Origin of the sequence: Thalassospira lucentensis MCCC 1A00383 = DSM 14000, assembly GCF_000421265.1 — a bacterium.
Lineage (GTDB): Bacteria > Pseudomonadota > Alphaproteobacteria > Rhodospirillales > Thalassospiraceae > Thalassospira > Thalassospira lucentensis.
Window position 1 is genome coordinate 1 of sequence record NZ_ATWN01000008.1, and the last position, 230,686, is coordinate 230,686.

The 230,686-nt window shown below is 52.8% G+C and carries 224 protein-coding genes, 5 tRNA genes and 1 other RNA gene (1 of these 230 cut by a window edge); 99 read left to right on the top strand and 131 right to left on the bottom strand.

The window, feature by feature from the left end:
- From K355_RS0115865 to K355_RS0115875, 3 genes are all read right to left on the bottom strand, one after another.
- Window positions 1–522, bottom strand: a 522-nt coding sequence (locus K355_RS0115865; protein WP_022733139.1) for a GTP-binding protein, incomplete at its 3' end; no start/stop codon positions are given.
- A 74-nt stretch (window positions 523–596) separates the two neighbouring features.
- Window positions 597–670: transfer RNA gene (locus K355_RS0115870), tRNA-Gly, on the bottom strand.
- Window positions 671–707: 37 nt separating this feature from the next.
- Window positions 708–792, bottom strand: a tRNA-Tyr gene (locus K355_RS0115875).
- A 193-nt stretch (window positions 793–985) separates the two neighbouring features.
- Between K355_RS0115875 and rlmB the strand changes: the two genes are divergently transcribed.
- The 4 genes from rlmB to K355_RS26305 all read left to right on the top strand — a co-directional run bounded on the left by rlmB (window position 986) and on the right by K355_RS26305 (window position 2,795).
- Window positions 986–1,858: a 23S rRNA (guanosine(2251)-2'-O)-methyltransferase RlmB gene (rlmB, locus tag K355_RS0115880; protein ID WP_022733140.1), complete on the top strand. Its 873-nt coding sequence runs from the start codon at window positions 986–988 to the stop codon at window positions 1,856–1,858.
- 98 nt (window positions 1,859–1,956) lie between these two features.
- A tRNA-Thr gene (locus K355_RS0115885) sits at window positions 1,957–2,033 on the top strand.
- A 187-nt stretch (window positions 2,034–2,220) separates the two neighbouring features.
- The gene (locus K355_RS0115895) at window positions 2,221–2,514 is read left to right on the top strand and encodes a ribbon-helix-helix domain-containing protein (protein ID WP_022733142.1); all 294 of its coding nucleotides are present in this window, start codon (window positions 2,221–2,223) and stop codon (window positions 2,512–2,514) included.
- A 44-nt stretch (window positions 2,515–2,558) separates the two neighbouring features.
- Window positions 2,559–2,795: a type II toxin-antitoxin system RelE/ParE family toxin gene (locus tag K355_RS26305; RefSeq protein WP_373964480.1), complete on the top strand. Its 237-nt coding sequence runs from the start codon at window positions 2,559–2,561 to the stop codon at window positions 2,793–2,795.
- Window positions 2,796–2,905: 110 nt separating this feature from the next.
- Here K355_RS26305 and K355_RS0115905 read toward each other — a convergent pair whose 3' ends face one another.
- The 7 genes from K355_RS0115905 to K355_RS0115940 all read right to left on the bottom strand — a co-directional run bounded on the left by K355_RS0115905 (window position 2,906) and on the right by K355_RS0115940 (window position 8,702).
- A complete protein-coding gene (locus K355_RS0115905; RefSeq protein WP_181850114.1) occupies window positions 2,906–3,790 on the bottom strand; it encodes an isocitrate lyase/PEP mutase family protein in 885 nt (294 codons plus the stop codon).
- A 5-nt stretch (window positions 3,791–3,795) separates the two neighbouring features.
- Entirely contained in the window at window positions 3,796–5,064 is a 1,269-nt protein-coding gene (locus K355_RS0115910; RefSeq protein ID WP_022733145.1) for a TRAP transporter large permease, read from the bottom strand.
- Window positions 5,061–5,552: a TRAP transporter small permease gene (locus K355_RS0115915; protein ID WP_022733146.1), complete on the bottom strand. Its 492-nt coding sequence runs from the start codon at window positions 5,550–5,552 to the stop codon at window positions 5,061–5,063. Before K355_RS0115915 ends, K355_RS0115910 begins: the two co-directional genes overlap by 4 nt.
- 228 nt (window positions 5,553–5,780) lie before the next feature.
- Entirely contained in the window at window positions 5,781–6,770 is a 990-nt protein-coding gene (locus K355_RS0115925) for a TRAP transporter substrate-binding protein (RefSeq protein ID WP_022733148.1), read from the bottom strand.
- Window positions 6,771–7,088: 318 nt separating this feature from the next.
- Window positions 7,089–7,628: a GNAT family N-acetyltransferase gene (locus K355_RS0115930; protein ID WP_022733149.1), complete on the bottom strand. Its 540-nt coding sequence runs from the start codon at window positions 7,626–7,628 to the stop codon at window positions 7,089–7,091.
- Between the two features lie 33 nt (window positions 7,629–7,661).
- Entirely contained in the window at window positions 7,662–8,216 is a 555-nt protein-coding gene (locus K355_RS0115935; protein WP_022733150.1) for a helix-turn-helix domain-containing protein, read from the bottom strand.
- A gap of 147 nt (window positions 8,217–8,363) precedes the next feature.
- Window positions 8,364–8,702 carry a rhodanese-like domain-containing protein gene (locus K355_RS0115940; protein ID WP_022733151.1) on the bottom strand — a complete coding sequence of 113 codons (339 nt, stop codon included), beginning with the start codon at window positions 8,700–8,702 and terminating at the stop codon, window positions 8,364–8,366.
- A gap of 620 nt (window positions 8,703–9,322) precedes the next feature.
- Here K355_RS0115940 and K355_RS0115945 point away from each other — a divergent pair.
- The 8 genes from K355_RS0115945 (at window position 9,323) to K355_RS0115980 (ending at window position 19,371) form a co-directional block, all read left to right on the top strand.
- Entirely contained in the window at window positions 9,323–11,269 is a 1,947-nt protein-coding gene (locus K355_RS0115945) for a PrkA family serine protein kinase (protein ID WP_022733152.1), read from the top strand.
- Window positions 11,270–11,435: 166 nt separating this feature from the next.
- Entirely contained in the window at window positions 11,436–12,773 is a 1,338-nt protein-coding gene (locus K355_RS0115950) for a YeaH/YhbH family protein (protein WP_022733153.1), read from the top strand.
- A complete protein-coding gene (locus K355_RS0115955; RefSeq protein ID WP_022733154.1) occupies window positions 12,770–14,374 on the top strand; it encodes a SpoVR family protein in 1,605 nt (534 codons plus the stop codon). The genes K355_RS0115950 and K355_RS0115955 overlap by 4 nt, the downstream gene beginning before the upstream one ends.
- Window positions 14,375–14,758: 384 nt before the next feature.
- Window positions 14,759–15,697 (top strand): ABC transporter permease, encoded by a 939-nt coding sequence (locus tag K355_RS0115960; protein ID WP_022733155.1) that lies wholly within the window; start codon window positions 14,759–14,761, stop codon window positions 15,695–15,697.
- Window positions 15,697–16,548, top strand: coding sequence for an ABC transporter permease (locus tag K355_RS0115965; RefSeq protein WP_022733156.1), 852 nt, complete (start codon window positions 15,697–15,699; stop codon window positions 16,546–16,548). Before K355_RS0115960 ends, K355_RS0115965 begins: the two co-directional genes overlap by 1 nt.
- Before the next feature lie 14 nt (window positions 16,549–16,562).
- The gene (locus K355_RS0115970; RefSeq protein WP_022733157.1) at window positions 16,563–18,098 is read left to right on the top strand and encodes an ABC transporter substrate-binding protein; all 1,536 of its coding nucleotides are present in this window, start codon (window positions 16,563–16,565) and stop codon (window positions 18,096–18,098) included.
- A 74-nt stretch (window positions 18,099–18,172) separates the two neighbouring features.
- The gene (locus K355_RS0115975) at window positions 18,173–18,772 is read left to right on the top strand and encodes a hypothetical protein (protein WP_022733158.1); all 600 of its coding nucleotides are present in this window, start codon (window positions 18,173–18,175) and stop codon (window positions 18,770–18,772) included.
- Window positions 18,772–19,371 carry a hypothetical protein gene (locus K355_RS0115980; protein WP_022733159.1) on the top strand — a complete coding sequence of 200 codons (600 nt, stop codon included), beginning with the start codon at window positions 18,772–18,774 and terminating at the stop codon, window positions 19,369–19,371. The genes K355_RS0115975 and K355_RS0115980 overlap by 1 nt, the downstream gene beginning before the upstream one ends.
- Before the next feature lie 114 nt (window positions 19,372–19,485).
- On the opposite strand, the gene K355_RS0115985 is transcribed toward K355_RS0115980, so the two are convergent.
- Window positions 19,486–20,262 (bottom strand): hypothetical protein, encoded by a 777-nt coding sequence (locus K355_RS0115985; RefSeq protein WP_147250394.1) that lies wholly within the window; start codon window positions 20,260–20,262, stop codon window positions 19,486–19,488.
- A 266-nt stretch (window positions 20,263–20,528) separates the two neighbouring features.
- Between K355_RS0115985 and K355_RS0115990 the strand changes: the two genes are divergently transcribed.
- From K355_RS0115990 to K355_RS0116000, 3 genes are read left to right on the top strand one after another with little or no spacing between them, the layout of a single operon-like run.
- Entirely contained in the window at window positions 20,529–21,635 is a 1,107-nt protein-coding gene (locus K355_RS0115990) for a zinc ABC transporter substrate-binding protein (protein WP_022733161.1), read from the top strand.
- A gap of 13 nt (window positions 21,636–21,648) precedes the next feature.
- A complete protein-coding gene (locus K355_RS0115995) occupies window positions 21,649–22,287 on the top strand; it encodes a DUF1007 family protein (RefSeq protein WP_022733162.1) in 639 nt (212 codons plus the stop codon).
- Entirely contained in the window at window positions 22,229–23,305 is a 1,077-nt protein-coding gene (locus K355_RS0116000) for a nickel/cobalt transporter (protein WP_022733163.1), read from the top strand. Before K355_RS0115995 ends, K355_RS0116000 begins: the two co-directional genes overlap by 59 nt.
- A gap of 80 nt (window positions 23,306–23,385) precedes the next feature.
- Here K355_RS0116000 and K355_RS0116005 read toward each other — a convergent pair whose 3' ends face one another.
- The 4 genes from K355_RS0116005 to K355_RS0116020 all read right to left on the bottom strand — a co-directional run bounded on the left by K355_RS0116005 (window position 23,386) and on the right by K355_RS0116020 (window position 26,277).
- Entirely contained in the window at window positions 23,386–23,820 is a 435-nt protein-coding gene (locus tag K355_RS0116005) for a DUF7282 domain-containing protein (protein WP_022733164.1), read from the bottom strand.
- Window positions 23,821–23,961: 141 nt separating this feature from the next.
- Window positions 23,962–24,690 (bottom strand): anti-sigma factor, encoded by a 729-nt coding sequence (locus K355_RS0116010; RefSeq protein ID WP_022733165.1) that lies wholly within the window; start codon window positions 24,688–24,690, stop codon window positions 23,962–23,964.
- Window positions 24,687–25,229, bottom strand: coding sequence for a sigma-70 family RNA polymerase sigma factor (locus K355_RS0116015; RefSeq protein ID WP_022733166.1), 543 nt, complete (start codon window positions 25,227–25,229; stop codon window positions 24,687–24,689). Before K355_RS0116015 ends, K355_RS0116010 begins: the two co-directional genes overlap by 4 nt.
- A gap of 178 nt (window positions 25,230–25,407) precedes the next feature.
- On the bottom strand, window positions 25,408–26,277 hold the full coding sequence (locus K355_RS0116020; RefSeq protein ID WP_022733167.1) for a LysR family transcriptional regulator: 870 nt from the start codon (window positions 26,275–26,277) through the stop codon (window positions 25,408–25,410).
- A gap of 126 nt (window positions 26,278–26,403) precedes the next feature.
- On the opposite strand from K355_RS0116020, the gene K355_RS0116025 reads away from it, so the two are divergent.
- Window positions 26,404–26,694, top strand: coding sequence for a DUF1127 domain-containing protein (locus K355_RS0116025; RefSeq protein WP_022733168.1), 291 nt, complete (start codon window positions 26,404–26,406; stop codon window positions 26,692–26,694).
- A 185-nt stretch (window positions 26,695–26,879) separates the two neighbouring features.
- On the opposite strand, the gene K355_RS0116030 is transcribed toward K355_RS0116025, so the two are convergent.
- Complete coding sequence (locus tag K355_RS0116030) at window positions 26,880–27,749, bottom strand: LysR family transcriptional regulator (RefSeq protein ID WP_022733169.1); 870 nt, start codon at window positions 27,747–27,749, stop codon at window positions 26,880–26,882.
- A 148-nt stretch (window positions 27,750–27,897) separates the two neighbouring features.
- Here K355_RS0116030 and K355_RS0116035 point away from each other — a divergent pair, with 148 nt between their 5' ends.
- Complete coding sequence (locus tag K355_RS0116035) at window positions 27,898–28,125, top strand: hypothetical protein (RefSeq protein ID WP_022733170.1); 228 nt, start codon at window positions 27,898–27,900, stop codon at window positions 28,123–28,125.
- A 103-nt stretch (window positions 28,126–28,228) separates the two neighbouring features.
- Here the strand turns inward: K355_RS0116035 and K355_RS0116040 are convergent, their stop codons facing one another.
- The 5 genes from K355_RS0116040 to zwf form a co-directional block, all read right to left on the bottom strand.
- Window positions 28,229–28,870, bottom strand: coding sequence for a bifunctional 4-hydroxy-2-oxoglutarate aldolase/2-dehydro-3-deoxy-phosphogluconate aldolase (locus K355_RS0116040; RefSeq protein WP_022733171.1), 642 nt, complete (start codon window positions 28,868–28,870; stop codon window positions 28,229–28,231).
- Between the two features lie 23 nt (window positions 28,871–28,893).
- The gene (gene glk / locus K355_RS0116045; RefSeq protein WP_022733172.1) at window positions 28,894–29,832 is read right to left on the bottom strand and encodes a glucokinase; all 939 of its coding nucleotides are present in this window, start codon (window positions 29,830–29,832) and stop codon (window positions 28,894–28,896) included.
- Complete coding sequence (gene edd, locus K355_RS0116050; RefSeq protein WP_022733173.1) at window positions 29,832–31,664, bottom strand: phosphogluconate dehydratase; 1,833 nt, start codon at window positions 31,662–31,664, stop codon at window positions 29,832–29,834. The genes glk and edd overlap by 1 nt, the downstream gene beginning before the upstream one ends.
- Before the next feature lie 5 nt (window positions 31,665–31,669).
- Complete coding sequence (gene pgl / locus K355_RS0116055; protein WP_022733174.1) at window positions 31,670–32,389, bottom strand: 6-phosphogluconolactonase; 720 nt, start codon at window positions 32,387–32,389, stop codon at window positions 31,670–31,672.
- A 76-nt stretch (window positions 32,390–32,465) separates the two neighbouring features.
- Window positions 32,466–33,953: a glucose-6-phosphate dehydrogenase gene (zwf, locus tag K355_RS0116060; RefSeq protein WP_022733175.1), complete on the bottom strand. Its 1,488-nt coding sequence runs from the start codon at window positions 33,951–33,953 to the stop codon at window positions 32,466–32,468.
- A gap of 964 nt (window positions 33,954–34,917) precedes the next feature.
- Between zwf and K355_RS26190 the strand changes: the two genes are divergently transcribed.
- Together K355_RS26190 and K355_RS0116070 are read left to right on the top strand one after the other, a co-directional pair.
- Entirely contained in the window at window positions 34,918–35,049 is a 132-nt protein-coding gene (locus K355_RS26190; RefSeq protein ID WP_022733176.1) for a hypothetical protein, read from the top strand.
- Window positions 35,050–35,774: 725 nt separating this feature from the next.
- A complete protein-coding gene (locus tag K355_RS0116070) occupies window positions 35,775–37,064 on the top strand; it encodes a polyhydroxyalkanoate depolymerase (RefSeq protein ID WP_022733177.1) in 1,290 nt (429 codons plus the stop codon).
- Window positions 37,065–37,146: 82 nt separating this feature from the next.
- Here the strand turns inward: K355_RS0116070 and K355_RS0116075 are convergent, their stop codons facing one another.
- Window positions 37,147–37,533, bottom strand: coding sequence for a hypothetical protein (locus K355_RS0116075; protein ID WP_022733178.1), 387 nt, complete (start codon window positions 37,531–37,533; stop codon window positions 37,147–37,149).
- A 176-nt stretch (window positions 37,534–37,709) separates the two neighbouring features.
- Between K355_RS0116075 and K355_RS0116080 the strand changes: the two genes are divergently transcribed.
- The 3 genes from K355_RS0116080 (at window position 37,710) to K355_RS0116090 (ending at window position 40,987) form a co-directional block, all read left to right on the top strand.
- Window positions 37,710–38,324 (top strand): NAD(P)H-dependent oxidoreductase, encoded by a 615-nt coding sequence (locus K355_RS0116080; protein WP_022733179.1) that lies wholly within the window; start codon window positions 37,710–37,712, stop codon window positions 38,322–38,324.
- A complete protein-coding gene (locus K355_RS0116085; protein ID WP_022733180.1) occupies window positions 38,321–40,192 on the top strand; it encodes a monovalent cation:proton antiporter-2 (CPA2) family protein in 1,872 nt (623 codons plus the stop codon). Before K355_RS0116080 ends, K355_RS0116085 begins: the two co-directional genes overlap by 4 nt.
- Window positions 40,193–40,264: 72 nt before the next feature.
- Window positions 40,265–40,987 carry an SDR family oxidoreductase gene (locus tag K355_RS0116090; RefSeq protein ID WP_022733181.1) on the top strand — a complete coding sequence of 241 codons (723 nt, stop codon included), beginning with the start codon at window positions 40,265–40,267 and terminating at the stop codon, window positions 40,985–40,987.
- 7 nt (window positions 40,988–40,994) lie between these two features.
- Here the strand turns inward: K355_RS0116090 and K355_RS0116095 are convergent, their stop codons facing one another.
- From K355_RS0116095 to K355_RS0116115, 4 genes are all read right to left on the bottom strand, one after another.
- Window positions 40,995–41,609: an NUDIX domain-containing protein gene (locus tag K355_RS0116095; protein ID WP_022733182.1), complete on the bottom strand. Its 615-nt coding sequence runs from the start codon at window positions 41,607–41,609 to the stop codon at window positions 40,995–40,997.
- Between the two features lie 12 nt (window positions 41,610–41,621).
- Entirely contained in the window at window positions 41,622–42,419 is a 798-nt protein-coding gene (locus tag K355_RS0116100) for an alpha/beta fold hydrolase (RefSeq protein WP_022733183.1), read from the bottom strand.
- A gap of 159 nt (window positions 42,420–42,578) precedes the next feature.
- Complete coding sequence (locus tag K355_RS25585; protein WP_022733184.1) at window positions 42,579–42,740, bottom strand: RSP_7527 family protein; 162 nt, start codon at window positions 42,738–42,740, stop codon at window positions 42,579–42,581.
- Window positions 42,741–43,264: 524 nt separating this feature from the next.
- A complete protein-coding gene (locus K355_RS0116115) occupies window positions 43,265–44,794 on the bottom strand; it encodes an NAD-dependent succinate-semialdehyde dehydrogenase (RefSeq protein WP_022733186.1) in 1,530 nt (509 codons plus the stop codon).
- Window positions 44,795–44,991: 197 nt separating this feature from the next.
- Between K355_RS0116115 and K355_RS0116120 the strand changes: the two genes are divergently transcribed.
- Window positions 44,992–45,456: a c-type cytochrome gene (locus K355_RS0116120; protein ID WP_022733187.1), complete on the top strand. Its 465-nt coding sequence runs from the start codon at window positions 44,992–44,994 to the stop codon at window positions 45,454–45,456.
- A gap of 143 nt (window positions 45,457–45,599) precedes the next feature.
- Here the strand turns inward: K355_RS0116120 and K355_RS0116125 are convergent, their stop codons facing one another.
- From K355_RS0116125 to K355_RS24175, 7 genes are all read right to left on the bottom strand, one after another.
- On the bottom strand, window positions 45,600–46,523 hold the full coding sequence (locus tag K355_RS0116125) for an ArsR/SmtB family transcription factor (protein WP_022733188.1): 924 nt from the start codon (window positions 46,521–46,523) through the stop codon (window positions 45,600–45,602).
- A 62-nt stretch (window positions 46,524–46,585) separates the two neighbouring features.
- Window positions 46,586–47,410, bottom strand: a complete 825-nt coding sequence (locus K355_RS0116130; RefSeq protein WP_022733189.1) for a carbohydrate ABC transporter permease — start codon at window positions 47,408–47,410, stop codon at window positions 46,586–46,588.
- The gene (locus tag K355_RS0116135) at window positions 47,410–48,306 is read right to left on the bottom strand and encodes a carbohydrate ABC transporter permease (RefSeq protein WP_022733190.1); all 897 of its coding nucleotides are present in this window, start codon (window positions 48,304–48,306) and stop codon (window positions 47,410–47,412) included. Before K355_RS0116135 ends, K355_RS0116130 begins: the two co-directional genes overlap by 1 nt.
- A gap of 89 nt (window positions 48,307–48,395) precedes the next feature.
- Complete coding sequence (locus K355_RS0116140; protein ID WP_022733191.1) at window positions 48,396–49,667, bottom strand: ABC transporter substrate-binding protein; 1,272 nt, start codon at window positions 49,665–49,667, stop codon at window positions 48,396–48,398.
- Between the two features lie 119 nt (window positions 49,668–49,786).
- Window positions 49,787–50,884, bottom strand: coding sequence for an ABC transporter ATP-binding protein (locus K355_RS0116145; protein ID WP_022733192.1), 1,098 nt, complete (start codon window positions 50,882–50,884; stop codon window positions 49,787–49,789).
- A 75-nt stretch (window positions 50,885–50,959) separates the two neighbouring features.
- Entirely contained in the window at window positions 50,960–52,480 is a 1,521-nt protein-coding gene (gene arfA / locus K355_RS0116150) for an arabinosylfuranosidase ArfA (protein WP_022733193.1), read from the bottom strand.
- Window positions 52,481–52,700: 220 nt separating this feature from the next.
- Complete coding sequence (locus K355_RS24175; RefSeq protein ID WP_022733194.1) at window positions 52,701–53,441, bottom strand: cytochrome b/b6 domain-containing protein; 741 nt, start codon at window positions 53,439–53,441, stop codon at window positions 52,701–52,703.
- 297 nt (window positions 53,442–53,738) lie between these two features.
- Here K355_RS24175 and K355_RS0116160 point away from each other — a divergent pair, with 297 nt between their 5' ends.
- From K355_RS0116160 to K355_RS0116175, 4 genes are all read left to right on the top strand, one after another.
- Entirely contained in the window at window positions 53,739–55,007 is a 1,269-nt protein-coding gene (locus K355_RS0116160) for an imelysin family protein (protein WP_022733195.1), read from the top strand.
- A 100-nt stretch (window positions 55,008–55,107) separates the two neighbouring features.
- Entirely contained in the window at window positions 55,108–56,571 is a 1,464-nt protein-coding gene (locus tag K355_RS0116165; protein WP_022733196.1) for a di-heme oxidoreductase family protein, read from the top strand.
- Window positions 56,572–56,637: 66 nt separating this feature from the next.
- Window positions 56,638–57,768 (top strand): imelysin family protein, encoded by a 1,131-nt coding sequence (locus tag K355_RS0116170; RefSeq protein WP_022733197.1) that lies wholly within the window; start codon window positions 56,638–56,640, stop codon window positions 57,766–57,768.
- A gap of 58 nt (window positions 57,769–57,826) precedes the next feature.
- Complete coding sequence (locus K355_RS0116175) at window positions 57,827–58,963, top strand: DUF1513 domain-containing protein (RefSeq protein ID WP_022733198.1); 1,137 nt, start codon at window positions 57,827–57,829, stop codon at window positions 58,961–58,963.
- A 384-nt stretch (window positions 58,964–59,347) separates the two neighbouring features.
- On the opposite strand, the gene K355_RS0116180 is transcribed toward K355_RS0116175, so the two are convergent.
- Window positions 59,348–61,753 (bottom strand): heavy metal translocating P-type ATPase, encoded by a 2,406-nt coding sequence (locus K355_RS0116180; RefSeq protein WP_022733199.1) that lies wholly within the window; start codon window positions 61,751–61,753, stop codon window positions 59,348–59,350.
- Window positions 61,754–61,940: 187 nt separating this feature from the next.
- Window positions 61,941–62,399, bottom strand: coding sequence for an ArsR/SmtB family transcription factor (locus tag K355_RS25165; RefSeq protein WP_022733200.1), 459 nt, complete (start codon window positions 62,397–62,399; stop codon window positions 61,941–61,943).
- A 246-nt stretch (window positions 62,400–62,645) separates the two neighbouring features.
- Here K355_RS25165 and K355_RS0116190 point away from each other — a divergent pair, with 246 nt between their 5' ends.
- From K355_RS0116190 to K355_RS25590, 6 genes are all read left to right on the top strand, one after another.
- Window positions 62,646–63,200, top strand: coding sequence for a DUF2975 domain-containing protein (locus K355_RS0116190; RefSeq protein ID WP_022733201.1), 555 nt, complete (start codon window positions 62,646–62,648; stop codon window positions 63,198–63,200).
- Window positions 63,200–63,406: a helix-turn-helix domain-containing protein gene (locus tag K355_RS0116195; RefSeq protein WP_022733202.1), complete on the top strand. Its 207-nt coding sequence runs from the start codon at window positions 63,200–63,202 to the stop codon at window positions 63,404–63,406. Before K355_RS0116190 ends, K355_RS0116195 begins: the two co-directional genes overlap by 1 nt.
- A gap of 134 nt (window positions 63,407–63,540) precedes the next feature.
- Window positions 63,541–63,816 (top strand): hypothetical protein, encoded by a 276-nt coding sequence (locus K355_RS0116200; protein WP_022733203.1) that lies wholly within the window; start codon window positions 63,541–63,543, stop codon window positions 63,814–63,816.
- Window positions 63,817–63,957: 141 nt separating this feature from the next.
- Window positions 63,958–64,374, top strand: a complete 417-nt coding sequence (locus K355_RS0116205; protein ID WP_022733204.1) for an MAPEG family protein — start codon at window positions 63,958–63,960, stop codon at window positions 64,372–64,374.
- 171 nt (window positions 64,375–64,545) lie between these two features.
- Entirely contained in the window at window positions 64,546–65,298 is a 753-nt protein-coding gene (locus tag K355_RS0116210) for an SDR family NAD(P)-dependent oxidoreductase (protein WP_022733205.1), read from the top strand.
- 7 nt (window positions 65,299–65,305) lie between these two features.
- On the top strand, window positions 65,306–65,458 hold the full coding sequence (locus K355_RS25590; RefSeq protein ID WP_155988748.1) for a hypothetical protein: 153 nt from the start codon (window positions 65,306–65,308) through the stop codon (window positions 65,456–65,458).
- A 31-nt stretch (window positions 65,459–65,489) separates the two neighbouring features.
- Here the strand turns inward: K355_RS25590 and K355_RS0116215 are convergent, their stop codons facing one another.
- Entirely contained in the window at window positions 65,490–66,377 is an 888-nt protein-coding gene (locus K355_RS0116215; protein ID WP_028791673.1) for a LysR family transcriptional regulator, read from the bottom strand.
- Window positions 66,378–66,475: 98 nt separating this feature from the next.
- Here K355_RS0116215 and K355_RS0116220 point away from each other — a divergent pair, with 98 nt between their 5' ends.
- Window positions 66,476–67,225, top strand: coding sequence for an NAD(P)H-dependent oxidoreductase (locus K355_RS0116220; RefSeq protein ID WP_022733207.1), 750 nt, complete (start codon window positions 66,476–66,478; stop codon window positions 67,223–67,225).
- 105 nt (window positions 67,226–67,330) lie between these two features.
- Here K355_RS0116220 and guaA read toward each other — a convergent pair whose 3' ends face one another.
- Window positions 67,331–68,884, bottom strand: coding sequence for a glutamine-hydrolyzing GMP synthase (guaA, locus tag K355_RS0116225; protein ID WP_022733208.1), 1,554 nt, complete (start codon window positions 68,882–68,884; stop codon window positions 67,331–67,333).
- Between the two features lie 290 nt (window positions 68,885–69,174).
- Here guaA and K355_RS0116230 point away from each other — a divergent pair, with 290 nt between their 5' ends.
- Entirely contained in the window at window positions 69,175–69,531 is a 357-nt protein-coding gene (locus tag K355_RS0116230; RefSeq protein ID WP_022733209.1) for a hypothetical protein, read from the top strand.
- A 224-nt stretch (window positions 69,532–69,755) separates the two neighbouring features.
- Here K355_RS0116230 and K355_RS0116235 read toward each other — a convergent pair whose 3' ends face one another.
- The 5 genes from K355_RS0116235 to K355_RS0116255 form a co-directional block, all read right to left on the bottom strand.
- Entirely contained in the window at window positions 69,756–71,093 is a 1,338-nt protein-coding gene (locus tag K355_RS0116235) for an RsmB/NOP family class I SAM-dependent RNA methyltransferase (protein WP_022733210.1), read from the bottom strand.
- Window positions 71,094–71,294: 201 nt separating this feature from the next.
- Window positions 71,295–72,761 carry an IMP dehydrogenase gene (guaB, locus tag K355_RS0116240; RefSeq protein WP_022733211.1) on the bottom strand — a complete coding sequence of 489 codons (1,467 nt, stop codon included), beginning with the start codon at window positions 72,759–72,761 and terminating at the stop codon, window positions 71,295–71,297.
- Window positions 72,762–72,990: 229 nt separating this feature from the next.
- Window positions 72,991–73,515, bottom strand: coding sequence for a PAS domain-containing protein (locus K355_RS0116245; RefSeq protein WP_022733212.1), 525 nt, complete (start codon window positions 73,513–73,515; stop codon window positions 72,991–72,993).
- A 207-nt stretch (window positions 73,516–73,722) separates the two neighbouring features.
- Window positions 73,723–74,529 (bottom strand): RlmE family RNA methyltransferase, encoded by an 807-nt coding sequence (locus K355_RS0116250; protein ID WP_022733213.1) that lies wholly within the window; start codon window positions 74,527–74,529, stop codon window positions 73,723–73,725.
- Window positions 74,530–74,601: 72 nt separating this feature from the next.
- Entirely contained in the window at window positions 74,602–75,792 is a 1,191-nt protein-coding gene (locus tag K355_RS0116255) for a Ppx/GppA phosphatase family protein (RefSeq protein ID WP_240626496.1), read from the bottom strand.
- Window positions 75,793–76,039: 247 nt separating this feature from the next.
- On the opposite strand from K355_RS0116255, the gene K355_RS0116260 reads away from it, so the two are divergent.
- The 5 genes from K355_RS0116260 to K355_RS0116285 all read left to right on the top strand — a co-directional run bounded on the left by K355_RS0116260 (window position 76,040) and on the right by K355_RS0116285 (window position 77,829).
- Window positions 76,040–76,113 (top strand) — tRNA-Gln (locus K355_RS0116260).
- A gap of 115 nt (window positions 76,114–76,228) precedes the next feature.
- Complete coding sequence (locus tag K355_RS0116270; protein WP_022733216.1) at window positions 76,229–76,480, top strand: GIY-YIG nuclease family protein; 252 nt, start codon at window positions 76,229–76,231, stop codon at window positions 76,478–76,480.
- A 27-nt stretch (window positions 76,481–76,507) separates the two neighbouring features.
- Entirely contained in the window at window positions 76,508–77,068 is a 561-nt protein-coding gene (locus K355_RS0116275; protein ID WP_022733217.1) for an AbiU2 domain-containing protein, read from the top strand.
- Window positions 77,069–77,185: 117 nt separating this feature from the next.
- Window positions 77,186–77,259 (top strand) — tRNA-Gln (locus K355_RS0116280).
- A gap of 177 nt (window positions 77,260–77,436) precedes the next feature.
- A complete protein-coding gene (locus K355_RS0116285) occupies window positions 77,437–77,829 on the top strand; it encodes a GFA family protein (protein ID WP_022733218.1) in 393 nt (130 codons plus the stop codon).
- 14 nt (window positions 77,830–77,843) lie between these two features.
- Here K355_RS0116285 and K355_RS0116290 read toward each other — a convergent pair whose 3' ends face one another.
- The 3 genes from K355_RS0116290 to K355_RS25595 form a co-directional block, all read right to left on the bottom strand.
- Entirely contained in the window at window positions 77,844–78,515 is a 672-nt protein-coding gene (locus K355_RS0116290) for a 5-formyltetrahydrofolate cyclo-ligase (protein ID WP_022733219.1), read from the bottom strand.
- A gap of 126 nt (window positions 78,516–78,641) precedes the next feature.
- Window positions 78,642–78,848 (bottom strand): cold-shock protein, encoded by a 207-nt coding sequence (locus tag K355_RS0116295; protein WP_022733220.1) that lies wholly within the window; start codon window positions 78,846–78,848, stop codon window positions 78,642–78,644.
- Window positions 78,849–79,049: 201 nt separating this feature from the next.
- A complete protein-coding gene (locus tag K355_RS25595; protein ID WP_147250395.1) occupies window positions 79,050–79,400 on the bottom strand; it encodes a hypothetical protein in 351 nt (116 codons plus the stop codon).
- 184 nt (window positions 79,401–79,584) lie between these two features.
- On the opposite strand from K355_RS25595, the gene K355_RS0116300 reads away from it, so the two are divergent.
- From K355_RS0116300 to K355_RS0116315, 4 genes are read left to right on the top strand one after another with little or no spacing between them, the layout of a single operon-like run.
- Window positions 79,585–80,964 (top strand): tyrosine-type recombinase/integrase, encoded by a 1,380-nt coding sequence (locus K355_RS0116300; RefSeq protein WP_022733221.1) that lies wholly within the window; start codon window positions 79,585–79,587, stop codon window positions 80,962–80,964.
- Entirely contained in the window at window positions 80,957–82,810 is a 1,854-nt protein-coding gene (locus K355_RS0116305; RefSeq protein WP_028791675.1) for a phage integrase SAM-like domain-containing protein, read from the top strand. The genes K355_RS0116300 and K355_RS0116305 overlap by 8 nt, the downstream gene beginning before the upstream one ends.
- Before the next feature lie 37 nt (window positions 82,811–82,847).
- Window positions 82,848–84,713, top strand: a complete 1,866-nt coding sequence (locus K355_RS0116310; protein WP_147250396.1) for a hypothetical protein — start codon at window positions 82,848–82,850, stop codon at window positions 84,711–84,713.
- A 7-nt stretch (window positions 84,714–84,720) separates the two neighbouring features.
- A complete protein-coding gene (locus tag K355_RS0116315) occupies window positions 84,721–85,104 on the top strand; it encodes a hypothetical protein (protein WP_033368996.1) in 384 nt (127 codons plus the stop codon).
- Between the two features lie 160 nt (window positions 85,105–85,264).
- On the opposite strand, the gene K355_RS0116320 is transcribed toward K355_RS0116315, so the two are convergent.
- From K355_RS0116320 to K355_RS0116335, 5 genes are read right to left on the bottom strand one after another with little or no spacing between them, the layout of a single operon-like run.
- Entirely contained in the window at window positions 85,265–85,936 is a 672-nt protein-coding gene (locus K355_RS0116320) for a cytochrome c biogenesis protein CcdA (protein ID WP_245562961.1), read from the bottom strand.
- A gap of 32 nt (window positions 85,937–85,968) precedes the next feature.
- Window positions 85,969–87,390, bottom strand: coding sequence for a mercury(II) reductase (gene merA, locus K355_RS0116325; RefSeq protein ID WP_022733226.1), 1,422 nt, complete (start codon window positions 87,388–87,390; stop codon window positions 85,969–85,971).
- A 1-nt stretch (window position 87,391) separates the two neighbouring features.
- Complete coding sequence (gene merF, locus K355_RS24185; protein ID WP_022733227.1) at window positions 87,392–87,643, bottom strand: mercury resistance system transport protein MerF; 252 nt, start codon at window positions 87,641–87,643, stop codon at window positions 87,392–87,394.
- A gap of 3 nt (window positions 87,644–87,646) precedes the next feature.
- The gene (locus K355_RS0116330; protein WP_022733228.1) at window positions 87,647–87,976 is read right to left on the bottom strand and encodes a heavy-metal-associated domain-containing protein; all 330 of its coding nucleotides are present in this window, start codon (window positions 87,974–87,976) and stop codon (window positions 87,647–87,649) included.
- 11 nt (window positions 87,977–87,987) lie between these two features.
- The gene (locus K355_RS0116335; RefSeq protein WP_022733229.1) at window positions 87,988–88,377 is read right to left on the bottom strand and encodes a mercuric transporter MerT family protein; all 390 of its coding nucleotides are present in this window, start codon (window positions 88,375–88,377) and stop codon (window positions 87,988–87,990) included.
- A gap of 75 nt (window positions 88,378–88,452) precedes the next feature.
- Between K355_RS0116335 and K355_RS0116340 the strand changes: the two genes are divergently transcribed.
- Window positions 88,453–88,884 (top strand): MerR family transcriptional regulator, encoded by a 432-nt coding sequence (locus K355_RS0116340; RefSeq protein WP_022733230.1) that lies wholly within the window; start codon window positions 88,453–88,455, stop codon window positions 88,882–88,884.
- A gap of 35 nt (window positions 88,885–88,919) precedes the next feature.
- On the opposite strand, the gene K355_RS0116345 is transcribed toward K355_RS0116340, so the two are convergent.
- The 14 genes from K355_RS0116345 to K355_RS0116415 all read right to left on the bottom strand — a co-directional run bounded on the left by K355_RS0116345 (window position 88,920) and on the right by K355_RS0116415 (window position 96,526).
- Window positions 88,920–89,126, bottom strand: a complete 207-nt coding sequence (locus tag K355_RS0116345) for a hypothetical protein (RefSeq protein WP_022733231.1) — start codon at window positions 89,124–89,126, stop codon at window positions 88,920–88,922.
- A gap of 113 nt (window positions 89,127–89,239) precedes the next feature.
- Window positions 89,240–89,980 (bottom strand): cytochrome c biogenesis CcdA family protein, encoded by a 741-nt coding sequence (locus tag K355_RS0116350; protein ID WP_022733232.1) that lies wholly within the window; start codon window positions 89,978–89,980, stop codon window positions 89,240–89,242.
- Window positions 89,981–90,065: 85 nt separating this feature from the next.
- A complete protein-coding gene (locus tag K355_RS24190; RefSeq protein WP_147250397.1) occupies window positions 90,066–90,704 on the bottom strand; it encodes a thioredoxin domain-containing protein in 639 nt (212 codons plus the stop codon).
- 5 nt (window positions 90,705–90,709) lie between these two features.
- Complete coding sequence (locus K355_RS0116360) at window positions 90,710–91,159, bottom strand: copper chaperone PCu(A)C (protein ID WP_022733234.1); 450 nt, start codon at window positions 91,157–91,159, stop codon at window positions 90,710–90,712.
- A complete protein-coding gene (locus tag K355_RS0116365; protein WP_028791677.1) occupies window positions 91,156–91,806 on the bottom strand; it encodes an SCO family protein in 651 nt (216 codons plus the stop codon). The genes K355_RS0116360 and K355_RS0116365 overlap by 4 nt, the downstream gene beginning before the upstream one ends.
- A gap of 62 nt (window positions 91,807–91,868) precedes the next feature.
- Entirely contained in the window at window positions 91,869–92,129 is a 261-nt protein-coding gene (locus K355_RS0116370) for a hypothetical protein (protein ID WP_022733236.1), read from the bottom strand.
- Complete coding sequence (locus K355_RS25945) at window positions 92,122–92,538, bottom strand: hypothetical protein (protein ID WP_022733237.1); 417 nt, start codon at window positions 92,536–92,538, stop codon at window positions 92,122–92,124. The genes K355_RS0116370 and K355_RS25945 overlap by 8 nt, the downstream gene beginning before the upstream one ends.
- Before the next feature lie 13 nt (window positions 92,539–92,551).
- Complete coding sequence (locus tag K355_RS0116380) at window positions 92,552–93,154, bottom strand: TlpA family protein disulfide reductase (RefSeq protein ID WP_022733238.1); 603 nt, start codon at window positions 93,152–93,154, stop codon at window positions 92,552–92,554.
- On the bottom strand, window positions 93,151–93,756 hold the full coding sequence (locus tag K355_RS0116385; protein WP_022733239.1) for a DsbE family thiol:disulfide interchange protein: 606 nt from the start codon (window positions 93,754–93,756) through the stop codon (window positions 93,151–93,153). The genes K355_RS0116380 and K355_RS0116385 overlap by 4 nt, the downstream gene beginning before the upstream one ends.
- Complete coding sequence (locus K355_RS0116390) at window positions 93,753–94,238, bottom strand: c-type cytochrome (protein ID WP_033368997.1); 486 nt, start codon at window positions 94,236–94,238, stop codon at window positions 93,753–93,755. The genes K355_RS0116385 and K355_RS0116390 overlap by 4 nt, the downstream gene beginning before the upstream one ends.
- Window positions 94,235–94,372, bottom strand: coding sequence for a hypothetical protein (locus K355_RS25600; protein ID WP_155988749.1), 138 nt, complete (start codon window positions 94,370–94,372; stop codon window positions 94,235–94,237). Before K355_RS25600 ends, K355_RS0116390 begins: the two co-directional genes overlap by 4 nt.
- Before the next feature lie 13 nt (window positions 94,373–94,385).
- Window positions 94,386–94,874, bottom strand: coding sequence for a DUF411 domain-containing protein (locus K355_RS0116400; RefSeq protein WP_022733242.1), 489 nt, complete (start codon window positions 94,872–94,874; stop codon window positions 94,386–94,388).
- A gap of 14 nt (window positions 94,875–94,888) precedes the next feature.
- A complete protein-coding gene (locus K355_RS24200) occupies window positions 94,889–95,830 on the bottom strand; it encodes a WD40/YVTN/BNR-like repeat-containing protein (RefSeq protein ID WP_022733243.1) in 942 nt (313 codons plus the stop codon).
- 366 nt (window positions 95,831–96,196) lie between these two features.
- Window positions 96,197–96,526 carry a hypothetical protein gene (locus K355_RS0116415; protein ID WP_022733245.1) on the bottom strand — a complete coding sequence of 110 codons (330 nt, stop codon included), beginning with the start codon at window positions 96,524–96,526 and terminating at the stop codon, window positions 96,197–96,199.
- A gap of 366 nt (window positions 96,527–96,892) precedes the next feature.
- On the opposite strand from K355_RS0116415, the gene K355_RS0116420 reads away from it, so the two are divergent.
- The 9 genes from K355_RS0116420 (at window position 96,893) to K355_RS0116470 (ending at window position 106,970) form a co-directional block, all read left to right on the top strand.
- On the top strand, window positions 96,893–97,249 hold the full coding sequence (locus tag K355_RS0116420) for a hypothetical protein (RefSeq protein ID WP_133125091.1): 357 nt from the start codon (window positions 96,893–96,895) through the stop codon (window positions 97,247–97,249).
- Window positions 97,250–97,403: 154 nt separating this feature from the next.
- Window positions 97,404–97,970: a cupredoxin domain-containing protein gene (locus K355_RS0116425; RefSeq protein WP_022733247.1), complete on the top strand. Its 567-nt coding sequence runs from the start codon at window positions 97,404–97,406 to the stop codon at window positions 97,968–97,970.
- Between the two features lie 78 nt (window positions 97,971–98,048).
- Entirely contained in the window at window positions 98,049–99,734 is a 1,686-nt protein-coding gene (locus K355_RS0116430; protein ID WP_022733248.1) for a copper resistance system multicopper oxidase, read from the top strand.
- A gap of 2 nt (window positions 99,735–99,736) precedes the next feature.
- Window positions 99,737–100,459, top strand: a complete 723-nt coding sequence (locus tag K355_RS0116435) for a copper resistance protein B (RefSeq protein ID WP_022733249.1) — start codon at window positions 99,737–99,739, stop codon at window positions 100,457–100,459.
- A 70-nt stretch (window positions 100,460–100,529) separates the two neighbouring features.
- Window positions 100,530–101,729 (top strand): ABC transporter ATP-binding protein, encoded by a 1,200-nt coding sequence (locus tag K355_RS24205; RefSeq protein WP_022733250.1) that lies wholly within the window; start codon window positions 100,530–100,532, stop codon window positions 101,727–101,729.
- Between the two features lie 550 nt (window positions 101,730–102,279).
- Window positions 102,280–102,615, top strand: coding sequence for a YHS domain-containing protein (locus K355_RS25410; protein ID WP_211219034.1), 336 nt, complete (start codon window positions 102,280–102,282; stop codon window positions 102,613–102,615).
- Window positions 102,616–102,724: 109 nt separating this feature from the next.
- A complete protein-coding gene (locus K355_RS0116455; protein ID WP_022733253.1) occupies window positions 102,725–103,174 on the top strand; it encodes a c-type cytochrome in 450 nt (149 codons plus the stop codon).
- Window positions 103,175–103,181: 7 nt separating this feature from the next.
- Window positions 103,182–104,519, top strand: coding sequence for an APC family permease (locus K355_RS0116460; RefSeq protein WP_022733254.1), 1,338 nt, complete (start codon window positions 103,182–103,184; stop codon window positions 104,517–104,519).
- Between the two features lie 42 nt (window positions 104,520–104,561).
- A complete protein-coding gene (locus tag K355_RS0116470) occupies window positions 104,562–106,970 on the top strand; it encodes a heavy metal translocating P-type ATPase (RefSeq protein ID WP_081649543.1) in 2,409 nt (802 codons plus the stop codon).
- A gap of 969 nt (window positions 106,971–107,939) precedes the next feature.
- Here K355_RS0116470 and K355_RS0116480 read toward each other — a convergent pair.
- The gene (locus K355_RS0116480; protein ID WP_022733258.1) at window positions 107,940–108,794 is read right to left on the bottom strand and encodes a hypothetical protein; all 855 of its coding nucleotides are present in this window, start codon (window positions 108,792–108,794) and stop codon (window positions 107,940–107,942) included.
- A gap of 188 nt (window positions 108,795–108,982) precedes the next feature.
- Here K355_RS0116480 and K355_RS0116485 point away from each other — a divergent pair, with 188 nt between their 5' ends.
- Both K355_RS0116485 and K355_RS0116490 read left to right on the top strand, forming a co-directional pair.
- Window positions 108,983–110,014 carry a GGDEF domain-containing protein gene (locus tag K355_RS0116485; protein WP_022733259.1) on the top strand — a complete coding sequence of 344 codons (1,032 nt, stop codon included), beginning with the start codon at window positions 108,983–108,985 and terminating at the stop codon, window positions 110,012–110,014.
- Window positions 110,015–110,211: 197 nt separating this feature from the next.
- On the top strand, window positions 110,212–111,246 hold the full coding sequence (locus K355_RS0116490; protein WP_022733260.1) for a hypothetical protein: 1,035 nt from the start codon (window positions 110,212–110,214) through the stop codon (window positions 111,244–111,246).
- 106 nt (window positions 111,247–111,352) lie between these two features.
- On the opposite strand, the gene K355_RS0116495 is transcribed toward K355_RS0116490, so the two are convergent.
- Window positions 111,353–111,670, bottom strand: a complete 318-nt coding sequence (locus tag K355_RS0116495) for a hypothetical protein (RefSeq protein ID WP_022733261.1) — start codon at window positions 111,668–111,670, stop codon at window positions 111,353–111,355.
- Window positions 111,671–111,800: 130 nt separating this feature from the next.
- Complete coding sequence (locus tag K355_RS0116500) at window positions 111,801–112,424, bottom strand: LysE family translocator (protein ID WP_022733262.1); 624 nt, start codon at window positions 112,422–112,424, stop codon at window positions 111,801–111,803.
- An 89-nt stretch (window positions 112,425–112,513) separates the two neighbouring features.
- Here K355_RS0116500 and K355_RS25605 point away from each other — a divergent pair, with 89 nt between their 5' ends.
- The 8 genes from K355_RS25605 (at window position 112,514) to rodA (ending at window position 121,756) form a co-directional block, all read left to right on the top strand.
- The gene (locus K355_RS25605) at window positions 112,514–112,738 is read left to right on the top strand and encodes a hypothetical protein (protein WP_147250398.1); all 225 of its coding nucleotides are present in this window, start codon (window positions 112,514–112,516) and stop codon (window positions 112,736–112,738) included.
- 288 nt (window positions 112,739–113,026) lie between these two features.
- Window positions 113,027–114,577 (top strand): 2-isopropylmalate synthase, encoded by a 1,551-nt coding sequence (locus K355_RS0116510; protein WP_022733264.1) that lies wholly within the window; start codon window positions 113,027–113,029, stop codon window positions 114,575–114,577.
- Window positions 114,578–114,861: 284 nt separating this feature from the next.
- Window positions 114,862–115,644, top strand: a complete 783-nt coding sequence (locus K355_RS24210) for a dienelactone hydrolase family protein (RefSeq protein ID WP_147250399.1) — start codon at window positions 114,862–114,864, stop codon at window positions 115,642–115,644.
- Between the two features lie 182 nt (window positions 115,645–115,826).
- Window positions 115,827–116,867, top strand: a complete 1,041-nt coding sequence (locus K355_RS0116520) for a rod shape-determining protein (protein ID WP_022733266.1) — start codon at window positions 115,827–115,829, stop codon at window positions 116,865–116,867.
- A gap of 125 nt (window positions 116,868–116,992) precedes the next feature.
- A complete protein-coding gene (gene mreC / locus K355_RS24215) occupies window positions 116,993–117,994 on the top strand; it encodes a rod shape-determining protein MreC (protein WP_022733267.1) in 1,002 nt (333 codons plus the stop codon).
- Entirely contained in the window at window positions 117,991–118,506 is a 516-nt protein-coding gene (gene mreD, locus K355_RS0116530; RefSeq protein ID WP_022733268.1) for a rod shape-determining protein MreD, read from the top strand. The genes mreC and mreD overlap by 4 nt, the downstream gene beginning before the upstream one ends.
- Before the next feature lie 165 nt (window positions 118,507–118,671).
- On the top strand, window positions 118,672–120,588 hold the full coding sequence (mrdA, locus tag K355_RS24220; RefSeq protein ID WP_022733269.1) for a penicillin-binding protein 2: 1,917 nt from the start codon (window positions 118,672–118,674) through the stop codon (window positions 120,586–120,588).
- Window positions 120,589–120,592: 4 nt separating this feature from the next.
- Window positions 120,593–121,756: a rod shape-determining protein RodA gene (rodA, locus tag K355_RS0116540; protein ID WP_022733270.1), complete on the top strand. Its 1,164-nt coding sequence runs from the start codon at window positions 120,593–120,595 to the stop codon at window positions 121,754–121,756.
- Between the two features lie 79 nt (window positions 121,757–121,835).
- On the opposite strand, the gene K355_RS0116545 is transcribed toward rodA, so the two are convergent.
- The 4 genes from K355_RS0116545 to K355_RS0116560 all read right to left on the bottom strand — a co-directional run bounded on the left by K355_RS0116545 (window position 121,836) and on the right by K355_RS0116560 (window position 125,808).
- On the bottom strand, window positions 121,836–123,287 hold the full coding sequence (locus K355_RS0116545) for a GGDEF domain-containing protein (protein ID WP_022733271.1): 1,452 nt from the start codon (window positions 123,285–123,287) through the stop codon (window positions 121,836–121,838).
- Window positions 123,288–123,332: 45 nt separating this feature from the next.
- The gene (locus tag K355_RS0116550; protein ID WP_022733272.1) at window positions 123,333–124,472 is read right to left on the bottom strand and encodes an ABC transporter substrate-binding protein; all 1,140 of its coding nucleotides are present in this window, start codon (window positions 124,470–124,472) and stop codon (window positions 123,333–123,335) included.
- Window positions 124,473–124,673: 201 nt separating this feature from the next.
- The gene (locus tag K355_RS0116555; RefSeq protein ID WP_022733273.1) at window positions 124,674–125,399 is read right to left on the bottom strand and encodes a glycerophosphodiester phosphodiesterase; all 726 of its coding nucleotides are present in this window, start codon (window positions 125,397–125,399) and stop codon (window positions 124,674–124,676) included.
- A gap of 127 nt (window positions 125,400–125,526) precedes the next feature.
- Window positions 125,527–125,808, bottom strand: coding sequence for a hypothetical protein (locus K355_RS0116560; RefSeq protein WP_022733274.1), 282 nt, complete (start codon window positions 125,806–125,808; stop codon window positions 125,527–125,529).
- 207 nt (window positions 125,809–126,015) lie between these two features.
- Between K355_RS0116560 and K355_RS0116570 the strand changes: the two genes are divergently transcribed.
- Window positions 126,016–127,167: a M24 family metallopeptidase gene (locus K355_RS0116570; RefSeq protein WP_022733275.1), complete on the top strand. Its 1,152-nt coding sequence runs from the start codon at window positions 126,016–126,018 to the stop codon at window positions 127,165–127,167.
- A gap of 85 nt (window positions 127,168–127,252) precedes the next feature.
- Here the strand turns inward: K355_RS0116570 and K355_RS25170 are convergent, their stop codons facing one another.
- Both K355_RS25170 and K355_RS0116580 read right to left on the bottom strand, forming a co-directional pair.
- Window positions 127,253–129,793, bottom strand: a complete 2,541-nt coding sequence (locus tag K355_RS25170; RefSeq protein WP_022733276.1) for a hybrid sensor histidine kinase/response regulator — start codon at window positions 129,791–129,793, stop codon at window positions 127,253–127,255.
- A gap of 35 nt (window positions 129,794–129,828) precedes the next feature.
- Window positions 129,829–130,719: a phytanoyl-CoA dioxygenase family protein gene (locus K355_RS0116580; protein ID WP_022733277.1), complete on the bottom strand. Its 891-nt coding sequence runs from the start codon at window positions 130,717–130,719 to the stop codon at window positions 129,829–129,831.
- Between the two features lie 166 nt (window positions 130,720–130,885).
- On the opposite strand from K355_RS0116580, the gene cobD reads away from it, so the two are divergent.
- Window positions 130,886–131,983: a threonine-phosphate decarboxylase CobD gene (gene cobD, locus K355_RS0116585; RefSeq protein WP_022733278.1), complete on the top strand. Its 1,098-nt coding sequence runs from the start codon at window positions 130,886–130,888 to the stop codon at window positions 131,981–131,983.
- 11 nt (window positions 131,984–131,994) lie between these two features.
- Here cobD and K355_RS0116590 read toward each other — a convergent pair whose 3' ends face one another.
- Window positions 131,995–133,602 (bottom strand): sigma-54-dependent transcriptional regulator, encoded by a 1,608-nt coding sequence (locus tag K355_RS0116590; protein ID WP_022733279.1) that lies wholly within the window; start codon window positions 133,600–133,602, stop codon window positions 131,995–131,997.
- A 169-nt stretch (window positions 133,603–133,771) separates the two neighbouring features.
- Between K355_RS0116590 and K355_RS0116595 the strand changes: the two genes are divergently transcribed.
- Both K355_RS0116595 and K355_RS25175 read left to right on the top strand, forming a co-directional pair.
- Window positions 133,772–134,077, top strand: coding sequence for an STAS domain-containing protein (locus K355_RS0116595; RefSeq protein WP_022733280.1), 306 nt, complete (start codon window positions 133,772–133,774; stop codon window positions 134,075–134,077).
- A gap of 3 nt (window positions 134,078–134,080) precedes the next feature.
- Complete coding sequence (locus tag K355_RS25175; protein WP_022733281.1) at window positions 134,081–136,159, top strand: SpoIIE family protein phosphatase; 2,079 nt, start codon at window positions 134,081–134,083, stop codon at window positions 136,157–136,159.
- Window positions 136,160–136,213: 54 nt separating this feature from the next.
- Here the strand turns inward: K355_RS25175 and K355_RS24235 are convergent, their stop codons facing one another.
- The 4 genes from K355_RS24235 to K355_RS0116620 form a co-directional block, all read right to left on the bottom strand.
- Complete coding sequence (locus tag K355_RS24235; RefSeq protein ID WP_022733282.1) at window positions 136,214–136,855, bottom strand: hypothetical protein; 642 nt, start codon at window positions 136,853–136,855, stop codon at window positions 136,214–136,216.
- A 221-nt stretch (window positions 136,856–137,076) separates the two neighbouring features.
- Window positions 137,077–138,987, bottom strand: a complete 1,911-nt coding sequence (locus K355_RS24240; RefSeq protein WP_245562962.1) for a putative bifunctional diguanylate cyclase/phosphodiesterase — start codon at window positions 138,985–138,987, stop codon at window positions 137,077–137,079.
- Window positions 138,988–139,238: 251 nt separating this feature from the next.
- Entirely contained in the window at window positions 139,239–139,622 is a 384-nt protein-coding gene (locus K355_RS0116615; protein WP_022733284.1) for a TfoX/Sxy family protein, read from the bottom strand.
- A complete protein-coding gene (locus K355_RS0116620) occupies window positions 139,606–140,310 on the bottom strand; it encodes a helix-turn-helix transcriptional regulator (RefSeq protein WP_022733285.1) in 705 nt (234 codons plus the stop codon). The genes K355_RS0116615 and K355_RS0116620 overlap by 17 nt, the downstream gene beginning before the upstream one ends.
- A gap of 123 nt (window positions 140,311–140,433) precedes the next feature.
- Here K355_RS0116620 and K355_RS0116625 point away from each other — a divergent pair, with 123 nt between their 5' ends.
- Window positions 140,434–140,871 (top strand): VOC family protein, encoded by a 438-nt coding sequence (locus tag K355_RS0116625; protein ID WP_022733286.1) that lies wholly within the window; start codon window positions 140,434–140,436, stop codon window positions 140,869–140,871.
- A 51-nt stretch (window positions 140,872–140,922) separates the two neighbouring features.
- Here the strand turns inward: K355_RS0116625 and K355_RS0116630 are convergent, their stop codons facing one another.
- A complete protein-coding gene (locus K355_RS0116630; RefSeq protein WP_022733287.1) occupies window positions 140,923–141,558 on the bottom strand; it encodes an alpha/beta family hydrolase in 636 nt (211 codons plus the stop codon).
- 320 nt (window positions 141,559–141,878) lie between these two features.
- Here K355_RS0116630 and K355_RS24245 point away from each other — a divergent pair, with 320 nt between their 5' ends.
- On the top strand, window positions 141,879–143,024 hold the full coding sequence (locus K355_RS24245; protein WP_022733288.1) for an AbrB family transcriptional regulator: 1,146 nt from the start codon (window positions 141,879–141,881) through the stop codon (window positions 143,022–143,024).
- Between the two features lie 45 nt (window positions 143,025–143,069).
- Here K355_RS24245 and K355_RS0116640 read toward each other — a convergent pair whose 3' ends face one another.
- The 5 genes from K355_RS0116640 to ssrA form a co-directional block, all read right to left on the bottom strand.
- A complete protein-coding gene (locus tag K355_RS0116640; protein ID WP_022733289.1) occupies window positions 143,070–144,500 on the bottom strand; it encodes a methyl-accepting chemotaxis protein in 1,431 nt (476 codons plus the stop codon).
- A 243-nt stretch (window positions 144,501–144,743) separates the two neighbouring features.
- Entirely contained in the window at window positions 144,744–145,664 is a 921-nt protein-coding gene (locus K355_RS0116645; protein ID WP_022733290.1) for a DMT family transporter, read from the bottom strand.
- 158 nt (window positions 145,665–145,822) lie between these two features.
- Window positions 145,823–147,439 (bottom strand): fumarate hydratase, encoded by a 1,617-nt coding sequence (locus K355_RS0116650; protein ID WP_022733291.1) that lies wholly within the window; start codon window positions 147,437–147,439, stop codon window positions 145,823–145,825.
- A 212-nt stretch (window positions 147,440–147,651) separates the two neighbouring features.
- Window positions 147,652–148,188: an SspB family protein gene (locus K355_RS0116655; protein WP_022733292.1), complete on the bottom strand. Its 537-nt coding sequence runs from the start codon at window positions 148,186–148,188 to the stop codon at window positions 147,652–147,654.
- Between the two features lie 152 nt (window positions 148,189–148,340).
- Window positions 148,341–148,716, bottom strand: a transfer-messenger RNA (tmRNA) gene (gene ssrA, locus K355_RS25415).
- 130 nt (window positions 148,717–148,846) lie between these two features.
- Between ssrA and K355_RS0116660 the strand changes: the two genes are divergently transcribed.
- The 4 genes from K355_RS0116660 to K355_RS0116675 all read left to right on the top strand — a co-directional run bounded on the left by K355_RS0116660 (window position 148,847) and on the right by K355_RS0116675 (window position 151,660).
- Window positions 148,847–149,641 carry a thymidylate synthase gene (locus K355_RS0116660; protein WP_022733293.1) on the top strand — a complete coding sequence of 265 codons (795 nt, stop codon included), beginning with the start codon at window positions 148,847–148,849 and terminating at the stop codon, window positions 149,639–149,641.
- A complete protein-coding gene (locus K355_RS0116665; RefSeq protein ID WP_022733294.1) occupies window positions 149,641–150,165 on the top strand; it encodes a dihydrofolate reductase in 525 nt (174 codons plus the stop codon). Before K355_RS0116660 ends, K355_RS0116665 begins: the two co-directional genes overlap by 1 nt.
- A gap of 218 nt (window positions 150,166–150,383) precedes the next feature.
- Entirely contained in the window at window positions 150,384–150,965 is a 582-nt protein-coding gene (locus tag K355_RS0116670) for a TetR/AcrR family transcriptional regulator (protein ID WP_022733295.1), read from the top strand.
- A 137-nt stretch (window positions 150,966–151,102) separates the two neighbouring features.
- Window positions 151,103–151,660 (top strand): peroxiredoxin-like family protein, encoded by a 558-nt coding sequence (locus K355_RS0116675; RefSeq protein ID WP_022733296.1) that lies wholly within the window; start codon window positions 151,103–151,105, stop codon window positions 151,658–151,660.
- 92 nt (window positions 151,661–151,752) lie between these two features.
- Here the strand turns inward: K355_RS0116675 and K355_RS0116680 are convergent, their stop codons facing one another.
- From K355_RS0116680 to cyoA, 6 genes are all read right to left on the bottom strand, one after another.
- Window positions 151,753–152,391: a glutathione S-transferase family protein gene (locus K355_RS0116680; protein WP_022733297.1), complete on the bottom strand. Its 639-nt coding sequence runs from the start codon at window positions 152,389–152,391 to the stop codon at window positions 151,753–151,755.
- Window positions 152,392–152,550: 159 nt separating this feature from the next.
- Window positions 152,551–153,351: an SURF1 family protein gene (locus K355_RS0116685; protein WP_022733298.1), complete on the bottom strand. Its 801-nt coding sequence runs from the start codon at window positions 153,349–153,351 to the stop codon at window positions 152,551–152,553.
- A 93-nt stretch (window positions 153,352–153,444) separates the two neighbouring features.
- Window positions 153,445–153,828 (bottom strand): cytochrome o ubiquinol oxidase subunit IV, encoded by a 384-nt coding sequence (gene cyoD / locus K355_RS0116690; protein WP_022733299.1) that lies wholly within the window; start codon window positions 153,826–153,828, stop codon window positions 153,445–153,447.
- The gene (gene cyoC / locus K355_RS0116695) at window positions 153,825–154,445 is read right to left on the bottom strand and encodes a cytochrome o ubiquinol oxidase subunit III (RefSeq protein WP_022733300.1); all 621 of its coding nucleotides are present in this window, start codon (window positions 154,443–154,445) and stop codon (window positions 153,825–153,827) included. The genes cyoD and cyoC overlap by 4 nt, the downstream gene beginning before the upstream one ends.
- A 10-nt stretch (window positions 154,446–154,455) precedes the next feature.
- Entirely contained in the window at window positions 154,456–156,465 is a 2,010-nt protein-coding gene (cyoB, locus tag K355_RS0116700; RefSeq protein ID WP_022733301.1) for a cytochrome o ubiquinol oxidase subunit I, read from the bottom strand.
- A 91-nt stretch (window positions 156,466–156,556) separates the two neighbouring features.
- Window positions 156,557–157,699 carry a ubiquinol oxidase subunit II gene (gene cyoA / locus K355_RS0116705; protein WP_022733302.1) on the bottom strand — a complete coding sequence of 381 codons (1,143 nt, stop codon included), beginning with the start codon at window positions 157,697–157,699 and terminating at the stop codon, window positions 156,557–156,559.
- Window positions 157,700–158,138: 439 nt separating this feature from the next.
- Between cyoA and K355_RS0116710 the strand changes: the two genes are divergently transcribed.
- Window positions 158,139–159,479 carry an MFS transporter gene (locus tag K355_RS0116710; protein ID WP_022733303.1) on the top strand — a complete coding sequence of 447 codons (1,341 nt, stop codon included), beginning with the start codon at window positions 158,139–158,141 and terminating at the stop codon, window positions 159,477–159,479.
- A gap of 88 nt (window positions 159,480–159,567) precedes the next feature.
- Here the strand turns inward: K355_RS0116710 and K355_RS0116715 are convergent, their stop codons facing one another.
- On the bottom strand, window positions 159,568–160,260 hold the full coding sequence (locus K355_RS0116715; RefSeq protein ID WP_022733304.1) for a glutathione S-transferase family protein: 693 nt from the start codon (window positions 160,258–160,260) through the stop codon (window positions 159,568–159,570).
- A 153-nt stretch (window positions 160,261–160,413) separates the two neighbouring features.
- Between K355_RS0116715 and K355_RS0116720 the strand changes: the two genes are divergently transcribed.
- Together K355_RS0116720 and zigA are read left to right on the top strand one after the other, a co-directional pair.
- Complete coding sequence (locus K355_RS0116720; protein WP_022733305.1) at window positions 160,414–161,106, top strand: glutathione binding-like protein; 693 nt, start codon at window positions 160,414–160,416, stop codon at window positions 161,104–161,106.
- 139 nt (window positions 161,107–161,245) lie between these two features.
- Entirely contained in the window at window positions 161,246–162,466 is a 1,221-nt protein-coding gene (gene zigA, locus K355_RS0116725) for a zinc metallochaperone GTPase ZigA (RefSeq protein ID WP_022733306.1), read from the top strand.
- A 59-nt stretch (window positions 162,467–162,525) separates the two neighbouring features.
- Here zigA and K355_RS0116730 read toward each other — a convergent pair whose 3' ends face one another.
- A complete protein-coding gene (locus K355_RS0116730) occupies window positions 162,526–164,217 on the bottom strand; it encodes a methyl-accepting chemotaxis protein (RefSeq protein ID WP_022733307.1) in 1,692 nt (563 codons plus the stop codon).
- Window positions 164,218–164,384: 167 nt separating this feature from the next.
- Between K355_RS0116730 and K355_RS0116735 the strand changes: the two genes are divergently transcribed.
- Window positions 164,385–164,894 carry a TspO/MBR family protein gene (locus K355_RS0116735; RefSeq protein ID WP_022733308.1) on the top strand — a complete coding sequence of 170 codons (510 nt, stop codon included), beginning with the start codon at window positions 164,385–164,387 and terminating at the stop codon, window positions 164,892–164,894.
- A gap of 86 nt (window positions 164,895–164,980) precedes the next feature.
- Here the strand turns inward: K355_RS0116735 and K355_RS24250 are convergent, their stop codons facing one another.
- Window positions 164,981–165,802 (bottom strand): DUF3750 domain-containing protein, encoded by an 822-nt coding sequence (locus tag K355_RS24250; protein ID WP_022733309.1) that lies wholly within the window; start codon window positions 165,800–165,802, stop codon window positions 164,981–164,983.
- 148 nt (window positions 165,803–165,950) lie between these two features.
- Entirely contained in the window at window positions 165,951–166,925 is a 975-nt protein-coding gene (locus K355_RS24255) for a helix-turn-helix domain-containing protein (protein ID WP_022733310.1), read from the bottom strand.
- A gap of 317 nt (window positions 166,926–167,242) precedes the next feature.
- Here K355_RS24255 and K355_RS0116755 point away from each other — a divergent pair, with 317 nt between their 5' ends.
- From K355_RS0116755 to K355_RS0116780, 6 genes are all read left to right on the top strand, one after another.
- Window positions 167,243–168,460, top strand: coding sequence for an amino acid ABC transporter substrate-binding protein (locus K355_RS0116755; RefSeq protein ID WP_022733312.1), 1,218 nt, complete (start codon window positions 167,243–167,245; stop codon window positions 168,458–168,460).
- Between the two features lie 83 nt (window positions 168,461–168,543).
- Window positions 168,544–169,416, top strand: a complete 873-nt coding sequence (locus K355_RS0116760) for a branched-chain amino acid ABC transporter permease (RefSeq protein ID WP_022733313.1) — start codon at window positions 168,544–168,546, stop codon at window positions 169,414–169,416.
- On the top strand, window positions 169,413–170,384 hold the full coding sequence (locus K355_RS24260; RefSeq protein ID WP_051146019.1) for a branched-chain amino acid ABC transporter permease: 972 nt from the start codon (window positions 169,413–169,415) through the stop codon (window positions 170,382–170,384). Before K355_RS0116760 ends, K355_RS24260 begins: the two co-directional genes overlap by 4 nt.
- Window positions 170,381–171,115 (top strand): ABC transporter ATP-binding protein, encoded by a 735-nt coding sequence (locus K355_RS0116770; RefSeq protein WP_028791688.1) that lies wholly within the window; start codon window positions 170,381–170,383, stop codon window positions 171,113–171,115. Before K355_RS24260 ends, K355_RS0116770 begins: the two co-directional genes overlap by 4 nt.
- Complete coding sequence (locus K355_RS0116775) at window positions 171,108–171,824, top strand: ABC transporter ATP-binding protein (RefSeq protein WP_022733314.1); 717 nt, start codon at window positions 171,108–171,110, stop codon at window positions 171,822–171,824. The genes K355_RS0116770 and K355_RS0116775 overlap by 8 nt, the downstream gene beginning before the upstream one ends.
- Window positions 171,825–171,878: 54 nt before the next feature.
- Window positions 171,879–173,336: an aldehyde dehydrogenase gene (locus K355_RS0116780; RefSeq protein ID WP_022733315.1), complete on the top strand. Its 1,458-nt coding sequence runs from the start codon at window positions 171,879–171,881 to the stop codon at window positions 173,334–173,336.
- 172 nt (window positions 173,337–173,508) lie between these two features.
- Here the strand turns inward: K355_RS0116780 and K355_RS0116785 are convergent, their stop codons facing one another.
- The 6 genes from K355_RS0116785 to K355_RS0116810 form a co-directional block, all read right to left on the bottom strand.
- Entirely contained in the window at window positions 173,509–173,982 is a 474-nt protein-coding gene (locus K355_RS0116785; RefSeq protein ID WP_022733316.1) for a YaiI/YqxD family protein, read from the bottom strand.
- Between the two features lie 44 nt (window positions 173,983–174,026).
- Window positions 174,027–175,265, bottom strand: a complete 1,239-nt coding sequence (locus K355_RS0116790) for an MFS transporter (protein WP_022733317.1) — start codon at window positions 175,263–175,265, stop codon at window positions 174,027–174,029.
- Between the two features lie 115 nt (window positions 175,266–175,380).
- Entirely contained in the window at window positions 175,381–176,109 is a 729-nt protein-coding gene (locus K355_RS0116795; RefSeq protein ID WP_022733318.1) for an amino acid ABC transporter ATP-binding protein, read from the bottom strand.
- Window positions 176,096–176,749 carry an amino acid ABC transporter permease gene (locus K355_RS0116800; protein WP_022733319.1) on the bottom strand — a complete coding sequence of 218 codons (654 nt, stop codon included), beginning with the start codon at window positions 176,747–176,749 and terminating at the stop codon, window positions 176,096–176,098. Before K355_RS0116800 ends, K355_RS0116795 begins: the two co-directional genes overlap by 14 nt.
- Entirely contained in the window at window positions 176,742–177,413 is a 672-nt protein-coding gene (locus K355_RS0116805; protein WP_022733320.1) for an amino acid ABC transporter permease, read from the bottom strand. Before K355_RS0116805 ends, K355_RS0116800 begins: the two co-directional genes overlap by 8 nt.
- Window positions 177,414–177,449: 36 nt before the next feature.
- Window positions 177,450–178,232: a transporter substrate-binding domain-containing protein gene (locus tag K355_RS0116810; protein WP_022733321.1), complete on the bottom strand. Its 783-nt coding sequence runs from the start codon at window positions 178,230–178,232 to the stop codon at window positions 177,450–177,452.
- 200 nt (window positions 178,233–178,432) lie between these two features.
- Here K355_RS0116810 and K355_RS0116815 point away from each other — a divergent pair, with 200 nt between their 5' ends.
- The gene (locus K355_RS0116815) at window positions 178,433–179,110 is read left to right on the top strand and encodes a FadR/GntR family transcriptional regulator (protein WP_028791690.1); all 678 of its coding nucleotides are present in this window, start codon (window positions 178,433–178,435) and stop codon (window positions 179,108–179,110) included.
- A gap of 86 nt (window positions 179,111–179,196) precedes the next feature.
- Here K355_RS0116815 and K355_RS0116820 read toward each other — a convergent pair whose 3' ends face one another.
- On the bottom strand, window positions 179,197–179,406 hold the full coding sequence (locus K355_RS0116820) for a cold-shock protein (RefSeq protein ID WP_008892034.1): 210 nt from the start codon (window positions 179,404–179,406) through the stop codon (window positions 179,197–179,199).
- A gap of 80 nt (window positions 179,407–179,486) precedes the next feature.
- Window positions 179,487–181,283 carry a DEAD/DEAH box helicase gene (locus tag K355_RS26220; RefSeq protein ID WP_022733323.1) on the bottom strand — a complete coding sequence of 599 codons (1,797 nt, stop codon included), beginning with the start codon at window positions 181,281–181,283 and terminating at the stop codon, window positions 179,487–179,489.
- Window positions 181,284–181,626: 343 nt separating this feature from the next.
- Here K355_RS26220 and K355_RS25610 point away from each other — a divergent pair, with 343 nt between their 5' ends.
- Window positions 181,627–181,929, top strand: a complete 303-nt coding sequence (locus K355_RS25610) for a hypothetical protein (RefSeq protein ID WP_022733324.1) — start codon at window positions 181,627–181,629, stop codon at window positions 181,927–181,929.
- Window positions 181,930–182,079: 150 nt separating this feature from the next.
- Here the strand turns inward: K355_RS25610 and K355_RS0116835 are convergent, their stop codons facing one another.
- The 3 genes from K355_RS0116835 to K355_RS0116845 all read right to left on the bottom strand — a co-directional run bounded on the left by K355_RS0116835 (window position 182,080) and on the right by K355_RS0116845 (window position 185,199).
- Window positions 182,080–183,291 carry a YeeE/YedE family protein gene (locus K355_RS0116835; RefSeq protein ID WP_022733325.1) on the bottom strand — a complete coding sequence of 404 codons (1,212 nt, stop codon included), beginning with the start codon at window positions 183,289–183,291 and terminating at the stop codon, window positions 182,080–182,082.
- A gap of 108 nt (window positions 183,292–183,399) precedes the next feature.
- A complete protein-coding gene (locus tag K355_RS0116840) occupies window positions 183,400–184,323 on the bottom strand; it encodes a sulfurtransferase (RefSeq protein WP_022733326.1) in 924 nt (307 codons plus the stop codon).
- 153 nt (window positions 184,324–184,476) lie between these two features.
- Window positions 184,477–185,199 (bottom strand): TetR/AcrR family transcriptional regulator, encoded by a 723-nt coding sequence (locus K355_RS0116845; protein WP_022733327.1) that lies wholly within the window; start codon window positions 185,197–185,199, stop codon window positions 184,477–184,479.
- 203 nt (window positions 185,200–185,402) lie between these two features.
- Here K355_RS0116845 and K355_RS0116850 point away from each other — a divergent pair, with 203 nt between their 5' ends.
- Window positions 185,403–186,170, top strand: a complete 768-nt coding sequence (locus tag K355_RS0116850) for an NAD kinase (RefSeq protein WP_028791691.1) — start codon at window positions 185,403–185,405, stop codon at window positions 186,168–186,170.
- On the top strand, window positions 186,167–187,351 hold the full coding sequence (gene argE, locus K355_RS0116855) for an acetylornithine deacetylase (protein WP_022733329.1): 1,185 nt from the start codon (window positions 186,167–186,169) through the stop codon (window positions 187,349–187,351). The genes K355_RS0116850 and argE overlap by 4 nt, the downstream gene beginning before the upstream one ends.
- Window positions 187,352–187,425: 74 nt before the next feature.
- Here argE and K355_RS0116860 read toward each other — a convergent pair whose 3' ends face one another.
- Entirely contained in the window at window positions 187,426–188,118 is a 693-nt protein-coding gene (locus K355_RS0116860) for a dienelactone hydrolase family protein (protein ID WP_022733330.1), read from the bottom strand.
- 390 nt (window positions 188,119–188,508) lie between these two features.
- On the opposite strand from K355_RS0116860, the gene purU reads away from it, so the two are divergent.
- Entirely contained in the window at window positions 188,509–189,393 is an 885-nt protein-coding gene (purU, locus tag K355_RS0116865) for a formyltetrahydrofolate deformylase (protein ID WP_022733331.1), read from the top strand.
- Window positions 189,394–189,468: 75 nt separating this feature from the next.
- Here purU and K355_RS0116870 read toward each other — a convergent pair whose 3' ends face one another.
- A complete protein-coding gene (locus K355_RS0116870) occupies window positions 189,469–191,631 on the bottom strand; it encodes a dihydroxy-acid dehydratase domain-containing protein (RefSeq protein WP_022733332.1) in 2,163 nt (720 codons plus the stop codon).
- A 68-nt stretch (window positions 191,632–191,699) separates the two neighbouring features.
- On the bottom strand, window positions 191,700–192,461 hold the full coding sequence (locus tag K355_RS0116875) for an SDR family NAD(P)-dependent oxidoreductase (protein WP_022733333.1): 762 nt from the start codon (window positions 192,459–192,461) through the stop codon (window positions 191,700–191,702).
- A 241-nt stretch (window positions 192,462–192,702) separates the two neighbouring features.
- Between K355_RS0116875 and xylF the strand changes: the two genes are divergently transcribed.
- From xylF to K355_RS0116900, 5 genes are all read left to right on the top strand, one after another.
- Window positions 192,703–193,734 carry a D-xylose ABC transporter substrate-binding protein gene (gene xylF / locus K355_RS0116880; RefSeq protein WP_022733334.1) on the top strand — a complete coding sequence of 344 codons (1,032 nt, stop codon included), beginning with the start codon at window positions 192,703–192,705 and terminating at the stop codon, window positions 193,732–193,734.
- Window positions 193,735–193,832: 98 nt separating this feature from the next.
- Window positions 193,833–195,098, top strand: coding sequence for a sugar ABC transporter permease (locus K355_RS0116885; protein WP_022733335.1), 1,266 nt, complete (start codon window positions 193,833–193,835; stop codon window positions 195,096–195,098).
- An 11-nt stretch (window positions 195,099–195,109) separates the two neighbouring features.
- Window positions 195,110–195,946, top strand: coding sequence for an ATP-binding cassette domain-containing protein (locus K355_RS0116890; RefSeq protein WP_022733336.1), 837 nt, complete (start codon window positions 195,110–195,112; stop codon window positions 195,944–195,946).
- On the top strand, window positions 195,943–197,124 hold the full coding sequence (locus tag K355_RS0116895) for a fumarylacetoacetate hydrolase family protein (protein WP_022733337.1): 1,182 nt from the start codon (window positions 195,943–195,945) through the stop codon (window positions 197,122–197,124). Before K355_RS0116890 ends, K355_RS0116895 begins: the two co-directional genes overlap by 4 nt.
- Window positions 197,125–197,266: 142 nt before the next feature.
- Window positions 197,267–198,532, top strand: coding sequence for an ROK family transcriptional regulator (locus K355_RS0116900; protein WP_022733338.1), 1,266 nt, complete (start codon window positions 197,267–197,269; stop codon window positions 198,530–198,532).
- A gap of 90 nt (window positions 198,533–198,622) precedes the next feature.
- Here the strand turns inward: K355_RS0116900 and K355_RS0116905 are convergent, their stop codons facing one another.
- From K355_RS0116905 to araD, 4 genes are all read right to left on the bottom strand, one after another.
- A complete protein-coding gene (locus K355_RS0116905; RefSeq protein ID WP_022733339.1) occupies window positions 198,623–199,348 on the bottom strand; it encodes a ribonuclease activity regulator RraA in 726 nt (241 codons plus the stop codon).
- Between the two features lie 63 nt (window positions 199,349–199,411).
- On the bottom strand, window positions 199,412–200,926 hold the full coding sequence (locus tag K355_RS0116910) for an aldehyde dehydrogenase (NADP(+)) (protein WP_022733340.1): 1,515 nt from the start codon (window positions 200,924–200,926) through the stop codon (window positions 199,412–199,414).
- A gap of 29 nt (window positions 200,927–200,955) precedes the next feature.
- The gene (locus K355_RS0116915; protein ID WP_022733341.1) at window positions 200,956–201,867 is read right to left on the bottom strand and encodes a dihydrodipicolinate synthase family protein; all 912 of its coding nucleotides are present in this window, start codon (window positions 201,865–201,867) and stop codon (window positions 200,956–200,958) included.
- A 69-nt stretch (window positions 201,868–201,936) separates the two neighbouring features.
- Complete coding sequence (gene araD / locus K355_RS0116920; RefSeq protein ID WP_022733342.1) at window positions 201,937–203,682, bottom strand: L-arabinonate dehydratase; 1,746 nt, start codon at window positions 203,680–203,682, stop codon at window positions 201,937–201,939.
- Between the two features lie 352 nt (window positions 203,683–204,034).
- Here araD and K355_RS0116925 point away from each other — a divergent pair, with 352 nt between their 5' ends.
- From K355_RS0116925 to K355_RS0116940, 4 genes are all read left to right on the top strand, one after another.
- Complete coding sequence (locus tag K355_RS0116925; protein WP_022733343.1) at window positions 204,035–205,081, top strand: type 2 periplasmic-binding domain-containing protein; 1,047 nt, start codon at window positions 204,035–204,037, stop codon at window positions 205,079–205,081.
- A gap of 165 nt (window positions 205,082–205,246) precedes the next feature.
- Window positions 205,247–205,672 (top strand): tripartite tricarboxylate transporter TctB family protein, encoded by a 426-nt coding sequence (locus K355_RS0116930; protein ID WP_022733344.1) that lies wholly within the window; start codon window positions 205,247–205,249, stop codon window positions 205,670–205,672.
- Window positions 205,673–205,710: 38 nt separating this feature from the next.
- A complete protein-coding gene (locus K355_RS0116935; RefSeq protein ID WP_022733345.1) occupies window positions 205,711–207,204 on the top strand; it encodes a tripartite tricarboxylate transporter permease in 1,494 nt (497 codons plus the stop codon).
- A 204-nt stretch (window positions 207,205–207,408) separates the two neighbouring features.
- The gene (locus K355_RS0116940; RefSeq protein WP_022733346.1) at window positions 207,409–208,449 is read left to right on the top strand and encodes a LacI family DNA-binding transcriptional regulator; all 1,041 of its coding nucleotides are present in this window, start codon (window positions 207,409–207,411) and stop codon (window positions 208,447–208,449) included.
- 2 nt (window positions 208,450–208,451) lie between these two features.
- Here K355_RS0116940 and fdhD read toward each other — a convergent pair whose 3' ends face one another.
- The 7 genes from fdhD to K355_RS0116975 all read right to left on the bottom strand — a co-directional run bounded on the left by fdhD (window position 208,452) and on the right by K355_RS0116975 (window position 217,475).
- Window positions 208,452–209,261 (bottom strand): formate dehydrogenase accessory sulfurtransferase FdhD, encoded by an 810-nt coding sequence (fdhD, locus tag K355_RS0116945; RefSeq protein ID WP_022733347.1) that lies wholly within the window; start codon window positions 209,259–209,261, stop codon window positions 208,452–208,454.
- Window positions 209,258–209,482: a formate dehydrogenase subunit delta gene (locus tag K355_RS0116950; protein ID WP_022733348.1), complete on the bottom strand. Its 225-nt coding sequence runs from the start codon at window positions 209,480–209,482 to the stop codon at window positions 209,258–209,260. Before K355_RS0116950 ends, fdhD begins: the two co-directional genes overlap by 4 nt.
- A gap of 93 nt (window positions 209,483–209,575) precedes the next feature.
- Window positions 209,576–212,455: a formate dehydrogenase subunit alpha gene (gene fdhF, locus K355_RS0116955; RefSeq protein ID WP_022733349.1), complete on the bottom strand. Its 2,880-nt coding sequence runs from the start codon at window positions 212,453–212,455 to the stop codon at window positions 209,576–209,578.
- 5 nt (window positions 212,456–212,460) lie between these two features.
- The gene (locus tag K355_RS0116960; RefSeq protein WP_022733350.1) at window positions 212,461–214,017 is read right to left on the bottom strand and encodes a formate dehydrogenase beta subunit; all 1,557 of its coding nucleotides are present in this window, start codon (window positions 214,015–214,017) and stop codon (window positions 212,461–212,463) included.
- Window positions 214,014–214,487, bottom strand: coding sequence for a formate dehydrogenase subunit gamma (locus K355_RS0116965; protein WP_022733351.1), 474 nt, complete (start codon window positions 214,485–214,487; stop codon window positions 214,014–214,016). The genes K355_RS0116960 and K355_RS0116965 overlap by 4 nt, the downstream gene beginning before the upstream one ends.
- Before the next feature lie 122 nt (window positions 214,488–214,609).
- A complete protein-coding gene (locus K355_RS0116970) occupies window positions 214,610–215,515 on the bottom strand; it encodes a LysR family transcriptional regulator (RefSeq protein ID WP_022733352.1) in 906 nt (301 codons plus the stop codon).
- 232 nt (window positions 215,516–215,747) lie between these two features.
- A complete protein-coding gene (locus K355_RS0116975) occupies window positions 215,748–217,475 on the bottom strand; it encodes an OFA family MFS transporter (protein ID WP_022733353.1) in 1,728 nt (575 codons plus the stop codon).
- Window positions 217,476–218,023: 548 nt separating this feature from the next.
- Between K355_RS0116975 and K355_RS0116985 the strand changes: the two genes are divergently transcribed.
- Window positions 218,024–218,446: a VOC family protein gene (locus tag K355_RS0116985; RefSeq protein WP_022733355.1), complete on the top strand. Its 423-nt coding sequence runs from the start codon at window positions 218,024–218,026 to the stop codon at window positions 218,444–218,446.
- Between the two features lie 92 nt (window positions 218,447–218,538).
- Here the strand turns inward: K355_RS0116985 and K355_RS0116990 are convergent, their stop codons facing one another.
- The 12 genes from K355_RS0116990 to K355_RS0117050 form a co-directional block, all read right to left on the bottom strand.
- A complete protein-coding gene (locus K355_RS0116990; RefSeq protein ID WP_245562963.1) occupies window positions 218,539–220,566 on the bottom strand; it encodes a sensor histidine kinase in 2,028 nt (675 codons plus the stop codon).
- The gene (locus tag K355_RS0116995; RefSeq protein WP_022733357.1) at window positions 220,545–221,975 is read right to left on the bottom strand and encodes a sigma-54-dependent transcriptional regulator; all 1,431 of its coding nucleotides are present in this window, start codon (window positions 221,973–221,975) and stop codon (window positions 220,545–220,547) included. Before K355_RS0116995 ends, K355_RS0116990 begins: the two co-directional genes overlap by 22 nt.
- A 181-nt stretch (window positions 221,976–222,156) precedes the next feature.
- On the bottom strand, window positions 222,157–222,552 hold the full coding sequence (locus tag K355_RS0117005) for a RidA family protein (protein ID WP_022733359.1): 396 nt from the start codon (window positions 222,550–222,552) through the stop codon (window positions 222,157–222,159).
- The gene (locus K355_RS0117010) at window positions 222,545–222,976 is read right to left on the bottom strand and encodes an acyl-CoA thioesterase (RefSeq protein WP_022733360.1); all 432 of its coding nucleotides are present in this window, start codon (window positions 222,974–222,976) and stop codon (window positions 222,545–222,547) included. The genes K355_RS0117005 and K355_RS0117010 overlap by 8 nt, the downstream gene beginning before the upstream one ends.
- A 1-nt stretch (window position 222,977) precedes the next feature.
- Entirely contained in the window at window positions 222,978–223,667 is a 690-nt protein-coding gene (locus tag K355_RS0117015; RefSeq protein ID WP_022733361.1) for an ABC transporter ATP-binding protein, read from the bottom strand.
- 1 nt (window position 223,668) lies between these two features.
- Window positions 223,669–224,418 (bottom strand): ABC transporter ATP-binding protein, encoded by a 750-nt coding sequence (locus tag K355_RS0117020; protein ID WP_022733362.1) that lies wholly within the window; start codon window positions 224,416–224,418, stop codon window positions 223,669–223,671.
- On the bottom strand, window positions 224,411–225,397 hold the full coding sequence (locus K355_RS0117025) for a branched-chain amino acid ABC transporter permease (protein ID WP_022733363.1): 987 nt from the start codon (window positions 225,395–225,397) through the stop codon (window positions 224,411–224,413). Before K355_RS0117025 ends, K355_RS0117020 begins: the two co-directional genes overlap by 8 nt.
- A gap of 1 nt (window position 225,398) precedes the next feature.
- Entirely contained in the window at window positions 225,399–226,316 is a 918-nt protein-coding gene (locus K355_RS0117030; protein WP_022733364.1) for a branched-chain amino acid ABC transporter permease, read from the bottom strand.
- Window positions 226,317–226,396: 80 nt separating this feature from the next.
- Window positions 226,397–227,536, bottom strand: a complete 1,140-nt coding sequence (locus tag K355_RS0117035; RefSeq protein ID WP_022733365.1) for an ABC transporter substrate-binding protein — start codon at window positions 227,534–227,536, stop codon at window positions 226,397–226,399.
- 138 nt (window positions 227,537–227,674) lie between these two features.
- Window positions 227,675–228,520 (bottom strand): tryptophan 2,3-dioxygenase, encoded by an 846-nt coding sequence (gene kynA, locus K355_RS0117040; RefSeq protein WP_022733366.1) that lies wholly within the window; start codon window positions 228,518–228,520, stop codon window positions 227,675–227,677.
- A gap of 2 nt (window positions 228,521–228,522) precedes the next feature.
- Complete coding sequence (gene kynU, locus K355_RS0117045) at window positions 228,523–229,716, bottom strand: kynureninase (protein ID WP_022733367.1); 1,194 nt, start codon at window positions 229,714–229,716, stop codon at window positions 228,523–228,525.
- Window positions 229,713–230,686, bottom strand: partial view of an AMP-binding protein gene (locus tag K355_RS0117050; protein WP_022733368.1) — the 3' portion only. It continues 652 nt past the right edge of the window; only the last 974 of its 1,626 coding nucleotides appear in the window; its start codon lies beyond the right edge, outside the window — the gene reads right to left on this strand; the stop codon is at window positions 229,713–229,715. Before K355_RS0117050 ends, kynU begins: the two co-directional genes overlap by 4 nt.

Genomic DNA, 230,686 nt, shown 5'->3' on the forward strand with positions numbered 1-230,686 from the left:
CGAGCCCTTGATGATCGGAATGTCGTCGCCCGGGAAGTCGTAGGACGACAGAAGCTCACGGATTTCCATTTCGACGAGCTCAAGGAGCTCTTCGTCATCGACCTGGTCAACTTTGTTCATGAAGACAACAAGTGCCGGGACACCAACCTGACGCGCAAGCAGGATGTGCTCACGGGTCTGGGGCATCGGGCCGTCTGCTGCCGACACAACAAGAATACCACCATCCATCTGAGCCGCACCGGTGATCATGTTTTTCACATAATCGGCGTGGCCCGGGCAATCGACGTGGGCATAGTGACGGTTTGCAGTTTCATATTCGACGTGCGCGGTCGAGATCGTGATACCACGAGCTTTCTCTTCCGGTGCTTTGTCGATCATGCTGTAATCCTGGAACGATGCGCCGCCGCTCTCTGCGAGAACTTTGGTGATCGCTGCGGTCAGCGTGGTTTTGCCGTGGTCAACGTGGCCGATGGTGCCGATGTTGACGTGCGGTTTTGTGCGCGCAAATTTTTCCTTGGCCATAGCCCTCAGATCCTATATCCGAACCAAAAAACAAGTAAAACCCACCGCACGAGCCGACGGGTACATTCTAAAATTGGAGCGGGTGAAGGGAATCGAACCCTCGTCGTAAGCTTGGAAGGCTTCTGCTCTACCATTGAGCTACACCCGCATATTTCTAGTGCGAGCCCTCGCGAGGGCGAGAGTTATGGTGGAGGGGGCAGGATTCGAACCTGCGTAGACTAAGTCGGCGGAGTTACAGTCCGCTGCATTTGACCGCTCTGCCACCCCTCCATCAGGGTCGTAACGCCGTCCGGGTTCCCCCGGCCTCGTTGCGGCGAGGGAGGGAATACGGCGGAGGCCCCTGTGTTGTCAACAGCAAAAAAAACACGAAATCGTATTTCCTTTCCTATATGTTCCCCAAGCTTTGCTCCTTGAGCGAAACAAAGTGCATTCAGTTCCTTACGGCCCGGAGGTTTCCGCCATTATGTCGCGACGCAACAAACCACGTTCAGGAAATCGTCATCAAGATGACGTCGGGCAGGATAACCTCCCGCAAAACGACGAAAACCGTGAAGGCAATTCGCGTCGCGGACGAAAACGCGGCCGCGATAGCGCCCCATCAGGCGGAAATTCGCGCCTGATTCTCTTTGGGCGTCATCCGGTTATGATGGCAATTGCCAATCCGCAGCGCACGATTCACAAAATCTGGGCCACTGAAACGGTCCGCGATGAAATTAATACCGCGCTTGCTGATGCCGAACGCACCGACATCCCAGTAGATTCGGCCGGTCGCACTGATCTTGATGAAATGATGCCACCGGGCACCGTTCATCAGGGCATGGCCATGCATTGTGCCCCCCTGCCCCAGTTGTCGATCGAAGAATTCATCGCCGACCACCGGGATTCGGAACAATGCACCGTCATTGTGCTTGATCAGGTCACCGATCCCCACAACGTCGGTGCGATCCTGCGCAGTGCGGCGGCCTTTGGCGCATCGGCCGTCATTGTCCCCGACCGTCATGCTCCGCTTGAAACCGGTGTCTTGGCCAAATCGGCCAGTGGTGCGCTTGAAACCATTCCCTACATTCATGCGGGCAACCTCAATCAGACGATTGATAAGCTTAAAAATGCGCATTTCTGGCTGGCCGGGATGGATGGTTATGCCGAAAAGACACTTGCCGAGGCCGACCTCAAAGGCCGGGTGGGAATCGTCATGGGGTCCGAAGGCGAAGGCCTGCGTCGCCTGACCCGCGAGAATTGCGATTTTCTGGTCAAACTTCCGATGTCTGACCGCATCGAAAGCCTCAATGTGTCAAATGCGGCTGCGGTTGCGCTCTACGAGCTTTACCGCAAGTAGGAATGATGCGAATCTAAGGGGTGAATCAAAGATGCAAAATTCTGCTAATCACCCTCTTGCATTCAGGAACGGTCCGGACTATGTTTCGCGCCGCCTGAGCCGGCATAGCTTTAATTGGTAGAGCAGCGGATTTGTAATTCGAAGGTTGGGAGTTCGAGTCTCTCTGCCGGCACCACTAAAAAAGAAAACCCCGCACGCCTTTTTGGCTGCGGGGTTTTCTTTTATAAACTTCAGCCTGCCCGACAACAAATGACACTGCTATGCCGAACTCAATGTGTTTGGTGGACTGCATTTTCCAATTTCAAAATGAAAATACCAAAAAAGTATGATAAAGTCATACGATTGACGATTGGAGTCACATTATGGGCACGAACAATACGATTGAACGCATGACCGTTACGGTAACGCAGGAAATGGCGCATACGATGCGCTCTGCAATGCGTGAGGGCGGTTACGCTTCGAGCAGCGAAATCATCCGAGAAGCCCTGCGCGATTGGCAGCATAAACGCAAACTCAAACAGAGCGAGCTTGATGCCCTGCGTGCAGATATCGCCGTTGGAGACCAAGACATCGCAGAAGATCGCGTGAACAGCTTTAATGCTGAAACGATCCTCCAGAGAGGACAGGAAAAATTAAACGTCCGCTCCCGCTCTTAATTACCGAGACGGCTCAGAACGATCTTGCCGATATCTGGGCGTTTATCGCCGAGGACAATCATGATGCGGCAACCCGCCTGATCCATGAGATCGGCGAACGATTTGATCCCCTTTGTCAGAATCCGGAAATGGGCCCCAAACGCGACGAACTGTCGCCTGGCCTTCGCGTTTGCATCCATAGAAATTACGCCATCTACTACCGCATAATACCATCCGGGTTGGTCATTTTGCGTGTGCTGCATGGTGCGCGCGATACCACGTCACAGTTTGATCCGAAATAGGCGCGCCAATCTGTACGTCACCTAACGAAAATGGATTTGTATCGGTATAAACATAACAGTCCCGCAAGATCGCGAAACCTTGCGGGACTGTTATCTAGAAAAGGCACTACTTAGCTATCCCGGCGCGAAGACGCATAACGCTCCGATTCCGCGTAATAGTCATCAAACCCGATCCGCTGACGCAAATCAGGCCATGCCATCAGCTTGTCATCACGCGGGACGCCCTGTCTCATGGTTTGCAGGGTTTCGACCATCGCCTTCATGGCTGCTGCCATCAGCGACAATGGATAGGCGGCAATCTGATATCCGATTTCCTTGAGTTCCTCAGGCGATAAATCCGGCGTTTCCCCGCCCTCGACGATGTTGGCCATCTTGGGGCCGGACAGTTCGGCACAGACGGTGCGCATTTCCACGACCGATTTGGGTGCTTCGACAAACAGGATATCGGCCCCAAGTTCCTTGAACTTCGCCGTCCGATCAATCGCCTCAGTCAGGCCGTGCTGATGGCGGGCATCGGTGCGCGCCAGAATCAGGATATCGGCCCCCGCTTCGCGCGCATCCACCGCGGCCTTGATGCGGTCAAACGCCTCATCCCGACCGACAACTTCCTTGCCTTTGGTATGGCCACAACGTTTGGGGGCCAGCTGATCCTCGATCATCACCGCCGCACAGCCCGCCTTGGCAAAGCCTGTCACAGTACGGCGCACATTCATCGCATTGCCGTATCCGGTGTCGCCATCGCCAATCACGGGGATCGACACCGCATCGGTGATGTTGCGCGCCTGATCAAGCACTTCGCCGTAGGACATCAGACCAAGATCAGGTTCCCCGATCCGGACCGCTGACGTGGCAAAGCCTGACATAAACGTCAGACCAAACCCTTCCTGTTCAATCAGCTTGGCCGAAAGCGCGTCAAAACAGCACGGCATGGTAATCAGATCCCCCGTCGCCAGAAGATCACGGAGTTTGTCAGCAGGTGTCACAATTTTGGTCATACGCATCACAGTTTAAACGGAATATACAAGGCAAGATCATGCCAGACGTAAAGGATCGCGGCAGTTAAGAACATCAGCAGCAAGAACGGTAAAACCCCGCGTGCCACCTCGCCCAATCGGGTTTTGGCAACCGACTGAATGACATAAAGGTTCAACCCAACCGGCGGGGTAATCAGCGCACATTCAACCATGATCACCATGTAAACCCCAAACCACACCGGATCAAACCCAAGGGCCAAGGCCGCAGGCAACAAGACCGGCGTCATGATCAGGACCATGGACAGGGCTTCAAACACCAGCCCCATGATCAGTAGCACCACCGACACCACAAGAATAAAGCCAAGCTGGGTATCGATCCCCTGACTGATCATCACAGAGATGTCCTGGGGGATGCGATATAGCGTAATGGCTTTGCCAAACACCTTGGCACCGGCAATGATCAGAATGATGGCGACCGTTGTGGCCATCGAGTCAAAGATCGCCAGTTTCAATTTTTCCCACGTCAGAACCCGCATCGCAGCCGTAATGATCAGTGCGGCGGCAAACCCGATGGCCGCGGCCTCGGTTGGGGTAAAGGCCCCGGAATAAATCCCGCCAATAATCAAAACAGCAAGCAGAACAGACGGCAATGCCTTAAAGGTTGCGCGTTTGCGCTCGGCCCAATCACGTTTGGGCTCGCGTTCCTGTCCACCCAACCGGGCATAGACCATCGAAAAGATGATAAACAGCACCAAAAGCGCAATGCCCGGCCCAATCCCGGCCAAAAACAGCGCAATCACCGATTCTTCGGTGACAAAGCCGTAAATAATCATCGGAATCGATGGCGGGATCAGGATGCCAAGCGTGCCGCCTGCCGCCAGCAAGCCATAGACAAACCGCTTGTTGTAGCCGCGATTGATCATTTCCGGGATGGCAACCGTGCCAATGGTCGCAGCCGTTGCCACCGATGACCCCGAAATCGCGGCAAACACCCCGCAGGACAAGATGGTCGCCACCGCCAAGCCACCGGGCCAATGCCCCACCCATGCACTCACCGCGGCAAAAAGGTCATTACCAACCCCGGCACGCAACAATGTATTGGACATCAATAAAAACAGCGGCACCGCCAACAGGATAAACCCGTCCAGCGTCGATAAAATCGCCTGTGGCGCCATCAAGGGCGAGAACCCGCCAAGGATCAACATGCCAAGCCCAAGCCCACCGAGGGCAAAGGCAACCGGTACACGAATAAGCAACAAGGCGAACATCGCCGCCAAGGTAAAGACGATGGTCATTCGTGTGCCCCTTTCGGAATTTCCTTGCCCCGCAAAAGGCCGACAATTTCAATCACGGCCTGAACGGCCAAAAGCGCAAATCCGATGGCCACAGGAAGCTCGGCAACCCACGACGGCAGGTCAAGCATCGTGCCCGTCGTGCGCCCGCGTTCAAAGCTTTCAAAAAAGATGTCCCAACCCTTGATCGTCACCATGACAGAAAACGCAAGGATCGCCGTCATCGCAATAACTTCGAGCCCGCGCTGAACCAACGGCGGACACAGCCGGGTGATCGCATCGACCGAAATATGGCGACGTGCCGCCAAGGCCCAGGGCATGCCCATCAAGGATCCCCAGATCAGGCAAAGTTGCGAAAGCTCGGCGGCCCAGATTGTGGGGCGAATAAAGAAATACCGGGCAATGACTTCGTAGGTCAGCATGCAGCCCGCTGCAACAAACAGAAGGGCCGCAACCCACGCCAGCAAAAGCATCAATCGATCAAACATCATTTAAATAATGCCGTTCTGCGATGACGGACCACTAGGCCTGCATCACGAGAACGGTTTGCTCCTGATCACGAAAAATACAAAAAATCACCATCGCGCGCGGTACCCGGGCAAAGCAGAACGGCGGCGTGGCCCCCACGCGATGATGACATTAAGATCATAGAACCCCATCCGGTCAGAAAACCGACCGGATGGGGTTCTGAATGTATCGAGGCGTTCCGAAAACAGTTCCTAGAATTTTTCAGCAGCGTCAAAGACCTGCTTGCCAAGATCACCGGCATCTTCAAGGAAGGCATCATATACCGGCTGGGAAACCGCGCGCCATTTGGCAAGTTCCGCATCAGTCGGACGATAAACCGTCATACCGGCTTCTTCGGCCGCACTGTAAGCAGCGGCTTCGATGTCGCTCATACGGTCGCGAACATCTGCCTCGGCATTCATCGCTGCGGTATTGATGATGTCACGCTGTTCATCGCTAAGCCCATTCCAGAAATCGGTATTGACCACAACAATGAACTCGATATCGGCATGGTTGGTCACGGTAATATTATCCATGACTTCCCAAAGCTGACGGGATTTAACGCCTGAAACACCCGTCATTCCAACATCAACCGTGCCACGTTGATAGGCAATATACTGCTCGGAGCCCGAAACAAGTGTCGGCGCACCGCCCGCAGACGTTACAAAATCACCAAGGGTTTTGCCAAAGACACGGACTTTCTTGCCTTCAAGGTCTTCCGGACCATGCAGCGGCTCATCCTTAGACAGCATGATCGCCCCGCCGTACGCCTGCCACCACAAAACGGTCGCACCGGTATCGGCAATTGCCTCATCAAGCGGACCGCGCACCGGCGATCCTTTGGCAACGGCCTTACGGACCTTTTCCTCAGAATCAAACACAAACGGCTGATAGAAAATATCAACTGCAGGAACATCACCGACATAACGGGTCAGGGACGCAACGCCCATTTCAATCGCACCCGAGCCAACAGCAGCGGGGACTTCCTTGTCTTTATAAAGCTGGGCTGAATCGTAAATCTGAACTTCGATGTCGCCGTTTGATTTTTCCTCAACCTCTTGCTTGAACATCAAAAGGTTCTGGCCAAGGTGGCTTTTCATCGGCAACTGCAAGGAGATGCGCAAGGTCAGGTCAGCGGCCTGAACCGCACCGGCAAAACCAACAGACGCAATCAGCGCCGCGGCAAGGGCAAATTTCTTCATGATGGACGTCCTCCAAGTACTTTTATTTTAATTCTATCGTCTCAAAGGAAAAGATGCGCCCATTTCGCAATAGGGTTCAACATGTTTTACCACGTTAAGGACATCCCCCAACAAACCCTTAGTGCGCCGCACAAGGATTTGAACTCGCATGACAAAACGAAATTGTAGCCAAACCCGCCTCACATCGCCGCAGCGCAGCACGACAATTGTCACTCACATGCCGGTCTGGATGGCAAATACTGGCATGCAAGAACGCCCGTTCTGAATACACCTTTCAGGAATCGCGTGATAAGGCGCTGCGAAACCAAGGGGCTACATTCAAACCCGCTTAAACATAACCGTGGTTGCACTAAGGTGATCTGAAAAAGGATCACGGGCATAATCGGGGATCACCCCTGCGCACTGAAACCCAAGTGACAGATACAAAGTTTCCGCACTGTCACCCGTACGGGTATCAAGGGTCAGTAATGATCGCCCCATGACCTGCGCGCAGTCCTGGGCCGCCATCATCAACAACCGGGCAATTCCGCGCCGACGGCAATCGGGTCGCACCATCAATTTACTGATGTCACCGCGATGGCGCTGATTTGGCATAGCATCAATATCAAGCTGCACGGTCCCCACCACACGCCCCTGATCCATTGCGGCAAACAATATCCGCTTCCCGCCACGAAGGGCCGGAACAATCCGGTCACGCCAAAATGCAATCGCCTCCTCGACCGGGAACGGGTCGATAAAGCCGATACTCGCCCCGTCATGGACACAGGCATGGAGCATCTCGCCAAACGGGTCCAGCCGCGCGGTCAGGCCGTCGGCGTCAAGGTTGATTATCGTGGGGGCAGGTAAGGATGGGTTCATGATGGATTCTTTTCTGTGATCTAGGGTCAGAGCCTAGTCGATAATGAACAGGTGATAGCGCGCACCCGCGTTTTTCGGGGTTTGAAACACATTGCCACCGCGCAACTGATACCGCAGGCAATCCCCCTGCCCCAGATGGTGAGTTGTGCCATCAATCTGCATGGTCAGGTGCCCATCAAGCATCACCAGATGATGTTCCAACCCGTCGCGCGGCGATCCGCCATATTCAATGCGTTGCCCCGGATCGATTTCAACTTCGATCACCTCGCCCGAAAGCAGTCGGGAGGTCGGCGACACCAGTCGGCGGCGATATCCGGTTTCCGGATCGGTCCAGACTTCTTGCGATGCATGGGTAACCAGCGGGATGAAATCATCCTCGACCATCTGCATCAGACGCGACAATGTCATGCCATATGCCACACACAGTTTGCCCAGCACACTGGCCGTCGGGCTGACATCGCCATTTTCAATCCGTGACAAGCTGGCACGGCTGACCGCACTGCGCTTTGCCAAGTCATCAAGCGACCACCCACGATCAGACCGCAACGCCGCCAATCTTTCGGCCAGTCTTGTTTCAATTTCGTCCATATCGCCCCTCGAATCTCTTTAATGGGATATTTTTCCATTTTCGAGAAATCGTCAAGATAGAAAAACCGGCCATCACGGATGAGACCGGTTTGAATAGCCAATTCGAATAGATCGTCCCTGACAAATGTCGATCAAACGCCCGTCGGGTTATTTGCCACTTTCAAGATCAAACCCACCGCGGGTCCAGCTTTGAATGCCGCCCTTAAGGTTGATCACCTTGCAATCGACGTGCGGCAACACCGCATTGGCCGCGCCAAAGGATCGTTGCCCCACCGCACAGACAAACACAAGATCGGTGTCGTTTTCATCGGTCAGATCAATCAGGGCCGGGATATCAAAATTCGATGTTGGAATATTGATCGCAGTTTCGATGTGACCGGTGGCGAATTCGTCGGCTTCGCGGACATCAATCACCGTGACCGTTTCCTGCCCGATCAACTGATCAAGTTCATGGGGCTCGACAAATTCAACACTACCTTCGGTCATTCCGGCTTCCTTAATTCTTGCGCGTGCCCGGCGGTTAAAGCCGACTGCCTGTGATACCGTCTCGGGCCAACTTTGCGCAAATGCAAAATTTTTATCCCCGCACGACTTTCCTCGACACCACAGGGCAACCGCCAAACCGGCTCACTCACACGTGATCGGATAGGCGGAAATTCCGTCGATAATACTTATGTCTTGCCTTGCGGATGGATACGCAACTTCCCACGTTTGAAGAGTAGGCTTTTGCACCGATGAAAATCGGGGGCGGAAATCAGGGTCGCACGACGGATGACCGCCAAAACATTTCTAAAGTCGACTAATCGGCCGCTGCAACAGGGCCAAATATCGCAACCATTGGCTGCAAATACAGATACCCGCGATGGAAATACTGTAAAACTTCAATTCTTGTTAAGTCCCGGCGAATTCCGCCATTCATTAACCAGAACGTCAATATTTTCTTTTAATATATTTACGGTCCGACAAACTCATCAAGACGAGCTTTGCCGACGTACATAGACTAAGGCGGCCCAAAACGGGCCTGCCGCACCGCAAAAAAAATTCAGGAACGACAGGAAACGCACATTCTGACACGCATGAGATAACGTTTGAAAGGAGACCGCGCCATGGCTGAAGGCAAGGATATCTTCGAGCTGTATGCGGAAGGCTATGACGGAAAACAAGAAACCGAACTAACCATTCGCGATTACCTCAATTTATGTCGTGAAGACCCAACGGCTTATGCGTCCGCCGCAGAACGCATGATTACCGCCATCGGTGAACCCGAACTGATCGATACATCGACAGATCCCCGACTGGCCCGCGTCTTCCTCAACCGCACCATCAAACGGTATCCGGCCTTTGTCGATTTTTACGGCATGGAAGAAACCATCGAACGGATCGTTGGCTTCTTTAAATATGCCGCACAGGGTCTGGAAGAACGCAAACAGGTTCTCTATCTTCTGGGGCCCGTAGGCGGGGGCAAAAGCTCCCTTGCTGAACGGCTCAAGGAACTGATGGAGCAGGAACCAATTTATGTTCTCAAGGCCGGCGATGACATCAGCCCGGTTTTCGAAAGCCCGCTTGGCCTGTTTAATCCGGCCAAAATGGGCGACGCCATTCAAGACAAATACGGCATTCCCAAACGCCGCCTCACCGGCTTGATGTCGCCATGGGCGGTCAAACGCCTTGACGAGTTCGAAGGCGATCTAAGTAAATTCTCGGTTGTTAAGCTGATCCCGTCGCGCCTGCGCCAGATCGGCATTGCCAAAACCGAACCCGGCGATGAAAACAATCAGGATATCTCGTCGCTTGTCGGTAAGGTCGATATCCGCAAACTTGAATATTACAGCCAGAACGACCCGGATGCGTATAGCTATTCCGGCGGGCTGAACCGGGCCAACCAGGGGCTTCTTGAATTTGTCGAAATGTTCAAGGCCCCGATCAAGATGCTCCATCCGTTGCTGACGGCAACGCAGGAAAGCAACTATATCGGCACCGAAAACTTGGGCGCCATCCCGTTTCAGGGCTTGATTCTTGCCCATTCGAACGAGTCAGAATGGCAAACGTTTAAGGCCAACAAAAACAACGAAGCCTTCATTGACCGCATCAGTGTGATCAAGGTGCCCTATTGCCTGCGTGTTACCGAAGAAACCCAGATTTACGACAAGCTTCTTGAAGGATCGGAGCTTGAACAGGGCGCCTGTGCACCCGGCACACTCAAAATGCTGGCACAATTCTCGGTGTTGTCGCGCCTGCATGAACATGAAAACTCCAACCTGTATTCCAAAATGCGGGTCTATGACGGCGAAACGCTCAAAGACGTCGATCCCAAGGCCAAATCCATGCAAGAATACCGCGATACCGCCGGTGTTGACGAAGGCATGGACGGTATTTCAACCCGCTTTGCGTTTAAGGTGCTTTCAGAAACCTTCAACCATGACACCAACGAAGTTGCCGCCGACCCAGTACATCTGATGTATGTGCTCGAACAGGCAATCCGGCGCGAACAATACCCCGAAGAACGCGAAAAGGACTATATGGACTTTATCAAGTCCGAACTGGCCCCGCGTTATGCCGAGTTTATCGGGGCGGAAATCCAGAAAGCCTATCTCGAAAGCTATTCCGATTACGGGCAGAACCTGTTTGATCGTTATGTGTCGTATGCCGATGCATGGATCGAAGATCAGGACTTCAAAGACCCCGATACCGGGCAGCTTCTTGATCGCAAGATCATTGATCAGGAACTGTCCAAGATCGAGAAACCGGCTGGCATCGCCAATCCAAAGGACTTCCGCAACGAGGTCGTCAAGTTTGCCCTGCGCACACGCGCGAATAACAAGGGCAAAAACCCGGCCTGGACGTCCTATGAAAAACTGCGCGAAGTGATCGAAAAACGCATGTTCAGTCAGGTCGAAGACCTGCTGCCGGTGATTTCTTTCGGCTCGAAACAAGACAGCGAAACCGAAAAGAAACACAACGAGTTCGTCAAACGCATGATTGATCGATCCTATACCGAACGTCAGACCCGCCGTCTGGTCGAATGGTACATGCGTGTCAATAAGGCCGGTTAAGCCAAAACGTGGCTTACCGACCGCACCGGACGGTTTTCCCCTTGTCCGTCCGGTGCCCTTCTTCCGACCACCATGGATGCAGTCTGTTTGCTGTTTCCTGTGTGTGCCTTAAGCGGGCACCCCCCGCACACAACGCACATGACCCCGTGCAAGGATGTGACCGCCCATGCTTTACATCGTCGACCGCCGTAAAAATCCCACTGGCAAAAGCCTTGGCAACCGGCAACGCTTCATGCGCCGTGCAAAAGCCCAAATCAAAAAGGCCGTCGAAGAGTCCATTCGCACCCGTGGCATTACCGATATCAACAACGGCGATCAGGTGATCATTCCGGGCAAAACGCTCAAAGAACCGGGATTTCATCATGCACGCCGAGGCGGCAACCGTGATTACGTTCTGCCGGGCAACAAGAAATTTGTTCAGGGCGACCGCGTCGCACGCCCCAACGAAGACGGTGGCGGTGCCGGTGGATCAAAGGCAAGCCCGGACGGGGATGGCGAGGATGAATTTCAATTCACCCTGACCCGTGACGAGTTTCTCGATATCTTCTTTGAAGACCTCGAACTGCCCGACCTTTTGAAAAAAAGCCTCAAACAAACCACGGCATTTCGAAATGCGCGCGCCGGTTTTTCCGTACAGGGCACCCCGGCCAATCTCAGTTTGGTGCGCACCATGCGCAATTCACTGGCCCGGCGCATTGGCTTGCGCCGCCCCAAAACCGCTGAAATCCGCGACCTCGAAGACCAAATCACCGCCCTTCAGGAAAAGGCCAATAAACGCCCGTCGGGCAAATTGACCAAACCTGATGATGAAAAGCTCCATGCCCTTTTGGCCGATCTTGAAAACGCCAAACGTCGCATGAAGTCGATCCCCTTCATTGATCCGATTGACACCCGCTATAACCAGTTTCAACAAATCCCAGATCCCAATACGCAGGCGGTGATGTTCTGTCTGATGGATGTGTCGGGATCGATGTCCGAACAGATGAAGGAACTGGGCAAACGGTTTTTCATGCTGCTGCATCTGTTTTTGCATCGCCGTTATGAACATGTCGATGTGGTGTTTATCCGCCATACATCGCGCGCATCCGAGGTGGATGAGGAAACCTTTTTCTATTCGCGTGAAACCGGTGGCACGATTGTCTCCACCGCGCTGGAAGAAATGAAAAAGGTACTCAAAGACCGCTATCCCACCGATCAGTGGAACATCTATGCCGCGCAAGCCTCCGATGGCGACAACTATTCAAATGACGGCGCAAAATGCACCGCCCTTCTGGCCGAGGACCTCCTGCCCAAATGCCAGTATTACGCCTATATCGAAATCACTGACGAGCGAGAGGCCGAAATTTTCGCCGCCGCCGAGGGGGAAACCGCCCTTTGGAAGTCCTATGCCCCGCTTGCGGCCGTCAATCCCCGGTTTTCGCTTAAACGGGTGACCAAGGCTGCGGATATCTTTCCGGTATTTCGCGAACTCTTTGCCAAAAACCGCGCTGAGGCCAAGACATGAGCACATCATCGCACAGCAAAAACACCTCCACCCCCAAAACGACCGAACCGGCCAGCAAGCTTTTGTTCAACGGGGCGGATTGGGATTTTGATACGCTCAAAAACACCTATGACGCGATTGAAGACATCGCCCTGAATGAGCTGAAACTTGATGTCTATGCCAATCAGGTCGAAGTCATCACATCTGAACAGATGCTTGATGCCTATTCCTCCATTGGCATGCCGCTCATGTATCACCACTGGTCGTTTGGCAAACGCTTCGTGCGCGATGATGTGATGTACCGCAAAGGCTATCAGGGGCTGGCCTATGAAATCGTGATCAATTCCAACCCGTGCATTTCCTATGTCATGGAGGAAAACACCATTGTCATGCAGGCACTGGTGATGGCCCATGCCGCCTTTGGTCATAATCACTTTTTCAAAAACAACTATCTGTTCAAACAATGGACGGATGCCGACGGCATTCTCGATTACCTGCAATTTGCCAAACGCTATATCGCCAAATGCGAGGATCGCTATGGCTTTGACGCGGTTGAACGGGTTCTCGATGCCGCCCACGCCCTGATGGAACAGGGGGTTAACCGTTATTCCCATCCGGAAAAACCCAATCTGGCGGTTGAGCTTGAACGCGAACGCGAACGCGCGAAATACGAAGACGAAACCTATAACGATCTATGGCGCACCCTGCCCCAGACCGACACCGACGATCAGGACGTGGACGAGATCCAGCGCAAAATGCGGATCGAAGAACGCCGGGCCCAATTTGGCCTGCCCGAAGAAAACCTGTTGTACTTCCTGGAAAAAAACACGCCTGCCATGCAGTTGTGGGAACGTGAAATCCTGCGCATCGTGCGCAATATCGGGCAATATTTCTATCCGCAAAAACAGACCAAAGTGATGAACGAAGGCTGTGCTTGCTATGTGCATTATTCCATCATGAACAGCCTCTATGACAAGGGTCTGGTGTCCGAAGGGGCGATGATGGAATTCATCGATTCCCATTCACGGGTTGTTTTTCAGGCCGAATTTGATGACCAACGCTATTCGGGGTTCAACCCCTATGCACTGGGTTTTGCCATGATGCAGGACATCCACCGCATGTGCGTTGATCCCACCGACGAAGACCGCAAATGGTTCCCCGATATCGCGGGCAATAATGAACCGGTCGAAACACTCAAAGACGCCTGGGCCAATTACCGCGATGAAAGCTTCATCTTGCAGTTCTTGTCGCCCAAAGTGATGCGCGACATGCGCATGTTCATGATCGACGATCAAAGCGCATCCCCCCATCTTGAAGTCGCGGCCATCCACGATGATAACGGCTATCGCCGGGTGCGTCGGTCACTGGCACGCATGCATGACGTCTCAGTGCGTGAACCCGACATGCAAATCGTCGATGTTGATATTCGCGGCAACCGCCAACTGTATGTCCAGCACACCGAACATGAAGGCATCCGCCTTGAAAAGGCCGAAGCCGAAATGACGCTGGGCTATATCGGGCAACTTTGGGGATATGGCGTCACGCTTCAGGCCATCGATTACAAAACCGGCGAAATCCTGCATGAAACAAACTACACACCCGATGACCTGAGTGCTGCCTGATCGCCCACCCTGTCCAAGGTGATCGGCTTAAAGCCCATTGCATTTAAGCAACCCAAATCGCGATAACCAACGCGGTCTTGTATTTTCTTGCAAGACTGCGGCGCGCCCGGACGCCATTCTCACGTCCGGGACCGCAATGACCCACATTGCGCAAATCACCATCTCAAGATTTACATAAATCAACTTATTCACTCATTGCGCGTTCCATTTGTGATCGTCACGCGCTTAGTTAGCAGTGAGTTGCCCATTTCAATCCAGATAAACCATTTTAACGACATTAAGAATTAAAATCAGTTGCATCATGTCTTTGAGAATGCTTATTAATTTCGAACAGTAATCGCCCCCAAAATTTTGAACCCGCGTACCGGCTTGAAAGGTCGTTTGATGGCATCTCGCCTGATCGCCCGCATGACGCATGCCTTGATACTGCTGTTCGTCGTTTCTGTCGTCGGCTTTGCCTTGCTGCGTTTAATGCCCGGCGATTTTGCCGAAATCTTGCTGATGGCGCAGATGGATGGCACCCTGCCCGACGCATCGCAAGTCCAGCAGTTCGCCGCAAGCAACGGCCTTGATGATCCCCTGCTCCAGCAATATGCCCGATGGCTTTTTGCGTTACTGCAGGGCGATCTTGGCAAATCCTTCATCACCGATGAACCGATCATAAATGATATCGCCCTGCGTCTGGGTCAGTCATTGATACTCGCGGTCCTATCACTCGCCACCGCCCTTGCGATTGCGGTTCCGCTGGGTGTGCTCTGTGCGCGCTACCCCGGAAGCAAGATCGACCGCATCGCCGGCATGATCAGCGTCATTGGCATGTCGATCCCCAATTTCTGGTACGCGCTGTTACTCGCATTGCTGTTTTCGCTTGTCCTTGGCTGGTTGCCAACCGGCGGGCATGGCACGTGGGCGCATGCGGTTTTACCAACCCTTGTGATTGCGACCTCGGTTGCCGGTGTTTTGTCGCGTTATGTGCGGGGAAGTCTGCTTGAAGAACTGTCAAAACCCTATATTCGCACCGCCAAGGCCAAAGGTGCCAGCCGGTTACGTACTGTTTTGCGCCACGCGATCCCGAACATTGCGCCCGGTCTTCTGACGTTTTCGGGCATGCAGTTCGCGCGGATTTTTGATGGCATGATCATTGTCGAAACCCTGTTTGCCTGGCCGGGCATCGGGCGATTTTTGGTGGAATCGCTTTTGAACCGCGACTACCCCGCCATTCAGGCCTGCTTCCTGCTTGTCGCCGCGTCCTACATTCTGGTCAATCTGGCAGTTGATATTGCCATTGCCCTGTACGATCCGCGCACCCGGGAAATCGTGTAATGCAAAAAATGTCCTTTACCCGTGGCAAGCTGTTGGGCACCTCCCATCATTGGCGGGGCTATGCCACCTTCATGATCGCGGTCATCCTTGCGGTTCTGATCCTGCCATTTTTTGCCCCGCATGATCCCCACACGGTGCAATTCCTGTATCGGTTAAAGCCGCCCAGTTTTGACTATCCGCTTGGTACCGACGCCATGGGTCGCTGTGTTTTGTCACGCTTGCTTTATGGCGCGCGCCTGACCACCGCATCGGCGATGGCCGTGGTTGTCTGTGCATCCCTGATCGGCAGCCTGATCGGTGCGATTGCCGGTATGGTTGGCGGCGTTCTGGATCGCGCGATGATGCGGTTTTGCGAAGGCATGTCGGTTTTCCCGGCTCTTGCCGTTTGTATGATTATTGCCGGGACGCTCGGATTGGGGCTCAAGGCGGTCATCATCGCCCTGATGTGTGTGCATTGGACCGATTACGCACGTGTTGTGCGCAATGCGGTGATCGTCGAACGATCCAAACCCTATGTCATGGCTGCCGTTGCTCTTGGCGCTCGTCGCCACCGCATCGCCGTCCGCCATATTCTTCCAAACATCATCGGGCCGCTTTTGACCTTAAGCGCCTATTCCATGTCATGGGCCATTCTGGCGTTCGCCGGGCTGAGCTTCCTTGGGCTCGGGGTTGAGCCGGGCACACCGGAATGGGGTTTGATGATTGCCGAATCTCGCAATTACTTGCGTGACTATCCGCGTCTGGTGCTTGCACCGGGCCTGACCATCGCGGCCTTCGTCGTGGCGGTCAATCTGCTCGGAGACATGTTGGGAGACCGTTTCCGGGTGCGTCAGATCAACTACCTTCATTAAATAGAGACAGTAAGATGATCAAAAGAACACTTCTTGGGGTTGCCATTGCAGCACTTGCACTGGGCACTTTTGGCACCACATCGCAAGATGCCAAGGCATCAGACGACAAAACCCTTATCATTGGCACCATGTGGGAATCACAACCTCTGGCGATGAAGCCGCGCCGCTCAAGGTTTTTCAATGAAAGCGAAATCCTCGATACGCTGGTAAAGCTTGATTACGACCTGAAACCAATCCCGGGGCTGGCAACGTCGTGGGAACGGGTTTCACCGACAGTCTGGCGCTTTAACCTGCGCGAAAATGTTGTTTTCCATGACGGCACCAAACTTGATGCCGAGGCGGTCAAATTCTCGCTCGAACGGGTGGTCGCATTGCTGCCCTATGCGGCCGATCTTTTGAACATCAAGTCCATGACCGCCGTATCGCCGCTGGTTCTGGAAATTGAAAACACCGAACCCTATGCCGCCCTGCCCAACCAGCTGACCGATGCGATCACCGTAGTTTACGCCAAATCGTCGTTTGATGAGGCCGGTGAATTCGTCAAACCAGTCGGCACCGGCCCGTGGAAATTCGAAGAATACCGCAAACAGGACAGAACGATTGTCACGCGCTTTGACGGCTATTGGGGTGAAAAACCGGCCCTTGAGAAGATCGTCTATCGTTATATCCCCGATCACAATTCACGAACATTGGCGCTTGAAGCAGGCGAAATTGATTTCGTCACCAACATGCTGCCATCCGATGTCAAACGTCTGTCCAAGGACGCGGATTTCAAGGTTTACGAACAACCAACATCCGGCCTGTATTACGGCGCATTCAATGCCGGTGACAAAAGCCCGCTTTCCGATGTGCGCATCCGCCGTGCGGTCAACGCGCTGGTGGACCGTAACCTGATTGTCGAAGGTGCCCTTGATGGCATCGGCGAACCGGCATGGGAATTCTTTGCACCCGAATTTGACTGGGCCCCGCAGGCCGACAGCAAATACAGCCTCAACCCGGAACGGGCCGCCTCGCTTTTAACCGATGCCGGATATGAAAAAACCGATGGCAAATGGACCAAGGATGGCGAACAGCTGACCCTGCGAATCCTCAGCTATACCTCGCGCACCGAAATGCCAATGATCACCGAAGCAATGGCTGCCCTTTTGAACCAGCAAGGCATTGCCACCGATGTTCAGATGTATACGTGGGGCGGGATGCTTGATCTGGTCAAACGCGGTGAATATGACATTTCCGTCGTGTTCTGGACCCCGGAAATGACCGGTCACCCGGACCTGCACCTGAAATCACAATTCCATTCCAAAGCAGGCTTGAATTATCAATTCTGGGAAAACACCGAATTTGACGCCGCTGTTGATATGGGCCGCACCCTTGACGCAGGCGCAGAGAAGGATGCGACCTATAAAAAGGCGATGAACATCCTGCATGATGATGCCCCAATTATTCCGCTGGTGCACAAGGTGTTTGTCGTGGCCTCGACCAAGGATGTTAAGGGCTATCGCATTCATCCGTCCGGCTTCTTCTTCGATTTCAAAAACGTTTCGAAGTAATCTGCACTGTTCCACCTCCGGCAACCGCCGGGGGTGGTTTTCGTCTTTCCCGCAACATCGCAATGAGCCAACCGATGGGAATTTGCCTTTTTATCAATCCGATCAAGGGGGCGGGTGACGATTTGCCCGATATCGGATCGCATGCCCCAAACACCGCCTTTGTCGATCAATATGATCTGGACAAGACCGATTTATCGCAATTCGCGGCCCTAATCTTGCCTGCGCATATAGATCAACGCTTTTTGGGCACCCGATCCGATCAGATTACAACATTTCTCGACCAGGGCGGAACGCTTGTTTTTAACGGACATGTTGCCTGGCCGATGCTGCCAGAACTAAAACCGTTCGTCCCCCTTGAACGTCAGTCGCTTGAAAATCTGATGATCTATCGCGTCAATCACCATCCGGTATTTGACGGCGTTGATTGCAATGACCTGACCTTCAAACGCGGTGTCGCCGGATTTTATGCCCGTGGCAGCAATCCCCCCCCTGTTGACGCCATCCCTCTTCATGTTCTGGGCAAAGAACAACTGGTGTGTGATTGGCTATATGAACGCCCCAAGGGCGGGCGGATATTGATGCATTCGGGCAATGATCTTTGGATGTATATCGGTTCGCAAAACAGCACCTCGCGCGTCGTACCGCAACTCTGCGCTTGGGCAGGAGGGGAATGATGGGCAAACTGGCAATCATTGATACCGGGACCTATTACCATCACCGGGTTATCCACGAAGACCGCTTTGGTCATTTTTTTGATCAAGCGATCTATATCCGTGATCTGTGTAAGACGGATTTATCCGACATCACCACCCTGATTGTGCCATGCCGGACCGACCCGGCCCATTTGGTCGCCCATCGTAAACTGTTTGCCGATTTCCTAAATGACGGCAAAACCGTTGTCGCGATGGGATCGACAGGACCAGACAAATGGCTTGATGATATCAGTTGGCGTTTCACGCCGACCAATTTCTGGTGGTGGAAAGAAGGCGGGTCCCTGAACCTTGAGATCGCCGAACCGGAGCATAGCCTGTTTGACTATGTCAAACTTGCCGATGCAACCTGGCATCACCACGGATTACTGACCCCACCCGCAGGAGCCACATCCCTGATCAATGCCAACAAGGCCGGATCGATTTTCTATGATGACCGGGTGACTTCGCCGGGGCGGAAAATCGTCACCACCCTTGATCCGATGTATCACCACGGCAACCATTTCATGCCCGCAACCAGCCGCTTTCTTGACGGGTTCCTGCCATGGCTTAAAAGCCAGTAACAGTTCCGAAAGCACTGAAAAACCTACAATCCGCACTTAGTAACTACGGGTGCGGATTTTTCGTTTCGCAGATGGAACATGCATATTACGGTCAAACAATAAACCTTATTAAGATTACTCAGTAAGCCAATATTGCTCTGCCGTTTGATCGTTTTTCGGACCAATACCCGGGTTATCAAGATCAATCACACGCCGATCAGACTGGCGAATGTAATCCATTGCTGCCGCGATAGAAGGATCAGAACGGAAGTATTCGTTAAACGCCCCGCTGAAAAACGCATTCTGAAAACCCTGTTCCAGCAAGGAATGTCGGATTTTATCATTCTTGCCGACATAGGTGAAAAAATCATACTGATATCTCAACAACAGTGTTTTCTCGACACGCAACCCGGCACGTTTGAGTTGCTGGATCCTGTCTCTTTTAAGCGCCTCATGCACAGCCAAATGCATCATGTCAAACCGGTCGTTTTCCAGCATTGAAACCAGGTTGTTTTGCGGTGCCTCTGTCACACACAGTCCTGCGTCTTTCAAAATTGCCGTATCAAGCCAGCCCTGCCCCGAACCGATACAAAAACCCTTAAGATCCTCAAGCGATTTAACCCTCATCAGGGGTGCCTGTGTGTCCGCCCGGATGACAAACAGGCGATACCCCTGCAAGCCACGGGTAATCGGAAAGTCGACCTGAAGGAACTCCTCGCTGAAATCAGGGTTATACCCGGCAAAGATGACATTGATCTCGCCGCTGCGCAGCATCGTCAGGCCGCGCGTTTGGGTTAAACGCTCAACCGATAGAACTTCTAACTGATGATCACCGGGGGCATTTGCGATGGCCAGCCGGATGGCACCGATTTGAAAGGCAAAGTTATCCTCTGAACCTTTTGGCACAGCCATGCGAAACGTTTCCGCAGATACTGTGGACACCATCGCAAAGGCAAAAAGAACCAATATAACAACGCCGCCAATGAGGCGGTCGAAACCTTTTCGCATATTTTTCAAACACCAATACAGCCAAACAATCCTACGCAATAGGTTGTGCGGCGTTGGCAAAAGATAAGGCCCCCAGAACGGCAAGGCTCATTTTTTTACTTGACGGTTTGTTATGATATAACATAACAGATAACCAACCTTATATGCTCCCCCATAACCGGACCGGATCAATGCAAAACTTTCCTTCCACTCTTCGCCGTCTCCTTCTCGCCTCTCCCCTGCTTGTGGCACCCTTCGCGGCTCAGGCTGCCGATGCACCATCAGTTGTTGCCACCCTCAAACCGATCCACGGCATCACAAGTGCTTTGATGGACGGCGTTGGGGAACCCACTTTGCTGATCGATGGGGCAGCCTCCCCGCATGCCTATTCGCTGCGCCCCAGCGAAGCACGTGCTTTGCAAAATGCCGATCTGGTGATTTATGTGTCGCACAGCCTCGAAAGTTTTCTGGAAAAACCTTTGGCAACCTTGTCGGTTAACAGTCATCAGCTTGAACTGATTGATGCCCCCGGCCTGACCCTGCTCGAGGTGCGCGAAGGCGGCAGCTGGGAAGCCCATAGCCACGACCACGGCGCACATGAGGAGCATGAGGAGCATAGTGAAAGTGATCATGACCATGATCATGAAGTCTATCACGAGCATGATCACGACGCGCACGACCATGAAGCCGATCACGGGCACGAACATGCCGACGCCCACGACCACGATCATGACGCCGATGAACATCATCACGATGAACACGAGCACGAGCACGGCGGAATCAACCCGCACATCTGGCTTGACCCGGCCAATGGTGCGGCCATCGCCACGGCCATCGCCGATGAACTGATCGAAATTGATGCGGCTCACGCAGAAAATTATCGCGAAAACCTCAAAAAGCTGCTTGCCAGTCTCACCGTGCTTGGCAATGATCTGGGCGATAAGCTTGCGCCGGTCCGCAGCACGCCTTATGTGGTTTTCCATGATGCCTATCAGTATCTGGAAGCTGGCTTTGGCCTGAACGGGGTCGGCTCCGTGACCGTGTCGCCCGAACAGAAGCCCGGAGCCAAACGCCTCCATGAAATCGAAGAAAAAATCCGCGACACCGGTGCCGTCTGTGTCTTTGCCGAGCCGCAATTCCGCCCCGCGATTGTTAAAGCGATTGTTGCCGATACCGGCGCACGCATTGGCACCCTTGATCCGCTGGGCGCAAACATCCCCAAAGGCCCGGACGCCTATCAGGCCATCCTTGCGCAAAATGTCGACGCCCTGGTCGACTGCCTTGGCAACGGTTCGTAATACGGGTTTTGCAATGCTGGTCGCGGGCTTTGTGCTTGCGACCAGCACGCCCGCCTCAGCCCATCCTCATATCTGGATTGATGCCAACGCCGAGATGGTGTTTGAAAACGGCAAGCTGACCGCCATCAAAATGCACTGGGTGTTTGATGACCTGTTCAGCATGACGCTGATTGACGAGTTCGATAAAAATTTCGACACCCGGTTCTTTGGCGATGAAAACACCACATTGCGCGACAATGCCTTTGTCGCGCTTGGCGAAGTTTCATGGCTGGCACATTTACGTAAAAACGAAGTTCTTCTGCCCTTTACCCAAACCCGCGATTTTACCGCCGACATCACCGATGACAGGCGAGTGACCTATGATTTCACCCTCGTTTTAGACGAACCGCTTGATCCGGTAAAAGATACCATCAGCCTTTCCGTCTATGACGCCGAGTATTATATCGACATCGCCTTCACACAGGTCGATCCGATCGTATTTACCGGCAACACCGCAACCAGCTGTCACTTTGAAATGAGCGAAGATGAAAAAAACCGCATCTATTTTGATCTGGTGGCGCCAATACGTGCCGACCTTGTCTGCGCAGCGCAACATGGCGATAGCGGGTCTTCTGGCGGTCTTGCTCCTGGCGATATGGTCCGGGTCGAGTAATCCGGCTGCGGCCCAGTCGGCCAATCTTCTGGGACGTGGTAAAAGCGATGCGGCAACCACCGATACCGCCTCAGCCCCGCAAGATGGGGACAGCTTCATCACCCTGCCCGTCTGGTTATCCGATGTCGTCGGTCAGGTCATCATCATTCAGACAAAACTGAACCGCGAAATCACCGCAACGCTTCGCGACGCCAAAAACGGCGATAACTTATGGCCCGGCCTGATGATCATTGGCCTGTCATTTCTCTATGGCGTTTTTCATGCCGCAGGCCCTGGTCACGGCAAAATGGTCACAACCACCTATTTCCTGTCGCGCGACGCCGGATGGAAACAGGGGGTTGCCATGGGCAGCCTGATTGCCGGGGTGCAGGCCATCACCGCCATCGTTCTTGTTGGGTCATTAACCCTGTTTCTAAATCTTGGTCCGGCGGCAATCACCCAAAACGGTCTGGTGCTGGAGGCGGTTTCATATGCCTTGATCGTTGGTCTTGGTCTGGTGATGTGTCTGCGGATCATACAGGGCCGCGATGATTGCTGTGATCACGCCCATCATGATCATCATTCCCATGACCACACACATCATCACGATGATGGTCATAACCACCACCACAGCCACGCACATGATCATACCGATGCGCATCACCATGATGCCAGCTCCACCGCACATTCCACACCATCGACGGCGCGCAATCGCTGGCAAATGATTGCCAGTGGCATTGTGGTTGGGCTGCGCCCCTGCACCGGGTCCATTCTGGTGCTGCTGTTTACGCTGGCCAACGGGCTGTTTCTGATCGGGGTTGCTGCCGCCTTTGCCATGGCAATCGGGGTTGCCCTGACCGTCAGCCTGATCGGGCTGGCCGCCATCGGCATTCGTACCGGAACGCGGCATCTGTTTAATGTCTCCGAAACCACATCGGGCATTCTGCGCCGCACGATTGGCTTGACCGGGGCGGGGTTGATTACCCTGTTTGGCGCAATGTTGTTACTGGCATCAGCCCGCCAATTGGGTTGGCTTTAACACCCCCCACAAATAGAACAGCCCGCAAAGCCAATGACCTTGCGGGCTGTTGAAATCTGGCATCGAAAGGCTGTTTTGCCTTACTCGGCGTGAATGACTTTCATGACAAGTTTGCCATCCGGCTTGATCGGGCCGTCTTCTTTGGCGCCAAGGGTGTATTCATACACACCGGTTTTCATGCCGCCTGCTTCGGAATGAACCATCAACATCAGCATCTCGCCCGATTTGACCGGTTCCTGAAGGATGGCGGCAACATCCATGTTTTCACCCTTTTTGATCGGCGCATAGCCAACCACCGGGCCCGGTTTCATGTCTTTGTCGGTACGATGGACAACCAGCCAGCCGTTTTCACCGGCCATGATTTTTTCCGCCGTCACGGTCCCACCCGATACATCCTGATCCATGGCATCGACCATCGGGCCCATTGCCAACGCGCCTGTGCTGCTGGCCAGAACGAAACCGGCACTCAGCATCATGGCACCAAGAAAGCCCGAAGTTTTATGTTTCAACGTCATGTGAAGTCTCCTTTGCTTTTGATCTGGAACACGCTTTTCGCGGTTCGCTCATGTCGCGCGTTTCATCGCACACACAGAAGCTACGCAGAGAATTCAAACGGGTTTCAGCAAAGAAGAAATTTTCTGCATTAGGCTCAGGACCTAATGTTCTACCGAAATCAACCGACCATGGATCGCCGGACCGGTCGGCTGCCCGGTTGGTGAGCCACCTTCTGGTTCAAGGCTGATGCCAAAGGTTGCGGTACGCAACATCGCCGGATCAAACTGGCCAAGGTTCTTGGTCGTCGCGACAGACGCATTCTGCAAAAGCCCCAAGGACTGTGGCACAGAACCGCTCTGATCCGACTTGATCCAAAGTTGATAGGTTTTGCCTTCGGGCAACGATGCCTCAACCGGGCGAATGGTCACAACCCGGGTATCAAGATCAATCGTCATCACAAATGCAGGCTGGGTATCGTCGCGGTGAAAGACTGCCACAAACGGGCCATCTTGGACCGGTGCTGCAATATCGGTCGCCAGAACCGCAATGATCAGGCTTGCGGCAATCGCCCCGGCCCCAAGTGCCCCGGAACGCCACATCTTGACCTTGCGTTTCAGGCTGGCGACCTCCGACAGGCTGGCGATGTTAGCGCTAACATTTTGGCCGGCAGTTTCGATCCGGCTTCTGATGCTGGCAAACAGATCACGTGACGGGGCAACCGCATCATAATGTGTATTAAGCGGTGACAGCCGCATTTCCCAATCGGTGATCGCCTTATCAATTTCTGGTTCCCGTTCCCGGCGGGCAACCACAGACTGACGCTGTGCGGGCTCAAGCGTGCCCAACACATATTCAGCGGCCAGCATATCAATGTCTTCCCGGTCGGTCATGATCCCAGGCATTCCTTTAACTGTCTTAAGCTGCGATGCAGCCACGTCTTGATCGTTCCAACCGGCTGGGCAAACCGCTCTGCCAACTCGGCCCGAGACCAGCCTTCAAGATATGCCAGTCGGACAATCTGTTGGCGGTCGTCTTCCAAACCGTCCAGACAGTATTCCAGTTGGCGCACCTCGTCGGCAAGCACGACCTCTTCGAAAACCGTGTCATGTGACACCAGAATTTCAATCTCGGCGTCTTCAATGTCGGATTCGGGCCGTTGGCGGCGCACGATATCAATTGCCCGGTTACGTGCAATCGTTGCCATCCAGGTAATAATTGATGCCCGTCCCGGTTCGAAATCACCGGCTTTCTGCCAGATGCGCACATAAATATCCTGTAACGCATCCTCACTTTGAGCACGGTTTTTCAAGATACGCAGCACAACGCCAAAAAGTTTCGCCGATGTTGCATGATACAGCCGCTCAAAGGCGTCCATATCACCATTGATCGACTGACCAAGCAGCTTTTCCAAATCCCGGGTCGTTGTCATTTTCACCGCCAGCTTCGTGCAGAAAAGACCGAATTCCCTGCGCCGTAGAAGAACACATACCGGATTGCAAACCCGAGCGACCTTCTTCCTACGTTACAAACACCATAGTTGATCAGTTCCAGCCCCAAGTCATATGAAGAATGCGTTCTGAGCCTAAGTATCTGAACAAAAAACACAATCAGGATTTAAATTCCGCCGGAATACTTTCGGTTGTTTTGATCAGCGCATCCATCACCATTCGCACGCCGGGGGACCGGCGCATATCGGGGTGAACCACAAGCCAGACCGGCTTACTGATCTCACCTGGCGCGTCGTCAAACACCCTTTCAAGCCGGTCATCAACATCGGCCATATAGCGCGGCAAAAGCCCAAGCCCATGTCCGGCCGCGACAAAGGCCCGAACCGTCTGGCTGTCATCGGCCCTGACCCGCACCGGCAATTGCCGGTTTAGCATCTTCCACACCCAGGCCTGTTGATAGTCGCCAAATGAAAACCCACCATCGGCACAGAATTCCCAATCGCCTTCGGGCACGCGCTCTGTATACCCCTTTGCCGCATAAACGCCGTAGCGCAAATGTGTCAGTTTGCGCGCAATCAGCCCGCTTTGCGCCGGGGTTGCCATCCGCACCGCAACGTCTGCTTCGCGGCGCGCAAGATTGGCAATCACGCTTGATCCAAGAATTTCATATTCAAGATTCTTTTGGTCTCGCAGCAATTCCGCCAACCGCGGCGCAAACAGCAATCGCCCGGCGGCGGGGGGCACGGAAATCCGCACCACACCATGGGCGGTTTCATCACCGCGCGCCTGCCGTTCAAACGCCAAAACGTCTTCTTCGATCCGGCCCGCCACCGGCACAAGGTTTTCGCCCGCATCAGTCAGTTTCCAACCGGTTGCCAAGCGGTCAAACAGATGCGCGCCCAGATGGGTTTCCAATGCTTCGATACGCCGCGCAACGGTTGTGTGATCCTTACTCAACCGCCGGGCGGCCCCGGAAAGCGTCCCTTCCTCGGCAACTGCGACAAAAAACCTAAGATCATTCCAGTTCATATCTGTGCGTCCTACACTTGCGCAATTTTGCACAACTATAGCGCATTTTATCTAAATTTCATTGTATTTCTGCGCATGCCAATCTTTGGTCATCGAAACGGCCCACACCGATCAAGGAGCATTAAAATGGCTATATCACATCAGATCGAATGCAATACCCTCGTCGGGTGTGTGTCGACAAAAACATCGCACGGGAAGATGGCACAACGCCCAACCTCTCGCGCCACGCCCCCCACTGTCACCAAGGGTGTTAGCGCTATCATCCCGGCGATCATCAATGCCGTTTTGCGGTCCTACAAACGCTATCAAAGCCGCATTGCCCTGAGCCGGTTAAGTGACGACCAACTCTACGACATCGGTTTGGAACGTCACAACAACAGCTATGTGCCGCGCGACGAGTACCTCAACCGGTTTTAACCAGATCAAAGCGACCTGCGGCCCTGAACCAATGGTAATCGACACGCTTTGATATCGACCATCGTCGCGATAGGGGTATTGCGGGGATGGCTAGGCTCAGGACCTAGAATGCCTTTCCCTCAAGGCATGAAAAAGGCTCCCTTGAATTTTAAGGGAGCCTTTTTTCAGTCAATATCGGTCCATCGTCAGACCTGAAATTCTTCGGCAATGTTGTCGGCAGCCTTGATCAAGGCATCCATCACCAATCGAACACCGGGGGATCGGCGCATATCCGGGTGAACCACCATCCAGCCGGTTTCACGGCTTTGCCCTTCGACATCGGCATGGATCAGTTCAAGTTCGTCGTCTTTGTCCCCGAGATAGCGCGGCAGAACCCCGACCCCGTGCCCTGCGGCAATGAACTGGCGCACGGTTTCGGTTTCATCGGCACGAAAACGGCATGGCAATTCCCGGCCCAGCACATTGCGCACCCATTCCTTTTTTGATGCGCCGTAAGCGGTATCTTCATAACCGCAAAATTCCCAGTCCATTTCCGGCACCCGGTCGCGGTAGCCAATCCCGCAATAAAGCCCAACACCCAGTTCGACCAGCTTACGCGTAATCAATCCCGGTTCACGCGGGGTAATCATGCGCACGGCAACATCGGCTTCCCGGCGTGCAAGATTGACCACATTGGCCGCCCCGATAATTTCAAACTCAAGCCCCTTGTGTGCCGTAAGCAACCTAGCCAAACGCGGCGCAAATAAGACACGCCCCGCTACTGGGGGGACGGAAATGCGCACAACCCCGTGGGCGGCTTCATCGCCCTTGGCCTGACGTTCAAAGGTAAGGGCTTCTTCCTCAACCCGTTCGGCCACCGGGACAAGATTATGTCCCGCCGTGGTCAGTTGCCAGCCGCGCGGTAACCGGTCAAACAGCTTGGTGCCAACATCATCTTCAAGCGCCTCGATTCGGCGGGCGACTGTCGTGTGTTCCTTGCGCAGACGACGCGCGGCGCCCGAAAGGCTGCCTTCACTTGCCAAAACAAGGAAATATCGCAAATCGTTCCAGTTCATATCGACACTTCTATCCGTATTTTGTCGTGTTAATCCGATTATTTTTGCACATCAGATATGCAAAACAACCTTATTCCTGTTTTATTTTGCATATGACATTGTCCGCCCATCAACGGATCAATTCAACCTGAGACTTCAGGAGGCCACCATGGCACATCAGATTTCTGGAAACGCACCTTTCGACACTGCAAACGACCCCTTTACCAAACGCATGCCGTTTGGCGCGCTCATGAACCGCATCGAAAAATATTTCGAGAACAAGCGCAAACGCAAGAACCACAGCGACCTTATGAGCAACCTCAGCCATGCAGATCTCGCCGATCTTGGCCTGCAGCGCAAATTTAACGGCACGACCTGGTATCTCGACCGGATGTAGGAAACTCTGCCGGACCTCAAAGCCCGGCAAGCCTTCTGCCTGCTCGCATTAAAAAAGGGACCCAAATGGGTCCCTTTTTATTTGTCATACAATTGCGAATATCTTAGCTGCGAATCTCACGAACCCGGTCGGTTGCTTCCTGTGCCAGCTTGGTGATGGTTGCCCAATCACCCGCCTTGACCGCATCCTTGGGTGCAACCCATGATCCGCCGACGGTGATAATATTCGATAATTTTAAATAATCAGCCAGATTATTCAATGAAACACCCCCAGTCGGACAGAAGCTGACCTGCGGCAATGGCCCCGAAAGGGCCTTGAGCATCGACACCCCACCCTGCTGTTCCGCCGGGAAGAATTTCAAAATGTCATAGCCATGATCAATCAGGTTCATGATTTCCGACGGCGTCCCAGCACCGGGCAACAACGGCACGCCGGTATCCTTGGCAGCCTTTAAAAGACCGTCGGTATGGCCCGGCGAAACGGCAAAGGCACAGCCGATTTCGGCCATGCGTTCCATTTGCTTGGCATTGATCACCGTTCCTGCACCGGTAATCGCACCGGGAACTTCAGCAATAATGCGTTTGATGCTTTCTTCCGCAGCCGCACTGCGCAACGTAATTTCCAGCACCGGCAATCCACCTGCCACCAGCGCCTTGGCCAGCGGCACAGCATCATTAGCATCTTCGATCACCAGAACCGGTACCACCGGGGCTTTGGACAGAATTTCACGCGATGAAAGGCTCATAAAATCTTCCTTCTGTTTGCCGGTCAGGCCGTTAAAATCTTGGCACAACCGATCAGGGCCGGGTACTTCGCCGTCATCAGGCGCACCGGCACATCATTCATTAAATCATGGAAACGGCCCTTGGCGATCATCCGCTCTTTCAGGCCGCTTTGTTTCATATAATCGGCAATCCGCGGGCCAATGCCGCCGCCGATAAACACACCGTCAAACGCACCAAGTGTCAGCACAAGGTCACCCGCAACCCCGCCCATAAACAGGCAGAACCGATCCAGCACCTTACGACACAGCGGGTCATTTTGTTGCAAGGCACCGTCAACCACCTCGGCAGCATTTTTCGGCGCCACATCAAGACCATCGATGGCGGCAAGTGCGCGGTACAGGTTTTCAATCCCCATCCCGGACAAAATACGTTCCGCCGATACGCGCCCCAACTCATGGGTCAGGAATTTGACGATTTCAAAGTCAAGTTCATCGACGGCCGGCAAGGACACATGCCCGCCTTCGCCCTGGATCGGCAACCAGTGCCCTTCATGGGGCAATAAGCCCGAAACGCCAAGCCCGGTCCCCGCCCCGATCACCGCCAAGGGCAAGCCCGGACGTCCGGGACCATCAAACAGCGTAATCAGGTCTTCGCCGCCCAGATAGGGTACCGACATTGCCAAGCCGGTAAAATCATTGACCACCACAAGGCGATCCAGATTGAATTCGGCCTTAAGGGCTTCTTTGGAAAACACCCACGGATTGTTGGTGAATTTAATCTCATCGGCCATTGCAGGGCATGCCACCGCCACGGCAAATTCACGCAAATCCGCACAGTCTGTCTTGACCATGAAATCACGCATGGCATCGCCGATGGTGGCATATTCACGCACCGGCAATGTCATTGGCGTATGGGGATTGCCAGCATCGTCAAGCCAGGCAAAGCGGGCATTGGTCCCGCCAATATCACCGACAAGCTGCATTACGCGACTTCAGCCTCCCCCGGGAGGACAGCACATGCGCCCATTTCAGCCAGTCCAACATGGTCGCGGAACACGCCAAACAACTCACGGCCAAAGCCATCCTGATGGGATGCCTTGTCGTCAAAGGTGGCGAAGTCACGCTTGGCCAGTTCGGCGTCGGTCACATTGAGGATCAGATCGCCGGTTTCCGCATCAAGACGGATGATGTCGCCATCCTGTACCTTGGCAATCGGGCCGTTCATCATGCCTTCTGGCGTGACGTGGATGGCAGCAGGCACCTTGCCCGACGCACCCGACATACGGCCATCGGTGACAAGGGCAACCTTATACCCCAGATCCTGCAGCACACCCAACGGCGGGGTCAGTTTGTGCAGTTCAGGCATGCCGTTGGCTTTGGGCCCCTGGAAGCGAACAACACAGATAACGTCACGATGGAGTTTGCCTTCCTTGAAGGCCTCCATCATTTGTTCCTGTGACGTAAACACCGCAGCCGGGGCTTCGATGACACGGTTTTCCGGCTTCACAGCAGACACCTTGATCACGCAACGGCCAAGGTTGCCCGACAACATCCGCAAGCCACCATCGGCACTAAACGCCTTTTCCGCCGGCCGCAGGATATCTTCGTCCTGACTGTCGGCCGGGGCATCACGCCATGCCAGTTTGCCGTCATCGAGATACGGCTCGGTCCCATAGGCCGCCATACCACCGGTATGGATGGTTTCAAGATCCGGGTGCAGAATACCGTTTTTCAAAAGGTCGGAAATGACAAAGCCCATACCGCCTGCGGCATGGAAGTGGTTCACATCGGCCTGCCCGTTCGGATAAACGCGGCACAGAAGTGGGACCAGACGCGACAATTCATCAAAGTCATCCCAGCGCAGCTCAATCCCGGCCGCACGCGCCATCGCAGGCAAATGCAGCGTATGGTTGGTCGAGCCACCGGTCGCAAGCAACCCGACAATCCCGTTCACAAACGCCTTTTCATCGAGCACCTTACCAACCGGGCGATAATCATTGCCAAGTTTGGTAATCGCAAGCGCGCGGCGGGCGGCTTCTTCGGTCAGCGCATCGCGCAGATCGGTGTTTGGATTAACAAACGCCGCACCGGGAAGATGCAAGCCCATGACTTCCATCAGCATCTGGTTGGAGTTTGCCGTGCCATAGAACGTGCAGGTGCCCGGGCTGTGGTAAGAGGCTGTTTCGGCCTCCAACAATTCCTTACGACCGACTTTGCCTTGCGCATACAGCTGACGAATGCGGGCCTTTTCATCATTGGGAAGGCCCGATGGCATTGGACCGGCAGGCACAAACACCGCCGGGATATGGCCATAGGACAAGGCCCCCATGACAAGACCCGGAACGATTTTGTCACACACACCAAGATAAAGGGCGGAATCGAACACGTCATGCGACAGTGACACAGCCGTCGACATGGCAATCACATCGCGTGAAAACAGCGAAAGTTCCATGCCCGGACGGCCTTGGGTCACGCCATCACACATGGCCGGAACGCCCCCGGCAACCTGTGCTGTTCCACCAGCTTCAAACACGGCCTTTTTGATACGGTCCGGATAAACGCCCAGTGGTTGGTGGGCCGACAGCATATCGTTGTAAGACGTCACGATGCCAAGATTGGCACCCTCATCGCCATTGATGCGTTCCTTATCAGCCGCACTACAGCCCGCCGACGCATGGGCAAGGTTGCCGCATGACAGGCTTGAGCGATGCGGACGGTCGGACGCGGCGGCCTCGATCTTGGCAAGATATGCTTCGCGGGTTGGTTTGGAACGCTCGATAATGCGTTTGGTAATCTGATCTATTTCACGTTTCATGGGGTTCAGCCTTTCGGGTTCTCGGCGCTCCACCACAGATCGACGGGGACGTCAGTCTGTTGCAAGATTGCGCGAACGGGCATCTCTTCGATTTCTGTGCCGTTTTTCGCGGTTTCAAAGGTCGACCATTTGGATTGTCCGGTAATATGAAGACCAATATACCGGGCGTTAAGGATGGCGGGCAACGTCATGCTGATGCGCGGGACCGGGGACACGGTCGGGCGCGCAGCGACAACCAGTTCGCCATGTTCGGGATAAAGCCCTTTGCGCAGGGCTTCGGGGGTTGAGGATGGGAAAAGTGATGCGGTATGACCGTCATCGCCCATCCCCAGATATACAATATCAAGTGGCCAATGTAGTTCGGTCCGCAAACGCGCACTGACGGTATTGACCGCGTCTTCCGGGCTGCCATCAGGTGTTTTAAGCGATACAAAGCGCGCGTGCTGGGCTTCGTTGATAAACAAATAATCGCGGACCAGTTTTTCATTGGACTGATCATCATCAAGCCCCACCCAGCGATCATCGCCAAGGGTCACGGTGACTTTGGACCAGTCCAGACGGGCGTGTGAAAGCGTTTCAAACAAGGGTTTTGGGAACCGCCCACCGGCAACTGCCATGCTGGCATGGCCGCGTGTCGCGATGGCAAATTCAAGCCGCTCGACGGTTTCCTTGATCATTGCCGCAAGCATTTCGTCGCCGCTTTGGAAAATGCGTTCGTTTATCATGTCGTCATCCCGAAATTGGGGTGTCAGTGACAGCAAAGCAAGGCGCGTTGACGATCCAACGCGCCTTTGCCAATGCCTAGAACCCGGCTTCTTCGTTCCAGGTACGTCCATCGCGTTCAATCAACGCAATGGCGGCCGATGGCCCCCACGTACCCGACGTATAGCCCTTGGGCGTGATGTGATTGTTCTGCCAAGCATCCTGAATGGCATCAACCCACTGCCAAGCAATGTCCTGTTCATCCCGGCGGACAAACAGGGTGTTATTGCCATCAATCGCATCGAGCAAAAGACGCTCATAGGCATCCGGGCTACGCCCACCAAACGCCTCGGCAAAGGACAGGTTCAAGGCGGTTGGACGCAGGCGCACAAGGCCCGGCCCCGGGTTCTTATTATTTAAAATAAGATGGATGCCGTCATCGGGTTGCAGGCGCAAAACAAGGCGGTTGGCCTGATAATTGGTCATCGATTTTGCCAGCGGGAAAATCTGATGCGGCACATCGCGGAATTGTATGACAATTTCCGAATGGCGTTTTGGCAACCGTTTGCCAGTGCGCAAATAGAACGGAACGCCCGACCAACGCCAGTTGTTCAGTTCCGCCCGGATGGCAACGAAGGTTTCTGTCGTACTGTCGACATTGGCCCCGTCTTCTTCAAGATAGCCCGGCACTTCTTTGCCACCAACCGCCCCTTTGCGGTACTGGCCGCGTACGGTGGATGTGTCGATGTTGCTGTCATTGATCGGCATAAGTGCCTTGAGAACTTTGACCTTTTCATCACGCACCGCATCCTGATCAAGGACATAGGGTGGTTCCATCGCGACAAGGCACAAAAGCTGCAACATGTGGTTTTGCACCATGTCGCGCATCGCACCAGCATCGTCATAATAGGACCAGCGGCCTTCGGCACCGACTTCTTCGCCGACCGTGATCTGCACGTGGTCAATATGCGCGCTGTTCCAAAGTGGTTCAAACATCGCATTGGCAAAGCGCAGGATCATAAGATTCTGCACCGTTTCCTTGCCAAGGTAATGGTCGATACGGAAAATCTGGTTTTCGTCGAAGACTTCACCAATCTGGCCGTTGATTTCACGGCAACTGTCAAGGTCATGACCCAGCGGCTTTTCAAGCACAACGCGGGAATTTGGCGTTACCAGACCAACCTTTTTAAGGTTAAAGGCCATATCGGCAAACAGGCCCGGACTGGTCGAGAAATAATAGACCCGGTCGCGATCAGGCTGATCGGAAAGTTTTTCGTGAAGAACTTTAAAACCGGCTTCGTCGCCGGCAGAAACCTGAACATAGGAAATACGCTGGGCGAACTTTTTCCAGATTTTCGCCTCAAACTCGCCTTCGGGGACGAACTTTTTACCGGCTTCTTCAAGTTTGGCCCGGAAATCTTCGTCGCTATGTTCGCTGCGCGATGCGCCAAAGATACGGGTGTCATCATCGAAACGCCCGGTCCGTTCCATTTCGTAAAGTGCGGGGAAAAGTTTGCGTAGTGCCAGATCTCCGGTCCCACCGAATATCACGATATCAGCAATACGATGTTTAAGCCTTTGTCTCATTCTGCCCTTAGCCTTCCAACGTTTCCTCCCCGTCGTCTAGGTGGGATCCCGGACTTTTGACAATCCGGGCAGACGATCGGGACACGGTAGTTACCGTGAAAACAGCACCGGATTGCCGGTTCTGTGCGTGTATTTACCAACCTGACACCATAGGGAAATTTTCCACTTAATGGCGCATGGCCGGTTTTGTATGAGTAATCAAACACAGCAAACTTCTGACACTCTGGTTGGCAGTGTCAGGCGTCGCCAGAATGTTTGACCACCTTATTTAGGCCAACAGCCATGCTGCGTCCTGATCAGCAAGGGTGCGATGTTCCGGTCTTTGAGCCCACTGTTACACGATCTATGAGGGCAAGACCACTGCGTTCAAGCCCCCGAAAGACGGCTTTACCGAAATCCGGTTTAACCGTAACAGTTTGTTGCAAAACAATCCGAACATTCGCCGAAACACACCCCATTTTAGGCCAGTCTGCGTATCCTGCAACAATTTGATTTTATACAAATTGAATCGGTTTAAATCAGCGCCCTTTTGATCCGTCAGGCGATCCCATAAAACCGACAACCGATTGATGATCCATCACACGATATCGCAATTATGCGGGTATTTCATCCGGGTTAAATGTACGTTTTTATGACACCTTGCGATCTTCTCCGTGTGATCATGGATGGACATAGCAGGGCCGGAAATAGAGTGAGAACACCAGCAAGAACATCCTGCGCCTGATGTCTTTTATTAAAGACTCGCGCAAACACGAGGTTTCCTGCGGCTCTTGTTCAACCCAACTCACTTGATCACCCTTGAATGTTATCATTTCTCATTAAAAATGAGAACATTTGAGAACACTGTTTTTTGACTATAATTCAAATACTTAAATAGATTAATTCGCATTTGTTCCAATTTTGTTCTTGCAGGAACAAAATCAGAACGCTATGGTCCTTGCAGACAGATTGAGGAGGACAAACCATGCTGAAACTGATCGAGAACCCGACCCGCTTGAACGAGCTTTGCAGCACTGTTGCTGTGGTTGGAAGTACAGGATTTTTTCTGTTCGTCATCGGGCTTGGCATGGCGCAAACCCTGCGCAGTCTGATCTGATAAAAAATCCCCATTGAAATTTACGAGGCCCGGACGATTGTCCACCAAGGGCACCTGACCGGCAGGCTACCCCGCACCCTGTCCCGCCTGCCGGTCAGACTTCCCCCATGCCCTTGCTCCCTTATGCATTCGTTCTTTTGGGCTTCGTTATCTCCGCACTTTAATCCGCACTGAACTATTATACTGGCGCTGCTGTTTTCCCTACGGCAGCGCCCTTTCTTTGTTTAGGGCAATGACATCGTAAAAAATGTGCGGTCTCACTGGCTTAAGGCCATTTTTGGGACGTGCATGCAGCACCGGGCGACGATTCTAAAACGTCTAAAATATACGGCCCCAAAAGCGACATTTCCCCCATACCTCTGATAAAACTATTATTGCAACGCAACAACTTACGCTGCATCGCAATATTTCACTCGACATCGGCGTGAATTTTCTGTTGAATCAGAACGTAAAAACACTATTTGGAATATCATCATACTTTATGGCTATTGTGTAAAACCTGTACTGCCGTAGGCTACATCACGATTTTAAGGTTTTCTGCCGTCTGGGGATAAGCTGCTTTGGCGCTGCCCCGTTACCGCAAACGACAGATGCCATGGTACTTTGCCGCACGTGACTGCACGTCTTACAAAACGCCTGTGCGTGACAAAAAACAGGACGAAAAGCCGTAACCAGGACGGTGACACCCGGGCCCTTGGGCCCCTGTCACCCGGGAGTGAGAATATATGCTGTACCACCTTTATGAATTGCAGCACGCCACGATAAGTCCGCTGCGTATGGCCGTCGATGCCAACAAAAAATGGCTGCGCAATCCGGCCAATCCGCTTTCCTATACCCAGCCGGGTCGGGCCGTAGCGGCAGCGTGCGACATGTTCACCCACATTACCCATCGTTATGGCAAACCGGAATTTGGTTTGGATACCACAACGGTTGACGGTCAGACCGTGGCTGTCACCGAAGAAATCGTCCATAGCGAAGCCTTCTGTGATCTTTTGCATTTCAAACGCGAAACCGGTCATTTGAAAACCCAGCCCGACGATCCGCGTTTGTTGATTGTCGCACCGCTGTCAGGGCATTTTTCAACCTTGCTGCGTGGCACGGTTGAGGCATTGCTGCCTGATCATGATGTCTATATTACCGACTGGATTGATGCCCGCACGGTTGCGGTCCATCAGGGTCACTTTGATCTTGATACCTATATCGATTATCTTATGCGGTTCCTGCGCAAGCTTGGCCCGAATACCCATGTGATGGCGGTTTGCCAGCCATCGGTTCCGGTGATGGCCGCAGCATCCTTGATGGCGGCAGGAAACGAGGATTGTCAGCCAGCGTCAATGACGCTGATGGGCGGCCCGGTGGATACCCGCGAAAACCCGACCGAAGTGAACAAATTTGCTGAGCAGCATGATCTTGAATGGTTTGAACGCCATGTCATTTCACATGTGCCGCTGCCCAATGCCGGTGTCATGCGCCGGGTCTATCCGGGCTTTATGCAGCTGGCAGGCTTCATGGCGATGAACTGGGACCGCCACGTTTCAGCCCATCACGACATGTTCTTGCATCTGGTCGAAGGTGACGGCGAAAGTGCCGATGCCAAGCGCAACTTCTATCACGAATATCTTGCTGTCATGGATATGACAGCCGAGTTTTACCTTCAGACGCTTAAGGTCGTTTTCCATGAACATAACCTGCCCAACGGCACCATGCAGTGGCAGGGGGTTCCGGTTGATCCATCGGCGATTACCAAGACCGCGCTTTTGACGGTCGAGGGCGAACGCGATGACATTACCGGCATGGGCCAAACCCGTGCGGCGCATAAACTGTGCACCAACCTGCCCGACAACATGCGTATGCATCACATGCAGCAGGGTGTCGGCCATTACGGTGTGTTTAACGGTCGTCGCTGGCGCGAACAGATCAGCCCGCGGATCAAGGAATTCATCCGTCTCCACGATCATGAGGGCAAAGGCGCACGCAGCGCCCCCAACGTCACCCATATCAACGCCGCTGAATAAGTCCTTTAAGCGCGTTTAGAACCAATTGATAAAGCCGCCCGAACGCCTTACTGGCCGGGCGGCTTTTTCTGTTCTGGGGCCTTTAAGCAACATAGCGTGGCTGAATACGACCATTGACGATTTCACCGCCAAACGTCCCGTCGCCATAGCCATATTGTTCGACCGGATGCAGCGTATCGACAAGGTGTTGATAAACAGCCGCAGCAGATGCTTCCCATGCACTGATCGCGCCGATCACCACCGGGTAGGCTCCCCCGTCAAGCAATCCAATTGCAGTATCAATGTCGGCATTGGTGACAGCATTTGTGTCATCGCGAAGCGTTAAGTGAACGCCGATCACCTGATCATCCTTGATCGCCATGATCCCGATGCAGGATGTGAAGGCCGTAAACATGATCTCGTCGGCCTTACCCCATTCACGTTCGGCAATGGCTTCGGTATCGGTGGCTTGGGTAAAGATATATGGCATTGGGATTTCCTTGATTTCAAATGAAACAAACACCCCGTTGAGACGGCATTCCACCTAGGATGTGAAAATTGCTGTTTTATTCTAAACGTGGCTCTAAACACTTCGTAAACGGGCACTTTCACGTTAAAACCAAAAGAACGATCCACACAAAACACCACGGAACAACGGAGAAATCGATGGCGCGTGTGTTAACGCTGTTTGCCCATCCTCGGCAGGACCGCTCGGAAATCAATTGGCCCATGTTCGAAGCAGCCCAAACTGTTGAGGGGGTAACCTGCGTTGATCTCTATGCGCGCTATCCGAGCTTCGAGATTAACATCGCCCGCGAACAGTCCAGCCTTTTGGACCATGACGTCATCATCTTCCAGCATCCGCTTTATTGGTATTCCGCCCCGGCCATCATCAAGGAATGGATGGACCTTGTGCTCGAATATGATTTTGCCTATGGCGCCGAGGGGACTGCACTCAGCGGAAAAGTGATGTTTAATGCCGTTTCGTGCGGAACAGCACGCAGCGCCTATACAGTCAAAGGCGGTCATATTGCCGAACTTCGGACCTTGTTGATGCCGTTCGAGCGCACAGCAGATCTATGCAACATGCGGTATCTGGCCCCCTATGCCACCTTCAGTGCCGGGTCTTTGCGCGCCGAAAACCGTGTAAAGGAAACAGTGTCGCAGTGGCACAGTTTCCTGACGGCCTTAACACAGGATCGCATTGATCTTGATGCTGCGGCCAACGCATTAACCCTGACCGACCATCCCGACAGCTTTTTCATTGGGGAGAATGCATGATGGAAATTCTTTCGCATGCTTTTGTCTATCTGGTCGCAGCCGTTGTTGCCGTGCCACTTGCCCAGCGCCTTGGTCTGGGGTCGGTGCTTGGCTATTTGATTGCCGGGGTCGTGATTGGTCCGATCCTTGGCATTGTTGGAAATGAAACCGCAGACCTTCAGCATTTTGCCGAATTTGGCGTTGTCATGATGCTGTTTCTTGTCGGGCTGGAACTGCGCCCGGCGATGCTGTGGTCAATGCGCGGCCAGTTGATCGGGCTTGGTGGATTGCAGGTTACGCTGACAACTGCCGTTATCGCGGCGGGCTGTATGGCGTTTGGCCTTTCGTGGCAATCGGGTATTGCCATCGGCATGGTGCTTGCGCTGTCATCGACTGCCATTGTGCTGCAATCGCTTAATGAAAAAGGCTGGCTTGGCACGGTCGGCGGCAAAAGCGCCTTCTCGGTTCTGCTGACACAGGATGTCGCGGTGATCCCGATGCTGGCGTTGCTGCCGTTGCTGGCCGTTGAAACACTGAGCCCATCGGGCGATGATCCCACCGCGCACGGCGCAATGTTGCTTGATCTTGTGCCCGACTGGGCGCAACCGCTTGTGATCATTGCGGCAATTGCCACGATCATCATTGGCGGGCGGTATCTTATTCGCCCGATGTTTCGCTTTATCGCCCACTCGCGCCTGCGGGAGGTTTTTACCGCCGCGGCCCTTTTGCTGGTGATTGGCATTGCACTATTTATGACGGCCATCGGACTGAGCCCGGCACTGGGGACGTTTCTGGCTGGTGTGGTTTTATCCGACAGCGAATACCGCCACGAACTTGAAAACGATATCGAACCGTTCAAGGGATTACTGCTTGGCCTGTTTTTCCTGACAGTCGGGGCCGGGATTGATTTTGGTTTGCTGTTTGATCAACCGATCATACTGATCGGCTTGGCGTTTGGTGTGATGATCATCAAGGCCGGTATCCTGTTTGCCATTGCCAGCATCTTTGGCCTGCGCGGTGCGGACCGATTGTTGTTTGCCGTCGGGTTGGCGCAGGCGGGTGAATTTGCCTTTGTGTTGTTTGGCATGGCATCGGGCATGGGTGTTTTGCCGGTTGATCTGATCGGCAAAATGACACTGGTCGTGGCACTTACCATGATCCTGACCCCGGCGGCCTTTATCCTGTATGAGCGGGTTTTAGCCCCGCGCATGGTCAAAACCAACAGCCGGGAGGCCGATACCATTGAAACGCCGGGATCGGTTGTGATTGCGGGTCTTGGCCGGTTTGGGCAGATCGTCACCCGCCTTCTTGCCACCAATGGCCATGATGTGGTGGTGCTTGATCATGATCCCGAAGTGGTCGAAAACCTGAGCCGGGTCGGGTTTCGCGCCTATTACGGCGATGCCACCCGGCCTGATCTTTTGCACACCACCGGCATTGAAGATGCCCGATTGTTTGTTGCCGCGATTGATAACCGCGACAAACTGACCGCCTTGGTCGAACATGTTGCCAAACACTATCCCAAGGTCCGGATTTTGGCGCGCGCACATGACCGACATCATGTCTATGAGCTTGAAAAGGCCGGGGCACATTGCGTGCAGCGCGAAACCTTTGACAGTGCGCTTAACCTTGGCCGTGATGCGTTGATTGAACTCGGCCTGCATCCGTTCCGGGCCGAACGTAAAAAGCAGGCGTTCCGGGCACATGATTTTGAAACACTGGAAAAATTGCGCGAACGCTGGAACGAACATGGGGTGGATAAGGGATATATCGACACCATGCGGTCCCAGAACGAGACCCTGTTTGAGCTTATGCGTGATGAACGCGATGAGAAAACCCACGGCGACCGGCATTGGACCCCGCCCCCCTGCGCCAATCCCGATCCGTAAATCAGATTGGGCAAAACCAATAGTGCAGCGCCTGCGTAAGATTCCAAGCACCATCACCGCAGGAGCCTGACCATGACTGACGTGCCAGAACTTGACAGCTTTGCCACCCCATCAATTGCTGTGGTGATTGGTGCCACGGGCGGGATTGGGCAGGCCTTTATGGCACAACTTCAGAAAAGCGACCGGTTTTCGCATGTTGTCGGTTTTTCGCGCACGACCGATCCGGCACTTGATTTCACCAAGCCGGACGGCATTGCGGCGTGCGTTCAGCACCTTCGCACGCTTTCGGGGGATGTTCGGCTGATCATTGATGCCACGGGGTATCTGCATGATGACACCCATCAGCCGGAAAAATCACTGCGCCACATTGATGCGGACTATATGGCCAAGCAGTTTTTGATCAATGCGATTGGTCCGGCGTTGCTGATGAAGCATTTCTGCCCGCTTTTGCCCCGTGATGGCAAATCGGTGTTTGCCACCCTGTCGGCCAAGGTCGGCAGCATCAGTGATAACCGCATGGGGGGCTGGTACGGCTATCGCGCAGCCAAGGCCGCCCTTAATCAACTGGTGAAATGTAGCGCGATTGAAATTGGTCGTAGCAAACATGATGCGGTCTGTGTCGCCCTGCATCCCGGCACGGTCGATACCGGGCTTTCCGGGCCGTTTGCCAAGTCCGGACTGAAAGTACAGACACCGACTGAGGCGGCAACCAACATGTTGCGTGTGATTGACGGGCTGAGTGCCAAACAGTCAGGTGGCTTTTATGCCTATGACGGCGAAAACCTGCCGTGGTGATCAAGCGTTAGTCGAAGATTTTCGCCAATTGGGCATGCTGTAGCAGGATCACAGTTTTGGCGTCCCGAATGCGACCATCGGCCACCATGGCAAGGGCGTCTTCAAACGGGGTTTCGAGAACGTGGATATCCTCGCCCTCCTCATGAAGGCCGCCACCCTTGCTGGTTTGATGTTCCTTGGTGACTTCGGCCATGAACAGATGCAGCCGTTCGGTTACTGAGCCTGGGCTCGTGAAAAGGTCAAACAGCTTTTGCGGTTTGCCGATTTTATAGCCGGTTTCTTCCTGTACTTCGGCAATCACGGCCGCCGCCGGATCGCGGTCATCAAGTAAACCTGCCGGGACTTCGATCAGCATGCCGTCTTGGGTGCCATTTACAAATGATGGCAGACGAAATTGCCGGGTCAGGATCACGGTGCGATCCGCACGGTTATACAGCAAAATCCCCGCCCCATTGCCCCGGTCATAGGCTTCGCGTTGCTGTCGTTGCCATTCACCATTTTGGCGGCGCAGATCAAACGTCACGCGATAAAGACGATACCAGTTATCCGACAGACATTCGATGTCCTCGATCCGGATCGCGTCATGGGTGGGCAACTGCCATCCTTTGGGAACGTCAACCATTGCGACAGTCTCCTAGCGGTTTAAAAACGCCGATAACGTCAAAAGAACCGCATCAGGTTTTTCGGCATGGACCCAGTGGCCTGCGCCCTTGATGCTGGTAAAGGCCGCCTTGGGAAACAGCGACTTAATGTGATCGCGGTCCTTGGGGTCGACATAATGCGAATTGGCCCCGGAAATGAACAAGACATCGCCGTCATATTGATCAGCAAGATCGCTTTGCGGCCAGCCGGTGATGTCGGATAAATGATCGGCCATGGCATCGATATTGACTTGCCACGCCATTTTGCCGGTTTCCTTGTCGGTCGTGACACTTTGGGCCAGAAACTGACGCACGCCTTTTTCGGCAATCCCCGATGATAATGCGTCTTCGACCTCGGCCCGGCGCGACACAGCATCGAAATCAACGCCGCGCATGGCGGTAATATAGTCGGTATAATCATGGTCATAGACCACAGGGGCGATATCCACGACCACAAGGTCGGACACCAAACCGGCATCTTTGGCATTTTGCGATAACGCCAAAACCATGGAGGCCTTACCGCCCATCGAATGGCCAACCAGATGCACCGGTGTGTCAGAGACATCCTTGATCAGTGCGGCCAGATCGTCGGCCATGGCGGGGTATGTCATGTCCATATCCCAGCCCGACCGTCCGTGATTGCGCAAATCGACCGTCACCACATGGTATTTTTCCGCCAGACGTCGGGCAATCGCCGTCCAGTTGCGCGCCTGCCCGAACAGACCATGGACAATTACAATGGTTCCATTGTCGCGGTTTTCTTCGCCAAAGGCGTAATGGGCAAGCTGCATGGGCTGATGTCTCCGGGCTATGCGTGATCTGTCTCATTCATAACCGCAAGGTTCGCCAAGGTGAAGCCCACATACGAAAACACCCCCGCATGGGAGGAATGCGGAGGTGTTTTTCAAGGTACGGAATGAACCGCACCGGAATTCTATATCGCGCTTACATTAAGCGCCGGCAGCAACGCCACCATGCGGTTTACGGTTTGCACCGAACAGCGCGCCGATCTTGCGTACAAGGGCAACAAACATCTGCTGCATCGCTTGTGCACGCAGACGTTCTGCTTCGCGTTCGATAGCAACCAGGTCATAATCACGATAGGCTTTCATGGCCGTATCCTTTCAAAAGCATCACGCGCTATTCGCGCTTGGGTTTCGCGTTTCATTTCGTTGAACCCGATGTACGCCTGTTTGTTGATCCCTACGAGAAGAGTTTTCTCAGCTCACCCATGCATTTGACGCATATCATGAAACATTATCGACACATTTTCATCATGCGTCTGACGCATGATTGTCTCATGACAAATAACATGCTCGATTTGCTGCATTTTTCCCACGCCATCCAGTGAAGGCTGCGGAACAAACTTGTTAAAGTTCCAAATTACCCCGGCCTTCAAAGGTCTCATGGCCTGTAAGCGCAGAAGAAAACGACAAGGATAGTGCTTTGCGGCATACGGTTTTTTGGCAACAGGTGCTAAAAACCGACCAGATATTCTACTGGAGTCCTTCTACACAATTTTGCATGGCTTGGTTCGGGCATAAAAAACGGCAATAGCATCCTCTGCTATTGCCGTTTTGCGATCTTTAAGATCGACCCTGCTGGTCAACCCGACCGATATTGGGAAATTTCATTCTCAACCGATGGCGTAGTTTAGGTATTTGGGTTCCAGATATTCTTCGAGTCCCCAATGTCCGCCCTCGCGGCCCTGTCCACTTTCCTTAACCCCGCCAAACGGTGCGCCTTCGTGGCTGGTGGTGCCGTCATTGATCCCGACGACCCCTGCTTCGAGGCGATCAGCAATCCGTTGAATACGTCCGACATCCCGGCTGTAGACATATGACGACAGTCCCGTGCGCACCCGGTTGGCAAGGGTGATTGCCTCATCCTCGGTCTCAAACCGGTAAATTGGCGCAACCGGCGCAAACAGTTCCTCGTCAAAGCAATCGGCATCAAGCGGCACGTCTGTCATCACCAAGGGCCGGGTGAAGTGACCATCCGCAGGAAGCTCTGCCCCGTAGTGCAGAGTCGCCCCGGCCTTTTGAGCATTTTGCACCAGCCGTTCGACCTTTGCCACCGCCTGACGGTTGATCAACGGGCCAAGCTCCATCCCCGGGATAAAGCCATTGCCGATGGTCTGGGCATTGCTTGCGGCAATGAACTTTTCAACAAAGGCATCATAGACGCCGTCCTGAACAAAGATGCGATTGGCACAGACACAGGTTTGGCCGCTGTTCCGGAATTTCGAAATCATTGCCCCGGCGACCGCAACATCAATGTCGGCATCATCCATCACGATGAACGGCGCATTGCCACCAAGTTCGAGCGACAGCTTTTTCATGGTGGGTGCACATTGCGCCATGAGGCGTTTGCCAACCTCGGTCGAACCGGTAAAGGATAACATGCGCACCCGTTCATCGCCGGTCAGGGCCTCGCCAATCGGTTGGGGCAAGCCGGTCACAACGTTAAAGACCCCGGGCGGGAATCCTGCCTGCTCCGCAAGTTTGGCCGCGGCCAATGCTGAAAGCGGGGTATCTTCGGCCGGTTTGACAACGACGGTACATCCCGCGGCCAGTGCCGGGGCACATTTGCGCACCACCATGGTCAGCGGGAAATTCCACGGCGTGATGGCGGCAACGACCCCCACCGCGTGTTTTTGAACCACAACCCGACGATCCCGTTGGGTGGCGGGCATGGTTTGGCCATAGGCGCGCTTGGCTTCTTCGCTGTACCATTCGGCATAGGCGATGGCACCGACGACTTCGCGCATTGCCTGATCATAGGGTTTGCCCTGTTCAAGCGTAATCAGGGATGCCAGTTCTTCCTGATGGGTTTCAAGCAGGTCGCGCCAGCGGCGCAATATCGCCGCCCGGTCCTTTGCCAGCCGGGTTGACCATACTGGGAACGCCTCATACGCCGCATCAATTGCCCGGCGCGCTTCGGATGTGCGCATGAACGGAACACCGCCAATCACATCGCCCTTGGCCGGATCAATCACATCAAGCTTTTCCCGGCTGTCTGCTTCGCGCCACTCCCCATTGATATAGGCACGGGTCAAATCCCAATCACGGATGACAGCACGTGCGCGTGCGCGGCCTTCGCGAATGGCGGTTTCGTTGGCATTCGACAGGGCACCAGTGGTGGCGTTGGGGGCGACAGAAGACATTCGGGGCAGTTCCTTTGAACGCACGCGTTGAAAAAAGTCGTCGATTTCACGCGCTTGTGATTCCGGTTTTTGGGGCACAACTGGGACACTAAGCCGACCGGCAGTCCAGAAGCAACAAGATGCTTGCTTTATAGATAACAATAGAAGGCCTGTCTGGTGATCAGAGAGACATGCAAAACCAACGTAGAGAGAACCCTATGAAGCACCTTGTTACTGCAGGCCTGCTCGGCGCGATGATCGCGGCAGGGTCCGTTATGCCGATGGCAGCCAACGCTGACGAGATGATGGATAACGAAACCGTTGAAACCCGGAAAATGTTGATGGATGGCATTGGCGGCGCGATGGGCACACTTGGCTGCTATTTAAAGGGACAGTGCGACCTTCCCGATCCGGTCGTGCGCAACCTTGCAAATGGTATCGCCTTTGCCGCCACGGCAGCACCAAATGCGTTTGAGCCCAAAACCATGGATGCATCGGTCAAAACCACGGCAGATGAAAAAATCTGGTCTGACTGGGATGGCTTTGCCAACCGGTTCCCCGAGCTTAAGAAAGCTGCATTGGCAATGGCATCTGTTGCCGGTGACAAAGCGGCCATGGGGGCAGCCATGGGTGACCTTGGCAAAAACTGCAAAGGCTGCCACGACGAATACCGCACGAAATAAGAAAAGTTAGGCTCCCCCTCCTTGGGCGAGCACCCCGGTCAGTAATTTCATCTCCCTCTGCTGTCCCCCAACAGCATCAAGGAAATTCTGACCGGGGAATTTTTTCGATGGCGACCTTCGGCTCAGCCAGATGCCTTGGATGATTAAAAATGCAAGGTCATGGTGATGTCCTGATCATGGTCGCCAAAACCGCGCCCAAAGATATTGACCCCACCGGGGTTCTCAGCATTTTCATCGACGCCAATCCTGAAGCGGACCGAGTGATGGTCCATAATTTCAAGCGTATTGATGGTCTGTGCGGAAATCTTTTTCCCATCGACCCAAGTGCCGTTTTCATCAATGACCCACGTCTTGAGTTGCCCGTACTGGGATCCTTCAAGTTTCCACCAGCCAGGTGAATATAGCCCACGTCGATCCCCAAAATCACCCGGTGATGTCCATGTGCCAACATTGAACCCGTTAATCCAGACGGAAATGTCCGATGGCCATTCGCTGTTGGTTTCAGGCGTTTCAGAACTCAGCTCAGCGGTAATTTCCAGTCGTTTGGGCTGCCGTCCGGTCACCATCGCGTTGTTGGGAAACTTGTATTCAACATGGCCGCGGGTAAACCAAAGAAGGGCTGCCTGCATGCGTTGGGGATCAAGGAAAACATTGGGCACATCAAGAACACCCACAACCCGTTCGACCGAACACATGCCGCAAGGTGCACCGACATCAAATTCGGTAAACAGACCAATCGGCATGCTGACAACAACCCGGTCATTATCCGAAGTGTTCTTGTCATCATCAAACCGAATATAGATTTCCCCATAGGCCGCCGAGCAAATCTTTTGATTGCCCTTTTTGGCCTTCATCGTCTGGGTTTCAACCAAGCCCGCCTTTTCAAGCGTCTTGATGTTGGTTGCCACAGTAGATTGCGGCAAACCCATCTTCTCGGCGATTTCATTGACGTTCTGCGGGCCATTTTTACGCAAAAGATACAGGATATCAATCCGTGTCTTGGATGCCAGCCCCTGAACGATATCTGCATCCTTGACCGGATCGACCGTCAGTAATTTTGTCTGCATGACTTTTTATCGTTCCCTGAAGGTTTCCCTACGCCCTGCCCTTAAAGCATTTTGGCATAAACCTAACCCTTGATACCAGATGACAACATGATTGCCTGTGTCACGCGGCGCTGAAAAATAAGATAGGCAATTGCAACCGGCATGGCCGCCATGACGGCGATTGCCATGTCACGCGCATATTTCACGCCAAAGGCATCACCGACCTGTGTAATCCCGACCGTAATTGTCATCATTTCCTCGGACGTGATGACCAAAAACGGCCACAGGAAATTATTCCAGGCCATGATAAAGGTGATGATCGACAGAGCCGCGGTAATCCCCCAATTCAAGGGCAGGTAAAGCTTGAACAGGATCTGAAACTCGCTGCAACCGTCAAGCTTGGCCGCTTCGCGCAATTCACGCGGTACGGAATCAAAGAACTGCTTATAGACAATCACCACCACGGGAATGATCACTTGGGGCAGGATAATCCCGGCCCAACTATCGACCATGCCGAACTTGTGCATCAGGATGAACTGCGACACGACAAGCGCCTGTGATGGCACCATGAAACTTGCCAGCACAATCAGGAACAAAGCCCGACGCCCCGGGAAGACGATCTGCGACAGCGCATAGCCACACATCATGCTGATCATGATGACGACAACCGTAATCAGCACAGATGTGCCAATCGAGTTTATGTACCACCGCACGATGTTGGTTTCGAGCAACGCCCAAACGTAAGAGGAAATATCAATCGTTTCAGGAAGAAAAATTGTTCCTGCGACAACATCGGCTTCGGGTTTGATCGATGTCACAATCGCCCAATAAAGCGGAAACGCCCAGGCACAGGCCGCAATGACCGTAAAGGTGAGCAACAGGATATTACCGGTTTTCATGTTTCCCATCACGATTTCCCCCGCGCTTTAAGCAGCTGATATTGCAAGACCGATACAATAACGATCAAAACAAACAATGCGACCGCCACGGCGGATGCATAGCCGCCCTGATTGCGACCAAATGCCTCGCGGTAGACGAGTTGAAGCAGCACATAAGTCGAATTAAACGGCCCCCCCTGTGTCATCAGGTAAATCTGATCAAAAATCTTGAGCTGCAAGATCAGTTGCAATGTCAAAACCAGTGCCGTTACGGGCCAGAGCAACGGCCAGGTGATACGGCGGAATTGCTGGAAACGGCTTGCGCCGTCCAACGAGGCGGCTTCGTAGTAGTCTTGCGGAATGTTGCGAAGGGCAGAAATGAACAAAAGAACGTTAAACCCATTGGTCCACCAGATGGTAACCAGCGCCACCATCGGCATGGCCCATAAGGGATCACGGAACACACTGATGCGTTTTCCCGTCACAGCTTCAATAAGCGGCTGTGCGACGCCAAATTGTTGATCAAGAACCCACTGCCAAATCTGGGTCACCACAGTCACCGGAAGGATATAGGGCATGAAAAACAGGATCAGGATACCGGCCTGAACCATGCCGTTCAGCCGCACAATCATCATCGCTATGCCAAGACCGATCAGGGTGTTGGGCACGACCGTCAAGCCAACGAAATAAAGCGTGTTATACACCGACGTATAGAACAACTTGTGCTGGAACATCCGGACATAGTTTTCAAGTCCCACCCAATCGCCTTCTCCAATCAAAGGAGCGTCGGTGAAACTCATCGCGAACATTTTATAGACCGGATAGGCAAACACCACGAGATAGCACAGAACAAACGGTGCGATCAGCAGGATTGCCGTCAGTGTTTTGTTATTCTTGGACTTTGGCCGCATCGGTAGCCACCCCATCTCGAAACTTCTAGCATTACAGAAACTCATCGTTGAAAAACGATGGCCGGCAGTAGGGAGGCATGCCGACCATCGATCCTCACGCGTGATCAGTTCATATTCGCGTTTTTCAATTCATCGCGAACCATTTCAAGTGCCTCTTCTGGGTCAAGCTGCCCGTTCAATGCTGGTACAATGAAGTTCTGGGTCGCCTCATAGATCGGCCCTGCAACACCTGCGATGGGTGATTGCGGATCAAAGACCGCCGTATCAGCCAGCGAGGAATAGGTCGCATTCGGCTCCATTTCCTTAAACTCCGTGCTTTGTGCCACGGGTTTGTATGCCGGAATGTGACCAGCTTCGGCCCATGCCAGACTATGGTCATTCAGCCATGCAATGATCTCAAGCACGGCTTTTACCTTTTCCGGGGAAACCGGGTTTTCTTCGCTGTTGGGAATGGCAAAAGCGTGTGAGTCAGCCCAGGTTGCCGGTTTGCCCATCAATACCGGGATTTGTACGGCACCCCATTCAAAGCCGAGATCACCGCTTGCGGCGAGATCCTTCATTGTCGGAACTTCCCATACACCATTGATGTGCATAGCAGCCCGCCCGGAGGTGAACAGCGCAATCGATGCTTCGTATGAAATCAGTTCCGGTGAATATCCCGACGAAACCCAGTTGGTCATGGCTTTGAGCGCTTCGAGCCCCTCGTCACCAGGCAGGATTTCATCGCCGTCCATGAACTTGCCGCCTTGCTGGGACAGCAGCGTATAGAAGACGCGCCACATTGAACCGCCTTCATCGGTATGCAGCGACAGCGGAATTTCCGAACCGGATTCTTTGAGCTTTGCAAGGGCGGCGTTGAAGTTTTCGAGCCCTTCAAGTCCTTTGGGCTTGCCATCATCACCTAGCAACCCAGCCTTTGCCAGTGCATCCTTGTTGTAATAAAGGACGATGGAATGAATATCGAACGGGATGCCATAAAGCTTGTCATCGACTTTTGCCGCATCGATACTTGATTCGAAATAATCATCTGCGGACAAACCGGCCTCGGACAGCTCGTCGTCGGTGATCGGGCGCAAGACACCTTGTGGCACCGCAAGCGGGAAGCGCGACAGGGCATAAGTCATGATATCGGGCTGTTGACCGACTGCCGTTGCGGTTTGAACTTTGGTATAGAACGGTGTACCCCATTCCAGCGTCGTTGCATTGATCTGAATATCGGGGTGGGTTTCGTTGAATTCCTTGATCAGGGCCTTCATACGGACCCCGTCCCCGCCTGCAAGAAAGTCCCACCACGTAATATCGGTTTTGGCAGAGGCGCTAAAAGCACTGCCGAACAATACCGCAGCGGAAAGTGCTGCCTTGATAGCTGTTTTCACGACGTTTCCTCCTTGATAACCGGCATTTGGGCCGGTTGGTTTGAGCCCGTATCACGGTTGTATTTTTTTATGTTTCCGGATTTTATGTTTCCGGACCGGGCATACTCTTTCGGGCTGGCCTAACGCAGGCGTGCCCCATCGGCATCGAACACGAAAAGATCACGCACAGGTAACGTGACCTGCAGGTCTTCCTGATCAACGCGGTTGCGTTCCGAACGACGTTCGATGGTGACGCGAACACCGTCCTTGGTCTGGGTATGGATGTAACTGACCCCACCCAGTTCTTCGGTAAATTCGGGCTTGAGAAATACGGTCGGTCCGACCGTCTCATCATGTTCAAGTCCGATGTTTTCGGGGCGAATGCCAACTGTGACCGCATCACCTGCGTTAAGTGTTGCCGATCCACATGTGATATCGAATGTCGTGTTTGGGGCATCATCAAGCGTTATGGTGATCTTGCCATCTACGCGGGGTTCATTGACGATCCCCTTTAGGAAGTTCATTTTCGGCGAACCGATGAAGCCCGCGACGAACTGATTATCGGGATTGTCATAAAGATCGAGTGGCGAGCCGATCTGTTGCACTGAACCGGATTTAAGCACCACGATCTTATCGGCCAATGTCATGGCTTCGACCTGATCATGGGTCACATAGATCATCGTCGCCCCGATTTGATTGTGCAGGCGTGCGATTTCCATACGCATCTGAACACGCAGTTCGGCATCCAGATTGGAAAGCGGTTCGTCAAACAGGAAAACTTTTGGTTGCCGCACAATCGCCCGACCAATTGCAACACGCTGACGCTGCCCGCCCGAAAGCTGCGATGGTTTCCGGTCAAGATGGTCTTCAAGCTGAAGAATACGTGCAGCCTCATCGACCTTTTGCTTTATTTCGTCTTTGGGGCGGCGCGCGATCTGCATGCTAAACGCCATGTTATCAAAGACGCTCAGATGCGGATAAAGCGCATAAGACTGAAACACCATTGAAACGCCGCGCTTGGCCGCTTCGAGATGGGTGACATCGGCGCCTTCGATGTCGATTGTGCCGCCTGTGGTTTCCTCCAGCCCGGCAATCATTCGCAACAATGTGGATTTGCCACATCCCGACGGCCCGACAAAGACTACGAACTCACCCTGCTCGACCTTGATATTGACGTCATGAATGACATTGATCGGGCCATAGGCCTTTTTTATATTACTGAGCGAAACACCCGACATTTCCACTGTCCTCCCGGAAAACTGTTCCCAATGCAGTCTGGACCAGCCCGCATAAATCGGGCCGGTCACAGCACATCAGGCCGATGCATCAACGGAAATGCGGATCAGGTGATAGGACAGTGGTTTGAGCGTTCCAACCAGCTTGCCATCTTGAAGGGCAACGCCACTGCCTTTCTTGGGCGTCACGGTTGCGGGCGCATCAATCGTATTGCGGTCGTCAAGCTTAAAGCCCGCTAGCTCGGAGTGTTCGATCACGGATGCTGCACCAAACCCTTCAAGGGCCATATCAAGCGTTAAGTCATCGTCTAAATGGCGGTTGATCAGGAAGATATTAAGCGATTTTCCGTCCTCTGCCAGCACGGCCGAGGTATCAAGATATGGCACATCCTGAGACACATCACAGTCATAGGTCGGTCCATCAACACTGACATTAAGTGCCGTTCCGCGGCCGTATTTTGACGCAAATTGCAGTGGATAGTAGATCGTCTGTGCCCATGCCGGTCCGCCTTCGCGGGTCAGGATCGGTGCAATCACATTCACAAGTTGGGCCATGCAGGCAATCTTGACGCGATCAGCGCGACGGATAAAGACGTTGAGAAGGCTGGCAACCAAAAGAGCATCTTCAAAATTATAGACTTCTTCCAGCAGTGCCGGGGCGACCGGCCAGTCCCACTCTTTGATGCGCTGATCATCTTCCTTGCGGTTGTGATACCAGACATTCCATTCATCAAAGCAGATTTTGACGTCCTTTTTCGACCGCTTCTTGGCTTTGATATAATCAATCACGCCACCGATGGTCAGGATGTAACGATCCAGCTCCATCGCGCGGCCGAAATAGTTCAACGTGTCCTGTTCCTCATTGCCAAAATACTTGTGCAACGAGATGTAATCGACACTGTCATAGCTTTCTTCAAGTACCGTGGCTTCCCATTCTGGATAGCTTGCCATCTTGTCATTTGATGAGCCGCAAACCACGGTTTCCAAGCTTTGGTCGAAATATTTAAACGCCTTGGAAACTTCGTTCGCCAAATGGCCGTAATCGCGCGCGGTCTTGTGACCAACCTGCCAAGGGCCATCCATTTCATTGCCCAGACACCAGATGCGCACATCATGTGGATCGGCATAGCCGTGCGATTTGCGCAAATCCGACCAATAGGTTCCGCCCGGGTGATTACAATATTCAAGGAAGTTGCGCGCATCTTCCAGCCCACGTGACCCAAGGTTCATCGCCAGCATCATCTCGGTACTGGCGAGCTTGGACCAATCGGCGAATTCATTCACGCCCATCTGGTTGGTTTCACGGGTTCGCCATGCCAGATCAAGACGCGTAGGACGTTCGTCACGCGGTCCAATGCCATCTTCCCAGTTATAGGCCGAAACAAAGTTCCCACCGGGATAGCGTACAATCGGCACATCCAGACCACGGACCAGTTCCAGCGTATCCTGACGGAACCCGTTTTTATCCGCCGTTTCATGACCGGGTTCGTAAACGCCCGTGTATACAGCACGCCCCATATGTTCGAGAAACGAGCCATATACCCGCTTATCGACCGTTGCGATTGTGAAGTCCTTATGGATTGTAGCGCGTGCCCGCATGGCTGTTTCCTCACCTGTGTTTTGTTCTTTGGTGAGGTCAGACTAGGAAAGTGATTTTTTCACATCAAGTATTTTGTTTTATATCACAATTACGGGTACAAAAAATCCGGTATATATCCGTTTTTTGGTTTTCTTTAGTTTGAAGTATCCGTTCGGCAAGTCAGTAACTTACCGCATTGCAACACATTTTCAGATTAGTATGATGATATGATAAAATATTTTACCCACTTCGGGCAAGGGTTACAATTCCCCAGACAATAACACCACAAATAGCAAGAATCGCGATTCCCAGAACCGGTGATTTAAACCGGATGGTCTGGAAAGACGTTGCCAGTTCTGCTGGAACTTTCCGCGCGCCCGTCACCATGGCACCGATCAGGTTTTCGCGTTTGACGACAAGATAGAACAGGGCGGCAAAAACATGCAGGCCAACAGCAACGTAAATCAGATTGATATTGGTGTGATGGATCCAGTTCATGATGCGTGCAACATCGGAACTGGCATAGGCCACAAGCGGCCCGTCAAAGAACAGGAAGGTATCCTCGCTGGCAAAAAGCCCACTGACCGCCTGAATACCGACCAGCACCAACAAAACCACCACCATCCAGCCCCCGGCCGGATTGTGTCCGGCATAGGTTAATTCCGCGACAGAGCCTTTGGGCACCTTCGATGCATAGTCCAGAACCCGTTTTGGTCCGGTCAAGAAAGATGAAAACCGTGCGTTTGAGCTGCCGACAAACCCCCAGATGATCCGAAACAGCACCAGCGCAAGGATGGTGTATCCAGCAATCGCATGAAGATCGATCATCACCTGTTGGTTGGTCCACCACGACGTTACGATGGCGGCGACAAGCGCCCAATGGAACAACCGCACCGGAAAGTCCCAAAGCTTGACCTTTTTTTGCCCGGACTTTTCAGCGAACTTTTCGCCTGACTTGTCATCGGTTATCGGCTCAGCCATACGATCCCCTTTTCACGTACCAGCATTCAATTGGGTTCAGCCCCTAGTCATAATGCCGCGTTCCGCCCTGATGAAAAGTTCAAATCGAAGATTTCCCTTCAAAAACATTAAAAAATTCGACCTAAAGTCATTCTTCAATTGAAAATCATTATCACAAGCAGTATCAATTGGATGGAAGCATAGGGATCGAAGCACATATTTGGCCGTGTAATTGTTTTATTGTGCACGTCATATGTGTCTTTGCGGTCCCCGGGGCTTTGCCCTTGGCTCACCTTTCAGGGATAGATGGGAACTCCGATGAAAATCGCTAAAATTCTGGGGACGGCCGTACTGGTTTCGACCCTTGGTGCGCAGGCTTATGCTGCACCGGCCGCAAAAGACGTTTTGACCACCTATGCCGACATTGCACATGCCGGTTATGAAGACTCGGTCATCACCGCACAGAAATTGCAAACCGCCGTTAACACACTGATTGCCGATCCGTCCGCAACCAGTTTTGATGCTGCAAAATCGGCTTGGTTGGCAGCACGCGCCCCTTACCAGCAGACCGAAGTGTATCGTTTTGGCAATGCCATCGTTGATGACTGGGAAGGTAAAGTAAACGCATGGCCGCTTGACGAAGGTCTGATCGACTATGTCGAAACCGACCTTTACGGCGAAGAAAGCGAAGAAAACCCGGCCTATGCCGCCAATGTCATCGCCAATCCGAGCCTGTCGATTTCTGGCGAGACGATTGATGCATCGATCATTGATACCGGCCTGATCGAAAGCCTGCATGAGATTGACGACGTCGAAAGCAACGTTGCAACCGGCTATCACGCGATTGAATTCCTGCTTTGGGGTCAGGACCTTTATGGTACCGACGCCGGCAACGGGGACCGTGAATGGACCGATTATGCCAAGGGTGACGACTGCACCAATGGCAATTGCGACCGTCGTGGTGCGTACCTTAAAGCCGCAACCGATCTGATGGTATCCGATCTTGAATGGATGACCGCACAGTGGGTTGATGGCGGAGAAGCACGTGCAGCCGTTCTTGAAGGCGACGGCGTTCCGGGCCTGACCGCAATGGTCACCGGCATGGGATCGCTTTCGTACGGTGAGTTGGGCGGCGAGCGCACCAAACTTGGTCTGTTGCTCCATGATCCGGAAGAAGAGCATGATTGCTTCTCTGACAACACCCATAACAGCCACTATTACGACGCGCTGGGCATCCAGAACGTTTACCTTGGCCGTTACACCCGCGTTGACGGATCCGTTGTCGAAGGTGCGTCGCTTTCCGATCTGGTCGCTGCCAATGACGCGGCACTTGATACCGAACTTCGCGGCAAACTCGCAAGCTCGGTTCTGGCGGGTAAAGCTATGGTCACCCGTGCAGAAGGCGGTGAAGCATTTGATCAGCTGATCGCCATGGGCAATGATGATGGCAATGCTGTTGTTCAGACCTTTGTTGATGCATTGGTCGATCAGACCAAATCAATCGAACAGATCATTGCGGCAGTTGGCATTGATGGTATCGAGTTCGAAGGCTCCGACAGCCTCGACAATCCGACGGCTGTCAACTAAGCCTGATGTCCTGATACCTGCCTTTTACGGCACCAAGCGGCGGGGGAATGATTTCTCCCGCCGCTTTGCTTTGTATAAGAACAAGAATTAGAACAGATATATGAAACGTCCCGTTTTAAACCATGCCCTTGCGATAATTCTTGGTCTTGCCTGCGGTACAGCCAGCACGATGCCCTGTGACGCATTGGCGCAGCAAACCGGCGACGATGCCTATCCGGGTGGTACAACCACATGGCTTAAACCTGATGGGCGCAATGCCTTTACCCATTATTCGGCCAATATTGCCTTTGAAAAGCGGCTTGATTTCAAGCTTGGCGAAGCCCTTTTTCAAAGGCTTTGGGTCACCGCACCGACCCGAACCAAGGCGGCAGACGGTCTTGGCCCGCTGTTTAATTCACGGGCCTGTAATGGATGCCATATTCGCAATGGCCGTGGTCATCCGATTGATCAATCCGATCACGGCTCCGGGGCGACATCCATGTTGTTGCGCCTGTCGATCCCACCACAGACAACCGATCAGCTGCGCGATCATTTAAATGGCAAACTCGCCACCATTCCCGACCCTGTTTACGGCGGGCAGTTTCAGGATTTTTCCGTCCCCGGCATCCCGGCCGAAGGTCGGGTTACGGTTACCTATAAAACTGTGCCGGTTGACCTTGAGGGTGGAGAGACCGTCACTTTGCGAAAGCCAACCTATGGCATGACCGATTTGGCTTATGGGCCACTGCATGCCGATATTATGGTGTCGCCGCGCCTTGCCCCGCCGATGATTGGCTTGGGGCTGCTTGAAGCCATTGCGGATGAGACCCTGCTTGCCAAGGCCGATCCGCAAGATGCCAACGGGGATGGCATTTCAGGCCGGGTCAATTACGTCTGGGACATTAACAAGGATGACCTGACGATTGGGCGGTTTGGCTGGAAGGCAGGCATGCCGACCCTTGATCAACAAAACCAGAATGCGTTTCAATTTGATATCGGGCTTTCAACCCCGCTTTATCCCAACGGGTCGGGCGATTGCACCGAGACACAAACACTTTGCCGCCATGCGCCAAACGGTAACAGCCCGGAATTTGAGAACCTCGAAGCACACAGCCAGATCACGGATCTTGTGCTGTACTATGCGCGCAACATTGCCCCGCCCGTGCGGATAAATGCCGGTGATGCGGACGTTATTGCCGGGCAGGAAATCTTTGACACCATTGGCTGTGCATCCTGTCACACACCGCGCTATGAATTACCCGAACGGTCTGATTTACCAGAACAATCGGGGCAAGTGATCTGGCCGTATAGTGACCTGTTGCTCCATGACATGGGGGATGGACTAGCTGATCATCGACCAGAATCACAAGCATCAGGCCGCGAATGGCGCACCCCGCCACTTTGGGGAATTGGCCGTGCAAAGGAAATTGATGATCGTGCGCAGTTCCTTCATGATGGGCGGGCAACAACCATTCTTGAAGCCGTGCTATGGCATGGGGGCGAAGCCACGCCTGCGCGCGACGCGGTCACAAAATTGCCACCATCTGATCGCAGCAAACTGCTGGCGTTTCTTAAATCACTTTAGGCTGTTATGAGCCGGTATAAGCTTGGCCCTCGCCTTGTAAATCACGTGAATATTCGGAAAACACACATGTCCTTAAAATTATGCTGGCGCACCACAAGCTTGCTGACGATGGCAACCGCCTTGATCATCAGTACCGCCGCCCCAAAGGCATATGCCGACATTCCCGATGAAGACTATCGACCGATCCTTGAGCACCTGCTGACAACGGTGATGCCGCCCAAGCTGGATGCCCTGAACGACGCGACGGTGGACTTGGCCGATGGCCTGACGAATTTTTGTTCTGCCCCGGATGCGGACGGACTTTCGGATGTCAGAGGTGACTTTCACGCTGCCATGGACATCTGGCAGGAAATTCAGCCCTGGCGCATGGGACCGTTGGTGGCCAACGGCCGGGACCAGCACATTGAATACTGGCCAGACAAACATGGTACGGCCACGCGTCAATTCCGCAAATTGATGTTTAACAAACCTGTCGCCTTTACCGATCCAGTCAAACTTTCCGAAGCCAGTGCGGCGTTACAGGGCTTTCCTGCCCTTGAAGAAGTTCTGTTTGATGACGAGCATAGCGACGCATTGATCACCGCCAGTGAAGATGGCGTTTTCCTGTGCCAGTATGGATCGGCAATTGCCGCCAACCTTGTCACCATCACCGATGAATTGCGCGGTGAATGGCCGGGCTTTGCAGATGCCATGCGCACGGCGGGCCCCGAGAGCATGGATTATCCGACAGCGAAATTTGCCGCGACCGATCTTTATCGTGCCCTGCACGAAGGGCTTTTGATCATATCGACCCAGAAACTTGGCCGTCCGTTGGGCGACAGTGAAAAAGACGCCAAAGCCAGCCGGGGTGAAAGCGAAACATCCAAGCGGTCGCTTCGCAACATCCACCATAACCTGATCGGGCTTCTTGCCATTTATGACGGCCAGTGGGGGGATGCTGGCGAAGAAGGTAAAGGGTTGGCCGCCCTGATTGACAGCAGCCTGCTGGACCGGTCGTTTCGCCTGAACTGGCAAACCGTGCAAGACACTCTTGCGGACCTGCCGCCGTCACTTACGGAACTTCTTGATCAGCCGGATGGCTATCAGAAACTGGTCGACCTTCGGGGCCAGATTGATTTTCTGACATCGCTTGTTGAAAACGATGTTGGCGGCAATACCAATCTTGGCGGTGGATTTAACGCCCTTGATGGTGATTGACGCCCGTTGGATTTCACACATCTGGCGAACAAGGCATTCTTGGATTGGAGACACTGGCATGAGACATCAACGGCGCGAGTTCTTAAAACTCATGGGGGTTGGCGGGGCCTTTACCCTATTGCCGCTTGATCTTGCGCGTGCAGCGACACCAGCAGCGCAAGACCGCGCCACTTATATCTCGGCCAGTGCCGGAGATCATGACGACTATTATGTCAGCGCGTTTAATGCCGCTGGTAAAATCCTGTTTGAACAGCCCCTGCCCGGTCGCGGTCATGACCTTGGCCTGCGCCCCAATCATGTTGATGTGGCCGCGGTTGAGCGTCGCCCGGGGTTATATGCGCTGATCCTTGATCGTCATACCGGTGATGTCCGCGCGAAATTGCACTGCCCGGAAGACCGCCGGTTTTATGGCCATTCAATCTATTCCAACGACGGCCGGTTTCTCTATGTCAGTGAAAACGATTTCGAACATCAGCGTGGCGTGATTTCTGTGTGGGATGCCAATGACGGGTATCGCCGGGTCGCGGAATTTGACAGTTATGGCATGGGGCCGCATGAGCTGCATCTGATGCCCGGTGGCGATCAGATTGCGGTTGCCAATGGCGGGTTACATACCCACCCCGATCAGGACGGACGCACGCCGCTTAATCTTGCGACCATGGAACCAAACCTGTCGGTGATTGATCGCAAAACCGGCGCACTTATGCATCAGGCATCCCTCAAACAGGACTGGCACCAGTTGTCCATCCGTCACATTGATGTCGCCAAAGATGGCGCGATTGCGGTTGGATTCCAGTATCATGGCGGGCTAACCGACGAAGTTCCGCTTGTTGGCACCTATCGTCCGGGCAAGGAAATCCGGGCGATGGAAGCCCCTGATACGGTTCAGGTGCGCATGCGCCAGTATTGCGGATCAGTCCGGTTTGATGCATCCGGTCAGGTCTTTGGCATTTCCTGCCCGCGCGGCGGTATCGTCACGTTCTGGGATGCAAAAACATCTGACTTCCTGACCCATATTGCAGCACCGGATGGCTGTGGCCTGTCGGCAACAGACCGTGCGGGCGAGTTCGTCAACACCAGCGGCCTTGGCAATGGTTGGCGAATGGATGCGATTCGCCGCAAACGGGTTGAATTGCCTGACGATTCGCACAAAAGCCTGCGCTGGGACAATCATTTGCAGCGTATTGCGATTTGATGACGCCATATCTCGGCATAAGATAACACCACAAAAAACCGCACAAAACATAATGTTTTCCATAGTTCTTCAGGCTGCATGGCCCGGAAAACCTTATATTTACCCGACTGTTTTTGTCGGGATATTTACATCAATGAATACTCAACTAAAACTTTTATGCAATTGATAACGATTTTCACTTGCGCCATGATTTTTCCTGCCATATAACAGGTCTCGACACAGCCCGCGAATGAAACCCATTCGCATTTTGTCCCCAAAATGGCTTGTCTCTCACCTACGGGTCCTCTCTCCCCGTAGGCCTCTCAAGGTGGTAAGCGGTGGTTATCGATGCGGGAAACGATAACCGCCGCTTTCTCCTTTCAGGGACAGAATAACACTTCCTGATTATTTCGAACCACGCAGCGCCATCAACAGCCGAAGGCTATTGATCGTCACCAAAACGGTTGCGCCGGTATCGGCCAGAACGGCCAGCCACAGGCCAGTCAGGCCAGTGATGGATGTCACCAAGAAGACTGCCTTAAGCCCCAAGGCAATCGTGATGTTTTCACGAATGACACGGCGCGCGGCACGTGACAGTTTCACAAGATTTACCACATCACCAAGACGATCACGCACCGCCACCGCATCGGCGGCTTCAAGCGCGATGTCCGTACCACCCCCTATCGCAATCCCGACATCGGCCGATTTCAGGGCCGGGGCATCATTGATGCCATCGCCCACCATCGCCACCGGACCGGATCGTTTCGGGTCATCACGCAGTTCGGCCAGAACATTCAACTTATCCTCGGGCAGCAACTCCGCACGGTAGTCGATGCCAAGATCGGCGGCCATGCGTTTACCAACCCGATTGGCATCCCCGGTTAACATCACCGGGGTAATGTTAAGGCTGTTAAGTTCGGCCAAGGCGGATTTGGCGTCGCCACGTGCCGTATCACGCAGCGCCAATGCGCCGATGATCTGATCATTTTTCAGAACAATGACGGCGGTACTGCCGTCTTCTTCCTGATCAGACAGCCATTTGGCAGTTTTCCCATCCGGGGTCACATCCAACCGTTTGGCCGCGCCAACCCGATACAGCGTGCCATCAATCCGGCCTTCCACCCCGGCACCTGCGATGGTGCGGGCGTCTTCAATCACCGGCAGATCAAGATTACGGCTTTGGGCGGCGGCAACCACGGCACGGGCCAAGGGGTGGGATGTGACCGTTTCAAGGGCGGCGGCAATCGTCAGAACGCCGTTTTCGCCGTATCCGTCTGCGGTCTTGATCGCGGCCAGTTTTGGTTTGCCTTCGGTCAGAGTACCGGTTTTATCAAATGCCATGGTGCGCACGGCACCAATCAGCTCAAGCGCAGCACCACCTTTGACAAGCAAACCAATTTTGGTGGCACGCGCCAGTGCGGAAGTCACCGCCGCCGGGGTTGAGATCACCAGCGCACAAGGGCACCCGATCAAAAGCAAGGCCAAACCGCGATAAATCCATTCTTCCCACGCTTGCCCAAATAGAACTGGCGGGATGACCACGGTCAATGCCGCCAGTGCCATAATGATCGGCGTGTAGATGCGGGCGAATTTGGCAACGAAGCGTTCAACAGGTGCCTTGTGTTTTTCGCTTTGTTCGACCAGCTCAATCACCCGATCCAGCATCGTCTGACCAGCGGCACGGGTGACACGGATTTGCACCGGACGGTCGGTGACAATGGCCCCGGCAAAGACTTCCGCACCAACCTCGCTATAGACCGGGACAGATTCCCCGGTCAGGTGGCTGTTATCAATTTCTGCCGCACCTTTATCAACAACACCATCGACCGGGACACGTTCACCCGGACGGACTTCAACAATATTGTCAAGGGTAAGGTCGCCCGGTGTGATATCTTCAAAGCCACCTTGCACGACACGGCGCGCCTGTTCGGGTGTCAGCTTCATCAGGGATTTCACCCCCTTACGCGCCTGCCCGGCGGCAACACCTTCAAGCCGTTCACCGATGGCAAACAGCACGACAACCATCCCGGCCTCAAGACTTTCGCCAATGGCAACCGCGCCAAGGACAGCGACCGACATCAGAAGCTCGATCGAGAAAACCGCACCGCTTTGCGCCAAACGGAAGGCCTTTTTCATCACCGGCACAGCCGCAAGTACAGAGGCCACCGACATGGCATAGGGGGCAGTTACAGGGATCACGACACCAATAAGCCCACCGATTACAAGGCAAAGCACCGCAAAGGCAATCTCATCATTCTCCGAGGACCAGGGTGCCAAACGGCGCAGCAGGCTTTGACCTGTTGCATCACCATGCGCATTCACATTTGTCGGGGCATCTGTGTTTGATTTCGCCGCGCAGCAACCTTTGGCCGCCGAAGCCTTATCGCCCTTGGCCGATTTTTCCTGTGCCGGGTAGCCAAGCTTGTTCAAGGTTTGGGTCACCGTGTTACGCGTTTCAGCCCCCCCGTCGTCAAGACCAAGTGTGACGGTTTCGCGCATCATCGAAACATCAACGCAGGTAACACCGGCGGTTTTACCTAAGGCAGTTTCGATCTTTGACACACAGGATCCGCAATCCATGCCCGATACCTGCCAGTGATAATGCGATACGTGCTTGGCATGCGTGCTGAGAACATCGTTGGCAACGATCGACGCATCGGCATCAAGGGGATGCTGTGACTTTACGCCCTGCCCGTCGCTTTCAAACTGTTGATTGGGCAAGGCCGTGCGCAAGGCGTCAACAAGTGCCGTTTGGCACTGTGCGCAATTTCCAATCGCCGGAACATCTTCCCATTTCGCGATGAAAGACATCTGTTACCTCGTAAAGATCAAAATTTCATTCATATGTTATATTCAAACTATGATTCATGTATTGATCTGTCAAGAACATTCAAACCGATATTTGAATGTTCCGATCTGACACGCCAAACAGTGCCACCCACCGAAAGGGTGACAGGAAAAACAATCCCAAGGTCAAACCAGAAGTCTGTGTCGCAGATCAGTCGTGGGTCACGTGGGCAAAGACATCGCGCACCACGCGCGAGATATGCTCATCATCGATTTGATAGAAAATATGACGCCCACGGCGTTCAGAAGCCAGAATCCGTTGATCGCGCAAATGACGCAAATGATGGCTGCACAGCGATTGTGACATATTGGTTGCGTCGGCCAGTTCGCCAACGGTTTGGGGCTTTTCAATGCAGCGCAGAACAAGCTGCAAACGTCCGGCATCACCCAATAACGAAAAGATTTTCGCCGCCGCTTCAATATGGGGCAAGGATAAATCCGTTCCCATGGCCCGCGATGCATCGCGCGTGACAGCCGCCCCTTGCTCGGTACTCAGGCCAAGACGGGCCGCAGTATCGCATTCATCACAATTTACATCCGCGCCATCTTTTGTGGTCGCAGACGTAGGTGTAGCATCGGATTTACGGGGTGCGGCTTTGCTTTCTGACATACCCCCTATTTTCCACGTCCATCCCCCGGTGGCAAGGGGAACGATACAGCAAGACAAAAAATCGCGCCCAAGAATAGCCGATTTGAAATACCTGTTTTCCACGGCAGTAGGCCATTCAACGAGCATTGTTTGGCATTTATGAATTGGTCTTTCGAGAATCATGATTGACTATTTTCGATAATTTATTAATGTTTTACATTAATTAAATCGCGATATTACGAAGTCACCCTATCAGGAGCCCCGCACATGCCAAACCCGTCAACATCTAACACGTTTAAACGTGTCCGCATGGTCAGCACACTCCTGCACTGGGCCTGTGCTGTAGCAATTCTTTTTCAGATTTGCGTCGTTCCACTTATCTGGTACGCGCCGGGTTGGGCCGAGGTCAGCACCAGTCAGATGACGATCAGCCTTGCCGAACTTCACGCGCTGTCGGGCTGGCAGAAATATGTCACGATGGCAGTGATGATGATCCCGTCGCTGGTGATGGCCTATGGGCTTTATCGCCTGCACAAAATGTTTGTCGCCTTTGCCCGCGACGTCATCTTCAACCCTGAACCGATCCTGCACTTAAAGGCCTTTGGCATCGCGCTTTTGGCGCAAACTCTGATCAAGCCCGTGACCGGGGCGCTAACATCGGTTCTTGCCACCTTCCACCGCCCGGAAGGCGAGCGCGTTTTATCCATCGGCCTCAGCAATGCCGAGGCCAGCACACTTTTCCTTGGCGGGCTGATCATCGTCATTGCCTGGGTCCTAGGCGAAGCGGTTCGTATTGATGCCGAAAACCGGAGCTTTGTCTGATGGCCATCATTGTCCGGCTGGATGTGATGCTGGCAACACGCAAAATGAAGTCCAAGGACCTAGCATCAAAAATCGGCATTAGCGAACAGAACCTATCGCTTTTGAAATCGGGGAAAGTGCGCGGTGTGCGGTTTGAAACGCTGGCAGCCATTTGCAAGGAACTTGACTGCCAGCCCGGTGATCTTCTTGAATTTGAGAAACCCTGATAAACGCCAAGCTCCTTCAAGCACTGAAGACGAGTGTGGCATCCCTCATGCCATGAAATTGCCTTTGATCCGACATTGGCTGTCATCATTGACTTCTATGTCATAGGTGACAGCCATTTTCAAAGGAGGCATCCATGACGCCGCGCCCGATCCCGGAGCACGCAAAACTGCAACAGACTTTCAAGGACTGGGAGTTTGGTCTGGCTGCACATTGCAAGAACTCGGAAACTGGCATTGAACCACTGCCCAGCGAAGTGGTTCAGGCATGGGATGATATGGAAGTCGCGTGGAATGCGATAAAGGATCACGCCCCCAATCCGTCCGAGGCCGAAGTTACCCGGTTTCACGCGGCCAACCGTCGCCTGCAACAGGTTTGGGAAGACATGATCTCAAACAAACATCCGCGCTAACCTAGTGTCCATATAACCCGTCTGATCCACTTACACCGGACTTAGCGCACTCCAAGGCATGTGACTTAGATCCCCTCAAACTGATCCAATTGTCGGGCATATTACGTAGGGCATTCATCACCCGTAAAATTTGGATTTCCAGTGACCTACGAACTTTCAATTCTTGTGCTCAATGCAATACTCTGCCTGACGTTTCCTTGGGGCTATAATTATGCCTATGCCAAGCAACCCGGTGTCGGCGGCAAACGTTTGATGGGCAATCGCGATAACCTGCCTGAACGCAGCGGCTTGGCCGCGCGCGGGTTGCGGGCCCATCAAAACCATCTGGAAAACCTTTTACCCTTTGCGATCATTGTCCTGACCGCACATGTCACAGGCATATCAAACACGGCAACGATTACCTGTGCAGTGGTCTTCCTGCTTTGCCGTCTGGCGCATGCGACTTTTTACATCGCAGGCATCAGCAGGCTTCCGGGCATCAACGGTGTGCGCTCGATTGTCTATTTCATCTGCGTGATTTCGATGCTGGTTTATGCGGCTCAGTTGTTCATTTACTAGAACCCTCTTGGTTTAATAGCAGATTTGCGCAACCAACCCTGATCTGATGCTTGCCGTGCCCTGTTTGATTTGCCTAAATGGGGCAACAACAGGTGCGCACGAGATAACAGCACCGACACCGATGGCCAAATGCCATGGTGATAGGGAATGTTACAGGAAAGGACGTTTGGAATGACGCAGAAAGTAGCCTTGGTCACGGGTTCCGCACGCGGGATCGGACTTGCAACTGCCAAGCTGTTTATCGAACAGGGCTGGCACGTGGCGATGATTGATCGTGACGGGGATGAGCTAAAATCTGCATCTGCTGATGTGTCCGACGCTAAACCGTTTGTGTGTGACGTTTCAGTCCCAAAGCAGGTTGACCAGATGGTTGATGCGGTGCTGTCCGCATTCGGGCGTATTGATGCAGTGGTCAACAATGCCGGGGTTGCCGACTTTCTGCCGATTGAGGAAACCGACTTTGCCGCATGGCGCCGGATTATGGACACCAACCTTGACGGGGTGTTTCTGATCTCGCAGGCCGCCATTCCGGCACTCAAGGAAACCAAGGGCGCGATTGTCAATATCGGGTCGATTTCCGGCCTTAGGGCATCGACCCTTCGTGTCGCCTATGGCACATCCAAGGCTGCGGTTATTCACATGACCAAGCAACAGGCGGCCGAGCTTGGCGAATATGGCATCCGTTCCAACTGCGTCTGCCCTGGCCCTGTGAAAACCAAACTGGCGATGGCGGTGCATTCACCGGAAATCATCTCGGCCTATCTCGATGCCATGCCGCTTAACCGCTATGGCAATGAAACCGAAATCGGCGAGGTGATTACGTTTCTGTGCTCGGACAAGGCAAGCTTTGTCACCGGACAGATCATCGCCGCTGATGGTGGCTTTGAAAATGTCGGTGTCGGTTTGCCAGCGCTTAGGAGCTAAGTTTTAAATGCGCCCGTTTAGCCTGATGATCCTGATTGTTGCAACAGTGTCACTGTCATCCTGTCTGACCTTTAACTGGCAGCGCAGTGTGCAACAGGCACTATCTAATGCGTGCAATTCGACGGATGATTGCGGGTCCGACGGGCCTCCGCCCAACTAAGGGCTTCGGCGGGCGAAACCATATCTGTCTATTAATCGGTTTCCACCGCCGTCCCGCCCAATTTCGGCGCCAAATGGCGCATCGCATCGTCGATAAAATCCAGTACAGCACGGATGCGCGCGGTTCGTTGTAAATCAGGGTGGGTGAGAAGCCAGAGGTCTGTAGCAAGTGGGTCAATCGGATCACCAACACGGATCAGTTCTTTCGCCCCATCGCCAAGGTAACAGGGCAAAATGCCCTGCCCGGCTTTATTGTGAAGGGCTGCGAACATGCCCATGATCGTATCGCAGCGATAATCGCAGTGTGCCAGAAATCCATTTTGATCCATCCAGTTACGTAACGGTGGATACCCCATGGCGTCATCCGGGCCGACCCAGTTGGTCGCCTCATCGACGGGCAAGTCACGATGGCGATAGATGGCCTGCGTGATCACGCCAACCTTTTTACCGACAAGAATTTCTGGCGGATTTGTCGCGGGACGAAGGGCGACATCGGCCTCGCGCCGCGACAGGTCAAAAAGATTATTCGATGCAATGACCTCAAGCGCGATATCGGGAAATGTGCTCCGAAACTGTGACAGTATTGGGCTGAGGACACCCCAGAGCAACGTATCGGTTGTGGTCAGCCTGACCGTGCCCGATGGTTTCAAGTCCCGGCCAATCACCCGGCGTTCGACAGCGGAAATTGCAGTGGCAATGTCCTGTGCGTTGTCGGCAACTTCCTGTCCGGCGGTCGTGACCTGATATCCGCGACGGTCACGAAGGAACAGCTCGACACCAAGATGTTCCTCAAGATCATTCAGGCGCCGGAACACCGTGGCATGACTCACCCCCAAATGGCGTGCCGCCCCTGATAACGATCCCTTTTCGGCAATCGCCAGCACAATTTTCAGATCATCCCAGTTAAGATCACTGTTCATTTTTGCAAACTCATTTGCCAAATTCATAGAATTTACCGACACAGATGAATAATCATAGGATGCCGCCAACCCGCCGTAAAGCCGGAAGAAACCCGGTAATGACCCACACCGAAAGGCGCATCATGAAAGTCCTGATTGTTCATGCCCACCCGGAACCACACTCTTTTAACGCCAGCCTGACGCAGAAAGCCGGTGATGTCCTGCGCCGTGCCGGGCACGAGGTCACAGTGTCCGACCTTTATGCCGAGGGGTTCGATCCTGTCGAGGCTCCCCGCCATTACCAAGACCGTGAAAATCGGGATGTTTTCGCCCCGCTTGGCGAACAGCGACATGCCTATAAGGGCGGAACACTTGCCCCGGATGTAACCCGCGAAATTGACCGACTTGAGCAGGCCGATCTGCTTATTCTGCAATTCCCGCTTTGGTGGCATGGCATGCCAGCCATTTTGAAAGGATGGATGGATCGGGTGTTTGTCAGTGGAGGTCTATACAGCAGCAAGATGCGCTATGACGCCGGGTATTTCCGGGGCAAGCGCGCCCTTGTGTCCATGACCAGTGGTGCGCCTGCGCAGGCCTTTGGCCCCGGCGCACGTGGTGGCGATCCCGACACGCTGCTGTGGCCCATACATTATTCGCTGCATTATATGGGTTTTACGGTCCTGCCCCCCTTTACGGCGTACGGTGTCCAAGGCCATGGTTACAGCTATCAATCAAGCGATGCGCTTGGACGCCACCAGCAAGCTTTGCTTGATGGTTGGGTGGAACATGTGACGCAGATTGACAATGCAAAACCGCTAAGCTTTCCGGGGTGGCAGGACTGGGATGTTGATGGGCGAGCACTGCTTTAAGCATTTCCGTACACTGCATCGCCCATCGTGAGTGGGCTTAACGTATCAAAACAAAACGGCGCGCCCCTTGGGACGCGCCGTTTGTCGCTTCCGATTTCGAAAAACTTATTCCCACTCGATGGTTCCGGGTGGTTTGGAGGTGAAGTCATAGGTGACACGGTTAATGCCGTTGACTTCATTGATGATCCGGTTGGCGATGCGGCCCAGAAGTTCTGGCGGGTACGGGAAGAAGTCCGCCGTCATGCCATCGGTTGAGGTCACCGCGCGCAACGCACAGGCATAGTCATATGTCCGGCCATCACCCATCACGCCAACGGTGCGTACCGGCAGCAGCACGGCAAAGGCCTGCCAGATCGCGTCATACAGACCCGCGTTGCGGATTTCTTCGAGGTAAATCGCATCGGCCTTGCGCAGGATATCAAGCTTTTCGCGCGTGATCGGCTGTCCGGGAATGCGGATCGCAAGTCCCGGCCCCGGGAACGGATGACGCCCGACGAAGCTGTCAGGCAAGCCCAGTTCACGGCCAAGGTCACGGACTTCGTCCTTAAACAATTCACGCAGCGGCTCCACCAGTTGCATGTTCATGCGTTCTGGCAAACCGCCGACATTGTGGTGGGATTTAATCGTGACCGACGGACCACCGGTGAATGACACGCTTTCGATCACGTCAGGATAGAGTGTGCCCTGTGCAAGGAAATCTGCACCGCCGATTTTCTTGGCTTCTTCTTCGAAAGTTTCGATGAAAAGACGACCGATGGTTTTGCGTTTGGTTTCCGGATCAATTTCACCTTCGATGGCATTGATAAAGGTGTCAGTGGCATCCACATGGACCAGTGGAATGTTGTAATGGTCGCGGAACAGGGTGACGACCTGATCGGCCTCGCCCGAGCGCATGAAACCGTGATCAACAAACACACAGGTCAGTTGATCACCAATGGCCTCGTGGATCAGAACCGCGGTGACGGAGCTATCAACACCACCCGACAGACCGCAGATGACTTTGCCATCACCGACCTGTTTGCGGATTTTTTCAATCGCATCGTCTTTATAGGCATTCATCGTCCAGTCGCCCGAACACCCGGCAACGCCGTGGGTGAAGTTTTTGAGCAACTGTGCGCCATGCGGGGTATGGACCACTTCGGGGTGGAACTGCACGGCATAGAATTTTTTGTCATCATTGGCGATGGCGGCAAACGGGGCGCCATCGGATTTGCCAACAACCCGGAAGCCATCAGGCAGCGCATCAACGCGGTCGCCGTGGCTCATCCAGACCTGTTCGCGTGCACCTTCGGCCCAAGTGCCAGTAAACAGCGCGCAATCTTCGATCACATCGACAAAGGCGCGACCAAATTCACGGTGGTCAGATGTGGCAACCTTGCCGCCCAGCTGATTGACCATGGTCTGCTGACCATAGCAAATGCCCAGAACCGGCACGCCAAGATCAAACACACGGGCCGGGGCAGATGGTGCCTTGTCCCAATGGACAGACGCCGGCCCCCCCGAAAGGATGACCGCCTTGGGGGCATATTCATCCAGGAATTCATCCGAGATGTTATTAAAAGGGTGGATCTCGCTATAGACACCGCTTTCACGTACGCGACGTGCAATAAGCTGGGTGACCTGGGATCCGAAATCAATAATCAGCACGCGATCAGTCATCGGGCCGTATCTCCGTCGAAGATGGGGTTGCGCCGTACATACGCCAAACCATCGTTATGGGCAACCCGGCGCAAACCGTCACCCACCGATGCATTCAAAAAACTTTCCCCCATAAACCGGGTGTTTGGGGATAATTGCGACCTTTTTGAGCACTTTGTCCCCTGAAAAATACACAATTGGTCCCTTTTTAAAGCGCAATGGGCAGGCACATTCGCCTTTAACGGAACGCGGTCAACAACGCGTCCACGTATGAGCACATCAACACTGATTAGAAATAGGGACACATAACCATGAGCAATTCCAAGGGTAGTAAAGTCGCACTTGCCGTCGCGGGTCTTATTCTTGTGGCCGGTGCCGCCACCGCCATTGCCATGACCCAGTCCAAAGGCGACAATCCGCTTGCGATTATCGGCGCCGAAGAAACCAGCAATGCGACCGGTGCGGTCAAAATCCCAAAAATCCCGGCACCGAATGCGGAAATCGGCGAAGTACAGCCCAAGTCCGATCCGATGGCAGACAGCAAGGCTGAAGCCAGCCCACAGACCGAAGAAGACGGTAGTGCGGTTCCGGGCATGAATAACTTGCTTAACAACGATGCCATGACCAAAGACGGCGCAACCAACGAACCAGCCCAGAAGACCGAATAAGCTCTCTGTCTGATTTTCAGAGACGGGTTTGGTTTGATTGCCTGAGCAGACTGTAGAAGATATCTTCAACGCAACTGCGCGTTCACGGTAAAATAAAACTGGCCCTGCGGCAGATGCGCGCAGGGCCTTTTTTATATGTGTCAGAGCCAAAGTCATAAGGTCGGGCAGAGTAAGGGCGGTAGCGGGCAAGGATCGTTGGGAGTATGCCGCAACCACAAGCATCATTACTTTGCCTTGCCTTTTGCCGTGCGTTCAAACACCGCGACAAAGAAACCGTCAGTGCCGTGCACGTTGGGCGACAGACGTAGCCATGGCTTGTCTTTACCGCCCGGTACCGGCACGGATTTTGGCGCATCGGGCCAGATGTCACTGATCGGAACCGGTTTGAAATCCTTACGATCACGCATAAAGGTTTCGATCAGACGTTCGTTTTCCTCGGGCATGATCGAACAGGTCGCATAGATCAACCGACCACCACGTGTCACACGTGCGGCACCGGCTTTGAGGATTTTGCTTTGTTCGGCCATCATCGCACGGACATCGCGCTGACCAATCCGCCAACGCAGGGCCGGATTACGGCGCAACGTACCAAGGCCCGAACACGGAACGTCAAGCAAGACACGATCAAAGAACCCGGATTTGCTGCGCAACCATGTGTCGCGTTCATCAGAAATAATGCGTTGCTGGATGCAGTCGCCTGCCCCGGCACGGCGCGCACGCTTACGTGCATTATCAAGGCGCGCGGCGTGGGTATCACAGGCAAGGATACGGCCCTTACCGCGCATGTCAGCAGCAATACCAAGGGTTTTGCCACCACCCCCCGCACACATATCAAGGATGGTCATACCCGGCTTGGCATCAACAATATTGACGCAAATTTGCGATGCTTCGTCCTGAATTTCGATCAGGCCATCCTTATAGGCCGCCGTCACCAGCATGTTCAGTCCCAGCGGCAACCGAAGACCATTTGGCGCATAGGGCGTTTTTTTGATGTTCTTGATGCCGTCCGCCTCAAGCGACTTGATGGCATCATCGACAGTCCCGCGCAGACGGTTAACCCGAAGATCAAGCTTGGCGGGCTTATTATAAGCCGCCATTTCTTCAGGCAGGTTTTCGTGATGGAGCTTGAGAAGTTCCGAATACAGCCATTTTGGCAGTTCGGTTTTTACAGCCCCTGGCTGCCCATCATGATCAAGCGTCTTGCCCGATAGTTTGTTGATCAGGTGTTTTTCATTGGGATGAAGAATTTCCGGGCAGAATTGTTCGCCGGTGAAACGGTCTTCAAGATCGTCCGTTTTCAAATTGTCCTTCAAGACAAGCTCGGCGATCATACGCGCCCGGCCGTCCTGGAATTCATAACCACATTCTGCCAGCCACCAGCCCAGACGGGCCTGATGCCGGATCAGGTTATAAAAACGTTCGCTGATTTCACGGCGATCGCCACCGCCAATATAACGGCGTGATCCGAAATAGCCTGATACAACGCGATCTGCGTCGTCTCTGGTATGGGTCCAACCGTCATAAAGTTCAATGACGGCCGCGATACGAGCACCGGGTTTCAAAACGATTTTCCAACCTGTTTGCGAGGTGAGATCAACGATCCCTATATGGGACCGGAATGTTCACCTTACGATAAAAAAGCTGATGACGGCAGGAAAGCCTGCCGTCACCTAAAATTGTCTGCCGCTCATATCATGGCTTTAACCATTCGCCAACCACATCAAAATGCAGGGCAGACCAGCCAATCAAAAAGCAGCCCGCACTTAGCTGCCCGGACGGTAGTTCGGGGCTTCGCGGGTGATGGTCACATCGTGGGCATGGCTTTCGCGTAGGCCTGCATTGGTGATGCGAACAAACTCTGCACGTGCGCGGAAGTCGGCCAAGGTTGCCGAACCGGTATAACCCATTGATGCCTTAAGACCGCCCACCAGCTGATGGATGATCTGACCTGCCGGGCCTTTGTACGGAACGCGACCTTCGATGCCTTCGGGGACCAGTTTCAGGTTGTCACGCACATCTTCCTGGAAATAGCGATCCGCTGAGCCACGTGCCATCGCACCGACCGAACCCATCCCGCGATAGGATTTATATGAACGGCCCTGATACAGGATAACTTCGCCCGGTGCCTCGTCGGTCCCAGCCAGAAGTGAGCCCACCATGCAGGTACTTGCACCTGCGGCCATGGCCTTGGCGATATCACCGGAAAACTTGATGCCGCCATCGGCAATGATCGGGATATGAAGCTTGTGCGCCATTTCACCGCATTCCAAAACAGCGGTAAGCTGTGGAACGCCAACACCTGCAACAATACGGGTCGTACAAATCGACCCGGGGCCAATACCAACCTTCACCGCATCCGCACCGGCCTCAGACAGCGCCTTGACCGCATCGGCGGTGGCAACGTTACCGGCAATGATCTGGATGTCGCCAAATTTTGCTTTGATCTGCTCAACAGCCTTGATCACACCAGAGGAATGACCGTGTGCAGTATCAATCACCAGAACATCAACGCCCGCTTCGATAAGGGCCGTTGCACGCTCAAACCCGGCTTCGCCAACACCGGTTGCCGCTGCCGCGCGAAGACGACCACTGTCGTCCTTACAGGCGTTCGGGTGCAGTTTGGCTTTTTCGATGTCCTTGACCGTGATCAGGCCGGTACAGCGATAGGCATCATCAACCACCAGCAGCTTTTCAATGCGGTGTTGGTGCAAAAGCTTTTTGGCTTCTTCGGTATTTACGTTTTCGGTGACCGTGACCAGACCTTCAAAGGTCATCAGTTCGGAAACCGGCTGCGCGCGATTGGAGGCAAAACGCACATCGCGGTTGGTCAGGATGCCAACCAGCTTGTTTGTGCTGCGTTCGACAACCGGGATACCGGAAATGTGATTGATGTCCATAAGATCAAGCGCATCAGCCAGCGTCTGATCGGGATGAATGGTAATTGGGTTCACCACCATGCCCGATTCGAACTTCTTCACTCGGCGAACTTCTTCGGCCTGCTGGACAATATCGAGGTTCTTGTGAATGACCCCCATGCCGCCATGCTGTGCCATCACAATCGCCATCGCACTTTCGGTTACGGTATCCATAGCCGAGGAAAGCAGCGGGATTTTCAGGTCAATCTTTTTGGTAATGCGGGTATTTGTCTGCACCTGAGCCGGCAACACTTCGGATGCGGCGGGTTTGATCAATACGTCGTCAAACGTCAGGGCTTCTGCTATGCGGGTCATCTGGCCACCTCGTTAATCTGAGTTGGCGCGGAACTTATACACGTTATGACCTATATGCCAAGTTTTCTGCGCCCATAACAGCCCTGCGAATTTATTGCTGCAATATTTTGTGCGTTGCGTTAGAAACTGGTCGATGGGGCTGCCGTCAGGCAAGCCCCTTTTTTTGTTTTCCCAAACACTCGCAAACCGTCAAGCGTCTGGAAATCCCAAGCTGCTCGACACAAACGGCTTACAGGGTAAAAACAAACTGATCGTAATCGACACCCGCATCGGCCAAAAGCGCCCCCAGCTTTGCCGTGCTGCGCGCCATGCCTTCCTTACGGTTACGTTCTTTCTCTTCTTCCTCGCACAGGGCTGCATACAGCGGGATCACCTGTTTTAGCGCATCACGACGCGGCACCCGGCGATTGGAATGATATCCGATGATCTTGCCATCCCGGCCGATGGTCGGCGTTACATTGGCCAGAACCCAGTAATGATCCCCATTGGCACAGCGATTAATCACATAGGCAAAGATCTCGCGCCCCGCCGCAACCGTTTGCCACAGCAATGAAAAAACACATCGCGGCATATCGGGATGACGAATAATACTGTGGGGTTGGCCCAATAACTGTTTTTCGCTGTAGCCTGCGACACGCAGAAAAACATCGTTGGCGTAGGTGATACGCCCCTTGGTATCGGTTTTTGAGACGATGATTTCGGTATCATCGAAATAACGTTCGACACCCGTAAGAAACAACTGATCGTGCTTCATCCAATAGCCCCCGCGAATTCTGGTCAGATGGAACCAACCAAAACATCGTCAAAACGCTTGGACGTTCTGTGACCAAGCGCACCCACTTTGGAAGAAGTGTAACCCACAATCGACACGAAACTATTTGATATAGCGCAACGTCATTTGCGATTAATCACGATGTGCGTGACGAGGCCGCCACGCCGGAAACCGGCGAATTAGTCCGTACTATTCAACCGGCGACCAATTGTCGTCTTCGGGGATTTCTGCGCTATTGATGTCGTTTTCGGCATTATTCTGCCCACGGAAACCAGTCGCGATCAAATAGGCTTCCGGGCTTTCCGGGCGCGATGCCGGTGGTTTGGCGTGCTTGGAAACGCGGAAGTTCTTTTTCACACGGTTCAAAAGGTCGTTTTCCGTGCCGCCCTTAAACACCTTGGCGATAAAAATACCGCCCGGTGCAAGAACTTCCTCGGCAAACAGCAATGCATGTTCGACCAGATCTATGATCCGAATGTGATCGGTCTGGCGGTGCCCGGTGGTTTCCGGTGACATATCGGAAATCACTGCATCAACCGGGCCCTGCAGCGCGTGTTTGATCATGTCGGGTGCTGCCGGATCAAGAAAATCGGCCTGTAGACAGGTCGCACCAGACAAACCTTCCCATTCAAGGATATCAAGGCCAACGACCTGACCTTTTCCTTGCTTTGAGCCGACCATATCGACCACAACCTGGGTCCAGCCACCCGGTGCAGCGCCCAAATCGACAATGCGCATTCCGGGGCGGAGCAAATCAAACTGGTTGTTGATTTCAATCAGCTTAAACGCCGCGCGCGACCGATAGCCAAGACGTTTTGCTTCTTGTACATAGGGGTCATTGAGCTGCCGGTCGAGCCAGCGGGTTGATGAAATCTTGCGCCCCTTGGCACTTTTGACACGTGTACGCAGGCCACGGCGTGCGCCGGTATCAATTGCGGCAATGGCCGAACCCTTGCGACGGCGTGAACCGCCTTTTCCGCTGCTATTGTCGCTCATGATATTTCCTGCACTGAATTCTGTGTTGACCAGCGTCCTGTCGGTGTCATCGAACAAATCGACGATGTCCGGTCAGGAGTTGGCTTTAATATGCGACACTGTATGACGGCGTGCATCGCACGGGTCAATAGCATGGCCGTCTGCACGCATCAAATCGACGAGAATTCCTTCTCGCAGGCCCCGATCGGCAACTTTAAGCGTCGCCAGCGGCCAGATATCACGAATCGCAGCAAAGATCGCTGCCCCGGCATCCATCAGCTCGGCACGTTGATTGCCAATGCAAGGATGGCCTTTGCGCTTGTCTGATTCCATGCGCAGCAACAATTCGGTCACGCGTTCAGCGTCATCAAATCGCAAATCTGATCCGTCAACCTTGTGACGTTCATAGCGTTCCAGACCAAGTGCAATGCCGCAGAAGGTCGTCACCGTTCCCGATGTGCCGACCATTTGTACCTTGTCGTCATCAAGCATATCCGAACAGCAATTGCGGCTGGCGAATTCTTCGAGCCGCTCGCGAATTTCGGTGCGCATTGCCTCAAACCGCTGGCGGCGTTCCTCGACCGAGGCATAACGTTCGGTCAGACACAACACTCCGCACGGCATCGACAATGTTTCAATACACTGGGTCTTGCCGGTGTTATCCACCTTGATCCAGCAAATCTCGGTACTGCCGCCACCGATATCGAAGACCACCGCATAGGGACGTTCATCGAGAAGTGCCGAACAGGCCTGAAGCGCCAAACGGCTTTCTTCATCCGGATTGATGATATCAAGCGAAATGCCGGTTTCATCACGTACCCGTTGAATAAAATCGTCACGATTGTTTGCCGAACGGCAGGCTTCTGTGGCAACGGCGCGCAAACTTGCGCCGGGGTGCTTGCGCAGTTTTTTGGCGCACACGCGCAATGCATCAATCGCCCGATCCATTGCCGCCTCACAAAGATAACCTTTTTCGCGCACCCCTTCGCCAAGGCGAACAACCCGCGAAAATGCATCAATGACCTTAAAACCATCGTTGCACGGACGCGCAACCAAAAGCCGGCAGTTTGAACTGCCCAGATCAATCGCGGCATACAGCGGGGCGGTAATGCAATCGATCATGCGCGACGATGTTCCCACCGGTGTTCCAGTGTGAACCGTGGTGCCCGGTTTTGGCAATACAGGTTTTTCGCGCACTTCAAGCACGGCATGCTCGCCCATCGCAGCGCCGCCATCGGAGCTTACGGCCCCTTGCGAATTGCTATGAGGATGAACCTGCTTCACCTTTCCAAAACCTGCTTTCTGTGACCAACGATCTATCTATGTCGCGCATCAACGCGTCAATTATATGACACGTTTGCGAATCAGCTATATGAGTGTAACGACAATCGCTGACAAGGCAAATGCCCTATGCAAGAAACACATGGATGAGCCGCTTCTGACAAAAAAGGGGTTGCCAAAGCCCATCCGGTTTTATAAATACCGCCCCACACCACGGCACATCGCGTGTTACGGTGTGTAAGACTTCTGTTGGGGAATAGGTTAACGGTAGACCTACGGACTCTGACTCCGTCAGTCCTGGTTCGAATCCAGGTTCCCCAGCCAGCCTTCGCCCTATCGGGCTTCGGCTTGGCAGGCCAGATAACAATGCTTGCGCAGAAATGCAAAAATGGCGAAGGCTGACACGCCATAGCCTTGGCGGAGGCGGTTGTATCCAACCATGCAGTACGTCTACATCCTTCAAAGCCTGAAATTTCCGGAAAAATTCTATATCGGCTGTACACATAATGTTGCAGAACGATTGAAGCGGCATAATGCCGGACAATCTGATTCTGGATCACGTCACACCGAACTTTACGGTCCATGGAAAATCGTCAATACATTTGGCTTTGAAAACACCGACAAAGCCTTTGCATTCGAAAAGTATCTCAAATCCGGCTCAGGTCGCGCCTTTTGCAAAAAGCATTTTTGATATTCCAAATCATGGACGAACAGAAACATGCAAAGCCTACAAACAACTTTTGAGGCATTTCGCGCTGAATGCATATGGCTTCGCCAATGCTATAATACGCATGTAGATCTGTTTGAGAGTGGCCCGAAAACAGCGCAAACATTGCATAATAGTGCTGCTATTTTCTTCAGCGACCTTAATCGCATATTGATAGAATACATCTTTCTTCAAGCCTGCAAGATCACAGACCCCGCAGGAACCGGAAAAAGGAAGAATCTCACCATTTTATATCTGAACGATGAACTGAAAAAAGCGGGGTTGTTTCATTCGGAGATTGCACGTCATGCCGATGGTATTTTGCTCTATCGGCAGCTTATTATTGAAGCACGGAATCGCCTTATCTCACACCTTGATACAGCTACAGTCATGAAGGACGAGCCTGTGGGCGCACATACAATAGACGACGTAACTAAGTTTTTTGATCACTTGCAAAATTATTGTGATGCGGCAGGACGTGCTATCGGTATCGGCCCGCTTGATTTCAGGTCTTCACCGGGACCAGGCGATGTCCAGGACTTAATCTCATTGCTGAAATCTGCTGCCAAATAAAAAGGCCTGTAACAACGGCACTTTTCTTAGTCGGCCTTACTACTCACGCCTTGACAACCCAAACCTGATCCATTAATTCACACGCCACCAACGGGCCAGAACTTTTGTTCACCCTGCTGGGGAATAGGTTAATGGTAGACCCGCGGACTCTGACTCCGCTAGTCCTGGTTCGAGTCCAGGTTCCCCAGCCAACTTTCTTACCCCACCAACTATCCTCATTCTCAGCACCACGCAGTGATTACGTTTGTTCCGTTGACGGCTGCTCGTCTTAAAGCAATGATCAACGGCCAACGACCAGATTGGCCATCGTTGTAGCGGTTCTGTTGATCAAAATGGCACCGCTCGCTTGATCCAAGAGGAGAACCCGCATGGACCGTTTCACCGGTGGTTGCCTGTGTGGCAAGGTGCAAATTGTGGCTATAGGTGCCCCGTACCGGGTAGGGCTGTGTCACTGTATGGATTGCCGCAAGCATCATGGTGCGCTTTTCCATGCATCAGCGGTGTTTCCAGAGAACGCGGTGACGGTCGAAGGTGAAACACACGATTACGAGGAGCGGCATTTCTGCCCCAACTGCGGATCATCCGTTTTTTCACGCAGTGACGATGAGATCGAGGTCAACCTTGGATCGCTTGATGACCCGGACCTTTTAAAACCAACCTATGAACTCTGGACCATCCGCCGCGAGGCCTGGTTGCCAGCATTTCCAATCCATCGGCACTATGACCGTGATCGCGACAACACAGACCGTTCAGAAGAATAGAATCTGCCCGAGCCTCAGGTACTCAGATGACACGGTGGCGATAACTGATCGGTCTTGTCCTCGACCGGCAGTGCCTGATCGCTGACGGTCTGAATACCACGGTCTGTAATTAAAACATCAACCGGCACGTCATATTGATGGGGCATGATATTGCCAAGTCTGGTGGCCTCAAACCCGATCCCGACAACCAAGGGTCGGCGTTTCATATCCGCCAGCGTGCGGTCAAAAAATCCACCGCCATAGCCCAACCGATACCCTGCCCCGTCAAAGCCCACCAAGGGTGCAAGCAAAACATGCACAGCAACCGCCTCGGTTCCTTGCGGCTCGGGAATTCGGGCGAAGCCAGGCGCCATTTTTGTTTTGGGGGTCCAATCGTGAAAGACCATGGGCTGGTCCCTGCCCGGCACAACTGGTAAGGCAGCCTTGCCGCCCACCTCAAGATGACGCGCCATCACCGGACGCAGATCAACTTCGTTTTGGATCGGCCAGTAAAACCCGACAGTAGCCCCGGAACGGTTTTCAAGAAATTCGGAGAAATGCGCCTGAACCCGATGTGATAAATGTTGGTGTGTGGCCGCATCAAGGGCGGAGCGCCATCCCAGCAAAGCACGCCTGACGGCATGGCGCCATTCGGCCTGACTATTGGCATCTTTTGCGACCGGCGCACTGGGAAGATCAAGGCTCATGAGAATGGATACTTGCTGTGTTTTGTGTCTTTGGTCAGACACCCTACAACAAAACCCTTTAAACGCATAACGCGCCGGAAGCCCGGCGCGTTAACGGTTGTCAGCAAAAGCTGCAATCCAAATCAATTACCCGATGGAGAGTTCTTCTGCCGACATGCGGCCGTTACGACCTTCAATCAGCTCGAATTCAACCTTTTGACCCTCATCAAGTCCCTGCAGACCAGCACGCTGAACAGCGGTGATATGCACGAATGCATCTTTGCCGCCTTCGTCAGGGGTGATGAAGCCATAACCCTTGGTCGCATTAAACCACTTAACCGTTCCGGTAGCCATATCCGTCGTCGTCCTTAGTTTAGTAAGCGCATTTCCCTTTTGAGGAAGTGCTAGAAAACAGTCCCTGCACCACACCCGGAAAGAGCATAACTTCCCCCAACCAGAAGGCAACCATGCCCCGGCAAGATGTACTGCACTGTTTCAATAATTACCGAATTTTGGCCTTAGTGCAATGGATTCATGTATGAAGTTCTTTTTTCGCTACCAGGCATTCAAAACCGTATAACGGTTTTCATCTGACTGTGAATGCCGAAAACCTGACACACCTATAGATGAATCAAATTCGCCGACGAATTCACGCAAGGGTTCTGTGTCTCGACAAATAAGAGCCAACTTTATGGTTATCACAGGGGGAAGGTCAGCCTGAACAATACTGATATTGTCATACATTCGAATATGGGCAATATCACCTACGATTGCATCAAGACGCCCCGCCGAGAGCAAATCCACAGATTGCTCAAGACTGCTCAGATCATGCCAAATAATCTCAGACGTCAAAGGCACTTTTGGTCTTGGCAAATTAGCAAGGATGCCAATTTCGACATTTGGCAATAACGTCAGATCAACACCAGCAAGAGTAAACAGCCGTAATTCAAAACGAACCCTGCTAGCTGCGGCGATGGTGTTATCAAACTCTGTTATATGACATTAAAGGCACCGTTCACATCTACAATCTTTGTTGCCAACAAACCTGTTTAACTGCCAAAGTGCCAGAAGCCTTGCCTGCAGCGCCAGCATGCTGGCGCTGCAGGCAAGGCTGCCGTTACAGCCCCGGAATGACAGACACCAGCCAATCTTCCAACATCGAAAAGAGGGAAGGATGCTGTCAGCCCCCTACTACACAGTTGCCAAAGCAACGGATATCGTACGCCCTGCAACGATTACCTGCGATACCGAGTGGGAGAAGGTAAAACGTTACAGTCTCCCTGCGGGTTTCCACTATCTTGTTCGCGACGGAGGCAGGGTTGTTGAGCCCGTGTTGTTCTATCTCCATGACAAATGCGTCCGATCCGCGAGGATTCCGTCGGTAGGAAACACACAAACAGCTTTAACCTATGACCTGTATGAGTGGTTCTCATATCTGGGCCTGCTTCAACAGCACTGGGATACTGTTTGTTTCGATGACATCGAATTGTATCGCGACAAGCTTTTATGCAGCACATCGCCCAAAACCGGCAAAAAATACGCGACAACAACAATACGCCGTCGGCTCAGCACCATAGTGGATTTTTATGAATGGGCAACCAGACAGGGTTTGATTGAATTTGATACGAAAGAGTTCTACGAAGAACGCATCAAACCCCGAAATTATGCAATTACCTCGATGGCGCATATCCGAACCGGCGACAATAGAGTCAAAACGAGTAAACTGCTTCCGAGAACCTATAACAGCGAGACAGCAGAGGCATTTTCTCCGGACGCTCTACAACGGGTACTCGCCGAACTTGGTTCAATCCCTGGAAACAAAGCGGATTGTCGTCCATGCAGAGACCGGCTCATCGCCAGCCTTGCTGTCGCAACCGGCATGCGACTTGACGAATGTGCCAGCCTCACTCTGTCACAATACAAAAATCTCAAGAAAGATAGCAGCTATAGCAATGTCGCATTGCCTCTGTATAAAACCAAAGGCCTGAAGCCGCGCACTGTTATCATACTAAGCATAATCTATGACGACCTGAGACATTACGTAAAAACCGAACGGGCCCGAGCAGTGCGATGCGCGAAAACGCCTGTCGAGACTCTTTTTGTCAATCACGTCCATGCAAAAAGAAACCCGGGTGAAGCCCTGACAGCACATTCCATCTGGCGCCACTTTCAGCGCGCGGTCCTGAAAGCCGGTCTTGTGCGCTTCCCCCATCAAAACGGCACAAGAGGCCCGGCAGCACGCCCCGAAGCCCTGCACAGCTTTCATCACCTGCGTCATACCTTTGCGGTTACCATGTATTTTGAACTGGTTCGCGCGGGCAAAGCAGAACCCTGGCTTAGCCTTCGGACATTACTTGGACATAGTCACATAACGACAACAATCAATACATATCTGCGGAGTGTACAAATTCGGGAAGCACTCATGACAGATACTCTGAATACTTATCTCAAGGCGCTCCGCGATGGTTAGAAAGCGCATGGACAGGTCTTTTCTCTCGCATCGTCCTGCGGTACCAAATTTCGCAGACGACAAATTGGCAGGGTCGGACAAGGAAGAGAAACAATATGGAATTATTAAAAGGCTGTCTCCTGACGGGAAACTCTCACAACTCACGCTGAACTGTCCCCGTTCCGGAAAGTCCAACCGTGGCAGCGCAGAAATCAAGGTCAGTGACGACTGGCTCAGAGCCGAACATCTGTCCATTCCGTTCGCCACTGCAATTTTTTCTCATATTCGCAAATTTGGTCCCTCTACCCAAGCCAACAAGGTTCATGCTCTCAATCGCTTCTTTACTTTCCTTTGCGAGTACAGAAAAACACATTTTGAACTCTCGGATCTGACCACAACTCTTTTCAACGCGTATATTTTCTGGCTCGATACCCAACAGCTCACAAGCAAAACAAAAGCCGGGTTAATCTCCCCACTTCGTATTGTGCTGCGCTATCTTAAACAAAATCCACAATATGCAAGCAAAGTGCCCGGGGATGCTTATATCAAGCCAAATCCGTGGCCTGGTGTGAACGAGCAAGTTTCTCATCGACCCATTTTGGCTATCACCGATCTTGTGAACATTGAACGCGCCTGCATCAAAGAGATGCAGACATGGATGAGCAAATGCGAAGAAGGAAACGACCTTATCGAGGCTGGCAGAGAACGACTTCTGGCTGGCGCGTCGCCTACCGAATACAAGCTTGAGACATTACTGGCAGTGATTGAAGATCAGTATGATGGCTATGTGATGAACAGCAAACAATTCTTTGCTGACTGCGATGGCCGAAGAAAACAGATCGAGTTTTTTGGAGGAATTAAGGGTATCGCCCCGTGGCTCTATGCAACGAAGCGCTCTCTAGTCCCGTTTGTCTTGATGATGGCGATCAGAACCGCCTTCAACCCGGAAACCGTACTGGCACTCTGCAAATCGGATATTCGAAAAAGTCCTTTGCTGAAAGGAAGTTCCGAATTATCGCCAAGATATCGGGTGGTCGGCGGGAAGAAACGCGCGCGGGGAGACCAGATTCGAACCTATCCTCAAGACAGCACAGAGATTGATAGTCCGGTTACCATTTTCCACAATGTCGAAAAGCTGACCGGCCGACTACCAAATGCCGAGCACGATCCCAACCATGACATGCTCTTCATATTTCAGGGCAGAAACTACGGCATGATTTGTAATTTTTTAAATGCAACTTGCACCTTCCCAAACGCTCTGTCTGCTTTCCGAGCAGACAACAAACTCCCTGATTTCAGCATGTCGAGCATTCGCCCAACCATATCGGAGATCGTCAATCAACTCAGCAACGGAGATATCAAGGCTCAGCAGGCCATCCTCAATCATTGGCGTACAGAAACAACGGAAACGCATTATGTGTCGGAAGCCGCCCGACATCGTAGACAGGAAACTCTGGGCAATCTTTTGAACCGACGGGAACGATATATCCGGACATCCGGACAGTCCGATGATCGCATCAATCTTCCAAACAATACTGGTCGCGCCGCAACGCCGGGGTTTGAATGCACGGACCCGTATGATTCTCCTCTCGCGTCCCAGGTTACAGGAGAGCTCTGTACCGCATGGGGAGAGTGTCCGCTATGTCCCCGCGCCGCCGTGATCCCCGGATGCTCACACGCATTGGTACAACTGCTTCATCTTCAAAATGCTATTGAAAAAGCGCGTCACGATTTACCGCCAGGTCGCTGGCTCTATTGGTCAACGGTACAAAAAGCTTTGAACAATTGGGTAAGCAAATTCCAGGATCAGAGCATTTGGCATAAAGCCCGCAATGTTCAAAACACCCACTCCATTCTGATTGAATGAAATGAATCCGATACAAGCCGGTACCGCATATCATCTCATGACGGTGGAAGATCTTCGAAAAGCGCGGATCAACTGCCATTCCTGCTGGTATGATGACAGATGGTTCTTCGACAATCTGACGCCAGGTCACGACGCTGCGGCCAGCACCATACGCTGGGATTTCGTCATGCCCGATGGCAGCAGGTTTGTTGAGCCAAAATGGACGATATTGCTTGACGCCCATCGAAGGCTGGTCTGGTCACTGATTGTCGACCCGCGGCAGCGGCATAGATACAAGCCCAGCTCAATGAGCAAACTCTCCCGGCGGGTTCTGTATCTTGCCCGCTGGATGGGCAAAACCGGCTATGCGCATTTTGGCGAGCTTGATACCGACGCATTCGACCAATATCTTGATGACCTGCTGATAGACACGCGCGACAAAGCAAATCTCAGCGCCGTATATCTTATGGAACATCTGACATTACCTGTTTCCCTTGGATATCAGGCCCCGGTTCTGGCAAAGGCAGGAATTCCTGTACCGGGCAGTGTCCCCTGGCACGGTATGACAGCGTTTGAATTAGCAAAACAGTTGGCAAGCCACGAACAGAACCCCATCCCGCCAATACCTGACCCAATATTTTTAAAAGTGATGACACGCGCCTTGTGCATACTTGATGAAGCAGAGGATATCATATTACAGGCTCGGCATTTCGCGGACAACGAAGTCCTGCAGGTTACTGAAAAACATGCGTCGGACCGGAAGCATTTACGCGATAACATGGATGCCCTCAGCGACGCATGCCTGATTCTCATTCAGGGATTGACCGGCATCAGAGTGAGCGAGTTATTGGGACTGCAGGCCTCTGCTACGCCACTTGCTCAAAATGCCTTGCCTGATTGCATAAAACTTGAGCCCTCGGCAAGCGGTCTTCATGAGATATTTTACCTGTCAGGTCATCTCTACAAGACGACGAAGACACCTCGCCCGGTCACCTGGGTAGCCGGTCTGCGTCCGGTCGGAAGCAATTGCCTTCCTGTTCCGATCAAGGCAATAGCTGTCATCGAAAGACTGTACGCCCCTTGGCGTGCCCGAATAAACGTTGCGGAACTAATTATCGGTTTTAGCCGAACAAAAAGCCTGAACAAAGGTGTGAAAGCTCATACTTTGAGCTGGGTCAATCGTTGCCAGAGAAGATTTTTTGCCAGGAGTGGTATAAAGGATTGGACCGTTTCGTCTCATCAGTGGCGTAAGTCGTTCGCGCAATATGTCATTCGGAGCGACAGCCGGATGCTCCCGGTCCTCCAGGAGCATTTCAAGCATATCAGTATGGCGATGACAGAGCAGGGTTACATAAACGCAGACCCTGAACTGAAACAAATCCTGGACGATGCTGCTGTTCAGTCAACCGTCTCTCTCATTGGCGAAATGGTTTCCGGCAGAAAAATTGTCTCGGGTCCCCTCACCGGTAAACTGGAAAAAAGTGTGTCTCAACTCGAAAAATCTCTGGGCAACCGGACCGGTGAGGACCGTCAGCGCGATATTGAAGAACTGGTACGTTCGTCAGGTATGCGGGCACATCATATTCGTTGGGGAAAAACCTCTCTCGGGATCTGTCTGTTTCGACAAGGAACCGGAAATTGTACGGTAGGCTGTTCCGCTCGATGGGTGATGAGCGCACCGCTATGGTCCGCCGCGCGCCCTGACTTATGTTGGGAATGCCAAAATCTTGTCCTCGACGAGACTCATTTACCCTTCTGGAAAGATCGGCTGAACAAATTGCAAAACGATCTGCAAACGGCAACGACCAATGATGACTTTGCCCTCACGCAACTCTGCGAACAACGCTTGGAACAATGCATTATGGTGCTAAACAAACTTGAAAATACTGAAACGACAGCTACAGAAAACAGCAATCCTGGGTAATCGAACCATGTCCTCTACATCTGTTGAAACAGCATTCATGATGGCGATTGATCGGCTACTCGCCCGCAATGTTCTCAAAGCGAATTCCAGCGATGTATCCAAAATCAGTAAAAGTGCGGTTGCGCGCGAAGCCGGGCACAGTAGGACAACGCTGTACAAATATCCAAACGTGCTTGCACGATTGAAATCACTTGAAGCCACAACGAAACCGTCAAAGCAGAGTAAAATAGTGAGGCTGCGCCAGGAAAATGCCCGACTGGAGCAAGAAAGCAGAATGGCCAGAGACCTGATGGCAACAATGCTGCTTCAAATGCGCGAGATGGAACGACAAACAGCTTCAAGAATTCGTCAGGCAGTACGTATGACACAAGCAGAAGGTTCTGATAAGTAATGGCTTTCCACGACACAGGAAGGCCCTTAACAAGCCTTTTACATTAATCATGGTGGCTACGCCAAGCCTCTGCTAAGGCACATGTCTCCCATCTTCCATAAATCATCCCCACGTACGACAGATCACTTCCTCAGATCAGTAGAGAGACGCCTCCCCAAATTTATGCCTCTGCCCAGTCTGCCAGATTGACAAACAGCCCGAACCAGATTGACCATAGGCCAAGGGCGATGAAAACAAAGCCGGTCAACCAGCGGCGCGCGCGCATCCAGTCGGTAAGCCCGACCAGAAACGAGGCAAATCGCGGCACGACAGAAAACGGCACCAATGGAAGTGATAGCGACAGAGCAAAGACGGTCATCAGGACGAACCCCATCGCGGCGGAACCTGTTGCAGTTGCCGCTCCCATCAGGCCAAACAAGATCGGTGCGGCACAGGCTGGAATGTTCAGGCCGAACGCAATGCCCTGAACCCACGGGTTGCGCGTAACCCGCCAACCATCCGGTGCTATGCGGATACGCTGAAGCAACCGTCTGCCTGCACCGGACAGGAAGACAATCCCGATGACCATATAGATCCCCCCGAACACCAGCCATACGTTGGTCTGAACTCCGATCATGCGTTGTCCCAACATCACGATCACACCACCGAAACCGCCCATGACCAACAGGCGTGCGAGCATGAATGCTGACAAGGCTCCGATCCGCCTACGCATTGGACGGTCGCACTGGCTGTTCAGAAACAGCATGTGTGCGCCAATCGTGCAGGGTTCGATAAACCCCAGCAAACCCAGCCCAAAAGCAAGACCGGTCAGATTGAACAGGTCCGGTGTCACGATTGCAAATTCCTCATTATCGCCACATGGCATCACCCGGCACAGCAAGAGAGTTTGGCAACATCCTTGCCAAAACCCTGGGCGGCAAGTTTCAGTCCCTCGACGGTCGTCAGATACGGAAAGATCGTGTCACCAAGTTCTTTTGCAGTCATGCCGAAACGTAAGGCGATGACCATTGTCTGAATGCTGTCACAGCCCTCGGGTGCCAGTATCTGAGCGCCCAGCAAGCGGTCAGTTGCTTCATCTGCAATGAGTTTTATCAAACCGCGTGTATCACGGGCGGCAAGTGATCTGGGCACCTGATCAAGCGGTACGACAGATGTCTTGACCACAAAGCCCCGTTTCTGTGCCTGAACCTCGGAGAGACCTACTCCTGCAACTTGTGGATCGGTGAAGACAATCCAAGGCATCGTTGTGTTGTCATATGTCCGTTCGTCATGGTTATAGGCATTTAGTGCCGCAAGTTTGGCTCCGTAAGCTGCCATATAAACGAACTGGTCGCGTCCGGTCACATCGCCCGCAGCATATACATCGGGACGCGTTGTCCGCATATAAGCGTCCACAACAATTCCGCCATTCGAATTTACTTCAATTCCGGCCGTTTCGAGTCCTAATCCGTTTGTATTCGGCTTACGGCCCGTCGTTACCAGGATATGTTCAGCAGAAAGAACCTCAGCCTGGCCATCAACGTTAATGGTCAGTTCCGTTTTATCATTCTTCCGCTCAACCCGCTCATAGGTGAGGCCCGTGCGAACGGATACCCCTTCATTCCTTAACTCCTGAGTGAGCGATGCAGTAATTTCCGGTTCTGCTTCGGGAAGAAGCCGTGACCGTGTCACCAGCGTAACCGAGCTGCCGAGCCGTGCAAACATCTGAGCCAGTTCACAACCGATATATCCGCCGCCAATCACGAGAAGTGATTGTGGCTGCTGATCAAGTTCAAGTGCCGTTGTGCTGGTCAGACAAGGGACATTCTCAATGCCCGGAATATCGGGAAATGACGGGGATGTGCCGGTTGCAATGATTGTCTTTCTTGCAACAAGCTTTTTGCCGTCAAGCAGAAGACCGGTGTCATTAAATACAACATCCCCTTCGAGATAATTGATGCCATCATATTCGGGCAGCAGATCGATATATTTCTTCTGACGCAAACCGGAAACCAGATCCTCTTTAGCCTTGATCAGGGACTGCCAGTCAGCGGCATGAGCGTTTCCGGAGAGGCCGGGAAAACGCGTAGCGGCCCCTGCACCATGCACGGCCTCTGCGGCACGGATCATGGTTTTGGAGGGCACACACCCGACATTGACGCATGTGCCGCCAATCATTCCCTTGCCGATAAGTGCGACCCTTGCGCCCTGTTCAGCGGCCGTAATCGCCGCCGAAAAACCAGCCGAACCCGCGCCGATGACAGCAAGGTCATATTCCTGTTTGTCGGTCGAACAACAATTGTTCATATTATTTTCCTTTCCGGGTGGTTGGTTGTGTATCGGTCTCGCAGCAAGCGCGCGCACGGGTTCGTTGCCGGTAGCCGTAAAGGGCCAGGGCAATGAACAGGAGTAATCCGGGTATGAGGACATAGTCTACCCAGCCTAGCCATGCCGAGAGTCCAAGGGCCCCGAACGTGACAACAAGGATTGGTGTGAAACAGCAGATCACAGCAAAAATTGTTCCGAGGACCCCGGTTTTGAAAATGGTGTTGCCACGCATTATTTAATCCCGTGCCTTGGCCGGATAACCGGCATTTGTTGAAGCGATCCCGATGGTTTCCACATTGGCGACTGACGGGTCGAAGGTGACAGTTGCGGTTTTTTTATCGAAGTTGACGTCTACGGTCGCTACGCCGGTGACAGCTTCCATTGCGGTTTTGACCGTCACCGGACACAGGGCACAGGTGATGTTTTCGATGTCGAAAACGGTTGTTTTCTCATCCTGCGATGTGACACTGGCTGCCTGTGCCGCAGTCGGAAGAAGACCTCCCGGATGCATGACAGCCAGTCCCAGAGCAAATGCCCCGGCCACGATAATGTCTGTTCGCTTCATATCTGTTACTCCTAATAGAACAGCGGTGCCCACCAGTTGATTGTCAGGGCCAATCCCACCAGCACGGTTGAGAACCACAGGGCGGCTTTGGTGATCAGGGCGGATTCGGGGTGGGCGCAGTAAGATCCTTCGTCGCACGCCGGTTTTGTCTTGAAATAGACCTGCCAGAACCCCAGCCCGATGAATATCAGTGCGACCGTCGCGAAGAGGGGTTTGTAAGGTTCAAGGGCCGTCAGATTGCCGATCCAGGCCCCCGACACCCCCAGCATCAGAAGCAGGAGTGGTGCGACACAGCAGGCCGACGCAAGAATGGCCCCGGTCACACCCCCAGCCGCAAGCAGCCCTCTTTTTGCCTGTTTCCCGTCATCGGGCGATAGATGGTCCGGTTTGATATCGTTCATGTGATTTGCCTCAAGCTCGTTCCTGATCCAAGCTACAGTCTGTAGTGGCTACAGGCTCAAGAGGGTTTTGACCTTATGGACAATCACAATTCCGGGAGGCGATTAAAACGTGGCGAACTGGCAAAGGTGACGGGCTGTCACCTTGAAACCATCCGCTATTATGAAAAGACCGGCATGATGCCCGACCCGCCGCGCAACACAGCGGGCTACAGGATGTATGACGATACACATGTTTCCCGGTTGCGGTTCATTCTGCGCGCCCGGGAACTGGGGTTTTCGATTGAAGATATCCGGGGGTTGCTTGATCTCATGGATGGTCAGTTGCAAACATGCTCGGAGGTCAAACAGCGGACGGAAAGCCATCTTGCTGACGTGCGCGTAAAAATCGCCGACCTGAAACGGATCGAACAGGTCCTGACGGAGACGGCTGCACGATGTTCGGGAGAAGACGTACCGGAATGTCCTGTGCTGGAGACGCTGTCATGCACTTCGGGCAACAGCATTTGATGTCGGCAATGCCAGAAGCTGAAAGAAACAAGATATCAATTCTTGCGATGTTGCAGGCCAGACGTCAAATCGCGGTACGCATCCATCAAAGGACGATCCCCGGAGACATGGTCCGTGTGCTCCTGATCAAGCTTTTCAAGTGCTGCCAGCATGAATTCGGCAATATCAAGCCTTTCCTGCCAGCAGGCATATCTGAAAGCATGTAATACAGCACGCTCCAACGGGTCGGTTCCAGAAGACATTATTCTGCACCTCCTTCATATCGAGGTTAGAGGTTAGAGGTTAGAGGTTAGAGGTTAGAGGCTACGCTATCTGGCAGCAGGAAGGTCAACAGAATTCTTCCAGATAGAGCGGATCAGCCGATAGACGACAGAATGGGGAATGTTTTCAGCAGCCAGAAAGCAAAGGCGGACATATAACCGGTCATCATGGCCACTCCCATGGCAATCATGATCAAGGCGGCGGCTGCACGGAAAAAACGCCCGAAACGCCCTATGGATTTCAATCTGACGGACAGGCTCTCGGTAAAAAGTGCTGCCAGAAGAAACGGCACACCAAGCCCCACGGAATATACGGTCAGCAATGCAATACCATCGCTGACCGTTGCCGACGAGGCGCTGACAGTCAGAATGGCACCGAGAATAGGGCCAATGCAGGGCGTCCACCCGAACGCAAAAGCAAGCCCAAGCACATATGCCGAAGTCACACGCCCACCAGGCAGATCAAGATGAAAGCGTGCTTCTCGCATCATCCATGCTGGACGGAGCGTTCCCAGCATGAATAGCCCGAACAGAATGACAATGCCGCCACCAACCAGATTCATCTCGAACCGGTATCCGAGCAGGAACTGACCAAGTGCTGTTGCACTGGCCCCCAGAAGGACGAAAACCGTGGTGAAGCCCAAAACGAAACACAGGCTGAAACCAAGAGATGACAATCGACCAACTCGGATTGCCTCCGTTCTGGTCGAAAGAGAGACACCACCCGCGATATAGGAGATATATCCGGGAACCAGAGGCAGCACGCATGGCGAGAGAAACGAGATGAGGCCTGCGGCGAACGCGCTTATTATGCCGATATTGGAAAGTTCAGGCATTAATCTGTATTCCGTAAAATCAGGAACCAAGTATTCAGAGAACAGGAAGGTCAGCTTAGTAAACAGTATTGTATCCGCCCTTGTTTCAAGGCTCTTTTCCCGCTTTTGAGAACCAGTCTGTCAACCGATCCAGCCATCCCTTTTTAACAGGCGGCTTTGGGGAGTGGACAGCGTTTGTCAATCCGTTCACATAAAGGATCAGGTTGATCTGTTTGAAACCCGTGCCATGAAAAATACCGGCATGGCGGGTATTCCGGTCGATCATATGAACCATCGGCGCAGATCCGTTCCGCTGGCTCAACCTGGCGAAATCATCGGCAACGATTGCAGCGCTGATATCCGAAGATGGCGTCGTAGGCCGCCAGTTCAGCGAATCCCAAGAGGAAGCTCCTGAAAAACCTTCGGAATGAACGGTAACGAACATGACCATGTCCCGCATCGGACTAATATTCAACTGCTCCTGAATGGCGGCCAGCAGGATCTGCTGCTCTGCACAGGCAGCACCACAATTATCGGTTACGAAGCTCAAAATAAGTATCTGATCATCAAGTTCGCCCAGAACAAAACGCTCCCCGGTTTTATCGAGAAGCTCAATTTCTGGAACCGATGCGATGTCCGTTACCTCGAAATGTGGTTCCTTTTCCGCCATGACCTCGTCAAGGCGTTCACCGGGATGGTGGGCGAAAGCAGGCGAGGCAATCAATGTCAGGATCAAAAGCAACAACCGGATCATTCCGCTTCCCCCTGCGGTCCTTTGGCAGCTATGCCAAGAATGGCAACGTCAATACTGATCTCGCCTGCGTTTTCAAAGCGCAATGTCATGGGAAACTTCTCACCTTCACGGAGTTTTTCATGCAATCCCGTCAACATGAGATGCATTGCCCCCGGCGCCAGAGTGACCGGGCGGTTGGCAGGAACATCCAGAGCCATGACATGTCGCATCCGGCGAACATCATCGACCGTGACGACATCATGTATCATCACATGGTCGGCCACAGCTGTGGTGATTTCCAGAAGGCGGTCGGTCGCAGCGCTTGTGATCGTAAGATATGCCACACCCGGACGGGATGTCAGAATCGTGGCACGTGCCCAGGCGTCAGATATTTCGACAAGGTTTCCGGCAGAAACCGGTAGTGCTGATAGCAAGGTCATGACGAGGGCGATGGCTGTTCTTTTCATATTGTACTCCCATTCATGATCGCGAGAATCCGGATTGCCATGTCTTCTGCCGGCTGATCTCCTTCACGAAAGACAGTCAGGTAACGCCCATCCGGTGCCATCAGATAAAGATGCCCGGAATGGGCCATCAAATAGCCGTCCGGTGCTGTATCGTCGTCCAACTTTTCGTAATAGACCCGAAAAGCCTCGGCGGCTGCAGCGACATCCTCCTTACTACCGGTCAATCCGATCAGCGCCGGATGAAAGGCCTCGACATATTCAGCCATGACATCAGGTGTATCGCGTACCGGATCAATTGTAATGAATATCGGTGCCACACGGTCGGCTTCGGATTCCATTCGGTCAAGCGCATCCGCCATATAGGCCAGTGTGGTCGGACAAACATCAGGGCAGTGTGTGAAACCAAAAAAGACAAGTTGCCAACGCCCCGGAAAGCTTGCTTCGGTCACACGGTTTCCCTGATGATCGGTCAAGGAAAAATCAGAGTGAATGGCGGCTTCTCCCGTCCCTTCGGCCCCCGACGACATTTGCTTGCGGTCGGAAGCCTGAAAGATATATGCGCCGCCAAAGAGCAGGGCAGCAAGAACAACCATCCCCCATAATATAGAACGGATGAAACGTAACCGGTTGAAATTATTCGATGTCATGAAACGATCCCGTAGAAAATCCCGCCCGGGAATTTGTCCCAGGCGGGTGTGGTGTCACGGTATTATTTATCGGTAGACTTCGACATGTGATCGGTCATCGCAGCCATCATTTCTGTACACTGCTCCATCATCGGCCCCATCTGGCTCATCATCTTCATCATGCCCATCATTCCCTGCATGTCTCCCATGCCCGAGTTGCCGTCATGCTCCATCATCGGGGATTGCTTGTCAGGAGCTTGGTCTTCCTGGGCATAAAGGGCTGTTGTCGCCAGTCCCGTGACCATCATTGTGGCAAACGCGGTGAGTTTGATTGATTTACGCATCTCTAACATTCCTTTCGGTTGGGGATTCATCTCCCGACTGGGGCGTCACAGACGCTGCACTTGCGTCTGATACAGTCAGGGACCTTCCGGCTTCATTGCCGGGAAGACTGTTTTTCGGGATTTCATCGGAGGAAGGGGCGATATCGCTGGCGCTCTTTTTCGATGAACAGGCCTTTTTGTTCATGCACAAACCCAGCGCACACATCGCCACGCACGGCAGAACGGAAAGGAGCAATGGCGCGATACCGGCGGCAACCAGCCAGCTCCAGTTAAATGCAAGCCCAGCGACAAGTGCGGTTCCGGCCAGCACAAGTACACCGCGACGTCCCTTCAGGTAATATCGAACGGCATGAACCACGTCATGCCCAAGCGAGGTATTACCGGATTTGGCTTGTTGTATCTCGGTCATAGGAGTTCCTTCCTCAATCGGTGTAGATGTGGGATTTAAGAAAATCTATCATCTCTGCTGTCGCCCATTCGGTCGGTCCGACAAGTCGACCAAGCTCGCGGCCATTCCTGTCAATCAGAAGCGTCGTCGGTAAACCGGGGATGCCCAGAGCCGTCGTGGTTTTCATGGTTGGATCTATGAAAAGGTCCAGATGCCGGATGCCGATTTCGGTATAGAAATCTTGCACCACATCCGCTCCGGCCCGGTCGATTGATAAAGCCATAACTTTGAATACCGAATTGCCGAGTTCGGCCTGCAAGGCATCCAGGGTTAGCATTTCCTCGCGGCATGGAACACACCAGGTCGCCCAGACATTCAGCAAGACGACCGTTCCCTCGAAATCACTCAATGTCATGGGTTGACCTTCGACGTTTTCGAACCCGAACTCGGGAAGAGGCCGGGGAACATCATGCATGACAAACGAGCGCTGTTGGCTCTGCCTTCCATTGTCCGTCGCCTGATGGGAGACATTCTTTTCGTTGCGGAAAGACACCATGGTCAGAGCTGCGACAGCCACCAGTATGATGACAGCGGCAAACCCCACTTTCAGGTTCATATGCACCAAGAGGCTCTTCATCGAGGTGCCTCCGCAGTTCCGGCACCTGAGGCCTCATTACGCAATTTTTCGACCCTTGGCAGAATGGTCTCGGCCAACACTTTTTCCGTTACCGGCCCGACATGCTTGTAAGCAATGTTCCCTTTTGCATCGACAACGAAGGTCTCAGGGACGCCATAGACGCCCCAGTCAATTGCCACACGCCCGTTAATGTCCGCACCTGTTCTCGTATAGGGATCGCCAAGGCTATCGAGCCATTCTGCAGCGTCGTCAGGCTGATCCTTATAGTTCAGACCATGCAGTGGAACGGTGCCGTCGCGGGCCAGTTTCATGAACACGGGGTGTTCTTCACGGCACGCGACACACCAAGAGGCAAAAACATTGACCAGCGACACTTCACCTCTGAGATCCGTACTCGACAAACCTTGCATCCGGCCTTTTACCGGCGGAAGGTCAAATTCGGGGACTTGTCTGCCCAACAGGGCCGAGGGGAGCGTGTTGGGATCAAGAGTCAATCCTTTCCCCAGGGCCACACCCAATATCAAGGCGATGCCAAGCGGCAGAAAATAGATCAGCCGGTTGAACCGTTTCTGCGGGCGATGTTCTTTGGGGACTGCAATCATCTCGCCCTCCCGTCTTTAAGATTGAGATTATGCTGGAATTCGCGTTCTTCGTCTGACCAGACACTCTTGATATAACCGAGTACCGCGATGATCTCCTCATCACTCAGCACATCCTCAAATGCAGGCATATCGCTCTCATACCCCGGCACGACAGCGCCAACCCCGAACTTGGTGATCGCAAACAGTTCCTGATCGCTATGGCGCCATGTGTGGCCACTGGCATCGTGTGGCGGCGCGGGCATCCGCCCGGTGTCAAGGCGGCGCTTCCAGTTTTTCTGCCCCTTAAGATTTGCACCATGGCACGATGCGCAAAATTCAACATAGTCATCGTTGCCCAGTGCTATCTGTTCCGGAGTGAGCGGCTTTTCGAGAAAAGTCAGATTCTCGAGCTTCGCGCTGGCATCCATCACGCCGAACAACAAAGCCATGCCAACGCCAGCCATTAATCCGGTGACCATTGATCCGGGCGATACCGCACTCATTTCCCGCCCCGAAGATATTTAAACAACGCGAGAACGCTCATGATCAGGATCGCAAGGATCAGAAGAAACACAAGACCGCCTCCTGCCATCATCAGCATCATCATCGGGCCACCCATCATCGAACCATCCATCATCTGTCCAAAACACTCATTCATTGGCGTAAACGGCAATGCCGTCCTCTCCGAACCCATAGGTTTTCAGCGTCCCGGTTTTTTCACGTGCCATGCCCGGCGCATTTGGTGGCATGCCGGGCAGCGTGATACCCGTTATATCCGGGCGTTCATCAAGCATCCGTTCAATGATCTCGGCGGGAACCAGCCCGCTTACGACATATCCGTCAATCTCGGCCAAATGGCAGCCCAGCCCTTGCTCCGGGACACCGGCGGCAACGGATCGCTTGTCGAAATCACGATCATCGACACGGGTAACCTGATATCCATTGGTCTCAAGATATTCGCCATAGGCATCACAGCATCCGCAGTTCGGGTCCCGATAAATTGTGATCGATTTGCTTCTCTCACCAGCTACTGTCACGTTCGTTTGCGCCTCTCCTTTTCCCGGAGCAAACATTGTAAATGCAGCACTTCCGGCAACAGCCAGAATCGCAACACCTGTCACAATCACTAATTTTCTCATCTGTTTCTCCATCATCATATGTTCGCAATGGCGGTCCACGTCCTGCCACCGTCTGGGCTTTGTAAAACCCCGTCGTCATTCACAATTACGAGATCATCAGCGCGTAGCGGATGAACCGCGAGTGCTGTTGCGATAACTTCTGAACGCTTTAACCAGGTGACACCCGCATCCTGCGATTGCCAAATTCCGGATGGCAATCCGGCATAAAGTGTGGCCGGTCGCGATACCGCACTGACCAGCGCACTCACAGGTTCACCCTCAGGTAAGGGTACTTTGGGAGTTGCCTGCTTTCCGGACGCAAGAGCATCCATGGCATCGCCCGGCTGAACATCCTGCCAACGGCAGAAACAATCCGGCACACGCGTTACACCGGTATCGGTTCCGGCATATAGCCAGATCCCACCCATTCCGGTTGCCAGATCGACTGAAGACAGTGCTGTCAGATCTCGCTCGGCATTCGCTAACCATGGCCGGTCCATGACAAACACCCATGACTGACCAGCATCATCGCTCTGCCATAAGCCGTCACCGCGAATGGCGGCATATATGGTATCTGGGTTTGTCGCCGCAGTTGTGATGGCAGTGACTGCCGCTTTTGGCAGTCCTTGCCCACGCACGTCCCAACTTTTCCCGCCATCGACAGACAGAACTACGCCGCCGGTATCCAGACCGCCAACAATGCGGCCCGGCCGTTCCGGATGTGTTGTAAAAGTGAGAATGGTGCCTTCCGACACCTTCGGCAGCGCTGTCCAGTTTTGGCTCCCACTGCGATAAAGAAGCGCTGAACCGCGTGCCACGATCAGCGCATTACCGTAAAAAGCGATTGCGCTGCTTGTGCTTTTACTAGCCGCAGCAAAGGCCGTTGCGGGCAACAGGCAGAGGCCGGCACCCGCCACGAGACCGTGAAGCAGCGCACGTCGGGAAACGGGACCTGCGACTATGGTATTTTTCTTCATATGCGTATTTCTCAAGGAGTTGGAGCGATCAGACCGTAATCCGAATCCTGCTCACAAGGGTCCTATAAGGTTTGATCTTCAGAGGCCGGGCACCAGTAAAAGCGGGACGCTCAAGGCCGGGGCGGATTGCCGCCTGCTCGTTGAGTGAAGCTGAAGCTATGCTTTGGTGCATGTCGCGACTGCGCCAGGAAATACCGACCAAAGCCGACATTTTGGCACCCGTAGATCGGAAAACATGATTTCCAACCTTGTCTGAAGAAGCTATAAGGCCCACAATAAAAATTGCGAGCACAAAGCATGTCATGAGAAATCGCGGTGATGCCCCATGACACTGATATCCTCAAACCAAATCGGGTTAAAGAGATATCAGTTCAGAATGTTGGTTCTGGGAGGGAATGGATCAGGAGAGTTTGAGCGGCTGGTAAGGCTGCCTGTCGGCCCGAAATGCGCGACCGAGGCGAGCGCAGGTATTGCAACTTGTACAGGCGCAATTGCGATAGTCGATACTTGAGGACACGCAATATCGCAGTCCGGCATGCTGTCGCCGCTGCCAGAACAATCCTGACAATTGTCTATTGCCAATTCCGCCATCGGCATACCGACCTTCATAACAGCAGCATTGACCGTCTGGAAACTTGTCCCGACGGCAAAAGCAGCTATCAAAAGTATGGTCAAAAACCTGATGCGATTGAGCATAGTCTACTTCTATCCCAAGGATGCGATGCTGTCTATATCGAACTACAGTAAATCCTACTGCTGTCAATCTGGCACACCTCTGTGCCCATATCCAGAGACCAGGAGAATTGTTGGGTTACGCAGCATTTAATAAGATTTGATTGTGCTTCATCTATAAATTGATTGTTAGCAAGTCATACCCGCAGATTAGTGAATAACTCAGCACAACAGGTTGTTCATCTGTAGCGCATAACGTGATTTCATGGCGATGAATGCAGTAATCTATTGTTTTCACCTTGCTGATGGCTCAAGCAGCAGATGTAAATTCGTGAAATAGTCTGTCTTTGCCACAATATTGCCACTTGACGAAACCGGGGGAGCCCGATATTGCGTATGTTGCAATGCATCACTAAGGAACATTCCGTGCGCATCCTTTCCTGCTTTCTTGCAATCGCGATAGCCATGACAGTTCTGCTGTCGGGGGTTGAGGGTGTGCAAGCAGGTTCGGGACATGGCCATGACAATCATCACGGCGTCATGATGGATGTTTCTGATAGCTCGCAACATGATCGACGTGACATGCATGCGGATCTTTGCGGTATGGCGGTTTGCGGCCCGTTCGTTAAAGAAGTAGAAGGTGTTCTGTCTTCCAGCCCAACGGTGCTTGCGGTAACATACTGGTATCAGGACCTGACTTTGACTTCCGCAGATTTGGACGTTAGAGCCAAGCCTCCGCGTTCCTGAGATATTTCAGATTTTCCGAACATCCCTTTGCCTGGTTCAATCACTGTTCCTCGAATGAAACAGCGTTTTGCCTGAATTACAGCAGCGCAGACTGTTGTCGTGATTGAACATGGGACGAGGGCCTTCTTACTGAATATCTATTAGGAGCATGTACATGCCCAACTTCAAGAATTCCCTTATGCGTCGCGTTAGCGTTTCAACCTTTATTCTTGGCGCGCTTGTCGGTCTTCAGTCACCTGCCTTTGCGGGTGCGGGTCATAGTGGCGGTCATAATGACGGTGCATCGGAAATCGGGGCACCCGGCGAGATATCCGATGTGCGGCGCACCATCAGAATCACGATGGAAGACAATTTCTACGACAAGGAAAAAATCATTGTCCGGGGCGGTGAAACCGTTCGCTTCGTTATCGAGAACAAGGGCGAATTTGTTCACGAATTCAACATTGGAACTGCAGCCATGCATGCAGGTCATCAGGAAGAAATGATGATGATGATGGAACATGGAGCGCTTGAGGCCGACAAGATCAACATGGACATGATGGAAATGGACATGGGGAATGGAATGACCATGAAGCATGACGACCCCAACAGCGTTTTGCTGGAACCGGGCAAGTCGGCTGAGGTGATCTGGACGTTCCCCAAAGATGCGGAACTTGAGTACGCATGCAATGTCCCGGGTCACTATGAAAGCGGCATGGTCGGCAAAGTCCGCCTGCAGTAATCGGTCATCCACCTTCCTGCGCCAGAGGTTTTTCTCCCTTGGGCCTCTGGCGCACCTGATCTTTTTGGATTTCAAAAAATGAAACAGAAATTTGCCCGCAGTGCCCTTTGGGGTGTGCTGGCCGCTATTGCTGTGTCTTCGACAGCCAATGCGGCGAATTACGATCTGTCTGTTGATTACGTTACAATTGATACCGGTGAAATGAAAACCACAGGTATCGGATATAATGGGTCTTCCCCTGGTCCGACCTTGCGTTTGAAGGAAGGCGAAGAGGCTGTCATCAAGGTGACCAACAATCTTGATGAGGCAACGTCCATTCACTGGCACGGACTTATTTTGCCCTATCAGATGGACGGGGTGCCGGAAATCAGCTTTCCGGGGATTGCGCCTGGTGAAACATTCACATATCGCATTCCAGTCTCGCAAAGCGGTACCTACTGGTTCCACAGCCATTCCGGTTTTCAGGAGCCGGACGGGGCGTATGGTTCGATCATTATCGAACCCAAAAAGCGAGAACCGTTCAAGTTCGACCGGGAGTATGTGGTTGTCCTGAAAGACAAGCACCCGCATTCCGGCGCACGTATTTTGCGCAACCTCAAAATGATGCCCGATTATTATAATCGCAACCAACGCACCCTTGGCGATTTCATCAGTGATGTCTCTGAAAATGGCTTCGGTGCGACGTTGTCGGAACGTGGTGACTGGGGCAGCATGCGCATGATGCCGACCGACATCGAAGATGTTCAGGGATTTGTCGGTCTGATCAACGGAAAGTCACCAGAGCAGAACTGGACAGGCCTGTTTAAGGCCAATGAACGTGTGCGCCTGCGCTTCATCAATGCATCTGCCATGACTTACTTCGACGTCCGTATTCCGGGACTTGAAATGACTGTTGTGCAGGCCGACGGCAACAACGTTCAACCGGTCAAGGTTGATGAATTCCGCATTTCGGTTGCAGAAACCTACGATGTGATTGTTCAGCCGACCGCAGATAAACCTTACGCAATCATGGCGGAATCGATGGGGCGCTCGGGTTATGCATTCGGGTCGCTGTCGCCGCAAGAAGGGCTGAAAGCTGAAATGCCAGCCAGACGCATGGACGCTCCGTTGTTGACAATGGCTGATATGGGGATGGATCACGGGAACATGCCCGGGATGGACCATTCCTCAATGAGCAGTGGTAACGAGAACAGCATGGCTGGAATGGACCATTCGAATATGGCCGGGATGGATCACTCTCAGATGGCGATGTCCAAAGATGATCCTTTCTATGCCGCTGGCAGTGGTTTGACACCAAAAGCAGCGAATGGCGGCAAGTTCTTATCTTATGCCGACTTGAAGGCACAGAAGCCCTTGTATCCGGAGCGGCCGGCAACGCGTGAAATTGAACTGCGTCTTACGGGAAACATGGAGCGCTATACTTGGTCAATCAATGGCGTCAAATACGAAGATGCAGAACCTATCCGCTTGAAATATGGCGAACGGGTACGGTTCAAGTTCGTCAATGAGACCATGATGTCACACCCGATGCATTTGCACGGGATGTGGTCAATCCTCGATACCGGTAACGGTAAATGGGATCCGGTAAAGCACACCATCAATATCAATCCAGGCATGACTGTTTATTCGGAAACCGAAGTTGATGAACCAGGGCAATGGGCGTTCCATTGTCATTTGAGCTATCACATGGCTTCTGGAATGTTCCGCAAAGTGATTGTTGAGGGCGGTCCAGCCGTCGCAGCACTTGAGAATGGAGTTCAATAACAATGAAAACCCTAACTTTGGCCGCGATTGGTGGTGGTGTTCTTGCCACGATCCTGTCCTTCTCGTTCACTGCCAAAGCAGACAATCACATCTTCTATGGCATTCAAATGGAGCAGTTTGAATACCGATCAGGTGATGAAGACGAAAATCTCTTTGTTTGGGATGGTGACGCATTTGTAGGAACCGATGAGTTGAAGCTGCGCTGGCAAGGCGAAGGCGAGCGTGATCTCAAAAACGACCTTTACGAAAACTTCGAGAACAGGCTGGTCCTGCAAACACCAATCAGTGACTTCTTTGATGCCAAGGCCGGTATTCGTCTGGATACGCCAAGCACAACAGATCGTTGGTATGGAACGGTTGGTATCATGGGGCTTGCTCCTCAATGGTTTGAAGTCGACGCTGACCTGTTTGTCAGCGAAACCGGAGACGGTAGTGCGCGACTTGATGTTGAGTACGAAGGCTTGTTGACCAATCGTTTAATCCTCACGCCTTCGCTTGAGCTGAATGCAGCATTCTCTGAGGATCGCGAAATTGAGGTCGGGCGCGGGTTTTCAAGCGCAGAAATCGGACTGCGGCTTAGCTATGATCTAATCGACCGAGCCGTTGCACCGTACATTGGGGTTGCCTATGAACGCAAACTTGGCAAAACCGCAGACTTTGCAAAAGACGACGGCGAGGATTACGAAGCAACTTACCTCGTGACCGGTCTCCGCCTTCTTTTCTAAGCTTCATATGACAGGGAGGATTTTCCTCCCTGTCTGTTTTTATCGAACCTTTTGAAGGAACCTGACACAGATGATGGAAATCGTCCACGATATGGGGCACCGTTTAACGCACTACATATCAAGCGATGCACACTGGTGGGTTCATTTTGTCTTCCATTTGGTTGTGTTTGGGGTTCCGGTTGCACTTATTATTATTCTCAGTGCAACGGGATACAGGCTTTTAAAACGCCGCAAATCTGTTCTTGCGTGGCAGGCTCAAAAATCCTTCTCAAAGAACGGAACACCGCTCCTGCAGTACATATTCAGAGCATCATGGAAACGACAGCTAAAACTGGGCCTGCTGGCAATAACGTCACTACCGGCACTTTACATGAGTCTCGAACTACCGAAGCTAATCATCAACAACGCCATAGAGTCCGGACACTTCCCAATCATGTATATGGGTATAGAACTGTCACAGACGCAGACGTTGCTTGCACTATGCATGCTGTTCCTCTTGGCAATTGGCTTACATGGTGGATTGAAATACCAGGTCAATTTGCAATCCGGTGCGTTGGCAGAACACATGTCACGCCGCCTGCGGCTCGACATCTCAAAATTCAGCTTTCGAAAGCCGTCCCCCAGAGGCGGGGAATTAATTCCGGTTATTGTTCAGGAGGTAGAGCCCGTAGCTGGGTATGCATCGGAGTCCATTGTATTACCTTTGTTACAAGGTGGCACGTTCCTGACTATTCTGGCTTTCATGCTCGTGCAAGATTTGGTCTTGGGCATCGCCGCAACAGCACTGTTGCCGCTTCAGATTTTTGTCATTCCCAGATTTCAAAAGAAAATTAATGCTTTGTCTCGAACGCGGCTGAAAGAAGTCAGGGTTCTCGGGGAGAAGATCGGGAATATCTCAAACGACCACCAGCCAAGTGCTCGGGATATTTACGGGTCGTACAAACGACTTCACGATCTTCGTCTTTCTATCCACAAAAACAAGTTCGCCATGAAGTCTTTAAACAACTTTATATCTCAGATGACGCCGTTCTTCTTTTACACAATAGGGGGGTATCTGGTGATAAAGGGCGACCTCACGCTCGGAGCACTAATCGCAGTATTAACTGCATACAAAGACATGGGCGCTCCGCTCAAAGAGCTCTTTCGTTACTATCAGGCGCAAGCCGATGCTCATGTCAGATACTCCGAAATCAAACCTTACATCTCCAAGGAAATCGAGATTACGGACAATCAGTTTGCAGATGTAACGGTTCTATCTGAAGCAGGGTAAAAAAAACTTACCCATAGTTGAGGTAGGTCAACGTAACTCGATATTCAGGGGCATATGTGTTACCTTCTGCCCAGAGGGAATTTGATCAATGAATGCACAGCAAGCACTTATACGCGCCGTACTGATCCTGCTCGTCGGGATAAGCGCTATAATGCTTGCTCCCCATATCGCAGTCGCGTCGACTGGCTCTTTTCCTGCGCATTCTGCAGAAATCAGTGGTTTTGACGTTGAACACCAGCATGACCTGACTTCGTGCTGCTCTCAGGTTTCTTGTCACTCCACATCAGCGGTCCTTACCGAGATTATCCTACCGGTTTCCGAGTTTTCACCTGTGCAGAACGGGATAGAAGAAGTGTCCCTTCAGCCGGTATCTCGGTCATGGATTTTCCAGCCTCCCATATTCTGATCCTCCCAAACAAATAGCGAATAACTGTTCTGGTTTCTGCACCTGCCGATGGCATGCGTACAGATCGAGCGTAGGTGTTCTGCACCATGCTGTTTTCAGACGGAACAGTCATACCTAAAGGTATTTATGGGATGGCAAAGAGAAATGGAAAATATTCTCAGTTGGTTGCTTTGGGGAGCCTTCATCATATTGATGATGCGCTTTGGTTGCGGTGCTCACATGTTTGGCCACAAAAAGCATAACCACAATAAGAAACAAGCGGACGGGCATGCTGAGGCGATCCGATGGGAGCACCCTCATTCCGCCGTTGACCCGGTTTGTCATAAAACTGTCGATCCGCGCATCGCCAAAACAACCATTCATGGTGGCGAAGTATTCTACTTCTGTTCAGACACCTGTCGTTCGAAATTTGAAGTGTCGCCAGATACCTCTGTCGATAGCAGCGCAATTAACCGACAAACTCACGTATCGCCAAGCTAGTTCAGCGAAATCATAGGCCGCACCAACCTGACCAAGGTTAACTAGTCCACTTGGTCTCACGTGTCTTCGAATATTTGATACATACGCATAAAACAAAGGCCCGAAGAAAATGAAAAAAGAAATCAATTGGTCAAAATATTTGGTCATCGGTTTTTTCGCAGTAGGGATCATCGCCATGACCCTGAATTCGTTTCTGCCCGGGAAAGATGACATCAAAGATCTTGAACTGACCGATAACGGGATTGCGCTCCCCAGTTTTAGCAAGGAAGCCATGGTAGGAAAGCAGCTTTTCGATATGAACTGTGTTGCTTGTCACGGACGCAATGCAACCGGTACGGAACAAGGCCCGCCGCTGATACACAGGATCTACAATCCGGGACATCATTCAGATCGCGCATTCTATCTAGCTGTTCAAAACGGGGCGAAACAACATCACTGGCCCTTCGGCGATATGCCAGCCCAACCTCAGGTAAGTTCGGAACAGGTATCGCGGATCATTCGTTATGTACGTGAGCTGCAGGAAGCAAACGGCATCATGTACCAACAACATCAAATGTGAGGCAGAGATGGATCATCAGTCAGAATACAAGAAAAATAGCATTTCGCTCGTTGGCGCCATATCCATGGGCACCGGTGTTATGATCGGGGCAGGAATTTTTGCTTTAACGGGACAAATTGCCGAACTTGCAGGAAAGTGGTTCCCGTTGTCGTTCCTGTTTGGCGCACTTGTCACTGCTTTTAGCGCATATACATATATAAAGATGTCAAATGCTTTCCCGTCCGCGGGTGGGATCGGAATGATCCTTCAAAAAGCGTACGGGTCAGGAGCCATAGCAGGTGGCGCAGCATTGCTGATGGCCTTTTCGATGGTTATCAACGAGAGTTTGGTGGCAAGAACATTCGGAACCTATGTCTTGCGCGCATTTGACTTGACAGAGTTTGAAGTTCTTATACCGGTATTGGGTGTCTGCCTGATCATTTTTGCGTACGCTGTCAACAGAGCTGGGAACAAATCGGTTGGTGTGTTTTCAATGGTCATGGCCGCATTGAAGATCGGTGGAATTGCGTCGTTCGCGATTGCAGCTCTGTGGGCTGGCGGATATTCATTCGAACCCTCATCAACCGACAGCGCGAGCTTTCCATTAGCCGGTTTTGTTGCATCAATTGCTCTTTCAATTCTAGCCTTCAAAGGGTTCACTACGATCACAAACAGCGGTGCTGAAATCGTGAACCCACACAAGAATGTTGGCCGTGCGATCACGTTCTCAATCCTGATTTGTGTTGTCGTATATATTCTCGTGGCGCTCGCTGTTGGCTCAAGCCTTGGCTTGGATGAACTCATAAAAGCCAAAGACTATGCCCTTGCCGAAGCCGCAGCACCTGCATTGGGGCCCACCGGATTTTATATGACTGTGCTACTCGCAGTCGTTGCGACGGCCTCCGGTTTGCTTGCAAGCGTGTTTGCTGTCTCAAGAATGCTCGCCATGCTGACCGACATGGAGATGATCCCACACAGTCATTTTGGAATGTCAGGTTCAATTAAAGACCACACGCTTGTTTACACGGTTGTCGTGGCAGCGCTGTTGACAATCTTTTTTGATTTAAGCCGGATCGCTTCACTTGGAGTGTTTTTCTATCTCGTCATGGATGTGCTCATCCACTGGGGATGCTTTAAGTATCTACGGCAGGAAATAGGTGCACGCGGCTTTGTTATGCTTACAGCGATTGTCTTTGACATCATCGTATTGCTCGTTTTCGCCGGCATGAAATTGCAAAGCGACCCATCCATTGTTCTCATTGCAACCTTGATGATTGTTTCTGTGTTCATTTTTGAACGTTGGTTCCTGTCAAATTGGATAAACCAGTCGGCCAAGGCGCACAGTCACGATCACTCAGGACATTGATAAACCGCAGTGACATTGAGGCATAACAGCAGGAAGCAGACCATGTCTGAGCATCATCATAAGAAGCACCAGCATCATCATAAGAAGCACCAGCATCATCATAAGAAGCACCAGCATAATCAACGAACGTCCGATCAAGCAGAACATGCAACCGATCCTGTTTGCGGTATGTCGGTCACTGTGGATTCCGATACGCCACACTCGCGGTACGGCAGTGAGACATATTATTTCTGTTCCCAAAAATGTAAGGGAAATTTCGATAGCGCTCCTGAAAGTGTATTGTCCGCAGAAGAAGAGACATCTGCTGCAAACAGCGCTTCGTCATCCGCTTCTCGCCGCTACACCTGCCCGATGCATCCAGAGATCATACGATCCGGACCTGGTTCCTGTCCGATCTGCGGAATGGCACTGGAACCGATGGATATACCAACAGAAAATGACGAACCAAACCCCGAGATTCAGGATTTCAAAAAGAGATTCTGGTTAGGCGCAGCTCTTACGGTGCCGCTGATTGTCCTAACGATGGGGCCCTTTGTTGGTTTGGGTTTCATCCGGGAAATGATTGGAGAACGCGTTACTCTTTGGGTTGAGTTAATTCTTGGAACGCCTGTCGTCCTGTGGTCTGGCTTCCCTTTCATGGTTCGTGGATGGAATTCTGTGGTGAACCGTTCTCTCAACATGTTCACATTGATCGGGATGGGTGTTAGCGCAGCTTATATATTTAGCGTCGTCGCAGTGATTTCTCCTGACATTTTTCCTGATGGATTCAGAGATGCACAGGGACATGTCGGTGTGTACTTCGAAGCTGCAGCTGTCATCGTTGTACTTGTGCTTCTTGGCCAACTGTTGGAATTGGGGGCTCGGGAACGAACCGGTTCGGCAATCAAGGCGTTATTGGGTCTTGCTGCAAAAACAGCCCGCATTATTGAAGATGATGGTTCTGAACGGGAAGTTCCTCTTGAAGATGTGACCGTCGGAATGAGCTTGAGAGTTCGTCCAGGTGACAAGATACCTGTCGATGGCGTTGTCGTTGAAGGACGATCGTCAGTTGATGAATCCATGATCTCGGGTGAACCCGTTCCAATTGAAAAGAATCCAGATGATGATGTAACCGGAGCAACAATCAACGGGAATGGCAGCCTGATTATCCAAGCCAAACGGGTTGGCAAAGATACTGTCTTGAGCCAAATCGTTGATATGGTCTCCAATGCTCAGCGAAGCAAAGCGCCAATCCAAAAGGTTGCAGACACGGTTGCAGGCAAGTTTGTGCCTGCTGTTATCCTAGTTGCTTTAGTTGCCTTCGTCGCTTGGGCCATCTGGGGACCAGATCCGTCATTGTCATACGGGCTTGTCGCAGCAGTCGCTGTTCTGATCATTGCGTGTCCTTGCGCTCTTGGTTTGGCAACACCAATGTCAATCATGACCGCTACCGGTCGTGGTGCGCAAATTGGTGTGCTCATTAAAAATGCAGAGGCCCTGGAGCGATTTGCGAAGGTCGATGTGCTCATCGTCGATAAAACCGGGACTTTGACAGAGGGTAAACCGAAACTAGCAGGTGTAATCGCTCAATCAGACTATCAGGAGGAGGAAGTTCTTTCTGCCGCTGCGGCGCTCGAAAAAGGATCCGAACATCCATTGGCTGACGCCATTGTTAGTGCTGCTCAGGAGCGCGGCTTGTCCCTTGATAAGGCAGAGGACTTTGAAGCTGTAACCGGTCAGGGCGTCACCGGAAAGGTGGATGGCAAGTCGGTTGCCCTAGGTAATAGTAAACTCCTTCAGACTCTCAATATCGATCATTCTGCTGTTGATAAAACAGCAAATGATCGGCGAGATATGGGGGAGACGGTAATGCATGTCGTTATTGATGGAAGAATTGCCGGGCTCATTTCCGTAGCCGATCCGATCAAGGACACGACATTGGAGGCTTTAAAGGCGCTCAAGAAGCAAGGCTTCAGAATCGTCATGGCAACCGGTGACAACCAACGAACAGCAAAATCCGTTGGCAATAAACTTTCCATTGACGAGATTCGGGCCGATGTCTCCCCAGAAGACAAAGCCAATTTAATTATGGAACTCAAGGCTGAAGGCCATCAGGTAGCCATGGCAGGTGACGGCGTCAACGACGCCCCTGCTCTTGCTCAGGCTGATGTCGGAATTGCGATGGGTACGGGCGCTGATGTTGCAATTGAAAGTGCTGGTTTCACCCTCGTCAAAGGTGACTTGAGCGGGATTGTTAGAGCCCGAGAACTCTCGGAAGCAACGATGCGCAATATCCGGCAAAACCTCTTCTTTGCGATGGTCTATAACGCAGCCGGTGTGCCTGTTGCTGCGGGTCTGCTCTATCCGTTCTTTGGCATTCTCATCTCACCAATGTTTGCAGCTGCAGCCATGAGCTTATCCTCGGTATCAGTCATTGCGAATGCACTGAGGTTACGTCGAGCAAGTTACTAGCATCCCAATATTGACTGATTGGGCGAGGGGTAAACCAGACAAGGCTGACTTTAATACAGGACAGTTCGCCCCTCGCCCATTTTAAATGACATACCAACCAGCACTCAGAACTTTAAATATCTTCTGATCCGTTCCCAAAACTCATCTGTCGACTTTTTACACTTGGTAGCCAGAAATCTATTTTCATCGAATTAGTGTTGATGCACTTATCTTCTAACCACCTATATAATTTGACTGAACAGTTTTTGTGTGAACAAAAATAATAATATATTTGTATTTACTCTTTTAAATCAAAGCTCTGAATAATAACGAACTATATTAAATGTAATATAAATAACGCGGGCTGCGAACTCAACACACAGTCAATTTGTTCGTTTTCATAAGCTGATGAAATCGATTGTAGGGGATAACCTCAAACGAAACCGGGCGACTTTGAGTGCCAAGTCGGGTCAGGAACTTTCGCTGCTCAAAAGGGGCAAGATCGACCCATTTCGCCGCAATCTCGATGTTACTGGCAATCCGAACAGGTTCTTGACCATATGCAGAAACCGATATGCAGAACAGGCAAAACAGCCCCCCAAAGAGATAAATCCCGCGCCGCACAAACTGCATTTATTTCTGCCTTAAAAATTTCCATTACGATGAATGAAAACGGCCAACATGGCCCAAGCTTCTATCGTCAAACTGCCAAGTATTTAGTCCCACTTTGATGACCGGGATCCCATCAACCCATTCTACATTCGGGTCATAAATCAATGATCAGTAAAACGTGACGAAAACTTTGCGCAAACTATTATGTGGCGACGACTTCAGGGCACTTCAACAATACAATCGTCCGACACCGGCTGAACGCGCTGAAGCGGGCAACAAAACACACTGATCATGATGTCGAAGGCAGGCTTGTTTGTTTTACGGATAGGTCCCTACATGCAATTATTGAGCATAAGAAGACGAAACGAAGAACGAACGTTAAGAGACACCTACCCGATTTGTCGGGATAGCAGTTCCTGTATTGCCAGAACCCTCGTGCACTGACCTCAGCCGGGCATCAAATGCCGCAATAAAGTCGCGATTTTTCAGGGTATCGTGGCATACCAAAGCCAGTTCAATGACGTGTACAGGTGGGAACGGTAGTCTCACAATAGATGGATCGTTATCAAACAGACTTGCATGCGCAATCAGCACATCAATTCGCCCTGCTCCGATCAGGTCGAACCCTTGCTTGATTGTCCGCAAACCATACCATTCAACGTCTTGCGCCAAGGGAAGTTTCATGCGTGGCAATGTCGCAAGATAGCCGACCGTCACGCTATCATCACGCAACAAATCTTCCCCCGTCCGGGCGAACATCATCATTTCAAACCTGACCTTGTGAACGGATGCAATCGTCTCAGCAGGCTCGATTGCGGCCTCGCCAACGATGCAATCAACTTGCCAACTTGCGAACAAACCATACAATCGGTCAAACGGCAGACCATCGGACCATTGTCGTCCCGACATTGCGCGCAACGTTTTGTAGAAATTCTTTTGCTCCGATGTAAGCGACAAAAGCCACGGATCGGTAACCGTGACAACATTACCAACCCGAACACTTTCCTCGCTGTCATCTTGCGCGTGCGCCTCACTGAGCCAAACAACCCCCACCACAGCTATCAAGAAAAGCACACACCAATTTCCGACAGTCACCGCCCGTAACATCATGTCGCCACCCTGATAGAAATAAAGTTCTCTTGCAGGCATGTGGCGCTGAGACTTAAAGGGTTCAAGAAGCCCCTGTTTACCGGACATCATAACCATGACATTCACAATGACTGAATTTGTCATGATTTGGTTGATAGTTTCTCGTGACTCTTGACTAGTATTCGAACGATGATGACCAAATATGTAAAACGCGCACGGCTTAAACGATGCGATAAAACGAGCAAGGTCACACGATACTGTCGCAACGTGACCATGGTGGGATACAGGTAAAACAACGTGGGAATTTGGTTATCTGATCGGAAAAGCAGACCGTGACAGCAACAGCGACAACCAAGATCGCAAATCCTCGTGACATTGCGCAAAACGTGATGACGCTGATTAATGAACTGAACCTGCAGCCAACCCCGCAGGTCTATCATGTATTTTACAGCTATCTGACCGACGAAGTTCCCGAACTCAGCCAATTGATCAAGGTGCTGATCCGCAACACCCAGGAACTTGATGAAGAAACCGTCTTTCGGATTTATCACAAGTATCTTGGAAGCAACGCACTTCAGCAAAAAATCGATCAGGGCGTAGAAGGATTGCAGGCAGCGGTAGAACGCGTTGAAGAGGCGGTTCATTCCGTTATCCGCGACACCGAAATATTCTGTGATGAAATTGACACAGCATCAAACCGGCTGACCGAAGACGGAATTTCGCCTGAAGATGTGCACTGCGTGACACAAAACCTGTCAAAGGCCACGCACACGGCGCGAAATCGTTATGGTGATTTCAACAGTAACCTTGGTGAGTACCATCAGGAAGTCCGTCGCGTGCGCAGCGAACTGGAACTGGTGCGTCGTGATGCCCTGACAGACACCCTAACCGGGATCGCCAACCGCAAGAACTTTGACACATCGCTCCGCGATGCTGTTACCTCAACCATGGAAACTGGTGTCGAGCTGTCGTTGCTAATGATCGACATTGATCACTTTAAGGCCTTCAACGATAATTTCGGTCACCGCACTGGCGATGGCGTCTTAAAAGCAGTGGCGCGAGTTCTGGTAAATTCGACCAAGGGTGCGGATACTGTTGCGCGTTATGGCGGCGAGGAATTTGCCATTATCCTGCCCGACACGTCGCTGGAAAATGCTAAAAAGCTGGCAGATAAACTTCGCAACAATGTCTCCATGCAACAGATTATCAATAAAAAAACAGGAAAGAGTTTCGGTAAGTTAACTGTTTCAATCGGCTTGACGTCCTACCGACTTGGCGAGAATATACTGGAATTTGTTGATCGTGCCGACAATGCGCTATACGAGGCAAAACAAGGTGGGCGAAATACCTGTATGTCTCAATAAAAAAACACATACCGGGTCTACCGGAAAATAAGACCATCTTTGGGCCTATCTATGCCATAAGTGGTGTGATGCGAATTTGACTTCGAGCAAACCCGATTGTGTCTCGCCAAGCCAAAATGAACAGACCGAACCTCTTATATTCGGTCTTGTGTCATACAACATAAGAATGCAATGGCTTTGCGGGGCGGAGCGACCATATGACGCGAAACAAATCCGAACGTAAAATTGAACTTGAACACAAGATTTTCAAGACGTTCGAAGAATGCCACTTTCAAAAGTCTGATATTTCAGACGAAGCTCTGTTTGTGCTGCAAATGGCCGAGGGATCGGTTGTTTCGCTGCCGTTGCGTGCTATCTGCCGCGAATTCGATATTGATGTGAATTCCAAGGATGGCGAGTTGATCAGCCTGATCGACAAGGCCCTTAATTTCATTAACATATTGCGCCCGGGCGATGACCTTCCGCTTGAAGTTCTGACCGGTGAAGCATCGTGGGATGTCGACGAAGCACATCAGGCGATTGCCTATAACCGTATCACCATGCAACTCGTGACCTGGATGTCGGGCAACGAAGAACTGATCACGGATCCTGATCAGCTCATGCAGATCGCGGAAGACCCCGGCACCAAAAAGAAGATCAATCAGGCTTTTGACGAAGTCGCCGAGAAGCTTGGATTGGGCAAGGAAAACCGCGAAGAAGTCGTCAATCTGGTTCATCAGGTTGCAGACGAACTTTCCTATGTCGAGACCTTGCGCGAGAAATATCGAAGCATCAAGATGGTTGACCGCAAGATGCAGGAACTTCGCCGCATTTACGCGCATGAAAAAGGCGTTCTGGAAACTGTTACCCAAGCCATCCGCCTGCTTGATGATGCCAAGAAGAAGTTCGAAACGACGTTTGAAGAGATTGACGCCAATACCGGCGAAATCATGTCCGTCCTGAAAAACTTTTCGTCCCAACGGCAATATATCCGCACCAAACGCGATGACCTGCATCGGCGCCTGCGCGCTTGGGAACCGCTCATTGTTCAGTGGGAAAACCTTGAGGTTGAGCGTGGCCCAGTGGCCGTTCGACTTGTGCGAGACACTTACCAGTTCCTCGCACCGCGCTTCATGAAGGTCAAACAGTGGCTTTTGATGACCAAGATGCAAGATGGCATCGCATCCGGGCAAACATTCAAAGATGAAGACGAACGCATGGGTGCGCTCAAGGGCAAGATGATGCAGTGGTAATAGAGACCTGCACAGAACACGACAGCTAAATCACAAACGAAAAATCGCGGTTTACTCCGCGATTTTTTTTGATTCTAGGCCTCTATTCTGACCCGTTCAGAATACGTCAGCTCAGCATAATTTTAAGTGCTATATGTCCATCAATCGTCGTGATGGATTTGTTCGAGGATGCAGGCACAGGTACTCTTGTATCAATGCAATAAGCGATCATTGCCGCAGCAAGTTCCGCCCCCGAGCTCGGCACGACGACCTTTTCGCCGGCATCCGATGTGATTGACATCCGCACGATGACTTCCGGCTTTTTTTCGATCTCAAGACCGCTAATCTGCCCTGACGGAAGAGGTTTGCCCGAACGACGGCGATATGCCATCAGCGCCTTGACCAGTTCACCATCTTCAAAAATGATACAGCGCATCTCGCGCATGACTGCTCACCCTGCAATTTTTCCTTAATTGCATATGGTAGTGCCAAGTAACAAAACAAACATTAACGCACGAAAGAATAACGACTTAGGGCTTTTCAAACCGGGTCGCATCCCGGTTCCGGCAGCACAATCAGCTTGATGCCAACCAAACGCCAACAGCAACCATCAAGGTTCCTGCGATGCGGTTGAGTATCCGGACATTGCCACTTTTTTCAAGGAACCGACGCAGCGAACGGCCACCTGTCGCATACAGCGTCATGCAAATCAGTTCGGTCATCAGGATGATTGCAACCAGCACCGAAAGCTGAGGCGCCATCGCATGTTCCAGACTAATAAAGGGGGGCAACAATGAAATCATGAAGGCCCAGCCTTTCGGATTGGCAATAGCCGTCACAAAGCCCTGGGTCATCAAGCCATAGGGTGTTGCCGTCTTCGCACCTGAGACTTCGGATGAAATTGCCATGCGTCCACGCGATAACCACAACTGAATGCCCAACCACGCCAGATAGCCGCCGCCGATATATTTAAAGACAGCAAATATCGCCGGGTACTGCAACATTACGGCTGCCACACCAAGTGCCGATGCCACAACAACGATCCCAACGCCGACCAGTTCGCCCATCATCATCCACAAGGTACGGCGAAGACCAATGGTCATGCCAAGTGTCAACGCAAGCGTCATGCACATGCCCGGCGTAATCGAGACAAAAAAGGCCGTCGGGATAAAGGCCCCGATCAAGGACAAACTGACCATAGAATATTCCTGTGACGGTGGGTGGCGCGCAACTGTGATACGCAAATCTCGCAATTCGCAAAATCACGGCAAAACCACTACCCGATAACGTGAAACGCAGCCAGCGTCTTTTTCAAGATAACGGCATCTCTGAAGGTAAAAAATGCCCCGTCAAAGCCAAAGATAAACCTGCGGATTGGTATGGCTCGCTAAATTCCACTCAAAAAAGCCAACAAAAGATACAAAAATTACTTGACCTTCGTGGACGCTCAAACGAAATTGGGGACGTCGCCAGCACCGTCTGGCCTAGAAAACCATTTGATGAAGACCGATGACCGCAGACAATTGCAACATTGATGCATTTGCCGATCGCGCCGAAGCCACCGCTTCGGGCGCCTTTGTGCTGTCTGCTCTCAACCTACTTTTCGGTCTACTTGGTCTCGCTGCCCTAGGCGCGCTACGACTTACACGCCCCTGAGCGAAAGACGACGGACCAGATCACGCAAACGAAGTTGATCATGGTGCCGCAGCTCAGGGGAAAAAGTCGCGCCAGATGGCCCGCACTCCTTCCAGACAGAATTTATATATACCGGGCAAGGCCCGTTTGATCAGGAAACAAGACAATGGCTAGTGCAAACGACAATCGCGTCATCATTTTTGACACCACCCTGCGTGATGGGGAACAATCCCCGGGTGCGTCGATGACGCTCGATGAGAAACTGCGTGTGGCACATGCTCTGGCGGAACTGAAAGTTGACGTCATCGAAGCAGGCTTTGCCATCGCATCGAATGGCGACTTCCGATCCGTCAATGAAATCGCCAAGCAAATCAAGGGCCCGACCATCTGTTCGCTGTCCCGTGCGGCCAAGGGTGATATTGAACGCGCTGCTGAGGCGCTGGAACCTGCGGAAAACAAACGTATTCACACCTTTATCTCCACAAGCCCGCTGCACATGAAATACAAGTTGCAGATGGAACCAGAACGCGTTCTGGAAAAAGTCATCGAAAGCGTGACACTGGCACGCAAGTTCACCGACGATGTTGAATGGTCGGCAGAAGACGGCTCGCGGACAGAGCACGACTTCCTGTGCCGCTGCGTTGAAGCGGCAATTGACGCCGGAGCAACCACAATCAACATCCCCGATACGGTTGGCTATACCACCCCGACCGAATATGCCGATCTGATGACCATGCTGTTTAACCGCGTGCCAAACATCGACAAGGCAATCCTGTCGGTTCATTGCCACAATGATCTGGGCATGGCGGTATCGAATTCGCTGGCAGCGGTTCATGCCGGTGCACGTCAAATCGAATGCACCATCAATGGTTTGGGTGAACGTGCCGGGAACGCCGCACTCGAAGAAATCATCATGGCGTTGAAAACCCGCAATGATGCCTTCCCGTATGAAACCGGCATTGATTCAACCAAAATCATGAACGCATCGCGTTTGGTTTCGGCCGTTTCGGGCTTTGTTGTCCAGCCAAACAAGGCGATTGTTGGCGCGAACGCATTTGCCCATGAAAGCGGTATCCATCAGGACGGCTTCCTGAAAAATGCAGAAACCTATGAAATCATGAAGCCCGAAAGCATCGGCCTGAATAAGTCCAGTCTGGTGATGGGCAAGCATTCCGGTCGCCACGCCTTTAAGGAAAAGCTCAAGGAACTGGGCTTTACCGAACTGGGTGATAACGCCATCGAAGATGCCTTTGCGCGTTTCAAGGAACTGGCCGACAAGAAAAAAGAAGTCTACGACGACGATATCGTCGCCTTGGTCGATGATGGCATGCGTGACAACGAACACATCAAGTTCGTTGGCCTGACCGTGACCTGTGGCTCCCGCGGCCCGCAGACGGCGGAACTCAAACTGACTGTGGATGGCGAGAGCCGCACGGCGAAAACCACTGGTGATGGTCCGATTGACGCGACGTTTAATGCGATCAAGGAAATCTATCCCCATGACTGGCGCCTGAAACTCTATCAGGTTCACGCCGTGACCGAGGGTACCGACGCACAAGGCACAGTGACAGTTAAACTCGACGGTGAAGACCGCACTGTGGTTGGCAATGCATCAGACACCGACACGGTTGTCGCGTCCTGTGTTGCCTATGTCACCGCGGTTAACAAGCTGATTGAAAAAAGCAAAAGAACCGCACCGGATGCCATGGCGTCCTGATCGGTACTTTTCACAAGCTTTGAAAAAGGTGGCGGTTTCGCCACCTTTTTTTTGCGCGCTCTTTATCGCACGTCACCGGTTCTGTCTGATGCAAATATCGTGCGGTCGCACTTTGTGATATCATCTTGTGAAACCATGATCGGGGTGATGACATGCTTGGATTGCATAGTTCCGGACACTGTCGCTTGGGATTTCTGCTGGCTGGTTGCCTGCTTTGCGTGAGCACCTTCTATTCGATTGCGGGAATTCCACACGCCGCGAAAGCAGATCCGGGGCAGTCAATCATGGTCCCTGCTCAGCCTTATCCGGTAAGTGGCCTGCGCCAACGATTGATCGCCGATGGGAAAACAATCCCCGGCGTTGACGACAGCATGCAATCAGATATCCCGGCCCGCTATTTCCCGCCAAAGAACTCCGATCTGGCCCAAGACCGCAAACATGCCGCTGTTGTCGCCCTGCCCGATTGCGATGACCGATTTCCCGAAAACTGGATTTCCATTCTGCAGGATGCGGGCCTTGGCGTTTTGCTGATTTCCCCGTATCAGGCCCATCCGTCGCAGGCCTATTGTACAGAAGGTTCACTCGACAAACCCAAACACGGGGTCACCTATTGGGCATTTGATGCCCTCAGCGCACTTTCCTACCTTGCACAGCAACCAGACATCGACCCGAAACGAATTGCAGTGTTTGGCTATGGGTATGGAGCCGCCGCGGCCCAGTTCACCATTTACCGTCATGGACTGGCCAAACGCATCCCCGAACGGTTCCGTGCACTGGTCGGGCTTCGTCCGCAATGCATGTCGGAGATGGATAATTTTGTTCCAAGCTTATTGGTCGGGGTTAGGAATGACCCGTTCAATCCCCCTGCATGGTGTCAATGGCGCATTGACCGTGACCTTGAGCCCAGCCGGAAACCAGTGCAGTTGGAACTGGTGAACAGTGACGAAACAATTGAAAAACAAGCGACTCGGGAATGGCTTCCTGTTGAAAACAGTCCAGCAGTCGTATACCTTATCACGAACTTCCTGTCTGATAATGAGATTGAAGACAAAAGCGGTCAAAATTGAATTAAACCGCCAAGACCATATTCCTGATCATGTTTTTGTTGCTTTAATTCAAGAATTTGACGCGCCTTAATTATTCCTCAATCCCCTGAGCAGATTATTCGTGCATCGGCTTAATCCTTGCGCTATCAAAGCCGGTACATTCGTATTCAAGATTTTACTATTAACCGGGGCATAGGGCAGGAATGTTTTCCAAGCTTCTTGGGGTTTTATCCTCCGACATGGCGGTGGATTTGGGCACCGCTAACACACTGGTTTACGTCAAAGGGCGAGGCATTGTCCTTAACGAACCATCCGTGGTGGCCATTACCGACGAAAAAGGCAAGAAACAAGTTCTTGCCGTTGGTGAAGAAGCCAAACAAATGCTCGGTCGTACTCCGGGGTATATTCAGGCGATCCGTCCGCTTCGTGACGGTGTCATCGCCGAGTTCCATATCGCCGAAGAAATGATCAAACACTTTATCCGCAAAGTGCATGGTCGTCGTAACTTCGCGAGCCCGGAAGTCATCATCTGCGTTCCATCTGGTTCGACCGCTGTTGAACGCCGTGCAATTCAGGAAAGTGCTGAAAGTGCTGGCGCGCGTAAGGTCTGGCTGATTGACGAACCGATGGCTGCGGCTATTGGTGCCGGTCTTCCAGTTACCGAACCGACCGGCTCGATGGTTGTTGATATCGGTGGTGGTACGACCGAAGTCGCCGTTCTGTCGCTTGGTGGTATTGTTTATGCCCGCTCAGTACGTGTTGGTGGCGACAAAATGGATGAGGCAATCATCGCCTATATCCGTCGCACCCATAACCTGCTGGTTGGCGAAAGCACGGCTGAGCGCATCAAAAAGGAAATCGGTTCTGCATGCGCACCCGATGATGGTGATGGTGCAACGGTTGAAATCCGTGGCCGTGACTTGATGAATGGTGTGCCAAAAGAACTGATGATTTCCGAACGTCAGATCGCTGAAAGCCTGGCCGAGCCGGTTTCTGCAATTATCGAGGCCGTCAAGGTCGCGCTTGAGCAGACGCCACCGGAACTGGCTGCTGATATCGTTGACAAGGGCATCGTGCTTACCGGTGGTGGAGCAATGCTTGGCAATCTTGATTATGTCTTGCGTCATGCAACCGGACTTCCGGTTTCGATTGCGGATGATCCTCTTTCCTGTGTTGCGCTCGGTACCGGTCGCGCACTTGAAGAGAAAAAGATGCTGCGCAACGTTCTGCACACAGCGTACTAAACCAGATCTGATCGAAAAACTTTTCACCGGGTCGTATCCACACTGGACGCGACTCGGTGATTTCGTTAAGGTTGGGTATCCTGATGGGATATTCGATAACCTTTCTCGAAATGCGAGGAATACTCTTGGCACAGCATGGCGGTCCGCAGCAGCGTATCTTTTCGCCGTTACGTACGGCGCTTCACCGCTTCGCTTTCATTCTGTTGATCTTTTCGGCCTTTGGACTAATGCTTTTGGGCAAGGCCGATACAGTCCTGATTGAACGCATTCGGGCCGCATCGGCCGACCTTGTGTCGCCGGTGATGAATATCGTGTCCCGTCCCGCATCCAGTATCAACGAAATTACCGACAAAGCTTACAACCTCGCACATCTATACGAGGAAAATGAACGCCTGCGCCGTGAAAACTTGCAATTGCTGGCATGGCAGCAAGCCGCGCGTAATTTGTCGCACGAAAACGCCCGCCTGCGTGAACTGGCGCACTACACAACCCCACCCTCGCTGCATCTTGTGACCTCACGCGTGATTGCGGATATGGGGGGTGCTTATGCACACAGCCTGATGATTTCGGCAGGATCGCGTGACGGGGTGATTAAGGGACAGGCGGTTATCGCCGATGAAGGCCTTGTCGGGCGCATTGCCGAAGCCGGGTATCAGGCTTCGCGTGTGCTTTTGATTACCGACATCAATTCGCGCGTTCCGGTCATTGTTGAGAATTCGCGCGATCGCGCATTTGTATCAGGCGACAACACCACCCGCCCGCTTCTGACATTCCTGACGGCGGATGCAACGGTCGCACCGGGTGACCGCATTCTGACGTCCGGCCATGGTGGTGCATTCCCGCCGGGTATTCCGGTTGGCGTTGTATCGTCGGTTTCGGAAAATGCGGTGCGTATTGCCCCGCTGTTCCGCCGTCATCAGCTTGAATACCTGCGTGTTGCCAATTACGGCCTGCATGGCATCCTGAGTGAGCAACGCATTCGCCAAAGTCAGGCACCATCGAACACCGATGCCACCAACCTTGCACCTGACATCCCCGCCGGTGTTGGTGTAGTGCCCAAGGAATCCGAGATTGATGCCCACAAACCGATGTTCAAACCACCGGCCCCAGAAGGGGATCGTCCGTGAAACCCGGCGTCTGGCATAGACTGGACGTTATTGCACGCGGTCTTCTCCCGGCGTTTAGTGTTTTCGTCCTGCTTCTGATCAATCTGCTGCCCGTCAGCCTGCCCCTGCTCTCGACGGCCTCACCTTCTTTGGCGTTGATGGCGGTATTTTACTGGTCTGTGAACCGCCCTGATCTTCTTACCGCCTTAACAGCCTTTTTCCTTGGTCTTTTACAGGACCTTCTGATGGGATTACCTTTGGGGGTCAGCTCACTCGTGTTGCTGCTTGTCCAGACCGGCTCGGCCAGTCAGGGGCGATTTTTCCACAATAAGTCGTTCAGCGTGATGTGGTGGGGCTTTGCACTGGTGGCGATTCCAGCCTTACTGGTGCAGTGGTTGCTAAGCTCAGCCCTGATCGGGGCCCTTTTGCCGATCAAGGCGACTTTGATCAGTTATGTGCTCACGTCGTTACTTTTCCCACTTGTGGCATGGGGGTTGGCCCGTGCCCAGAACAGCTTGCTGCGCTATATATAGGCAACAGCATCATGCACAGAAAAATCTGGCAAAGTTGATGTTTTGGCAACGGTGATCCGTTATGATGTAACAAGATGGTTTCCAAGCAGCGACAAGCCAGATAGAACGGCTCAAACGACCGGGTTTTGCCCTACATTATCGAGCATAGACAGGTAATCTTCGCCCATGTGGCACCGCGATTCAGACAGATTCAGATTATTCACCCGACGCGCCCTGATGCTGGGTGCGGGCAAGGGATTATTGCTGACCGGTCTGGCTGCGCGCATGTACTACCTTCAGGTGCTTGAAAGTGACCGGTACCGGACACTAGCCGATGAAAACCGTATTTCTCATCGCTTGCTGCCACCGCCACGCGGCCTGATTACCGACCGGTTCGGCGCGCAGCTGGCAGTGAACCGTCAGAATTATCACATCATGATTGTGCGCGAACAAACACCTGACGTGCGCCGTACACTTGAAATCCTTAATCAGATTATTGATCTTGGCCCAGGTATCATCGAACGGGTTGAACGCGACGTTGCAAAGCGGCGGTCCTTTGTTCCGGTAACCGTTCGCGACAATCTGACATGGGATGAAGTCGCACGGGTTGGTGTTAACGCACCCGACCTGCCCGGCCTTATCATTGATGCCGGTCGATCACGTGATTACCCGGAAGGACCGCACCTTGCCCACACGCTGGGGTATGTTGCCGCTGTTTCCGAAAAGGAACTTAACGGCGATCCGCTTTTGGAATTGCCGGGCTTTACCATCGGTAAAAGCGGCATTGAAAAGGTTTATGATCTGGCACTGCGGGGGAAAGCAGGAACAAGTCAGGTCGAAGTCAATGCCCTGGGCCGCGTGATCCGCGAACTTGAACGCGAAGAAGGCGAAAGCGGTAACACCGTTGTCATGACGCTTGATCTTGAATTGCAACGTTATGCCAATCAACGGCTTTCAAGACAGGAAAGCGCATCTGCGGTCGTTATGGACATCCATAATGGCGAGGTGCTCGCCATGGCGTCCCACCCGGCCTATGACCCCAACGCTTTTACCACTGGCATTTCGCACAGACTTTGGAATTCTCTGGTCAACAATCCCTATTCACCGCTGTCAAACAAGGCTGTGAACGGCACCTATGCTCCCGGTTCGACATTTAAGATGTGCGTTGCCTTGGCGGGACTTGAATCTGGCATCATTTCAGCGGACCAGAGGTTCTTCTGTAACGGGTATCTCGATTTGGGCAATGCCCGTTTCCACTGCTGGAAGCGCGGCGGGCATGGTTGGGTCAACATGCATAACTCGCTCAAGCATTCCTGCGATGTCTATTACTATGAAATTTCCCAGAAAATTGGCATTGATCGGATTGCAGCGATGGCCAATAAGCTTGGCCTGGGTACAGAAACCGGCATTGACCTTCCCAATGAACGCAGTGGCCTGATCCCGACCAAAGACTGGAAAGAGATCCAGCTCGGCAAACGCTGGCAAGGCGGCGAAACTCTGATTGCATCCATTGGTCAGGGGTATGTTTTAACCACCCCGCTTCAGCTTTGCACCATGACGGCGCGTATTGCATCGGGTAAAGCCGTTAAACCCCATCTGACGCGTGATCATGTGGCACCGGATGGCATTTCAAGCCGCCAGAACGAAGAATTCCCCGACCTCCAGATCAGCCGTGCCAGTCTTGCCCGCGTACGCGACGGCATGAACGGGGTCAGTAACGAACTACACGGAACAGGGTATCGGGCGCGCATTGACATCAAAGGCATGGAACTGGCGGGTAAAAGCGGCACCAGCCAGGTCCGCCGGATCACCATGCGCGAACGCCAGACCACCGGTGTTCTGGACAATGATGACTTACCATGGAAATATCGCGATCACGCTCTGTTTGTTGCCTTTGCCCCGATTGAAAATCCACGCTATGCATGTGCAGTTGTGGTCGATCATGGCGGCGGTGGGTCGTCAGTCGCAGCCCCGATTGTCCGTGACCTTTTGATCAAGGCGCAGGAACTACAATCTGCCAGACCGGGGATATCAGCAGCCGATCTGCCAGCCAGCGCTCAGCTTCGTCCAAAGCCGCCACAGTCCGAAGAAGGCGAGGGTTAGTCACATGCCGTTTAGCAAATATCGCATTGGTGAAGACCCAGACTACGTTCCAATCGGACGCCGTCTCTTACTCCTGAACTGGACACTGGTTGCCTTAATCACGGCGCTTTCGGGGATCGGGTTTGCCATGCTGTATTCGGCAGCAAACGGATCGCTTGAGCCATGGGCAGAACGTCAGATGATGCGTTTTGGCATTGGTGCGGCCTTGATGATCATCATCGCGATAACCGATATCCGCATCTGGCTCAAACTGGCCTATCTGTCCTATTTCGTTGCCCTTGTGCTCCTTGTCGGGGTCGAAATCAAAGGCGATATCGGCATGGGTGCACAGCGCTGGATCAACCTTGGCTTTTTCCAACTGCAACCATCCGAACTGATGAAAATCTCGTTGGTTCTGGCCTTGGCACGTTATTTCCATGGCCTCACAGTTGAGGAAACCGGGCGCATTACATTGCTGCTTCCCCCTCTTTTGATGGTTCTGGCCCCGGCAGCCCTTGTGCTGCGCCAGCCTGACCTTGGAACCGCGTTGCTGCTGGTTGCTGGCGGCGGCGTGATCTTCTGGCTTGCCGGGGTTCGGATGTGGAAATTTGGCCTCATTCTGGGCAGTGCGCTTGCCGCCATTCCGATCGGCTGGCAATTCCTGCGTGACTATCAGAAGAACCGTGTCCTGACGTTTATGAACCCGGAAAATGATCCCTTGGGTGCGGGGTATCACATTACCCAATCAAAGATTGCTTTGGGGTCAGGCGGCCTCTTTGGCAAGGGGTTCATGCTTGGGTCACAAAGCCACCTTAACTTCCTGCCTGAAAAGCAGACCGACTTTATCTTTACCATGCTTGGCGAAGAATTCGGTCTTGTTGGTGGCCTTGCCTTACTAATGCTTTATGCCCTGGTCATTACCTATGGCTATGTGATTGCGCTTCGTTGTCGTAATCAATTTGGCCGCATGGTTGCCATTGGGGTGACATCGACATTCTTTTTATATGTCTTCATCAACATCGCGATGGTCATGGGGCTGATCCCGGTTGTTGGCGTGCCTTTACCGTTGGTGTCTTATGGTGGCACCGTAATGATGACCATTCTGGTCAGCTTTGGCCTTTTGATGAGTGTGTCCATCCACCGCGATATTCGCATCTCGCGACAGGGTAATGACGACGGACGTCAGTAGCCCGAAGGCATCAGGTACCCGTGACCACGCCGAGCATTTCAGAAATTATGATTTCAACGGTGCTTAGGTATAAGACAGGTCATGCGTTGATCTGTTCGAAAAGCATCTCGAAATCGGTCAGGACACAGCGATTGCGACCGGTTTCCTTGGCATTATACAGCGCACGGTCCGCCAGCGAATAAATCAGAGCTGAAATATCGCTGTTCTCGCGGGATTTAAGCGCGTCAAGATTGCGAACAACCTTGCCATCAAGTGCTGCCGCACTGGCACTCGATGGAAGCCCCGCCACACCAAAACTCGCGGTATATGAAAGTTTGTTCCCACCATAACTGACGTATGATTTCTCAAACTCCGCGCGCAAACGTTCCGCAAGCTTCATCGCACCATCAAGTTCTTCACCGGGCAAAAGAACGGCAAATTCCTCGCCGCCCATGCGGGCAGGCAAATCAATATCTCGCAATGTCGCCTTCATTGATGTTGCCAAGGCAACAAGTACAGCATCGCCAGCCTGATGGCCGTGGGTGTCATTGAAATTCTTGAACCGGTCAATATCAAGCAGGATAACCGACATCGGTGTATCACGACGGCGCCAGACAGAGATGGCTTCTTCAAGACGCACAAGATAGGCCCGCCGGTTTGGAAGCCCCGTCAGCGGATCAGTCGATGCCAGAACTTCAAGTTTTTGCATCGCATCTTTTAGTTCCTCTGTGCGTTGCTGTACCCTGGCTTCAAGATTGACGTTGGCGTCCTGCAATTCGTCGCGTGCACGGCGCAACTGGCCAACTTGCCCACGGATCATGCCAAACAAGCCAACCGTAACCGACCCCAACAATTGAATTTCATCGTCGTGGCGATGATGCGGGGGCATTTCCATCGGACGGTCGTAATCGGTTGGGTCTGCCTTGATAATATAATCACCAAGATGCACAAGCGGCCGGGAAAACACGTAATAGCTCATCGCAGCAAAGGCCATGGCCATCATGACAGCAAGGATCATATTGCTTAGGAATGACCATGCGACACGCGACATAAAGCTTGAAACATAGACCTGCGGGTTCAGCTCAATGATCATTTCACCGCTGACTGTTGCAGATTGCGCATCTGGATCGCGCACGGGAATGACAACAGTCTGAAGCCCACCAAACAGCTTTTCCGCCCACCGCGACGCCGGTATCTGTCCCAATGGGCGCTTTTTCTCAAAGAAAATACCGTGCTCTGCGTCCGTAAGCGTAATCCGCGCAATCGATCTTTGGTTGAGCATTCCGCGCGCCATCACATCGGCAAGTTCACGATCACTCTTATTAAGAACTTCCATTGCAACAGGCACGTTGCTGGCGATTGTGCGCTGATTGGCCTGCGTATATACGCCGTACAGCCACCCATAGTCATTGTAGGCCTGAAACGCCGTGATCAGGAGGCCAAGGATCGCGGCAAGAAATAACGAATACTTCAACTGACGCGCCGCAATGGTACTGCCCAGCTTCAATCCGGCCAGCGCATCATCATGCTTGTCATCGGGTTGAAGCACCACTCCAGTATCCTTTTCTTTTCTGCCATATATCTTGGGATAGGTTATTTAGTCTTTAGAAAGAGTGTGAGCCAAACCTTCTACACCAAAGTAATAGTCACGTCCCGAGGTCTGATGTTCAAGGCTGAACTGGGAAAAATCGATATTTTTCCAGTCTCGTGTGCCAAAGATGCGTTCGAAATGCGCAAGGTTTCCTTGATTAACCGCCTCCATCCTAAACGATATCTCTGGATGATCATGGAGCACTTCAACGCCTGCGATATAATCATTTAGCAAAACCATCACCCACGCGCCGGCAAGAAAGTGCCCGCCATGGGTCATGGTCATTTTCCCATTCGCAACATTTTGCATGCCCTTTTCCGACCAATTCAGGCCACCAACAAACACATCCGTGCCCGCCGTCATACCAGCCTGTTCAATCGCGGCAATCGCGCCAAGTGCAATATCGTCATTTGCCGCCCAGACAGCGTCCAGACATTGGCCACCAGCAATCCAGGCCGCCGTTTGCCGATACGCCTCTTCAAAAGACCAATTGGCCACCAAACGACGTTTTTCATTCAAAACAGGAAATTGCTTGAGAGCAAGATCAAGGCCTTCAAGCCGTTGAAGGGATGCTGGCGTGTGCCGATCCCCGGCAATCGACAGCAGGCAAATTGTTCGTGGCAGGCCACCGGTATGCGATAAGCGCACCCCATCGATCAAAGACTGTGCAATTTCAAACCCTGCCCGCTCATTGTCAGGCGTCAAGGTGAAAATCAGTCCTGACACATCCCCGGTTACCTGAGCGATGTTTTCTTTCTGCTGCTTGGTCAGACCATTGAGTAGCATGATAACCGGAATGCTGCGTTTCTCGGCTTCCAGAACAATGCGTGAGCCTTGCTGATGTTCGTTGACGGCAATGATATAATCGGCGGGTGGGTTCATATCGAAAGCGCTCTGAGCACTATCGATCATCTTTTTTTGGTCACGGTTACTGTCAAAGACGAACAGATCAAATCCAAACTGATCTGCGGCAACCTGCATTGTATCGCGGACATCCTTCCAGAAGCCACGATCACCATATCCCGGATTGATAAAGGCAACACGCACCCGATCAGACGTTTGAACAGTATCATTGGCCTGCGCAAAAGCTGGCATACCCCATGACAACACAACCCCAAACATCAGGCACAGCAGAGAAAACCGCACGTCTCACCCCCAGAACAAACAGATCAACAGCACGCACAAGCCCGCGCCATCCGATTGGGCATCCAATAGACAATTCCCGCCAGCAGGTCAAACCCGCCAGCGTGTTAACTGTCGATTGTAACGCGTGATACTGTGCATTTCACAGTTTGAGCTCGGGAATTCATTCCATGGCTTCGGAAAACAGCAGTTCAAACTGCTGATTTATTGCATTTCCAGCAGAACTTCTTGCTGTACAGCCCGAAAAAGCGCGGCATGATCAAGATTAACATAGTCAACCTGCCATCGCACCAGTTCAGCAAACAGCTCGGTATTGGGCGTATCGATGAAAATCATTGTTTCAAGGCCACGTTTTTTAGCCTCTAGAACATCGTCGTGCGTGATGTTGCTTTCAAGAAACTCGAATATATGGCCGTGTTCGTGATGGATAGCTTTTTCAAGTGATCCTGCGACATGCAATTGGATGTTGCGGCGGATTTCCGGCGCAATGGTTCGGTATTCTTGGCGAATTTCGGCTGAAAATGATCCAAGGAAGGCATCATCTGGCGACCCGAAGTTCCGCAGCATTTTGATCACCGCGGGAACATCGGCTTGTTTGATCTCGCAATAGATTTTGCAAAGCCCTTTGATGCGGCCGAGAAATTCGTCCAGACGCGGCACCTTCTCGCCCGCGAAATCCGGCGAAAACCAACTCCCTGCATCAAGGTCATCAATCTGCTCACTGGTCATTTCGGCAATAAGGCCGGTGCCATTGGTGGTCCGGTCGACGGTGTCATCGTGTATGACATACAAAACGCCATCGGCAGATTGCCGCACATCAAATTCGATATAATCGGCCCCGGCCATCACCGCCTTTTGTGCGCTGGCAAGCGTATTTTCCGGCGCGCTTAAACTGTCACCTCGATGCGATACGACCAATACCGGTTTCACAGCTGTCACCTTTCAAAGACCAAGACTGCTGAAAGGTAAGTCACGCCATACAACCCCGACAAGGTCGACCGAACAATTTCATCAAAGCGTTATAAAAGCCCCGACTGAAACCAGATGCTCACAGGCTTTAGGACAGACTGTTTTGTACGCTGCTTAATGCGCGTGCGAGTTCTTCATTGCTCATGTCCGCACGGTTTTCGATGCCACGCTTCTGCGCCAAATGATACAAATCGTCGCGTCGCCAGCTCTCATAGGCGGGGGCATTCCTGCGTCGATAGGTTGGCGTATGCACGTCACTCTCGCCTGAGATTTTTTTCAAGCTCGCCACTTTAACCTCCTTTATGGGATGGTCCTGAGCGTAGGCGGCACGAGCTTTTCCCACGATAGAAAACGTGCCGTTATCTTTCATGTAGGCAACCGTGCAGGAATGTCTATTGCCCACATCTTAGTTTTTGGTGCCAAGCAGCTTAAGCATCAGATGAAAAACAACAAAAAAAGTTACTTCCCATCAACAGAAACGATTTGTCATTATTTTATCGTTGAAACGTTTATTTTTCTATTTGAGGTGCGAATTCTCTGTTAGCTTTTGGCAAAGACATCATCAGGGGCTCCGTCTATGGCATTGCATTTTGAACGTCACGAACTCGCAACCCGTCGTGCGCGTACCATTGAAAAACTTGAAAAATCGGGGCTCGATGGGATCCTGATGTTTCGTCAGGAAAGCATGTTCTATCTGACCGGATATGACACCTTCGGCTATGTTTTCTTTCAATGTCTGTATCTTGGCGCGGATGGAAAGGTTGCCCTGATCACCCGTGCACCAGACCTTCGTCAGGCACAACACACATCCGATATCGAAGACATTCGTATCTGGGTCGATGGACCGGACGTAAACCCGGCAGTGCAATTGCGCGACATGCTTGCCGAGTTTGGCTGTTCTGGCAAAAAGCTTGGTGTTGAGTATGAGGCTTACGGCCTAACCGCAGCCAATGGTAAGAAACTAGAATCCGCACTTGATGGTTTCTGCCAGCTTGAAGATGCATCGCGGCTTGTTTCGGAATTGCGCGTTGTCAAAAGCCCGGCGGAACTTGACTATATTCGCACCGCCGCCAGTCTTGCCGATGACGCATGGGATGCGGCCCTTTCAACCGTCCATGCCGGTGCATTCGAAGGCGACATTCTTGCTGCTATGCAAGGTGCGGTATTTGCCGGTGGCGGGGATTACCCGGGCAATGAATTTATCATTGGTGCGGGTCGCGATGCACTTTTGTGCCGCTATTTCACCGGCCGCAAACATATTGCCGACACCGATCAGATCACACTCGAATGGGCTGGGGCCTATCGCCATTATCACGCGGCAATGATGCGCACCATTCCGGTCGGCGATGCCCTGCCTCGTCATATCGAAATGCATAAGGTCGCAACCGATGCCTTGGCCGCCTGCCGCGAGGCATTGCGCCCGGGCGAGCCCATCGGCAAGGTTTTTGATGCCTATGCCCGTGTTTGCGATACTGGCGGCATGAAGGATCACCGCCTGAATGCCTGCGGCTATTCAATGGGGACGACATTTGCCCCGAACTGGATGGATTGGCCGATGTTCTATCACGGCAACCCGGTCATTGCCGAACCGGGCATGGTTTTCTTCCTGCACATGATCCTGATGGACAGCGACAGCGGGATTGCGATGTGCCCCGGTCATTCGGTCATCGTGACGGAAACCGGCAATGAAAGCGTCTCACGCCACGGCCATGACCTGATCACCCGTTAGGTCAGACACTAAAAAGGAGGGTGGCAATGATCCACCCTCCTAAATCCTGCAACAGCATTCATATCGGCAGTTCTGGCACAGCGCGTCAAACGCGCAATGCTGCATGCATTTCAGCAATCGTGTCTTCGGCCAGTTTATCAAGCTCGGCAATACGGGCATGAATTGCATCATCAAATGCACCGTCATATTTTTCAAGTTCACGTGCATCGTCTGCCAGCTTCTGTGCGGCAAGGTTTCCCGCCATGCCCTTAATGGTGTGTGCGGCCCGGCGCAGAGCTTCGCGATCGCCGCTATTGATCGCCTCAACGATCTTGCCACGCTCTTCCTGATAGGACGCAGGCAACAGATTAATCAGCATCGAAAATTGATCTTTTCCAAGCGCTGAACACATTTCATCGAACCGGCTGTTATCAATCAAATTCATTATTGTCTCTTTGTCTGCACTGCGTTGGTCATCATCAACATTATCAGCAGTTTTGCCATCCGAGTTCGGTATATGGTCCTTTAGCGATGACATGTCACCCAAAGCTACATCATCTGATGCATCCGGTGTCTTGGTATCAGTTGCTCGTGCAGTCGGCGCCTTGGGCTGCAATGCCAGTTCCAAGGGAACCACATCAACCTGATCGCTTTCCAACCGAGGAGAAATACGTGGACGGTTGCGCAGGAATCTCAAAAGTGTGCTGTAAAGCTTACGTTCTTCCACCGGTTTGGTCAGGACATCATCCATCCCCGCCGCCAGAAAATCGCGATGCCGGTCGTTAAAGGCATCTGCCGTCACACAAATAATCGGAATGCGCAAACCACCTGAGAACCGTTCAAGTTCACGGATATGGCGGGTCGCACCCTCGCCATCAAGAACCGGCATATGTGCATCCATCAGGATGATGTCATAGTCATTATTACGAAATGCCTGAACAGCTTCGCGACCGTTGGGTACGACTTCAACGATCAAATCATGCCGCTTGATCATTGCCGCAATTACCTTGGCATTGATTTCGTTGTCTTCGACGACAAGAACCCGCGCACCGGCCAAGACAGTACCGCCGTCATCGACAACTTTTTCGTAATGTGGATGGTTTTCAGTGCTTTCGATTTCGGTCATAAATGGAAGCCAAAGGTCAAACCGCGTACCTTGCCGTTCAACACTGCTAACCGTCATTTTTCCGCCCATAAGCTCCGTCAGGCTAAAGGCAATCGACAGCCCAAGTCCGGTTCCACCATATTGACGCATTGTCGAATTATCGGCCTGAGTGAAAGGCGCGAAAATCTGGGACAGCCGTTCCTGGGCTATTCCAATACCGGTGTCGATCACCGCGAAATGATACAATATCTCGCCGTCTCGAAGGCTGCGCACACCTTCTTCAGGCTTGTGATCCGGATCTATTTTATTGATTTCAAGGCGAACCGAACCTTTGCGGGTAAATTTCACCGCATTGGACAACAGGTTCCACAAAATCTGACGCAGGCGGACTTCATCCCCCCAAAAGACAAGGTTCTCAAGCGCCCCGTCTTGGCAAATCACCGACAGGTTCTTTTCCGCCGCAATGGTTCCGACAAAGTTTTTCAAATCGGAGGTCACGTCGGACGGGTAAAATGACCGGTTCTCGAGTTCTACCCGACCAGACTCGATCTTGCTCATATCGAGAATATCATTAAGCAAAGCCATCAACGCCCTGCCCGATGACAAAATACCATCAACCCGTTCGCGCTGATCGTTATCAAGGCGCGTGTCATGGAGCAATTGTGCAAGCCCGAGAACACCATTGAGCGGTGTACGAATTTCATGGCTCATAGTTGCCAGAAATTCACTTTTGGCCGAACTGGCAAGATATGACTGGCGATAATGGTTGCGCAAGGACAGCAGAACAAAACCCAAGGCAAGGCTATAGCTTATAATCCGTGACGGGATAATGAACCGGGCAATCAGCTCCACGCTATCAGCTTCAAAGACAAACAAGGCCAAGTGATTGAATGTGCCGATTAACATGCTCGTACATAGCATCGCCTCAGCCAGCGAAAAGCGCACAGAACAACGCACCATATAACCGGCGGCACCGATCGCCATCAACATCGCCGTCGGCGCCAGTATCAGGGTCCCGACATCATACAGTACATGCTGCATACCGAAGTTGATGCCAGGATGCAGCGAAATGGGAACCATCATGGCCAAGCCGCCGACAACCAAAATAACAATCGTTGCAACGACGACGCGATCCTGAACAAAAATCTGATCGTTTTTATTCGCGGCGTGCCAGCTCATCACCATCATAAATGCCGCAGCAAACCGCATGACCAAAACCAAAAGTCCAACGAATGTTCCAATGGCCTGTTCACGGCCAAGAACAAATTGATCCCCAAGCAGATGCGGTATGCCCAGAATGTCGCCGATCAGTAAGAACAACATGATCAAAACGACAAAAACATACTGTTTGCGTTTGGTCAGTTCGTAAACCATCCAGCTGATTGCAAGCGTCAGCAAGGCAATGGTTTCCACCATGGCAATCATCGAAAAAGTGAACATGCCAACGGTCGCGTCAGACAGCGATGAGTAAAAAAGAAAAATCGGCGTGATGGCCAAAAAGACTGCCAGAGTGATACCCGCACAGGTCAGTATCCGAAGCATTTAGGCACCCTTTTTCCCCATTGCGTCACTGGGGATCAAACACCCCGGACAATCGCGCATTGCTCAAGAACGGCCTTTGCCCATTTAACGGTTTCCTGGGCGATCGATTGCATGTGTTTGTATTTTTCAAACTGTGACGCAATCAATTCCAGACGTTGCAGAAATTCCGGAGGCCGATCCAGTTCCAAAAGCTGTTCTGCAAGTGGGTCAAAGGCGGCATTCTGAAATTCCAGTGAAAGACTTATTCTGGGTTCTGTCGCATGTCTGGATGCGCGCCCGCCCCAGTGGTACAAGTCCTGTCGCCACCCCATCACCGCGCCGGGACTGGCTGGCAATGCCCGAACGTCCTGCAAATTCACATCTTTTGGTTTAGTAACATTACGAGCATAACACCTCTCAAAAGAACGCGGCAATACATACATGCAACCGTTCTGTGGTGTCGCAACGCTAAGTGGCACCCAAAGTGACAAACTGATTACCATGTCATCGCCAAACGCGCTTTCGCCCTGATAATCGCGATGTGGAGGCCACCCACGCCCATCCTCATGCGGGTCAACGTGCCACGCCCAGAAATGCGGTAAAAGTGCCAGCCGGTCGCCAAGGAAATGACTAAGCAATGGACGCAGACGCATAAAGATCTGCCACGCCTCGTCATAAAGATAAATCATGGCGGGCGGCAAATCATGGCGCACAAGAGTTTCGATCCCCTCACACAATGTCGCCAGCGCATCGGTTGGCAGGATGTCCTCAATCAGGAAATATCCTTCGTCCCAAAATCGCTCAGACAATTCCGATACATCGAAACCATCACTCAATGCCCCAACTGTCGCGACATCGACACATCCGTTTTGCGAATTGGTGATCGAAAGCTGCGGGTTGATCTTTTGCCATTCATCTGGCTGTGTGGCGTTTTTCGGTGTGATCATCGGTCAATGTCCGGTATTGAGAGTGGCCGGACGATACGCAGTCAACACAACCAAGGCAAGTGCGTCTTGCCTGCCTTCTGGTTATGGTGACCCAAGATCGATCCGAGGTTGATCGGAAAATGCCATCATCACGAAACTGGGGTCATCGCTGCCGATGACAGAGTAGATGACAGACAAGACAATGCATAAAACCCAAACGCCCCCGATAGATACAACGCCCATCAATCACGGTGGGTCGATTGATCTTGCCGCGCAAAAATACGGCATCGCGGTTGAAAACTGGCTTGATCTGTCAACCGGCATCAATCCGGTTGGATATCCTGTTCCCCAAATTGCACCCCATCATTGGCAGCGCCTGCCACTTGGCAGCGAATTGGCGGCGCTCAAAAACGCTGCCAGCCAATACTATCAACTGCCGTCGCCCGATCACCTTGTCTGCACAGCAGGCACCCAGTCGCTTATTCAAACCATTCCGTTTTGGCTGCGTGATCACAGCCACATCAGTTCCGTGCATATTCTTGGCCCAACCTATGCCGAGCATGGTCGATGTTGGCAACGCGCAGGCCATGCCTCCACACACCATGATATCCCTGCGATGGAGCGATTGGACATGGCCCGATCGCTGTTTGAAACGGGTATTTCTGACACAGTTGTCATTCTGGTTAATCCGAACAACCCCGACGGCGCCCTGATCCCTGCATCCGATATCGCCGATCTGTCCAATTTGGCCGATCAATCGAACAATTGGCTGATTGTTGATGAGGCATTTATCGATTGCGAACCGGACCAATCGGTTTGTCCGAACATTAATAAAATGCCCAAGACACTTGTATTGCGATCTTTTGGCAAGTTCTTTGGCCTAGCCGGGATCAGAATTGGCTGCGTGGTCCTTTCACCCCCACTGGCGCGTGACCTTGAAGAACGCATTGGACCGTGGGCCATTCCCGGCCCCTCAATGGAAGTCGCAACCCTTGCCTTTGCCGATCACGATTGGCAGCAGGCAACACGTGAACGTCTTAGAAAAGATCGCGACCGACTTGAAGCTCTGGTGACAGATCACAGCCCGTTAAAATGCGTTGGGGCAACGCCGCTGTTTTTGCTGTTTGATGGACAAAAGGCACACAACATTGCCAACCATTTGGCATGTAAGGGTATTATGGTTCGGCTGTTTGACCATGATGAAACGAAGGTGCGTTTCGGCCTTCCCGGCACGAAGGCCGAGTGGGACCGGCTGGAAATAGCATTTCAGGCATTGGAAATATAGATCGACGGGCTTTAGTGAATGCTGCCGTCTTCCCATGCCTGCTTTTTACGGTATATCGTTGATGGGCTGACGCCCAGTGCGTCTGCGGCGCGCGGGATTGATCCGCCACACCGCTCTATCGCTTCTTCTATGGCCTGTTTTTCAACAAGCCAAAGGGGCCGAATTTCCGAATATCCCAACCCACCTGAGGTTTGCGGTATTGACGGAATTGCCATCGGATCGTTTGCATTGGCCCCCACCGACATTCCGACAAGATTATCCGCATTTTGCGACTGGCGATTTTCGACAACTTTGCGCATTTGACGTGCACCTGCCAGAAACGCCAGTGCTTCGGGGTCACCTTCCCACAAACGCGCGGAGTTTCCCGCATCATTGGAGACGCCCGGATGGGGTGGCGGTGCTTCGATTGTTGCCGAAGTAAACTGATCACCATCGGTGCTGCTGTTGACCGGACGCGGCACCATCGCAAGGGTTACTTCCGTGCCGTTATTCAGAACAACAATGTTGCGGATGATGTTTTGCAACTGACGAATGTTGCCCGGCCACGAATAGCTGGCAAACAATGCCGATACTTCCGGCGTGAACCGCTCGAAATCACGGCCTTCTTCGCGGTTGTAGCGCTGAAGATAGAAATTCGCGATTTGCAGAATGTCTTTGTCACGATCACGCAACGGCGGCATATGCAGCGGAATGACATGCAGGCGGTAATATAAATCCTCACGGAACCGACCGGTGCGCACTTCTTCAAGCGGATCCCGGTTCGTCGCACAGACAAACCGGACATCAACTGTTTCAAGCGAACTACCACCCACTTTCTGAAACGTCCCGGTTTGAATAAACCGAAGTAACTTTGTCTGAAGGTCGAGATCCATCTCGCAGATTTCATCAAGAAACAGCGTACCATCCGCCGCCCGGTGTGCCGCCCCTTCGCGATCGGCAACAGCGCCGGTAAAGGCGCCTTTGACGTGACCAAAAATCTCGCTTTCCATCAAATCTTTGGGGATTGCACCGCAGTTTAACGGGATGAATGGATCGCTTGAACGTTCGGACCGACTGTGGATGGCCTCGGCGGCAAGTTCCTTACCGGTTCCTGATTCCCCGGTGATAAAGACGGTTGCGCGACTTGGGGCTGCATTTTCAATAATGCGATAGATATCGCGCATATTTTCCGATCCGCCGATGATATCAAAATACATCTGGTCGGTATCGTGATCCCCGAATTCTTCAACATTCTTAAGCGGGAGGACCGATGGCCCCGCCAGCGCCTTTTTGACCGTTTCGCGCAATTTGTCCGCGGCAAAGGGTTTAAGAAGAAAATCCCAAGCCCCTTCGCGCATGGCCTCAACCGCAATATTGACCGATCCATGGGCGGTAATCACCACGATTTTACATTCGGGACAAATATGTGAGGCACTTCGCAAAACTTCGCGGCCATCCATATCGGGCAGCACCAGATCAAGAACCAGAACGTCTGGCGGATCCTGGCGCAGGCGTTCAATGGCGTCAGCACCATTGAGCACATGCTCGACCAGATGACCATCTGCACGCAGGTAGTCCTGATACACCCGCGCAAGCGACAGGGTATCTTCCACAATTACTATGCGTGCCTGCTCTGGCATTTTTTGGTTCGCGTCCCGATATAGCCACTATGGTCAAGCATACCGATTGTGACATCACTGCCACAACTGCAAACATTGTTGCAGTGTCGGTTCAAACCATACAAAATCAGAGTAAGATTAAGAAAAGCATAGTTTTAACGAGATTATCGGCGTTCAGGAGTATCACGGGTTGAACTACAACACCGAACAAACCGACAAGACAACGACCGTCGAACTGACGGGTAGATTCACATTTGGGGATCATTCCAATTTTCGCAAACTGATCGAAGAAATGCGTGCCCATCAGTCCGAGACGCACGTGCTTGACGTCACGGGCATTGAGTTCATCGATTCAGCCGGTCTAGGTATGCTATTGCTGGCGCGTGACGAAGGCGAAAAGGCGCGTGCGACCGTCATTCTTCGCGGGGCACAGGGACAGGTCAAACGGATGCTTGAAGTGGCCCGCTTTGACACGCTTTTCAAACTGGAAGACTAATTCATGGAGTCGGATATCGACGACCACTCCCCCCTTACTGTCGCCGTTCCGCAGTCGCTTTCATCTGATGATGTTGAAAGCCTGCTGACGGGGGAAAATATTTGGAACAGGTCCGATCCGATACCCTTTGAACATGTTATCGGCAACAGCCCAGAAGACCTTTCAAACTCTGCACGTTTTTCCTGCTGCCTGCTGCCAAGTGATCCCGGTCGCGAATGGCTTGGAAGCCTGATCCGGTTAAATTCCGACAACTTTATTGAATGCTTTGACGGAATGGATCTTGGCGATCTGTGCCCGATCATTGGAAGCGATCCTAAATCCAAACATCATCTGCTTGTTTGTCTTTCAACGCGCAGTGCCTATCACCTCCCGGTTGCGCGAAAATTCGTTACCGCGTTGCGCCACCGCGGCCTGATAAAAGAGGCAACTGCGCCGGCTGTTGAAATGGCTGTTCAGGAAGCATTTGCCAATTCCCTGATTCACGGGAATCTTGCGCTTACAACCAGTGGTCGCCTGTCGATGGACCGCTTTAACGAGCTTGGCGATGAAACCAAAAAGCGACTTGCATCGACGACATATGGTGACCGCGCCATCGTATTGACGGCGAAAAAACGCAAGAACGGCCACATCGTAATATCGATCAACGATCAGGGTGCTGGCTTTACCCCGCGCGAGGAAACGGACGAGACCACAATGCCGGGTCAGGAATCCACTTTTGGCCGTGGCCTTCCTCTGATTAAAAGCCTGTGCCATTCAGTGACATTTGCACGCGGAGGCCGAACCATCAAACTGACCTTTGATCAGATCGAATCTGACGTCCTTTCGGCCGATCCAGCATTTATCCGCGAATTTGAAGCACAGGGTAGTATCGATGCCGCGCTGCGCACCCCGCAAAACGCCACCATCCTGATTGCCGACGACACGATGCTATCACGTGAAATCATCGCGTCTTACCTGCGGTCAGACGGCTTTACGAACCTTGTGTTTGCCAAGGACGGTGAAGATGCCTTGTCCCAGGCCAAAGCCCATAACCCGGATCTTATAATTCTCGACATCATCATGCCGAAACTTGATGGTTATGAGGTTTGCAAAGCCCTGCGCGCCGATCCCCTATTTGCCGAAACGCCAATCATTGCCCAGACTGCACTCGAAGAAAATGAAGGTCGCACAAGGATTTTCGATGACGGTGCAACGGACCTTATCCTTAAGCCGCTCAATAAGGCTGAGCTGATCGCACGGACCAAAATCCATCTGGAAAACCGGCTTCTGGTCAAACAGCTTCGCGCCTATCGTGAACGGACACAATCTGAACTCGACCTTGCGCGTGACATGCAGGAAAACCTTAACCCTGCCCCCGAACAATATCGCGGAACCGGCTTTGATTACGGCATGCGGATCAGTGCGACCTTCCAGATGTCATCAGAGCTTGGCGGGGACATGTGGGGTCTTGTGCCAATTGATGCGCAGCGGTTGGGGGTCTATATCGTTGATTTTGCAGGGCATGGATTGGGGGCAGCGTTAAACACGTTTCGACTGCACTCCCTGATATGGTCAGACCAAATACGCGACCCGGATCCCGGTGCGTATCTCAGCAATCTTAACCGGCATCTCAAGGGGCTTTTGCCAATCGGGCAATATGCCACGATGCTGTATGGGATTATTGATCGAAACAAGACAACATTTTCCTACGCCAGTGCGGCCTGTACATCGCCGTTACTGGGAGACAGTACAACCGGTGCGGCACGCTATCTTGATGGGTCTGGTGTTCCTTTGGGCGTTATTCGTGACGCGCGCTACGAAACCCGTGAAGTGCCGTTTGACCAAAACAGCTTCCTGCTGCTTTACAGCGACGCCTTGATCGAAACAACGTTGGATGATGGTCAGTTCCTAAGTGAAGAAAAGCTGCTTTCAATGGTGCATGAAACCGTTATGGAAAGCGGCAGCGATGTTGATTTGGCCGCCCAAATTGCCGACCAGTTCATGGACCGGGCCCCTGTGCAGCTTTCCGATGATTTTACGGTCGTCTCACTGCAATCAACAAATGGCGCAGATGGCTTTACTGCCCGCGACGAGCCCCAATAGAACCCGAAAACATGAAGTTTGGAAAAATCCGCGATAAACCTTATCGCGCAAGCGTCACGAAACGTATCGTGCACGCCCCAAAGACGACCGCACAACATCACCAAACGGTTCAGCGGCATTGTACCAGTAATACGGTGCAGTGGTCGTGGTCGGTGTCGCGGTCTCGGTTTTAACACTGACTTCTGCCAAAGCCGCCACACCTTGTTCCTTGACCGACTGAAGGCGTCCCGCGATGACCGTACGCACCAGATTGGCCAATCCTTTACGCGCACCGGCGTGATCTGGCTCATTGCCAAGAACGGCCCCTAATTGGTCAAGCGCACGCATTTTATTGCGGCATCCCAAAAGGTTGGCTGCCAGAACGCGTAATTCCCGAGAATCCGGACGCAGGCTGATGGCGATTTCAAGATGTTCAAGCGCAGTTTCACGCCGCCCGATTTGCATGTAGGTCCGGGTCAGCCCCATGTGGGTTGCCGCATCAAGGTCGTCCAAAATCAAGGCACGGCCAAATGCATTTAGCCCCAACTCACAAAGACCAAGATCAAGCAAAACATGTCCCAACACCCGAAGTCGGGCAGGTTCATCGGGCAAACTGTCAATCAACTGACGCAGGCGCAGACGAATTTCCGGGGCAAGATCAATCTTGCCGGTAATGACCGAACTAAATTCTTGCGAAATATGTGTCTGCGATGACATCAAAAATGCCCTGTTTGCGCCAAAATCAGTGACCGCTTGGCATAAAAAGGCTTTATGACTGCGGTCTCGCAAGACACAGCTTATCGTCATCTGGTTGCGGGAATGTTAACCGAGGCGTCAATACTGATCATGCCGTACCGTTTTCATCCGGCCAAGGTGGGTCAAGCGCCTGGGCACTTGCAATAGCGCTCCCAATTCGCGTGAGGGCAAAGATGCACGCGTTACTGTTTTTTGAGCATTGCGGGCAAACGTTTCAAAACAGGTTGCTTGGCTGGTTTGGCAAAGAAATAGCCCTGCACCAAACGCCCCCCGAGCTCGATCACGATGTCACGCTGGCTTTGGGTTTCAATACCTTCGATGACGCAATCAATTTCAAGGTTGGTGCACATATCAATGATCGTTTTGACAATCCGCCGGCTGCGTTCGGTACTTGCCAGTGGCGCGATAAAGCTGCGATCGACCTTAAGGCAATCAAATTCCAGCTCATGCACATATCGCAGACTGGAATAGCCGATCCCAAAATCATCCATCGCCACCCGTGCACCATGATTGCGTAAATAACGAATGCTGGTTCGGGCGGCTGCAAAATCACGCAGAAACGCAGTTTCGGTCACTTCGAACGTTAAACGTTCCGGGGCAATACCGTTGGCTTTGATCTGTTCAATCAGCCATTCCGTCGTGTCGGATAAAACAATGTCACGGGCCGACAGGTTGAACGACACCGATATATGTTCGGGCCATTCGCGCATTTCACGCAGCAACTTTTCAAACAGGATTTTAGTCAGCATGCCGACCTGTCCGGTTTTTTCCGCCACCGGGAAAAATGTCCCCGGCGACACCCGCCCCATGAGCGCACTGTCCCATCTTGCAAGTGCCTCGATGGAATTAACCGCCCCGGTTTCCACATCAAAAACTGGCTGATAATGAAGCGAAAGTTCCTGCGACAAATCGGCCTTACGCAGTGCTTGCTCGATCTGTGAATCATGACGGATCAGAGTTTCGTGGTGGGCCGCAAACAATACCGCTTCGCCCGGCATGTTCTTTTTTGCGTGATACAGCGCAAAATCAGCACGCTCAAACAACCCGTTTGATGTGCGCGCCACCGCAGGGTACGTCGCAAAGCCCAAAGATGCTGAAAGCTGCACGCTTACATTGCTGAGCGTATAGGGGCGATTAAGCTCCTGACAAATCTGTTTACCAAGGGCAATCAGCTCGGTCGCGTCGCTATATTCGCCAAGGACAATCCCAAATTCATCCCCGCCCAACCTTGCCAGCAAGGCATCGCCGCTAAGGATACGGCACAGGCGTTCGCCCGCGTGCATTAACAACTCATCGCCTATGGGATGACCGTGCACATCATTGACGGGCTTGAACCCATCAAGATCAATCATCGCAACGGCAAAGCGATCATGCTGCCCTGCCGACGTATCCGCCTTGGCCGCAGCTGTTGCAACTGCGTCTTCAAGATAGGCAAAGAATGCGCGGCGGTTTGACAGGCCTGTCAACGGATCAAGGAAAGCCAGTGCTTCGTTCTGCTCGGATAGCTCAAGCGTTGTTTTATGCTGACGTTCAAGATCAATACGTGACGTGACCAACCCCGAAAACGCGGCATAATAACTGGTGATGATCTGAATAATCATGGCCGAGACCAAGGCCATATTCACCGCAATCGCGACATAAACCTCATTCCCGCTAAAGCCGAAATAAAGCACAAAGGTTCCAAGCACGATCACCACAACCAGCAAGGCCGCAGGCGGAAAATTTACCAGACAGAAGATACAGCCAACTACCGTGATCGAGATAAAATAGGCAACGTGCCCCTGTTGATAGGGATCACCATAGCCAAACATGGTAATTGCCCAGGCGGTAAACAGCACCGAAATCACCGCCGCCATCACCCGGATGCGGCGTAAATGTCCGATGCAGACATTGATATCACTGACGTCAAGGCCGGCCCGCAGCCAAGCATAACCTCGCGCAATACAGCATGCACCAAGAACAAGAACCGCATAGATCGTCAACCAATCGGGGGCTGTTCCGTAATGGGTATAGGCAAGGGCAACCGCGTTGGCCAACAACAAGCCATAAAGAACCGGGATCTGCCGTGACAACGCCTTGACCTGAGCCCGCATGAGCTCAGGTTTGTCCGTATGAATTCTGATTATTTCGGCAACTTTGTGCCAAACAGAACCGGTTGCCACGTTTCGGGATACCCAATTTTTGTTTTTGTCGTGAAAAGCTTACACGCAAAAGCTGGTTAATTGCATCCCTTGATCATACAATCATCAGACTAAATCAGAAACCCGACATATATGCTGGGCTATAACACAGACAATTTCCAACCAATGTGCCACCGGTCAAACTAAGCGCGGTTTCTTTTGTCTTACTTTTGGCTGGCTTTGCCCGGTTTGCGCTTTTTCTTTTTGGTATCCTTGATCGCTTGGGCCCGGTTGGCCGCACCCAATGCCATATGGGCAATTTCAATCAACGGCTCGGGATTTTCAATCCATTCGCCGGGCACTTCAAAATATGACAATGTCATTGCCCGCCCCGAAGGCACAGCAAACCGCGCCATCCCGATGTCGTCATATGTCGCACGCGTTTGCGCATCACCTTTCAGATACAAAACATCATCGGCAATGATCGCAAAGAAAACCCCATCACAATAAAGACCAAAGCCGCCAAACATTCGGTTGGGTCGGATATGGCCCAGCGGTGCCAAAAGTTCTGCGACGGTTAGAACAAATTCGTTATCGACCGATGCCATTGAGGATTTCGCCTTCGATGCCTTCGGAAATCAGATAGTCGCGCAATGTCTGGCCTGCGACCGGACGAAAGCGTTCCGTCGAGATATCCATATTTCGAATACGATCAGCGCGAAACACGCGGAATGCGACACGTAATTCACACCAGCACGCCAACAGCCACGTACTGCCAAAAAACAGCATGCCAAGTGGCCTGACGCGGCGTTTGGTTTCGTCGCCCTTGGCATCGGTATAGTCAATTTCAATGAAGCTGCGGTCGCGGATAGCACGCCGAAGGTTGGGCATGGAAATCGCAATCGGTTCCTGTGCAATTTCGGCCACCGCAATTGGCACCCCGCCGATCAACCCACGCAGTTTTTCCGGCAAGACCGCCTCGATCTTGGTCAGGGCATCGCCTGCTGCACGCGCCATCTGTGGATCGGTCCAGCTTTGCACCATGCGCGCTGCGACCACCAATGCTTCGATCTCATCGGCATCAAACATCAACGGCGGCAGGTCATAGCCATCGCGCAGAATGTATCCAACACCGGCTTCGCCCTCCACCGGGACACCTGATGCGGCCAGATCGCGAATATCGCGGTAAATCGTGCGTTCGGAAACTTCCAGTTCCTCGGCCAAATCACGTGCGCGGCACAATTTGCGGCGGCGCAGGATTTGGACAAGGCGAAACAGTCGGTCGGCCCTTCTCATGATCGCTCCTTTGTCATCCTGCCCCAAAAATTATCATAACGCTCCTGACAGGCTCCTGTCAGGAGATATGTGCAACATTGCGAAATCGGGACAGGATTTCACCCCAACGTCAGGAGCATGACGATGAAAGTCACCAATTCATATCCGATCATCATTACCGAGAAATTCACCCAAAGCCGTGCCTTCTATAAAAAACTCGGCTTTACGCCCGTTTTTGATGGCGAGTGGTATTGCCAGTTGGTCTGGGCAGACTTCCCAGCGGTTCAACTGGGTCTGATGAAACCCGGCCATGACACCCAACCCGAACTGTTTCATGCGGCAACCCTTGGCGAAGGCAGTGTGATCTGCCTTGAAGTCGAAGACGCTGGTGTTGCTGCGGATGAAGTACGCGACGCAGGATTTGAATTCGCCCTTGAAGTCCGAGACGAGCCATGGGGGCAGAAACATTTCGCGCTGCTTGATCCCAATGGTGTGAGGATTGATATCGCAAGCCAGAACGGCGTGGTTGCACCGGAATATGCCCAGCATTTTCTTGATGCCACCGAAGCCGCACTGGCCTGATTACTACGATATACGATACCCGGTATAACAGCTCGCCAACCCGGCGGGCTGTTATGTCACAAGGCCTCGGGTAAAATCGTTGATGGCCGTGGCAGTATCTTTGATGTTTTGTGATTGCGTTCGGCCAGAGCTTTTGCGTGGCTTGAAATCATGGTCACCATCCGCAACCCAATGCAACGCGATAGTGTCGGCCAAATCATACGCGGCAATTTCATCGGGCGTGCCAAATGGATCCCGTGTGCCATGACAAATCAGGGTCGGTGTCTTTAAACCGGTCAGATGTTCGGTCCGCAGGTTTTCAGGCTTTCCGGGAGGATGAAACGGATAGCCAAGGCACACCAACCCGGCCACACCAAGATCATCTGCCACCATACTCGCCATGCGTCCACCCATGGATTTCCCGCCAATCACCAACTGGCCCGGACCACCCAACTGATCAACAACATCGCCAAAGAATTCCAACAAAACCGGTGCACGGTCAGATCCCCGTTTTTTGCCATCCAGACGGCGTTTGGCCATATAGGGAAACTCAAACCGCGCAATGCGGCAGCCAAGCCCGGCCAACTCGCCCGCCATCTGATCCATAAACGGACTGTCCATCGGGGCACCCGCCCCATGGGCCAAAACAATGGTCAGCGGGGCATTTTCATCACCATCAAGAATGACCTGAATGTTTTCATGGCTCATGGGAGACATCCTGTAAGACTGGTAATTTCGTTTTGGCTGGAACAGACAATTTCTGTCACCGCCCAATAGTGGCACATAACAGGACCACCGTGGTATCGCCAACCAACGGCAGGCAAAAACTTCTTTGATCTATCCTGCCACACTCATGGCCGCCAAGCTTCCAACTGCGATATGATTGCTAACCCCTCGATTATTCGACTTTTTTCGGGTTATACTGCGCAGATGCAGCTTATGCCGTTCCCCCACGAACGCCGTAGCCTATGCCATCCGCGCCACCACGCGGACGACCTGCCTTTTGCCACCATATGAGGCGACTGCCCGTGTCATCTGATTCTGATCTGTCCGATCTTGCTCAAACGCCCCAACCTGCCCCGAACGAACGCATCGGTCGCCTGCCCAAAAGCCTGCAATGGCTGTTGATGGTAACGGTCTCACTGGGGTTCTCGGTTCTTCTACATGAATTCCATGTGCCTGCGGCCTTGTTGCTTGGCCCGATGATCATTGGCATTATTATGGGCACCAATGGCGCAACCATTGCCACGCCAAAACCAATTTATCTTGGTGCCCAATCGGTCCTGGGCGTCATGATTGGTGGATCAATGTCCATCGGGATCCTGACATCCTTTACCCATGACTGGCCGCTAATCCTTGGGGTCACCGCCTTAACCATGATCGCAAGCAGTCTGCTTGGCTGGATACTCTGTGTGCGTCAGGTTCTTCCGGGAACCGCCGGCATTTGGGGATCATCCCCCGGTGCGGCTTCCGCAATGGTGATCATGGCCGAGGCGTTTGGTGCCGATGCCCGGCTTGTTGCCTTCATGCAATATGTTCGGGTGGTGATTGTGGTTGCAGTTGCATCATCGATTGCCAACCTTTGGGTCGATCCGGAACTCGCTGCCGCAGCAGGCACCTATGACTGGTTTCCGGCCATTGATTACGGCCAGTTTGCCATTACCCTTGCGCTGGTTGTTGGCCTGTGTGTGGCTGGCATCTATTCACGGCTGCCATCAGGTCCGCTTTTGCTTCCGATCATCATAACGACCATCCTTCACATCAACGGATGGGTCGATATCGTTCTGCCCGAGTGGTTTCTTGGATTGGCCTATGCCGCCATTGGCTGGGCTGTCGGATTGAAATTCACGCCTGCAGTGATCCGACATGCAGCATATGCCCTGCCCAAAATATTGCTGTCGATCACTGTCCTGATTGCGTTCTGTGCAAGTATTTCAGTCCTGTTGGTGCTGTTTATGGATGTCGATCCGCTTACGGCGTATCTGGCAACCAGTCCCGGCGGACTTGATTCGGTGGCGATTATCGCCGCCAGCACCAATGTCGATCTGTCATTTATTCTGGTCTTGCAAGCTACCCGTTTCTTTATGGTGCTTGCACTTGGCCCCCCGCTTGCGCGGTTGATTGCGCGGCGCACCGCCAAATTCACCCCCGGCCCGGATGTGCCGTTGCCCTAAACAAAACCTGCGGTCTGAGCCCAAGAACAAACAGCCGACATAGCGTCACATCACAAGGATCTTGCCAACAAACCCTTCGACCCGCGCACTAAGTTCGGCTCCCTGCCCTTCGAGATTGATCGCAGCCTCACCAAGCTCGGTCGAAACCGTGGTGGCGTGATGGATGGCTTGGTTAATTTCCACAACACTGTCGCCGACCTTGCGTGCTTCTGCCACGGCAGCATCGGCATCACGTGCAACCGACATGCAGATTTCTGCCTGTCTATCGGTCTGAACAGCTGTTGCTTCGGCGCGTTGCTGTAACCCGTCCATGGCAATGGCGATATGTTCAATATCGCCCCCGGCTTTGGAAATGGCCTCCGTCATACCATTCATCCAGTGGGCAATTTCCTCTGTTGCAGTGGCCGATTGCCCGGCTAGCGCCTTGACCTCTTTGGCAACAATGGCAAATCCCTTGCCTGCTTCGCCTACACGGGCCGCCTCGATGGAGGCATTTAGTCCAAGCATTTTGATCTGGGCTGCAATGGCCGCAATGCTCGACAGCATTTTTTCTGCATCAGCTGCGCGATCCTGCAGGGCGGCAAAACCATCACGCATATCGCGTGCTTGCTGACCAATGACATGGGTGGTTTTCACCGTTTCCCCGGCGTCGCGACCAACGTCGGCCAATTCACCCTGCAAGGTTTCCATGTGGTCGGCGACATTTTCAATATTGGACAAGGCGCTGGTTGCGGATTGATCAATTGCCGTTCCGCAGAATTCGGTTCTTTTGTTACTATTGCCAAGAACATCAAGCGCACTGCGCATCTGACTGACGGCAGCCCCCAGCATCCCAACTGTGCCCTGCACCTGACTTTCAAAGTCCGATGCCAGTTTTTCGCGCGATTTCAAAACATCATCGCGCTCTATCACCCGGGCAACCTGCCCACCGACGAACCCCAAAAGTTCAAGAAGTTCGGCATCAAGTTTGGCAATCTCGGGGCTGAAAAACTCGATCACGGCAACGGTCTGACCACCCAGTTTCACCGGCAAGGCAAAACAGCCGCGCAATCCGTTTCCGGCCGCGCTTGCAGCGCGCAGAAATCCATCCTTTTGCGTGACATCTTCAATGCAAACAGGTTCACCGCGCACGGCGACCGTGCCAATAAGCCCTTGGCCCAGTGCAAATACCGTTTCTTCTGACTGCGTGCGAAATTCAGCAAGATCAGCCGTCGAAATGTTTCCATCAATCGACCAGATACCAGCAGATGACAAATGATCGCCGTCACGTACATAGGCATGCCCAATCGGCCACGCGCAGTAATCACATACCGCTGTAAGGATCGCCAAGATTGCACCATCACGGTCGGATGCCTCGTCTGCGACCGTCCCAACTTTGCGTAAAAGTCGCAAAACATCAGCAAGTCCCGCATCTTTGTGCGGCGAAAGACCTTGTTCATTTTCTGGGGATATGGAACGGATGAAACCGGCAAACATGACAAAACTCCGAGGCAAAACAAGCTGGCCTTTCAAACGAAAGAACCAGAAGGTTGCGCAAGCCTCGTTGCCTGCCGATCAAGATGGGAAAGATACGGCGCCGTTGCCGTCATCCACTGTTACATTAGCGTAATACCGCATACGCGAAAAGGACAATTCGCGCATGCAGCAAAATTTATTCAATCTTCAATTGCAGACAAGTATCACCACAGCACAACTGTTTGGCTGTCCGGACAATACGGATTACCGCAACACCCGGCGAAACACGCCAGATGCCACCATCACACCAAATATCACCAATGCGACGGCCGCCACCAAGGCAAGGTTGCTTTCTTCACCCAGAAGAAACACGCCGCCAAGGGCGGTGAGTGCCGGGGTCATGGCCCCAAATGCCGATGCACCGGTCGATCCGATGTGACGTACAGCAAGGCCATAGGTAATAACGGCAACACAGCCGGCCAGAAGCCCCTGTGTAACAAGCAACATCATCACATCGCCCATCGGAGCATCGGGAATATGTGTGCCGGTGAAAAGGGCGATCACCGCAATAATGACAAAGGACCAAAAGCCGACAAAACCTGCCGCTTCAAGTGCGCCAAGACCACTTTGGCGCATGGCATGGGTATAAGATGCCCACATCAATGCCCCGGCAGACACAAGGCCATAGCCATACAGCATATCAGTACTGGCATCGCCGCCCGGCTTAAGCGCCACAAGCAACATAACCCCGACAATCACCGCACCATATCCGGCAAGTCGGACACGGCCGGGCCGTTCGCCAAACAGGACAATCGCGATTAAAACCGCCCAGATCGCCATCACACCGGGCAACAAAATCCCGACATGACTTGCCGGAACGAACTGCAATGCACTGGCAACCATCAGGGTGTAAAATGCACCAGACCCGATCAACATCAACAGCCCATTGATCAAGGACAATCCCTTTGGCCAGATGCCCTTTCTGATCCAGATCGGGCAAAGCAGGACAAAAGGCACGACAAAGCGTAAAAGCCCAATATCAACGGCAGTAAAGCTTGACGTCATTGCATAACGTGTCGCAATCAGCCAACCGGCCCAGATAAACACCGTCGCCAACGCAGACGTCACACCGACCATACGGCTTTCTGTCGCGCCAGAAGCAGAAAGCGCAGAAGTTTCAGACATATCACTGTTCCCGATAGGGGGTTGATTTTGTCCAAATCAGACCACGCACCCCCAATATCCGCAAGTCCCTTTGACCACGGGTCAGCTATGCACACAAAAAAGGCGGCGCAAGATTTCCCCTGCACCGCCTTTTGAATTTGGCAAGAACCCTGAAAAAATCAGATGCCAAATTCGGCAAAGAAGTCATTGCCTTTATCATCAATCACGATGAAGGCCGGGAAATCTTCGACTTCGATTTTCCAAACGGCTTCCATACCCAGTTCGGGATACTCGTGAACCTCGACCTTTTTAATGCAGTCCTGTGCCAACCGGGCCGCCGGACCACCGATGGAGCCAAGGTAGAACCCGCCATATTTGTTGCAGGCATCTTTAACCTGCTTGGAACGGTTCCCCTTTGCCAGCATAACGAACGAACCACCCGCAGCCTGGAACTGTTCGACATAGGCATCCATGCGCCCCGCCGTGGTCGGACCGAACGATCCGGATGGCATGCCTTCGGGCGTTTTGGCCGGACCGGCATAATAAACCGGATGGTTTTTCAGGTATTCTGGCATTTCCTCACCGGCATCAAGGCGTTCCTTGATTTTGGCATGGGCAATGTCGCGTGCAACAATCACGGTGCCGCTAAGCGACAGACGGGTTTTAACCGAATAACCCGAAAGCTGTTTACGGATTTCATCCATCGGACGGTTCAGGTCAACCTTGACCACTTCGTCTTCAAGATGTTCGTCCGTCACATGCGGAAGATATTTCGCCGGATCATGTTCGAGATCCTCGATAAAGATACCGTCCTTGGTGATTTTACCCAAAACCTGACGGTCGGCAGAGCAGGAAACCCCAAGCCCGACCGGGCAGCTTGCACCATGGCGCGGCAGGCGGATCACGCGCACATCATGGCAGAAATACTTGCCGCCAAACTGTGCGCCGATGCCCATCTCGCGGGTCATCTCAAGAACCTTCTGTTCCCATTCAAGATCGCGATAGGCCTGACCATGGTCGCCGCCCTCGGTCGGAAGGCTGTCGTAATAGCGTGCCGATCCCATTTTCACGGTCTTAAGGCAGGCCTCAGCCGACGTTCCGCCAATCACAATCGACAGGTGATACGGCGGACAGGCTGACGTGCCCAAGGTGCGGATTTTTTCGTCCAAGAACTTCCTCAGACCTTCCGGATTCAAAAGTGCCTTTGTCTGCTGAAACAGGAAGGTCTTGTTGGCTGAACCGCCGCCCTTGGCCATGAACATGAATTTATATTCATCGCCTGTGGTCGCATAAAGGTCGATCTGTGCCGGAAGGTTCGACCCGGTGTTCTTTTCTTCGAACATATTCAGCGGCGACACCTGCGAGAAACGCAGATTGTGTTTCTGATAGGCCTGCCAGATGCCTTTTGACAGCGCTTCTTCATCGGAACCGTCCGTGATGACCTTGCCACCGCGCTTGCCCATGACAATCGCAGTTCCGGTATCCTGACACATCGGCAAAACACCACCCGATGCGATCGAGGCATTTTTCAAAAGATCCATCGCCACAAATTTGTCATTCGGGGTCGCTTCGTCGTCATCAAGGATTTTGCGCAGCTGTGCGAGGTGGCCCGGACGCAAAAGGTGCGAGCAATCAAAAAACGCCTGAAGCGTGAGTTTTTCAATCGCTTCGGGTTCGACTTTCAAATAGGTCTCGCCATTAACATCAACGGTCGAAACACCTTCATCCCCGATCTTGCGGTACGGGGTGGTGTCCTTACCCAGATCGAACATGGGTTTATAGACAAAATCATTCATGGGAAGGTTCTCGTCTCTCTCAAAAACACGGTGGGTCTATTTTTATTTGGCCATTTCATAGCGCCAATCGTGAAAAATTTCCACGATACATTCGCCTAACAGCGCGAGGTCCCGGTTGCGGGAAATCAAACCGAGAAATATACCCCAAGCTATGTTCCGAACGGCGCACAAGAAAAAGGGGCAGAAATGAACCTGCCCCTTTTCTGGAATTCTTATTTTTTACGAAACGCATCCAATGCGATGACTTCACCCGTTTCATTGGCATCGGGTTTCGGTTTTTTGCGCGATTTGGACGGTTCGGCGACCAATGTCGGGGCACCCTCGTCGTCAATCAAATCCGCATCAAGATCGTCATCTTCGTCGTAATCGAAATCCTCGTCATCCATTTCTTCTTCGACGCTGAATGTCAGCATGAAGTTGGCGGACGGATCGACAAAAGCCAGCATCGCATCAAACGGAACAACCAAAGTCGTTGGCATGCCATCAAAGCTCATGCCAACCGAAAAATGATCGTCTTCAGACTTCAAGTCCCAAAAACGGTGCTGCAAGACCACCGTGATATTATCAGGGTGTGCTTTACGCTGTCCTTCGGGCAGGACAACACCAGGATGATTGGTCTGGAAGGTGATGTAATAATGATGCTCGCCGAAAAGGCCTTCTTCGGCCACACGCGCAAGGATTTCTTTCACCACGCCGCGCAGCGCCTGGTCGACCATAAGATCGTAACGAAATTCTTCCGGTTTCTGCATCAGTCATCCTGTATCTGGCGGGAACACCGCCGATCTGCGGTCCATCCCGTCATTATAATATAGCATTTGATCACGCTGTTTACATCACAACGCGTTCGATCAGGGTTTGATCCCTAAACTCTATTCATAACGGAGCTGGAAAGAAATACAAGAGTGGGGCGTTCTGTTGCTAGGTGCCCCGTCCCCCACCAAATTACCGCTCCCGGCAACCGGAATTTCGCTTTGGTGCTAGTGCCGCTTACGCAGCAACAGCTACCGGAGCATTGTTATCGTTTGCATTTACAAACATTAGCCCGATAACGGTGGTACCATGCCGAGCGCCAACAGAGGCTTTTACTACACACGTCGATCCTATTTCGGCCCCAACATCTTCGCCTGAGTCGGACGAAGTCAAAGTTTGAAAATTGGTGGAGCCGCCGGGTACCGCCCCCGGGTCCGTAATGTCTATTCTGCCAAGTCGTGTAACGCCATAGTCGGGTTGCCCCGACAGCCCCTATATAGGTCATTCGCACCTTGCCACACAAGGGGAATTGGCATTTTTTTTTACGCAAACAACGCGAAATGCACCGCCGGATACAGGCTTGTGCGCACGGCTTGCCGAGTTGCCTGTACCTGACTATGCTGCGTGAAACTCGATTCTAAAAATGCAGGACACAGCATGCAGCAATATCTCGATCTGATGCGGATGGTGCGCGACACCGGCACCACCAAGGAAGACCGCACAGGTACCGGCACAATATCGGTTTTCGGTCATCAGATGCGGTTCGACTTGTCCAAGGGGTTCCCGCTGGTCACCACCAAGAAGCTGCATCTCAAATCCATTGTTCATGAATTGCTGTGGTTCCTTGATGGTGACACCAATGTCAAATACCTGCAAGACAACGGGGTGCGCATCTGGAACGAATGGGCCGATGAAAATGGTGATCTTGGCCCGGTGTACGGGGGCCAGTGGCGGTCATGGCAGGGCGCAAACGGCCAGACCATTGACCAAATCACCGGCCTGATTGACCAGATCAAAACCAATCCCGATTCCCGGCGTTTGATTGTGTCGGCATGGAATGTGGCCGATGTGCCCAACATGGCGCTGCCACCGTGCCATTGTCTGTTCCAGTTCTATGTCGCGGATGGCAAGCTGTCATGCCAGCTATATCAGCGCAGCGCGGATATCTTTTTGGGCGTGCCCTTTAACATCGCGTCCTATGCGCTTTTGACCATGATGATCGCGCAGGTTTGTGATCTTGGGGTTGGTGATTTTGTCCATACCCTTGGCGATGCGCACCTTTACACCAACCATCTTGAACAGGTGGAATTACAGTTGTCGCGCGAAACGCGACCGCTTCCGACCATGAAGATCAATCCCGATGTAAAATCGATCTTTGATTTTACCTTCGATGATTTCGAACTGGTCGGATATGACCCGCATCCCCATATTGCCGGCAAGGTTGCTGTCTGATGACCGATCAAAAGATTGAACGCGTTGCCGTGGTCGCCGCGGCCGCCAATCATGCGATTGGAAAAGACGGCTGGATGCCATGGGAACTGCCCGAAGACCTGAAACGGTTCAAAGCACTGACCCTTGGCAAACCAATGATCATGGGGCGTGTCACGTTCGAGGCCATCGGGCGCCCGCTGCCCAAACGGATCACCATTGTTGTCACCCGTGATACCGGCTGGTCATTTGATCATGAAAACGTCCGCGTTTGCCACGATGTAGAAAGTGCCGTCAAACTGGCCGACGAGATCGCCAAGGCCGACGGTGTTAACGAAGTGATCATTGCCGGGGGCGCGCAGATTTATCATCTTGCCCTGCCCTATACGACGCGCTTTGAATTGACCGAAGTCCATGCCGATATTGACGGCGACACCTTCCTGGATCCACTTCCGACCGATCAATGGACAGAATCCGCACGGGAAAAGATCAAAAACCCGGATGGCCCGGATTACAGCTTTGTCACGCTTGATCGTGTGGCAGGCTGATCCCAGCCGCTCAATTGTCCTGACATCAAGAAACTATTCAATTGCCACACGCTGCCAACCTGATTGGCAGCGTGTTTTCTTTTGTCTGAAACCTGTGTAAACAGGACAAAAGCAAAGGATCAGGTCAGGTAAAAGTTGATTTTCGCCACCACACATTCCATCTTTTCCTTTATTATAGAACACTCGTTCCAGAGTTTGGTCCCAACCAAGGAAGTGCCATGCCCCGTCCACGCGCGTTTGACGAAGAAAGCGTTCTTGATAACGCCATGAACATTTTCTGGAGCAAGGGATTTGAATCCACATCGGTTCAGGACCTTGTCGAAGAGACCGGGCTGAACCGTGCGAGCATGTATTCAAGCTTTGGCGACAAGAAGGCCCTTTTCCTGCGCGTTCTTGATCATTACAGCCAGAAAATCAGTTCCAAGCGCTTTGCCAAGTTGCGTGAAACCGCAGATGGCCGGGCAGCAATTATCGCCACCTTCAAGGACACAGCCAGCCAAAGCTGTGCCGATGGCCGGCATAAGGGATGTTTGATTGTCAATTCCGGTATGGAACTGGCCCCGCACGATGCCGAAACAGCCGCCATCGCCCATCAGGCTTTTCGCCGGGTCGAAGACATGTTTGCCAATGCGCTGAAACGTGGCATGGATGCAGGCACGATTTCAAAAGACAAAAAAATCCGCGTACTGGCACGATTTTTTGCCGGCTCCATTCAAGGCGTGCAGCTTATGGCCCGCCGGGGTGCTGACCGTGAAACGCTTGACGATTACACCGATACCATCCTTGCGGTCCTTGATTAAGCGCAGTTTCCCGGTCTTCCATTTTCCGACAACCACGATCACAGTTCAGTGAGACAAGTACTTAGTCGTTGCATTTAAGAATGATCGTTCCATAATTCGTGCCATCGAGTATCCACTCCAAGTCATGAGGAACGAATATGTCTGCACGTACCCCCCTGATGCCCCGCCAGAACGTCCCTGAATTGTCTGTTCCGCTTGTTGGCGGCGGCACTTGGACGCTTGGCGATCAAAGCCCGGAAAACTTCACCATGGTCGTGTTTTACCGAGGCCTGCATTGCCCGATCTGTGGCCAATACCTCAAAGACCTTGATACCAAGCTCGCAGAATTTGCCAAACGGGGCGTGAATGTTGTGGTGCTGTCATCAGACAACGAAGACCGTGCAACCACCGCCAAACAGAAATGGGGGCTTGAAAATCTCGATCTTGGCTATGGGCTTACGCTTGAGAAAGCCCGTGAATGGGGTCTTTATATTTCAACCTCGAACGGTGTGACGTCATCTGGCTTTGAAGAACCGGCCCTGTTTTCCGAGCCGGGTCTGTTTCTTGTCCGTCCGGATGGCACGCTTTACTTTGGCACCGTTCAGACCATGCCATTTGCCCGTCCGGCCTTTGATCAAATCCTTGGCGCACTTGACTTCGTCATTGCCAAAAACTATCCGGCACGCGGCGAAGTGATTGATCATACCAATCCCTGATCGCGCAGAAAAACGGCACTAAAAACACAAAGGGCCGGTTCCTCGTCGCAGGAACCGGCCCTTTTATTCATCATACAATTGAAGAAATATGGTCAGCCCGGCATTGCCGCTGCGACATAAGGCGCGTCAATTTTCTGCATCCGCAAATAGGCCGGACGTGCATCAATCCGACGGATGTAATCATCAAAGACCGGGGATTCTGGTAAAAAGTCAAACATGCGACCAATTCGGATCGCCGAACCCATTACGACATCGACCGTGGTAAAGTTCTTGCCAAGGATCCATGGTTCAGCTTTGCCAACAACATCAAGCAACATGGCCATAAGGGTATCCCAATCGCGATAGGAATTCAGGCTGCTGTCCTCAGCCTCACGCTTGAGCATTCTATCTAAGAAAGCTGGTTCGATCGTGGACGGAGAGAAAAACAACCAGCGCAGATATTCCCCACGGGCCGGATCATCCAATGCCGGAGCCAACCCGGCCGCTGGAAATGCATCGGCCAAATAGCAGCAAATTGCGGCGGCCTCGGTTACAACCGTATCGCCATGCACGATGGTTGGCACCTTGCCCAATGGATTAACGGCAAGAAGCTCAGGCGTCTGAGCTTCCTCCTTACGAAGGTCGATCATTTCGACATCAAACTCAATGCCAAGCTCCTGCAACATCCAGTGCACCGTGCCTCCGCGTGACGGGACAGCGTGATAAAATGTCAGCTTGCGATCTGAGTCCATTTGTGAGGCTCCTGCTCATATTGTCGAGGTTACATGCGATATGGTGGCCGGATATTGCGCCTCGTTAAAACGCAATGTAAACCGCATGGACAGCAGGTTACTGACAGCAATATGTCAGGAGGACATCAGAAACGCACAGGACTGCGCACCAACAAATAATCAGTTCTTTTGGCCGTCCAAATCCATATCATCACCATCGTTTTTACGATGGCGTAACACCAGCCATGCTCCAACCAGTGTTAGGGCTGCCATGCCAAACCATGTCAGGGCATAGCTCAGATGATTGTTCGGGAAACTGATTTTGGTTAAGCCCCCAACCGGCAGATTTTCCGGATTATTCGCACCATCAGCGTCGATGAAATAGGGCGCCACACGGTCCGGATCAAACCCGCGTTTGATCGCCATCGCCCGGACATCGCGGGAATACCAACGGTCTTCTTGTGGCTCATTATCCCGCATGAAAGTGCCCCCCGGCTCATCCATGCGCAAAAGACCGGTCACGCGGGTTTGGCCATCGATCATACCATCAGCACGGGTTGCAGGATCGCGACGGTCGGTGGGCACAAAGCCACGGTTGATCATAATGATCGTTCCGTCTACACGTTCCATCGGCGTAATCACCCAATACCCCGCCCCATAATCGGTTGCGGCATAGACGTGGTTTTCAAGGTCATTGCGATAGGTCCCCAGCAACGTCACTTTGCGGTATTCATCGCGATCACGCGTGACATTTTCCCAATCAGCCTGATCGGGGGCTGTCACCGGATCCCCATGTACACGCCCATCAACCCGCTCTATCAGGTCAAGCTTCCACGCCCGGCGTTCAACCTGCCAATAGCCAAGGCCGCAAAAGCCTGAAAACAGGATCACAGCCAGCCCCACTACCACACAGCGGGTGATCATCGAAGGGCCGGTTTTAGCGGTATCTTGCGGGGTCTCTGAAAGGCGGTTTTGCGTCATCTCGCTGTCTTTCACAACACATGTCTGATCCGAACGAAAAAGGGCGCGACACCGGTTAAAGTATCGCGCCCCCTATTGATATCAAGCTTCGATCTAGCCGAAGCTTTTGATCATGTCATGATCCATCTGCGGCATCATGTTGGTGTTAAGGTGATACATCACCCACATGGAACCGGCGATGGCAATCGCAACGATCACAAGGGTAAAGATCAGCGCCAACATGTTCCAGCCACCTTCGGATTTGGTGTTCATGTGCAGGAAATAGACCATGTGAACAATGATCTGAACCACACCAAGACCCATGATCCAAAGTGCGGTTGCGATCTTGCTGTCAAGAACACCATCCATCACCAGCCAGAACGGAATGGCCGTCAGAATAACCGACAGGATAAACCCGATCATATAGCTGTTGAAGGTACCGTGGCCGGCACCGCCATCGCCGTGATGGTCATCATGTGCGTGTGAATGTGCACTCATCCCAGAACTCCCAGCAGATAAACAACGGAGAAAACACCGATCCAGATGACGTCAAGGAAGTGCCAGAACATCGACAGGCACATCAGACGACGTTTATTGGCCGGGATCAGACCATGTTTGGCTACCTGAATCATCAGGGTCACCAGCCAGATGATCCCGAACGTCACGTGAAGACCGTGGGTCGCAACCAGCGTATAGAATGCCGACAGGAACCCGCTTCGCATCGGCGTCGCACCAAGGCTCCAAAGTTCATGGAACTCATATAGCTCCAGCCCGACAAACGCGGCACCGAACAAACCGGTAATCGCCAGCCAAAGCTGTGTGCCCGCAATACTGCCTTTTTCCATTTGCAGCATGGCGAAGCCATAGGTAATCGACGAAAACAGCAGCATCGATGTATTGATCGCCACCAATTCCAGATCGAACAAATCAGTCGGTGCCGGACCTGCGGCATAATTCTGGCCAATAACGGCATAGGTTGCAAACAGAATCCCAAAGATGAGGCTATCGCTCATCAGATAGATCCAGAAGCCAAGCATCGTCCCGGTTTCCGGGTGATGCTCTTCCTTCAGATAGAAGACCGGCATTTCGGTCTGTGCGGCAGTGTTATTCGCCATTGTCATTCCCTTACGCCTGCTGTTTTGCCAGAAGGGCAGTACGTTCGTCTTCGGTTTCCACGACTTCAGATGCCGGGATGTGATAATCGCGGTCATAGTTGAAGGTGTGGGCAATTGCACCGACAACCAGGGCAATGAAGCTTGCAATCACCAGCCACCAGATATGCCAGACCAGCGCGAAACCAAGAACAAGCGACAGAGCGGCAAGGATAAAGCCAGCGCCGGTATTTTTCGGCATATGGATATCCAGGAAGCCTTCCGTCGGACGGACATAACCACGTTTCTTCATGTCGGCCCATGCATCAAGATCATGGACAACCGGGGTAAAGGCAAAGTTGTAGGCTGGGGGCGGCGACGAAGTCGACCATTCCAGCGTACGACCATCCCCCCATGGGTCACCGGTTTCATCACGAAGCTTGTCACGTTTGATCACCGCAACAACGATCGACAGAATGAACGAACCGATCCCCCCGGCAATCAGAAGCGCACCAAAGGCGGCAATCACGAACCAGATCTGAAGCGACGGATCGTCAAATTGGCTCATGCGGCGGGTAATCCCCATCAGACCAAGAACATAAAGCGGCATGAAGGCGAAATAGAACCCGACAAGCCAGAGCCAGAAGGACATTTTGCCCCAGAACGGATCAAGCTTGAAGCCAAATGCCTTGGGGAACCAGTAAACGATACCGGCAAACATCCCGAACACCACACCACCGATAATCACGTTATGGAAGTGCGCAATCAGGAACAGGCTGTTATGCAACACAAAGTCAGCCGGCGGAACCGCAAGCATAACACCCGTCATGCCCCCGATCACAAAGGTCAGCATAAAGCCGATGGTCCACAGCATCGGAACATCAAAACTGATGCGGCCCTTATACATCGTGAACATCCAGTTGAAGATCTTCGCACCGGTCGGGATCGAGATGATCATGGTCGCGATACCAAAGAAGGCGTTCACGCTGGCACCCGAGCCCATGGTGAAGAAGTGATGCAACCAGACGATATAGGACAGGATGGTGATAACCACGGTGGCATACACCATCGAGCTATACCCAAACAGACGCTTGCGCGAGAATGTCGACACAACTTCGGAAAACACACCAAACGCCGGCAGGATCAGGATGTAAACTTCCGGGTGCCCCCAAATCCAGATCAGGTTGATATACATCATGGCGTTACCGCCAAGATCGTTGGTGAAGAAGTTGGTATCGGCGTACCGGTCAAGCCCCAGCAGGACCAGAACGGCGGTCAGAACCGGGAACGCAGCCACGATCAGAACGTTGGTGCAAAGTGCCGTCCAGGTAAAGACCGGCATTTTCATCATGGACATGCCCGGTGCGCGCATTTTGACGATGGTCACAACCAGATTGACCCCCGAAAGCAACGTCCCGACACCGGCAATCTGAAGGGCCCAGATGTAATAATCGACCCCGACCCCCGGACTGTAAACAATGTCAGACAGCGGCGGATATGCCAGCCAGCCGGTTTTCGCGAACTCACCGACAAACAGCGACACCATGATCAGCACGGCACCGCTGGTGGTCATCCAGAAGCTGAAATTATTCAGGAACGGGAACGCAACGTCACGCGCGCCGATTTGTAGCGGCACGACAAAGTTCATAAGCCCCGTCACCAGCGGCATGGCCACGAAGAAGATCATGATTACGCCGTGGGCGGTGAATATCTGATCGTAATGATCAGGGGGAAGGAAACCTTCCGAGCCGCCAAAAGCCATCGCTTGCTGGGCACGCATCATGATCGCATCTGAGAAACCACGCAAAAGCATGATAAGCGCCAGAATGATGTACATGATGCCGATTTTTTTGTGGTCAATCGACGTGATCCACTCTTTCCAGAGATATCCCCAGAGGCGGAAATAAGTAATACCGCCCAGAACGGCGATACCACCCAGAACCACGGCCGCGAACGTCACCACAAGGATCGGTTCATGGAACGGGAGTGAATCAAGCGACAGCCGGCCAAATATAAAATGCAAAAGGTCCGGATTGGAGAACATCGAATTACTCTTCTTTCAAATGCAGCAATACACCGGCTGTCCGGTGCTAAAACCGCGAAGGGCCGGTTGGGATCCCCCAACCGGCACTGCTTCAGAACCCTGTCGAAACGCCTGACGGCGCAAAGCTCATGGCACGATCAGATGCCTGCACGCGATCAAACAGCGGCAAAGCATTCAAATCACCGGCAAAACCGCCTTCCGGGGTCGTGCACAAGGTCGCCACATAGGATTTGCTCTCGGGCAATGGCTGGCTTCCGCGCATGCGCGGCACGTCATAGGTCAAGGACATGACGTTATAAATACCGGCCAGACCACCACCACCGTTCTCGTCAATGGCCATCATCTCGTTCATGCACATTTTCGACTGATCGACGCACATGTTGAGGATCGCACCATAAAGTTCCGGATCAACCGAACTGAAATAGTGGATCGGCTCATCGATACTCGGCTTTTCAAGCTCAAGATACTCGGAACGACCAAGGAAGTTCTCGTCGGATTTCACTTTCGAAACCCAATCTTCAAACCCTTCTTCGCTCAGACCGTGGAATTTAAAGCGCATGTGGGAGAAACCCTCACCGCTGTAATTCCCAGAGAAGCCGTCATAAACGCCTTCTTCGTTGATCACGGCATGAAGTTTGGTTTCCATGCCGGCCATCGAATAAATCTGACCTGCGAGTGCAGGAATGAAGAAGGAGTTCATGATCCCCGAAGAGGTAATCTTGAACTGGATCGGTGTGTCGATTGGCGCCGCGAGCTCGTTAATGGTCGCAATGCCCTGTTCCGGATAGAAGAACAGCCATTTCCAATCAAGGGAAACAACTTCAACCACCATTGGTTTGTGGTCTTTGGCAAGCGGCCGTTCGGCATCAATACGGTCCAGCGGACGATACGGGTCAAGCGTATGCGTCGTAACCCAGGTAATTGCACCAAGGGCGATAATGATCACCAGCGGGGCCGACCAGATGACAACTTCCAGCTTCGTGGAATGGTGCCATTCAGGATCGTATTCCGCGTCCTTGTTGCCCTGACGGTATTTCCAGGCAAAGAAAACCGTCAATGCCATCACCGGAACGATGATCAACAGCATCAGGATCGTGGACACGATAATAAGATCGGACTGCTGGGACGCAATATCACCCGACGGGTCGATCACAACCAGGTTGCAACCGGCCAGAAGCGAAAACATCGAGGTTACAGTGACGCCGCGTACAAGTTTTGAAAGCATGCGCTTCATACTTTGTCAGTTTCTGGAAGATGTTCTCACAGACAACCATATGCCTGCAAGCCGCATGAAAACCCACCGAAAGTCATCACACGTCGTACCCCACCGCAACGGCATATAGGAAGTGTCATCCTAAACATCCACGAAAAGGGCACAAAAACAGCAAATTTTTTTCAAAAACCTGCCAAGAGGAAAGTCGCGGCAATTGCTATAGCTGCATCGCAGCAATGTCAAGCTACCCGCCGTGCATAGCAGGGTCTTAATGACAATTATCATCCTAGCATAAACCATACGTTGTGCGTTGCAGAACAATAATTGACACTGACGTTTGCAATTCACATGTCTATACTTGGACTCGATCCAAAGTCGTATCGTCTTTCGAACCGGATTTGTGATCCAATCAAAAGCAGTTAGGGCTCAAAGGCCCGACCAGTGAATTAGGGAGAACGGCGTGAACCAAACAACAGAAAACTACGCGACCGCCACCTCTTCAGGTTTGGAACGCGACGCTCGCCAGCAATCTGCCGGCGATGCACATGATCCTGGCCAGATCGCGCTTGGCGTGATCATTGGCCGCACATCGGAATTTTTCGACTTCTTCGTTTACTGCATTGCATCGGTACTGGTGTTCCCGCAATTGCTGTTTCCCGGTGAAACGGCCCTGATCGGTACGATGTATTCCTTTGCCATCTTCTCGCTGGCCTTTATCGCCCGCCCTGTTGGGTCACTAGTCTTTATGACGGTCGACCGCCGACATGGCCGCGGGGTCAAGCTGACAATTGCCATGTTCATGCTTGGTGGCTCCACCGCCGCGATGGCTTTCTTGCCCAGCTTTGACTCGGCTGGCGTGTTTGCCATCTATCTTCTCTGTGCTTTCCGGTTTTTGCAGGGCCTTGCCTGGGGTGGTGCATGGGATGGGCTTTCGTCCCTTCTTGCGCTAAATGCTCCTGACAACCGCAAAGGCTGGTATGCGATGATTCCGCAGCTTGGTGCACCACTTGGCTTTATGCTGGCATCTTCGCTGTTTGCCTATCTGATCCTGACTTTGCATGCTGATGATTTCCTGGCATTTGGCTGGCGCTATGCGTTCTTCGTTGCCTTTGCCATTAACGTCGTCGCGCTGTTTGCCCGCCTGCGTCTGGTAGCAACCTCGGAATTTGGTCATCTTCTTGAACAGAACGAACTGCATGCTGCCCGTGTCATGGATACGCTCAAACATAACGGTCGTACCGTTTTGCTCGGCGCGCTTGTGCCGATGGTTAGCTATGCGTTGTTCCATCTGGTCACAGTCTTTGCGCTTACCTGGGTGTATCTTTATGCCGAAGGCAATGCAGGCCAGTTCCTGCTGACCCAAGGTGTGGGTGCGGTACTTTGTGCCTTTGGCATCATTGCATCGGGTTTCATCGCCGATCAGCTCGGTCGCCGTCGCCTGCTGGGCTACAGTGCCGGGATCATTCTGGCTGGTGCGATCCTCACCCCGCTTCTTTACACCTATAACATCATCAATGAAGGCATGATTGTTCTGGGTGGGTTTGCTGTTCTTGGCCTGTGCTTTGGTCAGGCGGCCGGAACACTGGCATCAAACTTCAAGCGCGAATACCGCTATACCGGTTCGGCCCTGACGTCCGATCTGGCATGGTTGCTCGGTGCGGGCTTTGCCCCACTGATCGCACTTTATCTGTGTGACAAGTTTGGCCTGCCGGGTGTCGGTGCGTATCTGATGTCAGGTGCAGTTGTGACCCTGCTGGTTCTTCAGTTCAACAAACAGTTTGGTGCCAAAACCACCGACTGATTGCGAAAAATATCTGGAAGACAAAACACCCCCGACCATTGGCTCGGGGGTGTTTTTTAAGAGTTTCTTGCCCAGCGGTGTGCCGAAATCATCTGTAGTTCGATGGGAACATCGCGCGCTTGGCGTCTTCGTCCATTTCAGTTTTAAAGCTGTGGCCTTTGCCAACGTCGCGAGCGCTAATCGCTGCTGGCAGTGTATTCATCTTGTCGAACCAGCGCTTGATGTTCGGATATTTGTCCATCACATCCGGGTTCTTGTGAACGAACGGTGCTTTATCGACCCAGCCCCAAGCTGAGATATCAACAATCGTCATCTCATTACCAACGATGAAGTCACGGCCTTTCAGGTGGTCTTCTAAAACTTGATAATGGCGCGCAATTTCGTTGCGATAGCGGTTCACGCCATAATCGCTGCCTTCTGGGGCGACATGTTGAAAATGAACCGCTTGCCCGGAAAACGGACCAATACCGGTGGCAATGAACATCAGCCACGATAGGAACTCGCCGCGATCTTCGGCTTTGCCAAGGAACTTGCCGGATTTTTCGGCGAGGTACAGCAAGATAGCGTTCGAGTCAAAAACCCGGACTTCCTTGCCACCCGGACCGTCGGTATCAACAATGGCGGGAACTTTACCATTTGGGTTGATCGCGCGAAACGTCGGATCATGTTGCTGACCTTTGCGGGTATCGACCGGCAGCACCTCGTATGCAAGGCCGGAAGCCTCCAGCATCATCGAGATTTTCTGGGGGTTCGGCGTCGGGTGAAAATAAAAGCGGATCATCAAAGTCTCCTGACAGGTCAGCTTGTTTACACAAAGCCGTGACCTGATTTTGCATTATGGAATGATCGTTTTAAATTGACCGAAAGGTTCGTAATTGGCAAGCTCTGATTATCGGAATTGCCACCAACAAAGAATTGAAGGAGCCACCTTCCCATGATTGATCTTTATTACTGGCCGACCCCAAACGGCCATAAAATCACGCTGTTTCTTGAGGAATCCGGACTGGACTATAAAACCCACCCGATCAATATCGGTGCGGGTGACCAGTTCAAACCCGAATTCCTCGCCTTCTCACCCAACAACCGTATGCCCGCCATTATTGACAATGATCCAGCCGATGGCGGTGACGCGATTACGGTATTTGAATCCGGCGCAATCTTGCAGTATCTGGCGGAAAAAACCGGCAAGTTCCTGTCGACGGATGTGCGCGGGCGGAAAACAGTGATGGAATGGTTGTTCTGGCAGATGGGTGGCCTTGGCCCGATGGCCGGACAGAACCATCATTTCGGCAGCTACGCGCCAGAAAAAATCCCCTATGCGATCACACGGTATGTCAATGAGACCAACCGCCTTTATGGGGTACTGAACAAGCGCCTTGAAGGCCGTGATTTCATTGCTGGCGACGATTACACCATTGCCGATATGGCATCTTATCCGTGGATCATCAGCCACGAAAAACAGCAACAAGACCTCAATGATTTCCCGAACCTGAAACGCTGGTTTGAAAACATCGGGTCGCGCCCAGCGACCATTGCCGCCTATAAAGCGGGCGAAGGATTGAGGTCCGGCGAGATGAGCGAAGCAGACAAAAAAGTCCTGTTTGGTCAAACTTCAAAAACAACTTAATCAACGCGTCCGAAAAACCGTTCTAATGTTAACCCCGCCCCACCGGCGGGGTTTTCTTTTGTACAAAACTGATTGCATGAGAAATACGAATCAAATATATGTTACGTTATAACATAACATATATTAAGGAGGTCGCAGCATGACGCATAACCGCCTTCCGGTCACGGTGCTGTCTGGTTTTTTGGGTGCAGGCAAAACCACATTACTAAATCATGTTCTAAACAATCGTGACGGACTTAAGGTCGCAGTGATCGTTAATGACATGAGCGAGGTTAATATTGACGCTGACCTCATCCGCGAGGGTGGTGCGGAACTTTCGGCGATGGATGAAAAACTTGTCGAAATGACCAATGGCTGTATCTGTTGCACATTGCGAGATGACTTATTGGCGGAAGTACGCCGTCTTGCCGAAACAGGGCGGTTTGATTACCTGCTGATTGAATCAACGGGCATATCTGAACCGCTTCCCGTTGCTGCCACCTTTGATTTTCGGGATGAAAACGGCAATTCACTAGGCGATATTTCAAGACTTGATACCATGGTCACGGTTGTTGATGGCGCACGCATGATTGCCGATTACAGCTCGACCGACTTTCTCAATGACCGTGGAGAAAGTCTGGGCGAAGAAGATGACCGCAGCATCGTCGACCTTCTGGTCGATCAAATCGAATTTGCTGATGTCATTGTTTTGAACAAAACGGATCTGATTGATCCATCGGAACGCAAAACTGTTCTTGGCATTGTTCGCGCGCTAAATGCAGATGCGCGTATCCTCGAAACAGAACATGGCAAAGTTGATCCGAAAGATATCCTGAACACTGGTTTGTTTGATTTCGAACGCGCTCAGGACCATCCCCTATGGGCCAAGGAACTTTATGGTTTTGCCGATCATGTTCCCGAAACCGAAGAATACGGCATCACAAGCTTCACGTTTCGCACGCCGTTTCCGTTTCACCCCCAACGCTTTCATGACTTTATAAATAGCGAATGGCCGGGCGTTGTCCGCGCCAAAGGTCATTTCTGGATCGCAACTCGCCCAAACTGGGTTGGTGAAATCAGCCAAGCTGGTGCTGCGGTAAAGAACGAAGCATTGGGCACATGGTGGAGTGCGGTGCCGCGTGAACGATGGCCTGACAACAATGAATGGCGTGACCGGGTCTTATCAAACTGGGATCCGGTCTTTGGCGACCGAAGACAGGAAATTGTCTTTATCGGCCTTTCAGACCACATGAATGAAGCGGCCCTGCGCGCACAACTTGCCTCCTGCCTGATTGACGAAGACGAAACATTGATCGGCGGAAAGTTTATACCCGACCGCTATCAGGACCTGCCCGATCCATTCCCTCACTGGGGCACATAACAAAAGAGCCGCCAGCCGATACAATCAGCTGGCGGCTCTTTGCATTGCATCATTCGTACTTAGGCGCTGCGAACTTCTTTTAGGAACGCCTCAACAGCCTCGTTCAGCTCATTGGCCTGCTGTCCCAAGCCCTTTGCAAGACCCAGCACTTCGCCAGAAAGCTTTTCAGACTCATCAGCGGCACTCGACACGCCGGTAATGTTTTCCGAAACATCCCGAGTACCATGAGATGCCTGTTCAACATTTCGGGCAATTTCCTGAGTAGCAGCACCCTGTTCTTCTACTGCGGCTGAAATGGTCGTGCTTGATCCATCCAATTGACGAATGGTTTCGGCAATTTCGGCAATAGCATCAACCGCATTGGATGTTGCAACCTGAATACCCTCAACCTGTGTTCGGATATCATCAGTTGCCTTCGCCGTTTGATTGGCAAGGTTTTTAACTTCGTTGGCAACAACAGCAAACCCTTTGCCTGCGTCACCAGCACGCGCGGCCTCGATCGTCGCGTTCAAGGCCAGAAGGTTGGTTTGCTCGGCGATGTTGGTAATCAAGGACACCACTTCGCCGATCTGGTTTGCGGCTTCTGCCAGCAGTTCGATTTTCTGATGCGTATCCTCGGACGTCCGCACAGCACCATTTGCAATCTCGGCTGAATGGGCGACCTGATTGCTGATTTCGGCAATAGATGCGCTCAGTTCTTCGGCGGCAGCAGACACCGTTTCCACATTGCTCGACATTTCTTGTGATGCGGCCGACACCACCGATGAACGCTGACCAACCTGCTTTGCCGTTTCGGACATCGCACCGGCAGAGGATTGCATGTTTGCCGATGCATCAATCACTTTGGCAACAACCTGACCGACACTGGCTTCAAAATTGTCTGCCATTTTACGCAAGGCTTCGCGTTTCTCAATCTCGGACCGGCGTTCCTGTTCTTCACGCTGAACGCGCATTTCTTCCATCTCGATGGTCTTGTCACGGAAGATTTCCATCGACCTTGCCAGATCACCGATTTCACTTTTCTGATCGGTATACAGAACGTCGATCTTATGATCCCCACCAGACAGACGGATCATGTTGTCGGAAATGGCAAACAGAGGGACCGTAATCCCGCGACTGATCATCAGCGAAATCCCAACGACTGCAATCAAAACAGCCGCGGCAACACCGGCCATCACCATCAGGCTTTTCATAAAGACCGCGTTGACGTCATCGATATAAATGCCGGTTGCAACAATCCATCCCCAAGGCTTAAACGCCTTTACGAACGAAAGCTTCGGACGGGTGGCGTCCCCATTGGGAACCTTGTAGGTATAATCGACAAAGCCCTGACCATCTTCCTTGGCAACGCGTGCAAACTCGCGGTAATGAAATTTACCCGCGCCATCTTTGGCGTCGATAAGGTTTTTGCCCACCAGATCGGGTTTAATGTCATGAATAAGAACCACTGGCGTATAATCGAATACGAAGAAATAGTTGGTTTCATCGTAGCGCAATGCCGCAACCGCCCCCTTGGCCGCATCCTGCGCCTGTTCTGTGGTCAGGGCACCGGATTTCTCAAGTTCATGAAAGTGATTGATAAGGGAAATTGTCGAATCAACAAGGTTTTGCGTTTTCGCCTTGCGATCTTCGAGCATGTTATAGCGCAATTCGGTTAAACCGAACGCCCCAACCAGCAGAGCAGCAAGAATAGCACCCGCCACGATTATCATCAGGCGCGTGCCGATTTTCATGGAACTTAATCTAAGCATTCTGTTCCCAACCCTAAATAGTTGCTATTATTGAAGTGCATATGTTTGATCGAAAACTGCCTTTACAAGTATTGCAACAAGTTATTTTTACCCTGTTACCTAGAAAAACGTGTTTCCTAACAACACCATAGACAGCAACGCCGTACAAAATACAATCAGGAAGACAAATGCCCCAATCGGACCCGTCGGGCTTTGCCCCAAATCAACACAGTAGAATCTTTGCCCTGATTGCATTTATGGTGCTGTGCCTGATCATTTCCGCTGCGGGTGGTGCGGCAACGGCAACCAGCGTGCAAGGCTGGTACACGACACTTGAAAAGCCGCTTTTCAACCCGCCCAATTGGCTGTTTGCCCCGGTCTGGACAGTTATCTATTTCATGATTGCCTTTAGTGGCTGGCGGGTATGGCTTAAAGGCGGTATTGCGAATGCCAAGGTCGCCTTTGGGATTTACGGCGCTCAGCTTTTGCTGAACCTTGCCTGGTCATTCCTGTTCTTTGGGGCTCAATCCCCTTTTCTTGGCCTGATTGACATCATTCCACTTTTTATCCTGATCATTATTAACGCTGTGATATTTTGGAAAATAGATCGGTTGGCCGGAATACTTATGGTGCCCTATGCACTCTGGGTCAGCTTTGCCATGCTTTTGAACGGATCGATTTACTTTCTAAATACCTGACATTCCAATCCACTTAACAGCGCACACAGAAAAGCCCGTAGCACCTTTCGGCCTACGGGCTTTTTTCTGTCCACGCATGATCGCAATTATTGCACGACCTTCGTCCCGTCAGCCTCAGCTGTCTCCGCGCCAGCATCGATTTCAGGTTGGGCAACATTGTCCATGCCAAGACGGCCAATAGAAGGCAGGCGCAAGGCAGGTCGGTTAAAATCAATCCCGACATTCAATCCAAGAAGATTAAGTTCGATCCCTTCTTCCAACCCGACAGAAAACCCAAACACACCCAGAAGATTTGCCTGAAAACCCTGACCGCTTGATGACATCCCCACCGGGTTTGTGATCCGTCGGTAGTCCTTGCCAATCGCATTGGCTGGCATATCAAGGTCCAGATCGGGCACTTCACGACCAATATGGGCAATAAAGGTGTTGCTGTTGGGGCCCGGATAACTGCGATAGGTGCTTGGGAACGGATAGCTTTGAATGGCGGCTTCGATCTGCGGGATCAATTGCGCGGCCGCCTCGCCGCGTTGATCAACCAGAATTTGCGGCTTGGAGCCAAACCAAAGCCCATCAGGCAGCGCATAATTCTTGCGCACCACATTGCCGCCGCCCCAGCCCACCACGTCATAGCGGCTATAGCTGGTTTCACCGGCGCGTTTGAAAATCACCCACGGATGAACGGCAAAATAACCGCGCCACCCGAATGTATTGGCCGCCATAACCATGATGACGGCCTGATTTTTAAAGGCAACCGGATCTGGTGCCACGCCTGATGAGTGGCGCGGGGCCGTGCGCCATGTATATTTTTCTTTGGTTTTCTCGCCCGGCGGGTCTTCGGCCAAACTGATCCCGAACGGCAACACAAGTACTGCCAGAAGGCCAAGAAGTAGGGTTCTGCCTTTTTTCACCAAATAATCCTGTCTGAATTCAACTGCGATTACGTTTTGTCTTTACTGGTACGATGACAGACGAGAAATAAGATCAAAAAATGGCACCGCAAGACAGAAGACCGTTCAAAACCCTGTGAGACGCCGATACATTTTTACGACAAACACCTTATGGCCAAGCAGCAAAGGTATTGTCAGGCACCCGTTCTTCGGCCCGACGCAGCCGGCGATATGCCCCCGGTGCATCCCCGATGTAGCGTTTGAAAAACCGACTAAAATAAGCTGGATCACGAAATCCCAAACCATATGCAATCTGCGCCACGCCCAGCGGGGACTGTTCCAGGCGCATACAGGCATCACGAATGACCCGCTCATGCACGATCGTAAGTGGCGGCTTGCCGGTCGCACGCAGAACCGCCGATCCAAGTCGTCTTTCACTGATGCCAAGGGTGCTGGCATAGTCGGCAACATTCCAGTGCTCGCGAAAATGCAATTCCAGAACCTGCAAAAACCGCTGAAAGGTGATGGAGCCCGGACCATGCTGATGACGTTGTTCCATCACCCCCTGCGCAAGACGTACCACCATCGTCAGAATAACCTGAAGCTGTGCTCCGACCACCACGCTGGCCCCAAGCGCATTATGCATCAGTTCGGATCTGATCGCATCAAAGCTACTGCTTAAAAGCGCGTGATCACGGTCGCCGTCAGTCAGGGAAACCACATGGACGGTATCGGCAGCAAAACGCAGCGGCAACCCGCCGCCCGCTGCCCCTGCGATACCCCCACCCGGGTTTCCACAAGAACGTGCGACAAGATCATCTGCCACTGATAGCACATACCCATCGGCCCCCGCTGTGACCGAAACCGCCTGTGTCTCGCCAAGTGGTAACCAGATCAATGCGGGTGCTTTTGCCTCAATTGTGCCTTGGCGCAATTGGATTTGCGCACGCCCGGACAGGAGCAACACGCCATAGCACCGGTCCCGACGGCCCGGATCATTCATCATCCATTGCTGGGCGGACAGGCTGCGATCGAACCTGTCGATCATGGCCTGACTTGTCACCGGCACCGGATCGGCAAAAGGTGCCGCGACCAGCTCTACGGCACTGGAAACAGGTGCAAATTGGGTAGAACCGTTATTCATGCCATTTTCGCCCAGTAATATTCCAAATAGTTATATGTATAAATGTACAATTTTTCGTCTTAAAATGTCAATTTAGCTGTCTTTACATTAGAAAGCTTCCGTCGCTTACTAGTCTGACGGTCAGAAGAACCGCAAAAACAAAAATACAAATCGAATTTGCGTTCCCATTGCTTTGCAACTGCGAACTAATGGGCGGGAGGATACGCCGGAGATCTACTTTGAATTCAAAGTAGATAGCAATATCTCTTTGTCTACTCTCCTGAAAACAACGCACTAACGGGAAAACCGTCTCTGAAAAAGAGATCAGGAGGAAAAGCATGCAGATTTCAAAAAGACTGCGCATCGCGACCTTGACTGCGGCCACCACCGCGCTCATGAGCACCGCGACGCTGTTTGGTGCCAACGCCCAGGAAACCTATCGCATTGGCTATGCCATTTCGAAAACCGGGCCTGGCGCACCGGGGGCAGCCACCAGCACCACGCCCAACTATGAAATGTGGGTCAAGGAAATCAACGATGCCGGCGGCCTTAAGGTCGGTGACAAACAAATCCCGATTGAAGTTGTCGAATATGATGACCGTTCGAGTTCCGAGGAAGCCGTGCGCGCGATTGAGCGCCTGATCAATCAGGACAAGGTTGATTTTATCCTCTCCCCATGGGGCACGGGCATTAACCTTGCCGTTGCGCCGATCCTTGATCGTGCTGGCTATGCCCATATCGCAGGGACGGCTGTAACAGATAAGGCCCCGCAACTTGCCAAACGCTGGACCAATTCTTACTGGTTGCTTGGTACCGGCGAACAATATGCGGTTGAATTGGCCGAGTTCCTCAAAGGCCTGAAAGACGACGGTAAAATCAATGACAAGGTCGCTATGATCGCCGTTGCCGACGGTTTTGGCATTGAGCTGTCCAAAGCCGGTCGCGAGGCCCTTGAAGATCGTGATTTCGAATTGGTCTATGACAAAACCTATCCACTGGGGTCGCAGGATCTGGCAACCATCGTCAATGAAATTAAGTCGCTTGGTGTCGACACTTTTGTGGCCTTTTCCTATCCGCCGGGCACCCTTGGTTTGACTGAACAGTCACGCATTCTTAAATTCAACCCGAAGGTATTCTATGCCGGTGTCGGTACGGCCTTCCCGCTATATAAAAACCGGTTCGGCGATGATGCACAGGGCGTTATCAGCCTTGGTGGGGCCAGTGAGAACGATCCCAAGATTGCCGATTATATCGAACGCCACGTTGCGTTTGCCGGGCGTGAACCGGATCGTTGGGCATCTATCGTCAACTGGGCATCGCTTCAATCGCTGCAACAAGCCATCGAACGTGCCGGTTCCACCGAGCGTGAAGCAGTAAATGCCGAACTGGCCAAAGGCGGATTTGACACCATTCTTGGCACCTATAAACCGGGTGATCAGAACTTCTGGCAGGTTGGCCAGTGGCAGGATGGCAAATTTGTCGGTATTGCCCCGACCAGCATGGAAGGCGCACAGGACCTTGTCTTCCCGAAACCTGACTGGAACGGCGCGCAATAAGCGCCCCCAACTTGGACATGTCGAGGTTGCCCCGCATCTTATTGATCGCAGGCGAACCTCGGCACGCCACTTGGAAGAAATAAATGTTTAGCTACGCAGTTTTTTCGGGAATCACCCTTGGCGGCATGTATGCGCTTGTCGCCATGGGACTGACCCTGCAATACGGGGTATCGCGGATCATGAACCTCGCCTATGGGGAACTCGTGATCGTTGCATCCTTTGTCGCCTATATCCTGATGACCACGCTTGGCATTAACCCCATTGTCGGTCTTTTGATCATCATTCCGGCCAGCTTTGCGCTTAACTGGATTATTTACCGCATCCTGCTGACCCCGCTGGTCGCGCGTGCGAAAAACCGCGGCATGCTGGAAGTCGACAGCATCCTTGCCACCTTTGGCCTGCTGTTTATCGTACAGGGTATATTGCTGGTCTGGTTTGGTGGCAATTATTACAGCTATGACTTCATGAATAACGCGGTTGATGTGTTTGGCGCTGCCATTGCGGCCAACCGTCTTGTCGCGTTGGGGTTTGCGGTTGTTATCGGGCTTGGTTTTTATCTTGTTCTGACGCGAACACGCATCGGCACGGCCCTACGCGCTGTTGCAGTTGATCCGACATCGGCACGGCTTGTCGCCATTGATGTCAATTTCGCATCCTGTTTCGCCTTTGCGCTAGGTGGTGCCATGGCCGCCGTTGGTGGCGTTCTGGTCAGTATGTTTCTGACATTCTCTACCTCGATGGGGGTTGTATTTACCATGAAGGCTCTGATCGTTGTCATCATGGGCGGGGTTGGCAACATGCTGGGCGCACTGGTTGCCGGACTGATCCTTGGCGTTGCCGAAAGTCTGGTCGCAACCTATGTCGACCCAGGCCTCACGATTGCCATAACCTATGTGATCTTCCTTTTGGTTCTTTTGATCAAACCATCCGGCCTGTTCGGGAGGTCTTCATCATGAGCATCCTTACAGCCGACACCCTCAAACCGATTGCCATTGGTGCCGTGATCTTTGCTGCCCTGGCCTTTTTGCCATCACTGGTCGACAACTACTATATGTCGCTTGCCATCAGTGTCGCGAGCTTTGCCGTCCTTGCCACCGCATGGTCGATGTTTTCAGGCCCGACGCGCTATATCTCACTTGCGACCGTGGTGTTCTTTGGCATTGGCGCTTATACCGTTGCCGTTTTGGGCGAACTAATGCCCTTTGCACTTGTTCTGGTCTGTGCTGGTCTTGTCGGGACCGTGATTGCCCTTCTGGTCGGATTTTCAACCCTCCGTCTGGCCGGGGTTTATTTCGTGATCTTCACCTTTGGCCTGACCGAACTGGTCCGTCAGGTTGTCAGCTGGCACGAGGTCAATGTCACCCGTGAAATGGGCCGCTATGTCTTTCTTGATATCACCCAGAATGACATTTACTGGCAACTTCTTGCCCTGTTCGCCGTCCTGCTGTTGACTGGATTTATCCTTGGCCGGTCGCGGCTTGGCTTTGCGCTTCGCATCATTGGCGAGGACGAAACCGTCGCCAAACATTGCGGTATTGATGTCACCCGTATCAAGATCGCCCTGTTTGTCCTGTCTGCCCTGTTCATGACATTGACCGGTGCCATCATGGCGCCACGCTGGACCTATATTGATCCGGTGATTGCGTTTAATCCAATGCTTTCGTTTCAGGTCGTGATCATGGCGCTTCTGGGGGGACCGCGTCGTTTGCTGGGCCCGCTTTTGGGGGTCATTCCACTGACCCTGTTGTTTGAGGTCCTTACCGCAAACTTCCCCAACCATTTCAGCATTCTTCTGGGCTGTGTCTTTATGGTGATTGTTTATCTTCTGCCAAATGGCGTTATCGGGCTGTATGAAAAGTACCGCCCCCCCAAGAAACGCTCACACACCCCAAACAGCACCAAGTCCGGGGAGACACCAGCATGACATCGCACGTTCTTTTGTCGATTTCCGGTCTGCATAAGGCATTTGGCGGTCTAATCGCTGTCAATCAAATGCAATTTGATATCTGTGAAGGCGAAATTATCGGTCTGCTTGGCCCCAACGGATCGGGCAAAACTACGGTGATAAACCTGATTTCCGGTGCGCTTTCACCCAATGACGGCAAAGTCGTTCTGGATGGCAAGGACATCACCAACCTGCCTGCCCATAAAATCAGCCATGCCGGAATTGCCCGCACATTCCAGTTGGTGCGCATCCTGCCCGATCTTGACTGTATCGAAAACATCGAAGCGGGCCTTGCTTACCGCACCAAACCGCTTTGGGGACATGATGCCCACACAGCCGCCTATGAATTGCTTGAACGGATCGGCCTTGAAAAGCATGCCCATACTCCGGCGGGAGATTTGACTTATATTGATCAAAAGCGCCTTGAACTAGGCCGTGCCTTGGCCTTGCAGCCCAAGCTGTTATTGCTTGATGAATGGCTGGCGGGGTTAAACCCATCCGAACTTCAGGACGGCATTACCTTGGTGCGTAAGCTCAAACACGAAGGACTTACCATCATCATGGTCGAACATGTCATGGATGCCATCAGAAGCCTGTGCGACCGTTGTGTCGTGATGAATGCCGGGGCCAAAATCGCCGATGGCAGTCCCGACGCGGTGCTATCTGACGGGGAAGTTATCCGCGCCTATCTGGGAGATAGCCATGCTTGAGATTAAAAACCTGTCTGTGTCATATGGCAAGCACACCGCTCTTCGTGATATTTCACTTACAATTGATCGCGGTGAAATCGTTGTCATGCTTGGGGCCAATGGGGCAGGCAAAAGCAGCCTTTTAAAAGCCTGTGCCGGATTGGTTACAACCCATGATGACACCCGCATCAGCCTTGCAGGCACTGATTTAACCGACCTGAGCGCGCATAAGATCGTCGAGGCGGGGCTGGCACTGGTGCCCGAAGGTCGCGGTATATTCGGCGAGTTGACCGTGCGTGAAAACCTTGAACTCGGTGCTTTTGCCAAACGCGCCCGTGCCGCTGAAAAGCAAAACCTTGAACGCGTCATCGATTTGTTTCCCAAACTGTCCGAACGTCTTGGACAGGCCGCGCGCACCATGAGCGGCGGGGAACAGCAAATGGTCGCCATCGGGCGGGCGTTAATGTCCAACCCGGACGTGCTTTTGCTTGACGAACCATCGCTTGGTTTATCGCCAATCATGACCGGCGATTTGTTCAAGGCCCTTGCCGCCATTCGTAAAACCGGGGTTGGTGTTCTTCTGGTCGAACAGAACGCACACCAGTCCCTTGCAATCTCTGATCGGGGATATCTGATCAAGAACGGGGCCATCACCGGGCAGGATACTGCCAAGGCCCTGCAATCGGACCCTGCTGTGCAAAAGGCCTTTCTGGGTCTTGGGGCGGCCTAATCAGCCGCCTTTCGTCACCACACAGCAGAACATGAGAAAGTCAGGAGTAACGCCATGAATGATGTCAAACTGTTGATCAACAACGAAGACGTCACTGCATCGAACAACCGTACGTTCGAACGCAAAAATCCCGTCACCGGGCAAACCGCAACGGTTGCGGCCGCAGCCAATGCCGCTGATGCCCGCAAGGCTGCCGATGCCGCCGCAGCAGCCTTCCCTGAATGGTCAAAAATGGGCCCCGGTGCGCGCCGTAAAATTCTGCTCAAGGCCGCCGACATCATGGAAGCCAAGGGCGATGAATTTGGCCAGATGGTTCTTGATGAAACCGGCAGCACACGCATGTGGGGTGGATTTAACGCCCATCTGGCGGCCAATATGCTCCGCGAAGCCGGTGGCATGACCACCCAAATTCAGGGTGATTTGATCCCGTCCGACACGCCTGGCCTGATGGCCATGGGCATCCGTCAGCCGGTTGGCGTGGTGCTGGGGATTGCCCCGTGGAATGCTCCGGTTATTCTGGGTACACGCGCGATTGCCATGCCGTTGGCATGCGGCAATACCGTGATCCTTAAGGCGTCTGAACTTTGCCCCGCCCTGCATCACCTCATCGGGCAGTGCCTTGTCGAAGCGGGTGCACCGGCCGGTGTTGTTAACGTCGTGACCAATGCCCCCGAAGATGCTCCGGAAATCGTCGAAGCCCTGATTGCCCATCCGGCAGTCCGTCGCATCAACTTTACCGGTTCAACCCGTGTTGGGCGCATCATCGCCAAGCTCGGCGCTGAACACCTTAAACCGGTTCTGCTTGAGCTTGGCGGTAAGGCGCCGTTCCTTGTCCTTGACGATGCTGACCTTGACGAAGCGGTCAATGGTGCCGCCTTTGGCGCCTATATGAACCAGGGCCAGATTTGCATGTCGACCGAACGTCTGATTGTCGACAATGCGGTTGCCGATGACTTTGTCGCCAAACTGGCAGCCAAGGCAAAGACGCTCACCGCTGGTGACCCCGCCAAGGCTGAAAGCATCCTTGGCGGTGTGGTCAGTGTCGAGGCGGTCAAGCGCATCGAAGAACTGGTTGAAGACGCCGTATCGAAAGGTGCCAAACTGGTTGCGGGTTCAGGCAAGGCCAAAGACGGTGTGCTGATGGATGCCACCCTTCTGGATCATGTGACGCCAGCAATGAAGATCTATTCCGAAGAAAGCTTTGGCCCGATCTGTGTCGTCATTCGTGCGGGTAACGAAGACGAAGCAGTTCGCATTGCCAATGATAGCGAATATGGCCTGTCATCTGCTGTATTTTCGACCAATATTCCGCGCGCGATGAACGTCGCCAAACGCATCGAAAGCGGCATTTGCCACATCAATAGCCCGACCGTTCAGGACGAAGCCCAGATGCCATTTGGTGGTGTCAAATCTTCGGGGTATGGCCGTTTCGGATCAAGGGCATCAATTGATGAATTCACCGAAATGCGCTGGATCACGATCCAAAGTGGCAAACGCCACTACCCGTTCTAAACCGGTAAAACCAAACTCGTCGGGCGGAACCTTCGCCCGGCGGGCTCGTTGCATATTCAGTTGCGCAGGGGGGGGGAAGCCTGATTTGTACTGAGTTCCCTTACAAATCAGGACCTGTGTGCGGGCCGCCCAATGCCAAGTGCTTGGGCGACCCGCAGCTTTTAAGGGGGAGTTAACCGCGCAAAACGGCTTGCATCATGACTTCAAGTGCGCTGGAAAACTTTGATCTGTCTTTCTGGGTAAAGGCCGCATTGCGCCCCTGCTCACCCGTGACTTCGCGCATATGGGCGGCAATTTCGCGCCCGGCAAGTGCATTGCCAATATTGGCTTCGGTGAATTCCTGCCCGTTGGCTTTAAGAACCCGCGCCCCAATTTCAAGCCCGCGCGATGCCAGCGGAATATCACTGGTGACAATCACATCACCCGCATGGGCGTTCTCGGCGATCCAGTCATCGGCCGCATCGGGTTCGGGCGGCACAATCACATTTCGGATCAATGGATTGCGTGATGGACGGATGCCACCGTTCGATACCACAATCATCTCGATCCGGTGGCGTTCAGCCACACGTTCGCATTCGGCCTTTACCGGACAGGCATCGGCATCAACAAACAAACGCGGGCGGGTCTTTTCATTACTGTCGGTCATGGCGCGATCATCCGCAGACCGCGACCAAAGTCAAGACATCAGGTTTAGGCGTTTGCGGATTCTTTGCGATCCGGATTGCCCATCATCAGCAAAACAGCACCGCCCATCAGCGCAAAGCCACCTGCAACCAAGACTGTACTTTGGAAGTCATAGGCGCTTGCCACAAGACCCGTCAAAAGATTGCCAATCAGCCCGCCAACAAAAAGGGTGCTGACATAATAGCTAGTGGCAACACCGGGTTGCTCGGGGGCGAAGTTCTGCACAAACGTCATGCTGATCCCAGCAAAAATCCCATAGTACATGCCATCAAGCGCACCAAGAACCAGAACTTCACGCAGGCTACTTGCCTGATAGATCAAGCCAAAGAATATCGAGGCCAGAACCGCTGCGATCAGCATTCCTTTGCGCTCGCCCACCTTGCGGATCAGAGATGCACAGAAGTAAATCACCACCACTTCGACAAAGCATTTGACGGTCAGGGCAAAGCCTGCCGCCGACGCAACAAGGCCAAGTTCCGTTGAAAAATAAAGTGGCATGGCCGACACAAACACAACGTTCGCCGCCCCAATGAAGAAAACCGGGATACAGGCCATGATCAAACCAACGTTAAAAGGCACCTTTTCACCCGGCTTTAACCGGCCCGGATGATGGGTTTTAAATGCCGCAGGCACGATCAAAAGACAGACCGCAAACCAGACAGCTGCCACCGTTGCGATGGCATAATATGTTGGCGCAAAACCAAATGCGCCAAACACCGATAGCGAGGCCGCCGGTCCAACCATCCAGCCAAGCGAGGTCTGCATGCGCAGAAATCCGTTAAACTTGGCAATGTCGCGGTTGGTCTGTTCGGCAAACAGTCGGCCAAAGGAATACATGACCGAAAGTGCGCCCGATCCCACCCCAAGCAGGATCGACACGATACACAGATAAACCCAGTAAACCTGAACAGCCCCAAGGATCATCATCCCGCTGGCAAAACACAGGATGCTGGTGATCAATAACAGCTTAACCGGCACCCCGCGATCAATCGCCCGACCAAATGCCCGGTTGGTCAGAAGGGTGATACAAACCTGCACAATCGCCACCATGCTGATTTTCCATGGTGGCTCGCCCAGACCTTCAACGACATAAAGACCCGCTAAGGGTGCAGCACTTGATGATGCGAAGGCCCCGACAAGCAGCAATGCCAGAACAAGGAAAGGATAACGATCCAAAAGCGCAATGACACTCGACACAGGCTGCCGCCCATCCATGCTATTATCATCTGTAATATGGTCGCGCATCCCACATCCCCTCGCCTTTTGTTGCGTTACGGGATGTTTTTATCGCCTCAACTTAAAATTGTGAACAAAATCACAGTACTATAGGGAAAATGTCACAAAACTGGAACAGTCGAACTTAGGCCAATCCACCAACAAAGCTCGAAAGTTCCGGCGTTTTAGGACTGGCAAAGACTTCTTCCGGGTCGCCGGTTTCGTGAATGCGGCCCTGATGCATAAAGACAAGCTTGTCACACACTTCACGCGCAAAGCGCATTTCGTGGGTCACCATGACAAGAGTCATGCCCTCTTCTGCCAGTTGCCGCACGACCGCCAGCACCTCGTTAACCAGTTCGGGATCAAGTGCGGATGTAACCTCGTCACACAAAAGAACCTTGGGCTTCATGGCAAGTGCCCGTGCGATGGCTACGCGTTGCTGTTGCCCACCCGAAAGCTGGTCCGGGTAATGCATCATCTTGTCGGCCAAACCGACCTTGATCAGCATTTCTTCTGCGACTTTCCTGGCATCGGCCTTCGATTGCTTTTTGACCACCTGTGGCGACAGCATCACGTTTTCAAGCGCGGTATAATGCGGGAAAAGATTGAACTGCTGAAACACCATGCCGACCTGCAGACGCAATCCCAGAAGATCGGCATCGCGATCACTGATTTTCTTGCCGTCAACTATGATGGCACCATCATCAATGACTTCAAGCCCATTGATCGTCCGCAAAAGCGTGCTTTTGCCAGATCCGCTTTTGCCAATCAGCGCGATCACCTGCCCCTCATCAATTGAAAGGTTGATCCCCTTAAGGACTTGTAGCTCGCCAAAACTTTTATGGATGGCATGTAATTCAACGAGCGACATGACGAAACTTCCCTTCGAGGTAACCGGCAAAAAGTGACAGCGGATAACAAATCAAAAAATACATTACAGCGACAAAGCCATACACGGTGAAAGGTGCGTAAGTCGCATTGGTAATCATGGTGCCCGCCTTAGTCAGTTCGACAAAGCCAATGATTGATGCAACCGCCGTTCCCTTAACCACCTGCACTGAGAACCCGACAGTCGGGGGAACCGCAATGCGCATGGCCTGCGGCAAAATAATGTAGCGCATTTGCTGAGTAAACTTCATGCCAAGGCTGGTCGATGCTTCCCACTGCCCCTTACCAATAGCCTCGACACACCCACGCCAGATTTCGGTCAGGAATGCGCTTGTGAACAATGTTAACCCAAGCATCGCCGCCATCCAGGGGGATATATCCAGCCCAATAAGCGGCAACCCGAAGAAAACAATGAACAGCTGCATCAAAAGCGGCGTGCCTTGAAACAATTCGACATAACAGCGAACAAGCCCCTTTACCCATGCGCCTCCTGCTGTGCGGGCCATTAAGAGTAACAGGCCAACCAAACCACCCAGAACAAAAGCAGTCAGGGATAGCAACACTGTCCAGCGCGCAGCCATCAAAAGATTATAAATGATATCCCAATTTGAAAATTCAGACATGCCGCCGCCGTTCAAACAGATAGTTGCCAAGAACCTTCAGCACCATCCGAAGCAGGATCGACATCACCAGATAAATACCGGTCACGATGAAATAAACTTCGAACGCACGAAAATTAAGAGCCTGAATATAGTTCGCCCCAAATGTCAGTTCTTCAGCGGCAATCTGCGAACAAACAGAAGACCCCAACATGACGATCACGATCTGACTGGAAAGGGCCGGCCAGATTTTCTGAAGGGCAGGCAGGATGATCACATACCGGAAAATCTGCAGGCGGCTCATCGCAAGACTTTGCGCGGCTTCGATTTGACCATGCGGCACAGCCTGAATACCCGCGCGGACAATCTCGGTCGAATAGGCACCGAGATTGACAATCATCGCCAATACAGCGGCCTGCAACTCCGTCAGCTTGACGCCCAACGCAGGAAGACCAAAAAAGATAAAGAACAATTGGATCAGAAACGGGGTGTTGCGGATCAACTCAACATAAACGCCGACAATTTGGCTGATCACCGGGGTGCGTGACGCACGCGCCCACGCCCCCATGATGCCCAGCCCAACGCCAACCACTGCCCCGATAACTGTCAGCTCGGTAGTTAGAATGACCCCATCCAACAGCAATTCCCAATGCGGCACGATGGCGCCAAAGTCGAATTTATATGCCATTGATCAGCAACGACCCCCTAAGTCAGTTCAAAATGATTACAGCTCTTCCGGCAGCGGAATACCAAGCCATTTGACAGCAATCTCATTGAGGCTGCCATCCGCAATTGATGCGGCAATGATGTCATTGATCTTTTCCTTGAAGGCGGCTTCGTCTTTGTTCAAGCCGACATAGCAAGGAGAATTTTTGATCAGGAATTTCGGCTCTGGCTTACGCGGCGGATCACGTTCAATGATTGCAGCCGCCGTCACATTCCCCGTGGCAATCAGATCAACCTGCCCCGAAAGGAATGCCGAAATCGTGCCGTTGTTATCTTCGTAACGTTTGATATTAACATCCGACGGCGCAATTTTCGAAAGTTCAAGATCTTCAATCGCACCACGGGTCACACCGACTGACATTCCCGAAAGGTCCTCAGCCTTCTCGACTGAAAAATCTGCTGGACCAAAAACACCATTATAGAACGGTGCATATGGGTCACTAAAATCAATGACCTTTTCGCGGTCCGGGTTTTTGCCAAGGCTGGAAATCACCAGATCCACCTTGCCGGTGGTCAGATACGGAATACGGTTGCTTGATGCGACCGGGACAAGCTCCAACTCCACACCAAGATTCTCGGCAATCAGTGCCGCCATATCGATGTCATAACCTTTTGGCTGCATGTCTGTGCCAACGGTCCCAAATGGCGGGAAATCCTGCGGAACGGCAACTTTTAAAACACCCGCCTCTGCAATGCTATCAAGCGCCCCTGCCCAAGCGACACCCAAAGGAGCTGTCAATATCGCGGCCGCAGTGACCGCCACTTTCAAAAACTGTTTCATTTGCCTCTACCCGTTTTGCCATGAGAATTTTGCATATTTTTTAACCTAAATATAAAACTGCATATTTATTCATCTAATGTCTATGAATATTTTGTTCTTCAGCATAAACTCAGCTTCCATAAACAATTATTCATCGGAAAATCAGGAGTTTTAGAACAGAGAAAAACACTCAACTGGTCTGACCAGATACAGGGATGCAGATGAAACGCAGTGAAACAGCGCCAGAACGGGCCGCACGAGACATTCGAAACCTGATCAAACGTCGGGAGTTAAAGGCAGGTGAGGCCCTGCCCGCCCAGCGCAGCCTTGCCGCCGAGCTTGGCATTAGCCGCACCAGCCTGCGCGAGGCACTTGCCACACTCGAAGCTCTGGGCATGGTTCACACCCATGCAGGCAAAGGCGTCTTCGTCGCCGACCGCAAAACCCACATCCCGCTTGATCAGCACCGCAACCAGCAGGCAGCACAGGTCTATCAGTTCAGGCTAGCTATCGAACCCTATGTCGCAGGCCTTGCCGCCCAAATGCACACCAACGAACATCTGGCAGCGCTACAAGACAGCATCAGCGATATGCGCGATGCGCTTGATGGCGATGACCTGATTGCGGCGGCCACCGCCGATACGGAATTTCACGAAATTCTTCTGGCCGCATCGGGCAACCCGATGTTTGCCGACGCCATGCATCCAGCCGCACACATCATTCACGAAAACCAGATGCTGCCTTTCGCCAACGCGACCGCCATTGCAGCCCCTTTATCGGAACACGAACAGGTTTTGCGTTTTGTTCGTGAACACAATCCTTCCGGCGCGCGCGATGCCATGCACTTTCATGTATTAAGTGCTGCGACCAGAGCACAGATCGCTTTTTTACGCCCCTAAAGCAAAACCCCCACCCGGTTTCCCGGATGGGGGTTTCACTTAACTTCGTTTAACACGGTGCCATTCACAAGGAATGGCAAGCCGAATTAAGCAGCCGTCAGGTCGTCAGCCGAAACGCGGCCCGAACGTGAGTCGGTACGCAGTTCGTAATTGATTTTGTCGCCTTCCTGCGGGTGACCCATACCAGCGCGTTCAACGGCGCTGATGTGCAGGAATACGTCATTTCCGCCTTCGTCCGGCTGAATGAAACCAAAACCTTTAGTTGCGTTGAACCATTTAACGGTACCTGTTGCCATCTTTAAATCTCCTTATCGAGTATTGATTGGCGTTTTGACACACCCCGCTTGGGTGCGCCTATCTTTGTTCGATAATCAAATCAGACGCGTTCGCGACTTCTCTGATTATCGGAAGGTTTGTTGCGGCCTGAACCACCTGGCTGCCCGCCAGATTGTGGGCCACGATGATTGCGATTGCGGTTTGCACCGCCGCGCTTGCCTTGCGGATTGGCATTTCCGCGGCCATTGGCCCCGTTGCCATTCGCGCGGCGTTCTTCCGTGCTGCCCATAAAGGACAGACCGGAAGAAATTGCATTGCCGTTCTGCGCGCCATCACGGACGTTCCCGTTGGAATCGACCTTTTTGGCTGGGCGCTTGCGACTATCAGCTTGACCAGCACCGTTTCCAGTGCCGTTACCACGGCCGTTCGCCGGCTTGGAACTGATCCCGCCTTTGTAACGACTTTTCGATTTTTCCAGAGCCGGGTTAGCAGCGACTTTGTCATTTGTGCCTGCGTTGGCGTTGGCGCGGCCTTCGGCATCACGACGCGGCGCCGCCGAACGGGCATCATCACGTTCGCGACGCGGACCAGAAGCACGCTGCTCGGACCGGTCATTACGACCAGAAGCAGCCTGACGATTTCCGCCACCATTGCCACGGCCGTTTCCACGACCACCGTTACCGCGTGACTGACCACCACCGCTTGAACGACGACCGCGATTGGCATCACGCGCATCTTCAGGATCGGCTGCCTGTTCGGCGGCGGCCTTGGCATCACGACGGTCAATCACGGGGATCGTCTGGCGTGTATTTCGTTCGATATCGCGCAGCAGACCGCGTTCTTCTGCATCACAAAATGCAATCGCGGAACCACTGGCACCACCACGGGCCGTACGGCCGATACGGTGGACATAACTTTCAGGCACATTCGGCAATTCGAAGTTCACAACGTGGGTCACGCCGTCAACATCGATACCACGTGCAGCAATATCGGTTGCCACCAGCACACCAATCTGACCGTCCTTAAAGGCGTTCAGGGCGCGTTCACGCTGGTTCTGACTTTTATTACCGTGAATGGCTGCTGCACTGATCTTGTTTGCCTCAAGATGACGGGCAACACGATCGGCACCACGTTTGGTCCGGGTAAAGACCAGCGTGCGTTTGAATGCAGGATTGTCAAGAAGCTCGGCCAGAAGCTGACGCTTGCGGGTGCGCTCAATCAGGTAAACCGATTGTTCGACCCGTTCTTGCGTGGTGGAAACCGGGGTTACCGACACCTTCACCGGATCTGACAGCATATCCCCTGCCAACTGGCCAATCTGGCCGGGCATGGTTGCCGAAAAGAACAGGTTCTGACGCTTTTTGGGGAGCATTTTGACAATGCGTTTGATCGGCGGCAAAAAACCGAGATCAAGCATATGGTCAGCTTCATCAAGCACAACCACATCCACGTGGGACAGGTTGAGCTTTCCGCTATCAACGTGATCAAGCAAACGACCCGGTGTGGCGACAAGCACCTCAACACCCGGTACAATAGCCTTGATCTGCGGACCAGGCGCAACACCACCAACGACCACAGCAACGCGGACGTTCAAGAAGCGACCATAGGCACGGAAGCTATCACCGATCTGCGCGGCTAGTTCGCGCGTCGGAGCCAGAACCAGCACACGGCAGGAACCTTTGGGAGTACGGCCTTCGGATTTCGAAAGGCGATCAAGAATCGGCAACGCGAAAGCTGCCGTCTTGCCGGTACCGGTCTGAGCGATACCAAGCAGGTCCTTGCCTTGTAGCAGGGACGGAATGGACTGCGCCTGAATTGGGGTGGGCACATCATAGCCTTCATGCGCTAGTGCACGAAGAACCGGCTCGGCCAGGCCGAGTTCGGAAAACTGGGTCAAATAAGGGTAACTCGTAATTGTTGGGCTGCAGACAGCTGGGAAAAATCCCGGTAAAATATAGTAATCAGGTCTGCGCCTTGTAGTTCAGGAAGCATCCGCGTAGCTGGATACTTCAATACGTTCTTCCGACAATCACTCAACAGTGTGGAACTTTCGTTCCCTCTACGCTTCTGGAGCGATCAAATATCGAAGACACCATGCACAGAGTTTTTACCGCTTGTCAAACGTCATATTCATGCAAGATCAGAGTTTTATCCGCTCCGACCCGGCGCATCAGTGCCACCGGGCGCATAAACCATAGCATTCAACCGCTAATTCACCGAACACGGATTTGCCGCGCCGCATGGATTATATGCGCCACAAGGGCTGGCAGAAGCACATGGATTGGCCGTTGACGGCGCACAAGGGTTATAAGCAGCGCATGGATTCGCACCGCAAGGATTTACCCCACCAGCGGCGCACGGGTTCGCCCCACATGGATTATAGGCGGCACATGGGTTTGCCACAGAACAAGGGTTACCCGCCGAACATGGGTTGTATGCAGCACAGGGATTCGCCCCACACGGGTTTGCCGCACAGGGCGCCGCGCCACATGGATTTGCAGAACATGGGTTGGCTGCACATGGATTCGCGCCACAAGGATTAGCAGCACACGGATTGCTCCCAGCGGCCGGAAGCTTGGCAGGGGCCGGGTTGGCGATCGCCGGAATATTCGCCGTATGGCTGTAATGGTCGAGTGCAACCGCACCCGTAGCAGCAAGGAAGACCGCTCCAAACAGAAGTGTGTTTTTCTCGCTCATTTTCGAAAACCATCCATTCCAAACACAGGACGCAATGCAATACCGACCCAACTGCCGGCAAACGCCAGTACAAACCACAACCAGCCATGCAGGCTACCCGATGCGATACCGCTAAAGAACGCGCCGATGTTGCAGCCAAACGCCAAACGCGCACCATACCCCATCAGCAACCCGCCAATGACCGCCGCCATAAGCGACGCCAACGGCACACTGACTTTCGGTGCAAACTTACCCGCAAGGGCAGCAGCAAAGGCCGCGCCGATAACGATGCCGAAGTTCATCACCGATGTAGTGTCGGCCAGAACCGAGTTGCCCAATGCGTCGGCCGGGCCTGCCCAATTCCAGAACTCCCATGTTTCCACCGGAACCCCGGCGAACTGGGCAATCTTAGCCCCCCAAAGGCCAAAACCAAACGTGATCGACCACGGATGACCGGCAATCAAAAGGGTTGCAACATTAAGCCCCGCCAACAGCAACCCGGTCCAAACCATCGGCCACGGCCCATGGAAAAGACGGGTAAGATTACTGTGCTGCGCGATTGGCGATGCTTCAAGTGACCCGTGCGCGCGTTTTTCAACAATCACCGTCAAAAGTGCGATCAGCACCAAACCGGCAAACGTCACCGCAAGACCACCGCCGATGCCAAATTCACGACCCAGGCTAATCGGTGGCAAGGATGGCAGCTCAAGCCACATCGGCAAATGGGCGGTGCCAACCACTGCACCGATGATAAAGAAAACAAGGGTGAGTAACATGCGCGCACTGCCACCGCCCACGGTGAACAATGTGCCCGACCCGCAACCACCCCCAAGCTGCATGCCAAGACCGAACATAAACGCGCCGATCAAGACCGAGGTGCCAACAGGCGCAACCGCACCAACAATCGGATTTCCAAGCGGGCTTCCAAGGGCAAGCATCGGGATAAAGGCCGCCGCCGCAACACCGACCATCAAAAGCTGCGCGCGCATCGCACGTCCGCGCTTCTCGACCGAAAAACGGCGCCAACCGCCCGTAAAGCCAAAGGATGCATGGTATAGCGAAACGCCCAGCAGCCCGCCAAGACCGTAAAGCACGGCCTGATGCAGATCGACCGCCTGGGCAATCGCAACGCCTGCAAGGATAAACAGGATGGCCGTGACCAAGGCCGGGCCCCTGTCAAAATCAAAACCCGGTTTGGCCGGGCGCGCAGAAAGTGTCGTTTCAGACATGGTGACGCTCAATAACGTTAAATGAATTCCACAAATGCGAACGGAACCGGGGCCTGCCCGGTTCCGTCCGACATGATCTTGCCAATAGCAGTGCCTGAAAAATCCCGATTATTCCGGGATCACCATTTCACGGCTTGGATCGGCAGCCCATTCGGTCAGGGAACCATCATACATGGCTGTGTTCTTATTGCCCATCACTTCGGAAAGACCGAACCATGCAACGGATGCCCAATGGCCGGTATTGCAATAGGTGATTTCCTTGGCATCGGACGCAACACCGGCATCACCAACCAGTTGCTCAATCGCATCGGATGCAACAAAGGCACCGTCCTGGTCGTTATAGAATTTCGACTGCGAGATGTTTTTCGCCCCCGGAATGGCGCCATTACGCGCAACAACACCGCTTTTTGATTCCCCCTTGAACTGCGATACCGGACGCGCATCAATCAGCGCAAGACCATTGGCTTGCGCCTTGGCAACGTCATCAGCAGACGCCAGCAGCTCCGGACGGAAATTGGCGTTAAAGGCAACCGTGATCGGCGCGACCGCATCAGTCGAAACGGCTTTGCCCGCCGCATTCCAAGCCCGCTGGCCGCCATCAAGAATGGTCACTGCATCATGACCAAGCACCTTAAATGTCCAGTACACACGTGTCGCAGCACCAAAGTCGGAGCTGTTCTGCCCCGCCGGGACGACAACAACCTGTTTGTCGTTATCGATACCAAGTGCGCCAATACGACCTGAAATCACGTCGACGGGCGGCAGCATGCCAACAACATTGTCGACCTTGGCACGCCAGCCAAATTTACCATACGGCGCATAAATCGAACCGGGAATGTGACCGGCATCATAGGGGCTGCCCTCTTTGGTCATTGAACGAATATCAACAACAACCAGCGACGGGTTATCAAGGTTTGCTTCAACCCAGTTGGAATCCACCAGTGGCTTTTCGGTCAGACGCTCAGCCTGAGCAGCGCTACCGGCAAAAACAAATGCGGCTGCGGCAACCGCAGAAAGAATGAGAGAACGCATGGGGCCTGTCTCCATATTTCAAGAGTGTCATAAATCTGTAGAAGAGATGTAATCACGCAGATAAAAATGTCAATAAAGCTAATTATACATTTTATTTTTGTTTATTTAGATTCGACGAAACCCTGCCATCCCTACTGCATTCAAATCAGGGAATCATCCCGCCGGGCGCAGGTTATTCAGATAACGGGCAAATTCGCGCGCAAAGGCATCCTGGGTTTCAAGATTGCGCAAGGCTGGGGGCCGGGTCAGGAAACCATGCAGGGTAGCAATCAGGAATTCTGCCACAGACGACGGCTCAACATCCGTTCGCACGGTTTTGTTAAACTGTGCCTTGCCGATATGGGATGCCAGCCCGCGCCGCCAATAACGGTAAACACCATCAATACGTTTGCGTAAACTTTCATCAAGCTCCCCCGCACCCGACGCCAGCCGTGCGAGCGGGCAGCCGCCCTCAAGAAGCTCCGGGGCATTATCACCGCTAAGCCGGTCAACCTGCTCCATCAGGATGGGCAAGATGTCTTCGGCGTTTTCAAGCTCGTTCAGCCAGACCGTATCAACATATCCCGGAAGGCATTCCTCGATCACGGCATTCACCAGCTTGGCCTTGCCGGAAAAGTGGTGGTACAGCGCACCTTTAGTCACACCACTATGATCGAGAATATTATTGATCGATGCCCCGCCAAACCCCGCGCGACGGATTTCACCAAATGCCGCATCCAAAAGCTTTTGCCGGGTTTCATCGGGATTACGCACCCGTTTTGGCACAAGAGCCGTCTCAGGCGTCAGATCAAGTGCCGTGCCCGCGTCATCCTGACTGTTGTCGGGGCGGGAAATCCGCGAAAGAGCAGATGAAATGCTAAAGGGCGATTTGGTCATACGACATACTAACTTGGCAAATGAACAAGAATCTCAGGTTCCTCTGTTTTCCCGCCAAGATCAACCAGCTTGTTCATAAGGTGAACCACCACACGTCACATGCCCCGTTGCACCACGCAGACCCTTGCAATTCAAAGCAAAGCGTACTCTATTGTTGGCGATAGCCCCTTGGGGTTTTGCGTGAATTACCCGTCGGGAAGCAGATGCAAACGGATTCCATCGCCTTTGTCGCAGCCGAAACCAAAATCGCCCAAGATGCGATGTATCGGCTGAAACACCGTTACGGCCATATCCCACCTGACAAGGCAGACGTCATCGTTGCCCTTGGTGGCGACGGCTTCATGCTGGAATCCCTGCACCGTTATATGGGTCGCAAGGTGCCGATCTATGGCATGAACCGTGGAACTGTCGGCTTTTTGATGAACGAATTTCGGGAAATTGATCTGCCCGAACGCATCGCAGAAGCCCAGACGGTCGAGCTCCACCCCTTGCAAATGGAAGCCCATACCGTCAGTGGTGAAAGCATGTGTGCGCTTGCAATTAACGAGGTCTCGCTTCTGCGTGAAACCCGTCAGGCGGCAAAATTGCGCATTAAGGTCGACGGGGTTGAACGACTGGCCGAACTGGTATGTGATGGTGCGTTGGTGTGTACCCCCGCAGGCAGTACGGCCTATAACCTGTCGGCGCATGGTCCGATCCTGCCGATGGGAAGCGGCCTTTTGGCCCTGACCCCGATCAGTCCGTTTCGTCCCCGTCGCTGGCGTGGTGCACTTTTACCCCATGGTGCTGAAGTTGTTTTTGAAGTCCAAAACCCGGAAAAGCGCCCGGTTTCGGCCGTCGCCGACTATACCGAGGTCCGCGATGTTTCGCGCGTTAAGATCGTCGAAGACCGCAGCATGAAAATCAGACTGATGTTTGATCCGGAACATAACCTTGAAGAACGCATCCTAAAGGAACAATTCGTCGAATGACCACCGCCCCCAACACCCTTGCCCCGTCAGAAGCCACCCTTGACTGGTGCCGCAAACTGATTGCCCACCCATCGGTCAGCATGACCCCCAACATGGCCCTGATTGAAGAGGTCAAAGCATATCTTGAACCGCTTGGTTATGATTGCCTTGTCGTGCGCGATGATAGCAACACCAAGGCCAATCTCTATGCGACGATTGGGCCAAAGGTTGATGGCGGTGTGATCCTATCTGGGCATAGCGACGTGGTCCCGACCGAAGGCCAGAATTGGGCATCTGATCCCTACACCATCGACATTCGCGATGATCGGCTTTATGGCCGTGGATCATGTGACATGAAGGGTTTTCTGGCCTGCCTTTTGGCTAAGGCTGAAACCTTTAAAAATGCAGATCTTCGCGTCCCCATCCATCTGGCATTCACTTACGATGAAGAAGTCGGCTGCCTTGGCGTGCCAAGCTTGGTAGAGGCAATCAATAATCTGCTGCACAAACCTGCCATGTGCATTGTCGGTGAACCGACCGAAATGAAGGTCATTACCCAGCATAAGGGCAAATATTCCGCCCGTGCGCATTTCACCGGGCGGTCCGGGCATTCGTCGCTTCCGGGCGAAGGCGTTAATGCTGTCGAGTTTGCGTCCCAATTCGTGGTTTTCCTGCGCCAGCTTGGCCGGAAATGCCGCGATGAAGGCCCGCATGATGATGATTTCGTGCCCAATCACACCACGTTTCATTCCGGCGTGATCAACGGTGGTACGCAGCTCAACATTATCCCGCAAAACTGCTTTGTTGATTTCGAATTTCGTAATCTGCCCAACCATGACCGCATGGAACTTAAAGGACAGATTTTCGATTATCTCGACAACACCCTCATCCCGGAAATGCGCGAAACCTACGACGATGTTGGCGTTGAAATCGAAGTCGTATCCGATATGCCCGGCCTTGCCACCGGCGATGACGAAGAAGTCACCAAACTGGTCATGGCGCTAACCGGTGCGAACACAACCGGCAAGGTCAGCTTTGGCACAGAAGCCGGCGTCTTTTCTGCCATGGGCGAAATTCCCACGGTGGTTTGCGGCCCGGGCAACATTGAACAGGCCCACAAACCCGACGAATTCATCGAACTTGATCAGCTTGGCCGATGCGAAGTGTTCCTCGATAAACTAATCGGCGCACTTGCGAAGTAAGCTGCTTCCATGGGCATCAGACATAAAGAAGAGCTGCGAAAATCGCAGCCCTTCTTGCGTTGCATGTAACGTGCTTAAGCCAGATTGGCTTCAAAGAATTCTGCTGTTCGAGCATTGGCGGTATCGGCATCGGTTTTGTCGTAATGCGCCCCACCCTTACGCGCAAAGGCATGATCACGGCCCGGATAAAAATGAAGCTCGGTCAGGTCATGATCCCCAAGGGCTTCCTTGATAACGTCCTGCGCCTCGGTCGGGATAAATTCATCATTCCCGGCCAGATGAACAATCAGCGGATTTTTGATGTTGTCCGCTTCATTCATGTAATTGTTCATGCCCCCACCGTAATAGGCCGCAAACGCATCGCCATCGGTGCGTGTTGCCGACAGAAACGTCAGCAAACCACCAAGACAGAAGCCAACCACACCAACCTTGCCATTCGCCCCCTCAAGGCTGCGGGCGGCCTTCATGGTTGCCGAAATGTCTTCGACACCCTTATCGACATTGAACGACTGATAATAGCCAAATGCCTGCTTCCATTCGGCCTCAGTTTTGTCGGTAATGTCGATGCCCGGCTCAATCCGCCAGAACAGATCGGGACAGACGGCGATATAGCCCTGTTTGGCATAATCGTCGGCAATGTCACGCATTACCGCATTGACGCCAAATATTTCCTGAATAACAACGACAACAGGTGCGGGCAATGTTGCGGGCATAGCGACATAGGCATCAAATGAACCGTCCGGGGTGGTGACATTCAGCTTGGTCATCGTGATAAGGCTCCTTGATTTGATCTTAAATCCCACAGGCCTTAAGCTGCCCGCAGATCATTGGTGAATGAAGTATGCCAAGATCACGGAACCACAAGGTTTGGTCACCAAAAAACACATTTCAACAATCAATTGCGCAAACTAAGATTGATATCTCGTATTATCTAATTGAATTCGATTGCCATTTGTTGGACGTTGCGGCGAACTTCGGAGCATCATGTTTCAAAAGCGTACCTCAAGCAGAAAGAGTGGAATTCATATGTTTCGCATTTCTCGCTCTGGGAGCGCGAAAACACACTTGATATTTAATGCTTCTGCCCGCCCCTGCGACATTCCCCGATTGACCGGGTCGGGCAATTTTAATAACTGTTTAATTGAAGGCCGAACGAGATGAAAAGCTACGTTCTGACAGTCACCTGTGACTCCCAGCGCGGGATCGTTGCCGCTATTTCCGCCTATTTGGCTGAACATGGCTGTAACATCACCGACAGCTCCCAGTTCGACGATATGGAAACCGGTCTGTTCTTTATGCGGGTCGCCTTCGTCAGCGAAGAAGGTGTTGATCAGGAAACCCTGTCACGTGGCTTTGATGGTGCGGCGACTAAACTTGGCATGAACTATCAGTTCCACGACAGCGATCATAAGATGCGCGTTCTTCTGATGGTGTCGCGTTTTGGTCATTGTCTGAATGATCTTTTGTATCGCTGGAAAATCGGCGCCTTGCCAATTGATATTGTCGGCGTGGTGTCAAACCATTTCGATTATCAAAAGGTCATTGTTAACCACGACATTCCATTCCACCACATCCCGGTGACCAAGGACAACAAGCCCGAAGCCGAAAAGAAGCTTCTTGATCTGGTTGCCGATAGCGACGTCGAACTGATCGTTCTTGCCCGCTACATGCAGGTTCTTTCCGATAATCTTTGCAAGAAAATGAGTGGCCGGATCATCAATATCCACCATTCATTCCTGCCAAGCTTTAAAGGTGCGAACCCATATCGTCAGGCCTATGAACGTGGTGTGAAACTGATCGGGGCCACCGCCCATTACGTGACCGCCGACCTCGACGAAGGCCCGATCATTGAACAGGACCTTGCCCGCATCACCCATGCACAAAACTCTGCCGACTACGTATCCATCGGACGTGATGTTGAAAGTCAGGTGCTGGCGCGCGCGGTTCATGCCCACATCCACCATCGATCCTTCATCAACGGCAATCGCACCATCGTCTTCCCGCCAAGTCCGGGAAGCTACGCATCCGAGCGGATGGGATAACTCAAAAAAAGCCCCGGCCTTTTAAAGACCGGGGCTTTTTCATGTTTGGATTCCGAACCTGATGTTGTTAGCCGATCAACGCCAGTCTTTAACAGCCCGCCGGTCGACAGCAGGTGGAACAATCCCGCGCGCGGCATTCCCAATACCATCAAGCACATTACTCGCAGCAATATCGCACTGACGGGATTCCATACGTTTAAACCGCGCGTCAAACATTTGAGCCCGATCAACCTGAAGTTTAGGATCGGCTGGTAATTCGCGCCCTTCAATAAAGGTCTTTGGATCAAGCCAATCAAGGGTCAGCGACGTCAGATTAAGACGCAAAACATCCCCGTCACACAAATAACCAATTCCACCGCCCGCGAAGGCTTCGGGGACCATATGCCCAATGCAGGCCCCCTTGGTCACACCGGAATATCGCCCATCGGTAATCAGCATCGAGGATGCTTCAAGAATGCGGTGATGGCGCAGGTTCTGTGACGGTGAAAACATTTCCGGCATGCCATAAGCTTCTGGCCCCTGCCCGCCAATGACAAAGGCAAAGGAAAGGTGCCCTTGTTCAAACATGTCCTTCGGGGCATCCATATCAACACGATTTCCACCGTTACGGCGGACAACAGCGGCAATCAGTTCTTCGCTGACACCATCGGTTTCCATCAGGCGGGCGACCAGATCGGGTGATGCAAAATCACCATTACAAACATGTTCATTTTCGTAATAGCGCACGATGAAAACATGATCATCGAAATGCGATAACAGCCGGTCACTCATACCCGATGTTTTGACCGCGCAGTTTTCAAAGAAACTGCCGGTAATAACATCAACGCCGGATCGTTGACGGACCGGCGTTGCCCGGATAACCGATGCATCGCCAAGGGTAACATCGACCGGATCAACCAAATTGGCGATACGCTCGCCCCATGTCTTACCAAGAACCGTCGGCGCATCAAGATCCATCGCCACACCAAGGTCGCTCAAAATGCGATAAATACTTTCCATGCCGCGATTTTTGCCTTCGGCCATTTGCTGAGCCAAAACGAACGTGTCGCGATTTTCGGTTAAGCTATGAGCGAAGATCTCCGGCACCGGGGTTTTGGTCCGGACATCCTGATAGTCGTCAATCGAGACATCAAATCCGGCATAGCGCATCATGAACGGCAAATGTAGCAGCATATTACTGCTGGACCCGGTGGCATTATGAACACGCACGAAATTGGCAAAATTGGCCTTAAGCAAATTGCCAATCGCATATTCCGGTTTATTAAAGACGCCAAACAGCGCATCAACTCCGGCCGCGACCGCCGCAAAAGGCGGAACATCGGTCAGCAGTTCCAGTTCCGGCGGCGTCAGACCAAAGGCCGCCAGCATGGTGCGCGATGAATTCCCCGTGCCGTTAAAGGCACAAATACCGCCCTTGGAATCACAGGTCGCAGTTGCCAGTTCATCCAAGACGCGCCGTTCCATCGCCCCATCAATCAATCCAAGCAAACGTGCCCGTTCGAGCAATCCGGCAAAGGCCTCATCGGACGTGCATTGCAGGATATACCGCATGTTTTCGCGGATATCCCCGCCCAAGTCATCATGCCCGGCATGATCCGCATCGGATGCAATTTTATCAAGCAACCGGCGCGTCCCATCGGGGATTTCGCCACCCTTTAAAACGTGTGATGGTGCAAACACCGCCCAGACCGGGGCCTGATCGCCACGATAGGCGCGCGCATGATCTGCTGATGCCAGCCCCGCCACCACAGCAGCCGGCGATTTATCGCAACCGGCAATGACATAGGCCGCGTGATAGCTATGGCCTTCAAAGGTGATGTTGACTGCGGCTGCCGTATGATTGCGTGATGCCAGTGAATAGCTTTGCCCGATATTGTTTTGCGCTGTGCCATCACAAATCACCGGCACATGAAACAGGAACGGCACCCCGCCCATTTCCCAGATCCGGATGGCCGCCATCAACGCCTGTGGCCGATCCAGAAGGTGGGCAGGATGATCGGGCGCACCGGCAATGATCGCAATACGCGGACGGTTTTCCACCAGACGACCAACTACATCCTTTATTTCAGGAACGGAAAAATCCCGATCGCGCGCAACCGTCGGATTTTCATTTACCGCACTCCGCAAAAGACTGATCACTGTGATCGGTTGATTGGCTAACCCCTGAATACAATCACGGTACGGGTTGGCTTCTTCGTCAATAATGACGGGCTGGGCAGGCAGATTGGTCGGTGACATGGTGGGTCTATCTCAATCGGGGCAAGAATGCGGAACGTTGGCGTGTATAGCTGTCAGATTATCGCGGATCAGACAAGACCGCCATCGACAATAAAGCTTTGCGAAGAACAGGCCGATGAAACGTCAGACGCCAAAAACAGAACCATCTGCGCAACATCATCACCGACAAGACGACGTTTCACACACTGTTGTTCCTGAATGCGTTCTTCGTCGGCGGGTGTTATCCAGAGATCAAGTTGCCGTTGGGTTATGATACAGCCGGGAATAACCGTATTGACTCGAATGCCCTCCGTCCCCCAGTCTCGGGCCAGTGCCCGGGTCATGCCAATAATGCCAGCCTTTGCCGTTTCATAGGTCACCAGATCGGGTAGTCCCATTAAATAACTTACAGAACTGAAATTAATAATGCTGCCGCCACCCTTTTCGCGCATGCCTTGCGCCACAGCACGGGCACAGAAAAACTGATGGTTCAAATTAACATCAAGCCCGTCACGCCATTGTTCCGGTCCAATGTCTTCGGGGCGATGGCGATCATCGCGTGCGGCATTATTAACCAGAACATCGACAGGCCCGATGGCAGCGGAAAGTTCGCGTACAGCACCGGGAATTGCCGCCTGATCACGCAAATCAAGTGATTTATAGACCGGCGCAACACCGTGATCTTCGCGGATCGAGTCAGTCAGTTTTTGGGCAGCGTCATCGTCAATGTCGATAAACCCGACATGCGCACCCTGGGCACAGAAAGCCCGCACGATTGATGCACCAATTCCCGATGCCCCGCCGGTCACAAGAACCGACTTGCCATCAATGTCGTGATATTTCGCTGTCATAACGTTCCCTGCCATTTTTTCATTTTATTTTAGGTTTCCAAATTAAATGCTGCGCTGCAACCCACCAAAACCCCCTATCCATACTAAAGATGCAGAAATTTAGGGCATATATTGCGGCATTAGCATATTTTTTAATTTGGTCACTAAAAAAAATTTGACAGGACGGCCTCTTCACGTCAACATTTTTTCGACAACAAAAATAAATGTCGCCTAAAGACACACTCATTCAGGGAAGAAACAGATGAAAAAACTCCTTTCGACGGCCATGCTGGCCGGAACCGTATTGATGTCGGCAAATGCCTTTGCCGCCGACCTCACCGTTGGCGTTAGCTGGTCAAACTTCCAGGAAGAACGCTGGAAAACTGACGAAGCTGCCATTAAAGCAGCCCTCGAAGCAGCTGGCGCTGAATATATCAGTGCCGATGCGCAAAGCTCTCCGTCCAAGCAGCTTTCAGATATCGAAAGCCTGATCGCACGCGGTGCGAATGCACTGATCGTTCTGGCACAAGACTCGTCGTCAATCGGCCCGGCAGTGACGAAGGCAACGAACGAAGGCATTCCGGTCGTTGGCTATGACCGACTGATCGAAGACGCGAGCGCCTATTATATTACGTTCAACAACAAGGAAGTCGGTCGCCTTCAGGCCGAAGCCGTCTTTGCCGAGCAACCAAAAGGCAACTACGTCTTTATCAAGGGCGCTCCAACCGACCCGAATGCCAATCTTCTCCATGAAGGACAGCTTGAAGTTCTTCAGGCTGCGATTGATTCAGGTGATATCAAGGTTGTTGGCGAAGCCTATACCGATAGCTGGCAGCCAACAATTGCACAGCGCAACATGGAACAGTTCCTAACCGCTGCCGACAACAAGGTTGATGCGGTTGTTGCTTCTAACGATGGCACTGCCGGCGGCGTTGTCGCAGCACTTTCTGCACAGGGCATGCAGGGCATCCCGGTTTCCGGTCAGGATGGCGATCATGCTGCACTGAACCGCGTTGCTCTTGGCACCCAGACGGTTTCGGTTTGGAAAGATGCCCGCCTTCTTGGCAAGCGCGCGGCTGAAATCGCTGTTGAACTGGCAGGTGGAACCAAACTTGGTGATGTTGACGGCACAGCCGACTGGGAAAGCCCGAACGGTGTTACCATGAAATCCTATTTCCTGGATCCGGTTGCGATTACCCAGAACAAACTTGATCTCGTGATTGATGCTGGCTGGGTTTCAAAAGACGTCGTTTGCCAAGGCGTTTCGAGCGGCAAGGTAGCTGCCTGCAACTAAGGCAGCCAGTTTCCTCCGACCTTGCTTAACCCGGGGCCGACAGCTGTATCCATGCGCAAAATACAGCACGTCGGCCCCGCTGCTTTACGAGCTTTTTCATGTCACGACTGCTTTCGAAAATGGAAGTCGACCGCCGACTGATCGGTCTGGCTTTCGTCCTGCTGATCATATGGGTCGGTTTTGATATCGCATCGGGCGGGCGCTTTATCACCCCGCGTAATATCTTTAACCTGTCAGTTCAGACCGCCTCTGTGGCTGTTATGGCCTGCGGCATGGTTCTGATTATCGTCACCCGCCATATCGACCTTTCCGTTGGGGCGATCCTTGGCGTTCTGGCGATGATCATGGGTGTTGTTCAAACCGATTTTCTCCCGCAATTCCTTGATTACAATCACCCGATGACGTGGGCCCTTACCCTTTTGATCGGCATTGCGGTTGGCGCTGCCATCGGCGGGATACAGGGACTTGCTGTTGGCTACCTCGGCGTGCCTGCCTTTATTGTTACCCTTGGCGGACTTCTGGTCTGGCGTGGATCAGCATGGTGGGTCACGCAAGGACGTACCGTTGCCCCGCTTGATCAGAATTTCATTTTACTGGGCGGCGGGATCGAAGGCACGATTGGCGCAACATGGAGCTGGATCGTTGCTGCGGTTGCCATTGCGGCCATCATATATGTCGCCATCATGGACCGTCGTCGTCGCCTAGCTTTTGATTTTCCGGTCAAGCCGATTTGGGCAGAATACACCAATACCATAGTCAAGGCCGGACTGGTTTTAGCCGTTATCACAACCTTAAACGCCTATCACCTGCCGACCCGTGCTGCCGAGCGGATCCTTGAGAACAAGGGCATCCCGGTGACCCCGGAAAATATCGAAATCTCGCACGGCATTGCTGTTCCGCTTCTGATCGTCGCCCTGGTTGCGATTGTCCTGACCGTTGTTGTTAAGCGCACCCGTTTTGGCCGCTATATCTTTGCGATTGGCGGCAATCCGCAGGCAGCCGAACTGGCAGGCATCAATGTCAAACGCATGACCGTTGCCGTGTTTGCCCTGATGGGGGTTTTGTGCGCCATCAGTGCGGCGATATCATCGGCCCGCCTGCAATCAGCTGGCAATGACCTTGGCACGCTTGATGAGCTGCGTGTGATTGCTGCCGTTGTCATCGGCGGCACGTCGCTTGCCGGGGGTGTCGGTACGATTTACGGGGCCCTCATCGGCGCACTTGTAATGCAAAGTCTGCAAAGCGGTATGGCGCTTTTGGGTGTTGATACGTCGCTACAAAGTATCGTGATCGGGCTGGTCCTTGTTCTGGCTGTCTTTAGCGACAAGTATTTCCACCGTCGCTATAGCGACCCGACCGCGTAAGGAGACCGGATATGCCAGACATGAATGATACCAATACTGATAAAAATCCGCTGGTCGAAATGCGCGACATCCATGTCAGCTTTGGCGGGGTCAAGGCGGTGGATGGCGTTTCCATCGACCTTTATCCCGGCGAGGTCGTCGGGGTACTTGGCCATAATGGGGCAGGAAAATCGACCCTGATCAAAATTCTGTCAGGAGCCTATCAGGCCGACACCGGGCAAATCGTTGTCGACGGCAAGGAAGCCAAAATTGAAAATGCGCGTGATGCACGTGACAATAACATCGAGACGATCTATCAGAACCTTGCCCTTGCCGATAACCTTGACGCTACGCAGAACCTGTTTTTGGGGCGCGAATTTGTCGACAAGTTTGGTTTCCTTGATGATGCCGCCATGGAACATAAGGCGCGTGAAGTCCTGCACCGGCTGAACCCGAACTTCAAGAAATTCACATCCCCGGTGTCCGCCCTGTCGGGTGGTCAGCGCCAGTCGGTCGCCATTGCACGCGCGCTTTTGTTTGAAGCACGTGTCCTGATCATGGATGAGCCATGCGCCGCACTTGGGGTGCATGAAACCAAAATGGTCTGCGAACTGATTAACAAGCTCAAACATGACGGGCTTGGTATTCTATTGATAAGTCACGACCTTCATGATGTATTTGATCTCTCTGATCGCCTTCATGTGATGAAAAACGGCAAACTGGTCGGCAGTGTCAGAACAGAAGATGTCACCCATGATGATGTTCTTGGCATGATCATTTTGGGCAAGATGCCCGAACATCTTTTGCATTTGGCCGGACCGGGCGCCACCAACGCGACCAACCCCCAGACAAGCGAGACACCCTTATGACCAACGGCTTCCCAACCAACCTCAATGACATCCTGCCAGATGATGCCAACCATGCCATTTTGATTGGACGCATATGGGATCCGCGCGTTTCCGGGCCAACACCGGTACTCGTTGATGGCGATAAATTGCGCGACATCAGCAGCATCGCCCCAACCGTCAGCCAGCTTCTTGAAATCGGCGATCTTGTTGGCAAACTGGCGCGTCCGGCAAACTTCCCCATCGTTGGCGCCCTTGAAGATGTTCTCGCACAGTCAAAACCGGGTGCTGACAAAAACACTGCCCATCTCCTCAGCCCCAATGATTTGCAGGCAATCAAGGCAAGTGGTGTCACATTCGTTGCCAGCCTGCTAGAACGCGTGATCGAAGAACAGGCCCGTGGCGATGCCAGTAAGTCCGATCAAATTCGCACCGAAATCACCGGCATCATAGGCGATGACCTGTCACAGATCGAACCGGGATCGGAAAAAGCCGCCGATATCAAAAAGGTCCTGATCGAAAAAGGCGCATGGTCACAGTATCTCGAAGTTGGCATTGGCCCGGATGCGGAAATCTTCACCAAGTCGCCTGCTATGTCCGCCGTTGGTCATGGCGCGCATGTTGGCCTGCATCCGATTTCAACATGGAACAACCCGGAACCCGAAGTTGTTCTGGCAGTCACGTCACAGGGGAAAATCGTCGGTGCCAGCCTTGGCAATGACGTCAACCTGCGCGATGTCGAAGGCCGATCTGCCCTTTTGCTGGGCAAGGCAAAAGACAACAACGGGTCGTGCTCAATCGGGCCGTTCATCCGCCTGTTTAATGATAGCTTCACCCTTGAAACCGTTAAGGGTGCTGATCTTGCCATGGCTGTCGATGGCCCGGATGGCTATCACCTTGATGCGGTCAGCTCGATGAGCCAGATCAGCCGATCCCCCGAAAGCCTTGTATCACAAGCCATTGGCAAACATCACCAATATCCCGATGGCTTTATGCTGTTTTTGGGCACCATGTTTGCCCCGACCGATGACCGGGGCGGTGCGGGCAAGGGCTTTACCCACGAGATGGGCGACCTTGTGACCATTGCCACGCCAAGCCTTGGCAAACTGATCAATCAGGTGGATCGCTCGGACGTGATCAATCCTTGGCAGTTCGGGATCACCGCCCTTATGACCAACCTTGCCGCACGTGGTTTGCTTTAAGGACGGGCAATTTGCTGCGGCACTTTCCGATTTTCTATCCCCTTGCCAAAACGGGATGAAAAATGCCCATATCAGCAAGACGGAGTGCGGACAGTTTCGCCCGCCCCGTCTTGCCACTGACACCTGAAAGCAGGCCCACCGCATGAGCCGTCGCACCGAAAGCGATACCCCGCGCCAACCATCCCAGATTGCCATCCTGCGCTATCTGCGTGTTCATGGCCCGGCGGCACGCATCGATATCGGTACGGCCACAGGCTTAAGCCCGGCAACCGTCACGTCACTTACCGCCGATCTGATGGCACAGGGTCTGGTGCAGGAAAGTCAGGCTGCGGCACTTGGTTCGGTTAACGGTAATGGCACGACCAACGCCAACGGCACACATGGCACAACACGTGGCCGCCCCAAGGTACTGCTTGATCTGGTCCCCGGTGCGGCGTGCGTCATTGGCGTCAAGCTGACAATCAATCTGATCGAGATCGCACTGGGCAATTTCAAAGGCGAAATCGAACGCAACACCGAACACAGCATCAAAACCCGTGATTTAACCGATCGGCAACTGATTGACACCCTGATCACGCTGATTGACGGCTTCATCAAAGATAACAGTGACATCATCACACACCCGCCAGTCGGCATCAGCGTCGCAGTACAAGGCGTAACCGATAGCAACAGCGGCGAAATCATCTGGTCGCCTGCTCTGCGTCATCGTCAAATTGCCATTACCCGACCGTTAAGCGAACGCTATGGTGGAGTTGTGCAAATGTCCAATGACGCCAACTGCATTGCCACAGCCATCACCCAGAACACCACATTGCATGGCGGTGGCGATTTTGCCGTAATCATGCTGGGATATGGCATTGGCATGGGACTGGTGTTAAATGGCAATGTCTATAACGGCCATTTTGGCACCGCCGCCGAATTCGGTCATATGAAGTATCAGCCCGATGGTCCGCTGTGTAATTGCGGGCGACGCGGATGTCTTGAGGCATATATAGGTGATTACGCCATTTTACGGGATGCGCTTGGCCTGATTGACCTTGCCGATGCCAACAGCCTGCACCCCAGCGAGGAACAAATGATGGATCTGGTCGCACGCGCACGGGCTGGCAACGAAGACCTTGCCGATCTGTTTCGGCATGCAGGCAAGGTTCTTGGATATGGCATTGCCAATCTGATTGCCTTGATTGGTCCCAAACGGATTTTCATCACCGGGTCAGGCGCACGGGCCTATGACCTGATGGCGCCGGAATTGCAACGCGGACTGCATCTCGCGCAAGTCCCTGAATTGCACCGCGGCCCGGAAATCGTCCATCTGGCATGGGATAAGGATCTGGCCCTTCAAGGCGCGATTGGTCAAAGCCTGCTGCGTCATGACGAAAACATGTTCAAGGCAGGTACCAACACCTAACACTCAACGCGATGTCGAGCCCGAACCACAAAAAAAAGCCGCCCCGTTTCGGAGCGGCTTTTGTATTTTTTCCGGCAGTACAATTAAGCCTTAGCGACCGTTCTTTTTGCGCCATGCTTCAAAGTTGACCTTGGTTTCATCCTTGGTTGCCGGATAAAGACCAATGATCGGCTTGCCCGACATAACTTCTTCAAGAACAAAGTCCTCAAAGCTTTCCATACCGGCACATTCTTCGGCCAACTCATCAGCAAGATGCGCCGGAAGAACAACAACACCGTCTTTATCACCAACCAAAACATCACCGGGAAACACGGGTGCATCGCCACACCCAATCGGCACATTAAGGTCATACGCCTCATGCAGCGTCAGGTTGGTCGGCGCCGAAGGGCGCGAGTGATATGCATGAATGGCAAGTTTTCCAATGCCATCGGCATCCCGGAAACCACCATCAGTCACGATCCCCTCGACGCCACGCTTCATCAAACGGGTTACAAGGATCGATCCCGCCGATGCCGCGCGCGCGTCCTTGCGGCTGTCCATCACCAAAACATGTCCCTCCGGGCATTGCTCAACGGCAACGCGCTGCGGGTGGTTTGGATCACGGAACACCTCAATCGGATTACGATCTTCGCGTGCGGGGATATAGCGCAGCGTATAGGCCTGCCCAACCATATTTTCACTCTTAGGGGCAACCTGCTGGACATTCTGGATGAACTGATTGCGAATGCCGCGCTTAAAAAGGGCCGTACATAACGACGCGGTGCTTACCCGTTTAAGCTTGTTACGGATTGCATCACTCAGGACATAATCACTCATACTTCTTTACTCCGTAGAGTGCCCGGCCGCGCACAGCCGGGCAATATCATTGGGAAAACACAATCAGACAAGATCAGCAGGCAAAACATCCGCCGGGATGTTCTGATAACACACCGGACGAAGGAACCGACGAATGGCCATAGTACCAACCGACGTCGCACCAAAGTTGGTCGATGCCGGATACGGCCCGCCGTGCACCATGGTGTCGGAAACTTCCACACCGGTCGGGAACCCGTTGGCCAGAACACGACCAGCTTTACGTTCCAAAATCGGCATCAACGACCGGGCATCCCCTGCATCACCACCATCAAGATGCAGCGTGCAAGTCAACTGACCGTCAAGCGCCTTGGCAATGGTGCGCATTTCTTCCATGTCCTTGACCCGGACGACAAGACCAAGCGGGCCAAAGACTTCTTCGCCCAATTCATGATTTGAAAGCCAGTTTTCACCGGTGGTTTCAAACAGATACGGCGTTGCATTGCGCAGATCACACGACGTGGTCAAAACGTCTTTGACACCACTGGTCGAAGCAATCCGTTTTGCGCCAGCACGATAAGCATCCGCCATGCCATCGGTCAGCATGGTCTGAGCCGAAACCTCGGCAAGGCTAGCCTTGGCCGCATCGACAAATGCCTCGGCATCCGCTCCGTCGATCACAACCGCAATCCCCGGATTGGTACAGAACTGCCCTGCCCCCATGGTCAGTGATCCTGCCCAGCCTTTGCCAAGCGCCTCGCCGCGTTCTTTCATCGCGACCGGCATCATAAACATCGGATTGACCGATCCAAGCTCACCAAAGAACGGGATCGGCTCAGGACGGCTTGCACACAGATCAAACAACGCACGTCCACCGCCAAGCGACCCGGTAAAACCAACCGCCTTGATCAGCGGATGCTGCACAAGGCTTTGGCCAACATCGCGTTTACCGCCTTGAATAAGGCTAAACACACCGGGATGAACACCACATGCCTTGATCGCGGCATCAATCGCCTGAGCGACAATTTCACCAGTGCCTGGATGGGCCGAATGCCCCTTGACCACGACCGGACAGCCCGCTGCCAGGGCCGACGCCGTATCGCCACCAGCAACAGAGAATGCCAGCGGGAAGTTCGATGCACCAAACACAGCCACTGGGCCAATCGGACGCTGCATCAAACGCAGGTCCGGGCGAGGCAAGGGCGCGCGATCAGGAAGAGCTTCGTCATGGCGACGATCAAGATACGCACCATCAAGAATATGGCTGGCAAACAGACGAAGCTGTCCAACCGTACGGCCCCGCTCCCCATTCAGGCGGGCTTCGGGCAGCCCGGACTCCTGCGTGCCAATTTCGGTAATTTCATCACCGCGTGCGTCGATCTCATCAGCAATCTTATTCAGCAATGCTGCGCGGTCTTCGCGGGTGGAATAGGCAAAGGACCAAAACGCGTCTTCGGCGGCCTTGGCAGCCTGATCGACCAATGCCGGGGTGCCAACCGGGAATGTATTGGCCGGACCATGGGCTGGTTCGGACTGGAACGTCGCATCGCCTGCGACCCAGTCACCCGCGATCAGATGTTTGCCTGTCAGTTTATAGGACATAGAAGCCTCCTTGGTGCGGCAGGGCCGCCTTATTTTACAAGATTGTTTTGGCGCATAAACGTGGTCAGTTTTTTGTGCTGTTCATCGGTCAGCGGCCATGCAGACGGCGGACGCGTCGCGCCACAATCATCACCCAGCAGTTTAAGCGCTGCTTTGACACCCGTCACGTTCGTACCGTTCATTTCTTCGGCACGGACGTCTTCGAATGCCTTCATTTCACCGATTAACTGACGTGCCTTGGCATAGTCACCACCCTCAAGGGCGGCGTGGATCGCCATGGAACGTTCCGGCCAGACATTGATCAGACCAGATGTAAAGCCACGCGCGCCCACCGCATAAAACGCTGGTGCCCAAGTTTCGGCCAAACCACCAACCCACACAATGTCAGGATCACATGCATTGATCGCATCAGCCAGTTTCATGGCGTTTGGCGTCGCCCATTTCACACCCGCAACACCTTCGACGGCACACAGGTCAGCAATCGCCTTGGTGCCAATCGTATCGTTGCGCAGGTACAGCATCATCGGCAACCCGCCGGACGCATCAGCAATACGTTTGATATACTCAACAACACCGCGTGGCGCGACGAACGGATCAGGCGGCTGATGGATCATCAAGGCTTCTGCACCGGCATCTGCCGATGCCTTGGCCAAGGCGCAGGCATCGCGCACACCGCGCCCGATACCAGCGAGCATCGGCGCACGGCCATCGAGCATCTCGGCAACGGATTTTGCCATGGTGATGGCTTCATCTGTGGTCAGCGCATAAAACTCGCCAGTATTTCCATTGACCACCGGAAAATGAACCCCGGCAGCAAGTGCACGGCCAATAATCGGTTTGAGCTTGGTTGGCGCGATGTCGCCATTGTCATCATACGGCGTAACAAGAATGCCCGAAATCCCGGACAGCACGCCACGCAGATCGGCTTTTGAAAGTGCCATTGAACTGTATCCCTGAGTGATGCGGTTCGCGGGGGAGCATAGCTAGCCCCCGCTTTGCGTCTTTTGCGTTTAGAAGATGTCCGGCTCGCCGGCGGTTTCGCCAAATTTCGGCGATAGGAAATCGAAATCACAGCCCTCATTGGACTGTGTCACGTGCTTGCCAAACATATAGCCATAGCCACGCTGGAAACGCGGTTCGGGCTTTTGCCACGCAGCACGACGGCGTTCGATTTCTTCTTCATCGACCAGCATATCCAAACGACGGCTATCAAGATCAAGCCGCACGATGTCACCGGTTTTCAGCAACGCCAGCGGACCGCCAATATAGGATTCCGGTGCCACATGCAGCACACATGCCCCATAAGACGTTCCTGACATCCGGGCATCAGAAATACGCAGCATGTCACGATGACCCTGTTTGATCAGGGCTTTTGGAATGGGCAGCATGCCCCATTCGGGGAAACCGGGCCCGCCAAGCGGACCCGCATTGCGCAGAACCATGACGTGATCGGGCGTGACATCAAGGTTTTCGTCATCAACCGCCTTTTTCATTTCCGGATAGCTGTCAAAGACCAGTGCCGGGCCTTCGTGATTGCGGAAACGCTCATCACAGGCTGCAGGCTTGATCACCGCCCCGTCGGGGCATAGATTGCCGCGCAAAACCGCAAGCGACCCCTGATGATAGACCGGATTGGACAACGGTCGAATGACATCATCATTATAGACAACGGCCCCCTCAAGCGTTTCGCCAAGGGTTTTACCTGTCACGGTCGTAACCGATGTATCAAGCTTATCGCCAAGCTGCGCCATCAGTGCACGCAAGCCGCCAGCATAATAAAAATCTTCCATCAGGTAGTCATCTTTGCCCGATGGTCGAATGTTGGCAATCAAGGGCGTAGTACGACCCAGCGCATCAAGATCATCGAGTGTCAGATCAATCGATGCACGGCGCGCCATGGCCAGCATATGCACAACCGCGTTGGTTGAACAGCCGGTTGCCATCGCGACAACGGCGGAATTTTTGACCGATGCCGGGGTAACAATTTTTTCCGGTGTCAAATCTTCCCACACCATATCAACAATACGACGACCACATTGGGTCGACATACGGATATGACCGGCATCCGGTGCCGGAATGGATGACGCCCCCGGCAGGCAAAGCCCCATCGCCTCGGCAATGGCTGTCATGGTCGATGCGGTTCCCATGGTCATGCAGTGACCATATGAACGCGCAATGCCGCCTTCGACCCCAACCCATTCTTCGTCACTGATGTTACCGGCACGCCGTTCGTCCCAATATTTCCAGGCATCCGAGCCCGAACCAAGGATTTTACCAGCATAATTGCCACGCAACATCGGACCGGCAGGCAGATAGATCATTGGGACACCTGCCGAAAGCGCGCCCATCACCAGACCCGGTGTGGTTTTGTCACACCCGCCCATCAGGACAACACCATCAAGGGGGTGAGACCGGATTTGTTCTTCTGTCTCCATCGCAAGCAAGTTGCGATACAGCATCGAGGTTGGTTTGGTGAACGACTCATCAACCGAAATAGATGGCAGTTCAACCGGGAAACCACCCGCCTGATGAACGCCCTTTTTCACATCACCGGCACGTTCACGGAAATGCGCATGGCACGGATTAAGCTCCGACCATGTATTAAGGATGCCGATGACCGGACGCCCGGTCCAATCCTCAGGATCAAGCCCCATCTGCATCAGACGCGAACGATGGCCAAACGAACGAAGATCATCGGGCGCAAACCAGCGCGCACTTCTAAGATCTTCTGCAGCTTTTTTATGTTTCTCGGACATGGCGTCCCTCCCGTAGTTCGGCTTTTTCCCTGTTTTCCACATGTTACACGAAAAACAGGAGCCTGCACTTTTCATTGATGACCTATGTATGCGCATACAAGGACAAGATGTCAAGTAAACTTACATGCACAAGTATACTCTATATAGTGCAGAAAATATCCGAGAAACCCAGCCATTGACACCAGTTGAAACAAGATGTATCAACATATGTATGCGCATACATATGGCTTTTAATTTTACAAGTCAAAACAACAATAAGAACAAGCAACAGCCTTTCGCTTGGGAACCACACCAAGCGGTCAAACTGGGGACACCCCCATCGTCAGGAACGCGTCATTCGGGAGGAAATCTTATGACCGGACTCTTTAAATCCATCGCCGCTGCTGCTGGCTTCGCTGCCATGGTTGCATCACCTGTTCTCGCTTCAGCTGCTGATCTGCCAAGCAACATTCGCCTTGTCATCGGCTCGAAATCAACCGGTGGCGACACCTATCAGAACAGCGCGATCGTCGCCGAAGCACTCGCCAAAAAGCTCGACATCAATGTGAAAGTTGATGCGGTTGGCTCCAGCGAAGCTTTCAAGGCATTGCAGCGCGATTCGCGTGGCACCACCATCATGATCTTCCACGATCAATCCTATCTTGGAAATCTGTACGGTGTGCGCGGTTATGACGATATCTTTGATAATTACGTTGTCGGCCCGACGGTCGCGATCAATCCGGGAAATGCGTATCTCGTAGCGAAAAATTCGCCGATGCAGTCGATGGAAGACGTGATTGCTGCTGCGGCTGCGGGTCAACGCGTTCGCGTTGCCATTCAGGCCGGCGGTGTTTCGGAAATCGGGTTCTCGGCTCTGAAAAACGCTGTAAAAGTGACCCATCCGGGTGCCGAAGAAAACATCGTTCCGGTCAACACCGGTTCGCAGGCAGATAAAAATCAGTTGATGTTTGATGGTCAGGCCGATGTCATCAACGGGTCGGTTCAAGCCAACGAACAGTTCACCCAGCTTGATGCAGATGATCAAAAAGCAATGCGCTTTATCTGGTTGACCGCACGCGAAGAGACCATCGAACAGGCAAACCCCGAAGGCATGGGCGACACCACCCGTGACGAACTTCTGGCATTCACCACCCCGAATGTCAGCGTCACCCTTGACGGTTCAAAAGACTTCACCTTCGACAAGGAATTCTTCTTCCTGTTCAACAAGGACATGGATGCCGAACAGATTGCGGCCATCGACACCGCACTGAAAGAAATCTATGCCGCTGGTGATATCCAGAAAACGCAAAAAGCATCGTTCTTCATCCCGAACTACAAGCCGCAGGCCGAAGCTGCGACTTACCTGAAGGCAAAACGTGACGAATATCGTCATGTCATCGACGCGATTGCGACTAACTAAAATACTGGATGGCCCGGCATTGATGTGCCGGGCCGCTCTTGCCTGATCGGGTCAATGCGTGTGGTCGCCCGCCGCTATTTCCCGTAAAATAAGCCTGACCTGATTTTCTAATTTCATGAAAATGCGTAACGTAGGGTCAAAACAGGCACATCCCGGAGGCGTCCCATGTCATTTGACTCCCCTTTTCATGTGACAATCGATTTCGATACGTCGCATATGATTTTCCCAACGATCATCGCCATAATCCTGGGAATTCTTTTTACGGCCATTTTGATTACCCGCGGGCGCACGATGCTTGCCACGATTACCAATGGCCCATGGTGGCCTGCTGGCATCGATCATATGCGCTTTTTCGGAACACTGGTCCTGACGGTCATCTATTTTACCGCCATGCCATCGGTTGGGGACTTCTTCCCAAATACAGGACTTGGGTTTTACCTGTGTTCGATCCCGTACCTGTTTGCGCTAAGCACCCTTTTCCTGCACGAGCGCACCCGACGGACATTACTGATCGCAGGCGCAAACGCCCTGATCGCGCCAACCATCGTCTGGTACATCCTGTCCGAACTTTTCAACATTTCGCTGCCATAAGGGCCTGCCCCGGCACGGATTGAGTCAAGAGATTTATCATGGAACTCCTATCCATTCTGACGCCGATGTTTTTCACATTGGTTACCGCGGGCACTGTGATCGGCATCATTTTCGGCGCTATTCCGGGCATGACCGCCACCATGGCCGTTGCCGTGTGTTTGCCACTGACCTATTCGCTTGGCCTTGAAAACGGTCTTGCACTGTTACTTGGGTTGTATGTTGGCGGGATTTCCGGCGGGCTGGTTCCTGCCATTTTGCTCAACATTCCGGGCACGCCGTCATCGATCACTACGACGCTTGATGGTTATCCGATGACCCAGAACGGCGAAGGCGAACGCGCGCTTAAAATCGGGATTACATCATCTCTGATCGGCGGGTTGTTCAGTCTTGCCGCCCTTTATCTGTTTGCCCCGGCCTTGGCCGATTTTGCCATCAAGTTTTCCTATATCGAAAAATTCCTGATCATCTTCTTTGCCCTGACCGTCATGGCCGCTCTTTCAAGTAGCCTTTTGGTCGGTATTTTCAGCGGGTTTCTGGGTATTTTCATCAGCCTGATTGGCGCCTATGACATTTCTCGCGGCGGCAATGGTGAATTGCGCCTCGTGCCTGAGTCCCTTGAATACTATCTCGAAAGCGGCTTTTCGTTACTGCCGGTTCTGATCGGTCTGTTTGGCCTTGCCACCATCCTGATCGAAGCCGAACAAGGCATGAAAGAAGGGCAAAGCTTGTCGGGGGTCAAGATTGGTGGAAAGCCGTTCAAACTTTCCATCTTCAAAGGTCAGTTCGTCAATCTGTTCCGTTCATCGGCCATCGGCACCTTTGTCGGCATTCTGCCCGGTGTTGGCGGCAGTGCCGCATCCATTCTGGCCTATAGTCAGGAAAAGAACTTTTCCAAAACCCCTGAAAAATTCGGCAAAGGTGAGCCGGCCGGTGTGATTGCATCAGAAAGTGCCAATAATGGCCTGACGGGCGGCGCATTGGTACCGCTATTGTCGCTTGGCATTCCCGGTGATTCAACCACCGCCATCCTGATCGGCGCCTTTACCCTGCAAGGCATTCAGGTCGGCCCCCTGTTTATCGGCAACAACCCGGTGACATGGGATGCCATGATCATTGCCATGCTGGTTGCCAACATTGTGATGTTTCTGGTTATGGTATTTGCCATCCGGCACCTGGCCAAGGTCGTGACGGTACCCAAAAACATCCTGTTCCCGATCATTCTGATGATGTGTGTTGTCGGGGCCTATACGATTAATTACGGCGTGATGTTCGATGTCTGGACGCTTTTGATCTTTGGTCTGTTTGGCTATCTGGCACACAAGATCGGGCTTGAAATTGCGCCGTTTATCATCGGCTTTATTCTCGGCCCATCGGCGGAGATCTATTTCGTAAAAAGTCTGGAATCCTTTGGCACCTTTTCGATCTTCTTTACCAAAAGCTGGATCGCCGGACTGCTGTGGGTTCTGATTGCGATATCGATTGCGTTTTCAATTTCCGTTGCACGGAAAAAGAACAAGACAGAAAACGAGTGAGTCCGGGCAAGAAGCAACAAACAACCTCCTCAGCCTCCTCCCTGGCTGTGGAGTGGCTTTTACCCGAGCCACGCTTCTTGCCCACCCTACTGGGCTGATGTAGTGTTCAGAGCAATCGAAAGACCGGCTCTGAACATTTCGCTTTCGCACTTTTGCCCTTACGTTGTTTTGGCGTAAGGCCTTCAGATCAAGAGACAAAACAACTTGTCACGCATAGCAAAACACAGCGATCCGGTTATCACTGCCGACCTTAAAAGCGGCTCCGTCACGATGGAGACGGTCGGACGTATTGCTGGCGTATCGCAAGTCACGGTATCGCGTGCGCTCAATGATCCTAAAAAAGTATCGGCGGCGACGCTTAAACGCATTCAGGATGCGATTGAGCTGACCGGCTATGTGCCCAACATGGTTGCCGGGGCGCTCGCATCACGACGCAGCCAATTAATTGCCGCGCTCGTGCCATCGATCACCAATGTGATCTATTCCGATCTGATGCAAAACTTCATCGATGTCATTCGCGGGTCGGGTTATCACGTTCTGATGGCGGAAACCGGCTTTTCACAGGACGAAGAACAGGCAGTCCTGTCGACCATGCTGTCGCGCCGCCCCGATGGCATTCTTTTGACCGGCATCCATCATTCGCCGGGATGCAAACGGATGTTACTGGGGGCTGGCATTCCAGTGGTTGAAGTCTGGGACATGACGGAAAACCCGCTGGATGTCTGTATTGGCTTTTCCCACATCAAGGCCGGCGAGGAAGTGGCTAAATATGCCGTTTCCTGCGGCTATGAGCATGCCTTGATTATTTCGGCCGGGGATGAACGCGCATTACGCCGTAAAAACAGCTTTGCCGCCCAATTTGATCAGCTGACCGGCAATGCCCCGACCGAAGTCCTGTACGAAACCGGTGCAACGATTGAGCGGGGCCGCAATGGTTTGACCAAGGGAATTGAACTGGGCTTTAAAAACGGGATTGTCATGTGCAGTTCTGATCTTTTGGCCCATGGTGTTTTGATCGAGGCCCAATCACGCGGCCTTCGCGTCCCCGAAGACATCGCCGCTATAGGCTTTGGCAATCAGAACTTCGCCCCCTTTACCCTGCCCGCCCTGAGTACGGTTGAAGTCAACCGCACCCATTTGGGAAAGCAGGCCGCAGAAGCCCTGGTTGCCCGGATCAACAATCAGCCCCTGTCAAACAATTCGATTGATATCGGATTTGAAATCATTGCGCGCGCGTCAACCTGATATCAGGCGAACCGGCGAAACAACCCACGCCGTTCGCGGCAGATCATGGTAAGCCTCGCCTGCCGCGCCAAATTAACTGCCGTCAGTGTTGGCCCCGACAGGGTCACAAGCCCGCCGACACCGCATTGCACGGTCTTGGTCACAATTTCGTATGAACAACGGCTGGTCATCAGGATAAAGCCACCAGTGGTATCGATCCCCTGACGGGCAACTGCCCCCAACACTTTGTCAAGCGCGTTATGACGTCCGATATCTTCGCGGACCAGTTGGATGTTACCGCTAACATCGGCAAAGGCGCTGGCATGTAAAAGGCCGCCGCCTTCGCGGTTGCGGGTCTGATGATCAGGCAATGCATCAATCGCACGCAACACGATATCCTGCGCCATATTGCCCGGCGTTACGGTACCGATTTTATCCATCGAAACCGCATCAAGCGATTGTACACCGCACAACCCACAGCCCGACCGCCCTTCAAGGGTGCGTTGGCGGTCTTCAAGACGGTCAAACACGTCTTCGTGCAGATCAGCCTCAATCACATAGCCCTGAAGAGTTTTGCGCACATCGCGAAGCGTAATCTGCGACACATCATCGGCAATGCCCTCAGACAGCGCAAAACCGACCATGAAGTCTTCCAGATCATGCGGAGACACCATCATCACTGCATGCGATTGCCCGTTAAAAGTCAATGCAGCCGGGATTTCCGGCTGCAAGATCATTGGTGCATCATCATTGCCGTCATCACGCGATACCGCGCGGGCCATATAAAGGTCTCGACCATCAACAATATAATTGTCTGATGATTTGGGTTTCATGCGGTTTCTTTGACCTTGCGGATCGCCGGAGCGGCTTCAAGAACCAGAGGTTCGAAGCCATCATGCCCATCCGCAATCATGTCAAACAGCTGCTTACGCATGCGTGGATCCCAAAAATCGCTGATATGCCCGGCCACCCCTGCAACACCTTCGTCGTGGGGCTTGGATTTGAAAAATGTCGCGATCTGATTGGCCATATAGACAAGCTTATCAGGTGTCATTGGTGCGTACTCTTTGCTTGTAAACTTTTCTTTACACGGGATTTCCGCGCACTGTGCTGTTCTCATATCCTAGCACAGTGCGCGGAGTTTATCTTATTCCGCAGCATCCACACGTGGCTTAATGCGACGCGATTGTTCGGCCTGACGATCATATTCGACCTGCCAGTCACTTGGTCCGTTGCTTGAGGACACCTGCACCGCAGTTACCTTATATTCCGGGCAGTTGGTCGCCCAGTCGGTAAAATCGGTGGTGATCACGTTGGCTTGAGTGCCCGGATGGTGGAAGGTTGTATAGACCACACCCGGCGCGACACGGTCGGTAATGGTCGCCCGAAGCGACGTTTCACCAGACCGCGATGCCAGACGGATCCAGTCACCATCACGCACCCCACGCTGCTCCGCATCATGCGGGTGAATTTCGAGCAAATCTTCCTCATGCCAAGTCGTGTTTGCCGTACGGCGTGTCTGTGCCCCGACGTTATACTGACTAAGGATACGCCCAGTGGTCAGAAGAAGCGGGAAGCGTGGCCCGGTTCGTTCGTCGGTGGCGACATATTCCGTCACCACAAACTTGCCCTTGCCCCGGACAAAGCCATCAATATGCATGACCGGTGTGCCTTTAGGCGCCTTGTCATTGCATGGCCATTGAACCGATCCTTCACGTTCGAGAAGGTCATAACTCACGTTGGCAAAGCTTGGCGTGGTGGCGGCAATTTCATCCATGACCTGCGACGGATGGGTGTAATTCCAGTCAAGACCCATGGCACGCGCCAGATTTTGCGTAACTTCCCAGTCAGCAAAACCATTAAGCGGCGTCATCACCTTGCGCACGCGGTTAATGCGGCGTTCGGCATTAGTAAAGGTACCGTCCTTTTCAAGGAAGGTCGAACCGGGCAGGAACACATGCGCATGGTTGGCTGTTTCATTCAAAAACAGGTCATGAACCACAACACATTCCATTGCCGCCAAACCAGCCGCGACATGCTTGGTATCGGGATCTGATTGCAGGATGTCTTCACCCTGAATGTAAATCCCCTTGAATGTGCCTTCGACAGCCGCATCAAGCATATTAGGAATACGCAAGCCCGGTTCGTCATCAAGTTTGACGCCCCAGATATCTTCAAATATATCGCGGGTCGCACTGTCCTGAATATGGCGATAACCCGGCAGCTCATGTGGGAAGGATCCCATATCGCAAGCGCCCTGCACGTTATTCTGACCGCGCAGCGGGTTCACACCGACCCCCGGACGACCAAGATTACCGGTCGCCATGGCAAGGTTGGCAATCGCCATCACAGTTGTCGAACCCTGACTGTGTTCAGTCACACCCAGCCCATAATAGATAGCACCATTTCCACCGGTGGCAAATGCCCGTGCGGCTTTGCGCATGGTTTCACCATCCACACCGGTCATATCGGCAATGGCTTCGGGGCTATGTTTGGGGTCAGACACAAATGTCGCCCAATCCTGGAATTCATCCCAGTCACAGCGTTCACGGACGAATGCCTCGTCAAACAGCCCTTCGCTCACGATCACATGTGCCAAGGATGTCAGAACCGCAACGTTGGTACCCGGACGCAACGCGACATGGGCAACTGCCTCAACATGCGGGGTTCGCACAAGATCAATGCGACGCGGATCAATGACGATCAGCTTCGCCCCTTCGCGCAGACGTTTTTTCAAACGCGATGCAAACACGGGATGTCCATCGGTCGGGTTGGCCCCGATCAGGATGACAACATCGGTCTGTTCAACACTGTCAAAGTCCTGCGTGCCCGCCGATGTACCAAAGGTGGTTTTCAGGCCATAGCCGGTTGGCGAATGACACACACGTGCACAGGTATCGACGTTATTATTCCCAAACCCAGCCCGGATCAGTTTTTGAACAAGGAAGGTTTCCTCGTTCGTGCAGCGCGATGACGTAATACCCCCGATCGCACCCTTGCCATATTGGGCCTGAATGGACCGGAATTTGTCGGCGGTAAAGCGAAGGGCCTCTTCCCAGCTAACCTCCTGCCACGGGTCGGAGGTGTTTTCACGGATCATCGGGTTAAGGATGCGGTCCTTGTGACTGGCATAGCCATAGGCAAAGCGCCCTTTGACACAGGAATGCCCACGGTTGGCTTTGCCGTCCTTATAGGGGACCATGCGCACCAATTCTTCACCGCGCATTTCCGCCTTGAACGAACAGCCGACCCCGCAATACGCACAGGTGGTCACAACCGAATGTTCCGGCTGACCAATTTCAATAACAGATTTTTCCTGCAACGTCGCCGTCGGGCAGGCCTGAACACAGGCACCACATGACACGCATTCGGAATCCAGGAAATCCTCGTGCATGCCCGGTGACACGCGGCTTTCAAACCCGCGACCTTCGATGGTCAGTGCAAAGGTGCCTTGCACTTCTTCGCAGGCCCGCACGCAGCGCGAACAGACAATGCATTTCGACGGGTCATAGGTGAAATACGGGTTGGTTTCATCCTTGGCCATATAGCGCGGATTTTCTTCGCCGTTGTCGCGGACCTTCACATGATTGCCGCCGTCATAACCGTAACGCACATCGCGCAGGCCAACCGCACCTGCCATGTCTTGCAATTCGCAATCGCCATTGGCTGCACAGGTCAGGCAATCAAGCGGATGGTCAGAGATATAAAGCTCCATCACGCCTTTGCGGATTCTCTTCAAACGGTCCGTTTGAGTGCGCACCACCATGCCGTCTGTCGCCGGTGTGGTGCAGGATGATGGCGTGCCATTGCGGCCTTCGACCTCAACCAGACACAGGCGGCAGGAGCCAAACGCGTCGACCATATCGGTCGCGCAAAGCTTGGGAACCTGAATACCCGCTTCCATCGAGGCGCGCATGACAGATGTGCCCTCGGGAACGGTCACATTGTTACCATCAATGGTCAGCGTGACGGTTTTTTCCGAGTGAGCAGCTGGGGTTCCGTAGTCGACTTCTTTGATCAAGGACATCGTTTTCACTCCGCAGCTATGTCAAGCGCATGAGGCTTGAAATCATCAGGGAAATGGGTCAGTGCGCTCATCACCGGATAAGGGGTAAACCCACCCAAGGCGCACAACGAGCCGAACTTCATGGTGTTACAAAGATCGGTCAGCAATTCGATCTGCAATTCGGGGTCTTCGCCGCGTGCCAGTTTATCAACAACTTCGGTGCCTCGGATTGATCCGATGCGGCATGGCGTGCATTTACCACACGATTCAATTGCACAGAATTCCATGGCAAAACGGGCCTGCTTCATCAGATCAACCGTGTCATCAAAAACAACAACACCGGCATGCCCGATCAGGCCATCCCGCTTGGCGAATTCTTCGTAGTCAAACGGCGTATCAAACAGTTCCTTGGGGAAATACGCGCCCAAAGGGCCGCCAACCTGAACAGCCTTAATCGGGCGCCCGGTGGCTGTCCCACCGCCGATCTGTTCGACAATCTCGCCAAGGGTCAGACCAAATCCGACCTCATAAAGCCCGCCATGTTTGACGTTCCCGGCAATCTGTATCGGAATGGTACCACGCGACCGGCCCATGCCGAAATCACGATAATAATCTGCCCCCTTTTCCAGAATAACTGGAACCGAACAGAGCGAGATAACATTGTTAACAACCGTTGGACGGCCCATGAACCCTTCGAGTGCTGGCAGTGGCGGCTTGGCACGGACGACACCGCGCTTGCCTTCCATACTGTTAAGAAGCGAGGTTTCCTCTCCACAAACATAGGCACCCGCCCCCATGCGGACTTCCATATCGAATGTCTTGCCCGATCCAAGGATATTCTCGCCCAAAACGCCGTTGGCACGTGCAACCTCGATGGCCTCGTTCATGATGCGGATCGCAGCAGGGTATTCCGACCGGGTATAGACATATCCCTTGGTCGCCCCGGTTGCCAGACCGGCAATGATCATGCCCTCGATCAGGACAAACGGTTCACCTTCCATAATCATACGGTCGGCAAACGTACCGCTGTCGCCCTCGTCGGCATTACAGACAATGTATTTTTGCTCCGCCGGGGCTTGGCGCACGGTGTTCCATTTTATGCCCGTCGGGAAACCAGCACCGCCGCGTCCACGCAGACCGCTATCGGTCACGGACTGGACAATTTGCTCATCCGTCATTTCAAGTGCGTTTTTAAGACCGGTAAGTCCGTCGTAAGCCCGGTAATCTTCAAGTGACACCGGATCGATAAAGCCGCAACGCTGGAATGTCAGGCGGGTCTGACTTTTGAGGAACGGGATATTTTCGGTCCGACCAAGGTAAAGCTTGTGCTCCCCACCGGTCAGGAAGTCGGCAGCAAACAGCGCATCGACATCTTCCGGTTTTACCGGGCCATAGGCCACACGACCGTGCGATGTTTCGACCTCAACCATCGGTTCAAGCCAGTACATGCCAAACGATCCGTTGCGCACGACTTTAACATCTGCCCCGGCTGTTGTGGCCTTTTGGGCGATTGCGGTTGCGACATCATCTGCACCAAGGGCAACAGAGCCGGAGTCTAGCGGGACATAAACCTTGATACTCATGCCCCCACCTCATCGAGAATGCGGTTCATGCGGTCTTTGCTGACCCGGCCAACCACCTTGCCATCAACCATGGCCGCCGGTGCACAGGCACACAGACCAAGGCAGAAAACTGGTTCAAGAGTGACTTTTTGATCGCTGGTTGTTTGCGACCAATCGACTTTAAGGCGACTTTTGGCATGATCCCCAAGATCATCTGCCCCCATCGCCTGACAGGCTTCCGCCCGGCAGATCTTAATCACATGCTTGCCCGCTTTTTCTTCGCGGAAGTCATGATAGAAACTAGCAACCCCGTGGACTTCCGCCCGGCTGAGGTTGAGTTTCTTGGAAATGGTCTGTAGCGCGCCTTCGGGAATATGGCCGAATTCTTCCTGCACTTCATGCAGGATCGGCAACAATGGGCCTTCAAGTGCAGCCATACGGTCACAAATTGCCGCGACGCGGACGCTGTGTTCCTCGATCTTAGTCGACATGCAAGCCTCTCTCACTTAGCAGTCTATTGAATTCTTTGTTATTCTTGCCAGTGTCGGTCATAGACACCGGTTGTTCAATAAAGCTATCCCGTTACGCGATAGCGTAAACCTATCAAGCAGTTTCAAATCGGTTTTTGGGCCGGTTCACGTTCCGAAAACAGTTTGGCTTCTTTCAAAAGGGCCGAAACCACGGGCGTTGCCGGTTCGCGTTTGACGGTTATCAACCCGACAGTGTGGGTTGCGTCAGGTTCAATGATCGGCATGGATTTGACCCGATCACGCATTCCAAAACTTTCGACCATCTTTTCGGGCATGATGCTGGCCCAATTTCCGGTCTGAACGTGGGTAAACAGCGCAATCATTGAATCACTTTCCAACGTCGCACTGACTTTGGCCCCGGCCGCATCAAGATGCTGATCAATGATCCGGCGGTTTTGCATATCGGGGGTCAACAAACACAGGGGTAGTTGGGCCGCTTCGCGCCATGTGATCGTCTTGCGATTGGAGAAATCATCAATATTAGACGTCACCAGATGGTAGCGTTCCTGATAAAGCGGAATTGATGTCACCCGGCCCAGCGGTTCATTATCAATATAGGTAATCCCGGCATCGATTTGCAGGTTATCAAGCAATGACTGAATTTCTGCGGAGGTCCGCGACAGCACCGCAAAGGTCACGTCAGGATGTTTTTCGCGAAACGGGGTGGTCAGTTCATGAACCATCGAAAGGGCCGTCGGAATAACCGCAATCTGGACCTGCCCGGTCAGGCCAAACCGCATGGCGCGCATTTCATCGCGCATCGAACGCGTGCTGCCGACGATGTGACGCGCCCATTCAAGAACGCGTTCACCTTCGGGGGTTAGGCCCTGATACCGCGATCCGCGTTTCACCAGCACAACGCCAAGATGGTCTTCAAGCTGACGCAGTGCGCTGGAAAGGGTTGGTTGCGTGACACCGCACTGTTCGGCGGCATGGCCAAAATGTTGCTCGCGGGCGAGCACCATAAACATTTCGAGTTTATCGATCATTTTGTATCCGGCACCGGTTGATGCGATGCGCTTTATGACATTAGGTGCTTCTGGCAATTAGACAGCTCAATTGGGCACCATTCATATCGGGGAATGTGTCCTTGCTGCAGGATAACCGATTGCCCCTACAGACCAAAAGGTTATTCCTGCAACAGGACGCGGGTTGGCCGACAGACAGAAGGCCAACCCGGCGGAACCGACCACGGTGAGGTGGCCGGTTCCCGGGGCCTGTTTACGCGTTTGACGCGGCTTTCTGTCCCGATGGGTCTTGTGCCGTTTCCATGTAATGTTTGTCATGGATCGGACGGACCATTTTGTTGGCAATCAAGGCAATTACCAGCAAAGCCGCCATGGCATACATGGTGGTGTTATACAGGCTTGATGTTGGATCGACCGTTCCGGCCGGTGCGATTTCCATCAAACGACCAATGGTAACGGTTTTTGCCGCAACCAGTTGATCAAGCTGTTCAATACCTGCGCCAAATTTGGCCTGGAAGGCTGCCGGGTCAATTTTGGACGCCAGATCCTTGATCGAACTGGTGACCGAGGTTTGACGCAACTGGGTAATCGCCAACGGACCAAGCACACCAGCGGTACTCCAAGCGGTCAGAAGACGACCATGGATGCCACCGACATATTTGGTGCCAAAGATATCGGCAAGATAGGCCGGGATGGTTGCAAAGCCACCACCATACATCGTGAAGATGATCATGGTCGCGCCGTAGAACATCACGAGATATGTGACAGCCGGATTGATGCTGACCTGCTCTGCAGAGAACGGGATCGACAGATAAAGGGCGATACCAAGAATGAAGAAGCAGTAATAGGTGTTCTTGCGCCCGATATAGTCCGACATCGATGCCCAGAAGAACCGGCCACACATGTTAAAGACCGAAATCATAAACACGTATGTCGCAGCAAAGGCCGAATTGACCACCAGCGGCAATGTCGTGCCAAAGATTTCAAACATCATGGTTTTGGCAACGCCAATCACCCCGATGCCTGCGGTCACGTTAAAGCACAGAACAATCCACAAAAGATAGAATTGCGGCGTTTTAAGCGCTTGATCAATATGAACGTTTTTCTGCGTGATCATGCGTTTGGACGCGGTATCGGCGGTCGGTGGGGTCCAGCCTGCTGGCAACCAGCCTTCGCGCGGCACACGGTATGAGAAGGATGCAATGATCATGACGATGAAATAGGCAACGCCAAGGGTAAAGAATGTCGCGGCTGCACCGGTATTACCGGTTCCAGCAACATAAACGCCTTCTTCAATTGGAACCGGGGCTGCTGCCACCTGCGCCGCGCCAGCAACAACGACTTCGACCATCTGGCCGCCGACTTCTGCCATGCGCTTGCCCCCTTCGGTAACAAGGTTCACAGCACTTTCCGGGCCGAGATATTCCGGGACCTTATAGAAGACCGAAAGCAGGCTTTCCTTGATCGGGGTTGCGATCATCGCACCACCGCCAAAGCCCATAATGGCCATGCCGGTTGCCATACCGCGCCGATCCGGGAACCAACGGATCAGGGTTGAGACCGGCGATACATAGCCAAGGCCAAGCCCACAGCCGCCAATCACGCCATAGCCAAGATAGACCAGCCATAGTTGGTGGGATGCAATGCCAAGCCCGCCAATAATAAAGCCCCCGCCCCAGCAGAATGCGGCAACAATGCCGACCATACGGGGTCCAACTTCTTCAAGCCACTTGCCGCCAAAGGCAGCCGCAAGCCCCAGAAATACAATGGCAACAGAGAAAATCCAGACAACAGATTGCAAACCCCAGTCACCCGAACTTGCCGCAACCACGCCAAATTCCTTGATCAAAGGCGGGTTAAAGATGCTCCAAGCATAGACAGAACCGATGCAAAGATGGATCGCGATGGATGCTGGTGGCACTTTCCAGCGGTTAAAATCATCGCCGGCGACGATGTGTTCTTTTTTTAGCCGATCAAACATGAAATTATTTCCTCCCGGTATCATGTTTCATATGCCCAGACATGCTGGTCGGTGCGATGGTGCAGGGCAAAAACGGTTACACTCCGATTGGTGACCAACGCAATCGCCATGCCATTACCCGTTTTGATTGATTTTCTGTCATTTTTGCACGGGGAACTGTCATGCTGCGATGCACGCGAACGGACAAAATGTCCAAACATTCCAACTTGGAAAAACTCTAAACGGACAAAATGTCCACTCGCATTTGCAGCATTTCCGCCCAAAGCATGCGCTACGAGCTAGTGCTCAAAAATGAGCTCTTCGCACGATAAATCAGGGACATAAGAGAAGAACAAACCGGCCTTTCGACGGGACTAAGCCCCAAAAGTTTTGAGGTCAGGAGTTTTGCCTTCTTGGGGCTGCTCTGATATAACCGTGATTGTCTGAAACAGGTTAGGTTCGGTGCGGTTAGCCCGGCCCCCGCGACAGCGGGTCCTTCCGTTGCAAATTAACGGCCCAAGACTTTCAAGGTGTACGCAAGGTGCGTATGCCAACAGAAAGGATTGGACATGCAACAGCAGATTTCCGTCATAACCCTTGGCATAGCAGACCTCACGCGTTCACGTCGTTTCTATATCGACGGGTTTGGCTGGTCGCCTGTTTTTGAGAACAAAGAAATCATATTCTACCAAATGAATGGGTTTGTTCTGGGCACCTGGCTTGAAAAAGCCCTGATGAAGGACATGAACCGTCCTTCGGACGGATTGGCTTCGGCCCATGCATTGGCACACAATGTAGCCCGCAAGGAAGATGTAGAGCCCCTGATGCAACGATTGATCAATGCCGGTGGCAAGATGCTGCGACCGGCAGATACGCCCGTGCATGGTGGCTTTAGGGGATATGTCGCGGATCCAGACGGTCACGCATGGGAAATCGCATGGAATGCGGCGTGGACTATTGATGAACACGGCCATGTGACGTTTGGCCTTTAAACAGAGCCGCAAAACCACAACAGGTCCGCAATATCGCCGTGCATTTTTCCCGGATACTTTCCGGGTCTGTTGTCAGGTATCCGCCGGTGACCTTAGTCCGCCTCGGGCAGCCACACGGTAAATGTGGTGCCTGTACCAGGTGCACTTTCAACGCGCATGTGACCGCCTTGGCGATCAATCAGTGTCTTGCTAATGGATAACCCAAGCCCGGTCCCTTCACGACGTTTGGTCGTATAGAACGGATCGAAAATCCGGTTCAATACGTCTGCATCCATGCCGGTTCCGGTATCGCGCACCGTGATCTGGATACCGGGCTTTCCGTTATGATCGACATCTTCGTCCGTCAGGGTCAGCACCCCCTGTTCGGGCATGGCATGCAGGGCATTGACCATTAGATTGACCAGAACCTGTTGCAATTCGGTTCGGTTCATCAACACCAGCCGGGCGGCTGTGCTTTGGCGAGCCACATCAATATCGGCCTTGCCCAGAAGATGCTGAACAAGGGGCAGGCAATCATCAATCACCTCTCCGACGATATGTCGTTCGACATAGCCTGCATATTCCTCAGGCTTGGCAAACTGCAGAAGCTTGGTGACAATCAGGTTGATACGATTGACCTGCTCGTCAATCAATCGGAACTCGGTCGCGGCAATTTTGCCATGTTCGCCCATCAGATCGCGCAACACATCAAGATTACCTTGAAGGACAGCAACCGGATTGTTGATTTCATGCGCGACACCGGCGGTAATTTCACCGATCGCGGCCAGCTTCTCAGACATGATCAACTGTTTGGTCGTACTTTCCAGTTGCCGGTTGGCTTCGCGAAGTTCACTGGTGCGCGCATCGACCCGTGCGTTGAGCTGATCATTCCAGGCGCGCAAACGTTTGTCGCGTTCCTGCACCTGATCCAGCAAATCATCAAGATGTTCTGCCACCAATGAAATTTCATCCTGCACCTGATTAATCCCCGTACGCGCAGAAAAATCCCCGCTTTCAACCCGGTTAATGGTGTTGGTCATCCGTTCGAGTGGCTTGAAAATACCGCGCGCCCAGCGCAGGAAAATCGGAACAGACAGGGCCGCGACAAACAAAAACGCCCCGATGATGATCAGAAGGCTTTCATATTTGGTCTGGGCAAACGGGGCTTCAAGAAACCCGACATACAGCATCCCGACCCGCTTGCCATAGCTATCCTTGATCGGCTCATAGGCCGAAATATACCAGTCATTGACGACAAAGGCCCGATCCAGCCAGACTTTGCCATCTTCAAGTACGGTTTTGCGCACGATACTCGATACCCGCGTCCCCAACGCACGGCGCTCGGCAAACAGACGAACATTTGTGCTGACCCGTACATCATCAAGGAAAAGGGTGGCCGTACCTTGACTGCCTTCGGGCAGGCTGCTTTGGCGATAGACAAGGTCGTTGATCGTATCGATAAAGCCCAAGTTCTGATTGAGCAAAATACCACCGACCAGTGCCCCGTCCCTGCCGCTTGGCAAGCTGACGTGACTTGCCGAGTGAACCACCATGCCCCGCGTTTCGGCATTACGGGTAGTCGGCACTGCGTTGGGCGTCTCAACCAGATCAAGTTTTGCACGTGCGGCCAAATCCGGCGAAATCGCGGCAAGGTCGGCATTGCTGAAAATATCGATACTGGTCGACGCCCCCCCGGCAAAGGCCGATGCAATCACCGGCCAGTGAACAGCGGCATCAGTATCTGGTCCTATCTTATCACCATCAATCAGATAGAGGAAATCAAGCCCAAGGTCCTCCTGATAGCTGACCAGCAAATCATGGACCGCATCCGGGTTACCCGACATCAAAACCGTGCGAAAGGCAACCGATTGCCCCAGCGACTGTATCTGTTCGCCGGTATTGTCGAGAATATGGGAGAAATATTGATGGGCAATTGTCAGATCACCACTGACCTTGGAGGTCAGCAGCGCATCAAACTTTGAATTCCAGCGTACCATCATCACGCCAAGCAACAGTGGCAAGATGACCAGTGTTGGCAAAAGTGCGATCGCCAAAAGCTTAAAGCGAACCGATCTTGTGCGTTTTGGTCGCGGCAAAGCCGACCGGCCAAACAGCTTCATCACAGATCCCAGCTGGCGCATTTACGATCAATCGTCTTGCGCGACACACCAAGACGCCGCGACGCTTCATTGCGATTACCACCGGTTTTATGCAGCATCGCCAGAATGTGACGGCGTTCCATTTCATCAAGTGTCTCGTCGCCGTCCGCTTGTGATCCCTGATCGGCGCGTTCGTCACGAAACTCATCGGGGAACCGCCCAAGGATGAGGGTTCGTTCGATCAGGTTGCGTAATTCACGCACATTTCCCGGCCAGCCATATCGGGTCAATCCAGCGCGAACCGCCCCATCCATGGGCACCTGACGCACACCAAGCTGCTTGGACAGCTTGCTCATAAACAGATTGGCAAGTTCAAGCACATCATCGCCGCGATCATGAAGCGGCGGCATTTCGATATGCATGACATTGATGCGGTAAAACAAATCGGCACGAAAACGGCCAGCTTCGACTTCTTCTTCCAAATCCGCATTGGTGGCGAAGACAAAGCGCAAATCGACCGGCGCTTCGCGTTCCGCCCCCACGGGGCGGATACGGCGGCTTTCGATGGCGCGCAAAAGTTTGCTTTGGGTGGCCAGTGACAGTTCACCGACTTCATCCAAAAACAGTGTCCCGCCCTGCGCATGCATGAAAAGCCCGTCACGGGCGGAGTGCGCGCCGGTAAAGGCACCTTTTACATGGCCAAACAATTCGGCCTCAATCATCTCGGACGGAATCGCGGCACAGTTAATCGGCACAAACGGTTTTTCCGCCCGATCCGATAATGCATGCAAGGAGCGCGCGGTGACTTCCTTGCCGGTACCGCTTTGCCCGGAAATCAGGATCGATGTTGGCAAGGGGGCAACACGGGCGATGGTTTCGCGGATTTCCTGAATTTGCGGGGAATAGCCGATCAGCTTATCACGCAGCAACACATGATCGGACGTTGCGCGCAATTCATGACGCAGCACATGGTTTTCACGGCGCAACCGCATGCGATCAAGACACCGCGCCACCGCGTTTAAAATCTGATTGGATCGAAATGGTTTCAGGACAAAATCAACAGCCCCCGCACGCAACGCCTTAATCGCGGTATCAAGATCGGCATAGGCGGTCATCAGGATTGCGTCGGAGAAAAAGCCGATTTCGCGCTGCTCGGTCAGCCATTCGACCCCGCTCTTGCCCGGCATGATGTTATCAAGGATCACCACATCAAAATGATGCTGATCAAGCTTGGCAGAAGCTTCTTCGCAATCGGCGGCCTCTTCGACCATCTTCGCACGTGGTCCCAGAGTCCGCACCAGAAAATTGCGCATACCCGGTTCGTCATCGACAACTAGTATCGATGCCTTTTCCAGCCACGGACCAAATTCCGGTCCCGGGCCACCAAAATTATCATCATTCCCAACAGGCGGTTTCACGCCATTGGCCTCATCCAATGCGGTCGATCTCATGATGGTCCTCCGCTGATACTTATTTTTGTTTTTTAAAAGCTTAGATCAGCAGCGCTGGAAAAGCAAAACCGTTGATGGCAACGATTGGGGTCCGACCAAAAACATCCGGGGTCCGCAAAACGCCAAAAGGGCAGCATGATGCTGCCCTTTGCGATCTATCGTATGGCGTTCGACGTGCGGCTTACTTCGGGATCACTGCCGTTGCTTCGATCTCGATCATGGCTTCGTCTTCAACCAATGCACTGACCACCACCATGGTCATCGCTGGGAAATTCTTGCCAAGGACGCGGCGATAGGCTTGGCCAACTTCGCGCTGTTTGGCGAGATATTCCTGTTTGTCGGTGACATACCATGTCAAACGCGTCAGATGTTCCGGACGCCCACCGCCAGCTTGCAGCACGTCACTAATATTGATCAGTGCCTGCTCCATCTGACCGACGAAATCCTTGGCAACGAAAACCTGATCAGCGTTCCAGCCAATCTGTCCTCCGATATACAACGTGGCACCTTCTGCCAACACACCGTTTGCGTATCCCTTGGGCTCTTTCCATCCATCTGGCTGAACGATTTTATGCATTTTTTTCTACCACTTGATTGATTTCTTTTTCGATTTTGGCACGCAAATCATCGGGCCATGCCACTGACTTTCCGGCGCCTCTTTTCGTAAACACCAGTGTGAGCGTTGTTTTCAGGCGTTGCTCGTCGCCCGAATGCGCGGTTATTTCCAATTCCAAGCTAGACCGTCCGATCCGAAGTGGTGTCAGACGAAACTCAAGCTGATCGCCAAGCATGCTTGGCGCAGTAAAGGCAATGCTGAGCCCCGCCGTTGGAACCGCCACCTGCATCGGCCCATGCATCGTCGGAAAACCGCAGCCAATCACGACATCGAACCATTCTTCGACCGTGGCGTTCACCATCTCGAAATAGCGGGGATAAAAGACAATCCCGGCTGGATCGCAATGCTGAAACAGGACCTTTTGCCGATAGGTAAATACCGCCATATCAGACCCCCAAATACCGATCCGCAAGCGCATCGGTCAGTTCACTGACCGCACCGCTCCAGGCCGTGACGCCCTTTTCGACAATCACATAGCGATCCGCGACACCCGAAAGTTCCTTAAGCGACTTATCCACCACCAAAATGGTCAGACCTGATTGCTTAAGCTGATTGATTGCCGCCCAGATTTCCTGACGGACCACCGGCGCCAACCCCTCGGTTGCTTCATCCAAAATCAATAAACGCGGGTTGGTCATCAACGCACGGCCAATGGCCAACATCTGCTGTTCGCCGCCTGAAAGCGTCATCGCCTTTTGCTCCCGCCGTTCGGCAAGACGCGGGAACAACCCCGCCACCCGGTCAAAGTCCCACTCACCTGCACGGGCCGCGGCAATCAGGTTTTCCATGACGGTCAAACGGGCAAAGCATCGGCGGCCTTCCGGCACCAGACCAAGCCCCAAGCGGGCCGCTTTGTGCGATGGCATTTTTGCCAAGTCCTGTCCGGCAAAGCGGATTGACCCATCGCGATGTTCCATCATGCGACAGATGGTCTTGATCGTGGTCGTTTTGCCCATCCCATTACGCCCCATAAGGGCGACGGCTTCGCCTTCATTCAGCGACAGATCAATACCAAACAATGCCTGCGATGCGCCGTAAAAGGCGGTCACACCACTAAGTTCGAGAAGTGCAGTCATATCAGGCTTCCTCCCCGAGATAGGCACGTTTGACATCGTCGTTGCCGCGAATGTCATCAACAGTACCGGTCGCAATGACACGGCCATAAACCAGAACCGAAATCCGGTCGGCCAAGGCAAAAACCGCATCCATGTCATGTTCGACCAGAAGGATCGGGGCCTGTGCGCGCAAACCATCAAGGAAACCGGTCAGACGTTTGGAGCCCTCTGGTCCCATGCCCGCCATCGGTTCATCCAACAGAAATGCACGTGGTTCAAGGGCAAGCGCCACCGCCATTTCCAACTGACGACGTTCTCCATGTGAAATATCGGCCGCACGCATCTCCGCACGATCCGCAAGTCCAACCCGCTCGAGCTGCGCCATTGCCGGTTCTACAAGCGACTTGTCGCTCAGCACCGGGCGGAAAAACCGAAAGACCTTCCCACTAACAGACTGACGGGCCAGTATGACGTTCTGCAGAACCGAGAACTCCGGCATCAAGGACGACACCTGAAACGTTCTGGCAAGGCCCATGCGCGACCGTTGGACCGCGTCCAAGGCATTGATGTGCTGACCGTTAAAATGAATGTCACCGCTATCAGATTTGATCTCGCCCGCGATCTGTTTGATCAGGGTGGATTTTCCCGCCCCGTTCGGCCCGATCAGCGCGTGGATTTCCCCCGCACGCAAATCAAGCGTGACGCTGTCACTGGCCAGAAGGGATCCGAATTGCTTGGTGATGTTTGACAGTGAAAGAATGGTATCAGACATGTTTGCGTTCCCCCGCCAAAACACCGACAAGGCCACCGCGCGCGAACAAAACCACGATCAGCAGCAACACGCCCAGCGGCAATTGCCAGAATTCCCAAACCCCGCCAAGCAGATGTTCAAGAATGATGTAAAGCCCGGCCCCGGCCAGCGGGCCGAACAAGCGCCCAACCCCGCCAAGAATGACAAACACCATGATTTCACCTGACATATGCCAAGACATCATCGACGGGCTAACAAAACGGTTGAGGTCCGCATAAAGTGCGCCGGCCAACGCCGTGATCATCGCCGAGATCACAAACGCCACCAGACGGATGCGAAACGGTGCAATCCCCACGGCCGTCATACGCTGGCTGTTCTGGCGTGCGCCCTGAAGGGCAAGACCAAACCGCGAGCGGATCAAAACAGCTGAAAATGCGATCGCAAGACCCAGCATCACGGCACAGAGTGCAAAATAACTGATCGGATCAAGGGTATTGAGCCCCGGGAACCCGTTGCGCACATAGATCGACAGGCCGTCTTCTCCGCCATATGCAGGCCAGGAAATCGCGAAGTAATAGATCATCTGCGCAAACGCCAGCGTGATCATGATGAAGTAAACGCCGCTTGTGCGCAGCGTAATCGCCCCAATAGCCAAGGCAATAATCGCCGATGCCAGCAGCGCGACAATCCAGATAATGATCATCTGGGTCGTGCCTTCGATCTCGAACGGCCATGTCATGATCGGTTCGTAATTCAGCGCATGGCTGGCAAGGATGCCCGCCGCATAGCCGCCAATTCCGAAGAACGCCGCATGGCCAAAGGACACAAGTCCCCCATAGCCAAGCACAAGGTTAAGGCCTACCCCCGCCATGGCAAAAATGGCCACCTTGGTCGCCAAGGTAATGATGAACGGCTCATCCATGCCCAGCGCAATCAATGGGACAATCACCAGCGCTAGACCAAGGATACAGTTGATAAAGGTTTCGCGGTTCATGGTCATATCAGGCTTCCGTCCCGAACAAACCGCTTGGCCGCAGGAACAAAACCAGCGCCATAACGATATAAATCAACATTGATGCAAGGGCGGACCCAATGGCCGTCGCACTTGCCGGATCAAGAAAGGTTGCAAACGCATGGGGCAACAAAAACCGCCCCATCGTATCGGTAAAGCCAACAAGAAGGGATCCGATCAGCGCGCCCTTGATCGAGCCAATGCCGCCAATCACAATCACAACGAATGCCAGAATAAGCACCGGTTCGCCCATGCCGACCTGAACCGACTGGGTCGTGCCGACAAAGGCACCGGCAAGCCCGGCCAAAGCCGCGCCAAGGGCAAACACAATTGTATAAAGGCGATCAATATCCACCCCCAAGGCGGCGATCATTCCGCGATCAGCTTCACCCGCACGAATACGAATGCCAAGGCGGGTTTTACCAATCAACAGGAACAAGCCCGCCGCTACGGCAAAACCGGCAATAATGATGGCAAGACGGAACAGCGGATATTGGAAATCACCGGGCATCACAACAGTGCCCGTCAGAAACTCCGGAACGCTTAGAAACAATGGGAAGGATCCGAAAATCCAGCGTGTGCCTTCGGAAAAAATCAAAATAAGGGCAAAAGTCGCCAGAACCTGATCAAGGTGATCACGGTTATAAAGACGGCGAATAATCAGTATCTCAACCAGCGCGCCGGCAATGGCCGCAGCCATCAGGCTGGCCATCAGGCCAAGCCAGAACGAACCGGTCCATGCAGCAACCGCCGCACAGGCAAATGCGCCAACCATATAGAGCGAGCCATGGGCCAGATTAATTAGCCCCATCACACCGAAAACAAGCGTCAGCCCAGATGCCATCAAAAACAGCATCACACCGGACTGAAGGCCGTTTAGCAGCTGCTCCAGGAAAAGAGTGAACATTATTGGAAACTCCGTCACAAGGTGGTCGGGGGCCGTAAACCATTATGGGCAACGGCCCCCACCGACTTGTCAGCCCGTGATTACATCGAGCATTCCGATGCATAGGCATCGGCATGATCTTTAAGGGCAACGCCAACGATCTTGTTGGTCAGAACGTCGCCTTCTTTAACGACTTCACGAACATAGATGTCCTGAATCGGATGCTGGTTCGGACCAAAGACAAACTTGCCACGGACCGAATTGAAATCCGCCGCCCGCAAAGCATCGCGGAATGCTTCCTTGTCGTTGACATTTGCTTTGCCCATCGCCGACAGCAGCAGGTTTGCAGTGTCAAAACCATAAGATGCATAGAGCGACGGCAGACGGTCATATTCAGCAACGAAGCTTTCAACGAATGCCTTGTTGGTCGCGTTGTCGATGTCTTTTGACCAGTTCGAGGTGTTTTTCACACCCAGAGCCGCATCACCAACTGCACCAAGAATGCCCTGATCCATCGAAAATGCCGGACCGATCAGCGGAATATCCACACCCGACTGAGCATACTGTTTCATGAATGCAATGCCCATGCCGCCCGGCAGGAAGAAGAAGACGCTGTCAGCACCCGAAGCACGGATTTCAGCGATTTCGGCGGCGTAATCTGTCTGACCAAGCTTGGTGTAAACTTCGCCTGCGATGTCGCCAAAGAAGAAGCGTTTGAACCCGGCTAGGGAATCTTTCCCCGCCGGATAGTTCGGTGCGAGGATAAAGGCATTTTCATACCCGGCACTCGACGCATAGCCACCGGCTGCTTCATGCAGGTTGTCATTCTGATAGGAAACGCTGAAATAGTTCGCGTTACAGCCTTTGCCTGCCAACTGCGACGGTGCCGCATTGACGGACAGATAGAATTTTTCCTGTGCAACCGCGGACGGCACCACAGCCATGGCAAGGTTCGACCAGATAATCCCGGTCAAAACATCAACCTTTTCCTGCTGGATCATTTTATCAGCAAGCTGGACAGCGACGTCCGGTTTGCGCTGATCATCTTCGATCACGACTTCCAGATCGGGATTGTTTGCTTGTTTGACAGCCAGCATAAAGCCGTCACGTGCATCAATACCCAAGCTGGCACCACCGCCCGAAAGTGTGGTGATCATCCCTACCTTTACCGGATCGGCCTGCGCCGCGCCGGCAACAAGCAATGCAGCCACTGCTGCAATGGTTGTCTTAATACCCTTCATTTAAGCCTCCGTGTTTATACATTTTATTCGTTTAGCAACACGTTGATCCCACGACATTTATGTCTTTGTGCGTCGTGGTTTTAATGAACTTGATGCCTGCCCCTGATCTTGCAGTATTTGCATCATGCCCGTCCATCCTCAAAGCGTGGTTCGCACCCGCCAGAGTTCCGGAAACAGTTCTACTTCCAGCATTTTCTTAAGGTAACTGACACCACCCGTGCCACCGGTCCCGCGTTTAAAACCAATAACGCGTTCGACCGTTGTCACATGGTTAAAGCGCCAGCGACGGAAGTAGTCTTCAAAATCCACCAGCTTTTCAGCCAGTTCATACAACGACCAGTATTTGGTTGGATCGCTGTAAACCTTGTGCCAGGCCGCAATCACGGCGTCATCTGGCGTATAGGGCTGTGTAACATCACGGCCGAGAACATGATCGGGAAGATCAATGCCTTCGCGTGCCAACAGGCGCAACGCCTCGTCATACAGACTGGGCGTTGCAAGCTCCGTCGTCAGCAACTCAAGAATATCTTCGCGATGGGCATGCGGGCGTAACATCGCGTGATTGCGGTTGCCCAGCATAAACTCGATCTGACGATACTGATGAGACTGAAATCCCGATGAAGGACCAAGCGCATCGCGAAACGTCGTATAGTCGCTTGGCGTCATGGTGCGCAACACGTCCCATGCGTTATTAAGCTGCTCGAAAATCCGCGACACACGCGCCAGCATCTTAAATGCCGGGCGGAAATCACTCTTGTCCATGACGGCGCGGGCCGCACTGATTTCACGGATCGCAAGTTTCATCCAAAGCTCGGACGTTTGATGCTGAATGATAAACAGCATTTCGTCATGGGCGTCAGACTTGGGATGCTGGGCCGTCAGGATCGCATCAAGCGACAAGTAATCCCCATAGGACATCTGATCGGAAAAATCCGTCTTCGCCCCCTCAGTACTAGGATCATATGGTTTGGTTTGCTTGGCCATGATCAGGTCACCGCGTTGCGTTTATGGAATTCCGGCTGATCCCATGATTTGGTTTCCATGATCTCGGCCAGAATTTTAACCGCACCATCGACATCACCATTATCGATATAAAGTGGGGTAAACCCGAAACGAATGATATCAGGTGCGCGGAAATCACCAATCACGCCGCGCGCGATCAAGGCCTGCATCACGGCATATCCCTGATCAAACTTGAACGACACCTGTGAACCACGGTGTTGCGGATCACGCGGGCTTGCCAGTTCCAGCATCGAACAGGATGCCTCGACACCAGCGATAAACTGCTCGCACAACTCGATACTGCGTGTGCGGATATCGCCCATGTCAACGCCGTCCCATGCCTTCATGGCTTCTTCAAGCACCGTCATCTGAATAACCGGTGGTGTGCCAACCCGCATGCGTGAAACATCCGGTGCCGGGGTATAATCACGGTCAAAGTCAAATGGGGCAACATGGCCCAACCATCCAGACAATGCCGGTCGGATGGTTTTGGCGTGATCGGGCCGAACATAAATAAATGCCGGGGCACCGGGGCCGCCATTAAGATATTTATAGGTGCAGCCAACAGCGAAATCCGCGTTACATCCGGTCAGGTCAACCGGAACCGCCCCCGCCGAATGCGCTAGGTCCCAGATCACAATCGCACCCGCCTTATGGGCAAGATCGGTAATGCGTTTCATGTCATGCATGCGCCCGGTGCGGTAATCGACCTGGGTGAGCATCAAGACAGCAAGGTCTTCGTTGATCATGCTTTCGACATCTTCGGGGTTTGGTGTTTTAAGCACATGCCCCTTATCAAGACTTTTGATCAGGCCACCGGCCATATAAAGGTCAGTCGGGAAATTCCCGTTGTCCGATACAATCACCTTACGATCCGGGCGCAGTTCCAGCGCACTTGCCAGTGCCTGATACACCTTGATCGACAAAGTATCGCCCATAACCACAGTACCGGGTGCCGCCCCAATCAAACGCGCGACAAGATTGCCGACACGTTCGGGTTGCGCCATCCATTTGGCATCATTCCAGCCCCGGATAAGCATTTGCCCCCATTCATCTTCGATCATCGACTTGGCACGATTTGCTGCCGACTTTGGCATCATCCCAAGCGAGTTCCCATCAAGGTAAATGACCCCATCGGGAATGTGGAACAGGGATTTGGTGGCGGCGAAATCGATCATGCAGGCATTTCCTGTTTCAGTCTGAAGCGCTGAATTTTTCCAGTCGCGGTTTTTGGCAGTGTCTCGATAAAGACGACGGAGCGCGGATATTTAAACGGCGCGATCGTCGCTTTTACATGATCTTGCAACTGTTTGGCCATCTCGGGTGTCGGGTGAAAACCATCTGCCAGAACGATATGGGCCTGAACAATGGTGCCGCGTTCTTCATTCGGTGCACCAATGACCGCACATTCGGCAACAGCTATGTGGGACAACAAGGCGGCCTCGACTTCCGGACCGGCGATGTTGTAACCCGACGAGACGATCATATCGTCATTGCGTGCAGCAAAGTGATAGTAGCCATCCTCATCAACAAAGAACGCATCCCCCGTCAGGTTCCAGCCATCACGCACATACGTGCACTGACGCACATCATCAAGATAACGACATCCCGTCGGTCCGCGCACCGCAAGCCTGCCAACCGTCCCGACCGGAACGTCATTCATATCGTAGTCAACGATTTTGGCTTCATATCCAGCAACCGGGCGGCCGGTACAGGCCGGGTGACTGTCACCAAATCGGTTGGAGATAAAAATATGGAGCATCTCGGTCGCGCCAATGCCATCGAGCATCGGTTTGCCGGTTTTTTCCATCCAGGCATCATAAACCGGCGCAGGCAGAGTTTCGCCCGCCGAAACAGCAGCACGCAGGGATGACAAATCAGCCCCTTCTTCCATCGCCGATAACATCACGCGATAAGCGGTCGGGGCGGTAAAGCACACCGTCGCCTTATAGGTTTCGATGATTTCGATCATGTTGGGTGGGGACGCTTTTTCAAGCAAGGTCGCAGTCGCCCCAAAGCGCAGCGGGAAAATGGCAAGCCCGCCCAGACCAAAGGTAAAGGCAAGTGGGGGCGATCCGACAAACACATCATCAGGCGTTACATTCAGCACTTCCTTGGCATAACCATCGGCAATGATCAAAAGATCAC

Bases quoted from the DNA above. Each gene is read 5' to 3' on its own strand.
- K355_RS0115950 (WP_022733153.1), top strand. From the start codon at position 11,436: ATGCTTTACATCGTCGACCGCCGTAAAAATCCCACTGGCAAAAGCCTT.
- K355_RS0116590 (WP_022733279.1), bottom strand. From the start codon at position 133,602: ATGCCAGAGCAGGCACGCATAGTAATTGTGGAAGATACCCTGTCGCTT.
- K355_RS0116905 (WP_022733339.1), bottom strand. From the start codon at position 199,348: ATGAGTGATTATGTCCTGAGTGATGCAATCCGTAACAAGCTTAAACGG.
- K355_RS0116460 (WP_022733254.1), top strand. From the start codon at position 103,182: ATGGATCATCAGTCAGAATACAAGAAAAATAGCATTTCGCTCGTTGGC.
- mrdA (WP_022733269.1), top strand. From the start codon at position 118,672: ATGTGGCACCGCGATTCAGACAGATTCAGATTATTCACCCGACGCGCC.
- K355_RS0116010 (WP_022733165.1), bottom strand. From the start codon at position 24,690: ATGACCGACCGGGAAGACATTGATATGCTGGCCGCTGAATATGTGTTG.
- K355_RS0116680 (WP_022733297.1), bottom strand. From the start codon at position 152,391: ATGGACTCAGATCGCAAGCTGACATTTTATCACGCTGTCCCGTCACGC.
- K355_RS0116490 (WP_022733260.1), top strand. From the start codon at position 110,212: ATGACGCGAAACAAATCCGAACGTAAAATTGAACTTGAACACAAGATT.
- K355_RS0116650 (WP_022733291.1), bottom strand. From the start codon at position 147,439: ATGAATGATTTTGTCTATAAACCCATGTTCGATCTGGGTAAGGACACC.
- K355_RS0115970 (WP_022733157.1), top strand. From the start codon at position 16,563: ATGATCAAAAGAACACTTCTTGGGGTTGCCATTGCAGCACTTGCACTG.
- K355_RS0116850 (WP_028791691.1), top strand. From the start codon at position 185,403: ATGCAAACGGATTCCATCGCCTTTGTCGCAGCCGAAACCAAAATCGCC.
- K355_RS0116510 (WP_022733264.1), top strand. From the start codon at position 113,027: ATGGCTAGTGCAAACGACAATCGCGTCATCATTTTTGACACCACCCTG.
- K355_RS0116285 (WP_022733218.1), top strand. From the start codon at position 77,437: ATGGACCGTTTCACCGGTGGTTGCCTGTGTGGCAAGGTGCAAATTGTG.
- K355_RS0115930 (WP_022733149.1), bottom strand. From the start codon at position 7,628: ATGAACCCATCCTTACCTGCCCCCACGATAATCAACCTTGACGCCGAC.
- K355_RS0115895 (WP_022733142.1), top strand. From the start codon at position 2,221: ATGGGCACGAACAATACGATTGAACGCATGACCGTTACGGTAACGCAG.
- K355_RS0116500 (WP_022733262.1), bottom strand. From the start codon at position 112,424: ATGGTCAGTTTGTCCTTGATCGGGGCCTTTATCCCGACGGCCTTTTTT.
- K355_RS0116435 (WP_022733249.1), top strand. From the start codon at position 99,737: ATGAAAACCCTAACTTTGGCCGCGATTGGTGGTGGTGTTCTTGCCACG.
- K355_RS0117010 (WP_022733360.1), bottom strand. From the start codon at position 222,976: ATGGCGGTATTTACCTATCGGCAAAAGGTCCTGTTTCAGCATTGCGAT.
- K355_RS0116775 (WP_022733314.1), top strand. From the start codon at position 171,108: ATGCTTGAGATTAAAAACCTGTCTGTGTCATATGGCAAGCACACCGCT.
- K355_RS0115995 (WP_022733162.1), top strand. From the start codon at position 21,649: ATGCTGGTCGCGGGCTTTGTGCTTGCGACCAGCACGCCCGCCTCAGCC.
- K355_RS25590 (WP_155988748.1), top strand. From the start codon at position 65,306: ATGCGCCCGTTTAGCCTGATGATCCTGATTGTTGCAACAGTGTCACTG.
- K355_RS0116090 (WP_022733181.1), top strand. From the start codon at position 40,265: ATGACTGACGTGCCAGAACTTGACAGCTTTGCCACCCCATCAATTGCT.
- K355_RS0116005 (WP_022733164.1), bottom strand. From the start codon at position 23,820: ATGACGTTGAAACATAAAACTTCGGGCTTTCTTGGTGCCATGATGCTG.
- argE (WP_022733329.1), top strand. From the start codon at position 186,167: ATGACCACCGCCCCCAACACCCTTGCCCCGTCAGAAGCCACCCTTGAC.
- K355_RS25610 (WP_022733324.1), top strand. From the start codon at position 181,627: ATGGATTATATGCGCCACAAGGGCTGGCAGAAGCACATGGATTGGCCG.
- K355_RS0116070 (WP_022733177.1), top strand. From the start codon at position 35,775: ATGCTGTACCACCTTTATGAATTGCAGCACGCCACGATAAGTCCGCTG.
- K355_RS0115985 (WP_147250394.1), bottom strand. From the start codon at position 20,262: ATGGCTGTGCCAAAAGGTTCAGAGGATAACTTTGCCTTTCAAATCGGT.
- rodA (WP_022733270.1), top strand. From the start codon at position 120,593: ATGCCGTTTAGCAAATATCGCATTGGTGAAGACCCAGACTACGTTCCA.
- K355_RS0116250 (WP_022733213.1), bottom strand. From the start codon at position 74,529: ATGAGCGACAATAGCAGCGGAAAAGGCGGTTCACGCCGTCGCAAGGGT.
- purU (WP_022733331.1), top strand. From the start codon at position 188,509: ATGAAAAGCTACGTTCTGACAGTCACCTGTGACTCCCAGCGCGGGATC.
- K355_RS0116345 (WP_022733231.1), bottom strand. From the start codon at position 89,126: ATGTCTTCTGGAACCGACCCGTTGGAGCGTGCTGTATTACATGCTTTC.
- K355_RS0116790 (WP_022733317.1), bottom strand. From the start codon at position 175,265: ATGCGCGACCATATTACAGATGATAATAGCATGGATGGGCGGCAGCCT.
- K355_RS0116400 (WP_022733242.1), bottom strand. From the start codon at position 94,874: ATGAGAAAATTAGTGATTGTGACAGGTGTTGCGATTCTGGCTGTTGCC.
- K355_RS0116315 (WP_033368996.1), top strand. From the start codon at position 84,721: ATGTCCTCTACATCTGTTGAAACAGCATTCATGATGGCGATTGATCGG.
- K355_RS0115935 (WP_022733150.1), bottom strand. From the start codon at position 8,216: ATGGACGAAATTGAAACAAGACTGGCCGAAAGATTGGCGGCGTTGCGG.
- zigA (WP_022733306.1), top strand. From the start codon at position 161,246: ATGACGCATAACCGCCTTCCGGTCACGGTGCTGTCTGGTTTTTTGGGT.
- K355_RS0116125 (WP_022733188.1), bottom strand. From the start codon at position 46,523: ATGCAGACAAAATTACTGACGGTCGATCCGGTCAAGGATGCAGATATC.
- K355_RS0116145 (WP_022733192.1), bottom strand. From the start codon at position 50,884: ATGTCGGGTGTTTCGCTCAGTAATATAAAAAAGGCCTATGGCCCGATC.
- K355_RS0116080 (WP_022733179.1), top strand. From the start codon at position 37,710: ATGGCGCGTGTGTTAACGCTGTTTGCCCATCCTCGGCAGGACCGCTCG.
- K355_RS0116245 (WP_022733212.1), bottom strand. From the start codon at position 73,515: ATGAAGCACGATCAGTTGTTTCTTACGGGTGTCGAACGTTATTTCGAT.
- K355_RS0116900 (WP_022733338.1), top strand. From the start codon at position 197,267: ATGAGCCGTCGCACCGAAAGCGATACCCCGCGCCAACCATCCCAGATT.
- K355_RS0116470 (WP_081649543.1), top strand. From the start codon at position 104,562: ATGTCTGAGCATCATCATAAGAAGCACCAGCATCATCATAAGAAGCAC.
- K355_RS0116385 (WP_022733239.1), bottom strand. From the start codon at position 93,756: ATGATTGCAGTCCCCAAAGAACATCGCCCGCAGAAACGGTTCAACCGG.
- K355_RS25600 (WP_155988749.1), bottom strand. From the start codon at position 94,372: ATGATGGATGGTTCGATGATGGGTGGCCCGATGATGATGCTGATGATG.
- K355_RS0116040 (WP_022733171.1), bottom strand. From the start codon at position 28,870: ATGAGCCTTTCATCGCGTGAAATTCTGTCCAAAGCCCCGGTGGTACCG.
- K355_RS0116455 (WP_022733253.1), top strand. From the start codon at position 102,725: ATGAAAAAAGAAATCAATTGGTCAAAATATTTGGTCATCGGTTTTTTC.
- K355_RS0116815 (WP_028791690.1), top strand. From the start codon at position 178,433: ATGAAACGCAGTGAAACAGCGCCAGAACGGGCCGCACGAGACATTCGA.
- K355_RS0116925 (WP_022733343.1), top strand. From the start codon at position 204,035: ATGACCGGACTCTTTAAATCCATCGCCGCTGCTGCTGGCTTCGCTGCC.
- K355_RS0116305 (WP_028791675.1), top strand. From the start codon at position 80,957: ATGGTTAGAAAGCGCATGGACAGGTCTTTTCTCTCGCATCGTCCTGCG.
- K355_RS0116520 (WP_022733266.1), top strand. From the start codon at position 115,827: ATGTTTTCCAAGCTTCTTGGGGTTTTATCCTCCGACATGGCGGTGGAT.
- K355_RS0116100 (WP_022733183.1), bottom strand. From the start codon at position 42,419: ATGCAGCTTGCCCATTACGCCTTTGGCGAAGAAAACCGCGACAATGGA.
- pgl (WP_022733174.1), bottom strand. From the start codon at position 32,389: ATGATAAACGAACGCATTTTCCAAAGCGGCGACGAAATGCTTGCGGCA.
- K355_RS0116295 (WP_022733220.1), bottom strand. From the start codon at position 78,848: ATGGCTACCGGAACGGTTAAGTGGTTTAATGCGACCAAGGGTTATGGC.
- K355_RS0116560 (WP_022733274.1), bottom strand. From the start codon at position 125,808: ATGAAAGATAACGGCACGTTTTCTATCGTGGGAAAAGCTCGTGCCGCC.
- K355_RS0116120 (WP_022733187.1), top strand. From the start codon at position 44,992: ATGAAGCACCTTGTTACTGCAGGCCTGCTCGGCGCGATGATCGCGGCA.
- merA (WP_022733226.1), bottom strand. From the start codon at position 87,390: ATGAACAATTGTTGTTCGACCGACAAACAGGAATATGACCTTGCTGTC.
- K355_RS0116130 (WP_022733189.1), bottom strand. From the start codon at position 47,410: ATGGGAAACATGAAAACCGGTAATATCCTGTTGCTCACCTTTACGGTC.
- K355_RS0116895 (WP_022733337.1), top strand. From the start codon at position 195,943: ATGACCAACGGCTTCCCAACCAACCTCAATGACATCCTGCCAGATGAT.
- K355_RS0116800 (WP_022733319.1), bottom strand. From the start codon at position 176,749: ATGTCTGAATTTTCAAATTGGGATATCATTTATAATCTTTTGATGGCT.
- K355_RS0116390 (WP_033368997.1), bottom strand. From the start codon at position 94,238: ATGAGTGCGGTATCGCCCGGATCAATGGTCACCGGATTAATGGCTGGC.
- K355_RS24175 (WP_022733194.1), bottom strand. From the start codon at position 53,441: ATGGCTGAGCCGATAACCGATGACAAGTCAGGCGAAAAGTTCGCTGAA.
- K355_RS0116930 (WP_022733344.1), top strand. From the start codon at position 205,247: ATGTCATTTGACTCCCCTTTTCATGTGACAATCGATTTCGATACGTCG.
- edd (WP_022733173.1), bottom strand. From the start codon at position 31,664: ATGAAACGTGAAATAGATCAGATTACCAAACGCATTATCGAGCGTTCC.
- xylF (WP_022733334.1), top strand. From the start codon at position 192,703: ATGAAAAAACTCCTTTCGACGGCCATGCTGGCCGGAACCGTATTGATG.
- K355_RS0116300 (WP_022733221.1), top strand. From the start codon at position 79,585: ATGCTGGCGCTGCAGGCAAGGCTGCCGTTACAGCCCCGGAATGACAGA.
- K355_RS25585 (WP_022733184.1), bottom strand. From the start codon at position 42,740: ATGAAAGCCTATCGTGATTATGACCTGGTTGCTATCGAACGCGAAGCA.
- K355_RS0116970 (WP_022733352.1), bottom strand. From the start codon at position 215,515: ATGATCGATAAACTCGAAATGTTTATGGTGCTCGCCCGCGAGCAACAT.
- K355_RS0116720 (WP_022733305.1), top strand. From the start codon at position 160,414: ATGATTGATCTTTATTACTGGCCGACCCCAAACGGCCATAAAATCACG.
- K355_RS0116915 (WP_022733341.1), bottom strand. From the start codon at position 201,867: ATGGCACTTTCAAAAGCCGATCTGCGTGGCGTGCTGTCCGGGATTTCG.
- zwf (WP_022733175.1), bottom strand. From the start codon at position 33,953: ATGAGACAAAGGCTTAAACATCGTATTGCTGATATCGTGATATTCGGT.
- K355_RS0116195 (WP_022733202.1), top strand. From the start codon at position 63,200: ATGGCCATCATTGTCCGGCTGGATGTGATGCTGGCAACACGCAAAATG.
- K355_RS0116210 (WP_022733205.1), top strand. From the start codon at position 64,546: ATGACGCAGAAAGTAGCCTTGGTCACGGGTTCCGCACGCGGGATCGGA.
- K355_RS0116370 (WP_022733236.1), bottom strand. From the start codon at position 92,129: ATGCGTAAATCAATCAAACTCACCGCGTTTGCCACAATGATGGTCACG.
- K355_RS0116660 (WP_022733293.1), top strand. From the start codon at position 148,847: ATGCAGCAATATCTCGATCTGATGCGGATGGTGCGCGACACCGGCACC.
- guaA (WP_022733208.1), bottom strand. From the start codon at position 68,884: ATGACTGATCGCGTGCTGATTATTGATTTCGGATCCCAGGTCACCCAG.
- K355_RS0116820 (WP_008892034.1), bottom strand. From the start codon at position 179,406: ATGGCAACAGGTACCGTTAAATGGTTCAACGCAACTAAAGGTTTTGGT.
- K355_RS0116380 (WP_022733238.1), bottom strand. From the start codon at position 93,154: ATGAAGAGCCTCTTGGTGCATATGAACCTGAAAGTGGGGTTTGCCGCT.
- K355_RS0116935 (WP_022733345.1), top strand. From the start codon at position 205,711: ATGGAACTCCTATCCATTCTGACGCCGATGTTTTTCACATTGGTTACC.
- K355_RS0116340 (WP_022733230.1), top strand. From the start codon at position 88,453: ATGGACAATCACAATTCCGGGAGGCGATTAAAACGTGGCGAACTGGCA.
- guaB (WP_022733211.1), bottom strand. From the start codon at position 72,761: ATGACCCGCATAGCAGAAGCCCTGACGTTTGACGACGTATTGATCAAA.
- K355_RS0116840 (WP_022733326.1), bottom strand. From the start codon at position 184,323: ATGCGTTCTCTCATTCTTTCTGCGGTTGCCGCAGCCGCATTTGTTTTT.
- K355_RS0115905 (WP_181850114.1), bottom strand. From the start codon at position 3,790: ATGACCAAAATTGTGACACCTGCTGACAAACTCCGTGATCTTCTGGCG.
- K355_RS0116000 (WP_022733163.1), top strand. From the start codon at position 22,229: ATGGCGATAGCGGGTCTTCTGGCGGTCTTGCTCCTGGCGATATGGTCC.
- K355_RS0116230 (WP_022733209.1), top strand. From the start codon at position 69,175: ATGAGCAATTCCAAGGGTAGTAAAGTCGCACTTGCCGTCGCGGGTCTT.
- K355_RS0116770 (WP_028791688.1), top strand. From the start codon at position 170,381: ATGACATCGCACGTTCTTTTGTCGATTTCCGGTCTGCATAAGGCATTT.
- K355_RS0116780 (WP_022733315.1), top strand. From the start codon at position 171,879: ATGAATGATGTCAAACTGTTGATCAACAACGAAGACGTCACTGCATCG.
- K355_RS0116760 (WP_022733313.1), top strand. From the start codon at position 168,544: ATGTTTAGCTACGCAGTTTTTTCGGGAATCACCCTTGGCGGCATGTAT.
- K355_RS0116200 (WP_022733203.1), top strand. From the start codon at position 63,541: ATGACGCCGCGCCCGATCCCGGAGCACGCAAAACTGCAACAGACTTTC.
- K355_RS0116365 (WP_028791677.1), bottom strand. From the start codon at position 91,806: ATGACATCGAATAATTTCAACCGGTTACGTTTCATCCGTTCTATATTA.
- K355_RS25410 (WP_211219034.1), top strand. From the start codon at position 102,280: ATGGAAAATATTCTCAGTTGGTTGCTTTGGGGAGCCTTCATCATATTG.
- K355_RS0116075 (WP_022733178.1), bottom strand. From the start codon at position 37,533: ATGCCATATATCTTTACCCAAGCCACCGATACCGAAGCCATTGCCGAA.
- K355_RS0116615 (WP_022733284.1), bottom strand. From the start codon at position 139,622: ATGGCATCGGTCGATAACGAATTTGTTCTAACCGTCGCAGAACTTTTG.
- K355_RS0116415 (WP_022733245.1), bottom strand. From the start codon at position 96,526: ATGCTCAATCGCATCAGGTTTTTGACCATACTTTTGATAGCTGCTTTT.
- K355_RS0116665 (WP_022733294.1), top strand. From the start codon at position 149,641: ATGACCGATCAAAAGATTGAACGCGTTGCCGTGGTCGCCGCGGCCGCC.
- K355_RS0116170 (WP_022733197.1), top strand. From the start codon at position 56,638: ATGTCCTTAAAATTATGCTGGCGCACCACAAGCTTGCTGACGATGGCA.
- K355_RS0116335 (WP_022733229.1), bottom strand. From the start codon at position 88,377: ATGAACGATATCAAACCGGACCATCTATCGCCCGATGACGGGAAACAG.
- K355_RS0116735 (WP_022733308.1), top strand. From the start codon at position 164,385: ATGCCCCAATCGGACCCGTCGGGCTTTGCCCCAAATCAACACAGTAGA.
- K355_RS0115955 (WP_022733154.1), top strand. From the start codon at position 12,770: ATGAGCACATCATCGCACAGCAAAAACACCTCCACCCCCAAAACGACC.
- K355_RS0116885 (WP_022733335.1), top strand. From the start codon at position 193,833: ATGTCACGACTGCTTTCGAAAATGGAAGTCGACCGCCGACTGATCGGT.
- K355_RS0116805 (WP_022733320.1), bottom strand. From the start codon at position 177,413: ATGGCATATAAATTCGACTTTGGCGCCATCGTGCCGCATTGGGAATTG.
- rlmB (WP_022733140.1), top strand. From the start codon at position 986: ATGTCGCGACGCAACAAACCACGTTCAGGAAATCGTCATCAAGATGAC.
- cyoA (WP_022733302.1), bottom strand. From the start codon at position 157,699: ATGAAGCGCATGCTTTCAAAACTTGTACGCGGCGTCACTGTAACCTCG.
- K355_RS0116755 (WP_022733312.1), top strand. From the start codon at position 167,243: ATGCAGATTTCAAAAAGACTGCGCATCGCGACCTTGACTGCGGCCACC.
- K355_RS0117030 (WP_022733364.1), bottom strand. From the start codon at position 226,316: ATGTTCACTCTTTTCCTGGAGCAGCTGCTAAACGGCCTTCAGTCCGGT.
- K355_RS0116835 (WP_022733325.1), bottom strand. From the start codon at position 183,291: ATGTCTGAAACGACACTTTCTGCGCGCCCGGCCAAACCGGGTTTTGAT.
- K355_RS0117020 (WP_022733362.1), bottom strand. From the start codon at position 224,418: ATGTCTGATACCATTCTTTCACTGTCAAACATCACCAAGCAATTCGGA.
- K355_RS0116180 (WP_022733199.1), bottom strand. From the start codon at position 61,753: ATGTCTTTCATCGCGAAATGGGAAGATGTTCCGGCGATTGGAAATTGC.
- K355_RS0115965 (WP_022733156.1), top strand. From the start codon at position 15,697: ATGCAAAAAATGTCCTTTACCCGTGGCAAGCTGTTGGGCACCTCCCAT.
- K355_RS0116685 (WP_022733298.1), bottom strand. From the start codon at position 153,351: ATGACGCAAAACCGCCTTTCAGAGACCCCGCAAGATACCGCTAAAACC.
- K355_RS0115945 (WP_022733152.1), top strand. From the start codon at position 9,323: ATGGCTGAAGGCAAGGATATCTTCGAGCTGTATGCGGAAGGCTATGAC.
- fdhF (WP_022733349.1), bottom strand. From the start codon at position 212,455: ATGTCCTTGATCAAAGAAGTCGACTACGGAACCCCAGCTGCTCACTCG.
- K355_RS0116995 (WP_022733357.1), bottom strand. From the start codon at position 221,975: ATGAGATCGACCGCATTGGATGAGGCCAATGGCGTGAAACCGCCTGTT.
- K355_RS0116670 (WP_022733295.1), top strand. From the start codon at position 150,384: ATGCCCCGTCCACGCGCGTTTGACGAAGAAAGCGTTCTTGATAACGCC.
- K355_RS0116810 (WP_022733321.1), bottom strand. From the start codon at position 178,232: ATGAAACAGTTTTTGAAAGTGGCGGTCACTGCGGCCGCGATATTGACA.
- K355_RS0116570 (WP_022733275.1), top strand. From the start codon at position 126,016: ATGGCATTGCATTTTGAACGTCACGAACTCGCAACCCGTCGTGCGCGT.
- K355_RS0116135 (WP_022733190.1), bottom strand. From the start codon at position 48,306: ATGGGGTGGCTACCGATGCGGCCAAAGTCCAAGAATAACAAAACACTG.
- K355_RS0116430 (WP_022733248.1), top strand. From the start codon at position 98,049: ATGAAACAGAAATTTGCCCGCAGTGCCCTTTGGGGTGTGCTGGCCGCT.
- kynU (WP_022733367.1), bottom strand. From the start codon at position 229,716: ATGATCGATTTCGCCGCCACCAAATCCCTGTTCCACATTCCCGATGGG.
- K355_RS0116860 (WP_022733330.1), bottom strand. From the start codon at position 188,118: ATGACCAAGCTGAATGTCACCACCCCGGACGGTTCATTTGATGCCTAT.
- K355_RS0117005 (WP_022733359.1), bottom strand. From the start codon at position 222,552: ATGCATAAAATCGTTCAGCCAGATGGATGGAAAGAGCCCAAGGGATAC.
- K355_RS0116620 (WP_022733285.1), bottom strand. From the start codon at position 140,310: ATGAGAAGGGCCGACCGACTGTTTCGCCTTGTCCAAATCCTGCGCCGC.
- K355_RS0116330 (WP_022733228.1), bottom strand. From the start codon at position 87,976: ATGAAGCGAACAGACATTATCGTGGCCGGGGCATTTGCTCTGGGACTG.
- K355_RS0116965 (WP_022733351.1), bottom strand. From the start codon at position 214,487: ATGTCGACTAAGATCGAGGAACACAGCGTCCGCGTCGCGGCAATTTGT.
- K355_RS0116030 (WP_022733169.1), bottom strand. From the start codon at position 27,749: ATGAACTGGAACGATTTGCGATATTTCCTTGTTTTGGCAAGTGAAGGC.
- merF (WP_022733227.1), bottom strand. From the start codon at position 87,643: ATGCGTGGCAACACCATTTTCAAAACCGGGGTCCTCGGAACAATTTTT.
- K355_RS0115990 (WP_022733161.1), top strand. From the start codon at position 20,529: ATGCAAAACTTTCCTTCCACTCTTCGCCGTCTCCTTCTCGCCTCTCCC.
- K355_RS0116015 (WP_022733166.1), bottom strand. From the start codon at position 25,229: ATGACAACGACCCGGGATTTGGAAAAGCTGCTTGGTCAGTCGATCAAT.
- K355_RS0117035 (WP_022733365.1), bottom strand. From the start codon at position 227,536: ATGAAGGGTATTAAGACAACCATTGCAGCAGTGGCTGCATTGCTTGTT.
- K355_RS0116785 (WP_022733316.1), bottom strand. From the start codon at position 173,982: ATGACCGACAGTAATGAAAAGACCCGCCCGCGTTTGTTTGTTGATGCC.
- K355_RS0116950 (WP_022733348.1), bottom strand. From the start codon at position 209,482: ATGACACCTGATAAGCTTGTCTATATGGCCAATCAGATCGCGACATTT.
- K355_RS0116165 (WP_022733196.1), top strand. From the start codon at position 55,108: ATGAAACGTCCCGTTTTAAACCATGCCCTTGCGATAATTCTTGGTCTT.
- K355_RS24200 (WP_022733243.1), bottom strand. From the start codon at position 95,830: ATGAAGAAAAATACCATAGTCGCAGGTCCCGTTTCCCGACGTGCGCTG.
- K355_RS0116875 (WP_022733333.1), bottom strand. From the start codon at position 192,461: ATGACAGCGAAATATCACGACATTGATGGCAAGTCGGTTCTTGTGACC.
- kynA (WP_022733366.1), bottom strand. From the start codon at position 228,520: ATGGCCAAGCAAACCAAACCATATGATCCTAGTACTGAGGGGGCGAAG.
- K355_RS0116360 (WP_022733234.1), bottom strand. From the start codon at position 91,159: ATGAAAAGAACAGCCATCGCCCTCGTCATGACCTTGCTATCAGCACTA.
- K355_RS0116625 (WP_022733286.1), top strand. From the start codon at position 140,434: ATGAAAGTCACCAATTCATATCCGATCATCATTACCGAGAAATTCACC.
- K355_RS0116115 (WP_022733186.1), bottom strand. From the start codon at position 44,794: ATGTCTTCTGTCGCCCCCAACGCCACCACTGGTGCCCTGTCGAATGCC.
- K355_RS0116655 (WP_022733292.1), bottom strand. From the start codon at position 148,188: ATGCAGAAACCGGAAGAATTTCGTTACGATCTTATGGTCGACCAGGCG.
- K355_RS0115925 (WP_022733148.1), bottom strand. From the start codon at position 6,770: ATGAAGAAATTTGCCCTTGCCGCGGCGCTGATTGCGTCTGTTGGTTTT.
- K355_RS0116275 (WP_022733217.1), top strand. From the start codon at position 76,508: ATGCAAAGCCTACAAACAACTTTTGAGGCATTTCGCGCTGAATGCATA.
- K355_RS24210 (WP_147250399.1), top strand. From the start codon at position 114,862: ATGGTCCCTGCTCAGCCTTATCCGGTAAGTGGCCTGCGCCAACGATTG.
- K355_RS0116190 (WP_022733201.1), top strand. From the start codon at position 62,646: ATGCCAAACCCGTCAACATCTAACACGTTTAAACGTGTCCGCATGGTC.
- cyoC (WP_022733300.1), bottom strand. From the start codon at position 154,445: ATGGCGAATAACACTGCCGCACAGACCGAAATGCCGGTCTTCTATCTG.
- K355_RS24260 (WP_051146019.1), top strand. From the start codon at position 169,413: ATGAGCATCCTTACAGCCGACACCCTCAAACCGATTGCCATTGGTGCC.
- K355_RS24240 (WP_245562962.1), bottom strand. From the start codon at position 138,987: ATGCGGGCTCAGGTCAAGGCGTTGTCACGGCAGATCCCGGTTCTTTAT.
- K355_RS0116870 (WP_022733332.1), bottom strand. From the start codon at position 191,631: ATGTCACCGACCAATCTGCCTGCCCAGCCCGTCATTATTGACGAAGAA.
- K355_RS0116985 (WP_022733355.1), top strand. From the start codon at position 218,024: ATGCAACAGCAGATTTCCGTCATAACCCTTGGCATAGCAGACCTCACG.
- K355_RS26190 (WP_022733176.1), top strand. From the start codon at position 34,918: ATGCTGAAACTGATCGAGAACCCGACCCGCTTGAACGAGCTTTGCAGC.
- glk (WP_022733172.1), bottom strand. From the start codon at position 29,832: ATGCAGCTTGTCGGTGATATTGGCGGGACCAATGCCCGCTTTGCCTGG.
- K355_RS0116495 (WP_022733261.1), bottom strand. From the start codon at position 111,670: ATGCGCGAGATGCGCTGTATCATTTTTGAAGATGGTGAACTGGTCAAG.
- K355_RS0117015 (WP_022733361.1), bottom strand. From the start codon at position 223,667: ATGACTGCACTTCTCGAACTTAGTGGTGTGACCGCCTTTTACGGCGCA.
- K355_RS0116350 (WP_022733232.1), bottom strand. From the start codon at position 89,980: ATGCCTGAACTTTCCAATATCGGCATAATAAGCGCGTTCGCCGCAGGC.
- K355_RS0116290 (WP_022733219.1), bottom strand. From the start codon at position 78,515: ATGAGCCTTGATCTTCCCAGTGCGCCGGTCGCAAAAGATGCCAATAGT.
- K355_RS0116975 (WP_022733353.1), bottom strand. From the start codon at position 217,475: ATGTTTGATCGGCTAAAAAAAGAACACATCGTCGCCGGCGATGATTTT.
- K355_RS0116095 (WP_022733182.1), bottom strand. From the start codon at position 41,609: ATGGTTGACGTTCCCAAAGGATGGCAGTTGCCCACCCATGACGCGATC.
- K355_RS24255 (WP_022733310.1), bottom strand. From the start codon at position 166,925: ATGAATAACGGTTCTACCCAATTTGCACCTGTTTCCAGTGCCGTAGAG.
- K355_RS0116630 (WP_022733287.1), bottom strand. From the start codon at position 141,558: ATGAGCCATGAAAACATTCAGGTCATTCTTGATGGTGATGAAAATGCC.
- K355_RS25170 (WP_022733276.1), bottom strand. From the start codon at position 129,793: ATGCTTCGGATACTGACCTGTGCGGGTATCACTCTGGCAGTCTTTTTG.
- K355_RS0116990 (WP_245562963.1), bottom strand. From the start codon at position 220,566: ATGCGCCAGCTGGGATCTGTGATGAAGCTGTTTGGCCGGTCGGCTTTG.
- K355_RS25165 (WP_022733200.1), bottom strand. From the start codon at position 62,399: ATGTCAGAAAGCAAAGCCGCACCCCGTAAATCCGATGCTACACCTACG.
- K355_RS0116715 (WP_022733304.1), bottom strand. From the start codon at position 160,260: ATGATCCGCTTTTATTTTCACCCGACGCCGAACCCCCAGAAAATCTCG.
- K355_RS0116220 (WP_022733207.1), top strand. From the start codon at position 66,476: ATGACCCACACCGAAAGGCGCATCATGAAAGTCCTGATTGTTCATGCC.
- K355_RS24235 (WP_022733282.1), bottom strand. From the start codon at position 136,855: ATGTCATCGCAGACACATATTTCGCAAGAATTTAGTTCGGTCATTACC.
- K355_RS0116675 (WP_022733296.1), top strand. From the start codon at position 151,103: ATGTCTGCACGTACCCCCCTGATGCCCCGCCAGAACGTCCCTGAATTG.
- arfA (WP_022733193.1), bottom strand. From the start codon at position 52,480: ATGCGGGCACGCGCTACAATCCATAAGGACTTCACAATCGCAACGGTC.
- fdhD (WP_022733347.1), bottom strand. From the start codon at position 209,261: ATGAAACCCAAATCATCAGACAATTATATTGTTGATGGTCGAGACCTT.
- K355_RS24205 (WP_022733250.1), top strand. From the start codon at position 100,530: ATGATGGAAATCGTCCACGATATGGGGCACCGTTTAACGCACTACATA.
- K355_RS0116845 (WP_022733327.1), bottom strand. From the start codon at position 185,199: ATGACCAAATCGCCCTTTAGCATTTCATCTGCTCTTTCGCGGATTTCC.
- K355_RS0116020 (WP_022733167.1), bottom strand. From the start codon at position 26,277: ATGAACTGGAATGATCTTAGGTTTTTTGTCGCAGTTGCCGAGGAAGGG.
- araD (WP_022733342.1), bottom strand. From the start codon at position 203,682: ATGTCCGAGAAACATAAAAAAGCTGCAGAAGATCTTAGAAGTGCGCGC.
- K355_RS0116175 (WP_022733198.1), top strand. From the start codon at position 57,827: ATGAGACATCAACGGCGCGAGTTCTTAAAACTCATGGGGGTTGGCGGG.
- cobD (WP_022733278.1), top strand. From the start codon at position 130,886: ATGACAGACAAGACAATGCATAAAACCCAAACGCCCCCGATAGATACA.
- cyoB (WP_022733301.1), bottom strand. From the start codon at position 156,465: ATGTTCTCCAATCCGGACCTTTTGCATTTTATATTTGGCCGGCTGTCG.
- K355_RS0115980 (WP_022733159.1), top strand. From the start codon at position 18,772: ATGGGCAAACTGGCAATCATTGATACCGGGACCTATTACCATCACCGG.
- K355_RS0116480 (WP_022733258.1), bottom strand. From the start codon at position 108,794: ATGACAAATTCAGTCATTGTGAATGTCATGGTTATGATGTCCGGTAAA.
- K355_RS0115910 (WP_022733145.1), bottom strand. From the start codon at position 5,064: ATGACCATCGTCTTTACCTTGGCGGCGATGTTCGCCTTGTTGCTTATT.
- K355_RS0116425 (WP_022733247.1), top strand. From the start codon at position 97,404: ATGCCCAACTTCAAGAATTCCCTTATGCGTCGCGTTAGCGTTTCAACC.
- K355_RS25945 (WP_022733237.1), bottom strand. From the start codon at position 92,538: ATGACCGAGATACAACAAGCCAAATCCGGTAATACCTCGCTTGGGCAT.
- K355_RS0115915 (WP_022733146.1), bottom strand. From the start codon at position 5,552: ATGATGTTTGATCGATTGATGCTTTTGCTGGCGTGGGTTGCGGCCCTT.
- K355_RS0116910 (WP_022733340.1), bottom strand. From the start codon at position 200,926: ATGTCCTATAAACTGACAGGCAAACATCTGATCGCGGGTGACTGGGTC.
- K355_RS0116580 (WP_022733277.1), bottom strand. From the start codon at position 130,719: ATGATCACACCGAAAAACGCCACACAGCCAGATGAATGGCAAAAGATC.
- K355_RS0116890 (WP_022733336.1), top strand. From the start codon at position 195,110: ATGCCAGACATGAATGATACCAATACTGATAAAAATCCGCTGGTCGAA.
- K355_RS0116270 (WP_022733216.1), top strand. From the start codon at position 76,229: ATGCAGTACGTCTACATCCTTCAAAGCCTGAAATTTCCGGAAAAATTC.
- K355_RS0116645 (WP_022733290.1), bottom strand. From the start codon at position 145,664: ATGTCTGAAACTTCTGCGCTTTCTGCTTCTGGCGCGACAGAAAGCCGT.
- K355_RS0116035 (WP_022733170.1), top strand. From the start codon at position 27,898: ATGGCACATCAGATTTCTGGAAACGCACCTTTCGACACTGCAAACGAC.
- K355_RS0116025 (WP_022733168.1), top strand. From the start codon at position 26,404: ATGGCTATATCACATCAGATCGAATGCAATACCCTCGTCGGGTGTGTG.
- K355_RS0116640 (WP_022733289.1), bottom strand. From the start codon at position 144,500: ATGTTTGCCGGTTTCATCCGTTCCATATCCCCAGAAAATGAACAAGGT.
- K355_RS0116960 (WP_022733350.1), bottom strand. From the start codon at position 214,017: ATGAGTATCAAGGTTTATGTCCCGCTAGACTCCGGCTCTGTTGCCCTT.
- K355_RS0116085 (WP_022733180.1), top strand. From the start codon at position 38,321: ATGATGGAAATTCTTTCGCATGCTTTTGTCTATCTGGTCGCAGCCGTT.
- K355_RS0116310 (WP_147250396.1), top strand. From the start codon at position 82,848: ATGACGGTGGAAGATCTTCGAAAAGCGCGGATCAACTGCCATTCCTGC.
- K355_RS0116160 (WP_022733195.1), top strand. From the start codon at position 53,739: ATGAAAATCGCTAAAATTCTGGGGACGGCCGTACTGGTTTCGACCCTT.
- K355_RS0116730 (WP_022733307.1), bottom strand. From the start codon at position 164,217: ATGCTTAGATTAAGTTCCATGAAAATCGGCACGCGCCTGATGATAATC.
- K355_RS0117025 (WP_022733363.1), bottom strand. From the start codon at position 225,397: ATGACCATGAACCGCGAAACCTTTATCAACTGTATCCTTGGTCTAGCG.
- K355_RS0116215 (WP_028791673.1), bottom strand. From the start codon at position 66,377: ATGAACAGTGATCTTAACTGGGATGATCTGAAAATTGTGCTGGCGATT.
- K355_RS0115975 (WP_022733158.1), top strand. From the start codon at position 18,173: ATGGGAATTTGCCTTTTTATCAATCCGATCAAGGGGGCGGGTGACGAT.
- cyoD (WP_022733299.1), bottom strand. From the start codon at position 153,828: ATGAGTGCACATTCACACGCACATGATGACCATCACGGCGATGGCGGT.
- K355_RS25175 (WP_022733281.1), top strand. From the start codon at position 134,081: ATGGAGTCGGATATCGACGACCACTCCCCCCTTACTGTCGCCGTTCCG.
- K355_RS0115960 (WP_022733155.1), top strand. From the start codon at position 14,759: ATGGCATCTCGCCTGATCGCCCGCATGACGCATGCCTTGATACTGCTG.
- K355_RS0116795 (WP_022733318.1), bottom strand. From the start codon at position 176,109: ATGTCGCTCGTTGAATTACATGCCATCCATAAAAGTTTTGGCGAGCTA.
- K355_RS0115940 (WP_022733151.1), bottom strand. From the start codon at position 8,702: ATGACCGAAGGTAGTGTTGAATTTGTCGAGCCCCATGAACTTGATCAG.